Origin of the sequence: Erythrobacter oryzae (assembly GCF_030271515.1) — a bacterium.
Taxonomy (GTDB): Bacteria; Pseudomonadota; Alphaproteobacteria; order Sphingomonadales; family Sphingomonadaceae; genus Erythrobacter; species Erythrobacter oryzae.
Window position 1 is genome coordinate 1 of the sequence record NZ_JASCXI010000002.1, and the last position, 221354, is coordinate 221354.

The 221354-nt window shown below is 68.2% G+C and carries 210 protein-coding genes, 6 tRNA genes and 1 pseudogene (1 of these 217 running past the window's edge); 117 read left to right on the top strand and 100 right to left on the bottom strand.

From position 1 onward, the window contains the following. Positions 1–54: 54 nt before the first annotated feature. From PFX90_RS04765 to PFX90_RS04815, 11 genes are read left to right on the top strand one after another with little or no spacing between them, the layout of a single operon-like run. On the top strand, positions 55–621 hold the full coding sequence (locus tag PFX90_RS04765) for a hypothetical protein (RefSeq protein ID WP_285711245.1): 567 nt from the start codon (positions 55–57) through the stop codon (positions 619–621). 37 nt (positions 622–658) lie between these two features. After that, the gene (locus PFX90_RS04770; RefSeq protein WP_285711246.1) at positions 659–1258 is read left to right on the top strand and encodes a flagellar basal body-associated FliL family protein; all 600 of its coding nucleotides are present in this window, start codon (positions 659–661) and stop codon (positions 1256–1258) included. Beyond that, positions 1255–2199 (top strand): flagellar motor switch protein FliM, encoded by a 945-nt coding sequence (locus tag PFX90_RS04775; protein ID WP_285711247.1) that lies wholly within the window; start codon positions 1255–1257, stop codon positions 2197–2199. Before PFX90_RS04770 ends, PFX90_RS04775 begins: the two co-directional genes overlap by 4 nt. Continuing rightward, complete coding sequence (locus tag PFX90_RS04780; protein WP_285711248.1) at positions 2196–2528, top strand: FliM/FliN family flagellar motor switch protein; 333 nt, start codon at positions 2196–2198, stop codon at positions 2526–2528. Before PFX90_RS04775 ends, PFX90_RS04780 begins: the two co-directional genes overlap by 4 nt. An 18-nt stretch (positions 2529–2546) precedes the next feature. After that, positions 2547–2834: a flagellar biosynthetic protein FliO gene (locus tag PFX90_RS04785; RefSeq protein ID WP_285711249.1), complete on the top strand. Its 288-nt coding sequence runs from the start codon at positions 2547–2549 to the stop codon at positions 2832–2834. 53 nt (positions 2835–2887) lie between these two features. Beyond that, entirely contained in the window at positions 2888–3652 is a 765-nt protein-coding gene (gene fliP / locus PFX90_RS04790) for a flagellar type III secretion system pore protein FliP (protein ID WP_285711250.1), read from the top strand. Beyond that, positions 3649–3921, top strand: a complete 273-nt coding sequence (locus PFX90_RS04795) for a flagellar biosynthetic protein FliQ (protein WP_285711251.1) — start codon at positions 3649–3651, stop codon at positions 3919–3921. Before fliP ends, PFX90_RS04795 begins: the two co-directional genes overlap by 4 nt. Beyond that, a complete protein-coding gene (locus PFX90_RS04800) occupies positions 3918–4718 on the top strand; it encodes a flagellar biosynthetic protein FliR (protein ID WP_285711252.1) in 801 nt (266 codons plus the stop codon). The genes PFX90_RS04795 and PFX90_RS04800 overlap by 4 nt, the downstream gene beginning before the upstream one ends. Beyond that, positions 4711–5844 (top strand): EscU/YscU/HrcU family type III secretion system export apparatus switch protein, encoded by a 1134-nt coding sequence (locus PFX90_RS04805; protein WP_285711253.1) that lies wholly within the window; start codon positions 4711–4713, stop codon positions 5842–5844. The genes PFX90_RS04800 and PFX90_RS04805 overlap by 8 nt, the downstream gene beginning before the upstream one ends. A gap of 37 nt (positions 5845–5881) precedes the next feature. After that, entirely contained in the window at positions 5882–7318 is a 1437-nt protein-coding gene (gene fliD, locus PFX90_RS04810; RefSeq protein WP_285711254.1) for a flagellar filament capping protein FliD, read from the top strand. A 12-nt stretch (positions 7319–7330) separates the two neighbouring features. Then, a complete protein-coding gene (locus PFX90_RS04815; RefSeq protein WP_285711255.1) occupies positions 7331–7696 on the top strand; it encodes a hypothetical protein in 366 nt (121 codons plus the stop codon). A gap of 38 nt (positions 7697–7734) precedes the next feature. Here the strand turns inward: PFX90_RS04815 and PFX90_RS04820 are convergent, their stop codons facing one another. The 5 genes from PFX90_RS04820 to PFX90_RS04840 all read right to left on the bottom strand — a co-directional run bounded on the left by PFX90_RS04820 (position 7735) and on the right by PFX90_RS04840 (position 12698). After that, on the bottom strand, positions 7735–8613 hold the full coding sequence (locus tag PFX90_RS04820) for an alpha/beta fold hydrolase (RefSeq protein ID WP_285711256.1): 879 nt from the start codon (positions 8611–8613) through the stop codon (positions 7735–7737). 67 nt (positions 8614–8680) lie between these two features. Next, positions 8681–10159 (bottom strand): lipopolysaccharide biosynthesis protein, encoded by a 1479-nt coding sequence (locus PFX90_RS04825; protein ID WP_285711257.1) that lies wholly within the window; start codon positions 10157–10159, stop codon positions 8681–8683. Next, positions 10152–11249, bottom strand: a complete 1098-nt coding sequence (locus tag PFX90_RS04830; RefSeq protein WP_285711258.1) for a GNAT family N-acetyltransferase — start codon at positions 11247–11249, stop codon at positions 10152–10154. Before PFX90_RS04830 ends, PFX90_RS04825 begins: the two co-directional genes overlap by 8 nt. A 131-nt stretch (positions 11250–11380) precedes the next feature. Next, complete coding sequence (locus PFX90_RS04835) at positions 11381–12493, bottom strand: S-(hydroxymethyl)glutathione dehydrogenase/class III alcohol dehydrogenase (RefSeq protein WP_285711259.1); 1113 nt, start codon at positions 12491–12493, stop codon at positions 11381–11383. Positions 12494–12512: 19 nt separating this feature from the next. Then, entirely contained in the window at positions 12513–12698 is a 186-nt protein-coding gene (locus PFX90_RS04840; protein WP_285711260.1) for a C1orf53 family protein, read from the bottom strand. Between the two features lie 138 nt (positions 12699–12836). Between PFX90_RS04840 and PFX90_RS04845 the strand changes: the two genes are divergently transcribed. Beyond that, positions 12837–15269: a M1 family metallopeptidase gene (locus tag PFX90_RS04845; RefSeq protein WP_285711261.1), complete on the top strand. Its 2433-nt coding sequence runs from the start codon at positions 12837–12839 to the stop codon at positions 15267–15269. Beyond that, on the top strand, positions 15266–15775 hold the full coding sequence (locus PFX90_RS04850; protein ID WP_285711262.1) for a DUF6702 family protein: 510 nt from the start codon (positions 15266–15268) through the stop codon (positions 15773–15775). Before PFX90_RS04845 ends, PFX90_RS04850 begins: the two co-directional genes overlap by 4 nt. On the opposite strand, the gene PFX90_RS04855 is transcribed toward PFX90_RS04850, so the two are convergent. The 4 genes from PFX90_RS04855 to PFX90_RS04870 all read right to left on the bottom strand — a co-directional run bounded on the left by PFX90_RS04855 (position 15772) and on the right by PFX90_RS04870 (position 24173). Then, the gene (locus tag PFX90_RS04855) at positions 15772–17955 is read right to left on the bottom strand and encodes a putative bifunctional diguanylate cyclase/phosphodiesterase (protein ID WP_285711263.1); all 2184 of its coding nucleotides are present in this window, start codon (positions 17953–17955) and stop codon (positions 15772–15774) included. The genes PFX90_RS04850 and PFX90_RS04855 overlap by 4 nt on opposite strands. A gap of 139 nt (positions 17956–18094) precedes the next feature. Continuing rightward, on the bottom strand, positions 18095–20374 hold the full coding sequence (locus tag PFX90_RS04860; protein ID WP_285711264.1) for a fused MFS/spermidine synthase: 2280 nt from the start codon (positions 20372–20374) through the stop codon (positions 18095–18097). 192 nt (positions 20375–20566) lie between these two features. Further along, a complete protein-coding gene (locus PFX90_RS04865; RefSeq protein ID WP_285711265.1) occupies positions 20567–23542 on the bottom strand; it encodes a sensor histidine kinase in 2976 nt (991 codons plus the stop codon). Next, positions 23532–24173, bottom strand: a complete 642-nt coding sequence (locus PFX90_RS04870) for a response regulator transcription factor (RefSeq protein ID WP_285711266.1) — start codon at positions 24171–24173, stop codon at positions 23532–23534. The genes PFX90_RS04865 and PFX90_RS04870 overlap by 11 nt, the downstream gene beginning before the upstream one ends. A 265-nt stretch (positions 24174–24438) precedes the next feature. Here PFX90_RS04870 and PFX90_RS04875 point away from each other — a divergent pair, with 265 nt between their 5' ends. After that, positions 24439–25269 (top strand): alpha/beta fold hydrolase, encoded by an 831-nt coding sequence (locus PFX90_RS04875; RefSeq protein ID WP_285712032.1) that lies wholly within the window; start codon positions 24439–24441, stop codon positions 25267–25269. A gap of 39 nt (positions 25270–25308) precedes the next feature. After that, the gene (locus PFX90_RS04880; RefSeq protein WP_285711267.1) at positions 25309–25962 is read left to right on the top strand and encodes a DUF1275 family protein; all 654 of its coding nucleotides are present in this window, start codon (positions 25309–25311) and stop codon (positions 25960–25962) included. On the opposite strand, the gene PFX90_RS04885 is transcribed toward PFX90_RS04880, so the two are convergent. The 3 genes from PFX90_RS04885 to PFX90_RS04895 are packed head-to-tail and all read right to left on the bottom strand — an operon-like array spanning position 25959 to position 28034. Next, entirely contained in the window at positions 25959–26378 is a 420-nt protein-coding gene (locus tag PFX90_RS04885) for a hypothetical protein (protein ID WP_285711268.1), read from the bottom strand. The two genes, PFX90_RS04880 and PFX90_RS04885, sit on opposite strands and share 4 nt — an antisense overlap. Positions 26379–26401: 23 nt before the next feature. Continuing rightward, entirely contained in the window at positions 26402–26884 is a 483-nt protein-coding gene (locus tag PFX90_RS04890) for a DUF3617 domain-containing protein (protein WP_285711269.1), read from the bottom strand. Positions 26885–26912: 28 nt separating this feature from the next. Continuing rightward, positions 26913–28034, bottom strand: coding sequence for a hypothetical protein (locus PFX90_RS04895; RefSeq protein WP_285711270.1), 1122 nt, complete (start codon positions 28032–28034; stop codon positions 26913–26915). Positions 28035–28171: 137 nt separating this feature from the next. Between PFX90_RS04895 and PFX90_RS04900 the strand changes: the two genes are divergently transcribed. The 13 genes from PFX90_RS04900 (at position 28172) to mtnA (ending at position 44367) form a co-directional block, all read left to right on the top strand. Continuing rightward, the gene (locus PFX90_RS04900; protein ID WP_285711271.1) at positions 28172–28609 is read left to right on the top strand and encodes a hypothetical protein; all 438 of its coding nucleotides are present in this window, start codon (positions 28172–28174) and stop codon (positions 28607–28609) included. 58 nt (positions 28610–28667) lie between these two features. Next, a complete protein-coding gene (locus PFX90_RS04905; RefSeq protein WP_285711272.1) occupies positions 28668–29384 on the top strand; it encodes a response regulator in 717 nt (238 codons plus the stop codon). A 105-nt stretch (positions 29385–29489) separates the two neighbouring features. Further along, positions 29490–34367: an autotransporter-associated beta strand repeat-containing protein gene (locus PFX90_RS04910; protein WP_285711273.1), complete on the top strand. Its 4878-nt coding sequence runs from the start codon at positions 29490–29492 to the stop codon at positions 34365–34367. 91 nt (positions 34368–34458) lie between these two features. Next, complete coding sequence (locus PFX90_RS04915; RefSeq protein ID WP_285711274.1) at positions 34459–35592, top strand: hypothetical protein; 1134 nt, start codon at positions 34459–34461, stop codon at positions 35590–35592. Further along, on the top strand, positions 35589–36152 hold the full coding sequence (locus PFX90_RS04920; RefSeq protein ID WP_285711275.1) for a hypothetical protein: 564 nt from the start codon (positions 35589–35591) through the stop codon (positions 36150–36152). The genes PFX90_RS04915 and PFX90_RS04920 overlap by 4 nt, the downstream gene beginning before the upstream one ends. Further along, positions 36145–37254 carry a DUF1176 domain-containing protein gene (locus tag PFX90_RS04925; RefSeq protein ID WP_285711276.1) on the top strand — a complete coding sequence of 370 codons (1110 nt, stop codon included), beginning with the start codon at positions 36145–36147 and terminating at the stop codon, positions 37252–37254. Before PFX90_RS04920 ends, PFX90_RS04925 begins: the two co-directional genes overlap by 8 nt. Positions 37255–37299: 45 nt before the next feature. Next, on the top strand, positions 37300–39216 hold the full coding sequence (locus PFX90_RS04930) for a sensor histidine kinase (protein WP_285711277.1): 1917 nt from the start codon (positions 37300–37302) through the stop codon (positions 39214–39216). An 82-nt stretch (positions 39217–39298) separates the two neighbouring features. After that, positions 39299–40231: a hypothetical protein gene (locus PFX90_RS04935; RefSeq protein ID WP_285711278.1), complete on the top strand. Its 933-nt coding sequence runs from the start codon at positions 39299–39301 to the stop codon at positions 40229–40231. 66 nt (positions 40232–40297) lie between these two features. Continuing rightward, positions 40298–41458, top strand: a complete 1161-nt coding sequence (locus PFX90_RS04940; protein ID WP_285711279.1) for an aminotransferase — start codon at positions 40298–40300, stop codon at positions 41456–41458. Next, a complete protein-coding gene (locus PFX90_RS04945; RefSeq protein ID WP_285711280.1) occupies positions 41458–42075 on the top strand; it encodes a methylthioribulose 1-phosphate dehydratase in 618 nt (205 codons plus the stop codon). The genes PFX90_RS04940 and PFX90_RS04945 overlap by 1 nt, the downstream gene beginning before the upstream one ends. Further along, positions 42072–42626 carry a 1,2-dihydroxy-3-keto-5-methylthiopentene dioxygenase gene (locus PFX90_RS04950; RefSeq protein WP_285711281.1) on the top strand — a complete coding sequence of 185 codons (555 nt, stop codon included), beginning with the start codon at positions 42072–42074 and terminating at the stop codon, positions 42624–42626. The genes PFX90_RS04945 and PFX90_RS04950 overlap by 4 nt, the downstream gene beginning before the upstream one ends. Beyond that, a complete protein-coding gene (gene mtnC, locus PFX90_RS04955) occupies positions 42623–43312 on the top strand; it encodes an acireductone synthase (RefSeq protein ID WP_285711282.1) in 690 nt (229 codons plus the stop codon). The genes PFX90_RS04950 and mtnC overlap by 4 nt, the downstream gene beginning before the upstream one ends. After that, the gene (mtnA, locus tag PFX90_RS04960) at positions 43309–44367 is read left to right on the top strand and encodes an S-methyl-5-thioribose-1-phosphate isomerase (protein ID WP_285711283.1); all 1059 of its coding nucleotides are present in this window, start codon (positions 43309–43311) and stop codon (positions 44365–44367) included. Before mtnC ends, mtnA begins: the two co-directional genes overlap by 4 nt. A 57-nt stretch (positions 44368–44424) precedes the next feature. On the opposite strand, the gene PFX90_RS04965 is transcribed toward mtnA, so the two are convergent. Together PFX90_RS04965 and PFX90_RS04970 are read right to left on the bottom strand one after the other, a co-directional pair. Continuing rightward, positions 44425–44511, bottom strand: a tRNA-Leu gene (locus PFX90_RS04965). A 123-nt stretch (positions 44512–44634) separates the two neighbouring features. Further along, positions 44635–45672 carry a zinc-ribbon domain-containing protein gene (locus tag PFX90_RS04970; RefSeq protein WP_285711284.1) on the bottom strand — a complete coding sequence of 346 codons (1038 nt, stop codon included), beginning with the start codon at positions 45670–45672 and terminating at the stop codon, positions 44635–44637. A 167-nt stretch (positions 45673–45839) separates the two neighbouring features. Between PFX90_RS04970 and ftsE the strand changes: the two genes are divergently transcribed. The 6 genes from ftsE to PFX90_RS05000 all read left to right on the top strand — a co-directional run bounded on the left by ftsE (position 45840) and on the right by PFX90_RS05000 (position 52106). After that, entirely contained in the window at positions 45840–46571 is a 732-nt protein-coding gene (gene ftsE, locus PFX90_RS04975; protein ID WP_285711285.1) for a cell division ATP-binding protein FtsE, read from the top strand. Further along, a complete protein-coding gene (locus tag PFX90_RS04980; protein ID WP_285711286.1) occupies positions 46568–47509 on the top strand; it encodes a cell division protein FtsX in 942 nt (313 codons plus the stop codon). Before ftsE ends, PFX90_RS04980 begins: the two co-directional genes overlap by 4 nt. Positions 47510–47519: 10 nt before the next feature. Beyond that, positions 47520–48050, top strand: a complete 531-nt coding sequence (locus tag PFX90_RS04985; RefSeq protein WP_285711287.1) for a YdcF family protein — start codon at positions 47520–47522, stop codon at positions 48048–48050. Beyond that, on the top strand, positions 48047–48739 hold the full coding sequence (locus tag PFX90_RS04990) for a lysophospholipid acyltransferase family protein (RefSeq protein WP_285711288.1): 693 nt from the start codon (positions 48047–48049) through the stop codon (positions 48737–48739). The genes PFX90_RS04985 and PFX90_RS04990 overlap by 4 nt, the downstream gene beginning before the upstream one ends. 102 nt (positions 48740–48841) lie before the next feature. After that, a complete protein-coding gene (locus tag PFX90_RS04995) occupies positions 48842–50635 on the top strand; it encodes a DUF1800 domain-containing protein (RefSeq protein WP_285711289.1) in 1794 nt (597 codons plus the stop codon). A 19-nt stretch (positions 50636–50654) separates the two neighbouring features. Continuing rightward, entirely contained in the window at positions 50655–52106 is a 1452-nt protein-coding gene (locus PFX90_RS05000; RefSeq protein ID WP_285711290.1) for a DUF1501 domain-containing protein, read from the top strand. 204 nt (positions 52107–52310) lie between these two features. Here the strand turns inward: PFX90_RS05000 and PFX90_RS05005 are convergent, their stop codons facing one another. Both PFX90_RS05005 and PFX90_RS05010 read right to left on the bottom strand, forming a co-directional pair. After that, positions 52311–53219 (bottom strand): prephenate/arogenate dehydrogenase family protein, encoded by a 909-nt coding sequence (locus tag PFX90_RS05005; RefSeq protein WP_285711291.1) that lies wholly within the window; start codon positions 53217–53219, stop codon positions 52311–52313. Then, complete coding sequence (locus PFX90_RS05010; protein ID WP_285711292.1) at positions 53216–54313, bottom strand: pyridoxal phosphate-dependent aminotransferase; 1098 nt, start codon at positions 54311–54313, stop codon at positions 53216–53218. The genes PFX90_RS05005 and PFX90_RS05010 overlap by 4 nt, the downstream gene beginning before the upstream one ends. A 108-nt stretch (positions 54314–54421) precedes the next feature. Here PFX90_RS05010 and metX point away from each other — a divergent pair, with 108 nt between their 5' ends. Genes metX through metW form a run of 3 tightly spaced genes read left to right on the top strand, consistent with a single transcriptional unit; the run spans position 54422 to position 56534 of the window. Continuing rightward, a complete protein-coding gene (gene metX, locus PFX90_RS05015; RefSeq protein ID WP_285711293.1) occupies positions 54422–55522 on the top strand; it encodes a homoserine O-acetyltransferase MetX in 1101 nt (366 codons plus the stop codon). Further along, entirely contained in the window at positions 55519–55950 is a 432-nt protein-coding gene (locus tag PFX90_RS05020; protein ID WP_285711294.1) for a GNAT family N-acetyltransferase, read from the top strand. The genes metX and PFX90_RS05020 overlap by 4 nt, the downstream gene beginning before the upstream one ends. Beyond that, complete coding sequence (gene metW, locus PFX90_RS05025) at positions 55947–56534, top strand: methionine biosynthesis protein MetW (protein WP_285711295.1); 588 nt, start codon at positions 55947–55949, stop codon at positions 56532–56534. Before PFX90_RS05020 ends, metW begins: the two co-directional genes overlap by 4 nt. Before the next feature lie 136 nt (positions 56535–56670). Here metW and PFX90_RS05030 read toward each other — a convergent pair whose 3' ends face one another. Next, complete coding sequence (locus tag PFX90_RS05030) at positions 56671–57060, bottom strand: VOC family protein (protein ID WP_285711296.1); 390 nt, start codon at positions 57058–57060, stop codon at positions 56671–56673. A gap of 110 nt (positions 57061–57170) precedes the next feature. Between PFX90_RS05030 and PFX90_RS05035 the strand changes: the two genes are divergently transcribed. Both PFX90_RS05035 and PFX90_RS05040 read left to right on the top strand, forming a co-directional pair. Beyond that, a complete protein-coding gene (locus PFX90_RS05035; protein WP_285711297.1) occupies positions 57171–57569 on the top strand; it encodes a hypothetical protein in 399 nt (132 codons plus the stop codon). Between the two features lie 78 nt (positions 57570–57647). Continuing rightward, entirely contained in the window at positions 57648–58316 is a 669-nt protein-coding gene (locus PFX90_RS05040) for a glutathione S-transferase family protein (protein ID WP_285712033.1), read from the top strand. A gap of 15 nt (positions 58317–58331) precedes the next feature. Here PFX90_RS05040 and PFX90_RS05045 read toward each other — a convergent pair whose 3' ends face one another. Then, positions 58332–58532, bottom strand: a complete 201-nt coding sequence (locus tag PFX90_RS05045) for a hypothetical protein (protein WP_285711298.1) — start codon at positions 58530–58532, stop codon at positions 58332–58334. 113 nt (positions 58533–58645) lie between these two features. Between PFX90_RS05045 and msrB the strand changes: the two genes are divergently transcribed. Both msrB and PFX90_RS05055 read left to right on the top strand, forming a co-directional pair. Continuing rightward, positions 58646–59047: a peptide-methionine (R)-S-oxide reductase MsrB gene (msrB, locus tag PFX90_RS05050; RefSeq protein WP_285711299.1), complete on the top strand. Its 402-nt coding sequence runs from the start codon at positions 58646–58648 to the stop codon at positions 59045–59047. A 138-nt stretch (positions 59048–59185) separates the two neighbouring features. Continuing rightward, positions 59186–61330, top strand: a complete 2145-nt coding sequence (locus tag PFX90_RS05055) for a transglycosylase domain-containing protein (RefSeq protein WP_285711300.1) — start codon at positions 59186–59188, stop codon at positions 61328–61330. A gap of 77 nt (positions 61331–61407) precedes the next feature. Here PFX90_RS05055 and PFX90_RS05060 read toward each other — a convergent pair whose 3' ends face one another. From PFX90_RS05060 to hflK, 3 genes are all read right to left on the bottom strand, one after another. Beyond that, positions 61408–62952, bottom strand: a complete 1545-nt coding sequence (locus PFX90_RS05060) for a Do family serine endopeptidase (protein ID WP_285711301.1) — start codon at positions 62950–62952, stop codon at positions 61408–61410. Positions 62953–63128: 176 nt separating this feature from the next. Further along, positions 63129–63974: a protease modulator HflC gene (hflC, locus tag PFX90_RS05065; RefSeq protein WP_285711302.1), complete on the bottom strand. Its 846-nt coding sequence runs from the start codon at positions 63972–63974 to the stop codon at positions 63129–63131. A gap of 4 nt (positions 63975–63978) precedes the next feature. After that, positions 63979–65112: a protease modulator HflK gene (gene hflK, locus PFX90_RS05070; protein ID WP_285711303.1), complete on the bottom strand. Its 1134-nt coding sequence runs from the start codon at positions 65110–65112 to the stop codon at positions 63979–63981. A gap of 132 nt (positions 65113–65244) precedes the next feature. Here hflK and PFX90_RS05075 point away from each other — a divergent pair, with 132 nt between their 5' ends. The 4 genes from PFX90_RS05075 (at position 65245) to PFX90_RS05090 (ending at position 71158) form a co-directional block, all read left to right on the top strand. Continuing rightward, the gene (locus PFX90_RS05075) at positions 65245–66252 is read left to right on the top strand and encodes an Mrp/NBP35 family ATP-binding protein (protein ID WP_285711304.1); all 1008 of its coding nucleotides are present in this window, start codon (positions 65245–65247) and stop codon (positions 66250–66252) included. A gap of 4 nt (positions 66253–66256) precedes the next feature. Then, on the top strand, positions 66257–68542 hold the full coding sequence (locus PFX90_RS05080; RefSeq protein ID WP_285711305.1) for a xanthine dehydrogenase family protein molybdopterin-binding subunit: 2286 nt from the start codon (positions 66257–66259) through the stop codon (positions 68540–68542). 79 nt (positions 68543–68621) lie between these two features. Then, positions 68622–69656: a ferrochelatase gene (hemH, locus tag PFX90_RS05085; RefSeq protein ID WP_285711306.1), complete on the top strand. Its 1035-nt coding sequence runs from the start codon at positions 68622–68624 to the stop codon at positions 69654–69656. Between the two features lie 74 nt (positions 69657–69730). After that, positions 69731–71158 carry a cytochrome P450 gene (locus PFX90_RS05090; protein WP_419180081.1) on the top strand — a complete coding sequence of 476 codons (1428 nt, stop codon included), beginning with the start codon at positions 69731–69733 and terminating at the stop codon, positions 71156–71158. A 118-nt stretch (positions 71159–71276) separates the two neighbouring features. Here PFX90_RS05090 and PFX90_RS05095 read toward each other — a convergent pair whose 3' ends face one another. Then, positions 71277–71435, bottom strand: coding sequence for a DUF1674 domain-containing protein (locus PFX90_RS05095; protein ID WP_285711307.1), 159 nt, complete (start codon positions 71433–71435; stop codon positions 71277–71279). 56 nt (positions 71436–71491) lie between these two features. On the opposite strand from PFX90_RS05095, the gene PFX90_RS05100 reads away from it, so the two are divergent. Beyond that, a complete protein-coding gene (locus tag PFX90_RS05100; RefSeq protein WP_285711308.1) occupies positions 71492–72742 on the top strand; it encodes an RsmB/NOP family class I SAM-dependent RNA methyltransferase in 1251 nt (416 codons plus the stop codon). A gap of 187 nt (positions 72743–72929) precedes the next feature. Here the strand turns inward: PFX90_RS05100 and msrA are convergent, their stop codons facing one another. After that, positions 72930–73472: a peptide-methionine (S)-S-oxide reductase MsrA gene (gene msrA / locus PFX90_RS05105; protein ID WP_285712035.1), complete on the bottom strand. Its 543-nt coding sequence runs from the start codon at positions 73470–73472 to the stop codon at positions 72930–72932. 124 nt (positions 73473–73596) lie between these two features. Between msrA and PFX90_RS05110 the strand changes: the two genes are divergently transcribed. The 6 genes from PFX90_RS05110 to PFX90_RS05135 all read left to right on the top strand — a co-directional run bounded on the left by PFX90_RS05110 (position 73597) and on the right by PFX90_RS05135 (position 78277). After that, positions 73597–74475 (top strand): class I SAM-dependent methyltransferase, encoded by an 879-nt coding sequence (locus PFX90_RS05110; RefSeq protein ID WP_285711309.1) that lies wholly within the window; start codon positions 73597–73599, stop codon positions 74473–74475. Between the two features lie 76 nt (positions 74476–74551). After that, entirely contained in the window at positions 74552–75430 is an 879-nt protein-coding gene (gene aguB / locus PFX90_RS05115) for an N-carbamoylputrescine amidase (RefSeq protein ID WP_285711310.1), read from the top strand. 26 nt (positions 75431–75456) lie between these two features. Further along, on the top strand, positions 75457–75921 hold the full coding sequence (gene folK / locus PFX90_RS05120) for a 2-amino-4-hydroxy-6-hydroxymethyldihydropteridine diphosphokinase (protein WP_285712036.1): 465 nt from the start codon (positions 75457–75459) through the stop codon (positions 75919–75921). 32 nt (positions 75922–75953) lie between these two features. Further along, a tRNA-Lys gene (locus tag PFX90_RS05125) sits at positions 75954–76029 on the top strand. A gap of 199 nt (positions 76030–76228) precedes the next feature. After that, positions 76229–76903 (top strand): hypothetical protein, encoded by a 675-nt coding sequence (locus tag PFX90_RS05130; RefSeq protein ID WP_285711311.1) that lies wholly within the window; start codon positions 76229–76231, stop codon positions 76901–76903. Positions 76904–76981: 78 nt separating this feature from the next. Further along, positions 76982–78277 carry an aromatic ring-hydroxylating oxygenase subunit alpha gene (locus tag PFX90_RS05135; RefSeq protein WP_285711312.1) on the top strand — a complete coding sequence of 432 codons (1296 nt, stop codon included), beginning with the start codon at positions 76982–76984 and terminating at the stop codon, positions 78275–78277. Here PFX90_RS05135 and PFX90_RS05140 read toward each other — a convergent pair. Next, positions 78274–78993 (bottom strand): queuosine precursor transporter, encoded by a 720-nt coding sequence (locus tag PFX90_RS05140; RefSeq protein WP_285711313.1) that lies wholly within the window; start codon positions 78991–78993, stop codon positions 78274–78276. The genes PFX90_RS05135 and PFX90_RS05140 overlap by 4 nt on opposite strands. A 213-nt stretch (positions 78994–79206) precedes the next feature. On the opposite strand from PFX90_RS05140, the gene PFX90_RS05145 reads away from it, so the two are divergent. The 3 genes from PFX90_RS05145 to PFX90_RS05155 all read left to right on the top strand — a co-directional run bounded on the left by PFX90_RS05145 (position 79207) and on the right by PFX90_RS05155 (position 85269). Next, the gene (locus PFX90_RS05145; protein WP_285711314.1) at positions 79207–80688 is read left to right on the top strand and encodes a NupC/NupG family nucleoside CNT transporter; all 1482 of its coding nucleotides are present in this window, start codon (positions 79207–79209) and stop codon (positions 80686–80688) included. A gap of 41 nt (positions 80689–80729) precedes the next feature. Next, the gene (locus tag PFX90_RS05150; RefSeq protein ID WP_285711315.1) at positions 80730–81659 is read left to right on the top strand and encodes an isopenicillin N synthase family dioxygenase; all 930 of its coding nucleotides are present in this window, start codon (positions 80730–80732) and stop codon (positions 81657–81659) included. Positions 81660–81918: 259 nt separating this feature from the next. Beyond that, a complete protein-coding gene (locus tag PFX90_RS05155; RefSeq protein WP_285711316.1) occupies positions 81919–85269 on the top strand; it encodes a TonB-dependent receptor in 3351 nt (1116 codons plus the stop codon). Between the two features lie 274 nt (positions 85270–85543). Here PFX90_RS05155 and PFX90_RS05160 read toward each other — a convergent pair whose 3' ends face one another. After that, the gene (locus PFX90_RS05160; protein WP_285711317.1) at positions 85544–88831 is read right to left on the bottom strand and encodes a hybrid sensor histidine kinase/response regulator; all 3288 of its coding nucleotides are present in this window, start codon (positions 88829–88831) and stop codon (positions 85544–85546) included. An 86-nt stretch (positions 88832–88917) separates the two neighbouring features. On the opposite strand from PFX90_RS05160, the gene PFX90_RS05165 reads away from it, so the two are divergent. The 3 genes from PFX90_RS05165 to PFX90_RS05175 all read left to right on the top strand — a co-directional run bounded on the left by PFX90_RS05165 (position 88918) and on the right by PFX90_RS05175 (position 91587). Next, the gene (locus tag PFX90_RS05165) at positions 88918–89640 is read left to right on the top strand and encodes a TonB family protein (RefSeq protein WP_285711318.1); all 723 of its coding nucleotides are present in this window, start codon (positions 88918–88920) and stop codon (positions 89638–89640) included. 106 nt (positions 89641–89746) lie between these two features. Further along, positions 89747–90787 carry a mannose-1-phosphate guanylyltransferase gene (locus PFX90_RS05170; RefSeq protein ID WP_285711319.1) on the top strand — a complete coding sequence of 347 codons (1041 nt, stop codon included), beginning with the start codon at positions 89747–89749 and terminating at the stop codon, positions 90785–90787. Further along, positions 90784–91587: a class I mannose-6-phosphate isomerase gene (locus PFX90_RS05175; RefSeq protein ID WP_285711320.1), complete on the top strand. Its 804-nt coding sequence runs from the start codon at positions 90784–90786 to the stop codon at positions 91585–91587. Before PFX90_RS05170 ends, PFX90_RS05175 begins: the two co-directional genes overlap by 4 nt. Positions 91588–91692: 105 nt before the next feature. Here PFX90_RS05175 and PFX90_RS05180 read toward each other — a convergent pair whose 3' ends face one another. The 5 genes from PFX90_RS05180 to PFX90_RS05200 all read right to left on the bottom strand — a co-directional run bounded on the left by PFX90_RS05180 (position 91693) and on the right by PFX90_RS05200 (position 97312). Beyond that, entirely contained in the window at positions 91693–94236 is a 2544-nt protein-coding gene (locus PFX90_RS05180) for an HWE histidine kinase domain-containing protein (protein ID WP_285711321.1), read from the bottom strand. Next, positions 94233–94817, bottom strand: coding sequence for a biliverdin-producing heme oxygenase (locus PFX90_RS05185; protein WP_285711322.1), 585 nt, complete (start codon positions 94815–94817; stop codon positions 94233–94235). The genes PFX90_RS05180 and PFX90_RS05185 overlap by 4 nt, the downstream gene beginning before the upstream one ends. Before the next feature lie 161 nt (positions 94818–94978). After that, complete coding sequence (locus PFX90_RS05190; RefSeq protein WP_285711323.1) at positions 94979–95278, bottom strand: polyhydroxyalkanoic acid system family protein; 300 nt, start codon at positions 95276–95278, stop codon at positions 94979–94981. Between the two features lie 3 nt (positions 95279–95281). Continuing rightward, positions 95282–96088, bottom strand: a complete 807-nt coding sequence (locus PFX90_RS05195) for a hypothetical protein (RefSeq protein ID WP_285711324.1) — start codon at positions 96086–96088, stop codon at positions 95282–95284. A gap of 12 nt (positions 96089–96100) precedes the next feature. Then, positions 96101–97312 (bottom strand): toxic anion resistance protein, encoded by a 1212-nt coding sequence (locus PFX90_RS05200; RefSeq protein ID WP_285711325.1) that lies wholly within the window; start codon positions 97310–97312, stop codon positions 96101–96103. Between the two features lie 203 nt (positions 97313–97515). Between PFX90_RS05200 and PFX90_RS05205 the strand changes: the two genes are divergently transcribed. The 4 genes from PFX90_RS05205 to PFX90_RS05220 all read left to right on the top strand — a co-directional run bounded on the left by PFX90_RS05205 (position 97516) and on the right by PFX90_RS05220 (position 100540). Then, positions 97516–99000: a DUF389 domain-containing protein gene (locus PFX90_RS05205; RefSeq protein ID WP_285711326.1), complete on the top strand. Its 1485-nt coding sequence runs from the start codon at positions 97516–97518 to the stop codon at positions 98998–99000. 2 nt (positions 99001–99002) lie between these two features. Beyond that, a complete protein-coding gene (locus tag PFX90_RS05210; RefSeq protein WP_285711327.1) occupies positions 99003–99860 on the top strand; it encodes a hypothetical protein in 858 nt (285 codons plus the stop codon). A 119-nt stretch (positions 99861–99979) separates the two neighbouring features. Beyond that, on the top strand, positions 99980–100336 hold the full coding sequence (locus PFX90_RS05215; protein WP_285711328.1) for a DUF4440 domain-containing protein: 357 nt from the start codon (positions 99980–99982) through the stop codon (positions 100334–100336). A gap of 27 nt (positions 100337–100363) precedes the next feature. Further along, positions 100364–100540, top strand: a complete 177-nt coding sequence (locus tag PFX90_RS05220; RefSeq protein ID WP_285711329.1) for a hypothetical protein — start codon at positions 100364–100366, stop codon at positions 100538–100540. Here the strand turns inward: PFX90_RS05220 and PFX90_RS05225 are convergent. Beyond that, positions 100537–102270: a fatty acyl-AMP ligase gene (locus tag PFX90_RS05225; protein WP_285711330.1), complete on the bottom strand. Its 1734-nt coding sequence runs from the start codon at positions 102268–102270 to the stop codon at positions 100537–100539. The two genes, PFX90_RS05220 and PFX90_RS05225, sit on opposite strands and share 4 nt — an antisense overlap. A 142-nt stretch (positions 102271–102412) precedes the next feature. Here PFX90_RS05225 and PFX90_RS05230 point away from each other — a divergent pair, with 142 nt between their 5' ends. The 4 genes and pseudogenes from PFX90_RS05230 to PFX90_RS05245 form a co-directional block, all read left to right on the top strand. After that, entirely contained in the window at positions 102413–103075 is a 663-nt protein-coding gene (locus PFX90_RS05230; protein ID WP_285711331.1) for a regulatory protein RecX, read from the top strand. Beyond that, positions 103069–103563 (top strand): DUF192 domain-containing protein, encoded by a 495-nt coding sequence (locus PFX90_RS05235; RefSeq protein WP_285711332.1) that lies wholly within the window; start codon positions 103069–103071, stop codon positions 103561–103563. The genes PFX90_RS05230 and PFX90_RS05235 overlap by 7 nt, the downstream gene beginning before the upstream one ends. A gap of 304 nt (positions 103564–103867) precedes the next feature. Continuing rightward, positions 103868–104299, top strand: coding sequence for an NADH:ubiquinone oxidoreductase subunit NDUFA12 (locus PFX90_RS05240; protein WP_285711333.1), 432 nt, complete (start codon positions 103868–103870; stop codon positions 104297–104299). 188 nt (positions 104300–104487) lie between these two features. Continuing rightward, positions 104488–104724: pseudogene (locus PFX90_RS05245) on the top strand (DUF2155 domain-containing protein); the annotation flags it as partial. A 35-nt stretch (positions 104725–104759) separates the two neighbouring features. On the opposite strand, the gene aat reads toward PFX90_RS05245, so the two are convergent. Continuing rightward, on the bottom strand, positions 104760–105563 hold the full coding sequence (aat, locus tag PFX90_RS05250; RefSeq protein WP_285711334.1) for a leucyl/phenylalanyl-tRNA--protein transferase: 804 nt from the start codon (positions 105561–105563) through the stop codon (positions 104760–104762). Positions 105564–105654: 91 nt separating this feature from the next. On the opposite strand from aat, the gene PFX90_RS05255 reads away from it, so the two are divergent. The 4 genes from PFX90_RS05255 (at position 105655) to nusG (ending at position 107266) form a co-directional block, all read left to right on the top strand. Then, positions 105655–105730, top strand: a tRNA-Trp gene (locus PFX90_RS05255). A gap of 362 nt (positions 105731–106092) precedes the next feature. Beyond that, entirely contained in the window at positions 106093–106245 is a 153-nt protein-coding gene (locus PFX90_RS05260; RefSeq protein ID WP_285711335.1) for a hypothetical protein, read from the top strand. 198 nt (positions 106246–106443) lie between these two features. Beyond that, positions 106444–106686, top strand: a complete 243-nt coding sequence (gene secE / locus PFX90_RS05265; RefSeq protein WP_285711336.1) for a preprotein translocase subunit SecE — start codon at positions 106444–106446, stop codon at positions 106684–106686. A gap of 43 nt (positions 106687–106729) precedes the next feature. Further along, complete coding sequence (gene nusG, locus PFX90_RS05270; RefSeq protein WP_285711337.1) at positions 106730–107266, top strand: transcription termination/antitermination protein NusG; 537 nt, start codon at positions 106730–106732, stop codon at positions 107264–107266. A 16-nt stretch (positions 107267–107282) separates the two neighbouring features. Here nusG and PFX90_RS05275 read toward each other — a convergent pair whose 3' ends face one another. Further along, positions 107283–108908, bottom strand: a complete 1626-nt coding sequence (locus tag PFX90_RS05275; protein ID WP_285711338.1) for a DUF5597 domain-containing protein — start codon at positions 108906–108908, stop codon at positions 107283–107285. Between the two features lie 89 nt (positions 108909–108997). On the opposite strand from PFX90_RS05275, the gene PFX90_RS05280 reads away from it, so the two are divergent. Further along, positions 108998–109177, top strand: a complete 180-nt coding sequence (locus PFX90_RS05280) for a hypothetical protein (protein ID WP_285711339.1) — start codon at positions 108998–109000, stop codon at positions 109175–109177. Here PFX90_RS05280 and PFX90_RS05285 read toward each other — a convergent pair. Continuing rightward, positions 109174–109851, bottom strand: coding sequence for a PspA/IM30 family protein (locus tag PFX90_RS05285; protein ID WP_285711340.1), 678 nt, complete (start codon positions 109849–109851; stop codon positions 109174–109176). The two genes, PFX90_RS05280 and PFX90_RS05285, sit on opposite strands and share 4 nt — an antisense overlap. Here PFX90_RS05285 and PFX90_RS05290 point away from each other — a divergent pair. The 4 genes from PFX90_RS05290 to PFX90_RS05305 all read left to right on the top strand — a co-directional run bounded on the left by PFX90_RS05290 (position 109826) and on the right by PFX90_RS05305 (position 111791). Then, positions 109826–110113, top strand: coding sequence for a hypothetical protein (locus PFX90_RS05290; RefSeq protein WP_285711341.1), 288 nt, complete (start codon positions 109826–109828; stop codon positions 110111–110113). The two genes, PFX90_RS05285 and PFX90_RS05290, sit on opposite strands and share 26 nt — an antisense overlap. Before the next feature lie 61 nt (positions 110114–110174). Continuing rightward, positions 110175–110606, top strand: coding sequence for a 50S ribosomal protein L11 (gene rplK / locus PFX90_RS05295; RefSeq protein ID WP_017664542.1), 432 nt, complete (start codon positions 110175–110177; stop codon positions 110604–110606). 4 nt (positions 110607–110610) lie between these two features. Next, positions 110611–111303 (top strand): 50S ribosomal protein L1, encoded by a 693-nt coding sequence (gene rplA / locus PFX90_RS05300; protein WP_285711342.1) that lies wholly within the window; start codon positions 110611–110613, stop codon positions 111301–111303. Positions 111304–111485: 182 nt separating this feature from the next. Beyond that, positions 111486–111791, top strand: coding sequence for a hypothetical protein (locus PFX90_RS05305; RefSeq protein ID WP_285711343.1), 306 nt, complete (start codon positions 111486–111488; stop codon positions 111789–111791). Here PFX90_RS05305 and PFX90_RS05310 read toward each other — a convergent pair. From PFX90_RS05310 to PFX90_RS05325, 4 genes are all read right to left on the bottom strand, one after another. Then, positions 111750–112652, bottom strand: a complete 903-nt coding sequence (locus PFX90_RS05310) for a GNAT family N-acetyltransferase (RefSeq protein ID WP_285711344.1) — start codon at positions 112650–112652, stop codon at positions 111750–111752. The genes PFX90_RS05305 and PFX90_RS05310 overlap by 42 nt on opposite strands. A gap of 10 nt (positions 112653–112662) precedes the next feature. Next, positions 112663–113640 carry a polysaccharide deacetylase family protein gene (locus PFX90_RS05315; protein WP_285711345.1) on the bottom strand — a complete coding sequence of 326 codons (978 nt, stop codon included), beginning with the start codon at positions 113638–113640 and terminating at the stop codon, positions 112663–112665. A 68-nt stretch (positions 113641–113708) separates the two neighbouring features. Next, positions 113709–114470, bottom strand: a complete 762-nt coding sequence (locus tag PFX90_RS05320; protein ID WP_285711346.1) for a competence/damage-inducible protein A — start codon at positions 114468–114470, stop codon at positions 113709–113711. A 59-nt stretch (positions 114471–114529) separates the two neighbouring features. Continuing rightward, a complete protein-coding gene (locus PFX90_RS05325; RefSeq protein WP_285711347.1) occupies positions 114530–116038 on the bottom strand; it encodes a flavin-containing monooxygenase in 1509 nt (502 codons plus the stop codon). Positions 116039–116166: 128 nt separating this feature from the next. Here PFX90_RS05325 and PFX90_RS05330 point away from each other — a divergent pair, with 128 nt between their 5' ends. Both PFX90_RS05330 and PFX90_RS05335 read left to right on the top strand, forming a co-directional pair. Then, on the top strand, positions 116167–118194 hold the full coding sequence (locus tag PFX90_RS05330) for a TonB-dependent receptor (RefSeq protein WP_285711348.1): 2028 nt from the start codon (positions 116167–116169) through the stop codon (positions 118192–118194). A gap of 215 nt (positions 118195–118409) precedes the next feature. Then, positions 118410–120959: a TonB-dependent receptor gene (locus PFX90_RS05335; RefSeq protein WP_285711349.1), complete on the top strand. Its 2550-nt coding sequence runs from the start codon at positions 118410–118412 to the stop codon at positions 120957–120959. A gap of 371 nt (positions 120960–121330) precedes the next feature. On the opposite strand, the gene PFX90_RS05340 is transcribed toward PFX90_RS05335, so the two are convergent. Next, positions 121331–122494 carry an acyl-CoA dehydrogenase family protein gene (locus PFX90_RS05340; protein ID WP_285711350.1) on the bottom strand — a complete coding sequence of 388 codons (1164 nt, stop codon included), beginning with the start codon at positions 122492–122494 and terminating at the stop codon, positions 121331–121333. A 4-nt stretch (positions 122495–122498) separates the two neighbouring features. Next, positions 122499–123266 carry a crotonase/enoyl-CoA hydratase family protein gene (locus tag PFX90_RS05345; protein ID WP_285711351.1) on the bottom strand — a complete coding sequence of 256 codons (768 nt, stop codon included), beginning with the start codon at positions 123264–123266 and terminating at the stop codon, positions 122499–122501. A gap of 116 nt (positions 123267–123382) precedes the next feature. On the opposite strand from PFX90_RS05345, the gene PFX90_RS05350 reads away from it, so the two are divergent. Together PFX90_RS05350 and PFX90_RS05355 are read left to right on the top strand one after the other, a co-directional pair. Next, complete coding sequence (locus tag PFX90_RS05350) at positions 123383–124651, top strand: acetyl-CoA C-acetyltransferase (RefSeq protein ID WP_285711352.1); 1269 nt, start codon at positions 123383–123385, stop codon at positions 124649–124651. Between the two features lie 64 nt (positions 124652–124715). After that, positions 124716–126188, top strand: coding sequence for an acetyl-CoA acetyltransferase (locus PFX90_RS05355; RefSeq protein WP_285711353.1), 1473 nt, complete (start codon positions 124716–124718; stop codon positions 126186–126188). Between the two features lie 223 nt (positions 126189–126411). Here PFX90_RS05355 and PFX90_RS05360 read toward each other — a convergent pair whose 3' ends face one another. Beyond that, positions 126412–127050, bottom strand: a complete 639-nt coding sequence (locus PFX90_RS05360) for a carboxymuconolactone decarboxylase family protein (protein ID WP_285711354.1) — start codon at positions 127048–127050, stop codon at positions 126412–126414. Next, on the bottom strand, positions 127050–127577 hold the full coding sequence (locus tag PFX90_RS05365) for a VOC family protein (protein ID WP_285711355.1): 528 nt from the start codon (positions 127575–127577) through the stop codon (positions 127050–127052). Before PFX90_RS05365 ends, PFX90_RS05360 begins: the two co-directional genes overlap by 1 nt. 126 nt (positions 127578–127703) lie before the next feature. Here PFX90_RS05365 and hppD point away from each other — a divergent pair, with 126 nt between their 5' ends. The 4 genes from hppD to bchJ all read left to right on the top strand — a co-directional run bounded on the left by hppD (position 127704) and on the right by bchJ (position 131668). Continuing rightward, on the top strand, positions 127704–128819 hold the full coding sequence (gene hppD / locus PFX90_RS05370) for a 4-hydroxyphenylpyruvate dioxygenase (protein ID WP_285711356.1): 1116 nt from the start codon (positions 127704–127706) through the stop codon (positions 128817–128819). After that, a complete protein-coding gene (locus tag PFX90_RS05375) occupies positions 128816–129379 on the top strand; it encodes a VOC family protein (protein ID WP_285711357.1) in 564 nt (187 codons plus the stop codon). Before hppD ends, PFX90_RS05375 begins: the two co-directional genes overlap by 4 nt. An 80-nt stretch (positions 129380–129459) precedes the next feature. After that, entirely contained in the window at positions 129460–131073 is a 1614-nt protein-coding gene (gene bchE / locus PFX90_RS05380; protein WP_285711358.1) for a magnesium-protoporphyrin IX monomethyl ester anaerobic oxidative cyclase, read from the top strand. Further along, positions 131063–131668, top strand: a complete 606-nt coding sequence (bchJ, locus tag PFX90_RS05385; protein WP_285711359.1) for a bacteriochlorophyll 4-vinyl reductase — start codon at positions 131063–131065, stop codon at positions 131666–131668. The genes bchE and bchJ overlap by 11 nt, the downstream gene beginning before the upstream one ends. Here the strand turns inward: bchJ and PFX90_RS05390 are convergent. The 4 genes from PFX90_RS05390 to PFX90_RS05405 form a co-directional block, all read right to left on the bottom strand. Continuing rightward, a complete protein-coding gene (locus PFX90_RS05390; protein ID WP_285711360.1) occupies positions 131655–132626 on the bottom strand; it encodes a hypothetical protein in 972 nt (323 codons plus the stop codon). The genes bchJ and PFX90_RS05390 overlap by 14 nt on opposite strands. Before the next feature lie 32 nt (positions 132627–132658). Then, positions 132659–132982, bottom strand: coding sequence for a hypothetical protein (locus PFX90_RS05395; protein WP_285711361.1), 324 nt, complete (start codon positions 132980–132982; stop codon positions 132659–132661). 119 nt (positions 132983–133101) lie between these two features. Next, positions 133102–133314 carry a type II toxin-antitoxin system antitoxin gene (locus PFX90_RS05400; RefSeq protein WP_285711362.1) on the bottom strand — a complete coding sequence of 71 codons (213 nt, stop codon included), beginning with the start codon at positions 133312–133314 and terminating at the stop codon, positions 133102–133104. A gap of 7 nt (positions 133315–133321) precedes the next feature. Next, positions 133322–134155 carry an SPFH domain-containing protein gene (locus PFX90_RS05405; protein ID WP_419180089.1) on the bottom strand — a complete coding sequence of 278 codons (834 nt, stop codon included), beginning with the start codon at positions 134153–134155 and terminating at the stop codon, positions 133322–133324. A 249-nt stretch (positions 134156–134404) separates the two neighbouring features. On the opposite strand from PFX90_RS05405, the gene PFX90_RS05410 reads away from it, so the two are divergent. Then, positions 134405–136384: a TIR domain-containing protein gene (locus tag PFX90_RS05410; protein WP_285711364.1), complete on the top strand. Its 1980-nt coding sequence runs from the start codon at positions 134405–134407 to the stop codon at positions 136382–136384. Between the two features lie 51 nt (positions 136385–136435). Then, entirely contained in the window at positions 136436–136678 is a 243-nt protein-coding gene (locus PFX90_RS05415) for a hypothetical protein (protein ID WP_285711365.1), read from the top strand. A gap of 75 nt (positions 136679–136753) precedes the next feature. Here the strand turns inward: PFX90_RS05415 and PFX90_RS05420 are convergent, their stop codons facing one another. Beyond that, complete coding sequence (locus tag PFX90_RS05420) at positions 136754–139054, bottom strand: trypsin-like serine protease (RefSeq protein ID WP_285711366.1); 2301 nt, start codon at positions 139052–139054, stop codon at positions 136754–136756. Positions 139055–139232: 178 nt separating this feature from the next. Here PFX90_RS05420 and PFX90_RS05425 point away from each other — a divergent pair, with 178 nt between their 5' ends. Beyond that, a complete protein-coding gene (locus tag PFX90_RS05425; protein WP_285711367.1) occupies positions 139233–141203 on the top strand; it encodes a hypothetical protein in 1971 nt (656 codons plus the stop codon). Here the strand turns inward: PFX90_RS05425 and PFX90_RS05430 are convergent. From PFX90_RS05430 to ahpC, 5 genes are all read right to left on the bottom strand, one after another. Then, positions 141200–142339 carry a GNAT family N-acetyltransferase gene (locus tag PFX90_RS05430; protein WP_285711368.1) on the bottom strand — a complete coding sequence of 380 codons (1140 nt, stop codon included), beginning with the start codon at positions 142337–142339 and terminating at the stop codon, positions 141200–141202. The genes PFX90_RS05425 and PFX90_RS05430 overlap by 4 nt on opposite strands. Before the next feature lie 112 nt (positions 142340–142451). Further along, positions 142452–144287 (bottom strand): gamma-glutamyltransferase family protein, encoded by a 1836-nt coding sequence (locus PFX90_RS05435; protein ID WP_285711369.1) that lies wholly within the window; start codon positions 144285–144287, stop codon positions 142452–142454. Between the two features lie 206 nt (positions 144288–144493). Continuing rightward, positions 144494–146713 carry a catalase/peroxidase HPI gene (gene katG / locus PFX90_RS05440; RefSeq protein ID WP_285711370.1) on the bottom strand — a complete coding sequence of 740 codons (2220 nt, stop codon included), beginning with the start codon at positions 146711–146713 and terminating at the stop codon, positions 144494–144496. Positions 146714–147024: 311 nt separating this feature from the next. Continuing rightward, complete coding sequence (gene ahpF, locus PFX90_RS05445; RefSeq protein ID WP_285711371.1) at positions 147025–148614, bottom strand: alkyl hydroperoxide reductase subunit F; 1590 nt, start codon at positions 148612–148614, stop codon at positions 147025–147027. Positions 148615–148832: 218 nt separating this feature from the next. Further along, positions 148833–149399, bottom strand: coding sequence for an alkyl hydroperoxide reductase subunit C (gene ahpC, locus PFX90_RS05450; protein WP_285711372.1), 567 nt, complete (start codon positions 149397–149399; stop codon positions 148833–148835). Positions 149400–149850: 451 nt separating this feature from the next. Here ahpC and PFX90_RS05455 point away from each other — a divergent pair, with 451 nt between their 5' ends. The 4 genes from PFX90_RS05455 to PFX90_RS05470 all read left to right on the top strand — a co-directional run bounded on the left by PFX90_RS05455 (position 149851) and on the right by PFX90_RS05470 (position 151987). Beyond that, entirely contained in the window at positions 149851–150123 is a 273-nt protein-coding gene (locus PFX90_RS05455) for a hypothetical protein (protein ID WP_285711373.1), read from the top strand. A 57-nt stretch (positions 150124–150180) separates the two neighbouring features. Further along, the gene (locus PFX90_RS05460) at positions 150181–151137 is read left to right on the top strand and encodes an NAD-dependent epimerase/dehydratase family protein (RefSeq protein ID WP_285711374.1); all 957 of its coding nucleotides are present in this window, start codon (positions 150181–150183) and stop codon (positions 151135–151137) included. Positions 151138–151241: 104 nt separating this feature from the next. Next, positions 151242–151487: a helix-turn-helix transcriptional regulator gene (locus tag PFX90_RS05465; RefSeq protein ID WP_067400024.1), complete on the top strand. Its 246-nt coding sequence runs from the start codon at positions 151242–151244 to the stop codon at positions 151485–151487. Further along, positions 151487–151987, top strand: coding sequence for a hypothetical protein (locus PFX90_RS05470; protein WP_285711375.1), 501 nt, complete (start codon positions 151487–151489; stop codon positions 151985–151987). Before PFX90_RS05465 ends, PFX90_RS05470 begins: the two co-directional genes overlap by 1 nt. Before the next feature lie 271 nt (positions 151988–152258). Here PFX90_RS05470 and aroC read toward each other — a convergent pair whose 3' ends face one another. Next, the gene (gene aroC / locus PFX90_RS05475) at positions 152259–153329 is read right to left on the bottom strand and encodes a chorismate synthase (RefSeq protein WP_285711376.1); all 1071 of its coding nucleotides are present in this window, start codon (positions 153327–153329) and stop codon (positions 152259–152261) included. Positions 153330–153407: 78 nt separating this feature from the next. Here aroC and ruvA point away from each other — a divergent pair, with 78 nt between their 5' ends. Then, complete coding sequence (gene ruvA, locus PFX90_RS05480) at positions 153408–154016, top strand: Holliday junction branch migration protein RuvA (RefSeq protein WP_285711377.1); 609 nt, start codon at positions 153408–153410, stop codon at positions 154014–154016. Positions 154017–154051: 35 nt separating this feature from the next. Here ruvA and PFX90_RS05485 read toward each other — a convergent pair whose 3' ends face one another. Further along, positions 154052–154387, bottom strand: a complete 336-nt coding sequence (locus PFX90_RS05485) for a GIY-YIG nuclease family protein (protein WP_285711378.1) — start codon at positions 154385–154387, stop codon at positions 154052–154054. A gap of 59 nt (positions 154388–154446) precedes the next feature. On the opposite strand from PFX90_RS05485, the gene ruvB reads away from it, so the two are divergent. Continuing rightward, complete coding sequence (gene ruvB / locus PFX90_RS05490) at positions 154447–155478, top strand: Holliday junction branch migration DNA helicase RuvB (RefSeq protein ID WP_285711379.1); 1032 nt, start codon at positions 154447–154449, stop codon at positions 155476–155478. Positions 155479–155885: 407 nt separating this feature from the next. Here ruvB and PFX90_RS05495 read toward each other — a convergent pair whose 3' ends face one another. The 5 genes from PFX90_RS05495 to PFX90_RS05515 all read right to left on the bottom strand — a co-directional run bounded on the left by PFX90_RS05495 (position 155886) and on the right by PFX90_RS05515 (position 161332). Continuing rightward, positions 155886–156011, bottom strand: coding sequence for a hypothetical protein (locus PFX90_RS05495; RefSeq protein ID WP_285711380.1), 126 nt, complete (start codon positions 156009–156011; stop codon positions 155886–155888). A gap of 51 nt (positions 156012–156062) precedes the next feature. Further along, positions 156063–157052, bottom strand: coding sequence for a hypothetical protein (locus PFX90_RS05500; protein ID WP_285711381.1), 990 nt, complete (start codon positions 157050–157052; stop codon positions 156063–156065). An 84-nt stretch (positions 157053–157136) separates the two neighbouring features. Next, on the bottom strand, positions 157137–157631 hold the full coding sequence (locus PFX90_RS05505; RefSeq protein ID WP_285711382.1) for a rhodanese-like domain-containing protein: 495 nt from the start codon (positions 157629–157631) through the stop codon (positions 157137–157139). An 8-nt stretch (positions 157632–157639) separates the two neighbouring features. Beyond that, a complete protein-coding gene (gene acnA / locus PFX90_RS05510) occupies positions 157640–160312 on the bottom strand; it encodes an aconitate hydratase AcnA (RefSeq protein WP_285711383.1) in 2673 nt (890 codons plus the stop codon). Between the two features lie 117 nt (positions 160313–160429). Then, positions 160430–161332 carry a DMT family transporter gene (locus PFX90_RS05515; protein ID WP_285711384.1) on the bottom strand — a complete coding sequence of 301 codons (903 nt, stop codon included), beginning with the start codon at positions 161330–161332 and terminating at the stop codon, positions 160430–160432. A gap of 199 nt (positions 161333–161531) precedes the next feature. Between PFX90_RS05515 and PFX90_RS05520 the strand changes: the two genes are divergently transcribed. Next, a complete protein-coding gene (locus PFX90_RS05520; protein WP_285711385.1) occupies positions 161532–162896 on the top strand; it encodes a L,D-transpeptidase family protein in 1365 nt (454 codons plus the stop codon). A gap of 247 nt (positions 162897–163143) precedes the next feature. Here the strand turns inward: PFX90_RS05520 and PFX90_RS05525 are convergent, their stop codons facing one another. The 7 genes from PFX90_RS05525 to ispG form a co-directional block, all read right to left on the bottom strand. Next, positions 163144–163659, bottom strand: coding sequence for a hypothetical protein (locus PFX90_RS05525; RefSeq protein WP_285711386.1), 516 nt, complete (start codon positions 163657–163659; stop codon positions 163144–163146). A gap of 3 nt (positions 163660–163662) precedes the next feature. Then, positions 163663–164364 carry a murein L,D-transpeptidase catalytic domain-containing protein gene (locus tag PFX90_RS05530; protein WP_285711387.1) on the bottom strand — a complete coding sequence of 234 codons (702 nt, stop codon included), beginning with the start codon at positions 164362–164364 and terminating at the stop codon, positions 163663–163665. A gap of 79 nt (positions 164365–164443) precedes the next feature. Further along, positions 164444–165910 carry an NAD(P)-binding protein gene (locus PFX90_RS05535; RefSeq protein ID WP_285711388.1) on the bottom strand — a complete coding sequence of 489 codons (1467 nt, stop codon included), beginning with the start codon at positions 165908–165910 and terminating at the stop codon, positions 164444–164446. Beyond that, entirely contained in the window at positions 165907–166794 is an 888-nt protein-coding gene (locus PFX90_RS05540) for a histone deacetylase family protein (protein WP_419180090.1), read from the bottom strand. Before PFX90_RS05540 ends, PFX90_RS05535 begins: the two co-directional genes overlap by 4 nt. Before the next feature lie 34 nt (positions 166795–166828). Next, positions 166829–167374 (bottom strand): manganese efflux pump MntP, encoded by a 546-nt coding sequence (locus PFX90_RS05545; protein WP_285711390.1) that lies wholly within the window; start codon positions 167372–167374, stop codon positions 166829–166831. Continuing rightward, complete coding sequence (locus tag PFX90_RS05550) at positions 167371–168162, bottom strand: thioredoxin family protein (RefSeq protein ID WP_285711391.1); 792 nt, start codon at positions 168160–168162, stop codon at positions 167371–167373. Before PFX90_RS05550 ends, PFX90_RS05545 begins: the two co-directional genes overlap by 4 nt. Continuing rightward, positions 168159–169313 carry a flavodoxin-dependent (E)-4-hydroxy-3-methylbut-2-enyl-diphosphate synthase gene (gene ispG / locus PFX90_RS05555; protein WP_285711392.1) on the bottom strand — a complete coding sequence of 385 codons (1155 nt, stop codon included), beginning with the start codon at positions 169311–169313 and terminating at the stop codon, positions 168159–168161. The genes PFX90_RS05550 and ispG overlap by 4 nt, the downstream gene beginning before the upstream one ends. Before the next feature lie 103 nt (positions 169314–169416). On the opposite strand from ispG, the gene PFX90_RS05560 reads away from it, so the two are divergent. Beyond that, positions 169417–170355 (top strand): alpha/beta hydrolase fold domain-containing protein, encoded by a 939-nt coding sequence (locus PFX90_RS05560; protein WP_285711393.1) that lies wholly within the window; start codon positions 169417–169419, stop codon positions 170353–170355. On the opposite strand, the gene PFX90_RS05565 is transcribed toward PFX90_RS05560, so the two are convergent. After that, positions 170352–171302 (bottom strand): SDR family NAD(P)-dependent oxidoreductase, encoded by a 951-nt coding sequence (locus PFX90_RS05565; RefSeq protein ID WP_285711394.1) that lies wholly within the window; start codon positions 171300–171302, stop codon positions 170352–170354. The genes PFX90_RS05560 and PFX90_RS05565 overlap by 4 nt on opposite strands. An 11-nt stretch (positions 171303–171313) precedes the next feature. Beyond that, the gene (locus PFX90_RS05570; RefSeq protein WP_285711395.1) at positions 171314–171826 is read right to left on the bottom strand and encodes a GNAT family N-acetyltransferase; all 513 of its coding nucleotides are present in this window, start codon (positions 171824–171826) and stop codon (positions 171314–171316) included. Between the two features lie 73 nt (positions 171827–171899). Here PFX90_RS05570 and PFX90_RS05575 point away from each other — a divergent pair, with 73 nt between their 5' ends. Beyond that, the gene (locus PFX90_RS05575) at positions 171900–172964 is read left to right on the top strand and encodes an isoaspartyl peptidase/L-asparaginase family protein (RefSeq protein WP_285711396.1); all 1065 of its coding nucleotides are present in this window, start codon (positions 171900–171902) and stop codon (positions 172962–172964) included. Positions 172965–173089: 125 nt separating this feature from the next. Here PFX90_RS05575 and bla read toward each other — a convergent pair whose 3' ends face one another. From bla to PFX90_RS05615, 8 genes are read right to left on the bottom strand one after another with little or no spacing between them, the layout of a single operon-like run. Then, positions 173090–174025 (bottom strand): class A beta-lactamase, encoded by a 936-nt coding sequence (gene bla / locus PFX90_RS05580; RefSeq protein ID WP_285711397.1) that lies wholly within the window; start codon positions 174023–174025, stop codon positions 173090–173092. Further along, the gene (locus tag PFX90_RS05585; RefSeq protein WP_285711398.1) at positions 174022–174963 is read right to left on the bottom strand and encodes an RDD family protein; all 942 of its coding nucleotides are present in this window, start codon (positions 174961–174963) and stop codon (positions 174022–174024) included. Before PFX90_RS05585 ends, bla begins: the two co-directional genes overlap by 4 nt. Further along, positions 174960–176024 (bottom strand): stage II sporulation protein M, encoded by a 1065-nt coding sequence (locus tag PFX90_RS05590; protein WP_285711399.1) that lies wholly within the window; start codon positions 176022–176024, stop codon positions 174960–174962. Before PFX90_RS05590 ends, PFX90_RS05585 begins: the two co-directional genes overlap by 4 nt. Next, a complete protein-coding gene (locus PFX90_RS05595; protein ID WP_419180082.1) occupies positions 176021–177397 on the bottom strand; it encodes a DUF58 domain-containing protein in 1377 nt (458 codons plus the stop codon). The genes PFX90_RS05590 and PFX90_RS05595 overlap by 4 nt, the downstream gene beginning before the upstream one ends. A gap of 1 nt (position 177398) precedes the next feature. Then, entirely contained in the window at positions 177399–178361 is a 963-nt protein-coding gene (locus PFX90_RS05600; protein WP_285711400.1) for an AAA family ATPase, read from the bottom strand. Further along, on the bottom strand, positions 178358–179752 hold the full coding sequence (locus PFX90_RS05605; protein WP_285711401.1) for a DUF4350 domain-containing protein: 1395 nt from the start codon (positions 179750–179752) through the stop codon (positions 178358–178360). The genes PFX90_RS05600 and PFX90_RS05605 overlap by 4 nt, the downstream gene beginning before the upstream one ends. After that, the gene (locus PFX90_RS05610; protein ID WP_285711402.1) at positions 179749–180459 is read right to left on the bottom strand and encodes a hypothetical protein; all 711 of its coding nucleotides are present in this window, start codon (positions 180457–180459) and stop codon (positions 179749–179751) included. The genes PFX90_RS05605 and PFX90_RS05610 overlap by 4 nt, the downstream gene beginning before the upstream one ends. 51 nt (positions 180460–180510) lie before the next feature. Continuing rightward, a complete protein-coding gene (locus tag PFX90_RS05615; protein ID WP_285711403.1) occupies positions 180511–181404 on the bottom strand; it encodes a prephenate dehydratase in 894 nt (297 codons plus the stop codon). A 129-nt stretch (positions 181405–181533) separates the two neighbouring features. Between PFX90_RS05615 and PFX90_RS05620 the strand changes: the two genes are divergently transcribed. Continuing rightward, positions 181534–182199, top strand: a complete 666-nt coding sequence (locus PFX90_RS05620) for a c-type cytochrome (protein ID WP_285711404.1) — start codon at positions 181534–181536, stop codon at positions 182197–182199. Between the two features lie 71 nt (positions 182200–182270). Here the strand turns inward: PFX90_RS05620 and PFX90_RS05625 are convergent, their stop codons facing one another. Beyond that, a complete protein-coding gene (locus tag PFX90_RS05625) occupies positions 182271–182930 on the bottom strand; it encodes an RlmE family RNA methyltransferase (RefSeq protein WP_285711405.1) in 660 nt (219 codons plus the stop codon). Next, positions 182927–184198 (bottom strand): Ppx/GppA phosphatase family protein, encoded by a 1272-nt coding sequence (locus PFX90_RS05630; RefSeq protein ID WP_285711406.1) that lies wholly within the window; start codon positions 184196–184198, stop codon positions 182927–182929. The genes PFX90_RS05625 and PFX90_RS05630 overlap by 4 nt, the downstream gene beginning before the upstream one ends. 186 nt (positions 184199–184384) lie before the next feature. Between PFX90_RS05630 and PFX90_RS05635 the strand changes: the two genes are divergently transcribed. Both PFX90_RS05635 and PFX90_RS05640 read left to right on the top strand, forming a co-directional pair. Then, positions 184385–184458: transfer RNA gene (locus tag PFX90_RS05635), tRNA-Gln, on the top strand. Positions 184459–184544: 86 nt separating this feature from the next. Next, entirely contained in the window at positions 184545–185432 is an 888-nt protein-coding gene (locus PFX90_RS05640) for an LOG family protein (protein WP_285711407.1), read from the top strand. Between the two features lie 6 nt (positions 185433–185438). Here PFX90_RS05640 and PFX90_RS05645 read toward each other — a convergent pair whose 3' ends face one another. Genes PFX90_RS05645 through glmM form a run of 4 tightly spaced genes read right to left on the bottom strand, consistent with a single transcriptional unit; the run spans position 185439 to position 188011 of the window. After that, a complete protein-coding gene (locus PFX90_RS05645; RefSeq protein WP_285711408.1) occupies positions 185439–185642 on the bottom strand; it encodes a hypothetical protein in 204 nt (67 codons plus the stop codon). Beyond that, the gene (gene thiD, locus PFX90_RS05650; RefSeq protein ID WP_285711409.1) at positions 185639–186439 is read right to left on the bottom strand and encodes a bifunctional hydroxymethylpyrimidine kinase/phosphomethylpyrimidine kinase; all 801 of its coding nucleotides are present in this window, start codon (positions 186437–186439) and stop codon (positions 185639–185641) included. Before thiD ends, PFX90_RS05645 begins: the two co-directional genes overlap by 4 nt. Continuing rightward, entirely contained in the window at positions 186436–186660 is a 225-nt protein-coding gene (locus PFX90_RS05655) for a DUF1272 domain-containing protein (RefSeq protein ID WP_285711410.1), read from the bottom strand. Before PFX90_RS05655 ends, thiD begins: the two co-directional genes overlap by 4 nt. Before the next feature lie 13 nt (positions 186661–186673). After that, positions 186674–188011, bottom strand: a complete 1338-nt coding sequence (gene glmM, locus PFX90_RS05660) for a phosphoglucosamine mutase (RefSeq protein ID WP_285711411.1) — start codon at positions 188009–188011, stop codon at positions 186674–186676. A gap of 371 nt (positions 188012–188382) precedes the next feature. On the opposite strand from glmM, the gene PFX90_RS05665 reads away from it, so the two are divergent. The 3 genes from PFX90_RS05665 to PFX90_RS05675 all read left to right on the top strand — a co-directional run bounded on the left by PFX90_RS05665 (position 188383) and on the right by PFX90_RS05675 (position 191363). Continuing rightward, positions 188383–189672, top strand: coding sequence for a dicarboxylate/amino acid:cation symporter (locus PFX90_RS05665; RefSeq protein ID WP_285711412.1), 1290 nt, complete (start codon positions 188383–188385; stop codon positions 189670–189672). Between the two features lie 71 nt (positions 189673–189743). After that, entirely contained in the window at positions 189744–190352 is a 609-nt protein-coding gene (locus tag PFX90_RS05670; protein WP_285711413.1) for a superoxide dismutase, read from the top strand. A gap of 114 nt (positions 190353–190466) precedes the next feature. After that, positions 190467–191363 carry a hypothetical protein gene (locus tag PFX90_RS05675; protein ID WP_285711414.1) on the top strand — a complete coding sequence of 299 codons (897 nt, stop codon included), beginning with the start codon at positions 190467–190469 and terminating at the stop codon, positions 191361–191363. 116 nt (positions 191364–191479) lie between these two features. Here the strand turns inward: PFX90_RS05675 and PFX90_RS05680 are convergent, their stop codons facing one another. The 3 genes from PFX90_RS05680 to PFX90_RS05690 all read right to left on the bottom strand — a co-directional run bounded on the left by PFX90_RS05680 (position 191480) and on the right by PFX90_RS05690 (position 193329). Beyond that, positions 191480–192406 carry an IS1595 family transposase gene (locus PFX90_RS05680; protein ID WP_285711415.1) on the bottom strand — a complete coding sequence of 309 codons (927 nt, stop codon included), beginning with the start codon at positions 192404–192406 and terminating at the stop codon, positions 191480–191482. A 105-nt stretch (positions 192407–192511) separates the two neighbouring features. After that, complete coding sequence (locus PFX90_RS05685; RefSeq protein ID WP_285711416.1) at positions 192512–193135, bottom strand: sigma-70 family RNA polymerase sigma factor; 624 nt, start codon at positions 193133–193135, stop codon at positions 192512–192514. Further along, on the bottom strand, positions 193132–193329 hold the full coding sequence (locus PFX90_RS05690) for a NepR family anti-sigma factor (protein WP_285711417.1): 198 nt from the start codon (positions 193327–193329) through the stop codon (positions 193132–193134). The genes PFX90_RS05685 and PFX90_RS05690 overlap by 4 nt, the downstream gene beginning before the upstream one ends. Positions 193330–193614: 285 nt before the next feature. On the opposite strand from PFX90_RS05690, the gene PFX90_RS05695 reads away from it, so the two are divergent. Continuing rightward, positions 193615–195276, top strand: coding sequence for a CHASE domain-containing protein (locus tag PFX90_RS05695; protein WP_285711418.1), 1662 nt, complete (start codon positions 193615–193617; stop codon positions 195274–195276). 135 nt (positions 195277–195411) lie between these two features. Here PFX90_RS05695 and PFX90_RS05700 read toward each other — a convergent pair whose 3' ends face one another. After that, positions 195412–196200 carry a response regulator gene (locus PFX90_RS05700; RefSeq protein ID WP_285711419.1) on the bottom strand — a complete coding sequence of 263 codons (789 nt, stop codon included), beginning with the start codon at positions 196198–196200 and terminating at the stop codon, positions 195412–195414. Positions 196201–196621: 421 nt separating this feature from the next. After that, positions 196622–197785: an N-acetyltransferase gene (locus tag PFX90_RS05705; protein WP_285712038.1), complete on the bottom strand. Its 1164-nt coding sequence runs from the start codon at positions 197783–197785 to the stop codon at positions 196622–196624. 156 nt (positions 197786–197941) lie between these two features. On the opposite strand from PFX90_RS05705, the gene PFX90_RS05710 reads away from it, so the two are divergent. After that, positions 197942–199033 (top strand): fatty acid desaturase family protein, encoded by a 1092-nt coding sequence (locus tag PFX90_RS05710; RefSeq protein ID WP_285711420.1) that lies wholly within the window; start codon positions 197942–197944, stop codon positions 199031–199033. A gap of 139 nt (positions 199034–199172) precedes the next feature. On the opposite strand, the gene PFX90_RS05715 is transcribed toward PFX90_RS05710, so the two are convergent. From PFX90_RS05715 to PFX90_RS05745, 7 genes are all read right to left on the bottom strand, one after another. Then, positions 199173–199634, bottom strand: coding sequence for a GNAT family N-acetyltransferase (locus tag PFX90_RS05715; protein WP_285711421.1), 462 nt, complete (start codon positions 199632–199634; stop codon positions 199173–199175). A 50-nt stretch (positions 199635–199684) separates the two neighbouring features. Beyond that, entirely contained in the window at positions 199685–200794 is a 1110-nt protein-coding gene (gene lptG, locus PFX90_RS05720; RefSeq protein WP_285711422.1) for an LPS export ABC transporter permease LptG, read from the bottom strand. A 6-nt stretch (positions 200795–200800) separates the two neighbouring features. Beyond that, on the bottom strand, positions 200801–202036 hold the full coding sequence (locus PFX90_RS05725; RefSeq protein ID WP_285712039.1) for an LptF/LptG family permease: 1236 nt from the start codon (positions 202034–202036) through the stop codon (positions 200801–200803). 103 nt (positions 202037–202139) lie between these two features. After that, entirely contained in the window at positions 202140–202646 is a 507-nt protein-coding gene (locus tag PFX90_RS05730) for a DUF427 domain-containing protein (protein ID WP_285711423.1), read from the bottom strand. A gap of 25 nt (positions 202647–202671) precedes the next feature. After that, the gene (gene clpS / locus PFX90_RS05735; protein WP_419180083.1) at positions 202672–203076 is read right to left on the bottom strand and encodes an ATP-dependent Clp protease adapter ClpS; all 405 of its coding nucleotides are present in this window, start codon (positions 203074–203076) and stop codon (positions 202672–202674) included. Positions 203077–203377: 301 nt separating this feature from the next. Beyond that, complete coding sequence (locus PFX90_RS05740) at positions 203378–204166, bottom strand: phasin family protein (protein ID WP_285711424.1); 789 nt, start codon at positions 204164–204166, stop codon at positions 203378–203380. A gap of 149 nt (positions 204167–204315) precedes the next feature. Continuing rightward, the gene (locus tag PFX90_RS05745; protein ID WP_285711425.1) at positions 204316–206235 is read right to left on the bottom strand and encodes a PHA/PHB synthase family protein; all 1920 of its coding nucleotides are present in this window, start codon (positions 206233–206235) and stop codon (positions 204316–204318) included. A 161-nt stretch (positions 206236–206396) separates the two neighbouring features. On the opposite strand from PFX90_RS05745, the gene PFX90_RS05750 reads away from it, so the two are divergent. The 7 genes from PFX90_RS05750 to PFX90_RS05780 all read left to right on the top strand — a co-directional run bounded on the left by PFX90_RS05750 (position 206397) and on the right by PFX90_RS05780 (position 210943). Continuing rightward, positions 206397–207596 carry an LL-diaminopimelate aminotransferase gene (locus PFX90_RS05750; protein ID WP_285712041.1) on the top strand — a complete coding sequence of 400 codons (1200 nt, stop codon included), beginning with the start codon at positions 206397–206399 and terminating at the stop codon, positions 207594–207596. 105 nt (positions 207597–207701) lie between these two features. After that, the gene (locus tag PFX90_RS05755) at positions 207702–208304 is read left to right on the top strand and encodes a helix-turn-helix domain-containing protein (protein WP_285711426.1); all 603 of its coding nucleotides are present in this window, start codon (positions 207702–207704) and stop codon (positions 208302–208304) included. A gap of 25 nt (positions 208305–208329) precedes the next feature. Further along, positions 208330–208686 (top strand): hypothetical protein, encoded by a 357-nt coding sequence (locus tag PFX90_RS05760; RefSeq protein WP_285711427.1) that lies wholly within the window; start codon positions 208330–208332, stop codon positions 208684–208686. Positions 208687–208690: 4 nt separating this feature from the next. Next, complete coding sequence (locus PFX90_RS05765) at positions 208691–209200, top strand: hypothetical protein (RefSeq protein ID WP_285711428.1); 510 nt, start codon at positions 208691–208693, stop codon at positions 209198–209200. Between the two features lie 46 nt (positions 209201–209246). Beyond that, positions 209247–209669, top strand: a complete 423-nt coding sequence (locus PFX90_RS05770; RefSeq protein WP_285711429.1) for a JAB domain-containing protein — start codon at positions 209247–209249, stop codon at positions 209667–209669. After that, positions 209666–210052 (top strand): winged helix-turn-helix domain-containing protein, encoded by a 387-nt coding sequence (locus tag PFX90_RS05775; RefSeq protein WP_285711430.1) that lies wholly within the window; start codon positions 209666–209668, stop codon positions 210050–210052. Before PFX90_RS05770 ends, PFX90_RS05775 begins: the two co-directional genes overlap by 4 nt. A 75-nt stretch (positions 210053–210127) precedes the next feature. Then, on the top strand, positions 210128–210943 hold the full coding sequence (locus PFX90_RS05780) for a crotonase/enoyl-CoA hydratase family protein (protein ID WP_285711431.1): 816 nt from the start codon (positions 210128–210130) through the stop codon (positions 210941–210943). On the opposite strand, the gene arsH is transcribed toward PFX90_RS05780, so the two are convergent. From arsH to PFX90_RS05805, 5 genes are all read right to left on the bottom strand, one after another. Then, complete coding sequence (gene arsH / locus PFX90_RS05785; RefSeq protein WP_285711432.1) at positions 210940–211698, bottom strand: arsenical resistance protein ArsH; 759 nt, start codon at positions 211696–211698, stop codon at positions 210940–210942. The genes PFX90_RS05780 and arsH overlap by 4 nt on opposite strands. Beyond that, positions 211695–212753: an ACR3 family arsenite efflux transporter gene (arsB, locus tag PFX90_RS05790; protein ID WP_285711433.1), complete on the bottom strand. Its 1059-nt coding sequence runs from the start codon at positions 212751–212753 to the stop codon at positions 211695–211697. Before arsB ends, arsH begins: the two co-directional genes overlap by 4 nt. Then, the gene (locus PFX90_RS05795) at positions 212753–213247 is read right to left on the bottom strand and encodes an arsenate reductase ArsC (RefSeq protein ID WP_285711434.1); all 495 of its coding nucleotides are present in this window, start codon (positions 213245–213247) and stop codon (positions 212753–212755) included. Before PFX90_RS05795 ends, arsB begins: the two co-directional genes overlap by 1 nt. A gap of 2 nt (positions 213248–213249) precedes the next feature. Continuing rightward, positions 213250–213606 (bottom strand): ArsR/SmtB family transcription factor, encoded by a 357-nt coding sequence (locus PFX90_RS05800; protein WP_285711435.1) that lies wholly within the window; start codon positions 213604–213606, stop codon positions 213250–213252. A 97-nt stretch (positions 213607–213703) separates the two neighbouring features. Further along, entirely contained in the window at positions 213704–214483 is a 780-nt protein-coding gene (locus PFX90_RS05805) for an acyl-CoA thioesterase (RefSeq protein WP_285711436.1), read from the bottom strand. 137 nt (positions 214484–214620) lie between these two features. Here PFX90_RS05805 and PFX90_RS05810 point away from each other — a divergent pair. Both PFX90_RS05810 and PFX90_RS05815 read left to right on the top strand, forming a co-directional pair. After that, positions 214621–214694 (top strand) — tRNA-Cys (locus PFX90_RS05810). 56 nt (positions 214695–214750) lie between these two features. Next, positions 214751–214826: transfer RNA gene (locus tag PFX90_RS05815), tRNA-Thr, on the top strand. A 377-nt stretch (positions 214827–215203) separates the two neighbouring features. On the opposite strand, the gene PFX90_RS05820 is transcribed toward PFX90_RS05815, so the two are convergent. Beyond that, on the bottom strand, positions 215204–215392 hold the full coding sequence (locus tag PFX90_RS05820) for a MerR family transcriptional regulator (RefSeq protein WP_285711437.1): 189 nt from the start codon (positions 215390–215392) through the stop codon (positions 215204–215206). 147 nt (positions 215393–215539) lie between these two features. Here PFX90_RS05820 and PFX90_RS05825 point away from each other — a divergent pair, with 147 nt between their 5' ends. The 5 genes from PFX90_RS05825 to PFX90_RS05845 form a co-directional block, all read left to right on the top strand. Continuing rightward, positions 215540–215914 carry a helix-turn-helix domain-containing protein gene (locus tag PFX90_RS05825; protein WP_285711438.1) on the top strand — a complete coding sequence of 125 codons (375 nt, stop codon included), beginning with the start codon at positions 215540–215542 and terminating at the stop codon, positions 215912–215914. Positions 215915–216035: 121 nt separating this feature from the next. Further along, on the top strand, positions 216036–217805 hold the full coding sequence (locus PFX90_RS05830; RefSeq protein WP_285711439.1) for a DUF1800 domain-containing protein: 1770 nt from the start codon (positions 216036–216038) through the stop codon (positions 217803–217805). 8 nt (positions 217806–217813) lie between these two features. Then, positions 217814–219235, top strand: a complete 1422-nt coding sequence (locus tag PFX90_RS05835) for a DUF1501 domain-containing protein (RefSeq protein ID WP_285711440.1) — start codon at positions 217814–217816, stop codon at positions 219233–219235. A gap of 465 nt (positions 219236–219700) precedes the next feature. Then, positions 219701–220366, top strand: a complete 666-nt coding sequence (locus PFX90_RS05840; protein WP_285711441.1) for a hypothetical protein — start codon at positions 219701–219703, stop codon at positions 220364–220366. Between the two features lie 308 nt (positions 220367–220674). Further along, on the top strand, positions 220675–221354 hold the 5' portion of the coding sequence (locus tag PFX90_RS05845; protein ID WP_285711442.1) for a glycosyltransferase family 2 protein. The gene runs 364 nt beyond the window's last position; the window shows 680 of its 1044 coding nt (coding positions 1–680); the start codon lies at positions 220675–220677; the stop codon falls past the right edge of the window.

The window sequence follows — 221354 nt, forward strand, 5'->3', positions numbered from 1 at the left end:
AATTCGCATACATGGCCAAGACGCCCCCCGCTTCGCCTCGCGCGGAGCGCCTGCGTGGATCGCGGCGATGCTGCTCGTCCTCGCCCCGCTCGCCGCTTCTTCCGCCGCCCCGCCGAACCGCGCCTGGCGAGCGCCGCCCCGGCCGCGCCGCAGCTCGAATCCGCCATCGCCCAGGTCGGCGACATTCGCGAGGCGCTGCGCAATGCGCGGCCCGCGATGACGCTCACCCATGCCGAGTTCGGGGCGGTGTCGCTCCGGCTCGAACAGGCCGCGCCCGACCAGTGGCGCGCGGTGCTGGCGAGCCGCGATCCGGGCTTCGTCCCCGCGATCCACGCCGCGCTCGAGACCCGCGCCCTCGCCGTTGCCGCCGACACCGCGGCGAGCTTCTCCGGCCATTCCGGCGCGCACCACAATGGCACATCAGACCAGCGCTACGGATCATCCCCTAATCAGGGCCAAGGATCGCCTCAACCATACCTGGGCCAATCGGGAGCCCGAGACGGCGAGGCTGCGCCGGACCACCGCCGCCCCTCCACCGCTGCCGCACTCGCGGCGCGCGGGAGCGGCGAGGCGGAGGACGCCGCAGCCTCCTCCTCGGCATCGGGCGGGCTGTTCGCCTGATCGCCGGCGGCGCGACACGACATGGAGCTGACAGGGCATGGCGAAGGGTAAGGAAAAGGCGGAAGGCGGCGAGGGCGGCGGCAAGTCCGGCAAGGGCGGGATCGTCAAGATCGCGCTGGGCGCGGTGCTGCTGCTCGGCACCGGCGCGGGCGGGGCTTACGGCGCCTATGCCATGGGCCTGTTCGGCGAGGCCGGCGGCAAGCACGAGGTCGACGAGCCCAAGCTGGTGCTCAAGGACGAGGAAGACCCCTACGCCCCGCCCTCCAAGGACAAGGACAAGGAAGGCGCCCACACCGTCCACGGCGAGGGCGGCAGCAAGTATCGCACCGCCTATTATTCCTTCGAGGAGCCCTTCACCTCCAACCTCGCCGATTCGCCCGGGCTGATCCAGGTCGAGATCGCGGTCTCCACCCGCCGCGATGGCCGCGTGCTGCAATGGGTCAAGGTGCACGAGCTGGCGATCCGCTCGGCGATCCTCGGCCAGCTCGCCGCGACCACCGAGGCGGAGGCCTATGATGTCGAGGGCAAGAAGAAGCTCGCAGGCCGCCTGACCAAGGCGGTTAATCAGGTGCTCGAGGAACAGGAAGGCTTCGGCGGGATCGACGCGGTCGTGTTCAAGGGATTCCTCGTCCAATGAGGATGGGAAGCGATTTCACGCCCGCGCGGGCGGCGGCGGTGCATTGCCCCGAGCTGACCACGCGCGGCCCCCGCCCCGAGGAAAGCGCCGCATTGCTGGCGGCATGGCGGCGCGATCTGGCGCGGCTGCTGGCCGACGACCTTTCGGGCCTGCTCTCGGGCGACCGGCTCGATGTGAACATCACCGAGCCCGAGCGGCTGACCGGTGCCGACGCGCTGCGCCGCATCGGGCCGCTGGCCGCCAACAGTCTGATCCGCTGCGGCGCCACGGCCGAGACCGCTCTGCTCAGCTTCGATTTCGCCACCGCGATCGCGCTGACCGACCGCAGCTTCGGGGGTGACGGTCGGGTAAGCGGCCACGTGCCCGAGGCCCTGCCGCGCTCCGCCGCGCTGCTGGTCGAGGAGACCGCGACGATGATCGCGGGCGCGATCACGGCGGCAAGCTACGGCGACATGCCGCCGCCTGCGGGGGGCTCCACGCGCGGCGAAGTGATCGTGCGCAGCGAGAGCGCGGCGCGCCTCAAGCCCTTCGCGCTCGATGCCCAGACCTTCTTCTTCGTGCTCGAGATCGCCAACCGGCAGGGCTGCACCTGGCGCGCGGCGCTCGCCGTATCGGCCGAGCGCATGGCGCGGCTGCTCCCCGGCAGCGGGCGTCGCCTGCGCCCGCGACCTGCGCGCGTGGCGGCGAGCCCCTTCGCCGCGCCCTTTGCCGAGGTGCCGCTGGCGCTGCACGTGGTTCTCGCCGAGTTCGACCTCTCGCTGGCGCGCCTGCAAAGCCTCAGCCCCGGAGACACCATTCCGCTCGCGATGGGCCGGCAGGTGCCGCTGTTCGCGGGCGAGACGCTGGTCGCCCACGGCGCAGTCGGCACCGCCGAGGACCGCATGGCGATCCGCCTGACCCGCATTCCCCAATCCGCATCACCTGAAGGGCTCGCACCATGACCGCTTACCAACCCGCCGCTTTCGCGCGCTTCGGCGATGTTGCCGTGCGCCTCTCGGTCGAGCTCGGCCGCACCGAGATGCCGCTGCGCGAGGTGCTGATGCTGGGCGAGGGGAGCACCGTGACGCTCGACCGGCTGACCGATGAACTGCTCGATGTCACCGCCAACGGCCGCGTGATCGCGCGCGGCGAGGTGGTGGCGGAGAAGGGGCGCTTTGCCTTGCGGATCGTCAGCCTCGTGGGCGAGGACGGGCAGGACGTCCCGCCCTCGGGCGAGGTGGCGGCGCCCGTTCCGGCTGAGCCTCCCGTCCCCTCCGACGACGCGCTGTAAGCGGGCGAGGGTCGCGCCATGCTCGAATATCTCCTGCGCCTTGCGCTGCTGCTGCCGGTTCTGGCGGGGCTGATCTGGGGGAGCCTGTGGCTGACCCGCTGGCTCCAGACCCGGCTCGGCCAGACCCCGGGCGCGGGTGGCGGGCGGCAACTGCAACTTATCGAGACCAGCCTGATTGCCCCCGGCATGAAGCTTGCCGTGGTGCGCTTCCGTGACCGCGAGATCCTGCTGGGCTGCACCCGGCAGGGCCTTGTCAGGCTGGGCGAAGCGCCGGCCACCGCCTCGGTTCCTGCGGAGAGCGAGTGATGCGCCTGCCCGCGATTCTGCGCGCAGTGGCGCTTTGCCTTGCCGCGTTAACCATGTTCTGGGCGGTCCCCGATCTCGCCCACGCCGCCGCGCCCGCTGCCGCCGTTCCCGCTCCCGATCCGGTAGCGGCGGGCGTGGGCGCGGCGGTGGAGCGGGCGCTGGGTGACGAGGGCGCGGGCGATGACAGCCCCTTGAGCATGTCGCTCCAGTTGCTGGTGGTGATGGGCCTCCTCACCATCCTGCCCGCGCTGGTGCTGATGATGACGAGCTTCCTGCGCATTCTGGTGGTGCTCTCGATCCTGCGGCAGGCCTTGGGCTTGCAGGGCTCGCCGCCGGGGCAGGTGCTGGCGGGGCTCGCGCTGTTCCTCTCGCTCTTCGTCATGGCCCCGACCTTGGACGTCGTGAACGCGCAGGCGATCGCGCCCTATGCGACCGGCGCGCTCTCCGCCGACGCCGCGATCGGCAAGGCGGGCGAGGCCTTCCACACATTCATGATGGCCCAGACCCGAGAGGCGAACCTCATCATGTTCACCGACATGGCCGGCGGCGGCAAATTCGCGAGCGGCGCGGAGGTGCCCTTCTCGATCCTGCTGCCCGCCTTCGTGACGAGCGAGTTGGAGACCGCCTTCCAGATCGGCTTCATGATCTTCCTGCCCTTTCTCGTGATCGACCTTGTCGTCGCGAGCGTCCTGATGAGTCTGGGCATGATGATGCTTAGCCCCACGATCATCTCGCTGCCGTTCAAGCTGCTGCTGTTCGTGCTGGTCGATGGCTGGGCGCTGCTGATGGGCAGCCTCGCCCTGAGTTTCTCGACATGACCGAGGACACACAGCTCCTCGCATTGGCCGACCAGACGCTGTGGGTGACCGCGCTGATCGCCGGGCCGGTGCTGATCGCGACGCTGATCGTAGGCCTTGTGGTGGGCATCATCCAGGCCGCCACTTCGGTCAACGAGCAGACCCTCAGCTTCATCCCCAAGCTCGCGATCACCGCGCTGGTCTTCGTCGTGCTGGGCGCAGCGATGATGGGGCTGCTCGCCGATTTCACCCGCGAGATCATGGCGCAGGTCGCCAGCCTGTCCCGATGAACGTCCTCGACCTCGGCTTCGGCAGCCTCGAGGCGCAGCTGTGGGTGATCCTGCTGCTCTCGATCCGCAGCGGCGCGGCGCTGATGGCTGCGCCGATGATCGGGGGGACGGCGGTGCCGGTGCAGCTGCGCATCCTGCTGTCGGTGGTGCTGGGCTATTTCGTGGCGAGCTGGGTGCCACTCCCCGCGCCCCCGCCGATGCTCAGCATCGCCGCCGTGCTGGCGGTGGTGCAGGAGATCGCGGTCGGTCTGATGCTCGGCTTCGTGCTCCAGATCGCCTTTGCCATTCCGCTGATCGCCGCCGAGCAGATCGCGGGCACGATGGGCCTTGCCATCGCCACCTCGATCGACCCGTCGAGCGGCGCGCAGTCGGGCGCGCTGGGCACCTTCTTCGGCCTCGTGATGAGCCTCCTCTTCTACGCCACTGGCGCGCACCTCTTGTGGTTCGAGTTGCTCACGACAAGCTACCGCCTGCTCCCCGCGGGGCAATTCGCCTTCGGGGCGTGGCGGGCGGAGAGCGTGGTGCTTTTCATGGGCTATGGCCTTGCCACCGCCGCCGCGATTGCGCTGCCGGTGGTGCTGGTGCTGCTGCTGGTGCAGATCGTTACCGGTCTGATCGCGCGCTCGGCCCCGTCCCTGAACCTCTACGCCCTCGGGCTTCCGGCAGGGGTGATCGCGGGGATCGCGGCGATGATCATCGCGCTGCCCGTGATGACGGCACAGATGCGCGGCGCCATCGAAGCCGCGCTCGAACAGACCGAGGCGCTGATCCAGCCACAGGGGGCGCCCAATGGCTGAAGAGACCGCCGGCGAAAAGACCTTCGCCCCGACCCAGAAGCGGCGCGAGGATGCCGCCAAGAACGGCGATGTCCTGCGCTCGCGCGAACTGGCGACGCTGGCGGCGACCGGTGCGGGGGCGCTTGGGCTCTATGCGCTGGGATCGTGGCTGGCCGAGGGGATGGCGGGCGTCGCGCGGGCGGGTTTCCGGTTTGACCGCGCCGCCTTGGACGCCTTCACCCCCGGCGCGATCATGGGCGACGCCGCGCTCGCCGCGCTGCCGCCGGTGCTGGCGCTGGGGGCGATTGTCGCGCTCGTCACCACCGCCTCGCAATTGCTGCTGGGGCAGGACGGGCGCTGGATCGCGGGCAATGCGGGCTTCAAGGGGCGGCGGATCAATCCGCTCTCGGGCTTCAAGCGCATCTTCGGCACCCAAGGGCTGATCGAACTCGGCAAGGGCCTCGCCAAACTTGCCCTTCTGGGAGGCATCGCCTGGGTCTGGGCCAAGGGCCGCGTGCCCGAGCTGCTGGCGCTCGGCGCGATGCCGCTGGAGGCGCAGGTCGCGCGGTCGATCGATGCGATCACCTCGCTGGCGGGCGCGCTGCTGATCGGCCTCGTGGTGATCGCCGCCATCGACTACCCGCTCCAGCGCTTCCAGCGCGACAAGCGCCTCAAGATGAGCCTTCAGGAAGTACGCGACGAGAACAAGCAGTCCGAAGGCTCGCCCGAGATGAAGTCGGCCCGCCGCCAGCGCCAGCGCGATCTGGCACGCGGGGGCGTCGCCAAGGCGATGCAGGACGCGCAGTTCGTGATCGTCAACCCGCTGCACTTCGCGGTGGCGCTGACCTATGACCCCAAGCGCGCTCCCGCTCCGCTGCTGCTGGCGAAAGGCCGGGGCGAGACCGCGCTGGCGATGCGCGAGATCGCGGCGGAGCAGGGCCTGCCGGTGCTCGAATATCCGAGCCTTGCCCGCGCGGTCTATTTCACCACCCGCCCGAACCAGATGGTGCGCGAGGAGCTCTACATCGCGCTCGCCTCGCTGGTGGCCTTCGTCATGGCCCTGAAGCGCGGCCAACGCCCGCGCCGCCCGGCGATCGAGGTGCCCGAGGGCCTGCGCTTCGATGGCGACGGGAGGGCCGAAAAGTGATCCTTAAACATCCCGCCAAACACCCGTCCTGACGATCATGGAAAACCCAGGTTCCTCGATCATTTCCGCACTCGGCGCCGGCAGCGGTGTCGACTTCATCAAGCTCGGCTCGGACATCTCCGCGGCGAGTTTTGCCGCCCAGCGCGGGCAGATCACCGCGCGGCAGGAGGCGCTGACCGCGCAGGTTTCCGCCGCCGCGCAGTTGCGCAGCGCGATCACCGGGCTGGCAAGCGCCCTGGGCGACCGGGTCCGCACCGGCGATCTTGCGCCGCGAGGCAACGTCGCCAACGCCGCGGTCGCCACCGCCACCATCCCCGCGGGCGCCTCGCCGCGCGGCAGCTTCAGCCTCGAGGTCACACAGCTGGCGAGCGCGCAGACGCTGGTCAGCCGCCCGCTTGCCAGCCGCGATGCGCTGGTGGGCGAGGGCACGCTGACCCTGCGCATGGGCACGATTGCCGGCGCCAGCTTCACCCCCGATGCCGCGCGCGCGGCGATCGATATCACCGTGACCGACACCGACACCCTCGCCACGCTCGCCTCCAAGATCGCTAGCGCGAGCGGCGGGGAGATCACCGCCTATGTCGCCACCGGCACCTCCGGCGCGCAGCTGGTGATGAAGGGCAAGGACGGCGCGGCCAACGGCTTCATCCTCGAAGCGGCGAGCATCAACGATCCGGCGGCGAACGAGGCGGGCGATCTCAGCTATTTCGGCTGGACCGCGGGCAGCACCAACGCGACCCTCAACCAGACCGCGCGCAATGCCACCTACCGGCTCGACGGGGTGGCCGCGACCAGCCCCACCAACAGCATCACCGGCCTGCCCGGCGGCTTCGGCCTCAACCTCACCGGCACCAATACCGGCGCAGCCACCACGGTGAGCTTCACCACCGACAGCAGCGCCTATACCTCGGTGATGCAGGACTTCGTCGCCGCGCTCAACGATATCGTCGGCCAGATCAACGACCTCGCCGCGCCCGTCGGGGGCGAGCTCGGCAGCGATCCGGGCGCGCGCGAATTGCGCCGCGATCTGGCGGGCCTTGCGAGCCGCGTGGTGATGCCGGGCGCGGCCACGGGCGAGCCGCGCACGCTCGGCGACCTCGGCCTGTCGCTGAACCGCGACGGCACCTTCAAGCTCGACAATGCACGCCTCACCCGCAGCCTCGAGACCAGCCCCGATGCGGTCGCGGCGATGTTCACCACCGGCGCGAACGGCGTCTTCGCCACGGTCGACCGCTTCGCGCGCGAGAACAGCCTGACGACCGACCCCGCCTCGCTCGGCGGGTCGCTGAAGCGTTACGAAACCCAGCAGGCCGCGGCCGCCGAGCGCCTCGCCAAGATCGCCGAACAGCAGGAGGCCCTGCGCGAGCGGCTGACGCGCGAATTCACCGCGTCCGAACGCCGGGTCGCGGCCTCGCAGTCGACGCTGACCTTCCTGCAGCAGCAGATCGACATCTGGTCGAACCGCGACAATTAAGGGGTCCTTCCGATGCAGATGCTCTCCCGCAACCCCGCCGCCGCCTATCGCCGCGTGACGCTCGACGCGCGGATCGAGGCGTCGGGCGGCGGGGATCTCACGCGCATCTGTCTGGAGGAAGCGCAGGCCGCATTGGGCCATGCGCTGATCGCGATGGAACGCGGTGCCCCGCCCCCGCGCGAGGCTCTGACGCGGGCGCAGACGATCATGCTGTGGCTCGCCAAATCGGTCGCCCCGGAACACCCGCTGGGGGCTAGCCTCAAGGCCTTCTATGGCGGGCTGGCCGGGCAGGTGGGGGCGCAAATCCTACAGGCGGATGCGCGGGCGGTTGCGGAAATCCGAAAGGATATCAGCGATGTGCTGGAGGCTGCGGGCTAAGCTGAGGCCAATGTTTCACGTAGAACATTCGGGAAACATTACCCCTCCCCGATAAACTCCCCGATGATCCGCGCCGCATCCGCCGGGTCCTGGAACGGGTGGAAGTGGGTCATGTCGGGCCGGTAGAGGTCGCTCCCCTGCGGCATCCGCGCCGCGAGTTCGGGCCAGGTCGGTGAGCTCTTGAAATCCTGAAGCGTGGTGCTCTTGGCGCGCACCACCAGCACCGGGATATCGACGCGGGTGGCCGCCTCGAGAATGCCGGGATTGCTGCGGCTCGAGGCATAGACGCTCGCCTCGACCTCGGGAGCGCAGGCGAGTTCCATGCCTTCACCATTCGCGGCGGGGACGAGGCCGTGGCGGCAATAGTCCTCGAACACTTTGGCGTCGAACAGGTCGTAGGGATCGCGGGTGGCGAAGCGCTCGATCATCGCCTCAGGCGAAGCAAAGTCGCGCTTGCGGCGGATCGCGGGGTGGGGGTTGTCGGGGGTGTAGAGCGCTTCGGCGGGGGCGTAGAATTCGGGGGCGAGGATCACGGGGTCGAAAAGCACCAGCTTGGCGAACCGGCCCGGGTTGTCCGCGGCGACCTGAAGCAGCGTGTGCGCGCCCATTGAATGGCCGATGCCGACCGCGCCAGTTATACCTGATTGTGCAAGAAAATCAGAGACATCGCTCGAAAGCAGCCGCCAGTCGTCGATCGGGGCGGCGCGCGACAAGCCGTGGCCGCGGATGTCGATGGCGTGGACGGGATGCGCCGGAAAGCGCTCGGCAATCGCGTCCCACACCCGGCCGTGAAAGCCGGTGGCATGGGCGAAGACCAGCGGCACGCCGTCACCCTCTGAGGCCCATTCGTGCACGGCAAGATCGATGCCGTTGACGGGGTAGAAGCGGGTGTGCGGAGCGGGGCGGGCCGTGGTCATAGCCTCGCCCAACCTTATCGCTGCCCCCAAGTCAATCAGGCGCTTTTGAGAGGGCAGGGCCCCCCGCTCATTCGGCCGGCGCAGGCTCCGGCTCGTTCCCGCCGCGGTTGCGCGCGAAGTTAAGCGCCTCGGCCAGGCGATCGGGGGCGATGATGTTGAGCGCGCCGAGATAGAGCGCCACGCCGATCGGCACCGCGATCCCCAGCGCGACCCAGTCGGGCACGGGCGGCATCCCGCGCAGCACCAGCCACACCCCGCCCGCCATGGCGAGCGCGGCGGCGAGCGGGGGGATCAGCGCCCGGGCGAGGCCGTCCAGCTGCAAGCCGATGATCCGGCCCGACAGCCTCACCGTTAGCGCAGTCAACACCGCCATCCCGCCGACCCAGCTCCACGCGAAGCCCTTGAGGCCCCAGTGCGAGCCGATGAAATAGGCCGCCGTCATCACCACGCTGCCGATCACGTTGATCCGCAGCGCCGCCATCGGCACGCCGCGCGCGTTGGTGGCGGGGGCGAACAGGATCTGGAGCGTCATCATCGCCATCGCGCCCGCGAGGATCGGGAGCAGGGGGATAATCTCGTGCCATTGCTCGCCCACAAGCACCGGCACCAGCACCGGGGCGACCACCGCGAGGCCCGCATAGGCCGGGAGCGCGATCAGCATCACGAGGCGGATGGTGGCCAGCAGCGCCGTCGCGCCCAGTTCGGGCTGGCGCGAATAGGCGGCGTAGGCGACCTCGTTGATCGGCGGCACGAACTTGGCGGCGAGCAATTGCGCGAGGAACAGCCCGGTGGTGTAGACGCCCAGCGAATGCGGATCGAGCACGCGCCCGGCGATCATCACGTCGGCCTGGCTCTGGACGAACCAGAACAGCTGGGTCGCGGTCATCACTCCGCCGAAGCCGGCGATGTGCCCTGCGCCGGCAAAGCGGAACGAGGGGCGGATCGGCGCGCGCGCGGCACGGGTCATGCCGATTGCCTCGGTGAACATCATCACCAGCGGCGCGCAGACCAGCGTCCACACCCCCCAGCCCGAGAGCGCTCCGGTGAGCGCGGTCCCCGCCCCCGCAATCGCCGCGACAAGGCGCACCTGCGCGGGGCGGCGGAAGTCCATCCGGCGCGACATGATCGCGTGCGGCAGCGCGGTGAAGGGGATCGCGAGATAGAGCAGCGACTGCACCCGCAGCATGTTCGCGACCATCGGCTGCTCGAACCACATGGCGACCAGCGGGGCGGCGAGGAACTGGATCAGCGCGAGGCCGCCGTTCAGCAGCATCAGCATGCCCAATGTCTGCCGTAGGCGCTCCTCGGTCACCTCCGCCTCGCGGATCAGCGCGCTCGCAAGGCCATAGCCGTTCATGGTGTTGAGCAGCACCAGCATCACCTGCGCCATCGCGAACAGGCCATAGTCCTGCGGGGCGAGCAGGCGGATGACGATCAGGGTCGAGGCCCAGGACACGATCTGCGTCCCGATCTGGCTGCCTGAGCGCCAGATCACCGCGGTCCGAACCTGCGCGGCGAGCGATGAGGTGGTGCCGGGCTCAGCCATGGGCGAGGCTCCGGGCGGGGCGGGGTTCATCGCCGAGCGTCGCGCCCCAGAACCGGGCGAGGACGCGCGCTGCGGTGCGGCTTTTCACGAACAGCAGGTCGACGAGGTCGTAGCCCGCCACCGCGCCCATGTCGCGCTTGTAGCCGCTGTCGCCCGCGCCGAGATCGACCGTCGCCGCCCCGGCTTCGAAGGCGTCGGTGACGGCGCGGTGGTTGGCGAGCTTGCCGACCTCGGATTTGGCGAAATCGCTGCGGAAGGTGCCCGCGATGCCGAAGCGCACCGGCCCGTCGTCGCAATCGAAGCTGAAGGCGACCGCGCGGCCGGCCACGGTGAGGATCGTCGCGCAGAGCATATCGGCCAGCACCGGATCGGCGAGCACCGCGAGCCACGCGGCGCGGCGCTGCGGGGCCATGAACTTGGCGCCGCTGCCGTCGGTCTTGCTCGCGATCCAGCTGGCGGCTTCGACTGCGGCGAGCTCCTCGAGCACGGTGTCGCTCCAGTCCGCGCCGCGGATGATGCGCCATTCGACGGGGCCGTGGGAGGCCAGGCGGCGCTCGATCCGGGCGAGGCGCGAAGCGGTCGATCCGCGCGGCCAGCCGCCCTGCTTGCGGGCGGCGTCGAGGTCGATCACCCAGCTCGTCCCCGCAGGGCGCGCGAGCACGCTCCAGCCCGCGCGGCGGGCGGCATCGGTCAGGCGGTGTGTGGCGGGGCAATCGGCGCGGGCCGGGCCCACGCGCCACACGGGGCCGAGGCTCGCAGCCGCCGGATGGCCGAGCGCCTGGGCGAGTTCGAAGCTCGAGCAGTCGGGGGCGATCAGCGGACTGCGCAGCGGCCAGTAGCTGCCCGGCACCTTGCGCGCACCCGCGATCGCGGGGCCGAAGGGGGCGGTGGGGATCGCGGCGATCGGCGTGCCGTCCTCGCGCTCGACGACCAGCGTGCGCAGGCTCTCGGGCGCGCCCTCGGCATACCATGCGGCGCGCAGGAAGCCGTGGCCGGCCAGATTGCGCGCGGCCAGCGCGTCAAGCGCAGGCGCAGCGCCCGTGCTTGCCGCGACCGTCAGGTGGCCCGCTGCAATCCTGCTTTCGTACATGTTTCAACCTGCTGCGGCGGTGCGCCGCGGCATCGGCCATAACGCGCGCGTGTAACCACCGGGTTAACCACACGGCCCCTTATGCGCGCAAGCGAGGAAACCTTCAGATATTCAGAAGGTTGAAGGCGCGCCTAGAACACCACGACCGAACGGATCGACTTGCCTTCGTGCATCAGGTCGAAAGCGGTGTTGATCTCTTCAAGGCCCATGACGTGGGTGATCATCGGGTCGATCTCGATCTTGCCGGTCATGTACATGTCGACGATCTTGGGCACGTCGGTGCGGCCCTTGGCCCCGCCGAAGGCCGTGCCGCGCCAGTTGCGGCCGGTGACGAGCTGGAACGGGCGGGTGGCGATTTCCTTGCCCGCTTCGGCGACGCCGATGATGACGCTGGTGCCCCAGCCGCGGTGACAGGCTTCGAGGGCCGTGCGCATCACTTCGGTGTTGCCGGTGGCATCGAAGGTGTAGTCCGCCCCGCCATCGGTCATCTCGACAACCTTGGCGACGACCTCCTCACGGCTCATTCCGGCGGAATTGAGGAAGTGGGTCATGCCGAAGCGCTTGCCCCATTCCTCGCGCGCGGGGTTGATGTCGACGCCGACGATGAGGTTCGCGCCGGCCAGCCGCGCGCCCTGGATGACGTTGAGGCCGATCCCGCCGAGGCCGAAGACCACGACATTGTCGCCGACCTGCACCTTGGCGGTGTTGGTCACCGCGCCGACCCCGGTGGTGACGCCGCAGCCGATGTAGCAGGCGCTCTGGAAGGGCGCGTCCTCGCGGATTTTCGCCACCGCGATTTCGGGGAGCACCGTGAAGTTCGAGAAGGTCGAGCAGCCCATGTAGTGGTAGATCGGCTGGCCCTTGTAGCTGAAGCGCGTCGTGCCATCCGGCATCAGCCCCTTGCCCTGCGTGGCGCGGATCGCTGTGCACAGGTTGGTCTTGCCGCTGAGGCACGACTTACACTGGCGGCATTCGGGGGTGTAGAGCGGGATCACGTGATCGCCCGGCTTCACGCTGGTCACCCCCGCACCGACTTCGCGCACGATCCCGGCGCCTTCATGGCCCAGCACGCTCGGGAAGATGCCCTCGGAGTCGAACCCGTCGAGCGTGTAGGCGTCGGTGTGGCAGATGCCCGTCGCCATGATCTCGACCAGCACTTCGCCGGCCTTGGGGCCCTCGAGATCGAGCTCGACGATTTCGAGCGGCTGCTTGGCGGCAAAGGCAACGGCGGCGCGGGTCTTCATGGGATTGGTCTCCGGGTAGTCAGCGGCGCGTCGGTACTGCCTCATGGCCGTAAGGGCAATGGCGGCACGCCGATCCGCAGCACTTGCCGCGCGCGAGGTGCGCGACGCGGGTGAACACGGTGTAGCCGGTTTCGGGGTCGCGATAGGTGCTCTCCCCGCGCGCGCAGGCGGCTTCGTGCAGGGCGGTCCATTCGGGCTCGGTCATCGCCTAGGCCCGATAGCGGGCAAGTGTCCGCTTTGCCATGCCGCGCGGCGATTTGCCGCATCCCGCACCATAGCTGCTTGCGTGACCGGACAATTTGCGCTTTCTCCCCCGCCTGCCATTCGCGCCGGAGAACCCGCCTTGCGTTTCGTTCTGTTCCTTGCCGCCCTGTTCCTCGCCGTCCCCGCTTCCGCCCAGAGCGTGCAGCAGACCAAGGGGGATTTTCAGGACAAGTTCCGCCAATTGGACGAGGTGCTGCCCGATCCCAACACCTACCGCAACGCGAGCGGCGCGCCGGGGCACGAATACTGGCAGCAGAAGGTCGATTACGACATCAAGGCGACGCTCGACGAGGCCAAGCGGCGGCTGACTGCGCGCGCCACGGTGCGCTACACCAACAATTCGCCCGACGCCCTGCCATGGCTGTGGATGCAGCTCGACCAGAATATCTTCCGCCGCGATTCGATGGCCGAGCTGACCGACGTGTTCGGCGGCGCGGGCCGCCGCGGGCCCAAAGTCACGCTGGGATCGGGGAGCGAGCCGACCAAGCTCTCTTTCGAAGAGCTGCGCCGCCAGCAGGCGATGGCCGACAACGACTATGGCTATGACATCCAGTCGGTGACGCTGAACGGCGCAGCCCTGCCGCACACCATCGTCGGCACGCTGATGCGGATCGACCTGCCGCAGCCGCTCGCGCCCGGCGCGACGGTGGAGTTCGCGATGGAATGGGCGTTCAACATCGTCGAGGAAGACGCGGTCGTCGCGCGCTCGGGCTACGAAAACTTCCCCGATGATCCGAGGAAGGGCGGCAACGACATCTTCCTCCTCGCCCAGTGGTTCCCGCGCATGGTCGTCTATTCGGACTATGAAGGCTGGCACAACAAGGAGTTTTTGGGGCGCGGCGAGTTCACGCTGGAGTTCGGGGACTATGCGGTCGAGATGACCGTGCCCAATGACCACATCGTCGCTTCGACCGGGGTGCTTCAGAACCCCGATGCGGTGCTGACCGCCGCCCAGCGCCAGCGGCTCGAGAGCGCCAAGAGCGCCGCCGCGCCGGTGTTCGTCGTCACGCCGCAAGAGGCCGCCGCGGCCGAGGCCAAGGGGCCGACCGGCAGCAAGACCTGGCGCTTCACCGCGACCAATGTGCGCGATTTCGCCTGGGCATCGAGCCGCAAGTTCATCTGGGACGCGCAAGGCGTGAAGCAGCCGGGCGCGGAGAACGAGACAGTGCTCGCCATGAGCTTCTGGCCCAAGGAGGGCGGGGAGCTGTGGCGCAAATATTCGACCGCCTCGATCGCGCACACGCTGAAGGTCTATTCGCGCTTCAGCTTCGACTATCCCTATCCCACCGCGCAGTCGGTCAACGGCCCGGTGGGCGGGATGGAATATCCGATGATCACCTTCAACGGACCCCGGACGATCCTCAACAAGGACGGCAGCCGGACCTATACGCTCGCCGCCAAGACCGGGCTCGTCGGCGTGGTGATCCACGAGATCGGGCACATCTACTTCCCGATGACGGTCAATTCGGACGAGCGGCAGTGGACCTGGATGGACGAGGGGCTCAATTCCTTCCTCGATTCGGTTGCGGGCTACGAATGGGATCCCAAGATGCCGTGGAGCCGCAGCCTGCCGCGCGACATGATCCCCTACATGGTCTCCTCGAGCCAGCAGCCGATCATGACGCAGTCGGATTCGATCACTGATCTCGGCGCCAATGCCTATGGCAAGCCCTCGGCCGCGCTCCACCTGCTGCGCGACACGATCATCGGGCGCGAGCGGTTCGACTTCGCGTTCAAGGAATATGCCCGCCGCTGGAAGTTCAAGCGCCCGACCCCGGCGGACTTCTTCCGCACCATGGAGGAGGCGAGCGGCACCGATCTCGACTGGTTCTGGCGCGGGTGGTTCTACACCACCGACCATGTCGATATCAGCCTCGATTCGATCTACCGCCTGAAGATCGACAGCAAGAACCCCGACATCGACCTGCCGCGCCGCCGTCAGGAGCGCGAGGACGAGCCCGAGCCGGTGGGCATCGGGCTGGATCGCCAGCAGAACCTGCCGATCTGGGTGCTCGAGAACCCGGGTGTCACCGATTTCTACGACAAGAACGACGAGTTCACCGTCACGCCGAAGGACCGCAAGGGCTACACCGAATTCCTCGACAGCCTCGTGCCGTGGGAACGCGCGGCGTTCGAGCGGGCGGTGAAGGAGGACGCGAACTACTACGTCCTCAACTTCACCAACAAGGGCGGGCTGGTGATGCCGATCATCCTCGGCCTGACCTTCAAGGACGGCAGCACCGAGAAGCTCATGATCCCCGCCGAAATCTGGCGCCGCAACGCGCGTGAGGTGGCCAAGCTGCTGGTCTTCCCCAAGGGCAAGGAGCTGGTGCAGGTGGTGCTCGATCCCGAATGGGAGACGGGCGATGCCGACATCGAGAACAACCACTACCCGCGCCGCATCATCCCGAGCCGGATCGAGACCTTCAAGGACGAGCAGTCCAAGGCGCGCGTCTCGCGCGACCTGATGGGCGAGGCGGCGGGGGCCGAGCCGGACAAGAAGAAGAAATGATCCGCCGCCTGTTCCTGCTGCTGGCGCTGCTCGCCGCTCCGCTTGCGGGCGGGGCGGTGGCCTTCGCGCACCAGCAGAAGATCGCGATCACCACGGTCTCGCTCAACAAGCGCACCGGGATGATCGAGATCGCGCATCAGGTGCCCGTGCACGATGCCGAACACGCGCTCGTCGCGCAGGGGATCAAGACCCCCGACATCATCGGCAGCGAGAAGAGCCGCGAGGCTTTTGCCGCCTATGTCACGCGGCGCTTCCTGTTCGAGGTCGACGGCGCGCCGGTCACCCCTTCCTATGTCGGCAGCGAGATCGATGGCGGCAGCCTGTGGGTCTATCAGGAGGTGCCCGCGCCCGCTGGCGATAACGCGCTGCTGCGGTTCAATTCGCAGATCCTCACCGACGTCTGGGCGCGGCAGGAGAACCGGGTGAACATCGGCGGCGGCACGTCGCCCGAAACCTTCATCTTCCACGCCGACACGCCCGTCCGCGAGGCGGTGCTGAAGCGTTAGGCGCGCTTGCGTTCGGCGTCGTCCGCGGCGCCGAAACGCTCCTGCAAGGCATCGAGCAGCATCGGTCGGCCATAGCGGTAGCCCTGCACATGGCGGCAACCGATCGCGCGCAGGAAGGTCTCCTGCTCCTCGGTCTCCACCCCCTCGACCACCACGCGCAGGCCCAGCGAGTGGCCCATCTGCACGATCGCCTGGATGATCAGCCGGGCCTGATGGTCCTGCTGGATCGCGGCGATGAAATCGCGGTCGATCTTGACCTTGTGGATCGGGAAGGCACGCAGGTGCGTCAAAGACGAGAACCCCGTCCCGAAATCGTCGAGGCAGATCGTGAACCCGCAATCGTCGAGCATGTCGAGCGACTGGCGCAGGTGCCCGCCGGCATCGAGCAGCATCGTCTCGGTCACCTCGATCGAGATGTTACGGGGGGTGAGCGGGCTGTCGTCGATCACGTCGATCAGGTGCCGCACGAAGTCCCCGCGCCTCAGGTCGGCGTCGGACAGGTTGATCCCGATCCGCGCTTCCGGGCCGAACAGCGCGAGGATCGCGGGGCCGTCGGCGACCACCTGGTCGAGCATCACGCGGCTCACCCGGCGTGAAAGTTCGGGGTCGAGCAGCGCGGAGAAAACCTCGCTTGCGGCGATGATACTGCCGTCTTCATCGCGCAGCCGCAGCAGCGCCTCGACCGAGACGACGCGGCCCGTGGCGAGTTCGACGATTGGTTGATAGGCCGCGATCGCGCGGCCCGCGTTGAGGGCGCTGCGCAGGCGCGCGATGGCGTTCTGGCGTTCGGACTGGCGCGCCTCAATCTGCTCGTCCCAGCAGATCACCGCGCCGCGCCCGGCTTCCTTGCCGCGATAGAGCGCGAGGTCGGCGCGGCGCATGATCTCCTCGCTGCTGCCCGCCACCTCCATCCGCGCCACCCCGCAGGTCGCCCCGATCCGCAGCATCGCGGTGCCGAGCGGCGGCATCTCGCCCAATTCGGCGATCAGGTCGTCGAGGAAGGCGGTCACTTCGGGCAGGGTCATGGCGGGCGGGAACAGCAGCGCGAATTCGTCGCCGCCCCAGCGCGCGAGGAACACGCCGCTCGCGGTGCGCAGCTGCAACTGGCCGGCGATGGTCTCCAGCACCCGGTCGCCCACGAGGTGCCCGAGGGTGTCGTTGACGTCCTTGAACCCGTCGAGATCGAGCAGGGCAATCGTCACCGGCTCCTCCCCTGCGCGCTGCATCGCGCGGGCCAGCCGCTTGTCGAAGCTCGCGCGGTTGTAGAGCCCGGTCAGCCGGTCGCGCTCGGCCGCGCGCTTCAGGGCGACGTTGCGCAGGTGCTCCTCGGTGCAATCGAGGACGATGCCCGCGACGCATTCGGGCTCGCCGTCGACATCGACGCGCTCGCCCACCACCCGGATCCGCCGCGCTTCGCCGTCGCTGCGCAGGATCGTGGTCTCGAACATGAAGGGCTTGCCGTCCTCGAAGGTGTCGTCCATCGCCTTGCTGACCATGGCCCGGTCCTGCGGCTGATAAAGCTGCACGACATCGCGGACATTGATCGAAGGGCCCGGCTCGAGCCCGGTGATGGTCCAGACCTGATCGGACCAGTGCAGCTGCCGCGTTTCCATGTCGACCCACCAGCTGCCGACATTGACCGCGCGTTCGGCCTGGCGGAAGATCTGGCTCGACTGCTTGAGCGCGGCATTGGCGGTGCTCAGCGCGCGGGTGCGGGCGTGGAGCGCGATCGATTGTTCGGCGAGTTCGGCGAGCATCGCCAGCGGGGCGATCTGCTCGGGCCGGAAGGCATCGGGCTCGGGCGCGATGCAGCACAGGGCGCCCAGCAACAGGCCCTCGTCCGAGCGGATCGGCACGCCGAGATAGGACCGGACGAAGGGCGCGCCCGTGACCAGCGGATTGTCGGCAAGGCGCGGGTCGAGCCGCGCATCGGCGATTAGCATCGGCTGCTCGCTGCGGATGCAGACCGCGCAGAACGAATCGCCGATCGGGGTCTCGGCAAGGTCGGTCCCGGTGCGCCCGAGGAACCACTGGCGCTCGGCCTCGACCACCGAGAGCAGGGCGATCGGGCAGCCGAGCATGGTGCTCGCCAGCAGGGTGATGCGCGAGAACAGGTCGCGGTCGGGAACCGCGTCGAGCCCGAGGCTGCGGATGGCGTCGAGGCGCAGGGATTCGGTCACGATGGCCCCTTTGCGGCGGGAGCCCTTAACAAAGGGTAGGGCCGAAGCCTCGGTTCAACGCAAGGGGTAAGAGCACTTTCCGATTGATCGGAAAGTGCTCTGGATTCGTGGCGGGCCGACCACAAGGCCGGCCCGCGCCTCACCAGCCGAGCTTGCGGCGCAGCGGATCGAGGATGTTCGAGAAGTCGTCGGTCCACGTCCGGAAGTCGGCCGGCACGCGGGTCTTGGTCCACGCGGGATCCTCCGCGATGTTGCCCACATCCGCCGGGCGGCGCGCGACCACCGCGACTTCGACCGGGGCCTTCAGCGTCTCCATGAAGTCGCCCGTGGTCTTGGGATCGTCGTTGCGGTGCCAGGTCGCGAGCCCGGCATCGCGCGCCGAGGCCGCGACCACGTGGCTGAGCTTCATGTTGCGGTTCGAGATGTTGAAGATCAGCATCCCGCCCGGCGCCAGCTTCGAGGCATACATCGCCACGGCTTCCTTGGTCATGAGGTGCACCGGGGGCGAGGAGGAGGAGAAGGCGTCGAGCATGATGAGATCATAGCCGCCCGGCTCGTCCGCCAGCGTCAGTCGGCCATCGCCCACGATCGTGCGTGCGCCCGGGGTGCATTCGCTGAACGAGCGGAACACTTGGCGGTCGCGCGCGATGCGCACCACTTCGGGGTCGATCTCGAAGAAGTTCCAGGTCTCGCCGGGCTGTGCGTGGCAGGCGAGCGAACCCATCCCCAGCCCGACCACCGCGACCTTGCCGAGCTTGCCGCCCCGCACCTGCCGCGCCTGTTCGATCGCCTGATGATAGGCGCCGCCGAAGTGGAAATAGCTCGCCGGCTCGGGCCGCCCGGTCAGCGGGCTGCCTGCCGCATCGGCAACACGCTCGGCCCCGTGCAGGACGTTGCCGTGCTGGAGGAAGCGGCCCTGTCCGTTCGGGGTCTGGAAGATCGAATGCACCGCGAAGAACGAACGGGTGCGCATGGCCATCTGCGCAGGGGTCGCGACCATCACCGCCACCGCCATCGCGGTGATCGCGGCGGTCAGCAGGCGGGCGGGGCGCGCATGGGAGAAGATGGTCAGCACCACGGCGACGATGAAGACGGTGATGACCGCCTGTCCCGGGAAGCTGTCCTGGTTGAGCACCCCGCGGTCGGCGAGCAGGAAGGGCACCAGAGCGACGGCCAGCCCGGCGGCGACCCACAGCGGGTTCGCCTTGCCCAGCCACCCGCGCACATCGGCGCGGCACAGCAGCACCGCCACCACCAGCAGCGGGAATTCGAGCAGCCCCTCGAACAGCAGCGGCGCGGCGAGCGAGGCCAGCGCCCCGCCGATCACCCCGCCGAGCGACATGAAGAAGTAGAACTGGGTAAGATGCGCCACCCCCGGCCGGCGGGCGTAGAGCTCGCGGTGGCACAGGATCACGCTCACCGTGAAGAACACGAGGTTGAGCGCGAGCAGCGCGTAGAACGGAACGCTGCGGATGAAGGGCAGGCTCGCGATGATGGCGGCCAGCAGCACCGGCTGGGCGCGCAGCAGGACCCTGTGAAGCCGCTCGCCCCCTTCGCGGAAGGCGACCGAGAAGGTCACGAGATAGAGCGCCAGCGGCGCGACCCACATCAGCGGCACCGCGGCAACTTCGTTGGTGATGTGCGTGGTGGTGGCGACCAGCAGCGCCGAGGGCACCAGCGACAGGCCGATCCAGCCGAGGCGGTCCTTGAGGCTGACCGGCGCGGCGCTCTCGGCGCTCGCGGCGGCAGCCTGTTGCGCCGCCGCGGGCGCGGTCTCCGGGCGCAGGAACAGCGCCGCTGCCGCGATGCTCACCAGCAGCGCGCCGAAGCCCGCGCTCCACAACGAGGATTGCCCGGCGAGCGGCAGGGTCTGCTCGATCACCAGCGGGTAGGACAGCAGCGCCAGCAGCGAGCCGATGTTGGAGGCACCGTAGAGGAAATAGGGGTCATCGGCATGGGGGTGCCCGGTGCGGGCGAACCACGCCTGGAGCAGCGGGCCATTGGCCGAGACCGCGAAGAACGGCAGGCCGACCGAGACGGTGAACACCCCGATCAGCCACAGCGCCTGGCCGTGCTCGGGCGGGGTGCCCCAGTCATCGCCGAAAGCGATCGGCAGGCCGGCGATCAGCACCACCACCATCAGCGCAAGATGGACCAGCGCGGCCGCGCGCGGGTCGAGCCAGCGGGTGAGGCCGTGGGCATAGGCATAGCCTGCCAGCAGCACGGTCTGGAAGAACACCATCGCCACCGACCACACCGCGGGCGTCCCGCCGAGCGTCGGCATGACCATCTTGGTGAACATCGGCTGCACCCCGAACAGGAGGAAGGCCGAAAGGAAGATGGTGAGCGTGTAGACCGGCAGCGCCAGCCGGGTATCGCGGATGCCCGCCCGCCCGGAAAGGCCGGAAGGCGCCGTCATCGTCGTCGTCATCGCTATGTGCCCCACAGAAGAGATGTATTCTTGTATCATCGCCTATGGGCACAACCCCTAACACGGGGTTAAGCATGATCCCGCTTTTTGAAACGGCCGGTCTGTCGGGTTCAAGCCTTGAAATATAACGATATTTGCAGGTTGATCGGGGAAAGCCGTAAGTCGCTGTATGTCAATTGATTAACGGGCATAGGCGATGCGCGCCGAGATGCGCAACTCGACCACCGTGCCGAAACCGCTGGCGCTTTCGATCGCGAAACGGCCGCCCAGCGCCTCGATCCGTTCCTTCATCCCGACGAGCCCGAAATGGCCCGGCGAGGCCCCTTCGGCGATGACGCCCTCGGCCATGCCGATGCCGTTGTCGCGCACCTGGGCGACGAAGCTCCAGCGCCCGAAGCGCAGGCCGATCTCGATCCGGCTCGCCTGCGAATGGGCCGCGGCATTGCCGAGCGCCTCGCCCAGCACCGCGAGCAGATCGTCGATCAGGCCCGAGGCGATCGCGCGCGGGGTGCCGGTGATCGCCAGCGGGGCGATGCGCGCCTGCGGGAAGATCGGATTGGCGGCGAGCCGCGCCAGCTCCTCGGGGAAATCGCGGCGGCGGCGGCTGCGCAGCTCGGTGACCCGCTCGCGCCCCTCGACCAGCACCTCCTCGGCGCGCTCGAGCGCGGGCTGGACGATTGCCTGCACTTCCGGGTCGTCCCCCAGCCGGTCGGCCACCGCCTGAAAGCGCAGGATCAGTCCCTGCACGCCCTGGATCATCGTGTCGTGCAGCTCGCGCGCGATCCGCTCGCGCTCGTTCGTGCGCACCAGCATCCGCATCCGCATCCGGCTGGCGAGCTGGCGCACGCGGATGGTGTAGGCGAGGTAGAGGCCGCCGAGCACCGCGATCACCGCGAGGCTGCGGAACCACCAGGTCTGCCAGAAGGCATGGGCGATGGTGAAGCTGAGCACCGCCGGTTGCGGGCTCCACACCCCGTCGGCATTGGCGGCGAGCAGCTCGAAGCGGTAGTCCCCCGGCCCCAGCCCGGTGAATGTCGCGCTGCGCCGCGCGCCGGCCTCGATCCACCCGCTCTCGTCCGCTCCGACCAGCCGGTAACGGAACCTGACGCGGCCCGGCACGGCGAGGGTGGTGGCGGTGTATTCGATGGCGAAGGCGCTGACATTGGCGGGCAGGCGCATGCCCGGCGCGGCGGGCAGGCTCTGCTGGCGGAAGGCGATCGCGCGGATGATCTGGTCGGGCGGGCGGGCGTCGGGGGCGAGCCTCGCGGGGTCGATCATCTGCACCGTGTCGCGCGTCGCGAACCAGATGCGCCCGTCGCCGCCTGCGACGATCTGGGTGCCCGCGGATTTCTGGACGAAGCTGGTGAGCCCGTCGTTGAAATCGAACAGGCGGTAGGGCACCTCCGCCCCCAGCCTCGCGAGGGCGCGCTCGAGATCGGCGGTCTTGAGGCGCACCACCCCGAGATCGCCAACCGTCCAGGTCTCGCCCGCCGGGGTCTGGACGAGGCCGTTGATCGAGCTGGCCCAAGGGTAGCGGCTCGAGGGTAGCGCCGGGCTCCCCGGCAGCAGCGGCGCGGCGAGCCCCGCCGCGCCGCTGGTGTAGAGTGTGGCCTTGCCGGGCAGCAGCCCCTCGACCCCGTCGCTGGCGACCGCGCTGTCGGTGAGCGCGACGAAAGCGGCGTCGGGCTGCGGCGCCTCCCCCCGGAAATGCACTGCCGCGCGGCCATCGGCGAGGATCGCGGTATTGCCCGGGATATGCACCTTGCCCTCGACCCCCGGCCACTCCCGCGCCTTTCCGCCTTCGAGCACGAACAGCCCCTTCTGGAGCGCCGGGAGCCACAAGCGGCCCGCCTTGTCCTCGCCGCAGGAATTGGCCGCGAAGTCATCGGGCAGCGGATAGGAGGCGGTCACCCCGCCGCCCTCCCAGCGCAGCGCCCGCCCGCGCAGCACGATCCAGACGCCAGCGCCCGAGCGTTGCGGGCAGATCGCCTCGATCAGCAGCGGCGAGGCATAGGCGGGGCGGGGATCGATGCCGGGGGCGACGGTGAAGAGCGTCCGGTCGTTGGCGATGTAGACCACCCCCGCGCCGTCGGCGGCGAGCATGTGGTTGGTTGCCGGGTCGGCGGGCACGCCGCGGGCGGGGCTCACCGGCACGCGGCGCACCATGTTGAGCCCCATCTCGCCGCCGATCCACACGTTCCCCTCGCGGTCCTCGAACACCGCGCGCACCGGATCGGCGAGAAGGCCGTTGGCGCGGGTCAAGTGCGCCTCGCTGCGCTTCGGCGAGGCGGGGTCGGTGACGCGGAACACCCCGTCACTCCAGGTCGCAATCCACAGGTCGCCGTGGCGGTCGAAGATGCTGCGGATGCCGAAGGGGGTGGGGAAGGCGGGGCCGTCCGAGATCAGCGCGCCCTTCCGGGCGATGGCGCGGGTCTGCTCCTTCTCGGTCAGCCAGATCGCCCCGTCCGGGCCTTCCGCGAGTGTGGCGCGCGGGAGCGTGGCGATGCCGGTCGGCACGAAGCGGTCGCGACCGGGCTTCTTGCGATAGACCATATCCTCAGCCGTAAGCCACAGCGTCCCGTCGCTGGCGAAGAGCGGGTTCCAGACAGGCTTTTCGGGGAGGCCCGAGGCGGCGTCGAACTCGGTCCAGCGGCCCTTGTGGAAGCGCGCGAGCGACTTCGTCCCGCGCCCGCCGCGAGTCACCCAGATCGCCCCGTCAGGCCCTTCGGCAATGTCGTTCACCTCGCGCGAGGGGTTGGGCATTCCCGCATCGGCGAGCTGGCCGCCGCGCCACACCAGCATGCCCTTGCGGCGCGCGAGCCCGATCCACAGCGTCCCGTCGCGCGCCGCCAGCAGCCGGGCGACGACGATGCGGCCCGGATCGGTGGGCGCGGGGCCGATGCGCTCGAAGGTGAGGCCGTCGAAGCGGAACAGGCCGTCGACCCCGCCCACCCACAGGAAGCCGTCGCGGGTCTGGGTGATCGCGTTGATCCGCCCTGGCGAGCCTTCCTCCAAGGACCAGTGGTGGAGCTTGTAGCCCTCGAGCGGCATCAACGACGCATTGTCCAACGCGGGACGCGCGGGTGCGGCGCCCGTCAGCGGCGCGATCAGCGCCAGCAGCAGCGCCCCGCAGACAAGCCGGAGACTAAAGCTCAATGATGCCCCGCCGCGCCGCGGTCGTCACGGCATGGGTGCGGTCGGAGACCTGAAGCTTGGCGAAGATCGACTTGATGTTCGATTTCACCGTCTCCTCGCCCACCCCCAGCCGCCAAGCGATCTGCTTGTTGGGGTGGCCGCCTGCGATCAGTTGCAAGACCTCGATCTCGCGGCCGGTGAGCGGTTCGTGGATCGCGTGGAGCGCGATGTCCTGCGCCACGTCCGCGTGGAGGTGGCGCTGGCCCTTGTGCACCGCGCGGATCGCGCCGAGCAGCTCGCGCCTCAGGCTGCTCTTGAGCAGGAACCCCGCCGCACCTGCGCGCATCGCCGCGAGCGCCTTGGCATCGCCCGCATAGGTGGTGAGCACGATCACCCGCGCATCGGGATGGTCGGCGCGGATTGCCGCAATCGCCTCGACCCCAGTGAGGTCCGGCATCTGGAGGTCCATCAGCACCACATCGGGGCGCAGCGCCGCATATTGCGCGATCGCCTCGCGGCCGCCTGCCGCCTCGCCGACGATCGCCATGTCGCTCTGGAGCGCGATGATCGCCGCCACACCTTCGCGCAGGATCGGGTGGTCGTCGACGATCAGCACCCGGATCGGCGGGGCATCAGGCGCGGTGGCAGACATGCGGCAGGCGCTCCCCTTCGGCGCGACCCTGTGGAGGATTTCGCTGTGATACCATGATTGTGCCGGTTTCGGGACACCCGAAAGCGGGGCCGGCTGTCACCCGTTCGGGTGTAGCCCCGCGCTCGGCCCCGCGCCATCCTCCCGGGCATCACCAAGGGAGCCGGACATGGACCGCCGCCAATTCATCGCCGCCAGCGCCGCCGCAGGCACGCTTGCCGCCATGCCGGTGTCCCTCGCCGCCGCCCCGGACCAAGGAGAACGCAGGATGGGAACCGTCACCACCAAGGATGGCACGCAGATCTTCTACAAGGACTGGGGGCCGAAAGACGCGCAGCCGATCGTCTTCCACCACGGCTGGCCCCTCTCCGCCGACGACTGGGACAACCAGATGATGTTCTTCCTGATGGAAGGTTTCCGCGTCATCGCCCACGACCGGCGCGGGCATGGCCGCTCGACCCAGACCGACACCGGCAACGAGATGGACACCTATGCCGCCGATGTCGCCGCGCTCACCGATCACCTCGACCTCAAGGGCGCGGTCCATGTCGGCCACTCGACCGGCGGGGGCGAGGTGACGCGCTATGTCGCGCGCGCCAAGCCGGGGCGGGTCAGCAAGGCGGTGATCATCGGCGCGGTGCCGCCGATCATGCTCGACACCCCGGCCTACCCGGGCGGGCTGCCGATGGAAGTGTTCGACGGCTTCCGCGCCGCGCACATCGCCAACCGCGCGCAGTTTTTCCGCGATATTCCCGAAGGCCCCTTCTACAGCTTCAACCGCCCGGGTGCGAAGGTCAGCCAAGGGCTGATCGACAACTGGTGGCGGCAGGGCATGATGGGCGGCACCAAGGCGCATTACGACTGCATCAAGGCCTTCTCCGAGACCGACTTCACCGAGGATCTGAAGGCGATCACCGTGCCGGTGCTGGTGATGCATGGCGAGGACGACCAGATCGTGCCGATCGACCATTCGGCGAAGCTGGCGGTGAAGCTGCTGAAGCAGGGCACGCTCAAGACCTATCCCGGCCTGCCGCACGGCATGGCCTCGACCCACCCCGAGGTGATCAACCCCGACATCCTCGCCTTCATCCGGGGCTGACGACACGCTTTTCGAACCGTTGTCGTCGATGTCCCGGCCATGAATCCGGCCCCTGCCCCCCTGTCGCTGCGCACCCCCGCGCCGCTGCTGCGGCTGCTGCTGGCGCTGTCGGCGACGACGGGGATGGTCGAGGCGGCGAGCCTGCTCGGCATGGAGCGCGCCTTTGCCGCCAACGTGACCGGCAATCTCGTCTTTGCCGTGCTGGGAGCGGCGGGCGCGCCGGGGTTTGCCTTGCTGCCTTGCCTCGCCGCGCTCGCCGCCTTCGCGGCGGGGGCGGCGCTGGCAGGGCGGATCGGCGCGGGCGCAGGGCGGCCCGGCCACGGGCTGGTGCGCGCCGCGGTGATCGAGAGCGCGCTGCTGATCCTTGCGGGGCTGCTGGCGCTAGCGTTAGTGCGGGCGGGCGCCTTGCCGGGGCGCGCGGTGCTCGGGCTGATTGCGCTGGCGGCAGGCGCGGCGGGGTTGCGGATCGCGGCGGTGCGGCGGCTCGCCTTGCCCGATCTGTCCGCCCCCCTCGGCGCGGGCGCGAGCCTCAAGGTGCGCCTTGCCGCGCTGGCGATGTTTCTGGCGGGCGCGGCGGGGGGCAGTGCGCTGGTGCTGACCGCAGGGCTCGGCGCGAGCCTGCTCGCCGCAGGTGGAGTGGTGCTCGCCGCGACCGCCTTGTTCGTGCGCCATCCGCAAATGAGCGAGGGCTAGCCCGCGATCACCGTCACGAAGCGGCGTGCGACCCAGCCCGACAGGCACGGGCCGTCATAGGCCTTGCGCTTGTCCGCGACGGGGCTCGACACGCGGCAATCGGTGACCACCGGCCCGCCGAAGGGTTCGGGATAGACCACGCCCACCCACTGCCCGTCGGCGCTGTCGTCGCACAGGAGCAGCTCGCGGCCCGACTCCAGCTTGTCGAGCATCCGCGCCTTGACCGAGGGCGCGGCGCGCACCGCGACGAAGCCGTCGCCCCCTTTGCGCAAGGGGATGATCGCGCCGACGCTGGGGCAGGCATCGAGCTCGGGCTCGCCGCCGACCATCACCGGGCGGACAGCGGGCGGCGCCTTGGCCGCCACCGGCAGCGCGGCGGCGACAAGAGCGCAGGCGAGGAAAGCGGCGCGGTTCATGGGCCTAACCTAACCCCCGATGCTCACTTCTTGCAATCGCCGACGCGCTCGCTCGTCAGGGTCATTTCCATGCTGGCCTTGCCGCCCGGCAGCTTGTCGTCGGTCATCTCGCCCGACATCACCATCGAGACCTTCGTCGGGGTGTAGGTGCCGGTCATCGCCATCTTGGGCGCGCCGAAGCTGCCTGCGCCCTTGCACACCAGCGTGCCCGACATGGTGCCGCCGCCCTGCTTGAAGTCCTCCATGGTGCACTGGCCCTGCTGCATGCTGTTCGACATGGTGCGCACGCCCGCGCGGGCTTCGTCCTCGCTCATGCAGGCCTCGGTGGTCTGCGATTGGCCGAGCATCGCCTTGGCGCGCGCGGCGACTTCGGGCGGCGCGCCGGGGATGTCGAACTTGGTCATCGCCATGGTGTTCTTCCAGTTGCCCGGTTCGAGCTCCCCGTCGGCCTTGCCGCAGGCGGCGAGCAGGGCGAGGAGCGGGAGGGCGGCAAGTGCATGTTTCATCGGAATTCTCCTGTGTGAGGTGATGGTCTCAGCCGAGGCAGCCGCATGGGATGTAGCGGATGGCGGCGGGGCTGACCGAAATGCTGGCGGTCGAAGTGCCGAAGGTGCCGCCGCCCATGTAATCTTCATAGTAGCGGTAGACGTCGGCCCGGCAGAATTTCGCCCCGCGCGCGAGGATGGCGACGGTGGTCTCGCGCTCGGTCGGGATGCCGGTGATCTCGTTGCGCTCGACATCCCAGGCCTCGCCGATGCCGACCGCGCGCAGGATGGTAAGTTCGGGGTTGGTGGCAATGCGCCGCGCCTCGGACAGCGCGCGCGCTTCCATGGCCGCGCTCGCCGTGCCGCCGCGGCCGATCCCGCAGATGGCGGTGTTGCTCGGGGTGAAGGCATTGGCCGGCACGGTAAGATTGAAGGTGCCCTTGGCGACCACCCCTGCGGCGATGAACTGGTCATTGCCGATCGCGGTCTCGGGGATCACCTCCATCGCGATGGCGTGTCTGCCGGGCTTGAGCAGTCCCGCCGCCGTGGCGCGCGAGAGCATTTCCATGAACACATCGCTCCCCGGCGTGCGCTGTGCGCCGATGGTGTTGACGAACTGCCCGCGCCAGGTGGTCCAGGTCTTGTGGTCGCCGGGGTTGCCCCACGGGAACATGGTGGTCTCGAACACCTGCCCGTCGATGGTGAAGCGCGCCTTGTAACGCACGCCGTCGGCATAGACCGCGCTCGCCGCCATGCCGTTGGCCTGTGCGATGGCATTCACCGCCGAGGTCTGGGTGAACACCCGGAAGAACATCGGCTGGCCTAGCGTGAAGTCGCTGGCGATGTCGCCCTCGGTGATCGCGCCGATGCCGAGGTCGCTGCGTGTGAAGACGATCTCGCTCTGGTGCGCGGCGTGGACGGGGTTGTGGACGCCCTGATCGGGGAGCATCACGCCCCCGCTGCTGGCGCTCGTCGCGGTGGGCCTGGGCGCGCCGGCTTCGGGGAGCGGGCGGCGCGTCGGGCGCTCGGGGGAGGGAGAGGGGGTGGGCGCGGGCGCGGACGGCTTGCCGACCGCCTCGCGCAGCCGCCGGAACGGGTCCTGCCCCGCGGCCTCGGCCCCGGTCAGCGCCACCGCGCCCAAGGCTGCGGCCATGATCCAACGCTCGCGCATGATGATTCTCCTCCTCCCGTTGTGTCGGGCCTTGATGCTGCGGCCTCGGGGCGGCGCGGGCCATCCCCCCATCTGGCGGGGATGCTGCGGGCGCGGGGCTGTGTTCTGTTCATCGGCAGATAAGAAAGGACAGTCGCATGGGTTGGTGGAGCACTTTGGTCGGTGGCGGTTCGCCGGACGAGCGCGCGGCGCGCGCGCAGGCCAAGGCCGACAAGCGCGCCGCGCGCGAGGCAGCCGAAGCGGCGGAGAAGTCGCAGCGCAATCTCGAACTCTTCGACCGGGCGCTGGGCAACGACCCCGACAACGCCGGTCTCGCGGCGCGGCGCAAGGCCGCGATTGCTCTGGTCCTGGCGAGCGAGCTCACCATGGGCCGCGAGGCGTGGCTCGCCATCGCGCGCGACCATCCGTCCGAGCTTCCGATGGCGCTCGAACAGGTCGGCGTCAGCTACCATCTCGAGAAGGACTATGCCTCGGCGCTCAAGCATTACGAGGACGCGATCCGCGTCGGCGCCGATGCCGGGCAGCTGGCCGACAACATCGCCGAAGCGCGCAAGGGCCTCGCCGCGCTCGGCTGAGTAGTGGCGCTGGTTGATGCGCCGTGCCGATAGGACCATAACCCGGGTTGCAGACATAATGGACATGACGATGGCGCAGGGCGAACAGGAGAAGGCCGTCACCGGCCCCGAACCGGGCGAACCGGCGCGCGTCATCATCGTCGAGGATGACGAGCGGCTGCGCGCCTATGCCGGGGGCGCGCTCGCCGCCGCGCCCGATATCGCGGTGGTCGGCGATGCCGGATGCCTTGCCGACGGCCTGCCGCTGGTCGACCTGATGCCCGACCTCGCGCTGCTCGATCTGGGCCTGCCCGACGGCAGCGGGATCCGCGTGATCGAGGCGATCCGCGCGAAGGTGCCGGCCTGCAAGGTGCTGGTCTTCACCGTGTTCGAGGACCGCGCGAGCGTGCTCGGGACGTTGAAGGCGGGCGCGGACGGTTACATCCTCAAGGACACCACCGCCGACATGGTGCTGGCTCACGTGCGCGCGACGCTGGCGGGCGAGACCCCGATCAGCGCCCGCGCCGCCGGGCACCTGCTCAGCCTGGTGCGCGACGAGCCGGTCGCCGAGACTTCGGAAGCGGACGCCCCCCACCTCTCCCCACGCGAGCGCGAGCTGCTAGAATATCTCGCGCGCGGCCTTTCCCGCAAGGAAGCCGCGCGGGTGATGAACCTCTCGCCCTATACGGTCGCCGAATATGTGCAGGGCATCTACCGCAAGCTGCACGTCAAATCCCGCGGCGAGGCGGTGTTCGAGGCGATCCAGGCAAAGCTTATCCGGATCGACCGGGAGTAGGCCTGCGGGGGGCATTTGCCCCACCCCCCTCGCCTGTGGGGATATGCCAAACCGCCCCGCAGGCCGATTGCGACATGGAAATCAGCACCCTGGAGGGGAGTTTCCATGCCTGTTACCCGTCGCCGTATCGCCCACGCCGCCCTGCTGGGCTCCGCCTCGTTCCTGTCGCTGACCTTCGCCAGCGAGGCGCAGGCGCAGTGCGTGACCAACAACGCCGATCCGGTCGGCGCCGTCGTTACCAACGGCACGCAGGTCAGCTGCACCGGCACGGCATCGGGCACCTTCGTCAGCGCCAACGCCGATCAGGTGCAGGTCGAAGTTGCGAGCGGTGCGACCGTCAACGGCGGCTCGGTGATCTTCGCCTTCGGCGACCAGAACCAGATCCTCGTCCGCAGCGGCGCCACCTTCGACGCCTCGACGATCTATCTGCAGGGCACCGGAGGCCTCGTCGACATTGCGGGCAGCTCCACGGCGGCTGGCATAACTGTCGAGGGCGCGGGCTCCAACCTGCGGATCGCTCAGGGTGCCAATGTCAGCATCATGCCGACCAATCTGTCGGTATTCAACGCGTCCGGTGGCATCAACATCATCGACTTGAACGGAACGCTGACCGGGTCGAGCGCCAACGGCGGCTACCTGATCGGTGGCAGCGACGGCAGTCAGCGGCTGAACCTGCGCGGCAGCCTCGTCGTGCAGTCCGATGGCCTTGCGGCGAATCTCGGCGACGGGAATGACGATATCACCATCTTCGACGGGGCCTCGATCACCGGCGGCACCGGCACCAACATCCTGTTCACCGGCGGCGGGGGCTTCGATCAGATGCGGATCGAAGGCAGCGGCATCTCGCAATACAACACCACCGCCTTCGAGCGGCTGGTGATCGACGCTGGGCCGGGGGGCTTCCGCGGGATCAACGGGACCCACGTCAACGTCACCGATTTTCGCGTGGCGAGCGGCGCGGCGCGGGTCTCCAACCCGCAATCGCTCGGCACGACCAACAGCAACGTCACCATTTCCCAGGGCGCGACGCTGATCCTGAGCGGAGGCTTCAGCCAGGTCTATGACAACAATTTCGCCGGCAGCGGCACGCTCTCGCTCAACGCAGCGAACACGGTGCATTTCTTTGGAGGCGACTGGTCGGGCTTCACGGGCACCTTCCTTGTCGACCAGCTCAACACCGCGATTCTGACCGCCGCAGGCGCCGGCGGAACGGGCACGATCCAGAACTTCGGCACGATCGAATTCGGCGACTTCGCGATTGGTGCGAACATCGTCGGCGGGGGCATTCTGATAAAGGATGGCAGCGGCACCGGGACCCTGACGGGGGACAACAGCGGCTTCGGGGGCACGATTCGCATCAATGACGGGACATTGCAGGTCAGCAACGTCAATGCCCTTGGCGTGGGGACGGTCGAAGGGGTGAACCCGGGCACCACGCTCCTGATCGATCTGGCCACCGATCAGCAGCTCACCACCTTGATCACCGGCGATCTGGAGCTGGTGAAGAACGGCTCGGGCGAGCTCTATCTCACCATCAACAACGCCTATAGCGGCGGCACGACGATCAATGCGGGCGCGATTCGCGTGACCGATTTCGCCGCGCTCGGCACCGGACAGGTCATCGCCAACGCGGGCGGCAGCCTGATCCTCGACTATAACGGCGCAGGCCAGCTGCTCCAGACCACGACCTTCCTCTCCGGCGCGGGCTCCTTCATCAAGGAGGGCACCGGCGACATGGTGCTGGACCTCGTCAGCAACTTCACCGGCGGCACGATCATCCGCGAAGGCCGTCTCGGCCTCAATGACGGCGGCGCGTTGGGCACGGGCGCGATCCAGATCGATGCGGGTGCGGAGCTGGGCGTCGGCGGGATCATCCTCAACAACGACCTCACCGGCAGCGGCCTCGTGCGCAAGACCGCCAACAACACGGTCGAGCTCTACGGCGACAACAGCGGCTTCACCGGCACGATCCGGGTCGAGGATGGCGACATGCTCGTCACCAACGGCAATGCGCTGGGCAGCGGGACGCTGGAGATCGGCACGGGCACGGTCGTCTACATCAATGCCACGGCGGATTCGACCATGGCGGCAGGGCTCGCCGGGGCCGGCACCTTCGAGAAGAACGGCGCGGGCCGCGTCACGCTGACCGGCAACGGCAGCCAGTTCGGCGGCGCGATCGCGATCCAGAACGGCACGCTCCAGATCGCGGGCGACCAGAACATCGGCACGAGCCCCGGCGGCGTGTTCATCAACACGCTCGGCACGCTCCAGCTCGACACCGCGGGCAGCACCAACCTTGCCACCGTGGTCTATGGCAGCGGACGGGTGATCAAGACCGGCACCGGCACCGTCTCCATGACCGGCGCCAACACCTATTCGGGCGGCACCGATATCCAGCAGGGCGCGATCCGGGTGACCGATGTGAGTTTCCTCGGCACGGGGGCGATCACGGTGCAGGCGGGCGCGGCGCTCGACCTGTCGATCGCGGGGGCGCAGACATTGAGCCAGAACGTCACCGGCGCAGGGATCCTGCGCAAGTCGGGCGCGGGCGATCTGACGCTGCTCGGCAATGGCCTCAGCGGCGGGGTAGACATCTCCAACGGCCGCGTGATCGTCAACACCGCGAACGCCTTGGGCGGCGGGCCGGTGACCACGGCGGCGGGCACCCGGCTGGTGTTCGACGTGGCCGGAACCGAGGTCAGCAACACCCCGATCAGTGGCGCGGGCGGGCTGACCAAGGTAGGCAGCGGCCTGCTGGTGATGAACAACGCCAACAGCTTCACCGGCGGCACGCTCATCAGCGCCGGGCGGGTCGGGCTGAACGACGGGCTGGGTCTCGGCACCGGGACGATCACCATCCAGCAGGGCGCGATCCTCGGGATCGGCGGGGTGACGGTCGCCAACGCCATCGTCGGCGCGGGGCAAGTCATCAAGACCGCCAACAACACCGCGACCCTCACCGGCAACAACGCCTATTCGGGCGGGACCGATATCCAGCAGGGCAATGTCCGCGTCACCAATCCGGGCGCGCTGGGAACCGGGGGCGTGCAGATCGCGGCCGGATCGCAGCTGATCGTCGACTATTCGGGGGCGACCAACGTCGCGCTGAACAATGTCCTTAGCGGCGCGGGCGCGCTGGTGAAGGATGGCAGCGGCACGGTGGTGATGAACGCGCAGGGCAACAGCTACAGCGGCGGCACCACCATCAACGCCGGCCGCCTCGGCCTCAATTTCGGCGATGCGCTCGGCACCGGCGCGGTGACCGTCGCGAGCGGGGCGGAGCTGGCTATCGGCGACATCCAGCTCGCCAACAACGTCTCGGGGGCAGGGCGGATAATCAAGACCAGCGCGGGCACCTCGAGCCTCACCGGCACCAACACCCACACCGGCGGGATCGCGGTTCAGGCCGGGACGCTCGCGGTAACCGGCAACGCCGCGCTCGGCACCGGGGCGATTGCGATCGGCAGCGGCGCGAGCCTCGAATACACCAATGCCGCCAACGCGACCTTCGCCAATGGCCTCTCGGGAGCGGGGACCTTCACCAAGCTCGGTGCAGGCCAGCTGACCTTCGCCAACCCCTTCACGCTCGGCGCATTGAACGCCGCCGCCGGACGCACCCGCATCAACACCGTGGCGACCACCAATGCGACCGTCGCCAGCGGCGCGACGCTCGACGGCACCGGGCGCATCATCGGCAACCTCGTCAACAACGGCACCGTCGCGCCGGGCAACTCCATCGGCACGCTGACGGTGCAGGGCAACTATACCCAGAACGCCGGCTCCGTGCTCGAGATCGAGTTCGACGCCAACGGCAACATCGACCTGCTCGACGTCACCGGCAATGCGGTGCTGAACGGCGGGACGATCCGCTTCGTCGGGGTCGGCGGGGCCGAGGGGCAGGGGGGCACCTTCCTGCGCACCGGGGGCACGCTGACGGGCACCTTCAGCACCATCGAGACCGTCGGCGCGCAGCTGCCGCTCTCGGTGTTCTACCAGCCGAACGCGGCGCTGATGGCGCCCTCGGTGCTGACCGCGCGGCCTTCGACCTTTAACGCGCAGAACCTCGCCGCGGCCGATACCGCGCTGGGCTTCGTCGAGGCGATCGGGCTGGCCGATGCCCGCCACGGGCGGGGCGACCGGCTGTGGCTCACCGGCTTCGGCGCCTGGGCCGATCGCGACGCGACAGGCACCACGCTCGCCTACGAGCACGAGACCCGCGGAATCAGTGGCGGGATCAATCTCGATGTCGGCAGCAATGTCACGCTGGGCGCGGCCTTCGGCTGGGCGGACGGCGAGATCACGCTCGGCAGCAACGGCGGCGGGGGCGACCAGACCCACACCCTCGCCAGCCTCACCGCGCGCTGGCAGGGCGAGAGCGGGCTGGCACTGGGCGCGGGCGCGCTCTACGGGCAGGTCGACCAGAGCACGCTGCGCAATGTCAGCTTCAACGGCTTTTCCGGCAGCGTCGACGGCGCGACCGAGAGCACGATCTATGGCGGCTTTGCCGAGGTCAGCATTCCCTTGGGCGCCTATGCCAACTGGAACTTCGAGGCGGGCCTTCGCGGCAGCGTCATCCGGCAGGAGCAGGACGGCTACACCGAAAGCGGCACCAGCCCGCTGCGGCTGACCCTCGACGACCTCGGCACCACCACATTGGAGGGTCAGGCGCGCCTTATCGGCACCACCCGCCTGTGGGACGCTAGCGAAGGGGCTGAGGAGAATTCCGCCGGGCTCGACCTCAGGGTCGATCTGGGCCTGCGCTACCTCGGCCTTCAGGGCAGCCGCGAGATCCCGGTGACCTTCGCGGTGAGCAATGCGGGCATCGTGCTCCAGGGGGACACCCGTGACACGCTTCAGGGCGCGGGCGGGATCGCGCTCGATTACACCACCAATAGCGGCGCGCGCTTCAGCCTCGGTTATCGCGGCGAGTTCGCACGGACCGATCGCCACACCGTGCAGGCCGGGGTGAGCATTGCCTTCTGACGACCTCTCGCGCGAGACCCCCCCAAGGCCACCCTCGCGCAAGAACCGGAGACCGCATGCGACCCAGGCGGTCTCCGGACGAGCAAGGCACATGGCAGCCCTCGGACTGTCATGGGCCTTGCTCCTTGGGGCGGTGGCGGTGCCGGCGAGCGCCGCGCCGCCGCCCTCCGAAATGCCCCGCTTCCTGCGCCAGCTCGACCGGGCGGTGAATGCGGGCGACTGGACGCTGCAATGCAATTCGTCGCAGTTCTGCCAGATCATCGGCGTGGTGCGCCCACCGCGCGACCACATCGGGGTGCGCACCGTGGTGATGATCGAGCGCGGGGTCGGGGCGGGCGAGGCCCCGCGCCTGCGCCTCGCTTTCCTCGATTCGCTGGGCGATCTTGCCGTGCCCGCGCCCGAAGACCATTGGCGGCTGGTGTCGCGCGGGCTGATGCGCGGCAAGGCCCTGCCGCTCGGGCTGGGGCCGGTCGAGCCGGACGGCGCCTACCGCGCCTCGCCGCAAGCCGCCGCCGCCATCATCGCCGCGCTGCAAAGCTGGCCGGGGGCGGCGGTGCATAATGGCGAGCGGCGGATCGCCCGGATGCCGCGCGGCGATCTCGCGCGGCTGATGCGGCGGATGGAGCGGCTCCAGCACCCCGGCGCGGACCCGCTCACCCCCGAAGAGCGCTCGGCATGGCTTCAGGAATACCACTACACCATCCTGCCCCCCGGCGCGGCCGAGGCGGTCGAGGGCCGCGCGCCGGACGCGGTCGAGCGGGCCTGCCCCGGCCGCGCGCTCGCCAACCGGCCCTTCCTGTTCCGCATCGGCCCGGCCCACCGCCTGTGGATCGCCGAATGCCCCGAGGGCAACCGCATCTTCCTCCACCCCGATGGCGCCGAGCCGATCCTGTTCGAGATGCGCGACGCCGGCGGCACGATCCAACCCCACGACTATGCCGGGGTGGACGGTGACGGGCTGCTGGTGCTGCACCTCCTCGGCAAGAACCAGCGCACCGATTGCGGCCAGCGGGTCAGGTTCGGCTGGACGGGGAGCGGTTTTGCCATGATTCTCCAGCAGCGCTATGCCCGCTGCCGCGGCGTGCCGCACGAGTTCTGGCCGCGCGTCTGGTATCCGACCAGCTGGCGCTATGCCGATGCACCCCCCTCGGATGGAGGGAATGCGCCCACTCCCCCGCAGGAGATAAACCTCCCGCCGGCAGACCAAGGGGGGAGCCCACCATGAATATCGCCGTCCGGCCGCTGATCGGCCTCATCATCAAGTGCGCGGCGCTGATCGCGCTGATCTTCGCTTTCGTCTTCTTCATGCGGATGCAGGAGGAGCAGTCCATCACCGATCGCTACCGCAAGGAGGGCACCGTTTCCCGCGCGGTGGTGACCGGCATGGAGACCGACGAGCTCGTCAAGCGCGGGCGCAAGGGCCGCAGCACCAAGACCGAAATCCAGGTGCTGAGCGTGCGCTTCAACCCCAAATCGACCCTTGCCTTTCGGGACTATGAGGACGGGGTCGAGGTCCCCGCCGCGCCGCCTTCCACTGGGGGCGCGGCGGAGGATTGGCAGTTCGAGGACGTCATCTGGGTGACGAAGGATGTCTACGAGCGCACCAAGATCGGCGACAGCTTCATCGTGGTCGACACGCCCTACAGCGATGACGGGCCCGAGCTGATCGAGGACATCCGCGGCTTCGATCCGGCGAGCTTCTATCCCGGCATCGCGATTTCGCTGGTGCTTGCCGTGGTGCTGGCGGCGGTGGGCTGGCTCGGGCCGTGGAAGCGTCGTGGCTAGGATCGGACCGGAGGTCGGACTTGCGCTCGGCCTGCTGCTGGCGGTTCCGGCCGCAGCGGAGGACTCCCCGCCCGGCGACTGGACCGCGCCGGAAGTCGCCGAATTTGCCGACTGGTCGGTCGCCTGCGACAATGCCCGCGATTGCACCGCTGTCAGCATCTCGCGCGAGCTTGTGGCGCGCATCAGCCAAGGCGACCAGGGCGATTATGCGCAGCCCAAACTCTGGGTGAAGCGCGCCGCCGGGCCGGACGCGCGCCTGCGGGTGTTCCTCGACACCACCGTCTGGGGCGAGTCGGGCGGGGGCGAGGCGCCTACGACACTCCACGTCTACACCGATTGCGATGGCGACTGCACGGGCCGCCCTTATCGCCTGATCGCGCGCGAGCCGGGGCGTCTCGAACTCGCGCCTTCCGACGTCGCCGCCTTCCTCGCCGAGAGCGCTGCCACGCCGCGCGCCGCGACCCGCTTTGCCGACGGGCGGATGCACGGGATCATCACCACCGCCGGGATGACCGCCGCGCTGCGCTTCATCGACGAGAGCCAAGGGCGGCGCGGCACGGTGACGGCGGCCTATGCCAAGGGGCCGAAGCCCGCCCGCACCGTCCCGCCCGCGCCGCCGCGCGAACGGGTGCGCGTGACGCGCGGCGAGGAGGCGGAACCCCACGCCGCCCCCGCCATCGAAGCCGCGCTGTTCGTCGCGCGCGCAAAGGACTGCCCCGATGTCGACCTCGACGGCCCCGACCCTCACCGCGCACGCTGGAAGCTGGCGAGCGGGGAATATCTCTGGGCGCTCGGCTGTTCGGGCAACCCCCACGCCCCCCGCCGCCTGTGGCTGGTCGAGACGCCGGGCAAGGGGATCGCGACCGCGAGCTTCCCGCGCCCCGAACAGGGCCGCGCGGCGCTCCAAGGGGTGCTCCCCGACAGCGCCTTCGATCCGGCGAGCGGGATGCTCACCGCCTATGCCGGGCGGATGTGCGGCTGGCGGCGGCGCTGGGCGTGGACGGGCGCGGCGTTCGAATTGGTCGACGCGGTGGAAATGCCGTCCTGCATCGGCATCCCGCTCCACCAGTGGCTCCAGACCTATAGGGCGGTCCCGGATTGACTTTCGGCGCTGCCGCTCAGAGCATTTCGAAAAGAGGGGGGGAACATGACGCTGTCGCCAGCCTTGCGCACCGGACTTCTGGCCGCGCTGTTCCTGCTGTTCTCGCAGGTGCTGTTCTGGCCGCTTGTCGACTTTGCCGAGCGCATCGCCCGCCCCGCCGCGATCGACCCGCGCCCTGCCATCACCTTCACCGCGCTCGATGAAAACCGCAAGGTGATCGCGGGCGGCGAGGTCTTCACCGCCAAGCGCCAGAAGCAGCAGGGCTATTACGCCCCGCTGGTGCCGGGCGCGACCTATGCGCGCTTTGCCATTCCCTTCGCGGTGATCGACCCGGCGGCCCCGACCGGCTTCTACATGTCGCTGCGCGACGATGTCGCCGAGGTACGGGTGAACGGCATGATCGCCCAGCCCGAGGTCACCGTCTCGCGCCAGCAGGGCAGCGTCAATGTCGGCCCGCATTTCGTGCCCCTGCCGCCCGCCGCGCTGCGCAAGGGGGCGAATGTGCTCGAGCTCGACGTGCGGGTGACGGGCACGGTCAACGACTTCCCCACCTTCGCCATCGGCGATGCCGACGCGCTCGCCCGCGCGCACCGCTGGCGCACCTTCATGCTGCTCGACCTGCCGCTGGCGGGGATCGCGATCCAGCTGTTCACCGTGCTGCTGTGCGCGGTGGTGGTGTGGCCGCGCGAGGACCGGCCGCGGATCAACGCGATCATGCTGCTGCTGGGCCTCAGCGCCGCATCGACCGCGGTGCTCTCCTATCTCCCGCCCAGCTGGCCTGTCACAATTACCATCTGGCTTTACATGCTCACCAGCTGCGGGATCGGTCTGTCGGCGATACAATACGCCCAAAGCGACGGCGCGGTGAAAGTCCTTCCCGGCAAGGTGATGCGCTGGGCGTGGTTGGCGCTGCCGGTGGTGCTGGGCGTGCCGATGCTGTGGGCGACCATCGAGCCCGCGAGCGCGCCCGCACTGTTCGCCGGTTCCCTCAAGGCCTCGTTCTGGTTCGTCAGCGCCCTGTGCGCGCTCGCAGCGGTGCTGCTCGCGGTGGCGGCGGCGCGCGGGGGCATGGCCTTCTGGTTCGAGCGGCTGGTGCTGACCGTCAGCTTCTGCTTCTTCATCCTCGATCGGCTGGGGAGCGTCTTCGAGCTGCATTCGCTGCTCGACCCGGCCGTGCCGCTGACCCTGCCGTGGTCGCCCATCGTCGGCGTGCCGCTGGGCCTGTCGATGATCCTGTCTCTGGCGCGGCAGGCGAGCGAGGCGCGGCGCACCGTGGTGCAATCCAACGCCATCCTTGCCGCCGAACTGGTCCAGCAGAACGCCAAGCTCGAGGCGAGCTACGAGGCGCAAAAGCAGATGCTCCAGCGCGAGGTGATGCTGGTCGAGCGGCAGCGGATCGTGCGCGACATGCATGACGGGATCGGCGGCCAGCTGCTCGGGCTGATGATGCAGGTGCGGGGCGGGGGCGCTTCGCCGGTCGAGGTCGAGCAGGGCCTGCAAGCCAGCATCGCCGACCTGCGGCTGATCGTCGATTCGATGGACTCGGCCGAAGAGGGTCTCGCCGAAACCCTGCGATCCTTCGAGCACCGCGTCCGCAGCCAGATCGAGGCGGCGGGCATCGCGCTCGAATTCTTCGCCGAGGTGGATGAAGCCATCGACCTCGGCCCGCGCCCGACCTTGCAGGTTCTGCGTATCCTCCAGGAGGCGGTGACCAACGCGATGCGCCATTCGGGCGCGCGGCGGATCACGGTGAAGAGCCTCGCGCCCGCGGGCGGCCCGATCCGCATCGCGATCAGCGACGACGGCACGGGGCTACCGGAGGGCTACCGGCGCGGGCGCGGGCTCACCAGCATGGAGACCCGCGCGCGCCATCTGGGCGGACAGCTGACCATCGCAACCGGGCCGGAGGGCACGCGGCTGTCGCTGGAAGTGCCAGTCTCCGCCGCCGCCGCCGCCGACTGACTCCCCCCTGCGCCTGAGGGGATTGGCCGCGCAGGGCGGCAGGCGCACCCTTCCGGCGGAATGACCGGAAGGGGAGACCACCATGCGCCGCCTTGCACCCGCCCTCGCCCTCGCGCTCGCCGCGCTGCTCGCGAGCCAGCCTGCCGCCGCCCAGCGCCAGCCGCGCGGGGGAGGGGGCGGCGCCGCGAGCACCGCCGCCGAACCCGACAGCCCCAACCCGGTCAAGCGCACCTGGGACTTCACCAAGCGCTTCGGCATCCCGCGCTTCGACCCGCAGGACTGCGCGAGCGACCCCGCGCGGCTCGCGGCCTTCCTCGGCGACTACAATGCCCGGGTCGACCGCTTCCTCGCCGGGCCGACCGATCCCAAGAAGCTGGGGCTTGAGCGGCGCAATTACGTCAAGCAGGTCGAAGGCGCCGCGCGCGACATCGCCGCCTATGCCGAGACCTTCGCCAGCACCGGCGTGCGCTCGCCCGACAGCTACGTCCCGCCGCTTGGCGACGACATCTGCCGCGCCGAGATGCAGCGCCACCAGCTGCTGGCGCTGAGGTCGGGGCTGGCGGCCATCGCGCGGGTCTATCCCGACATGGCCGAGGTCGCCCCGCAAATCGCCGCCGCCGACGCGGCGCTGGCGGAAATCGGCAATGACGCGGCCCTGCGCCAGCACGTCGCCGCCAACCGCAGCGCCAGCCTCGCCAAGGTGCGCATGAAGCCCCCGGTCGCGAGTAACCCCGCGTGGGAGAAGGGCCTGCGCGAAGGCTTCGCGCGCCTCGTGCCGGGCGAGACGATCCTCAAGCTCCACCTCTACAGCGCCGACTGGTATGTTCATCGCAACGAACTCACAAGCGTGCCCGAATACCGCCAGATCGGTGCCTGGGTCGCCTCCCGCCGCGCCGACGGGACGTGCTGGATCAATGGCATCGACCTGTGGCAGGACTTCACCGGCAGCGGGTTCGACAGCGGCCAGTACAAGCTCGGCGAGGCCCCGCGGCAGATCCTCTGCGCGAACCTCTAGCGCGGTTGCGCGGGGCCCATCCCCCCGCCATAGTGCCCCCGGCTTCGGGAATGGCGCGAGTGGCAGATGGCGGTGATTGAAGGTCTCGGCGTTCCGGCGACCACGATTTTCGAGCGCATGTCGCGGGCAGCAGCCGAGACCGGGGCGATCAACCTCGGGCAGGGCTTTCCCGACCTCGCCGATCCGCCCGAGCTGATCGCGGCGGCGCAGCGCGCGCTGACGGGCAAGAGCAATCAATATCCGCCGATGCGGGGCTTGCGCGAACTGCGCCAATCGGTCGCGGGCTTCTATGCGCGCGAGCAGGGGTTGGCGCTGGACGAGAGCCAGGTGCTCGTCACCTCCGGCGCGACCGAGGCGCTGGCGGCCTCGATCCTCGCGCTGGTGCGCCCGGGGGACGAGGTGGTGCTGGTCCAGCCGCTCTACGATGCCTACCTGCCGCTGGTGGAGCGCGCGGGCGGGATCGCGCGCTTCGTCGACCTGACGCCGCCCGCATGGACCCTGCCGCTCGATGCGCTCGAAGCGGCGATGAGCGAGCGCACGCGCCTCTTGGTGCTCAACACCCCGAACAACCCCACCGGCAGCCTGATCGACCGCGCGACATGGGAGGCGATCGGCGTGCTGGCCGAGCGTCACGATTGTCTGGTGCTGTGCGACGAGGTGTGGGAGGCGATGCTCACCGAGGGGGCGGCACATGTCTCGCCGCTCGCGGTGCCGGGCCTGCGGGATCGCGCGATAAAGATCGGCTCGGCGGGCAAGATCTTCTCGCTCACCGGGTGGAAGGTCGGCTGGGCCTGCGCCCGGCCCGAGCTGATCGCGGCGATCGGGGCGAGCCACCAGTTCCTCACCTTCACCACCCCGCCCGCGCTGCAATGGGCCGTGGCCGAGGGGCTCGATCTGTCGGCCGCCTGGCACGCCGGGCATCGCGCGCGCTATCACGCGGGCCGGGCGCGGCTGGTCGCGGGCTTGGAGCAGGCGGGCTATGTCGTGCTCCCCAATGCCGCGACGTGGTTCGTCACTATCGACCTTGCCGCATCAGGCATCGCCTTGGACGACGTCACCTTCTGCGAGCGCTCGATCCCCGAGGCGGGGGTCGCCGCGATCCCGATCAGTTCCTTCTATGCGCGGGGCCCCCTCACCGGCTATGTGCGCCTCTGCTTCGCCAAGGGGGACGACACGCTGGATGCGGCGGTCAGTCGCTTGGCCCGTTTTCGCAAGAGTCTGATCTGATGGATTTCGCCACTGCCGCCGGGTTGATCGTGGAAGCCGGCCGCCGCCTCGATGCGCGCGGGCTGGCGCCGGCCACCGCCGGGAATTACTCGGTTCGCCTCGATGATGGCAGCATCGCCGTCACCGTGTCGGGCGCGCACAAGGGGCGGCTGACGAGCGATAATGTCATGCGCGTCGATGCCGCAGGCCGCGCGCTCGACGCCAAGCGGCCTTCTGCGGAAACGCTGCTGCATTGCCTCGTCTATGAACTCGATGCGAGTGCCGGGGCGGTGCTCCACACGCATTCGGTGAGCGGCACGGTGCTGAGCCGCGCGCTGGGGGACGCGATTGTCCTCACCGGCTACGAGCTGCTCAAGATCTTTCCGGGCAACGACACCCACGACACCAGCATCGCCCTGCCGCTGGTCGACAACAGCCAGGACATGGCGGCGCTGGCCGAAGAGCTGCGTCCGCTGATCGCCGCGCAGCAGCCGATCGTCCCCGCCTTCTACATCCGTGGCCACGGTCTCTATGCCTGGGGCCCGACAATGGACGCCGCCGAGAACATGGTCGAAGCCGTCGAATTCCTGCTCACCTGCGCGTGGGAGGAGTTGAAGCACCAAGGAGCCCGCCCGTGACAAGCCTGACCCAGTATGCCGACGCCGCGCCCCACGATGTGCAGCAGCACCTCGACGACTTCCCCGCCATCGCCGCCGCGCTCGCACCGCATGGCATCGTGCTCGAGCGGTGGGACGCCTCCGCCCCGCTCGCCGCCGATGCGAGCGACGCGGACATTCTCGCCGCCTATGCGGGGCACCTCGATGCGCTGGTGGCGCGCGGCGGCTACCAGAGCGTCGACGTGCTGCGCCTCGCCCCCGATCATCCCCAGCGCGCCGAACTGCGCGCCAAGTTCCTCGCCGAGCATATCCATGACGACGACGAGGTGCGCTTCTTCGTCGAGGGCGCGGGCCTGTTCTACATCCATGCGGGCGGGCAGGTGCACGCGCTCGAGTGCACCGCGGGCGATCTGATCGCGGTCCCGGCGGGGACGCAGCACTGGTTCGACACCGGCGCGCGGCCGAGCTTCACCGTCATCCGCCTGTTCACCACCCCCGATGGCTGGGTGGCGCGCTTCACCGGCGATCCGATTGCGGAAAGCATCCCGCTCTACGAGGGCGTGGCTGCGTGACACCGCGCGCGATCCTCACCGATATCGAGGGCACCACGTCGAGCATCGCCTTCGTCCACGAGGTGCTGTTCCCCTATAGCCGCGCGCGGCTGGCGGACTATGTGGCGCAGCGCGCGGCAGACCCGGGCGTGGCGGCGATCCTTGACCAGGTGCGCGCCGAGGCAGGAGCGCCGCTCGACCTTGCAGGCTGCACCGCGCTGCTGACCGAATGGCACGATGCCGACCGCAAGATCGCGCCCCTCAAGTCGCTCCAGGGCCTGATCTGGGCCGAGGGCTATGCGGCGGGGGAGCTTCAGGGCCATGTCTATGCCGATGCGGTCGAGGGCCTCAGGCGCTGGCACGCGCGGGGGATTGCGCTGCATGTCTATTCCTCGGGCTCGGTCGCGGCGCAGAAGCTGATCTTCGGGCACACAGCATATGGCGACCTGACGCCCTTGTTCTCCGGCTATTTCGACACGGCTGTCGGGGGCAAGAAGGAGGCGGGCTCCTACGCCGCGATTGCGCGCGCCATCGGGGTTGCGCCCGCCGAGATCCTGTTCCTCTCCGATGTCGAGGCGGAACTTGCTGCTGCCGCCGCCGCCGGGCTTGGCGTGACCTTGCTCGCCCGCGACGGCCTGCCCGCAGCCTCGCCCTACCCCGTGGCCGAAAGCTTCGACACCATCCTCCCGGCCGAGGCCATCGCATGAGGATCGCAGGCACCGTCACCCGTTCGATCTGGCTCGAGCCCGATGGCTGGAGCGTCGGCATCTTCGACCAGCGCCGCCTGCCTTGGGCGGTCGAGCGCATGACCCTGCGCAGCGATCACGAGGCCGCCGTCGCCATCGCCGATATGGCGACGCGCGGCGCGCCGATGATCGGGGCGGTCGCGGCCTATGGCCTCGCTTTCGGCCTCGCCGCCGACCCCTCCGACGCGGGCCTCGCCGCCAGTTTCGAGCGGCTGCGCGTTACCCGCCCGACCGCGGTGAACCTGCTCTGGGCGCTCGAACGGGTGCGGCGTGTCGTCCTGCCGCTCCCGCCCGGCGAGCGCACCACCGCCGCCCATGCCGAGGCGGGCCGCATCTGCGACGAGGATGTGGCGATGAACGCCGCAATCGGCGAGGCGGGGCTCGGCCTCATCCGCGCGGTCGCGGAGCGGAAAGGCGGCCAGCCGGTGAACATCCTCACCCATTGCAACGCCGGCTGGCTCGCCACGGTCGACTGGGGCACCGCGACCGCCCCAATGTACCGCGCGCATGACGCCGGGATAGCGCTCCACGTCTGGGTCGACGAGACCCGCCCGCGCAACCAGGGCGCGCTCACCGCCTTCGAACTGGCCGAGCACGGCATCCCCCACAGCTACATCGTCGACAACGCAGGGGGCCTCCTGATGCAGCGGGGCGAGGTCGACATGGTGATTGTCGGCACCGACCGGGTGACCGCCAATGGCGACGTCTGCAACAAGATCGGCACCTATCTGAAGGCGCTGGCGGCGCGGGCGCATGACGTGCCGTTCTATGTCGCGCTGCCCTCCTCGACCTACGACCCGGCCACCCCGACCGGGGCCGACGTGCCGATCGAGGAGCGTTCGGGCGAGGAAGTCGCGGCGGTGCTGGGGGAGGGCGGCCAGAAGGTCACCGTCACCCGCTCGCCGGTGCGCAATCCGGCCTTCGACATCACGCCGGCGGCGCTGGTGACCGGCTACATCACCGAAAAGGGCATCGCCCCCGATGCCCGCGCGCTGGCGCAAGCCCTGCGAGCCTGAGCCCGCGCCGGAGCAGGGTGCCCGAAGGCAAAATCTCGATTTTCCGAAGAGAGAATTTGGTGCGGTCGAGAAGACTCGAACTTCCACGGGCTTTCGCCCACAACGACCTCAACGTTGCGCGTCTACCAGTTCCGCCACGACCGCACTCGGGGTTTGCCGGGGCAGCAAGAAACGCTGGCCCCGCGGTAGGAGGGCGCCCCTAGCAAGGGGTCTGCCCGCGTGCAAGCACTTTGAGGGATGCCCGCAAAAACCCCTTCTTGCGAGGGGTCAGCGGTGCGCCCAGCCGATCGCGGCACCGGCGGCGCCGGCGGGAATGTCGGTGATCGCCTCGGTCACGGTGACGGTTTCGCCCGGGGCGAGGCGGCGCTTGGAGGGCACCACTTCCCAATCGCCGATCGGCCGCTCGCGCCGGTCGGAGAACACCACCAGCAGCTTGGGCACATCGAGGCTCTCGCTCGCGGTGTTGCTGATCGTGCCGCGCACCCGGAAGATTTCCTGCCCGTTCTCGAGCGTTTCCTTCTTCTGCTCGCCTCTGGGGAAATCGAGCTTCAGCTCCGGCCGGCCGATCCCGAAGGTGGGGCGCTGGAGCGGGAGCCATTCGGGCAGGCCGTAGTAATTGACCGCGAACGCGGTGCCGCCTGCCAGCGCCGCGAAGATGATCACCGCGATGGTCCACATCCGCGCCGGATTGCGGCGGCGGGTGAAGGGCGCGCGGTAATCGAATTGCGAGCCGTCCTCGCCGTCCTCCTCGTCATCCCCGGCATAGGGCGCGGGGTCGCCGAAAGGAGGATCGGCGTAGTCCTCCTCCGCCTCGGCGGACGGATCGGGGAAGGCGGGGACCGGCGCGGGCTCGGGCGCGGCGCGCTCAACGGGGGGCGGCGCGGTTTCGGGCTGGCCCTGCGCATTGAGCCCGCGGCGCAGCGCGCGCATCGCGAGCGAGGCATCGGCGTCATCGTAATCCGCGCCGGCCGGGCTGCTGCCGGTGGGCTCGGGCGTGCGCCAGTGGCTGATCGAGGGACCATCGCGCTGCGGTTCGGGCGCAGGTTCGGGTGCGGCGCGCTCGACCGGAGGAGGTGGCGGCGGAGGCGGCGGCGGAGGCGGCGGGGGTGGCGGAGGAGCAGCCACAGGCTCGACCGCGGGGGCCTGCGGGGGCGGCGCCTGCGGTGCAGGGGCAAGCGGAAGCTCGGGCGGATCCTGATACCAGCTGTGCTTGCACTTGGCGCAGCGCACGGTGCGCCCCTCGCTGCCGATGGCAGCGTCGGGGACCGCATAGCGGGTGCCGCAGGCTGGGCAGGCGATAATCATGTCACAATCGGCAATAGTCCTCGCGTTTTTTCGCACAAGAGCGCGTGCGGCACATGCCCGTATTTACCCTCTGTTTTCCACATTGCGGGGGCTAAATCGTCGCTCCGGGCCGTTGTCGGTCGATCTGCGGCTTTCCCGCCGCCCGCCCCCCTGTTAGGTGCGCCTGCATGAGCGAAAACCTCGCGGGCCATGTGAAATTCGACAATGTCGGGCTGCGCTACGGCACCGACCCCGAGGTGCTGAGCAACCTCAGCTTCACGCTCTACCCCGGCAGCTTCTACTTCCTCACCGGCGCGAGCGGCGCCGGCAAGACCAGCCTGCTGAAGATGCTCTACCTCGCGCAGGCGCCTTCGCGCGGGGCGATCCGGATGTTCGGGCAGGATCTGGTGACGATGCCGCGCAGCCGCCTGCCCGAGCTGCGCCGCCATCTTGGCGTGGTGTTCCAGAACTTCCGCCTCGTCCCCTACCTCACCGCCTTCGACAATGTCGCCCTGCCGCTGCGGCTGGCGGGGACCGAGGAGAAGAAGGTCCAGCGCGCGGTCGGCGACATGCTCGAATGGGTCGGCCTCGCGCACCGCGCCCATGCCGTGCCGCCCACCATGTCGGGGGGCGAACAGCAGCGCGTCGCCATCGCCCGCGCGGTGATCGCGCGGCCCAGGATGCTGATCGCCGACGAGCCGACCGGCAACGTCGACCCGGACATGGCGCTGAAGCTGCTGCGGCTGTTCGAGGCCTTGAACAACCGCGTCGGCACCACGGTGGTGGTCGCGACCCACGACGTGCACTTGCTGAAGAAGGTCCCGGATTCGCTCATCATGCGGCTCCACAAGGGCCAGCTCTCCGACCCCACCGGCGCGCTGCGCTATCCCCCCAAACCGGGCGGGAGCAGCGCGCCATGAGCAGCCTCCCCCCGCTCCCCGCCGAGGCCGAGGAGGGCGAACCCGCCCTCGAGCGTCCGAAAGGGCGCGCCGCCGCGCGGCTGCTGCCCCCGCAGCGCCTGACCGGCCCGATCCCCTGGATGATCGCGATCCTGATCGCGCTGGTGGTGATCGCGGCCGCCGGCGGCCTCGCGCTGCGCAACCTCTCCAATGCGGCCAGTTCCAGCCTGTCGAGCGCGGTGAGCGTGCAGGTGATCGAGCCCAACCCCGATCTGCGCGCCGACCGGACCGCCGCCGCGGTCAAGGTTCTCACCGGCCTGCCCGGCGTCACTGCGGTGCGCACGGTGCCCGAGGCGGAGCTGGTCGCGATGCTCGAGCCGTGGCTGGGCGCGGGGGCTTCCAGCGGCGACGTGCCGATCCCGGCGCTGATCGACGTCGAACTCGCCGAGAGCGCGGGGCCGGCCGAGGTCGCGCGGATCGCGGAAGCGGTGAAGGCGCAGGTGCCCGGCAGTCGGGTCGACGCGCAGGGCGATTTCCTCGTCCCCGTCAACGACGCGCTGGTCGCGGTGCAATGGCTGGTGTTCGCGGTCGCGGTGATGGTCGCGCTGGCGACCGCGGCGGCGGTGTGGCTGGCAGCGAAGAACGCCTTTGTGGCGGCGCGCGACACCGTCGAGATCATGCACCTCTTGGGCGCCAGCGATCGCCAGATCGCCGCGGTGTTCCTGCGCGACGTGCTGCGCGAGGCGGTGCTCGGCGCGGCTTTGGGCGCAGGGATCGGGGTCGCGGCGGTGTGGCTGCTCGGCCAGCAATTCGCCGCGCTGGGTAGCGGGATGGTGAGCGGCGGGGTGTTGACGCTCACCGACTGGCTGGTGATCGGCGCGGTTCCGCTGGCAGGCGTGCTGCTGGCGGGCCTGACCGCGCGCATCACCATTGCACTGGCCCTCAAGGACATGCTCTAGGGCGATTGCAATGATCCGCCGCGCAATCTCTCTGGCCGTTCTGGTCTGGGCCCTCGGGTTCCTGTGGTTCGTGGTGTTCCTGCCGCGGCCCTCGCAAGGGGTGAAGACCGACGCGGTGATCGCGCTGACCGGCGGCCCGGGGCGGATCGCGCGCGGCCTCGCGGTGCTTGACCGCGGGCTGGCGAAGAAGATGCTGGTGAGCGGGGTCGACAAGGAAGTGCGCCCGCAGGAATTCGCCGCCCAGTTCGGCGTCTCGCCCAAGACCATGGCGTGCTGCGTCACCCTTGGCTTCGCCGCTGTCGACACCCGCTCCAACGCTTCGGAGACCGCCAAGTGGGTGGCGCAGAACGAGGTCCGCTCCTTGCGCCTCGTCACCACCGACTGGCACATGCGCCGCGCCGCTGCGGAGCTTGACCGCACCCTCCCCGACCACGTCACCGTGATCCGCGACGCGGTGCCCTCGCAGCCCGACCTCGGCACGCTGTTCCTCGAATATCACAAGCTGATCGCGAGCCGCGCGGCAGGCATGGTCGACCTTTGAGAACCCTGCTGGCGGCCCTGCGCTCCCTCGTGTTCTACGTGCTGTTCTATGGCGGCAGCGCGGCGCTGGTGGTCGCCTCGGTGGTGGCGGTGGCGGCGCGGCCCGGCTGGCTGCGCGGCATCGTCGCGCGCTGGGGGCGCTGGCACCTGTGGTGCGTCGAGAGCCTGCTCGGGATCGAGGTGGTGCTCGAGGGCGCGCTGCCCGACGGCCCCGTCCTGATCGCGGTCAAGCACGAGGCTTTTTTCGAGGCGATCGACACACCCCGCCTGTTCGCCTTCCCCGCGGTGTTCGCCAAGCAGGAGCTGTTCCGCATCCCCGGCTGGGGCTACTCCGCGCACGTCTACGGCCTCATCCCCGTCGCGCGCGAGGAGGGCGCCAAGGCGCTGCGCCAGATGATCGCCAGCGCGAAGGAGCGCGCCGAGGCGGGCCGCCCGCTGGTGATCTTCCCCGAGGGCACCCGCGTCCCCCACGGCGCGAGGCCGCCGCTCCAGGCGGGGTTCGCCGGGCTCTACAAGCTGCTGCGCCTGCCGGTGGTGCCGATCGCGGTGAACAGCGGCCGGCTCTACCACGCCGCGGTGAAACGCCCGGGCCGGATCACCTACAAGGTCGGCGAGACCATCCCCGCGGGGCTCTCCCGCGAGGAGATCGAGGCGCGGGTGCACATGGCGATCAACGCGCTGAACTCCTAGGTGAAAACCCGTAGCCATCGGGGACGGGTGCAGAAAATTAAGCAATTTGCAACGAAGGGAACCTAGCCCTCGGGCGTTAAAGCATCGAGGGGGTAGGGTCGCATGTATCTCGCAGATGACGAAGCTGAAGCGCCGCGGCCGGTCGAGGGCGGGCCGGCGGTCGATGCGGCGGCGGTCAAGCCGCTTGCCGCGGGCGCACTGGCGCTGGCCGCGGCGGCCTGCGGCGGGGGCGGCAGCAGCGGCGGCGGCGGCACGGGCGGGGGCGGTCCGCCGGTCACCGTGCTCAAGCCGCAGACCGATGCCGAGGCGGCGCGTTTCCTGCTCCAGGCCTCGCTCTCGGCCTCGCCCGGCGCGATCAGCGAACTGCGCAGCGAAGGCTACGTCGCCTGGCTCAACCGCCAGATGGGCACCGACAACAGCCAGACCGGCGCCGCCTTCCTCAACGCGCGCGGGTTCGACCAGGTCACCGCCGCGCGTTACTACGACGGCACGATCACCGGCGATTACATGATCTGGTCGCAGCTGCTCTCGGGCGGCAACCCGGTGCGCAAGCGCATCGCCTTCGCGCTGTCCGAGTTTTTCGTCGTCTCGCTCACCGGCATCGACATGGTCTGGCGCGCCCCCGCGATCGCGGCCTACTGGGACACGCTCAACGCCCGCGCCTTCGGCAATTTCCGCGACCTGCTGCAGGACATCACGCTCAACCCGGCGATGGGCGTGTTCCTCAACACCCGCGGCAACCGCCGCGCCGACGCCTCGGGCCGCGTGCCCGACGAAAACTACGCCCGCGAGGTGATGCAGCTGTTCACCATCGGCCTGTTCGAACTGAACGCCGACGGCACGCTGCGGACCAACGGCGGCAACCCGATCGAGACCTACACAAGCGCGGACGTGAGCAACCTCGCGCGGGTGTTCACCGGCTACGATTTCGACCGCGCGGGCCTTGCCTTCACCACCGAGGTGGGCGGCACGCGCCAGATCATCGATCCCGCCTATGCCCGCCGGCCGATGACTGCCGATCCGACCCGCTGGGTGCCGGCGCGCACCACCGGGTTCCATTCGCCCGAGGCCAAGACCTTCCTCGGCCTCACCATCCCGGCGAACACCAATGCCGCCGACAGCCTGCGGCTCGCGCTCGACCACCTGTTCAACCACCCCAATGTCGGCCCGTTCTTCGGCAAGCAGATGATCCAGCGGCTGGTGACCAGCAACCCCTCGCCCGCCTATGTCGGCCGGGTCGCGGCGGTGTTCGCCAACAACGGGCAGGGCCGGCGCGGGGACCTCGCGGCGGTGTTCCGGGCGATCCTGACCGACCCCGAGGCGCTCGACGCGGCGGGTCTTGCCAACCCCAATTTCGGCAAGCTGCGCGAACCCGTGCTGCGCTACGCCCAGCTCGCCCGCACCTTCGGGGCGCGCTCGAGCAGCGGCAACTGGCAGGTGGGCGACCTCAGCGATCCGGCGAACGGCCTCGGGCAGAGCCCGCTGCGCAGCCCGTCGGTGTTCAACTTCTTCCGCCCGGGCTACTTCCCGGCCAATACCGAAATCGCCAACCGCAGTCTGCTCGCCCCCGAATTCCAGCTGGTCAACGAGACCTCGGTGGCGGGCTATATCAACTTCCTCGAGCGCGCCATCACCGGCGGCCGCGCGCCGGTGGCCGACATCACGCTCGATTTCTCCGCCGAGATCGCCATCGCGCAGGACAGCGCCGCGCTGCTCGACCGGCTCGATCTGCTGCTGACCGGCCGCCAGCTCAGCCAAAGCGTGCGCGACACGGTGCGCGCGGCGATGGAGGATGTGGCGCTGACCGCCACTTCGACCAATGCCGAAAAGCTGCGGCGGGTGCAGATCGGGGTCGCGCTGATCCTCGCATCGACCGACTATCTGGTTCAGAAATAAGGCTCGGGGGACGCGGGACATGATGATCGGCAAGAGCATCGCAATCGAACGGCGCGCCTTCCTGAAGCGCAGCGCGCAGCTGGCGATGATGGGGGGCGCGGCCTCCTATGCGCTCGATCTGGCAGGGCTGGCAGAGGCGGCGGCCTTCAGCAATTCGGGCGGCTACAAGGCGCTGGTCTGCGTGTTCCTGTATGGCGGAAACGACTACGGCAACACGCTGATCCCCTTCGATGCGGCCAATTACGCGCGCTATGCCGCGATCCGCGGAACGGCAGGCTCGGAGGAAGCGTCCGGCATCGCGCTGGCCCGCAATGCGCTGGCGAACACCGTGCTCGCGACGCCCTCCGACCAGCGGCTGACCGACGACATCACCTACGCGCTTGCTCCCACCATGCCGCGCCTCAAGGCGCTGTTCGATGGCGGCGCGATGGCCCCGCTGCTCAATGTCGGCCCGCTGATCGCCCCGCTGACGCGCGCGCAATATGATGCGGGCGTGGTGCCGCGCCCGGCCAAGCTGTTCTCTCACAACGACCAGCAATCGACCTGGCAGAGCTCGCAGCCCGAAGGTTCGCGCACCGGCTGGGGCGGGCGGATGGCCGATCTGGCGCTGACTTCGAACACCAATGCGATGTTCACCGCGATCAATGCCACGGGCAATGCGGTGTTCCTGAGCGGGCAGACGGCGGTGCCCTATCAGGTCTCGCCGAATGGCGCGACGCTCTACAACCCCTTGCAGACCGGGCGGCTGTTCGCCTCCGCCGCCGCCTCGCAGGCGCTCGGCACCCTGCTGCGCAGCGCATCGGGCAATGTCTTTGCCGCCGACTATGCGCAGGTGAACAGCCGCTCGATCGAGTATGGCGCCTTCGTCAACGACGCGCTGAGCGGCGTGACGGTCAATACCAGCTTCGGCAGCGGAAACCGGCTCGCCGACCAGCTGCGGGTGGTCGCCCGGCTGATTGCCGCGCGCGGGCGGCTGGGGGTGACGCGGCAGGTGTTCCTCGTCTCGCTCGGCGGGTTCGACAACCATGACGGGTTGATCGGCACGCACGAGGGGCTGCTCGGCCAGGTCGATTTCGCGATGGACGCCTTCTACCGCGCCACTGTGGAGCTGGGCGTGGCGAATAATGTCACGACCTTCACCGCTTCGGATTTCGGGCGCACCCTGTCCTCGAACGGCGACGGGTCGGATCACGGATGGGGCGGGCACCACTTCATTGTCGGCGGCGGCGTGCGCGGCGGGCGGTTCTATGGCCGCGCGCCACAGGTGTCGGTGACGAGCAACGACCAGGTCGGGCAGGGGCGGCTGCTGCCTGCGGTCTCGGTCGACGAGCTGTCCTCGACGCTGGGCCTGTGGTTCGGGGTGGCGCCGTCGGAACTGCCTTCGGTCGCGCCCAATATCGGGCGTTTTGCCTCGCCGGATCTCGGCTTCATGAAGCCTGCGCAGACAGCGGTGGCGGCGGCGGCGAAGTAGGATCGGGGGCGGGTTTGCGTCTGTAATATCAGCGCTTTCCTACCCCGTTCCGGCCTGTCATTGTCGTGCGCATGGCCCGCCCGATCGCCCGCCTTTACGCCGCAGCCCCGCCTTCGGGGGCCTGCGCGCGACGGCCGCTTTTCCGCCCCTGGACAGTGTCTCATGTGTCTCCAACAGGCCTGAGCCTGAACGGAGCGGCGGCGGTCAGGCTCCGTGCTCGCGGCCGAAGTCGGGCCGCTCGTCGTCCTGGCCCTGCTCGATCACCGCGCGGCGGATGGCGCGGGTGCGGGTGAAGAGGTCGAACAGCGTGTCGCCGTCGCCCGAGCGGATGGCGCGCTGGAGCGCGGTGAGGTCCTCGGTGAAGCGGCCAAGCATCTCGAGCACGGCGCCCCGGTTGGTGAGGAACACGTCGCGCCACATCACGGGGTCGGAGGCGGCGATGCGGGTGAAGTCGCGGAAGCCCCCTGCGGAGTACTTGATGACCTCGCTTTGCGTGACGTCCTCGAGGTCGGAGGCGGTGCCGACGATGGTGTAGGCGATGAGGTGCGGGATGTGGCTGGTGACGGCGAGGACGAGGTCGTGGTGGGCGGCGTCCATCAGCTCGACCTTGGAGCCCAACTGCGTCCAGAAGTCGGAGAGGGCTTCGAGCGCGGCCGGGTCGCAGCCTTCGGGCGGGGTGATGATGCACCAGCGCCCGGCGAACAGGGTGGCGAAGCCCGCGTCCGGCCCGGACTGCTCGGTGCCTGCCACGGGGTGGGCGGGGATAACGGTGGCTCCGGGGAGCGCCTCGGCCAGCGCCTCGGCGACCGCGGCCTTAGAGGAGCCGACGTCGCTGACGATGGCGTGGGGCGCGAGGCCGGGGGCGATGGCGCGGGCAGCGTCGGCCATGGCGCCGACAGGGACGCAGAGGATGACGAGGTCGGCGTCTGCCACGGCGGCCTCGGCGGTGTCGTGGACGGTCTCGACCAGCCCCCGCTCGGCGGCGCGCTGGCGGACGGCGGGGTCGCGGTCCCAGCCGGTGGTGGCAACGGCAAGCCCGCGGGCCTTGACCGCGAGGCCGATGGAGCCGCCCAGCAGGCCAAGGCCGATGATGGCGAGGCGCTGGATGCTCATGCCTTCGCTCCGCACAGCCGCCGGAGGGTGGCGATGACGTCGCTGGTGGCCTCGGTGGTGCCGATGGTGATGCGCAGGGCGCCCGGCAGGCCCTGCGAGGGCAGGTGGCGCACCGCGTACCCGGCCTCGGCCAGCGCCTCGAGCGCCTGCGCCGCGGTGACGACGCCCTCGAAGTGGACGAGGAGGAAGTTGGCCTCGCTGGGTGAGGCCCAGATGCCGTGGTTGCCGAGCGCCGCGATGGCATCGGCAAGGCGGGCACGCTCGCGGGCGTTGTGCTCCCGGGCGGCGGCGACGAAGCTCTGGTCGGTGAGCGCGGCGGCGGCGGCCTTCTGCCCGCTCACCGAGACGTTGAACGCGCCTCTGAGGCGATTGACCAGGTCGACGAGGTGGGCCGAGCCGGTGACCCACCCGACCCGCTCGGAGGCGAGGCCATAGGCCTTGGAGAAGGTGCGGCTGACCAGCATGTTCTCGTGGCGAGCGGCGAGGGCGAAGGCGGCGGACTGGAAGGCGGGGTCGACGTACTCGGCATAGGCCTCGTCGACCACCAGCAGCACGTGGCCGGGCAGGCCGGCGTGGAGGCGGGCGACCTCGGGGGGCGGCAGGAAGGTGCCGACCGGGTTGTTGGGGTTGTCGAGCAGCACCACCCGCGTCCGTTCGGTGACCGCGGCGAGGAGGTTGTCGACGCTCGCGGCATGCTCCTCGGGCGCGGCGAACACCGGGGTCGCGCCGACCTTCTGCGCCAGCAGCGGGTAGAGCGAGAAGGAGTAGCGGGACATCACCACCTCGTCCCCCGGCCCCGCGAGCGCCTGCACCGCGCAGTGCAGCAGCTCGCCCGAGCCGGTGCCGCAGACGATCAGCGCGGGGTCGAGCCCGTGGACGTCGGCGATCGCCTCGCGCAGGGCCTTCGCGTCGGGATCGGGGTAGTCGGCCGCGACGTGCGCCTCGGCCAGCGCGGCGAGCGCTGCGGGGCTGGAGCCGAGCGGGTTCTCGTTCGCCGACAGCTTGACCAGCGGCTTGCCCGAAGCCGACTTCGACTTGCCGGGGACATAGGCGTGGATCTGCGCGATCCAGGGTTTGGGCTCGGGTCTCGACATGGGAGCGCCGCGATAGCCAGTTTGGCTTGCCGAATCGAGCGCGAAAACACGCAGTCGCCCGCGCCCCCGATTGACACGGGCGGGGGGCTACCCCAAGTCGCACGGCCAATGAACTCAGCGCCGCCTTTGTCCCCGGTCTACAAGGTGCCCCACCCCCTGCCGCTCGACAGCGGACAGGTGCTCGAGGGCTGCGAGATCGCCTACGAGACCTACGGCACGCTCGCAGCCGACAAGGGCAATGCGGTGCTGGTGTGCCACGCGCTGACCGGCGACCAGTATCTGGCGAGCCCCCACCCGATCACCGGCAAGCCCGGCTGGTGGGAGCGGATGGTCGGCCCCAGCAAGCCGATCGACACTAACAAGCACTTCGTCATTTGCGCCAATGTCATCGGCAGCTGCATGGGATCGAGCGGCCCCGCCAGCCTCGCGCCGGACGGCCAGCCCTATGCGATGCGCTTCCCCGTCATCACCATCCGCGACATGGTGCGGGGGCTGGTCGCGCTGCTCGACGGGCTCGGGATCGACAGGCTCCACGCGGTCGTCGGCGGGTCGATGGGCGGGATGCAGGCGCTCAGCCTTGCCGCCAACTGGCCCGAGCGTGCCGCGCGCGTGCTGGTGATTGCGTCCACCGCGCGCCACTCGGCGCAGAACATCGCCTTCCACGAGGTCGGACGGCAGGCGATCATGGCCGACCCTGCGTGGAACGAGGGCGACTATTATGCCACCGACGCCAAGCCCGACAACGGCCTCGCCGTCGCGCGCATGGCGGCGCATATCACGTACCTTTCCGAAGCGGGCCTCACCGAAAAATTCGGCCGCCGCTTGCAGGACCGCGAGGCCAAGGGCTTCAACTTCGACGCCGAGTTCCAGGTGGAGAGCTACCTGCGCTACCAGGGCACCGGTTTCACCCGCCGGTTCGATGCCAATTCCTACCTCTACATCACCCGCGCGATGGACTATTTCGACATCGCCGAGGAGCACGGCGGCAAGCTGGCAGACGCCTTCGCCGGGACGCAGGCGCGCTTCTGCATCGTCAGCTTCGATACCGACTGGCTCTACCCGACGAGCGAAAGCCGCCACGTGGTCCACGCGCTGAACGCGGCGGGGGCCAAGGTCAGCTTCGTGGAGCTGAGCGCACCCCACGGGCACGACAGCTTCCTGCTCGAACACGACCAGCTAGACCGAGTGGTGAAGGGGTTCATCGAATGAGCGTGCTGGCAGAAGGTTACCGGCTGGAAACCGATCCGGTGCGCTTCGACCGCGCACTGATGCATCGAACCTTGTCCGAAAGTTACTGGGCGCAGGGGCTGACCCGCGAGCGGATGGATCGCGCAGTCGAACACTCGCTGTGTGTCGCTGCCTTCTGCGGCGACGATCAAGTCGGCTTCGCGCGCGCAGTAAGCGACCGGGCGCACTTCGCATGGATCGCGGATGTCTTCGTCCTGCCGGAACATGGCGGAAAGGGCATTGCCCGCGCGATGGTAAGCCATCTCCACAATCACCCCGAACTGGCTGGCGTGCGTCGCTTCCTCCTCGTCACTCGCGACGCCGAAGGGGTTTACGAGAAGCTGGGCTACGGCGTGCCCGACGATCTTTCTTGGTTCCGCCAGCACCGACCGGAGAGCGGCTGGCGATGACCCTGCGCCCCGACCTCGCCGCGATCGCCGCCCATGTCGCGCCCGGCAGCCGGGTGCTCGACATCGGCTGCGGGGACGGGGCACTGATGGCGGAGCTGGAGTCGCGCAGCGGCTGCGATGCGCGGGGGATGGAACTGGACGGCGCGCTGGTCGAGCGCTGCGTGTCGCGCGGCCTTTCGGTGGTGCAGGGCGATGCGAACCTCGATCTCGCCAACTACCCCGACAAGGCCTTCGATTACGCGATCCTCAGTCAGACGCTCCAGACCGCGACGCGGCCCGACCTGATGCTGGACGAGCTGCTCAGGGTCGGCCGCCGCGCCTTCGTCTCCTTCCCCAACTTCGCCCACTGGCGCACCCGCGCGGCGCTGCTGCTTGGCGGGCGGATGCCGGTGACGCGCGCGCTGCCGGTGAGCTGGTACGAGACCGAGAACATCCACCACGTCACGGTCGAGGATTTCCGCGATCTAGCGCGGATGAAGGGCGCCAAGGTGGAGCGCGCGTGGTTCTTCTCGAACGAGAAACAAATCGGCGCGCCAGCAGCTAACTGGCGCGCCGAATTCGCAGTCTTCGAACTGAGTCGTTAGTTTTCGGCCACCTTCGGTGGCGCAGACCCCCCACCCCGCCTCCCCACCCGGCCACCAAGAATACCATTACGGTATGGTGGCCGGGTGGGGAGGCGGGGCGGGGGGTCTGAGGGGTCACGCCAGTGACCCCTTCACATCAGGCACGATGCAGCATGCACAGCTTGTGCCCGTCGAGATCGCGCACGTAGCCGAGGTTGAGCGTGCCCATCGCGCCGGTGCGCGGGCCCGGGGCGTCTTCGATCGAGGTGCCGCCCGCCGCCACGGCCGCGTCGTGGAAGGCCTTGACCTGCTCGAGGCTGTCGCAGGCGAAGCCGATGGTCGAGCCGTTCGAACAGGTGGCTTCCTGGTCGTTGATCGGCTCGCTGATCATGAACATCCCGCCATTGTGCATCCAGAAGGCGCGCTTGTGGCCGGTGGCGGCGATGTTGATCGTGCCGGGCTTGGCGCCGAGCGTGCCGAGCACCTTGTCGTAGAATTCCTTGGCCGCGTCGAAATTGCTCGTGCCGAGCATGATGTGGCTGAACATGGGATTGCCTCTCCTCTGGTAAGGTGGGTTGCGGATTAGGACGGATTCCGGCGGCCCGCAATGCAGATTCCTGTAGCCACGGGTTCATCTTGGGGAGCATAGACAAGGCCATGCTCGCCCCCCTTCTTGCCGCGCTGCTCATGGCGCAAGCCGCGCCCGAAAACCCCGCGCCTCCCGCCTCCGGGGCGAACGCGGTCGTCTCGCTCGACGCGCTCCCGCTCGAGCAGGCCGCCGCGGCGCGCTGCGCGGTCGCCTTCGCCACGGTCAGCCGCTGGCAGAAGACGGGCGATGCGCGCGGGAAGGGCTATCCCGACATCGAGGCACAGGGCGGGCGCGAATTCTTCGTGCGGGTGATGGCGAAGCTGATGGAAGAGACCGGCCTCGGACGCGAGGATGTGATTTCGCTCACCACCCGCGCGGCCGACGATAACGAGGGCGAAGGCGGCGCGGAGCGGGTCAAGGCGATCATGCCGGCCTGCCAGATGATGAAAAGCGCCGCCGGGCTGTAAGAGCGCGGACATATCCCCCGCGCGGGGCCGCAAGCACGCTGGATTCGGGCGCGCAAACAGGGCATGACGCCGCGCACCATGTGGCTGCTCTATCAATTCCCGCTGTGCCCCTTCAGCCGCAAGATCCGGCTGCTGCTGAGCGAGAAGAACATCCCCTTCGATCTGGTGCGCGAGGACCCGTGGTCGGCCTCCGACATGTTCTTCAACCTCAACCCCGCCGGGCGCACCCCCGTGATCGCCGACAAGGAACGCGGCATCATCATTCCCGATAGCCGCGCGATCGCGGAATATTTCGAGGAGACGGTCGACCGCAACCCGATGATCAACGGCACCGCCGCCCAGCGCGCCGAGATCCGCCGGCTGGTGGCGCTGTTCGACGAGAACTTCTACGCCGACGTCACCGCGCCGCTGCTGTCCGAACGCATGAAGAAGCGCATCCTGCGCCAGCCGCCCGACAGCGGCGCGCTGCGCATGGCGATGAAGATGGCGCACGGGCATCTCGACTATCTCGACTGGCTGATCGACAACCGCCCGTGGATGGCCGGATCGACCATGAGCCTCGCCGACCTGGCTGCGGCGGCGCAGATCTCGGTCGCCGATTACCTTGGCGGGATCGACTGGAGCGGGCACGAGCAGACGCGCGGCTGGTACGCGGTGTTCAAGAGCCGCCCGAGCTTCCGCCCGCTTCTCACCGAGCGGATGGAAACGATCAAGCCGCCCCCGCATTACGCGCTGCTCGACGGGTAGGACGTCCCGCGAGGATCAATCGGGCTTGCCGGCCTTCTTCGTCAGGTCCGCCGCAATCGCGAGATTGGAGGTGGCGATGGTAAGGAGGGCGAGCACCACGGCGAACGAAATCTCGAACCCGAAAGCCAGCCGCGCTGCGATCATGCCGACCGCCATGACGAGCACCACGGCGGCGAGCGCTCGCAGAAGCGGAATGTAATCGGTTTTGTCTTTCATCACCGCGCCCCTGATCTTAGCTGACCTCCATATCTTGTCAGGCTTGCCCTGCGCCATCAAGCGCACATATCTTGCAGGGCCGCCATGGAGGCGAGCCCCGGGAGACCGCCTTTATGGACAAGCTTGAACTGACCGATGCCGAATGGCGCGAGAAGCTCACCCCGATGCAGTATCACATCCTGCGCGAGGCCGGCACCGAACGCGCCTTCACCGGTGAATACGACAAGTTCTACGACGAGGGCGAATATCACTGCGCCGCCTGCGGCACGCAGCTGTTCTACTCGACCGCCAAGTACAACTCCGGCTGCGGCTGGCCCGCCTTCACCAAGCCCGCCGATGACGAGGTGATCGAGGAGCACCGCGACACTTCCTACGGCATGATCCGCACCGAAGTGCGCTGCGGCAAGTGCGGCGGGCATCTCGGCCATGTCTTCCCCGACGGTCCGCCCGAGCAGGGGGGGCTGCGCTATTGCATCAATTCCGCCGCGCTGGTCTTCACCCCGCACGGCGATTGAGCGGCGGCTTGCGGCAGTCCGCCCCGCGCATCGGGGATGCCTGCGTAAACCCGGGTTCATTCCCGGTTACAACTTGCCTATGCAGGGGGCCGATCTTGCGCGCCGCATACCAGCAGGCGGCATCAGGTGGGCCGAGGCATGTCGAGAAGGGGTGACGAGTTGCAGAACAAGGGCGCGCGCGGGAAACGCCGGGCGGCGGCGGAGCGCGCGGACGCGCCTGCCCCCAAGGGCTCGGGCCCCGGGAAGGGTGCCCCGCCCCCGCGCTGGCGGGTGTGGCTGAAGCGCCTGTTCATCTGGGGCGGCGCGCTTGCCGCGCTCGCGCTGGTGTTCCTCGGCTTCGCGGTCGGCTTTGCCGCCTCCTCGCTGCCCGATTACGCGACCCTCAAGGCGACCCAGCCGGGCCAGACCATCCTCGTGCGGGCCCGCGACGGGCGCGAGCTGGTCGAGATCGGGCCGAGCTTCGGCGAATGGCTGACCTACGAGGACATTCCCGAGAACATGACCAACGCGATGATCGCGGTCGAGGACAAGCGCTTCCGCTCGCACCTCGGGGTCGATCCGGTGCGCCTGACCGGCGCGCTGATCGAGGGGCTGACCGGCAGCCGCGAGCGGCTTGGCGGCACCTCGACCATTACCCAGCAGCTGGCGAGGAACCTGTTCCTCAACAACAACCGTTCGCTCGACCGCAAGGCGCGCGAGGCGGTGCTGGCGATGGCGCTCGAGTGGAAGTTCTCCAAGGAGCAGATCCTGGAGCTCTACCTGAACAAGGTCTATTTCGGCGGGGGCGCCTACGGGATCGATAGCGCCTCCCGCAAATTCTTCAGCCACCCCGCGACCGAACTGAACGTCGGCGAGGCGGCGATCATCGCCGGGCTGGTGAAGGCCCCCAGCTCCTATTCCCCCACCGCCGACGTCGAGGCCGCGGTCGGCCGCGCCAAGGTGGTGCTCGGGCTGATGCGCGAGCAGAGCTACATCACCGCCGATCAGGCGCAGGTCGATGTCAGCGCGGTGCAATTGAAGCAGGACGCGGGGCAGAACTCGGTGCGCTACTTCACCGATTGGGTGCTGCCGCAGCTCGATATCATCCTGCCCGAAACCTACGAGCCGATCGAGGTGTGGACCACGCTCGACATCGGGATGCAGCGCGCCGCAACCGCGGCGATCGAGGCGAACACCCCCAAGGGGGCGCAGGGCGCGCTGGTCAGCCTCGACCGCGACGGAGCGATCCTCGCGATGGTCGGCGGCACGGATTACGTCGCCAGCAACTACAACCGCGCCACCGCCGCGCTGCGCCAGCCGGGTTCGGCGTGGAAGCTGTTCGTCTACCTTGCCGCGCTCGAGGCGGGCTACGTGCCCGAGGACAAGGTGGTCGACACCCCCGTCACCATCGACGGCTGGAGCCCGCGCAACTCGAACGGCAGGAACGTCGGCGAGACCGATCTGCGCACCGCCTTTGCCTATTCGATCAACACCGTCGCCGCCCAGCTCGGCAACGAGGTCGGCTTCGGCACGGTCGCCTCGATGGCGCGGCGCTTCGGGGTCAATTCCAAGATCGACACCTTCCCCTCGATGGTGCTCGGCTCCTCGGAGATGCGGGTGATCGAGATGACGCAGGCCTTCGCCGGGATCGCCGCCAAGGGCGTGCCGGTCGAGCCCTATGGCATCACCAAGGTGACCGGCGCGAGCGGCGAGGTGCTCTACAAGCGCGAGGCGCAGCGCCAGTCGCCCGCGGTGCCCGACCATGTGGTGAAGGGCATCACCGACCTTTTGCAGGCCGCGGTCCAGACCGGCACCGGGAAGGCCGCCGACATCGGCCGGCCGGTGGCGGGCAAGACCGGCACGACCTCGTCGAACAAGGACGGCTGGTTCATCGGCTTTTCGAGCGGCGTCACCACCGGCGTGTGGATGGGCCGCGACGATGCCAAGGCGGTCGCCGGGCTCCAGGGCGGGCGCGCGCCTGCGCAGGCCTTTGCCGCCTATATGCGCTATGCGGTCAAGGATCGCCCGGTGGAACAGTTCGACGTGACGCTGGAACTGCCCGAATGGCAGCTCGAGCCCGACCAGGAAGCGCTGTTCGGCGAGCCCGAGGATTATTACTACATCGACGAGCAGGGCAACATGGTGCAACCCGGCACGCAAGCGCCGGACGGCGAGCGCGACCCCGACGCGCCGCCCGCCGCGAGCCGCGACTTCCTCGAGGAGGCGACCGGGGGCAGCCTGCCGCAGAACCAGCGGCCGCAGCGCCGCCCCGCGCAGCAGCCCCCCGGTCAGCCGCCACAATAGCGCGAGCGCTTACGAAAAAAGGCGCCGGGATGTCCTCCCGGCGCCTTTTTCATGGGCTGGCCCTGAGGGGCAGCGGATCAGTTCAGGCGCACCGCGACGAAGGCGGGCGGGGTGGTGCGGCGCTGGACGCGCAGCAGGATTGCCTCGCGCTTGTCGGCCACCGCAGCCTGCACCTGCGCCAGCAGCGCCTCGACCGTCGGGGTCGCCTGGTAGTTGGCCGAAAGGATGATGTCCCCGCGGCGCAGGCCCTTGCGCGCGGCATCCCCGTTGGGGTCGACCGCAGCGATGACCACGCCCTTGAGATCGGCCTCCAAGCCCAGCGAGCGCGCCACGGCCGCGCTCATCGGCATGACTTGCAACCCGAGCTTCTGCTCGATCGTCTGGTCCGAGGTGCCCGGGGCCATCGGCTCTTCCGATTCCGGATCGAAGGTCTCGGCCTGCGCGGCCAGTTCCTGCTCGCTCGGACGCTTGCCGAGGGTGACGTTGATCGCCACCCGCTTGCCGTCGCGCAGCACCTCGACCGGCACGGTGGTGCCCGGCTGGAGGTTGGCGACGAGGAAGGAGACGTTCTGTTCGGCGGTTACGTCCTTGCCGTTGACCTTCAACAGGACATCGCCCGACCTGAGGCCAGCCTTGGCCGCAGGGCCGGTTTCCTCGACCATCTGCACCAGCTCGCCGCGCTTCTTGGGCACGCCGAGCGAGAGCGCCAGATCCTCGTCGATCGGCTGGAGGCGCACGCCGAGATAGCCGCGCTGGATTTCCTGGCCCGAGCGCAGCTTCTCGACGATCGGCGCGGCGATCTCTGCGGGGATGGCAAAGCCGATCCCGACGCTGCCGCCCGAGGGCGAGAAGATCGCGTTGTTGATGCCGATCACATTGCCGCGCATGTCGAACAGCGGACCGCCCGAGTTGCCGCGGTTGATGCTCGCGTCGGTCTGGAGGTAGCGGTCATAGGCGCCGCCCTGACCGGTGTTGCGATACACCGCCGAGATGATCCCCGCCGTCACCGTGCCGCCGAGGCCGAAGGGGTTGCCGATCGCCACCACCCAGTCGCCCACGCGGGTCGCTGCGGAATCGCCGAAGGTGACGAAGGGGAAGGTCTTGTTCGAGCGGATCTTGAGCACCGCGAGGTCGGACGCCGCATCGGCGCCGATCACGTCGGCCTCGTATTCGGTGCCGTCGGCGAGGGTGACGGTGATCGATTCGAGCTTCGCGCGGGTGTCGGGCGGGCTGATGACGTGGTTGTTGGTGACGACGATGCCGTCAGCCGAGATGATGAAGCCCGAACCCAGCGACTGCGCCTCGCGCGTCTGCGGCTGGGCCTCGCCGCCGCCATTGCCGCCGCGGCGGTTGAACAGCTCGGCGAAGGGCGTGCCGGCGAAGGGGTTGTTCTGCACCTCGACCCGCTGGCGGGTGGCGATGTTGACCACGGCGGGCTGCAATTGCGCGGTGAGATCGGCGAAGCTCGCCGGCGCACCGGCGACCGGCACCACGCGGTTCATCACCGCATCGTCGTTCTGCGCCACCTGTGCGCCCAGCGGCGAGCCCGTGATCAGCGAAATGGCAGCGCCGCCCACCAGCAGCGCGCTCGACAGTCCGTATACATAGCGCACTTTGTTCACGTCCTCTTGGTCCTTATCTCATGTGGAATGCGCAAGCGTGCCGCGCCGTTCCTGAAACCCTCGTGCGGGAGGCCGCCCCGTCGCCGGTGCGGCGGCCCCAAATGCGTCGTTTGCGGCTGAACGCCGATTGAATGCCTGCGGCGTCCATCGCCGTGCGTTGGCGCTTGGTCGAATGCTCAGGGTTGCCCCTTGAACTGGCGGAAGTACTCGCTGTCGTCCGACAGCACCATGCTGCTTTGCCCTTCGCCTGCAAGGAACGTCTGCCGGTAGCTCTGCATGGCGCGGTAGAAGTCGTAGAACTTCGGGTCTTTCCCATAAGCATCGGCGTAGATCTTCGCGGCCTGCGCGCTGGCTTCGGCCTGGATGATCTGCGCGTCCCGCTGGCCGGCGGCGCGGATCGTGGCGGCCTGTTCCTGGCGGTCGGTCTCCATGCGGGTGAAGGCGGCGTCGAGCGGGCTGCCCTCGGGCAGGTCGGCGGCCTTGATCCGCACGTCGAGCACCTGTGCGCCGTAGTTGCGCGCCTGCGCGTCGAGCGTCTTGGTGATGTTGGCCATCGCCGTGCCGCGCTCGGCATTGATCAGCGCCGAGAACGGGATGCGCCCCAGCTCCTGACGCAGCACCGAGGTGAGGATCGGCAGCAGCTGCGCCTCGAACTGGCGTTCGGTCCCGGCCTTCTCCACCAGCCGCACAGGATCAATGATGCGGTAGCGCGCATAGGCATCGACCTGGAGGCGCTGCTGGTCCTTGGAGAGCACCTGGGTGCGCTCCATGTCGATATCGAGCACGCGGCGGTCGATCATCCGCACTTCCTCGGCAATCGGGATGCGCAGCGCGAGACCTGCGCCGGTCGAGCCGTAGGGCACGTCGGGGCGGAACTGGTTGATGACGCGCACGGGCTCGCCGGTGCGGATCACCACCGCCTGATGGGTTTCGGGGACGATCACCACGCTGGCGACCAGCGCCACCACCAGCGCGATCGCGCCGATGATGAGGTTGCGGGAGTTGCTGAGCACGCTGTTCATGGCCTTACTGCCCCTGCTGCGCTTGCGGAGCCGCGGCGGACGGCGCTGCCTGCGCCCGGCGCTTCAGTTCGGGCAGCGGCAGATAGGGGGTGACATTGCCGGATTCGACAATCGTCTTGTCGGTCTTGGACAGGATCTGCTCCATGGTCTCGTAATAGAGGCGGCGGCGCGTCACTTCGGGCGCGAGCTTGTATTCCTCGTAGATGTCGTTGAATTCGCTCGCATCGCCCTGCGCGCGGGCGAGCAGCTGCTGCGCCACCGCGCGGGCACGGTTGATGTTGGCGTCGGCGTCCTGCTGGGCGCTCGAGACGTCCTTGAAGGCCTCTTCCACCCGGCTCGGCGGATCGACCTTGTTGATTTCGATCCCCTGCACCGAAATGCCCGAACGATACGCATCGAGCCGCGCCTGCATGGCCATGCGCACGTCCTGCTCGATCTCCGCCCGGCCCGCGCCGGTCAGCACGGAATCGAGGTCCTGCCGCGCCACCGCCGCGCGCATCGCCGCCTCGCCGATTTCCAGCAACGCGTTGCGCGGATCGTTGAGCTGGTACTTGTAGAGCGTGAGGTCCGAGATGTTCCAGCGGATGAGGTAGGACAGGTCAACAAGGTTCTGGTCGCCGGTCAGGATCAGCTTCTCGGTCTTCGTGCCGGGCACTTCCTCGAGCCGCACCTGCGAGACGTTTTCCTTCTCGACCAGCTGGAGCGGCCAGGGCGCGGTCAGTTGCATGCCGGAATCGAGCGTGCCCGAATACTTGCCGCCGAGCCAGGTGACGATCGCCTGTTCGCCCGGCTGGATGAAGTGGAAGCTCGTCGCCCCCACCCACACAAGCGCGACCCCGCCGAGGATCACGGGCACCCAGCTCTTGCCGTCGGGGCGTTCGGGGAAGCGGAAACCGCCGCCGCCATTTCCGCCGCCGCCGCCCGCGCGGCGCGGGCCTTCGGGGCCGCGGCTCTTGAAGATATCCTCGATGCTGGCCGAGCGGCGCTTGCCGGGCTCGCCCCCGCCGGGGAGCCACGGGTTGCGCGGGCCGCCGCTCTCGCCGCTGCCGCCGCTGTCGCCGCCGCTGTCACCATCGCTGCCGGACGTGCCGTCATCGCCCGAACCGCTCCCGCCGCCCCAGGGGTTCTTGCCGGCCATGGCAAGGCCCTTAAGCCCGGCGCCAAGGCGTTCTCTCCAGCCGTCCAATCTTTGCATGAGCTGTTTATAGGCACGGGTTTCGGCGAAAAACAGGGGTTCGCTGCGTGATTTTGGTGTTAGAGGCCTTCGCAAATGAACAACCCTGCCGACACCCCTCGCCAGCCGCACGCCGAAGAGGCGCTGATCCGTGCTGCGCTGAGCCCCGAAATCAACCACCGCCTGCGTTCCGCGCGCATCGTTGCGGGCCGCGCGGTGATCGTCGCCGAGGCGGGCGATCTGCCTGACGAGGGCCGCAAGGCGCTCGAAGCCGAGATCACCGCCGCGCTGTCCGCCTTGCCCGAAATCGCCGAGGTCCGCATCGCGCTCACCGGCGAGCGCCGCCGCCGCCGGCTGATCGCGGTCGGGAGCGGCAAGGGCGGGGTCGGCAAGTCGACGCTCACCACCAACCTTGCGGTCGCGCTCGCCCGGATGGGCCGCCGGGTGGGTGTGATCGACGGCGACATCTACGGCCCCTCGCAGCCCAAGCTGCTGAAGACCGAGGGCCAGAAGCCCGCCGCCACACCCGATGGTTCGCAGCTGGTGGCGATCGACAGTCCCTACGGCGTCAAGGTGCTCTCGATGGGCCACATCGTCGCGCCGGGCAAGGCGCTGGCGTGGCGCGGGCCGATGACCGGCAAGGCATTGTCGCAGCTGGTCGAGGCCGACTGGGGCGAGACCGATCTGCTGCTGGTCGACCTGCCGCCGGGGACGGGCGACGTGCAGCTCTCGATGCTCTCGGCGCACAAGCCCGATGGCGCGGTGCTGGTCTCGACCCCGCAGGACCTCGCGCTGATCGACGCCGCGCGCGCCGGGCAATTGTTCGAGCAGGGCGAGGTGCCGATCATCGGCCTCGTCGAGAACATGGCGGGCTATGCCTGCCCGCATTGCGGCGAGGTGAGCGACCCCTTCGGCAGCGGCGGCGTCGAAAAATTCGCCGCCGCGCTCGAAATCCCCTTCCTCGGCCGGGTGCCCCTGACCCTCGCGACGCGGATCGCGGGTGACAAGGGTCAGCCCCCTGCTGCGGGCGATGACGAGACCGCCGAGCCCTTCCGCGCCATCGCCGAAAAGCTCGGCCGCTGGCTGGATACGGGGAAGCTCTAGACCGATGGCGATCACGCGGCGCGGATTGCTGGCAGGGGCGGCGGCCGGCGGGGGGCTGGTGGTCGCCTGGTGGCTGGTGCCGCGCACCTACCGCACGCCGCTGGTCGCCGCGCGGGGCGAGCACGTGTTCGGCGCGTGGCTCAAGATCGCCGCCGACGGCGTGGTGACGGTCGCCGTGCCGCAGCTCGAGATGGGGCAGGGGATCACCACCATCCTGCCGCAGATCGTCGCCTATGAACTGGGCGCGGACTGGCGGCAGATCGCGGTCGAGCCCGCGCCGGTTTCGGGCGTCTATGCCAATATCCCGCTGGCGCAGCAGTGGCTGGCGCTGTGGGATTCGCACTTCACCGGCCTCTCGCCCGCTTCGGACGACCTGCTGGCGACCCGCTTTGCCCAATCTAACCGCTTCAACGCCACTGCGGGCGGCACCTCGCTTGCCGCCTATGAAATTCCCTGCCGCGAGGCCGCCGCCGCGGCGCGGGCGATGCTCGCGCAGGCCGCCGCGGCCAGGTGGGGCGTGTCCTGGGAGGAATGCGAGGTCGAGAACGGCCTCGTCACCCAAGGCGTCAACCGCGCAACCTTCGGCGAGCTGGCCGAGGAAGCCGCGGGCTACACCCCGCCCGATCCCCCGCCGCTGAAGCCCGAACCGCCGCGCGAAAAGCCGCTCCCCGCCGATGTCGACGCCGCGCCCGCTTTCCCGCGCATCGACTTGCCCTCCAAGGTCGACGGCTCGCACCGCTTTGCGGGTGACGTCCGCCTGCCCGGCATGGTCTTCGCCTCGATCCGCCACGGCCCGGCCGACGGATCGGAGCTCGAAAGCTTCGACACCAAGGCGCTGGCCGGGATCAGGGGCCTCAAGGGGATCGTCGAGAGCAAGCGCTGGCTGGCGGTCGCCGCCGACACCTGGTGGAGCGCCGAGGCCGCGCTTGCCGCGATGAAGCCCCGCTTCCGCACCACGGCGCCGGTCAACAGTGCCGACATCGCCGCGCGGCTCGACACCCTGCTGACCGCTGGCGAGGCGCATGTGATCGCCGAGACCGGCTTCGGCGGCGATGCCTTGCAACGCGTCGACATCGGCCGCCGCTACGAGGTCGAGCCCGCCTATGCCGCCCCCATCGAGACCGCCACGGCGACCGCGCGGTTCGAGGACGGCCGGCTCGACCTGTGGATGGCCACGCAGGCCCCCGAACAGGCCCGCCTCGCCGCCGCGCGCGCGATCGGCATCGCGACCGAGAAGGTCGCGCTCTACCCCACCCCGGCAGGCGGGAGCTTCGATGCGCGGCTCGAACATGACCATGCGATCGAGATCGCGCTGATCGCCAAGGAGCTCGGGCGCCCGGTGCAGCTGGTCTGGCCGCGCCGCGACGAGCTGATCCGCGCCCGCCCGCGCGCGCCCTACTGGATGCTGCTCGGCGCGCAGCTCGCCAAGGGTGCGCCGGGCACCCCGGGCGGGGCGATCGAGGCAATGCGCGTGCGCGTCGCCACCCCGCCCTCGGCCCGCGAATTCGGCCAGCGTCTGTTCGGCAACCGCACCACCATGGCCGCGATCCGCGACACCGCGGGCAAGGCCGATCCGCTCGCGGTGGCGGGCGCGGTGCCGCCCTACAAGATCCCGGCGGTGATGGTGGAGCACATCCCCGCCGATATCGGCCTGCCCGTCGGCCGCGTGCGCGGCAATTCGTGGGGGCCGACGATCTTCGCGATCGAGAGCTTCATCGACGAGATCGCCGCCAAATCGAAGCGCGAGCCGCTGTCGTTCCGCATGTCGATGCTCGGCGGCGACGTGCGCCTCGCCGCCTGCCTCCAGCGCGCGGCGCAGCTGGCGGAGTGGGACGGCGGGCTCGACCAGAGCGGGCAGGGCCTCGCCTGCGCCCGGCTCGGCGAGGGGCCCGACGCGCCGCGCATCGCCTGCGTCGCCACGGCGCGGCAGGGCGAGGGCGGGGTGCGCGTCGTGCGCCTCTCGGCCGCGGTCGATATCGGCCGGATCGTCAACCACGACATCGCCAAGCAGCAGATCGAGGGGGGCCTCGTGTTCGGCATCGGCATCGCGCTGGGCAATGCGGTGCGGCTGCGGGGCGGGCTGCCCGAAGAGGCGGGCGAGGCGGCGCTGGGCCTCCCCACCCTCGCCGATTGCCCCGAGATGCGGGTGCAGTTCATGGCCAGCGACGCCGCCGCCGCCGATCCGGGCGAGCTCGGCGCCGTGGTCGCGCCGCCCGCGATTGCCAACGCGCTCTATTCGGCCACGGGCTTGCGCCTGCGCCGCCTCCCTCTGCTATCGGACGGCATATGATCCCGACATTTGTGCAACAATTTGCAGGCACATTGGCTGCCGCGCGGAAACGAAACGCCTGCCGACCGTTAGGCGGGCTATGACCTGGCAGACCCAGCGCCTTCCGGGCGACCATCCTCCGGCAAAGAGCGGCCGCATCGGCGTGCTGCTGATCAACCTCGGCACGCCCGACGGGCCGGACCCGGATTCGGTCAAGCGCTACTTGAAGCAGTTCCTCTCGGACACGCGCGTGGTCGAGATCCCGCCGATCGCCTGGCAGCTGATCCTGCGCGGGATCATCCTCAACACCCGCCCGCAGAAGAGCGCCAAGGCCTATCAGAAGATCTGGACCGAGCGCGGCTCCCCCCTCGCCGACATCACCGCGCGGCAGGCCGAGGCGATGGTGGGCAAGTTCGGCGACGGGGTGCAGGTCGATTGGGCGATGCGTTACGGCAACCCCTCGATCGAAAGCCGCCTCACCGCGCTGATGGCGGACGGCTGCGACCGCATCCTCGTCGCGCCGATGTATCCGCAATATTGCGCCGCGACGACCGCGACGGTGTTCGACGAGATCGCCCGCGTGCTCGGCAAGATGCGCTGGCAGCCGACCTTGCGCTTCGTGCCGCCCTATCACGACGATCCCAATTACCTCACCGCGCTCGCCGAGGACCTCACCCGGCAGGTGCGCGCGCTGACCTTCACCCCCGAGGTCATGCTGCTCAGTTTCCACGGGATGCCGCAGCAGACCCTCGAGAAGGGCGATCCCTATTACTGCCACTGCATGAAGACCGCGCGGCTCTTGCGCGAGATGCTGGAGCAGCGGCCCGAATTCGCGGGCGTGCGGTTCGAGACCACCTTCCAGTCGCGCTTCGGCCCCGCCGCGTGGCTCGAACCCTCCACGGACGCGACGCTGATCGCGGAAGGCGGCAAGGGTACCAAGCGGCTGGTGGTTGCCGCCCCCGGCTTTGCCGCCGACTGTGTCGAGACCTTGGAGGAACTGGCGATCGAGGGTCGCGAGGAATTCTGCGAGGCAGGCGGCGAGGATTACGCCGTGCTCGATTGCCTCAACACCTCGGACCACGGCCTCGCCATGATCGAGGCGATGCTGCGGCGCGAGCTGGGCGGATGGATTTGACGCAGGAAACTTGCGCGAAACTTTCATCGGGGTAAGTTGCGAATCCGAACCTTCACCGGAGCATCGAGACAATCATGGCCACCCTTGCCGAAGCCCCGCAGGATAGCGAAACCACCGGCGGCAGCGCCCCCGCCGGCGCGCCGCGCCATTGGGGCGAGATGCGCCTCACCGAGGCCGACCTTGCCCATATTCCCGGCGATTCGGGCTGGCCGGTGGTCGGCAACACCTTCACCATGCTCGCCGACCCCCACGCCTTTGCCGAGCGGATGATCAGGACCCACGGCAAGGTCTACAAGAACCGCGCTTTCGGCGGCTGGCAGGTCGCGCTGATCGGGGCCGAGGCGAACGAGCTGCTGCTATTCAACAAGGACAAGATCTTCTCGAGCGAACAGGGCTGGGGCCCGGTGCTCGACCAGCTGTTCCCGCGCGGGCTGATGCTGATCGATTTCGAGCATCACCGGATCGATCGCCGCGCGCTCTCGATCGCCTTCAAGCCAGAGCCGATGCGCCACTATTCGGGCGCGCTCAATCGCGGGATCGCGCGCGAGGTCGCCGGCTGGGCCGGGCCGATGACCTTCTATTCGGCAATCAAGAAGCTCACCCTCAATCTCGCCGCCGACAGCTTCATCGGCCTGCCCTGGGGGCCGGAAGCCGACAAGATCAACGAGGCCTTCGTCGACATGGTGCAGGCCTCGGTCGCGCCGGTGCGCCGTCCGTTGCCCTTCACCAAGATGAAGAAGGGCGTCGACGGGCGGGCCTATCTGGTCGACTACTTCACCAGGGAAACCCTGCGGCGCCGCGCCGAGGGCGGGGGGCAGGACATGTTCAGCCAGTTCGCCACCGCGACCCGCGAGGACGGGAGCCTGCTGCCGGTCGACGAGGTGGTCGATCACATGAATTTCCTGATGATGGCGGCGCACGACACCATCACCTCCTCGGCGACCTCGCTCATCTATCACCTCGCCACCAACCCCGAATGGCAAGAGAAGCTGCGCGAGGAAATCTTCGCGGTCACCGGCGGCCCGGACGGGGACGGCAACCCCCGCCCGCTGGACTACGACGACCTCGGCAAGCTCGACCTTACGGAGATGGCCTTCAAGGAATCGCTGCGGATGATCCCGCCCGTGCCCTCGATGCCGCGCCGCGCGCTGCGTGAATTCGAGTACGGCGGCTACCGCATCCCGGCGGGCGCGATGGTGGGGATCAACATCCATTGGACGCACCATTCGGAGGAATATTGGGAGAACCCCCATGCCTTCGATCCGATGCGCTTCACCCCCGACAAGGTGAAGGCGCGGCACAAATATGCCTGGGTCCCCTTCGGCGGCGGGGCGCACATGTGCCTCGGGCTCCACTTCGCCTATATGCAGGTCAAGATCCTGATGGCGCAGCTGCTCCAGCGCTACCGCATCGAGGCGGCCGAGGGCTACAAGCCGCAGTGGCAGGACTGGCCGATCCCGCAGCCGAAGGACGGGCTGAAGGTGGAATTCAAGCCGCTCTAATCCTCGTCATTGCGAGGAGCCTCGTAGAGGCGACGAAGCAATCCATGGACTGACGTCAAACCAGCCGCGAGGTCAGGCGATGGATTGCTTCGCCTTCGGCTCGCAATGACGGGAGTGGTCAGAAATCGACCGCGATCCCGTCCTTCTCCCAGTCGCCGTAGCGGGTGGGGGAGAGTTTCTCCGCGTTCTCCACCGGCTTGGGCGCGGGCACCGGATCGTTGGTCCAGTGGGCGGGTTTTTTGAAATTCCTGGCGGCTTCGGATTTTTCCTTGGTCATGCCGCTTCAAATGCGCGTGCTGGCGCTTTGTTTCAAGCGGGGGTAGGGGCGGGCCGATGGCTCTTCCCCCCGGACTTCCCGTGCGCCGCGCAAGCTTGCGCCTGCTCGATGCCGTGCTGCGGCGGGGCGAGACGCTGGAGCAGGCCGAGAGCAATGCGCTTGGCGACATCCGCAAGGCCCCCGACCGCGCGCTCGCCCGCGCTATCGCCGGCGAGACCCTGCGCTGGCTGACCGATCTCGATGCGCTGATCGATTCGGCGACGAAGCAGCGTCTGCCCGACGATGCCAAGGCGCGGATGGTGCTGCGGCTGATGCTCGCCCAGACCCTGCGGCTGGAGACCCCGCCGCACGCGGTGATCGCGACCGGCCTCGCGCTGCTCGAAGGCGGGCCGCGACGGCTGGCGCACGGGGTGTTCTCGGCGCTCGACAAGCAAGGTGCGAAGCTCCCCGAGATGCCGACCCTGCCCGAACGCGTCGTCCAGCGCTGGGGCGCGGAGAAAGCCGCCGCCATCGCCCCCGGCCTCGCTTTCCCGCCCGAACTCGACCTTGCCCTGCGCGACCCGGCCGAGACCGCGACCCGCGCGGTGCAGATGGGCGGCGTCAGCCTCGCCCCCGGCCACATCCGCCTGCCGCGCGGCGCGGCGGTGGAGAGCCTCGCCGACTTCAGGGAGGGCGCATGGTGGGTGCAGGACCTCGCCGCCTCGCTCCCTGCGCGGTTGCTCCGGGCGGGCGAGGGCCGCTCGGTGCTCGATCTGTGCGCTGCGCCCGGCGGCAAGACCATGCAGCTCGCGGCGGCAGGGTGGAAGGTCACCGCGCTCGATATGTCCAAGCGGCGGCTCGACCTCCTCAAGGACAACCTGAAGCGCACCGGCCTCAAGGCGAGCCCCGTGCGCGCCGATGCTCTCACATGGGAGCCGAAGCACCGCTTCGACGCGATCCTGATCGACGCGCCCTGCACCGCAACCGGCACCTGCCGCCGCCACCCTGACGTGCTCCACCGCATCGGCAAGGGGCAGGTCGCCGAGATGGTGGAGCTGCAACGCGCCCTCGCGGCCAAGGCGGCGGAGTGGCTGAACCCCGGTGGGGTGCTGATCTATGCGGTGTGCTCGCTCGAGGCTGAAGAGGGCGAGGAACAGGCGGCGTGGGTCGACGCGGAGCTGGGCCTGACGCCAGCGCCGATCACGGCGGAGGAACTGCCCGCGGGACTTGCGCCCACCCCCGAGGGCTGGCTGCGCACCCATCCGGGGATGCTGGCCGAGCAAGGCGGGCTCGACGGGTTTTTCGTGGGGCGGTGGACCAGACCCTAGCCCTCTCAAGGGAAAGAGGTGCGGTCGGCCCGCCAACGGACGGGCCGCGAGCGCACGCGCGCAAGCCGCAGCTGCTCCATAGCGAAGCGGAGGAAACAGCAGCGAGGACGTGCCCGCGGAGGCGGGCACGCAAACAAGAAAAGCCAAGCCCCGTGTCAAGCACGGGGTGACGTTGGTCGAAGGGCCCCTACTTCACGTATTTCTGAAACGACTTCCGCAGCTTCATCAGCTTGGGCGGGATCACTGCGAGGCAATAGGGATTGCGCTGGCCCTCGCCGTCCCAGTATTCCTGATGGTAGTCCTCGGCCGGATACCACTCCGCGGTCTGCGCGCCGCCCGACAGGCCCTCGATGGTGGTCACCGCCGTCTTGCCGTTCTCGGCATTCCAGCGCGCGATCGCGGCCTTGGCCTCGGCGCCCTGTTCGTCCGACAGCGGGAAGATCGCGCTGCGATATTGCGTCCCGATGTCGTTGCCCTGGCGGTTCAGCTGCGTCGGATCATGCGTGCCGAGGAACACGTCGTAGATCTCGGGCAGGCTGATCACCGCCGGATCGAAGGTCACGCGGATCCCCTCGGCATGGCCCGTGGTGCCGGTGCACACCTCCTTGTAGGTCGGGTTCGCCTTGGTGCCGCCGATATAGCCGCTCTCGACGCTCTCGACCCCGACGACATCGCGGAACACCGCCTCGGTGCACCAGAAGCATCCGCCCGCAATGATCGCCGTTTCCATGTTGCTCATCGAATTCTCCGTTCCTTTGTGCCAGAGATAGGTCAGCAGCCTGCAATTGCCAGCGTGCTTCGTCTATCGCAGCATCGTCACAGGTTCATTCAGTCACCCGGGAGAGTTACGCGCCATGAAGAAAATCATCCTCGCCCTCGCCGCCGCGAGCGGCATAGCGCTCGCCGCGCCGGCCTTCGCCGACCATCACATGGGCAGCGAGGTCGACGAGGCCCACATCAAGGACACCGCGCATTTCCTCAAGATGCACGGCGAGCAGCTTTCGGCGGCGATCAACCACCCCTCGCGCGAGAAGGACCGGGTGCGCGATGCCTATCGCCACCCGCTCGAAACCCTCGCCTTCTTCCATGTCGGCCCCGAAATGAAGGTCGGCGAATATGCGCCCGGCGGCGAGTGGTATTCGCGCCTGCTCGGGCATTACCTTGGCGGCGAGGGGCAGCTGGTCGGGCTGTTCTTCAACCCGGTGCTGTTCTCGACCGATCCCGCCCGCCAGCAGGGCGTGCGCGACGCCGCAGCCAAGTTCCCGCAGGATGTCGCGAGCTTCACCGGCCTTCCCGCTGATCGCTTCGCCGGCATGACGATGGAGAACATCCCGGCCGAGCAGAAGGGCACCTTCGACCGCATTCTGATCATCCGCATGATGCACAACATCATGCGCTGGAACTTTGCCGACAGCGAGATCAAGGCGATGCGCGAACTGCTCAAGGACGACGGTCTCATCGGCATCGTCCAGCACCGCGCCAAGCCCGATGCGCCGTGGTCCTACGCCAACGGCACCAAGGGCTATGTGCGCGAGCAGGACATCATCGATTTCATGCGCATCAATGGCTTCGAACTCGTCGCCTCGAGCGAGATCAACGCCAATCCCAAGGACACTGCCGATCACAAGGAAGGCGTGTGGGAAATGCCCCCGACGCTCGCTACCAAGCGCGAGGACTTGAAGGGGCTGGGCGAAAGCGACCGCATGACTCTGCTGTTCAAGAAGGCGAAGTAATCGCGCCTTTGCTGACCGCGATTTCCGAGCCGTTCGGTGTTTCACCGAACTCGAAATCGCTATAAGGGGCGGCGGCATGACCGCCATCACCGTCGCCGCCCTTCAGCTTGCTCTCGGTTCCGAGGACGAAGCCGCCAACATCGCCGCCGTCGCCGCGCTGGTCGAGGAGGCCGCGAGCCAAGGCGCGCAGCTGATCCTGCCGCCGGAGCTGTTCAGCGGCCCCTATTTCTGCCGCGAGGAGGACGAGGCACTGTTCGCGCTCGCTCGCCCCACCACCGAGCACCCCAGCGTCATCGCGATGCAGGCGCTCGCCGCCAAGCTGAAGGTGACGATCCCCACCAGCTTCTTCGAGCGTGACGGGCACCACTATTACAACACCCTGGCGATGATCGGCCCCGACGGGGAGATCATGGGCACCTACCGCAAGAGCCACATCCCCGACGGCCCGGGCTACGAGGAAAAGTACTATTTCCGCCCCGGGAACGACGGCTTCAAGGTGTGGGACGTGGCAGGAGAGAATGGCGCGCTGGTCAAGGTCGGCGTCGGCATCTGCTGGGACCAGTGGTATCCTGAATGCGCGCGGGTGATGGCGCTGCTGGGTGCCGAACTGCTGCTCTATCCGACCGCGATCGGTTCCGAGCCCTATGACGCAGACCTCGACACCAGCCGCATGTGGCGGCGTGCGATGATAGGGCATTCTGTGTCGAACTGCATGCCGGTTGTCGCCGCCAACCGCATCGGTCACGAGGGGCCGGAGGACCGCGCGCAGAGCTTCTACGGCCACTCCTTCATCACCGACGAATGGGGCGACGACCTCGCGCTGTTCGGCAAGGAGGAGACCGGGGTGCTCGTGGCGCGGCTCGATCTGGCGCGGGCGGCGAAGCACCGCGCCGGCATGGGCTTCTTCCGCGACCGCCGCCCGCAGCTCTACGGGCGGATCGCCGAGGACATCTAAGCCTGAGCAGCACCTATCTCGTCGCGCTGGGGGGCAACCGGCGGCACTCGCTCTATGGCGACCCGCGGGGGGTTGTGCTGGCCGCGATGGACGAATGCGCCGCCTTCGGCACCGTCACCGCCCGCTCGCCTGTGATTGCCACCCCCGCAATGGGCGCGGCACAGCGCCGCTTTGCCAACGCCGCGCTGGTGCTCGAGAGCGAACTCGATCCCCCAGCGCTGCTCGCGGCGCTCAAGCGCACCGAGCGCGAATTCGGCCGCCGCCCCGGCCAGCGCTGGGGCGACCGCGTGCTCGACTGCGACATCATCCTCTGGAGCGGCGGGGCATGGCGCTCCAAGACCCTCGCCATCCCGCACCCCGCTTTCGCCGAGCGGCGCTTCGTGCTCGATCCCGCTTGCGCCATCGCCCCGGGCTGGCGCACCCCGCCGCACGGCCTCACCCTCGCGCACCATCAAGCCCGCTTGACCCGCCCGCGCCCCCTGCCTAGGTGAGCGCGCTTGCCGCCACCATGCGGCACATGCGTGGGCCCGTAGCTCAGTAGGTAGAGCAGCTGACTTTTAATCAGCGGGTCACAGGTTCGAATCCTGTCGGGCTCACCATTCCTTTTGCGAACCCGCCTCCGCGGGTTCGTCCTCGCTATGCGTCCTCCACTTCGTTTCGGACCCGCTGCGGGCGGGCGGTCGCCCTTGCGGTCGCTGTGCGACCGATTGGTGCCATTCGGGCGTACGACGGCCTCCCGCATTGCCTGACGCAGCCGGAGGCTCGACAATTCCCGTTGGCTCGACCACTGACCTTCCGATGAAATTTCTACCCGAGGATCAGGTTGCGGACCGCCCGCTGCTGGCGTGGACGACCGTCGCGCTTGCCGGGGTGGTGGCTCCTGCGGGGGCGCTCGTGATGAGCCCCGATCCGCGCGCTGCCGGGACTGTCGTCGCGATCGGGATGATGGGGGCGGGCATGATTGCCGCCGCCGCTGCCGGGCGCTTTGCGGTTGGCGTGGTGGCCGCCTTGCTGGCCGGGGCGGGGCTTACTCTGCTGGCGTTGTCGCTGGGCTTGCCGTCCCTCCATGCCCCTGCCGCCACCGCGCTTGCCGCCATCATCGCCAGCGTCAGCTTTGCCGCGCGCGGGAGGCTGTTCGCGCGCTCCGCCGAGGGGCGGGGGTGGTGGATCGCGGTGGCTGTGGTCTCGGGCGAGGCAGCGGTTCTGCTCACCGCCGCCGCCATGCCGGGAACGTGGCCGGGCTGGGTGCTGGCGCTCTTGCCCGCACAATGGGCGACTCTTGCGCTCCAAGCCGGGTTGACGGGAACCGGCGCCGAGGTGGCCAGCATCGCGCTGCTCGCCCTCGGCGCCACGGCGGCGGCGACGCTGCTGGTGGCCCGCCTCTGGCCCCGCCGCTGGCCCTATCTGGTCATGTTCACCACCTGGCTCGGCGTCTCGGCGCTCGTCTGGGAGCGCTGGAGCGCAACCCTCTAGGCCCTGCCTTATCCGCCAATTGCCGCCCGCCGTCCCCGTCTCCTACGGATCGACAATCCGGGAGAGGGAGAGACGCGCATGGACACGGCCACGATCGCGACGCTGAAGGCGCTGATGGAGTGGGAGGGGCAGCGCAAGGCTCCGCCGCCGGGCTTCCCCAAACTGCCCGACGTCCCCGCCGCGCGCTACACCAGCGCCGAATATTTCGCGCTCGAGCAGGAGCACATCTTCCGCAAGGCCTGGCTGTTCGCCGCGCACCTGGACGAGGTGCCCGAGCCCGGCAGCTTCATGCGCTGGAACAATGCCGGCGACCCGATCATCATCGTCCACGGCACCGACGGCGAGGTGCGCGCCTTCTACAACACCTGCCGCCACCGCGGCGCGCCGGTCGTCACCGCTGACAAGGGCTGCGCGCGGCGGCTGGTGTGCCCCTACCACGCCTGGACCTACAAGACCGACGGCACCCTGATCGGCGTGCCCGAGCGGCAGGATTTCGTCGATCTCGACATGGCGACACGCGGCCTGATCCCGGTCCGGTGCGAGATGTTCGGCAAGCTCATCTTCGTCAATTTCGACGAGAACGCGCCGAGTTTGCGCGACTTCCTCGGGCCTGTCGCCGAGGAGTGGGAGGAGTTCGGCTTCGACAAGCTGCGCCTCGCTGCGCGGCATTCCTTCGACCTTGCCTGCAACTGGAAGGTGGCGATGGAGGCCAACATGGAGGTCTACCATGTGCCCTTCATCCACCCCGAAACGGTCGCGCCGCTGGTGGATGCCAAGCGCAATGTGAACCACCTCTACCCGCACGGGCACGGAAGGATGCTCGCGCCCCCGCCGCGCGAGTTGCAGCGCGAATCGGTGCGCGCGATCGAGAGCGCGCCCAACTGGACCCGGATCGAGACCGTGGGCGAGCTGGGCCGCACCCACACCCAGAGCTACACGATCTTCCCCAACTGGGTCTCGCCGCTCAGCAATTACTTCGTGCCCCCGCTGATCTTCTGGCCGACCTCGCGCACCACCACCCGGCTCGAGCTCATCACCATGGCGCCCGACTGGGGTGACGGCGAGGCCCCCGACCTGTGGACCGTGCCCGACCCCGCCTCACCCAATGGCCGGGCGATGGCCAAGCTGATCCAGGAGGACACCCAGTTCGGCGAGGCGATCCAGCGCTCGATGGAAAGCCGCGGCTTCCAGAGCGTGCCGCTCTCCTATCAGGAATCGCGCATCTACTGGTTCCACCAGCACTGCGACCGGATGATCGGCCTCAATCGCGTTCCGCCCGAACTCAGGGTAGAGCAGGTTATCGGCGTGGAATGGGTCTCGCCCAACGATCCGCGCGTGGCGCTGATGGAGCAGGACCTCGCCGTGGCCGGTTAGGCGGCCTTCTTCGCGTCCAGCCAGTGCGCCGCGCGCACGCCGAAGGTGATGAGGAAGGGCACCAGCACCAGGCTCAGGAACACCTTGGCGAGCACCTGTCCGATCATCAGGTCGGTGATGTCGAACTCGCCGTAGAAGGCGAGGGTGATGAAGATCACCGAATCGACCGCTTGGCTGAGCGCCGAGGCGATCGCGCCGCGCACCATCAGGCCCAATGTGCTCTCGCCCTCTCCGCTGCCGCGCAGCCGGTCGAAAATCCAGATGTTGAGGAGCAGCGAGGTGATGTAGCTCGCCGGGCCTGCCATCCACACGCGCCAGGTCGAGGCGTGGACGCGCTCGAAGGCGGCGAGGTCATCGGGGCGGAAGGCGATCATTTCGGAGGAGGCGGGCAGCGCCAGCACCAGCTGCATCAGCAGCGCCGAGAGGCCCAGCGGCAGGAAGCCCCACCACACGATCCGCTTGGCCGCCTCGCGCCCGTAGAGCTGCGACAGCGTGCTCGAGATCACCACCAGCAGCAGGAAGGGGAAGATCCCGCTCTCGACCGCCAGCGACGTCGGCCACAGCTGCACCTGCTTGTAGGCGAGCACCCCCGCCAGCACCGTCATCCCGCCATAGAGCAGCGTGTAGACGAACATGCCGAGCGGCATCGAGACACCCGCGGGCGTGGTCGCGGCGAAAGGGGCGGCTGCCGGAGCGGCGGGAGGCGTCGTGTCCATCGCACGGGTGCTACCCAGCGTGCGCCCAAAAGAAAAGCGGCTGGGCGGCGTCTCTCCGCCGCTTTCCCGCAAGCTTGTGACAAGCGGCGCCGCATCCGGCTTGCAACTCTGCGCGCAAACTGCCACGCCCGCAGGTGCTGCGCGCAAGGTGGGGTGCCTCGGGCGCGCGGGGGATCGGGTCGAAATTCAAAGCATCAAGGAATAGCTGCTGCCGTGAACGGAAGTCTCACGTCCTCCCTGCTGAGCCTCGTCGGGGTCCTCGCGATCCTCGGCATCGCCTTCGCGCTGTCATCGGGGCGCCGCCATATCAACCTCAGGGTGGTGGGATCGGCCTTCGCGCTGCAGGCTGTCACCGCGCTGATCGTGCTGCGCACCGATGTCGGGGTGGCGGTCATCGCGGGGATTTCCTCGGGCGTCATCGCGCTGCTCGATTTCTCCAAGGTCGGGGTCGAGACGCTGTTCGGCCCGCTCGACAAGAACCCCTTTGCCGGGACCTTCGTGATCGCCGGGCTGCCGGTGATCGTGTTCTTCTCGGCGATCGTCTCGGTGCTCTATCACCTCGGCATCATGCAGAGGATCGTGCGCACGGTGGGCGGCGCGATCGGCTGGATCACCGGCGTCAGCCGGGTCGAGGCGCTGGCGGCGGCGGCCAATATCTTCCTCGGCCAGTCCGAAAGCCCGCTGGTGGTGCGGCCCTACCTTGCCGCATTGTCGCCTGCCGGGCTGTTCACCCTGATGACCGTGGGCATGGCAGGCACCGCAGGGACGATCCTTGCGATCTACGCCAGCTTCATCGGCGAAGACGCGCTGCCCTTCCTGCTGGCGTCGGCCTTCATGTCGGCGCCGGGCGGCATCCTGATGGCCAAGATCATCATGCCCGACGACCCGCTGAAGGGCATGGGCTATGACGGCTCGGTCGCGGCGGCGGCGGTGGCGCGGGCGCGCGGGCGCGCCAACACCCTCACCGAGGCGACCCGCGTGGTCATGTATGACGAGAACGGGCAGGAGGTCGAACTCCCCCAGGCGCGGATCAGCGCGGTCGGCCCGGCCTCGATCGTCGAGGGCGGCGGCAAGGCCGACGAGGTGAGCTCGGCGGAAACCTTCGAGGAAGGCCAGCGCCCCGCCAATATCATCGAGGCCGCCGCGCAGGGCACCCAGACCGGCGTCAAGCTGGCGGTTGCGGTCGGCGCGATGGTGATGGTGTTCGTCGGACTGGTGGCGCTGGCGAACGGGATGCTCGCGGGACTGGGCGGCGGGATCGTCAACCTCGCGGCCAATATCGGCGCGCCCCTCGATCCCGCGACGGCGGCATGGTTCCAGGGGCTGAGCTTCCAGAAGCTGCTCGGCTACGTCTTCGCGCCGGTGATGTTCCTGATCGGCATTTCCGACTGGCAGCAGGCACAGGTCGCGGGCGGGTTGTTCGGCACCAAGATCGTGCTCAACGAATTCGTCGCCTTCATCGATCTGGGCGCGATGCAAGCGGGCGAGCTGACCCAGCGCAGCCGCGCGATCCTCACCTTCGCGCTGTGCGGCTTTGCCAATTTCTCCTCGATCGCGATCCAGATGGCGGTGACCGGCGGGCTTGCCCCCGACCAGCGCCCGGTGATCGCGAAGCTGGGGTTGAAGGCGCTCGCCGCGGGGAGCCTTGCGAACCTGATGAGCGCGGTGCTCGCGAGCCTGTTTCTTCCTTACTGAACCCTTGGCAGGCTCGCCCGCGCGGGTGTAAGGGCGCGGGCATGATCAACATCGCTTCCGTCAGCCTCGCCCAGCCGCTCGAAACCATCGCCGATGAATTGGGGCGCAGCTTCGGCGAATACGGGTTCGCCGTGGTGCGCGACCACGGCATCCCGCAGGACCTGATCGACGCGGCCGAGCGGGTCTCGAAGGCCTTCTTTGCCCTCCCCGACGAGGTGAAGCGCGCCTACAAGATCGAGGGGCGCGGCGGCGCGCGCGGCTACACCCCGTTCGGCACCGAGAAGGCCAAGGACGCCGAGGTGTTCGACCTCAAGGAGTTCTGGCACGTTGGCCGCGATCTGCCCGAGGGCCACCCGCTCGCAGAATTCATGGACCCCAATGTCTGGCCGACCGAGGTCGAGGGATTCCGCGAGACAATGAGCGCGCTGTTCAGCGCCTTCGAGGTTGCCGGGGGCCGCGTGCTCGAGGCGATTGCGCTCCACCTCGGCCGCCCGCGGGATTTCTTCGCGGCGAGCGTGGCCGACGGCAATTCGGTGATGCGCCTGCTCCACTACCCGCCGCTCGCCGAGGGCGCGCTGGAAGGGGCGATCCGCGCGGCCGGGCACGAGGACATCAACACCATCACCCTGCTGCTGGGCGCCGAGGAAGCGGGTCTCGAATTGCTCGCCAAGGACGGCCAGTGGCACGCGGTCGACGTGCCCGCGGGCGCGCTGGTGATCAATGTCGGCGACATGCTCCAGCGCCAGACCAACGGCCGCTTGCGCTCGACCACCCACCGCGTGGTCAACCCGCGCGGAGAGGCGGCGCGGCGGGCGCGCTATTCCATGCCCTTCTTCCTGCATTTCCGGCCCGATTTCCTGATCGAGCCGCTGCCCGAATGCATCGATCCGGCCGCTGCGAATCCCCCCGAGCCGCCGATCACGGCGCATGATTACCTCTTGCAGCGCCTGCGCGAGATCAACCTCGCCTGACCGGGCAAAATCCGAAGCATTGATCGGTCTCGGGAAATTCCTCGCGGGCGTTGCTGCAATGCAACACCCGCGCACGGAACTCGCGCAAATCGGACAGTTTTGTGGCGTTCGCGCAGACTCGCAGTAAGGAAACGCCCTCAGGGGCAGGGCGTGTCATCAAGCTGTCATAGAACAGTCGCTTTGCCGCAAGCATCCGGGCCTAGGGCAGGCGCCGTTACCCGATTTTTTGCCACTCTCCACAGCTACAGGGGCCTCATCCATGAAGCTTAAGTATCTCCTTGCAGCGAGCGTCGTCAGCCTCGCCGCGACCACCATGATCGCAACCCCCGTCTTCGCGCAGGAAACCACCTCGTCGGTCCGCGGCGACGTCACCGACCAGAACGGCGCCCCGATCGCCGGCGCGACCGTGACCGTCACCCACGTTCCCTCGGGCACGTCCTCGGTGCAGACCACCGACGCCGAAGGCGGCTTCAACGCAGCCGGCCTGCGTCTGGGCGGCCCCTTCCTCGTCGAAGTGACGGCGCCCGGCTTTGAAACCGTCTCGCAGGAAATCGGCTTCCTGACCGCCGGCCAGGCGCAGCGCATCAGCGTCTCGCTGGTCGAGCAGGGCCAGACCATCGTCGTCACCGGCAACCGCGTGCGCTCGGCGATCACGCTCGGGACCGGTGCCGCCACCGTCCTGACCGCCCGCGACATCGCTGGCGTTGCCAACATCAACCGCGACATCCGCAACCTCGCCGCGCGCGATCCGCGCGTGACGCTCGATGCCACCAACAACAACGCGATCAGCATCGCGGGGCAGAACAACCGCTTCAACCGCTTCACCGTCGACGGCGTGGCCTTCGGCGACCCCTTCGGACTCGAATCGGGCGGCCTCGTCTCCTCGCGCGGCCCCGTGCCGCTTGACGCGATCGGCGAATTCTCGGTCGAAATCGCACCGGTGGACATCCAGCAGGGCTTCTTCCAGGGCGGCGCGATCAACACCCAGCTGAAGTCGGGCGGGAACGAATTCACCTTCCTGGGCTCGGCGTACTACCAGAACGACGATCTGCGCGGCTCGCGCGCGGACAACCTGCGCCGCGTCGGCGCGTTCGATTCGCAGGTCTACACCGCGCAGGTCACCGGCCCGATCATCAAGGACAAGCTGTTCTTCGCGGTCACCTACGAGCGTACCCGTGACACCGTCCCGGCCGACGTCGATCCCTCGCAGCTGAACATCACCCAGGCCGAGATCGACAACATCTCGAGCATCGCCCAGTCCGTCTACAACTACGACACGCTCGGCGTTGCCAGCGACATCGTCGAGAAGGACGACAAGCTGGTCACCAAGCTCGACTGGAACGTGGCTGACGGTCACCGTCTGACCGCCACCTACATCTGGAACGACAGCGCGCTGCTCGCGGGCCAGACCGGCACCGGCCAGATCACCGCCACCAACCCGACCTACAACCTGCTGTCGAACAACTACACGCAGGGCGCCACCAACCACTTCGGCATCATCCAGTCGAACAACCAGTGGTCGGACGCCTTCTCGACCCAGCTGCGCGTGTCTTACGCGGATTACCTGCGCAAGCAGGTGCCGCTCGGCGGGCGTGAATTCGGCCAGTTCCAGGTCTGCCTCGATCCGACCAACCCCACCACTGGCCTCGCCTCGCAGGGTTCGGGTCCGCTGATCTGCACGCCGTTCCAGCAGCGCATCCAGTTCGGTCCGGACATCAGCCGTCAGGCGAACGAGCTCGACAGCCAGTCGCTGGCGATCGAATTCGCCGCGACCCTGAAGGTCGACAACCACACCTTGAAGCTGATCGCCGAGCGTCGCCGTCAGGACGTGCGCAACCTCTTCGCCCAGCGCGTTTCGGGTGCGTTCTACTTCGACAGCCTCGCCGACTTCCAGGCGCGCCGTGCCAACGAACTGGACTACGCCGTGCCGCTGCGCGGCGGGATCGACACCGTCACTGCCGAATTCCAGAACAACAGCTGGACCTTCGGTCTGTCGGACACCATCGACCTGACCGACACGCTGACCGTGGTTGCGGGCGTGCGCTACGACCTGTTCGACACGCCGGATGCGCCGTTCTTCAACCAGTTCTTCCTCGAGCGCTACGGCTTCGCGAACAACGACACCCTCAACGGGCGTGACCTGTTCCAGCCGCGTTTCGGCGTGAACTGGCAGCCGACCGACCGCCTGCAGGTGCGTGGTTCGGCCGGTCTGTTCGGCGGCGGCAACCCGCTGGTGTGGATCTCGAACAGCTACTCGAACCCCGGTCCGACGCTCCAGCGCATCCGTCTGCGCCGCAACGCCGACGGGAGCTTCAGCTCGCCCGATCAGGCCGCCATCGGCCTGACCACCGCGCAGCTCCAGACCCTCGGCGCCGCGTCGCTGAACAACGTCTCGGGCGGCCCGGGCGTGCCCCAGGCGCTGATCGATGCCGTCCGTCAGGCCGGTTCGGCCCTCTCGCCGACCAACGCGATCGATCCGAACTTCGAGGTGCCCTCGCAGTGGCGCTTCTCAGGCTCGGTCGATTACGAAGCCAACCTCGGCCCGCTCGGCGATGGCTGGAACCTCGGCGTCGACGTGATCTATTCGAAGGTCAACAACGCGCTCGAGTGGACCGACCTGCGCACCACCCGCGTGGCGAACCCCGCCAACACCCTGCCCGATGGCCGTCCGCGCTACACCGTGCTGCCGGGGGCGAGCGGTGAGAACACCGACCTGCTGCTGACCAACACGAGCTACGGCGACAGCTGGAACATCACCGCGCGCTTCGACAAGCGCTGGGATGCCGGCTTCTTCCTCAACGGCTCGTACAGCTACCAGGACGTGTCGGACCAGAACCCGGGCACCTCGTCGGTGGCGCTGTCGAACTACCAGAACACCGCCTTCTCCGATCCGAACTTCGCGGCGCAGGGGATCTCGAACTACCAGCGTGACCACCAGTTCCGTCTGGGCGCCGGTTTCGACGGCGAGCTGTTCGGCGACAACAACACCCGCGTCGAGTTCTTCTACAACGTGCGTTCGGGCCAGCGTTACAGCTTCACCTTCAACGACCCGACCCCGGGCCGTTCGGCGGTGTTCGGCGGGGTCGAGCGTGGCAGCCGCGGCCTGTTCTACGTGCCGACCGTGACCAACATCACGGCCGACACGCGTGTTAGCTACGATACGCAGGCGACCTTCGAAGCGGTGCAGGCGCTCGTGCTGGGTTCGGAACTCAAGGAGTATCAGGGCCAGGTCGCGCCGAAGAACATCGGCAAGACCCCCTGGGTGCACAAGCTCGACCTGTCGTTCCGTCAGGAAGTGCCCTTCGTGCTCGGCGGCAAGCTGGAACTGATGGCCGACGTCGAGAACCTGCTGAACCTGATCGACAAGGATTGGGGCACGATCCAGCAGGTCGGCTTCCCCTACACCGCGTCGCTCGTCAACGTGACCTGCCTCTCGGCGGCCACGCCGAGCGGGGTGGCGCCCGGGACGCCCGGGGCCGGCACCGCGAACACCACGTCGGCCCAGCCCTGCGCGCAGTATCGCTACTCGAGCTTCCGCGCGCCGGTCGAAGCGACCAACATCAACGGCTCGCTGTGGGGCGTCCGCTTCGGGGTGCGCGTCCGCTTCTGATCCGCCCGCGGGTCAACCAAGCCAATCAGGAGGGCGGCCCGGCAACGGGCCGCCCTTTTGCTTTGGCAGCCCCTGTCAGCGAGGGGCGAGAGTGAGGAAGCAGGCGCCCCGCCTCGAGCATGATGACGTTTCGTTGAAACGCCATCATGCTCCAGGTTCCTGTTGTCGCGCGATTTCTGACAAAACCGGTTCCCACTTTTGTCATCGCGCTCCAGGGGCGGGGCGGCGGGGGACAGAGTGGCGCCCGTGCCGAGGGGTGCCGACGCTTGCGGGTTCAGCCCCCTGCGGCGGCGGAGTCCGCTGCGCCGTGGGCTTCGGCCTCCGCGATCAGCCTTGCTGCAAGCGCAGTGCAGGTCGCGGCGTCCTCACCCGTGACCAGCGCCCGTTCGAGCGCGGCGGCGGCGATGCCGAGGCCCGCTTCGCCGAACATCGCTGCGGTGCCGGCGAGCTTGTGCAGCATCCGCGCCAGATCGCCCGCACCCTCGCCTGCACCTTCGCCCGGCGCGCGCGCACCCGCCAGCGCGAGCGAGCCGTCGGCCAGCCCCGCCGCAACCGCCGCGACCGCTTCCATCCGCCGCGCCTGCCAGCGCGCCACCAGCCGCGGCGAGCGTGCCAGCGCCGAGGCGCGCGCCGCCGGATCGGCGATCCGCGCGGGGGCAGACGGGCCCTCGTCCCCCTCCTCTTCGGCGCCAATGCCCGGTGCCGCCCCGCCGGGCCCGGCCTCGACGATCCGCGTCGGCAGCCAGCGTTGCAGCGCGCGGGCGAGCTGGGCGAAGACCACCGGCTTGGCGAGGTGCCCCTGCATCCCTGCTGCCCGCGCGGCGGCGACATCCTCGGGATAGGCATTGGCGGTGAGCGCGATCACCGGCAGCAGTCCCGGCCCGATCCCCTCGGCGCGGATCGCGCGGGTCGCGGCGAGGCCGTCGCAATCGGGCATCTGCACGTCCATCAGCACCAGATCATAGGGCCGCGCGCGCATCACCGAATCGATCACCATCGCGATCGCCTCGTTCCCGTCATGCGCGACATCGACCTCCTGCCCGCAGCGTTCGAGCATCTCGGTCACCAGCAGGCGGTTGATGTCGTGATCCTCGACCAGCAGGATCCGCGACGGCGCGAGCCCTGCGCCCGGCCGGTCCTGCGCCGCCGCGCCCGGCCCCATGAGCGGGGTCGGGGGCTCGGCGAGCACCGGCGGCGCGGCGGGCGGGGCGAGGGTTGCGGGCAGCACCAGCGCAAAGCGCGAACCTTCGCCGGGCGTGCTCTCGACCTCGATCCGCCCGCCCAGCAGCGCGGCGAGCTGGCGGCTGATCGACAGGCCCAGCCCGGTGCCGCCATAGCGCCGCGCGGTGCTCGCTTCGCCTTGTGTGAAGGGGAGGAAGATCGACTCCAGCTGGAGCGGGCTGATCCCGATCCCGCTGTCGGCCACGGTCACGCGCACTTCGTGGCGGGTGATGCGGTAGCTGACGGCAATGGCGCCGGCCTCGGTGAACTTCACCGCATTGCCGATGAGGTTGAGCATGATCTGGCGCAAGCGCAGCCCGTCGGTCAGCACCCAGGGCGGGCGGCTTTCGGAATAGCGGCAATCGGACTCCCCGTCGCATTCGCAGGCGAGCGTCAGCGCCAGCCCCTTCCGCTCGGCGGCGGGGCGGTGGAGCGCTGCGCATTCGGCAAGGCTCGCGTGGAGATTGACCGGCGCACGATCGATCGCGAACTGCCCGCTCTCGATCTTGGAGAGGTCGAGCACGTCGTTCAGAAGCATCATCATCGATCGGCCCGATTGCACGATCAGCTCGGCAAAGCGGCGCTGGTCGGCCGCCAGCTCGCCCTGCAACATCAGTTCGGCAAAGCCCAGCACGCCGTTCATCGGCGTCCTGATCTCGTGGCTCATGTTGGCGAGGAATTCGGACTTGGCGCGGGCCGCGTTCTCGGCGTGGCGGCGGGCGCGGGTGAGCAGCAGTTCCAGCTCGACCCGCTCGGTCACGTCGCGCGCGGCGACCACCACCGCCTCGGGCGCGCCGGTGACCGGATCGCGCACCAGTACGCAGTCCGATTCGAGGAAAACGGGCGAGCCGTCCGGTGCGTCGGCAAAGCGCCGATAGGTCACGCGCTCACGCTCGCTCGTTCCGGCCAGCAGCCGCTCCATTGCTTCACCGGCGCGACCCTGCGCATCGGGGTGGAGCCGGGCCGAGGCATGGCGGCCGAGGAAGGTTTCGGGCGGCGTCCCCATCACCTCGGCCACCGAGGGCGAGGCGTAGGTGCACATCCCCGCCAGATCGAAGCGCAGGATCGCATCGGAGATGTTGTCGGCGAGCAGATCGACCTCGCGCTTGCCCGCCTCGAGCCGCGCCATCATCCGGTCGCGCCCGGCGAGGATCGCGGCGACGGGGAGGCCGGTGAGGAAGTTCGCCGCGACGAAGGCCTGCAGCAGGTGCAGCTCGGTCATTGCACCGCCAGTCGCTGCGATCGGGCCGTGGCCCGCGAAGGTCATCGCGCCGGCCACCACCGCCACCCCCGCGACATTGAGCGCGCTGCCGAGGCTGCCGAGCCGGAAGGCGTGGAGCAGCGTGACCGGCTGGATCAGGAACATCAGCGGATAATGGGTCTGGTTGAACACCAGATAGGCGCTCACCATGCCGCCTCCCAGCAGGGCGGCGCTCTCGAGCGCGCCGGCGGGGGCAGGGGCGAGGCGGCCGCGCAGCCGGTCGACCAGCAGCAGCACCGGCGGCACGATCAGCACCATCGCCATGCTGTCGGTCAGGAACCACACGAGGGCCCCGGCGCGCCAGCTGTCCCAGCTGCTGCCGAGCACGGGCATGATGAGCAGAGCCGAGACCAGCGGGCCGACCAGCGCTCCCGCCCACACGAAGCGCGCCAGATCGCCCAGCCGGGTCATGTCCGGCTCGCCGCGCTTGGCCACGCGGGTGAGCGCGAGGATGAGGACGACTTCGCCGATATTGGCGAGGCTGAAGACCAGCGCCACGGAATCGGGCAGCTGCACCACGGCATTGGCGGCGAGGCTGGCGGCGAAGCAGGCGGCGAGCAGCGGCAGCTCGCAGCTGAGGCGGGCGCGCAGCAGCATCGCCACGAGGCAGGCATTGGGCAGCCAGATCGGGCTCACCGTCTCGCCCGCGCGGGCCAGCGCGAGGCTGAGGCAGGCGATCACGAGATAGCCCGCCCCGCCGATCAACGCGGCGGCGAGGCTGCGGCGATCGGCAGGGCCGGCGGCGATGCCGGTGAGGCTCAGCCAGCGACGCAGTATCGCGTGAAGCGCCTCCGCCCGCGCGTGGGTTCCGCGCTCTGGGGTAGCCGAGGCGGGGCGGGTCGCGAAGCGGCGCACGGTGCCGGGGCTCAAGGCGGAGGCACTTGCAGTTGTTGCCGCGGATGACCCCGCGGCATAGGCGCTCGCGTGTGCGGCGTGCCCGTGCGCGCGTGCGGGAGACGTACCGCCAGCAGGCGCGCGCATCGGGGCCGCGTCCGGCGGGGCGCGGTCGTCATCGGCATCCGGCGGATCGCTGCCGCGGTGCCGCTCGTGATCCAGTCCGCGCTCGATCGTGCGCTCCATCGCCAATTGCTGCGCGGCTGTTATAAGCCTCGCATGCGCCTTGCGGGGACAATCGCATCCGGAATGGAGCTAAGGGCTAGGAGGGCATGGCGGACGAACAGACCTACAGCACGCAGAAGCGGCGGCTCCGCTGGCCGGTGGTGGCCGGGCTGGTGGTGCTGCATATCGCCGCGCTCTACGGCCTTGCGCGCGCCTTCGCGCCCGACATGACCGCCGCGGTCGAGCGCCAGGTGGTCGCCGCTTTCGACATTACCGCGCCCGAGCCCGCTCCGCCGCCCCCCGAAAATCGCTCCGAACCGGACGAGGGGGCGCAAGGCGCGCCGGGGCGCGAGGCGGTGGCGAAGCCCGTCGCAGCCGAGGTGCCGCAGCGGCGGTTGAAGGAGGATGTCGTCCTGCCGCGCGCCTCCTCGACCGGCACGGCGAGCAAATCGGGCGGGGCGGCCGCGGGCGAGGGCACGGGCGCGGCGGGCAGCGGCGCCGGCACCGGCTCAGGCAATGGCGGTAACGGGCGCGGCGGGGTGGCGGTCTCCAAGCCGGTGCACATCTCGGGCAAGATCGACAATGCGCGCGACTATCCCGTGCCCCCCGGCGGGCGCGAAGCGCGGCTGGGCACGCAGGTGATCGTGCGCGTCACCGTCACCCCTGAGGGCCGCGCGCGCGACTGCGCCATCGTCCGCCCGAGCCCCGACCCCGAGGCCGACCGCATCACCTGCCAACTGGTCGAAAGCCGCCTCGGCTTCCGCCCGGCGATGGATGCGAACGGCAATCCCGTCGCCGCGCCCTTCTACTGGCGCCAGAAGTGGTTCTGAGCCGCGCCCGGACGCGCCGGATCTGCGCCGAAAAATGACACTTGGCGGTGGCATCGCGCCGCGCGGCTGATATAGCCGGGCCAGCGCGAAGGGGGCTTTTCGAGACGTGTCGGCGATCCATCCGGTAATCCTGTGCGGCGGCAGCGGCACGCGGCTGTGGCCGGTCAGCCGCAAGGCCCGCCCCAAGCCCTTCCTGCCGCTGGTGAGCGAGGAGACGCTGTTCGAGCAGGCGGTGCGCCGGGTGGCGGGGGATGATCGCTTCGCCGCGCCGCTGGTGGTTGCGGGCGCGGACCATGCCGGTCTCATCACGGCCCAGCTCGGCCAGACGCCCGGCGCGCGGCTGGTGATCGAGCCGGCCGCGAAGAATACCGCCCCCGCCATCGCGCTCGCCGCCGCGCTGCTGCCCGAGGACGCGGTGATGCTGGTCTGCCCGAGCGACCACCACATCGCTGATCCCGCAGCCTTCCGCGCCGCCGCGCTCGCGGCTGCGGCACTGGCGCGCGAGGACTGGCTCGTCTCCTTCGGGATCGCCGCCGACCGCCCCGAGACCGGCTACGGCTACCTCAGACGCGGCGAGCCGCTTGCGGGGGGCTACGCCATCCGCCAGTTCGTCGAGAAGCCCGATCTCGAGCACGCGCAGGAATACCTCGCCAGCGGTGAGTATTCGTGGAACGGCGGGATCTTCGCCTTCCGCGCGGGACATCTGCTCGCCGAACTCGCCGCGCATCGCCCCGACATAGCGCGGCTGGTGGCCGAGGCGGTGGCGGGCGGAGTGGCCGAGGGCGCGCGCTTCCATCCCGCGTCCGAGCCTTTCGCCGCGATCGAAGGCGACTCCATCGACTACGCCGTGATGGAGAACACCGCCCGCGCCGCGATGGTCCCGGCCGACATGGGCTGGTCCGACATCGGCAACTGGGCCGCGCTCGCCGACGCGCTGGTGGGCGAGGCCGACGCGGCCGGCAATGTCGCGCGCGGGCGCGTCGACCTGTCGGGTTGCAGCGGGGTCTTCGCCACCACCGATTCCCTGCGCATCTCGGCCGTGGGCCTCGAGGGGGTGTGCATCATCGTCTCGGATGGCGAGGTGCTGGTCACCACGCGCGAGGGCGCGCAGGCGGTCGGCAAGCTGCCCGGGGCGGTGAACCAGTGACGGCGCGCCGGCTCCCGACGAAGCTGGTCGAGAAGGTGTGGGGCCGCGACGTGCTGCCTGCGCCTTTCGCCGCGCCCGAGGGTGTGCGGATCGGCGAGATCTGGTTCGAACCCCCGCCCGAAGTGCCGCAGGTGCTGGTCAAATATCTCTTCACCTCCGAGAAATTGTCGGTGCAAGTGCACCCCTCGGACGACACCGCGCTCCCCGGCGAGGCGGGCAAGGAGGAGTGCTGGCTGGTGCTCGACGCCGAGCCCGATGCGCGCCTCGCCATCGGGTTCGAGCGTGAGGTCACCCCCGAAGAGATCGCAGCCGCCGCGCAGGATGGCACCATCGAGGATCTGCTGACCTGGCACCCGGCCCGTTCCGGCGACCTGTTCTACCTCCCCGCAGGCACGGTTCACGCCATCGGCCCGGGTCTCGCGCTGGTCGAGGTGCAGCAGACCAGCGAGACCACCTTCCGCCTCTATGACTACGGCCGCCCGCGCGAGCTTCATCTGGAGCGGGCCCTCGCTGTCGCTTCGGGAGGCCCTTACGGGCCGGAGAACAAGCGTAGCATCGCCGCCGGGCAGGTGCTGGTCGACGGCCCGCACTTCCGGCTCGACCGGATCGCTGGCGCACCCGATGCAGCGACGCTGGCGGCCTATGAGGGCGCGCTGCTGGTGTTGCCGCTCGAGGGCGAGGTGGCCGCGCGCGATGGCGCGGCGCGGGCAGGGGCGGGGGAGTGCCTGGTGGCAGACGGGCTCGATGCCCTCGATTTCAGTGCAGCGAAGGTGACCTTGCTGACCCGCGCCGCAAGTTGACATAGTACAGACGGTGCAATTCCACCGCTGAAATTCGCTATTGAAAAACAAAGAGAATTTTTGCGAATCAGTCGCAGGAAGCGCTTTCCAACACGCGGCCCTGCCCTAGGCCCCGACCAGCAACCGCTCGATTTCTGTCATCCCGTAGGGCTTCCTCAGCACCGCCTCCGCGCCCAGCCGCTCGAACTGGCCCGCGCCTTCGGCATAGCCCGTCGCCAGCACGAAGCGCACGCCCGCCGCGCGCAGCGCGTCGGCGATGGGTTCCGAGCTCTCGCCGCCAAGGTTGAAGTCGATGATCGCGAAGTCCGGCGGATCATCCGCAATCGCTGCAAGCGCGCCGCCCACCGAGCTTTCCAGCCGCACTTCGGCAACGCCGAGGCGCTTCAGATTCTCCTCGGTGTCGAGCGCGATGATGATCGAGTCCTCCACCACCAGCACCCGCGCGGGCGCGTCGGGCGGCAGGCGGTCGGCGCGCATCGGATCGGGCTTGGGCACCGGCACGCCGCGACGCCCCGCATCGGGCGCGGCGAGGAAGCGTGCGGGGACGAGGAAGTCGGCCTCGACCCCGGCCAGGCGGTAGCGCACGTCGGCCTCGCCCTGCAGGTCGTGCGGGATCGAGCGGGTGATGATGGTCGAGCCGAAGCCGTGGCGCGTCGGCGCGGTCACCGGCGGGCCGCCGCTCTCGCGCCAGCGCAGCGCGAGATCGCCAAAGGCGGTGCGGGCGATGCTCACCTCGACGCGCCCGGCGCGCGCCGAGAGGCTGCCATACTTGGCCGAGTTCGTCGCCAGTTCGTGCACCACCAGCGCGAGGATGGTGTAGGCCTCGGGCGCGACCAGCACATCCTCGCCCGACAGGCGGAAGCGCGCGCGGTCCGACCCGCAATAGGGTGCAAGCTCCGCCTCGATCAGTCGGACGAGGCTCGCCGGGCCCCAGTTCTTTGCGGTGATGTTGTCATGCGCGGCGGCGAGCGCGGCGATGCGCCCGCCGACAATCGCGGCAAAGCCGGGCACTGAAAGCGCCTCGGCCTGCGACTGCGAGACCAGCGCGCGGATCAGCCCGAGGATGTTGCGCACGCGGTGGTTGAGTTCGGCGATCAGCAGGTCCTGCTGCTCGGCCGCGCGAGCGCGCTCGCGGGTGAGGTCCGCGCTCATGCGCAGGATCACCTCGATCAGCGTGCGGCGCAGGCGCGCGGCGATCTCGCATTCCTCGGGGCTCCACTCGGCCGAGCGCCCGCGCACCGTCTCCTGCCATGCCGCAAAGCTGGCGCGCGGCTGGAGCAGCTGTCCGGGCGCGGCGGCGGCCTTGGCCGGGTCGCCCGCCCAGGTCACCACCCGCTCGAGCGGGCGGCGCCACAGCACCAGCGAATCGCGCGTGCCGCGCGACAGCGGCAGCACCAGCGCGCCCGCCGCGCGGCCCGCGAAGGCGGCGGCGTCGGGGATCTGGTCGGCGAGCCGCGTGCTCGCATGGGTCGCCCCGCCCAGCGTTCCGGCGAGCAGGGGGGCGATGGCGCGGAATTCCGCCTCGCCCGGCGCTTCGCCGCTGGCGCGGTATTCGTTATCGGCGAAGAGCGAGATGCCGTCATGCGGGATCGTGCCGGTGAGCAGCTCCTCGATCATCGGCAGGCTGTCCGCCAGCGTCACCCCGCCCGCAAGGCGCAGCAGCAGCCGGTCATTGAGTTGCCGCGCCCGTTCGCGCAGCCCCTCGGCCTGCGCCACGAGGATGCGGTCGAGCATCAGCGAGAAGGTCTGGCTGAGCAGCTCGGCGACGGTGCGCAGCGAATAGGCCGGCAGGCGCGGTGTGCGGTGGTGGCACGAGATCATGCCCCACAACCGGTCATGGCGCACGATCGCGATCGCAAGGCTCGCGCCCACCCCCATGTTGCGCATGTAGGCAAGGTGCATCTTGGAATGCGCGCGCAGCATCGACATCGACATGTCGAGCGGCTCTTCCTCCTCGCTCAGGGCCGGGACGACCGGCACCGCGTCCGCCTCCATGTCGGCGATGATGCGGAAGCGGTTGCGGCGGAACAGCTCGCGCGCCTGCTGCGGGATGTCGGCGGCGGGGTAGCGCAGGCCGAGGAAGGGCTCGAGCGCCTCGTCGCGGTCCTCGGCGATCACCTCGCCGCTTTCGTCGGGGTGGAAGCGGTAGACCATGACGCGGTCGTAGCCGGTCATCTGCCGCACCAGCCGCGCGGCGGTGCCGGTGAGGTCGGCAAGGCTGGCAGCGGCTTCGAGCTGGGCGATGACGGGGACGATCATGCTGACATGGTCGGCGAAGTCGGTGCGCGCATGAGGCTCGAACTCGATCACCGAGAGCCCGCAGGACATGTGCACCGCGCAATCGAACAGCGCTCCGCTGCCGGTGAGGTCGAGGCCGAAGCGGCGGCCGAGCGTGTCGATGCCCGGCAGACCCGCCAGCGCCGCACGGATCGCCTCGAGCGCTTGCGGAGCGAGGATCTCGGCAAGCGGCGTACCGGTCGGGGGGAGGACGGCAAGGCCCAGCATTTCGGCGAGATTGGCCGAGACGTGGACGGTGCGCCCGGCTGCGTCGGCGGCGATCAGCCCGCCGAAGCTCTGGATCGCGGCGATGTGGTGGATCGCCTCGCGGTCGCACTCTGTAAGCGCGTCGGGGCGCTGGTGGAGGTTCATGCGGGGACGCTTTCGGGGGCTTCAGCCACACCTAGGAAGTGCGCGAAGACCGCCTCGGCCGCATGGGTCGCGCCCTCGGCTTCGGCGGCGGCGGCGGGGCGCTCGATCCGGGCGCGCAAGTCCTGCCAGAAGGCCATCGCGCGATCGTCGCCGAGGAAGGCGGTCGGCCAGGCGCCGCTGCCGATCCGCGCGACCTGCTTGGCGATCGCCTTGTTGCCGAGCGCCGATCCTGCCAGCACCCAGGCAATGCCGAGCGCGGCGCCCGGCCCGGGGCGGCCGATGGTGAACAGCTGCGCGGGCGGCGGCACCGCAAGCCCGAGCTGTCCCAGATCCTGCGCGATCAGCCCGGTCTGCGGCGGCGGGACCAGCCCTGCCGGGGCGTGGGCGGCCAGCCAGCTTTCGAGCGGCGCGCGGGCGGCGTGCTGGAGGCTGAGGAAACGGGCGTAGTCGTCACGGGTCTGCCATCCGCTCGCCGCCTGCATCGCGTGGTCGAGGAGGTCATGCGCGGCCATGGTCGCGGCGCGCAGATGGGTGCGCAGGCTTTCGCCCGGCGCTGCGCCTGCTGTGGTGGCCCTCGCCATAACCCGTCCTTCCCGCCCGAATCGGCCCTGAGACCGACTTGCCGCATCATCAGGGATCCCGGCCCGAGTGTAAGGCAAACTAGGCTAACGCCCATGTCAAATGTTTATGACACAGGTGGAGGGGAGTCGCAATCGCGAACGGGTAGGGAATTGCCCGTAATTCAGGGGGCGAGCAGCCGCCCGCCTTCTTTCTTCACCGCCGCTTCGAGCGGGCCTCTCATCACCGAGAACAAGAGCGGCAGGTCCATCTCGATCACCACGTCGTGCTCGCGCACCTCGACCCCGCCGGGGATGGTCTGGCCCATGACGACCGCGGTGATGCTCATGCGGTCTTCCGACGGCCAGTCGGTGGTGACCTTGGCGAGGCCGGGGGGAAAGAACCCGCCGATCTCGCCTGCGTGCTTGTGCATGCGGGCGCGCACTTCGGCCTTGGTGAGGTCGTGGGGGAGCGTGACGCGCATCGCCTAGCGCTCCTGCTTGGCGGGGATCGCCGAGAAGTCGGGGAGCGGCACGCCGGTATCGGGCATCGCATCTTCGAGCGCCTCGGCCCCGCCATAGCGGTATTCGAGATAGCGGCTCTTGATCGCGAGATCGTCAAGCGCGCCTTCGGCCAGCCGCCGCGTTACCCGGTCGACCTCGCCCGAAAGCTTGGTCAGGCTGTCGGTCAGGCGCTGGTCGGCGGTCTTGCCGGCATATTCCTCGCCGCGCAGGTGCTGGGGGATCTTGCGGTAGTTGTCGATCGTCTCGGGGATGTATTCGCCCACCAGCTCGCGCACTTCGGCCATCGCGGGCTCGTTGTCGCCGAGGCCTTTGAGTTGCAGCCCGAGTGCATCGAGCTGCACGCCGAGCTGGTCGACCAGCGCCTGCGCGGGCGGGGGCAGCGCGGGGCGCTGGGCTTCGAGCCACAGTTCGGTGCGCGCGACCATCTGGTGCGGGTTGCCCTGCTTCAACTCCTCGCGCTTCGGGGTCTTCACTTTCCCGGTCACCGCGAACATGGCGAAAACGAAGGCGGTGAGCGCGACGACGGTCATCACCCCCCAGAAGCCGATCCCGCCGATGATCGCGCCGGTGATCCCGGCCCCGACATAGAGCGCGAGCAGCGCCAGCGCGATGTTGCGCACCTTCTTCAGCAGCGCCTTGGTCTTCACCTCGGCCGAGGCCTTGCCGATGCTGCTCCCGCGCGGTGCCGGGCGGTGCGTCCCGCCCTCGCGCTGGGTCGCCAGAGATCGTCTGGCGCTTTGCATCTGCTGTTCGGGCGTTTCGTAGACCATCAGGCTCCCGATCTACTTGTCCAGCGCCAGCAGCGAGGGCGTCTGCGAGGCGACCTTGGCCTGGGCCTGCGCCTGACCCTCGGCGCGGGCGATATAGCCCTTCGACTTCTCGACTTCGCTGGTCAGCACGGTCACGGTCTGCTTCATCGATTCCAGAGCGCGGACCTTGAAATTGTCGACCTCGTCCATCGTGTCGTAGATGTTCTGGAAGGCGCGCTGGAGGGTTTCGAGCGGGATGGTCGAAGAGGCCGCCTGCTCGTGGATCTGCGCGGTCTGTTCGCGCAGCAGCGCGCTGGTCGAATCGATGATGTCGCTGGTGGTCTTGTTGAGCGCCGTGATCTGGCCGAGCACCAGCCGCTGGTTGGTCATCGCCTGCGCCACGGTCACCGCGGTGCGCAGCGCGCCCACGGTGGTGGTGCTGGCGCGGTCGACGCCCTTCACCAGCTCGACATTGTTCTTCTTGACCAGATCGAGCGCCAGATAGCCCTGCACGCTCACCGCCATCTGGGTCAGCAGGTCCTGCGTGCGCTGGCGGACATAGAACAGCGCGGATTCACGCAGCGCCTTGGCCTTGGCGGGGTCGGAGCTGTCGAGTTCCAACGCTTTGGCCTCGAGCCGCGCGTCGAGCGTCTTGGCGATGTGGATCATCTGCTCCAACTCGCCCATCGCTGCCCACAGCTTCTGGCGCTCGGTATCGATCGCGGCGTTGTCGAGGTGCAGCTCCTTCTTGCCGCTTTCGAGCCGCTGCAGGATCGAGGCGATGTGCCCCTGCGCGCTGGTGTAGCTGTCGAAGTAGTTCTTGATCTTGTTGCCGAAAGGAATGATCCCGAGGATCTTGCGCGGGCCCGAAAGCTTGCCCTGCCGGCCCGGATCGAGATCCTCGACCGTGCGGCGCAGTTCGGCGAGGTCCTTGCCGACCGTCCCGTCCCCGTCCATCGCGCGCACCGGGCGGTCGAGGAAGCGGTTCGACATCGCCGCTGCGGCGCGGATCTGTTCCTGCCCCATGCGGGTGATCTGGTCGACCTTCTCGCCGAAGGCCGGGGAATTGGCATCGACCTGCACCAGCTCGTCGACGAAGGCGTCGACCTTGGTGTCGAGCTTGGACTTCTGCTCGGTGGTGACCGGGACGAGCCCCACCGCCTGCTCGGGCGCGACCTGCGGCACCGGATCGGGCGGCGTCAGGGTGAACGGGGTTGCGGTTGCCGTTGTGGTCTCGGTGCTCATGCCTGCTCTCGTGCTCCCTGTAGCCCTGCCCCGGGCGGGCCGCTTCCCACTGTATTAGTAATCTAAGACACGCCTTTCAAGCGTGGCCGCGCATCGTAAGCCGGAAAGGGGCCCCGCGTCCACCGCGCCCGCAGCGGGGTTGGCAGCGAGCGGAAGGGCGGGCTATCGTTGCCGGACCCCGCGAACTGACAAAGGCTTAGCGCATGAACGAGACCACCGGCCCCGCCGGTCCCAGCAGCGCGCTCGCCGAGCTGCGCAAGTGGTGGATCGTCCATGTCAGCGGCGCGGTCGATCAGGCCGAAGTGACCGAGCGCCGCCGCGAGGACAGCCGCATGTCCGAGCACTACCTGTTCATGACCGCGATGAGCGGCGGGATCGCGGTGCTCGGCCTGCTGCTGTCCTCGCCCGCCGTGGTGATCGGGGCGATGCTGCTCTCGCCGCTGATGGGGCCGATCATGGGGCTGGGCTTCGCGCTCGCGATCGGCGACTGGCCTTGGCTCAAGGCGGCGCTGCGCACCCTGCTGCTGGGCAGCGCGATGGCGGTGCTGCTGTGCGCCTGCCTCGTGTTCCTGTCGCCGATCCAGGGCATCACCTCCGAGATCGCCGCGCGCACCCGGCCCAATCTGTTCGACCTCTTCGTAGCGCTGTTCTCGGCGCTGGCCGGAGCCTACGCGATGATCCGCGGCAAGGAAGGCGCTATCGTCGGCGTCGCCATCGCCACCGCGCTGATGCCGCCGCTGGCGGTGGTGGGCTACGGGCTTGCGACCTGGAACTGGACGGTGTTCTCGGGCGCGCTGCTCTTGTTCGTCACCAACTTCATCACCATCGCGCTGACCGCCTTCGGCATGGCGCGGCTCTACGGCTTCCGCGCGAACCTCTCGCGCGGGCAATCGCGGGTGCAGAGCCTGATGGTGCTCGCTGTGCTGCTGGCGCTGGCCGTGCCGCTGGGCTTCGCGCTCCAGCGGATCGCGTGGGAGGCGAACGCGCAGCGCATCGTGCGCAGCGAGATCCGCGCGCAGTTCGATGCGGGCTCGAAGCTCGATACGCTGACTCTGGATTTCGCCGCCGCGCCGGTCGGGATCGAAGCGGTGGTCTTCACCCCCGTCCTGCGGCCCGAGGCCGAGGCGGGGCTCGCCCGCGCGCTGGCCGAGCGGCTGGGCGAGGAGGTGCGGCTCGACCTCGTGCAATACGAGGTCGGCACCGCTGCCACCGCCGCCGAGCGCGCGCAGCTTTCCGCCGCGCGCGAGCAGGGCGAGCGGGCGGCCTCCACCCGGGCGCAGGCGCTGGCGGTGAGGCTGGCGCTGGCGGCGGGGGTCCCCGAGAGCGACGTGCTGATCGACGAGCCCCGCCGCCGGGCGCTGGTGCGCGCGCGGCCGCTCGCAGGGGCCAGCCTTGCGACCTACCGCGCGCTCGAGACGCGGATCGCGGCCTCCGAGCCCGACTGGCGGATCGAGCTCGAGCCCCCGCCCGCTGCGCTCGCCATGACGATCCCGGCAGGGGACCACGGCGCGGCGGCGCTGGCGCTGGTGCAATGGGCCGCGCAGCGCTCGGGACGGGGGGTGGTGCTGACCGGCCCGGCGGGCGAGGCTGAAGCGGCCGCCGAGGTCTTGCGCGAGGGCGGGATTGCGGTGCAAATACAGGGCGGCAGCGCCCCTCTGCGGGCGGGCTGGGCGCAGGAGGGGGAATGACGATGCCGAAGAGACCCGCGATGCTGTCGTTCCTCGCCGCGCTGCTGCTGGCCGCCTCTCCCGCGCAGGCCCAGACCGGCCCCGAGGCGCGCGCCTTTGCCGCCGACGCCCTGCCCAAGATCCGCGCCGCCTTCCCCGATGCCGAGGTCGCGCAGGAGCCGGGCGAGCCGCTCCAGATCAACATCACCCGCAAGGGCGAGACCGAACCGGCGGTGATGAACCTCCACCGCGTGTTCGGCTTCTGCCAGAACGTGCCCAAAACCGACTGCGAGGCGGAAACCGCGCGGCTGATCGCCATTCTGGCCAAGGCCTCCGTCAACCCCGAGGGCGAGGCGGCCAATCTGCGCCTCATCGTGCGCGACGCGGAGTATTGGAACTTCGTCCTGGGCTCCAAGCTCGACCCGCTGCCCCCGCACCGCCAGATCGGCGAGGATCTCTTCGCGATCCTCGTCTTCGACAGCCCCGAGGCGATCGCGCTCGCGCCCGCCGACCGTATCGCCGAACTGGGCCTCTCGCCCGAGAACGCGTGGCTTTTCGCCGAGCGCCAGACGGCCCGGATCCTTCCCGGCCTGCCCGAAACCGGCGCGCGGATCGAAGGGCTCGTGGTGTTTCAGGGAGACGAATACACCAGCTCGATGATGGCCTATCCCGAACGCTGGGCGGCGATCGCCGAGGCCACCGGGCCCGATCTGGCGGTGATCGCCAATTCCGACCAGTTCGTCTTCGCCGCAATGGTGCCCGATGGGGCCGAGCTGGAGCGCTATCGCGACCTCGCCGAGGACCAGTGCAAGCTCGCCCCGCGCTGCATCTCGCCCAATGTCTACCGCTGGCGCGAAGGCCGCTGGGTGATCGCGCGCTGAGGGGCGGGGGCGCACCGCCGCCCCGAAACCGGCCACAAGTCGTCCCGAAACCGGCGTCCGCGCGGAACCATCGCCACCGGATCGCACTACGCCCCTCGCAGCAAGTGAGGAGTGCGATCATGGACGATGCGCGGGTGTGGGAATTCGAGCGGAGCCTGTGGACCGGAGGTCCCGAGACCTACGAGGCGCTGATCGATGACCAGTGTCTGATGGTCCTGCCCGCTGTGCCCTATGTCTACACCGGTCGGCAGGCGATCGAAGCGGTCGCGGACACGCCGCGCTGGTCCGAGGTCGCCTTCAGCGAAGAGCTGGTGGTGCGACCCGAGGAAGGCCTGATCGTCCTCGCCTACAAGGCCGAGGCCCGGCGTGAGGGACAGACCTATGTCGCCTTCTGCACCAGCACCCTGCGCCGGCTCGCCCATGACGATTGGCGGGTGGTGCAGCACCAGCAGACAGTGCCGCTCGCCGCTTCCTGACACCCACGTCTTCGAGGAGATTGCCTGATGGCCACCGTCCCGCCGACCGATCCCGACACCGTCGAGCCGGTCGCCCCGCCCGAGGAAACGCCGCCGCAGCCCGCCGAGCCTTTCCCGTCTGCGCCGCCCGAAACCGAGCCGACCCCGCCCGACATCGACGAGCCGGGACGCGGGCCCGACGAGGCTCCGCCCGAAGACCTCTAGGCCGCCAGGTCGATCGGCACGATCTCGCCCGCGAGATAGAGCTTCTTCGCCTTGGCGCGGCTGAGCTTGCCCGACGACGTGCGCGGCAGGGTGCGCGGCGGGACGAGTTCGACGATGCAGCTCATGCCGGTGACTGAGCGCACCTTGTCGGCGATCTGGTCGCGCAGCTTCACGCGCTCTTCGGGGTCGGAGACCTTGCAGTGCACCAGCACCGCGGGCGCTTCCTCGCCGTTCTCCATCTCGATCGAGAAGGCCGCGATGTCGCCGTGGTTGAAGCCGGGGAGCTGTTCCACCGCCCACTCGATATCCTGCGGCCAGTGGTTCTTGCCGTTGATGATGATCATGTCCTTCGCCCGGCCGACGATGAACAGATAGCCCTTGGCGGTGTAGCCCATGTCCCCGGTGTCGAGCCAGCCGTCGACGAGGCAGTCGTTGGTCGCTTCCTCGTTGCGGAAATAGGAGTGCATTACGGAAGGCCCGCGGCACCACACCTTGCCGATCTGGTGATCGGCGCGGTGCTTGCCGTCCTCGCCGCGGATCGCGACGTCCATGTCGGGCAGCGGCTTGCCGCAATTGACGATCGCGCGGTAGCGGGCAGGACGGGAAAGATCACGAGGCGCGCCCGAGAGGCGCTCTTCCTCGACCAGCTCGACCCGGATGCCCTCGCCCGGCGGCATCACCGTCACCGCCAGCACTGCCTCGGCAAGGCCGTAGGAGGGGGTGAAGCTCGAGGCCTTGAAGCCCGCTTCGGCAAAGGCGTTGACGAAGTTCTGCATCACGTCCGGGCGGATCATGTCCGCGCCATTGCCCGCGATGCGCCAGCGCGACAGGTCGAAGCGCTCGGAGACGTGGCTCTGGCTCGAGATGCGGCGCGCGCAGATGTCGTAGCCGAAGGTCGGCGAATAGGAGAGCGTGTTGCCCGGATTGCGGCTGATCATGTCGAGCCAAGCGAGAGGCCGGCGTGCGAAGGCATCGGGCTTGAGGTAATCGCCCGAGACCTGGTTGGCGATCAGCGACAAGAGGCAGCCGACCAGCCCCATGTCGTGATACCACGGCAGCCAGCTGACGCAGCGGTCATTCTCGCCGAGGTTCATGGTGGTCGCGTGACCATAGAGGTTGTGCAGCAGCGCGCGGTGGGTGACCGCGACGCCGGTCGGGAAGCGGGTCGAGCCGGAGGAATATTGCAGGTAGCAGATATCGTCCGGCGAGGCTTCGGGCAGGTCGCAATCGGGGGCGGGGCGCTGGCTGAAATCCTGCCAGCTGGTCGCCGGGCACCCTTGCTTGGCGGCTGCCGCCTCGGCCATCTCGGCGATCTCGCCGGGATAGATGAGGATCTTGGGGTCGCTGCTCATCAGCTGGATCGCCAGCTGGTCGATATAATTGTCCTTGCCGCCGAAGGTGGTCGGCAGCGGCAGCGGCACGGGCCATGCGCCGGCATAGACGCAGGCGCAGAACAGCGCAGCGAAATCGGGGCCGGTCTCGGCGATCAGCGCGACGCGGTCTTCCTTGCCGATCCCCGCCGCAATCAGCCGCCGCGCCATCACCAGCGCATCCTCGCGCATTTCGGAATAGGGATAGACCCGCGCGAGTTCGCCGCGCATGTCGTGGAAATTGAGCCCCTTCAGGCTCCGCGCGGCATAGTTGATCGCTTCGTTGAAGGTTGCAAATTGCGCACGGATTCGCGGCAGGTCGCAGTCATTCGGCGTCGGCGTCAGGGCGGCGTCGGTCATAATTTTCAGCGATACCCGTCATTTGCGGCGCGATACATGGTATGCTCCCGTTCGCGCTCTGGCATAACCTGCGTGTCCCCAACAAAGCTGGCGGCGTCCGAGGTTGCGCATTTGATAAGGAAAGTGGCACGAATAAGGCGAAATGGTTTCAGGTAAAGCGAATTCGTCATCCTCCGGTCGCACGGCCGGGGAGGATCGCCGCTCCGGCGGGCGGCGCGAGAAGCGGGCGAAACCCCCGCTGACCGAGACGAAGCTGCGCGATCTGGCGCTGCATTACGCCGCCCGCTTCGCCTCCACCGGCGCGCGGCTCGAGGGCTATCTGGTGCGCAAGATCAGGGAGCGGGGGCTGGCCGAGGATGCGGACGGGCGGACGGTCGAGGTTGATATTCCTGCACTCGTCGCCCGCCTCGTGGAGCTCGGCTATGTCGATGACGATGCCTACGCCCGGATGCGCGCCCGCGATCTCGGCGCGCGCGGCTATGGCGCGCGGCGGGTGGAGGAGACGCTGCGCCACGCGGGGGTGGGCGAGCGGATCAGGCAGGCCCACGCCCCCGGCGAGGCCGCGGGCCGCCGCGCGGCGGCGCTGATGGCGCGCAAGAAACGGCTCGGCCCGTTCGGGGGCGATGCCGAGGGCCTCGATCCGCTCGCGCGGCGCAAGGCGCACGAAAAAGCCGTTGCAGCAATGCTGCGCGCAGGCCACCAGTACGAGCATGTGAAGGCGGTCCTCGCCGCGCGCGATCCGGACGCGGTCGAGGAATGGATCGCCGAGGCGCAAGAGGCCGAAGGGACGGACGAGCAATGGTAAGGCATATTCTGGCAGGCGCGGCGCTTGCTCTGGCACTGGTCGCGTGCTCCCCCGGCACGGGCGCGACCGCGAGCGCGCAGGCCCCGGCGTCGGCCGAGGCGGCGCGCCACCCGGTCTCGGGCCTCAAGGTCATCGACCTCGTCGTCGATCGCGGCGGCAAGCCGCTGAAGTTCAAGGTCGAGCTCGCCGATACCCCCGAGGCGCAGGCCAAAGGCCTGATGTTCCGCACCGAACTCGGCGATTTCGAGGGGATGATCTTCCCCTCCGAAGTCCCCGAGGCGCGTGCCTTCTGGATGAAGAACACGCCGATCAGTCTCGACATCATCTTCATCGGGATGGACGGCCGGGTGCAGAACATCGCGGCGAACACTACGCCCTATTCGCTCGATTCGGTGAAGTCCGACGGGGTCGCCAGCGCGGTGCTGGAACTGCGCGCGGGCCGCGCCAAGGCGCTGGGGATCGTGCCGGGGGATAAGGTAAGTTATTGAGCGGCATTTTGTTTGCGTGCCTGCCTCCGCAGGCACGTCCTCGGCGCTGTTTCAAGCCCTTCGGGCTTGAGCGCCTGCGGCTCGCGCCGTGCGCTCGCGGTCGCTGCGCGACCGATATCAGCACATCTGTCCGAGAGTCGCGGCTCCTCGGCCCGCCAACGGACGGGCCGCAAGGCCGAACGGCCGCCCGCAGGTGCCCGGAGCGGAGCGGAGGAACAGCGCCGAGGACGTGACCGCGGAGGCGGTCACGCAAACTAAGACTCTCACTTGGCGCAACCGACCGAATCCGCTAGGCGCAGCCCTCATGGGAATCCTGATGAAGATCTTCACCTGGTGGGACGGTGCCACCATCGGCACGCACCTGTGGGCCAGCCGCGCCAAGGGCGAACACGTCGGCACCGACGCGGCGGGCAACAAGTATTACCGTGCCCGCCCCAAGGCGGCGGCCGCCAATGACGGCTCCTACACCAGCCGCGAAAAGCGCTGGGTGATCTACAACGGCGCCAATGACGCCAGCCGCGTGCCCTCGGAATGGCACGGCTGGCTCCACGGCACCTATGACGAAGTGCCCGAAAGCCATCTCCCCCCGCCGCGCGTGTGGGAGGCCGATTACACCCCCAACGCCACCGGCACGGCGGCCGCCTATCGCCCGCAGGGCGCGCTCGAGCGCGGCGGCGTGCGGGCCCGCGCGGTCGGCGATTACGAGGCGTGGACCCCGGGCAGCGCGGACAGCTGAGGCGCACGCGCGTGCGGCCCTTCCGCCTTGCCGCTCCGCTGGCCTGCGCATTGACGCTTGCCGCTTGCGACTACTTCGCCCCGTCCTCGGGCGAAGCGGTGCGGGTCTCGCTCGACGATTCCGCCACCCCTGCCCCGGCTGCCAGCGCCACTGCCGCCGCGCCCGCCAATGACTACGGCGCCACCCCGATGAACGAGCGCGTCGCGGTGCTCGGCCTGCTCAACAAGCGCAACAACGTCTCCGAAGAGCTCAAGCTCAAGCCCGGCGAAAGCCGCGAGATCGGCCCCGTGATCGTCCGCGTCTCGGCCTGCGAGCGCACCGCGCCGTGGGAGCTGCCGCAGCAGACCGGCGCCTTCGTCCAGGTCGACATCCGCGAGCGCGACCAGGCCCAGCACACCCGCGTCTTCTCGGGCTGGATGTTCCTCGAAAGCCCGAGCCTCAACGTCGTCGAGCACCCGGTCTACGATGTCTGGGTCAAGGACTGCACGATGCGCTTCCCGGGCGAGGAGGGGCCGGCATCACCCAAGGAAGGCGCCAAGGACGCGCCCGCCAAGCCGGCCGCCACGCCCTCGGCAGCGCCCGCTGTTGCGCCCACGCCCGCCGGATAAAGCACCCCCGAGGCGAACTGCCGCCAGGCCTCGCCCAGCCCCATCGCCGGCTCGCCCTGCGCCGCCTCGACCAGCCGCCGATACTGGGCTTGCGCCAGCTCGCGCGCGCCCATCGAGCGCAGGTGTTCGGTCATGAACTGGCAGTCGAGCAGCGCGAACCCCGCCCGCCGCATCAGCGCCACCAGCCAGGCGAGCGCGACCTTGCTCGCATCGGGCACCCGGCTGAACATCGATTCGCCGCAGAACACCCGCGCGAAGTTCACCCCGTAGAGCCCGCCGACCAGCTCCGGCCAGCCCTCCTCGCCCACCTGCCAGCACTCGACCGAATGGGCGTGGCCGGCGCGGTGGAGGCCGAGATAGGACTGGATGATGCGCTCCGAAATCCACGTTTCGGGATGATCGGGGCGCGGCTCGGCGCAGGCGCGGATCACCTGCTCGAAGGCGCGGTCGACCGTCACCGTAAAGCGATCCGCGCGGATCACCTTCTTCAGCGACTTCGACAGATGCAGCTCCTCGAGCGGAATGATCGCCCGCTCGCGCGGCTCGACCCAGAAGACTTCCGGATCGTCACGCCGGTCCGCCATCGGGAAAATCCCGCTGCGATAGGCGAGCAACAGGGTCTCGACCGGGATCGGAGGGCGGTTAGGCGCGTGCATGCGCCTGTTTACATACAGGGGCATGGGCTGCGTGGCAAAGAGGATTGCCTAACTTTCGTTGCAGCGCTAAGGGCCGCCCCTCAGCGAGTGCAGGGGTGTAGCTCAGCTGGTAGAGCATCGGTCTCCAAAACCGAGGGCCACGGGTTCGAATCCTGTCACCCCTGCCATTTCTTGTGTTTCGAACCCGCCTCCGCGGGTTCGTCCTCGCGGCGGTTCCTCACTTCGCTACGCTTCGTTCGGGCCGCTGCGGCTCGGCCGCTTGGCCTCGCGGCCCTGCGGGCCGTTCTTGTGTTTCGAACCCGCCTCCGCCGCTTCGTCCTCCCGGCTGTTCCTTCGTTTCGCTTCGCTTCACTCCGGGCCGCTGCGGGCGCGCGTTCGCGCTTGCGGTGCCTTCGGCACCGATTCTCGCGCCTTGCCGTTTAGGGGGCGTTGGGCATTTCACCGCCTCGTCCGTTCATCCTGTCGCAAGCCGAAGCGTGTATTCCTGTCGACGAGTTGAAGTCGCCCAACGCACAACAGGAGACCAAGGATGAGCGCCTACACCTTCCATTCCTCGCGTCCCGACCACTGGGTCAGCCCGCGGCCGACCCGCGACCGGGCGCGGCTGCGGGCGATCCATGGTCCGCTCCAGCCGCTCGAAGCGCCCGGCGGCTGGCTCTCGCGTCTGCTCGCGCGCCGCTGAGCCGGGCGACGGGGGCCGCGCCTTTCCGGCCCCAAGCGATCTTGCATTTGCGCGGCGCTCCGCGTAAGGCCCCAATCGTCTCACCGACATCGGCAAAATCTCCAGCCCCTCCGGCGACCTTGTCCCGGGCGGCGCGGAGCCCTACCTGAAAGCCGGCCGGACGAGACACGGCGCCATTACGCGAAGGAACAGGCTGGCATGGCCGACAAGATGATCGCTCCCAAGGACGGGGCAGAACCGAAGAAGCCCAGGACCTCGCCCGGCGAGTTCTTCAACCAGGTGCGCGCCGAGACGAACAAGATCGTCTGGCCGAGCCGCGAAGAAACCGTGCGCACCGCGATCTTCGTGTTCATCTTCATGCTGATGCTGTCGGTCTTCTTCCTCGGCATCGACACCGTGTTCGGCCTGATCGTCAACGCGCTGATCGGCCTGCTCAAGTAAGCGCCCGCACTCCCGCTAGATTCCCATTTCCCAAGGACGCTCCATGGCCCGCTGGTACATCATTCACGCCTATTCCGGTTTCGAGAACAAGGTCCGCGACGCGATCATCGCCGAAGCCGAACGCCTCGGCCTGTCGGAAGGCGTCGAGGAAGTGCAGGTCCCGACCGAGACCGTGACCGAGATCAAGCGCGGCAAGAAGGTCCAGGTCGAACGCAAGTTCATGCCCGGCTACGTGCTCGCCAAGCTGAACATGACCGACGACATCTACCACCTCGTCAAGAATACCCCCAAGGTGACCGGCTTCCTCGGCTCGGGCAACAAGCCGCAGGCGATCTCCGAGAAGGAAGCCTCGCGCTATTTCGGCGGGGTGGAAGAAGCCAAGGCCGCACCCAAGCGCGACATCAGCGTCGATTACGAGATCGGCGATTCGGTCAAGGTCAACGCCGGGCCCTTCGCGAGCTTCAACGGGATCGTGGAAGAGCTCGATTTCGACAAGCAGAAGGTCAAGGTCAGCGTCTCGATCTTCGGCCGCGCCACTCCGGTGGAGCTTGGGTTCGAGGAAGTTGAACTGGTGAAGTGAAGATTTGGGTGGTTGCCTAGCGGTAGCTGCCCATCTCGATCTTCAGCCACACGGGCTCCGCGCCGAAGCTGAAGCCGTAGTCGATCTGGTCGCCGTTCCAGCGGCGGCGCATCACCCATTGGCCCTCCACGAAGGTGCCTTCCTGCGCCTCGATCACCTGCGCGCTCTCGCCCTTGGCGGGGGCGGCCAGCGTAAGGCGCAGGCGCACGTTCTGGCCGCCCACCAGAAACGTGTCGGCATCGAGCTGCGCCACGACCAGCCCGCCGGTGAGCTTGTCGGCCAAGGGGTGCGGGTCGCGCGCGATCCATGTCCAGTCGTCCTCGCCGAAGGCCCAGCGGCCATAGGCGGCGGTGAGCCGCCAGCGGCCCATGACCGTGCTCTGATCCGCCCCGTCCATCCCGCGCGCCGTGCCCCATAGCGGCCTTTCGGAAGCGATCTGCGGCCAGGCCGACATCGCGCTCCCCATCAGCCGGTAGGGCGCGGCGAAGGCGTCGAGCGTGTTCTTGTCGAGCACCTTCGCCCCCAGCGGGTAGTTGACGAAGCCGGTGTCATCGAGCCCGAAAGGCGAATAGAGCAACGCCCCGCGCCCGAAGGCAGCCCAGGCAAAGCGCGCATATTCCGCAGCATTGCCGATCTCGGGCACGATCAACGGCGCGCCGGCTGCGCTGTAGCGCTCGAGGTAGCGCTCAACCGCCGCAGCGTCGCGGGTGTAGATGTCGGGGCCAATCGCCGCGAGCGACGGCGCGGCCACCCGCCACACCGGCAGCACATTCCAGTTCGGCCCGCCCGAGGGGCCGATGTCGCCCCCCTCGTCGGTGAAGGCATTGCCAAGCGCGGCATTGGCGATCATCGGCAGCGCCAGCTCGGCCTGCCCGGCGCGCGCGACGGTGTCGATATAGCGCGCGACGTGCCACGACATGAAGAACTGCTCGGCGCGCGGGCCGAAGCTCGCCTGCCAGCTTGCGCGGGGAATGCCCAGCGCCCGCGCCAGCTCCTGCGGGATCAGCCCCTTGAACAGGGCATCCGCCGCCGGGGCATGATCGCGCGCGAGGCCCCAGCTGCCCGCCTCGTTCTCGACCTGCACCATGATCACGGTGTGCTGCGCGTCGGCCACCTTGAGGTGGCGCATCAGCGCGGCAAACGCCCGCGAATCGGCCTTCAATGTCTCGGCCCCGTGCGGGCTGAGCGAGCCATGCGCGCGGCCATCGGGCGCGCGCATCCGGGGGAAGCGCTTGCCGTCCTGCTTGACCCAGGCGGGGGTGTAGCTCGCGCCGGTGTTCTTCCAAGTGCCGTACCACAGCAGCACCAGCCGCAGCCCCTGCGCCCGTGCGCCCGCTAGCATCGCATCGACATCGCCGAAGTCGAACCGGCCTTCCACGGGCTCGATCTGCTCCCAGCCGACCGGGAGCATCACCGTGTTCGCCCCCACGGCCTTCGCCGTCGGCCAGACCTGCCCCAGCACTGCCGGATAACCCGAGGAATTGTTGGCTTGCACAGCCAGCGCCGCGAAGGGCTTGCCGTCGACCAGCAGCATCGGCCGCGCCGGGCCGGAAGCGATGCGCGGGAGCGCGGTTTCGGCGCGCGCGGCGACTGCCGTCACCAGCAACAGAACGCCCAGCAAAGCCGCCCAGAACCTGCCCATCCCCGCGTCCCTCCCGCGCAATGTTTGCGCTACCATAGGAGGGAGGGAGGCGATTGCAAACCTGGCCGCAGGCCCTAGGCTGGCGCGCGATGCAAACCCGCCCCGGCATCTGCAACCGCAAGCGCCGCTTCGCCACGCGCGAGGCGGCGGAGGCCGCCGCCCTCGCCGCAAACGTCACCTTGCGCGCCTATAAATGCGCGCTCTGCAAGCAATTCCACCTCACCAGCCGCACCAAGGGGCTGCGGGTGCCGCGCGCAGTAAGGCCTTAGCCCTTCTTGCTGCCAGACTTTTTGGCCGGAGCGGGCGCGGCGGCCTTCAGGGCGGCGAGTTCAGCCTCGATCGCGCTCGCGCGGCGCATGTTCTCGATCTCGCTCTCGACGCTGGCGACCGTGCGCGAGGGCGCTTCGTCCTCGGTCGCGAACTGGGCGCGCTGGCCGAGGGTGTTGATGCGGTTGAGGTGGGCTTCGGCGCGGCTCGCGGCCCCGCCGGTGCTGCCGGCGCGGGCAGCCTCTTCGGCGGCGATCTGGGCGCGGGCCTGCGCGCGGGTTTCCTCGCGCTTGGCTTCGAGCTCGCGCACGGCGGCGTCGATCTCGGCAAGGCTGGCGTCGGCGGCGGCGACTTCGCTCTTCAGGCGGGCGATTTCGAGGCGGCAATCCTCGCGCGCGAGCAGCGCCTGACGGGCAAGGTCCTCGCGGCCATGATCCATCGCGGTCTTGGCCTTGTCGCCCCAGTCGGCCTCCTTGAGCTCGTGCTGGGTGAGCAGCGCCTCGAGCCGCCGCTTGTTCTGCGAGACGCGGGTGCGCTCACCGGTGAGGCTGATGATCGATTCCTCGATCTCGCGCTGGAGCAGGGTCAGCATCTTGGCGGGGTTGGAAGCGGATTCGATCGCGCTCGTCACGTTGCTGGAAATCAGTTCCTTGATCTGGATCGCGACCCGAAACATCTGTGCCCTCCTGTTGCCCCTGCGGCTTGGCGAAAAAGCCTTAGGCGACAATCGTTTGAGAATTCATGAATCGCAAGCGGCGATTGCGGCGGTCATCATTTTCCTGCAGGCGCGCGGCGCGGTCAGCCTGCGCGCGCCGGGGCTGGACGCGCGCGATTCGCTTGCATTCTCGCCCCGACACGCTATGCGCGCGCCTTCGCTCGGCCATCGGCCGGGTGATTCCGTGCGGGAGCCGCTGGCGTGCACAGGCCACGGCGTTTGACCGCTCACCATGAGCCGGGCTGGAAACAGCGCGGCAACAGTGCGAACAGGAGCAAGGCCTCATGGCCAAGAAAATCGAAGGCTATATCAAGCTGCAGGTGCCCGCGGGCTCTGCCACCCCCTCGCCGCCGATCGGCCCGGCGCTGGGTCAGCGCGGCGTGAACATCATGGAATTCTGCAAGGCGTTCAATGCCGCCACGCAGGAAATGGAAAAGGGCATGCCGATTCCGACGGTCATCACCGTCTACGGCGACCGTTCCTTCACCTTCGTCACCAAGACCGCGCCGGCGACCTACTTCATCAAGAAGGCCGCCAACCTCAAGTCGGGCTCGAAGGAGCCGGGCAAGGTCTCGGCCGGAACCATCAAGACCTCGCAGCTGCGCGAGATCGCCGAAGCCAAGATGGCTGACCTGAACGCAAACGACATCGATCAGGCGATCAAGATCATCGCCGGCAGCGCCCGCTCGATGGGCCTCGAAGTGGTGGAGGGCTAAGCACATGGGCAAGATCACCAAGAAGGCGAAGGTTCTGGCCTCGCTCGACCGCGAAAAGCTCTACACCATCGAGGAAGCGCTGGGCGTGCTGCGCCAGTTCAAGGGCAAGTTCGACGAGACCGTCGAAGTCGCCATGAACCTCGGCGTCGATCCGCGTCACGCCGACCAGATGGTCCGCGGCATGGTCTCGCTGCCCTCGGGCACCGGCAAGGACGTGCGCGTCGCGGTGTTCGCGCGCGGCGACAATGCCGAGAAGGCGCTGGCCGCCGGTGCCGACAAGGTCGGTGCGGAAGACCTGCTCGAGGACATGCAGAACGGCAACCTCGATTACGACCGCGTGATCGCCTCGCCCGACATGATGGGCATCGTCGGCCGCCTCGGTAAGGTGCTCGGCCCCAAGGGCCTGATGCCGAACCCGAAGCTCGGCACGGTGACCCCGAACGTCGCCCAGGCGGTCAAGGACGCGAAGGCCGGTCAGGTCGAGTTCCGCGTGGAAAAGCAGGGCATCATCCACTCAGGGATTGGCAAGCTCAGCTTCTCGGACGACGCGCTGAAGGCGAACTTCAAGGCGCTGACCGAGGCGGTGGTGAAGTCGAAGCCGAGCGGCGCCAAGGGCAAGTATGTCCGCAAGGTCTCGCTGACCTCGTCGATGGGCCCGGGCCTCAAGGTCGACCTGAGCGAGGTCGAGGGCGCGTAAGCCCCTTTCCTACAGCTCAGCTGACAGCCTATGAGGGGTCGGAAGCCGCGCGCTTCCGGCCCCTTTGCTTTGCGGAATTGGTCATTCGGACCCCTTGCCTTCTGCGCGCGTTGTACCATTTGATACAGGCACCCGCGGCGCCCCTCCTCTCCCTCGCCCGCGGTTCATGAAAGAGGTCGCTCATGCCCGTTGCTTCGGAACGTCTCTCCGGCTGGTTGTCGCCCAAGTGGCTGGTGTCGGGTGTCGCTCTGGCGGCGGACGGCCTGTTGCTCAACTACGACCTGCGGCTCGGCCTTGCGGCGACGGCGCTGCTTGCGGTGGTGGTGGCGGTGTGGCTCTACATCGCGCTGCGTTACGGCTCGCTCTCGGGCACGCCCTCGGTGCGCACCGCGCTGGTCGAGCGGTCGCGCCAGCAGGAAGCGAACCGCCTGCGCGCCGCGCAGCGCTCAGCCGCGCAAGGCGGCGCGGATCCGGCCGAGGGCGCCTGACCGCTCCGCCAGCGCCTTCGCTCCGGCAACCCCCGCATCGAAGGCCACGCGCGCGCCGATCAGCGTGCGGTTGGCAAGTGTGGGGTTGAGCAGGACGAGGCTCGAACACGCCGCCGCGTCGGTCCCGAACAGCGCCTTGTGCGCGCCCTCGCCCTCGGTGAAGTCGAACCAGGCGAAGCGGCGTTCGGCGAACAGCCGCTCCAGCGCCTCGATCTGGAGCACCGTGCCGGGTGAGAGCCGGGCGAAGGCGGGATCGTAGCCGAGGTGGGCATAGACCAGCGTCCGCCCGCTCACCGGCAGCGACAGATAGGCGATGGCGCTGCCCCCCGCGTGGAGCAGGAAGGCGCGCATCCGGTCGTCCTCGGCCGCCTCCAGCATGGCGCGGCGCGCGGCGGGATCATCGGGCAGCCCTGCATCCAGCAGCCGCGCCTGATAGGTCTTCGCCGACAGCGGCAGGGCGAGGGCAAGGAAGGCCTCGATCTCGGCGGGGGTGCGGTGGGCGGTGACATGATAGCCCCCCGGCAGCTCCTCAGCCAGCTTCCTCGCCTTGCGCTTGAGGGTCGAGCGGGTCTTGCCCGAGAAGCGCGCCATATAGGCCTCGAACCCGAGGCTCATGTCGATGTAGTGCCGCCGGTAGTCCTGCCTCCCGCCGGGGATGCAGCCCGGATAGCGCGCGGCGACCTCGGGCAGCAGCAGGGTCGGGGCGGAGAGCACCCGCACCCCGTCACGCGCCGGGGGCGGGGCCGGGGGCAGGGCGGCGGCGAGCACGTCCTCGAGGCTGAAGGCCCAAGTCGCCAGCTCCCGCGGCACCCGTGCAAGGCGGCGCGACCCCAAGGTGAAGTCGATCCCGGCGGAGGCCATCGCGGGCGCTCTAGATGCTGCCGTAGAGCGCGTTGGAGACGAACTGCTCGGCGATCCGGCGGCTGGTGCGGAACGGGCACGCCGGGAGCGCGGTGGTGCTGCCGGTGAGCGACAGCAGCGGCGGGGTCCCGGCATAGGTGCCGGTCTCGACGCCGCGCATCCGCGCCAGCGCCTTGAGCAGCCCGGTAAAGCGGCGCCGGACGATCGGGTTCACCGCCTGCCGACGGCGGTTGATGAGCTCGAAGGAGTGGCTGACCACCGTGAAGCTGTCGCGCCCGCTGTCCTTCGCATGGCGGATCGCGCTGACCAGCTCGCCCAGCGTCAGCGCGGTGAGCTGCGCGTGGCGCAGCCCTCCGCCCATCGTGCCGATCGCGCCCACGGGAACCTCGATCACGCCCATATGGCCGACCGGATCGCGGTCCTCGGCGCCGAGGCTGATGCGGCACGCGCCCGAGCCGACCAGCGCCGGGCAATGGCTGGTGTCGTAATCGAGCCCGGTCGCAGCGAGCGCGCGAAGGGTGTCGTCATTGGCGCCGTAATTGCCCGCCCGGAAGGCGACCGGCGCGCTCGCACCTGCGGCAATCAGGGTGGTGCGGGCGTAGTCGAGGATCGCGCACTGGTCCTCGAAAGCGAAGTCGGCGAGGTTCTTGCCCGTGGCCTTCGAGGCGAGCGGGCTGGCGGGGCCGGCGAGGCCCAGCCACTCGGTATGGCAGTGCAGCTGCACGTCCTGCCCGGCGGCGACGATCGGTCCGACGATGTCCTCGATCGCCGCCACGCCCCACACCAGTGCGGGCATCGGGTCAACGAAGAACACCGCCTTCTGCCCGTGCTCTGCCAGCAGCTCGAGCTTGTGGGTGATCCCCGCCGGACCCTCGGGCGTCACGCAGGCGATCGAGCGGGCGAAGTTCTCGGCACGGTCGTCCGCTCCCGGGCCATTGTAGAGGCCGGAGGAGTATTCGGTGTCGATCGTGATGAACACGCGCGTCATGACCAAGCCTCTATCAGGCAAGGGTTAAGGCGAGGTGATGATGTCTCCCGAAGCGCCCGCAGGCGACCTCAGATGCCGCCCGGCGTCACCGGATGCCCTGCCGCTGCCAGCCCCTCGGCGAGGGCCGCGCAGCACGCCGCAAGGTCCTCGGCGCTGACCGAGCGGACCACGAAATTGGCGCCCACTCGGCCCTCGCGGAAGAAGGGGTAGGAGCCGATCTGGCAGGTTGCGAAGGCCGCCTCGGTGCGGCGCAGGATGTCGGCGACCTCGCTTTCGGGGATCCACCCGCCGAGCGTCTCGGACAGCAGCGGCGCGCCGCCTTCGAGCTCTCCCGTCAAGGCGTCGAGCATGCCCGCCGTGATGTGCGGCACGCCCGCCATCAGGAAGATGTTGCCGCGCCGGATGCCGGGTGCGCCGGACATGCGATTGGGGATCAGCTCCGAGCCCTCGGGCACCCGCGCCATCCGCAGGCGCCCCTCGTTGAGCCCGCCGCGGGTTTCGTAATAGCGTTCGAGTATCGCGCGGGCATCGGGGTGGATGACGACCGGCACGCCCAGCGCCGCCGCGACCGCATCGACGGTGATGTCGTCATGGGTCGGGCCGATCCCGCCGGTGGTGAAGAGGTAGTCGTTGCTCGCCCGCAAAGCATTCACCGCCTCGACGATCTTCGCCTCGACATCGGGCACGACGCGGACTTCCGCGAGGCGGATGCCCTGCACCTGCAACCAGCTCGCGACCTGCGCGATGTTCTTGTCCTGCGTGCGGCCGGAGAGGATTTCGTCGCCGATGACGATGAGCCCGGCGGTCCAGATCTTGTCGGGAGAGGTCATGGGCATTGGTTAGGCGAAGGCGGGCGCAATCGGAAGAGATTACCGCCCGCCTTTAGACCTTATTCTGCCGCTTCCAGCTGCTCGTCCACGCCCCGCGCGTTCGCGCCCGGCTTGGTGAAGGTGAGGATGCCGTCGGTCAGCGGGTCGTCCTTCATGCGCTTGCGGTCGACCACATATTCCTGATTGAGCCGCCACGGATAGCTCACCGAATTGCGCGGCATGATGTGCTTGCCGCGCTGGATGTAGCCGCTCGAGAAGTCGAACACGTCGTCCTCGGTGATCGCGGCCTCGGCTTGCGCGGTGAGCACCGGGGTCGCGATCTGCGCGCCGGTCTTGCGCATGTGCTCGAGCACGCGGCAGACGTAGTCGGAGTTGATGTCGGCCCGCAGCGTCCAGCTGGCGTTCAAATAGCCGAACACCACCGCAAGGTTGGGCAGGTTCGAGAACATGCAGCCCTTGTAATAGAACCGCTCGTTGAACTTCACCGGCTCGCCATCGACGCGAACGTCGATCTTGCCCGCGACCGCGAGCTTCAGGCCCGTCGCCGTCACGACGATGTCGGCGGCAAGGAAGGTGCCGTCGGTCAGCCGCACGCCGCCCTTTTCGAACTTGGCGATATGGCCGGTGACGACATCCGCCTTGCCCGCTTTCATCGCCTTGAACAGGTCCTCGTCGGGCACCAGACACAGGCGCTGTTCCCACGGATTGTAGGGGGGGGTGAAGGCCTCCTTGTTGTAGCCCGGGCCGAGCGAGGCCTCGATCTTCTTGTAGAGCGCGTCCTTCACCTTCTCCGGCTTGTCGCGCGCCAATTTGAACGAGAAGTCCTGCATCTTGATGTTCTTGAACCGGGTGATCCGGTAGGCGAGCTTTTCCGGCAGCACTGCGCGCAGGAAGTTCGCTACCGCGTCCTTGGCGGGGCGCGTGAACATCCATGTCGGCGTGCGCTGGAGCATGGTGACGTGCGCCGCTTCCTTCGCCATCGAGGGAACGATGGTGACCGCCGTCGCCCCCGATCCGATCACGACGACGCGCTTGTCCTTGTAGTCGAGATCGTCGGGCCAGAACTGCGGGTGGAGCACCTGTCCTTCGAACTCGCCGAAGTCGAAGCCGGGATCATAGGGCTCGTCGTAATCGTAGTAGCCTGCGCCGAGGTAGAGGAAATTGGCGGTCATGTGCGCCGTGCTGCCGTCGGCCTTCTCCAGCTCGACATGCCAGCGCGCGTCATCATGGTGGAAGTCCGCGCGGATGACCTTGTGGCCAAAGCGGATGTGCTGGCGGATGCCGCGCTCGTCGACGATCCGGTCGAGATATTCGAGGATCGCGGGCGCATCGGCGATGCTCTTTTCATGCCGCCACGGTTCGAAATCGAAGCCCAGCGTGTGCATGTCGCTGTCCGAGCGGATGCCGGGATAGCGGAACAGATCCCACGTGCCCCCGAGATTGTCGCGCCGCTCGACGATGGCGTAGCTGTGGTGCGGCGCCTTCATCTCCATGTGGGCGGCCATGCCGATGCCGGAAATGCCGGCACCGACGATCAGGACGTCGAAATCAGGCGGTGTTGCGAGCATGATCGGGCCTCTCTCTCCCTAATTGACACTGATGTAACCACAGGCCCCGCGCAAAAGCGAGTCTTGAATGGCAAAGTGCAACTGAGTTTGTGGTGACGCGGCGCGCCGGCCGCTTTAAGGCGCGGCCCATGACCTTCCGTGCCCGCCTGCTCGCCTGCGCCCTGCTGCTTCCCTCCGCCGTGCCGCTGGCCGCGCAGGAGGCGGAGGCGGGCGAGGAGGAGGATCTCGCGGAAGAGATTATCGTCACCGGCAAGGGCCTCGATCCGGCGCTCTCGGCCGGGATCTATGCGACGACCACGATCGAGCGCGAGACGATCGTCGCCAGCCCCTCGGGCCGGATCGAGGACGTGCTCAGGAATGTCGCGGGCTTCCAGCAGTTCCGCCGCTCGGACAGCCGCTCCTCGAACCCGAGCGCGCAAGGGGTGACGCTGCGCGCGCTGGGCGGCAATGCCACCAGCCGCGCGCTGGTACTGCTCGATGGGGTGCCGCTCGCCGATCCCTTCTTCGGCTATATCCCGCTCTCGGCCATCGCGCCCGAGACCCTCGGCGCGATCCGCGTGACGCGCGGCGGCGGGTCGGGGCCGTTCGGGGCGGGCGCGCTGGCGGGGACGATCGAGCTCGAAAGCGCCGAGCCGGGCGAGCCCTTCCTCGGCAGCGCGGCGGTGAACGACCGGGGCGAGACCGAGGCGAGCGGGGTGCTGACCCAGAAGCTCGGGCGCGGCTTCGCGGTCGCGAGCGGGCGCTGGGACCGCGGGCAGGGGTTCTTCACCACCTCTGACGCACAGCGCGTCCCCGCCACCGCGCGCGCTGCGTTCGACAGCTGGAACGCGAGCCTGCGCACCGTCGCCCCGCTCACCGACACCATCGAAGTGCAGGCCCGCGTCGCCGCCTTCCGCGACGTGCGCACGCTGCGCTTCCGCGGTGCGGATTCGACCAGCGAGGGCGAGGAAGCGAGCATCCGCTTCGTCGGGCGGGGGGCATGGCAGTTCGATGCGCTGGCCTATGTGCAGGCGCGCGATTTCTCGAACATCGTCATTTCCTCGACCCGCTTCACCCCCACGCTCGACCAGCGCCGCACGCCGTCCACCGGCATCGGCGGCAAGTTCGAGCTGCGCCCGCCGATCCTCGACGGCCACGACATCCGCATCGGTGCCGACTACCGCCGCGCTGACGGCGAGTTGCAGGAGGAGGCGCTGAACGCGGTCTCCGGCGCGATCACCGAGCGGCGGCGGGCCGGGGGCGCGACGAGCAATCTCGGCATCTTCCTCGAGGATGACTGGCAGATCGGCCCGCTGACCATCAACGGCGGCCTGCGCGCCGACCGCTCGAGCATCACCGGCGGTTTCTACCGCGCGGTCTCGGCCACCACCGGGGCGGTGGTGAGCGAGATCGTCGCCCCCGACCGCAGCGACTGGTCGCTGAGCTGGCGCGCAGGCGCGCTGCTTTACGCCACCCGCCGCCTCGATCTGCGCGCGGCGGCTTATACCGGCCTCAGGTTGCCGACCTTGAACGAGCTCTACCGCCCCTTCGTGGTCTTCCCCGTCACCACCGAGGCCAATGCGAACCTCGCCAACGAGCGTCTCAAGGGCTTCGAGATCGGGCTGGTCTGGCAGCCGGTCAACGAAGTGGTGATCGCGGTGACCGCCTTCGACAACGAGGTCGAGAATGCCATCGCCAATGTCACCGTGGGCCCCAACCTCCGCCGCCGTGCCAATCTCCCGGCAATCGAAGCGCGCGGGATCGAGGCGAGCGTCGCGGCGAAGTTCGGACGCATAAGCCTCGACGGCGCGCTCGCGTGGACCGATGCCGAGGTGCGGGGCGAGGGGCCGTCCGCCGACCTCGACGGGTTGCGCCCGGCGCAGACCCCCGAATTCGCGGCCTCGCTCACCCTCGGCTGGCAGCCTGCCGCCGGCTGGCGGATCGCGGGCACCTTGCGCCACGTCTCCGCCCAGTTCGAGGACGACCGCCAGACCGACCGCCTCGCGCCCGCCACCACATTGGACGCCTTCCTCGCCGCGCCCTTGTGGGGCCGCCTGTCGCTGACGCTCAGGGGCGAGAACCTCACCGATGAGGCAATCGTCACCCGCAACCAGGGCGGGTCGATCGATCTGGGCGTCCCGCGCACCGTGTGGCTGGGCCTGCGCTACGGCTTCTGAGGGCGCCCTTTCGCGGCCCTACGCAACAATCGTTCCTGCATAGGTATGCGGATTGGGGCGATGCTGCGGAAAATGCATGATTGTGGCATTTTTGCTACTGTTGGGCAAAAGCTGACTATAACTCTTGTTAGGCCCGAAGACGCTGATAGGTTTCGCTCCGCTTACCCAAGTCCGGCATCAAAAAGACCGGCTGGGATGTGGAGAGAGGGAAATTGATGACGCGCAAGTTCGCTATGTTCGCCTGCGGCCTGATGGCCTGCAGCGCCCTGACTACCCCCGCCTTTGCCCAGGACGCCCAGGAGGACGCCGCCGCCACCAAGGATGACAATGTCATCATCGTGACCGCGACCCGCCGCGCGCAGGACGTGCAGGACATTCCCCTCGCGGTGACCGCGATCGCCCCGCAGCAGCTCGAAGCGCAGCGCGTGGTCAACATCCAGCAGATCGCCGCCCTCGCGCCCTCCTTCACCGCCAGCCAGGCGCAGCTCGCCTCGGGCTCGGTGGTGCTGCGTGTGCGCGGCGTGGGGACGACCTCGAACAATATCGGCTTCGAAAGCGCGGTCGGCATCTTCATCGACGGCGCCTACCAGGCCCGCCCGGGCGTCGCGCTGAGCGAGTTCGTCGACGTGGAACGCGTCGAAGTGCTGCGCGGGCCGCAGGGCACGCTGTTCGGCCGCAACACGTCCGCGGGCGCGCTCAACATCACCAACGTCCGCCCGGACGTGACCGAGTTCAGCGGCTTCGTGAACGCCGAATACGGCAATTTCGACGAGAAGAGCCTGCAGGGCGCGATCAACGTGCCGATCGTGCAGGACACCCTCGCGCTGCGCCTCACCGGCGCGTTCCGCGAGCGTGACGGCTTCCTCACCGTGGTCGACCGCACGGGCCGCGAAGTGGGCGACACCAATGATGTCGACCAGTGGCTGGTGCGCGGCCAGATCGGCTGGGACACCGAAAGCGGTCTGCGCGGCCGCATCATCGCCGACTATTCGAAGAGCACGTCGAGCTGCTGTGGCGCCATCGAGCTCTACCAGACGCCGCTGGTGGGTGCCGGCGCCTTCGCGGCGGTCGGCCTCGGCGCCAATGGCGGCAACGGCCAGCCCTTCGTCGCAACCGCGCGCAACGACCAGGCCGGCTTCGAGCGGGCGATGGACAACCGCGTCGTCTCGGCCAACTTCGCGCCCGAAGCTGACATCGACAACTACGGCGTGACCGGCGAGCTCGAATTCCCGATCTCCGACAGCGCCGACCTGATCTTCATCGGCTCCTACCGCAAGTACAAGAGCTTCGAGCGTTACGATTCCGACTTTACCGGGCTCGACATCTTCAACGTCGACGCGCTCAATCTCGAGATCGACAACTGGACCGCGGAACTGCGGCTCCAGGGCGAGACCCTCGAGGGCAAGCTCAACTACATGATCGGCGGGTTCTACTCCGACGAGTCGATCGACCAGACCCAGCAGTTCGCGCTGGGTGCGGATTTCGACCGCAACTTCGGCGCCTTCCTCGGCGCGGCCGCAGGGCCGTTGCCGCTCCAGACCTTCGTCGGCGTCAACCCGACCGGCACCCGCACCAGCAACCGCTTCCAGCAGGACGCCAAGAGCTACGCGGTATTCACCCACAACTCCTTCGAGATCATCGACGGGCTCGAACTGACGGTGGGCGCGCGCTATTCGTGGGAAGACAAGTCGGGCGGCTTTACCCAGGTGGCGACCAACAACACGGTCTGCGGGGCGACGCTGCCGCGCCTCGGGGCGATCGGCGCGGTCAACCCGGCGCTGGTGCCGGCCTTCGTCGGGATCGGCTGCTTCGGCTTCGTGGCGCCCGCCAACCTGCCGCAGGCCGCCGCCCTGCCGCTGCCGCGCACTTTCCAGTCCACCTTCAAGGACGAGGAGCTGATCTACACCGTCAAGCTCGGCTACGAGATCAGCCCCTTCGTGAGCACCTATGCGAGCTTCACCCACGGCTACAAGGCGGGCGGGATCAACCTCGATACCACCGCGGCCGTCGGCGGGGCCAACCCGAGCTTCCAGTCGGAAGAGGTCGATGCCTATGAACTGGGCGTCAAGGCGCAGACCCCCGACCGGGCGCTGACCCTCAACCTTGCCGCCTTCTACGAACAGTTCACCAACTTCCAGGTGCTCGAGTTCACCGGAACCGCCTTTGCCACCTTCAACGTGCCCAAGGCCAACACCCGCGGCGTGGAAATCGAAGGCCTGCTGCGCCCGGCCGATGGTCTGACGGTGAACCTGTCGGCGACCTTCCTCGAAGCGAGCTACCCGGACGATTGCGCCGGCACCCAGACCGCGCCGCAGGTGGTCTCGCTGTGCGGCAACGACCTCACCAACGCCCCGCGCATCATCGCGCTGGCGGGCGCGATGTGGGAGAAGCCGATCAGCGACGATGTCGAATTCTTCCTCTCGGGCCAGGTCCGGGTGGAGGATGACCAGCGCACCTCGACCCAGGCGATCGTGCCGCCGAGCACGGCGCAGATCGCCGCTCTCGGCGTCGATGCGGCGGTCGCTGCCCAGCCGCTGATCGTGGCCGACATCCAGGACGGCAAGGCCTTCGTGAACATGCGCGCCGGCCTGCGCTTTGCCGGCGGCAAGTATGCGCTCGAGGGCTGGGTCAACAACCTCACCGACGAGGTGGTGCGCGGGGTGACGTTCAACACCACGCTGCGCAGCACCGGCGCGAACAACTCGCGTTCGGCCTTCACCCTGCCGCCGCGCCAGTACGGCGTGACGCTGCGCGCGAAGTTCTGAGCGCGCTGAACGGTTAGCTCCGAAAAGGAGCGGGAGAGGGGAGCGGCTCGCCTGGGCGGGCCGCTCCTTTTTTGTGTGCGAGGGCGCCTCCGCGCCCTCGTCCTCGGTGCGGTTTCAAGTCCTGCGGACTTGAGCACCTGCGGCTCGCGGGCGTGCGCTCGCGACGCCTTCGGCGTCGAACTCGCGCGACTTGGCGGTGTGGTGGCCGCTCACGAATAAGGCGACCCGTTGCGGGGCCGCCTTTCCAATGCTCGATGATCGCGCCGGAACGGTCGCGTCAGCGACCGCAAGGCCGAACGGCCGCCCGCAGGTGCCCCGCCGCGCCAGCGGCGGGAACAGCACCGAGGACGAACCCGCGGAGGCGGGTTCGCTCACATAGAACGCGCGATCACCATCTTCATCACCTCGTTCGATCCGCCGAAGATGCGGGTGATGCGGCTGTCGCGGTACATGCGGGCGATCGGGTAGTCGTTGATGAACCCGGCCCCGCCGTGGAACTGCAGGCACTTGTCAACGACCTCGCCCTGCAGCTCGGTCACCCAGTATTTCGCCATGCAGGCGGTCGCCACGTCGAGCTCGCCCTTGAGGTGGCGAGCGATGCAGTCGTTGACGAAGACGCGGGCGGCGGTGCTGCGGGCCTTCAGGTCGGCCATCACGAACTGCGTGTTCTGGAAATCCCAGATCGTCTGGCCGAACGCCTTGCGGTTCTTGACGTAGTCCATCGTGGTCTCGAGCGCCTTCTCGATCCCGTTGATCGCGCCCACCGCGATGATCAGGCGTTCCTGCGGCAGCTCGCCCATCAGCTGGTAGAAGCCTTTGCCCTCGACCCCGCCGAGCACGTTTTCGGCCGGCACGAAGACGTTGTCGAAGAACAGCTCCGAGGTGTCGGCCGCGTCCATCCCGATCTTGTCGAGCTTGCGCCCGCGCTGGAAGCCTTCGGCGCCCTCGGTCTCGAGCAGCATCAGCGAGATGCCCTTCGCGCGCTCGTTCGGGTCGGTCTTGGCGACGACGATGATGAAATCGGCGATCTGGCCGCTCGAGATATAGGTCTTCGAGCCGCTGATGCGGTAGCCGTTGCCGTCCTTCACCGCGGTGGTGGTGATCGACTGGAGGTCGGAACCCACGCCCGGCTCGGTCATGGCGATCGCGCTGACGAGGTCACCGCTGACGAGGCGGGGGAGGTATTTCTGCTTCTGCTCCTCGGTCCCGTGGCGCACGAGGTAGGGCAGGATCACGGTGTTGTGGAGCGAGGCGGCAAAGCCGTCCACGCCGTGCTTGGCCTGCTGGTCGATGACGACGAGGTCATGCCGGAAGTCGCCGCCGTGGCCGCCATATTCGGCCGGAACGCTCACCCCGAGCAGGCCCGCTTCGCCCGCCTCGCGCCAGAATTCGCGCTCGACCTGGCCATCCTCGCGCCACTTTTCGACGCGCTTCTGGGGGGCGTGCTGCTGGTAGAACTTGCCGACCGCGTCGGCGAAAATGGCGATTTCCTCGTCTTCCATGAAGGCGGGCTGAGGCACGTTCAAAACCGACATCGTCTTACTTCCCCGTCCAGTTGGGCTTGCGCTTTTCGGCGAAGGCGGCGGCGCCCTCGCGGGCGTCGTGGCTGACGAAGACCGGGCCGATAAGCTGGCCCTGCTTCGCATAGCGTTCATCCATCGCCCAGCCGCGCGATTCCTTGACGATCTGCTTGGAGACCTTGACCGCGAGCGGGCCGTTGGCGGCGATCCGCGCCGCGAGTGCCTTGGCGGCGTCGAGCGCAGAGCCCTCGGTCACTTCGTTGATGAGGCCGAGCTGGAAGGCGCGGGGCGCGTCGATGAAGTCGCCGGTCAGCGCCAGTTCCATGGCGACGCGCTGGGGGATCTGGTCGGGGAGCATCATCACGCCGCCCGCCGCCGCGACAAGGCCGCGCTTTACTTCGGGAATGCCGAACTTGGCGCCCGCGTTGGCGACCACGAGATCGCAGGCGATCATCAGCTCGAGGCCCCCGGCGAGCGCATAGCCCTCGACCGCGGCGATCAGCGGCTTCTTGGGCGGAGCCTCGACCACGCCGCCGAAGCCGCGGCCCTCGACCGTCGGCCGCTCGCCGCGCAGGAAGCCCTTGAGGTCCATGCCCGAACAGAAGGTCCCGCCCGCGCCGGTCAGGATGCCGACGCGCAGGTCGTCCTCGGCGTCGAGCCGGTCCATCGCCGCCGCGATTCCCTCGGCCGCGGCGCGGGTCATGGCGTTCTTGGCGTCGGGGCGGTTGATGGTGACGATGAGGACGCCGTCCTCGACTTCAGTCAGCACCTCGGGGGTATCGCTCACAGCTCTCTCTCCTATCGAAAATGTGATTGCGTTTCGAAACGCAATTCTTGTGCGAGTGGTGCAGTGGGTTTACGGACGCGTCAACCGCATTTTCGCTACATCGGGAGAGGAACATCATGGCCGAAGCCTACATCATCGACGCAGTGCGCACCCCGCGCGGGATCGGCAAGCAAGGCAAGGGCGCGCTGGCCGCGTGCCACCCGCAGCACCTCGCCGCGACGGTGCTGAAGGCGATCAAGGAGCGCAACAATCTCGACACCGCGACGGTCGATGACGTGATCTGGTCGGTCAGCACGCAGGACGGGATGCAGGCGGGCGACATGGGGCGCATGGCCGCGCTCGATGCGGGCTATGACATCACTTCGTCCGGCACCACGCTCGACCGCTTCTGCGGCGGCGGCATCACCAGCGTCGCGCTCGCCGCCGCGCAGGTGATGAGCGGGATGGAGGATTGCGTCGTCGCGGGCGGAACCGAGATGATGAGCCTCACCGCTGCCATGAGCCAGGAAAAGATGCGCGCCGGAATCAAGCCGCCGATGATGGGCAGCTACAACGAGCGCCTGCAAAAGGTGCACCCGCAGTCGCACCAGGGGATCTGCGGCGATGCAATTGCAAGCAAGGAAGGCTTCACGCGCGAGGAGCTGGACGAAGTCGGCTACCGCTCGCAGCAGCGCGCGGCGGAAGCCATCGCCGAAAACCGCTTTGCCAAGTCGGTGGTGCCGGTGGTAGCCGATGACGGCACGGTGCTGCTCGACCGCGAGGAATATCCGCGCCCGCAGACCACCCGCGAGGATCTGGCCAAGCTCGAACCGGCCTTCCCCAAGATCGCCGACGTGCCGCTCGACGCCGAAGGCACGACCTTCCGCAAGCTGATCAACGCCAAGTATCCCGATCTGGAAATCAAGCACTTCCACCATGCGGGCAATTCCTCGGGCGTGGTCGATGGCGCGGCGGCGGTGCTGATCGCCTCGAAGGACTATGCCCAGAAGCACGGGCTGAAGCCCCGCGCGCGCATCGTCGCCACCGCCAACATGGGCGATGATCCGACGCTGATGCTCAACGCGCCCGTCCCGGCGGCGAAGAAGGTGCTGGCCAAGGCCGGCCTCTCGAAGGACGACATCGACCTCTACGAAATCAACGAGGCCTTCGCGGTGGTCGCCGCCAAGTTCGTGCGCGACCTTGAGCTTGATTGGGACAAGGTCAACGTCAACGGCGGCTCGATCGCCTTGGGCCACCCGATCGGCGCGACCGGCTCGATCCTGATCGGCACCGTGGTCGATGAGCTGGAGCGGCGCGGCGGGCGCTATGGCCTCGTCACGATGTGCGCGGCGGGCGGCATGGCCCCGGCGATCATCGTCGAGCGGGTCGAAGACTTTGTCGACTAAACCGGGGGGTTACGTTCCCGACAACACCCCGGTCATCATCGGGGTCGGCCAATACTCGGAGAGGGTGGGCGAGCCCGGCTACGAAGCCCTCTCTTATATGGACCTCGCGGGCCGAGCGCTCGCGGGGGCGATTGCGGATAGCGGGGCGAGTGGATCGGTGGCGGGTGCGATCGACACCCTCGCCGCGATCCGCGCCTTCGAGATGTCGCGGCCTGACAGGAAGCCGCCTTTCGGCGCGGCGAACAATGTGCCGCGCGCAATTGCCAAGCGGGTGGGGGCGAACCCCGCGCGGGCGATCCTGACGACCACCGGCGGGCAGACCAACCAGCAACTGGTGGGCGAGTTTGCGAGCGCCATCGCGGCAGGCGACAGCCGCTGCGCGGTGATCGTCGGCTCCGAGGCGATTTCGACCGTGCTGGCTTTGACGGCGCAAGGCGAGATTCCCGACTGGTCCGAAGATGTGCCGGGCGACTTCGAGGATCAGGGCTTCGGGGTCGAGGAACTGATGGAGCCCGCCCTGTTCATGCACGGTGCCTCCGGGGCAATCCCGCTCTATGCGCTGGCCGAGAACGCGCGCCGGCACCGGCTGGGCATGGGGCTGGAGGAATACCGGCTCGAAATCGGCAAGCTGTTCGCGCCCTTTACGCGTGTTGCTGCGGCCAACCCGCACTCCGCGGCTCCAGTGGAGCGCACGGCTGAGGAACTCGCCACCGTCACCGACCGCAACCGGATCGTGGCGGAGCCCTATCCGCGCATGACCGTGGCGCGCGATCAGGTGAACCAGGCGGCGGCGGTGATCGTCGCCTCGGCGGGTCTGGCGCGCGAACTGGGCGTGCCGGAGGACAAGTGGGTGCACATCCACGCCGTCACCGCCGCGACCGAGCTGAAGCTCTCGCAGCGTCCCGACCTCGCGGGCAACCCTGCGAGCCTCGCCAGCGTCGATGCGGCGCTGGCGCGGACGGGGAAGGGGATCGGCGACATGGCCTATCTCGACTTCTACTCGTGCTTCGCGATTCCCGTGTTCAACCAGTGCGACCACTTCGGCCTGTCCGCGGACGACCCGCGCGGGCTGACGCTGACGGGGGGCCTGCCGTTCTTCGGCGGGGCGGGGAACAATTACTCGGCCCATGCCATCGCGGAAGCCGTGCAGCGGGTGCGCGGCGACCGGGGCAGTTTCGCCCTCGTCGGCGCGAACGGCGGGTGGATGAGCAAGTACGCCACCGGCATCTATTCGACCGAGCCTGCCGACTGGAGCGCCAACGACCGTTTCGCCGTGCTCCCCAAGGCGACCGACAAGGTGCCGCTTGCCAAGGGCCCGGTCGATGCGGTGACCGTCGAAACCTACACCATCAACCGCGGCCCCAAGGGCGCAGAGGCGGTCTTCATCGGCCGCTCGGATGCGGGCGAGCGGGTGGTGGGCAATGCCGACCTGACGGACGCGGCGACCGCCGAGGTCTTCGAGAGCGGCGAGCCTTTCGGCAAGCGGCTGTCGCTGACGCAGGACGAACGAGGGCGGACTCTGGGACGGGTGGCCTGATCTCCCCCTCCCCTCGGGGAGGGGGCTGGGGGGTGGGCGCTGCGAAGGCGAAGCCGAGCAGCCCCCGCCAGCGGCCACGTCCTGTTCTGTTGCTGCGGCTTTGGGCAGAGGGGGCGAGGGGGCTCGGCCTGTGAGGCCTCGCGCGTGGCCGCTGGCGGTAGGCCCTCGGCTGCGCCTTCGGGGGCCCCCACCCCCGGCCCCTCCCGCAAGCGGGAGGGAAGACTTAGCGCCGCTTGCCGCCCAGAAAATCGAGCGCGTCGAAACCTTCGGGCGCGGCGACTTCCACGACCGGATCGTCGCGGTCATCGAACTCGGTGCGCAGCGCGCGGCTCATGATCGCGTGCATGTGGTAGAGGCAGGTGATATAGGTCAGTTCGAGAATTTCCTCGTCGCTGAAGACTGCCTTTACCTCAGCAAACAGCGCGTCCGGCACGCGCCCGCCGTGGCACACCAGCCGGTCGGCATAGGCGAGGACGAGGCGCTCCCTCGCGTCGAACACCTCCGCGGTCTGCCACACGGGCAGCGCGGCGATCTTCTCTTCGCTTACGCCCAGCCCCCGCAGGCTCTTGCAGTGCTGCGAGAAGACGAATTGCGAGCCGGTCGCCCACCCCGCCCAGGTCTGGCCCAGCTCGCGCAAGCAGGGATCGAGCTTGCGCTCCGGCGAGCGATAATAGGCGAACCCTTGCGCGGCGTGGCGCAGTGTGTCGGGGGAATTCGCGAACACCGTCCACCAGTCCCCGCGCGTGCCCGTGGCGGTACCGGGCTCGGCGACGGGATCGCGCTCCCCGAACAGCTGGGCATAGAGCGGGGCCGCGACCTTGGCGTCGGCCTCGGCCAGGGGAACCTCGCGCAGGCGCGGCATCAGGCCTCCTCCGCCAGAGTGGCAGGCGCGTGGCGAATGTCGTCCGGCCCGAAGCTGCGGGTGGTCGCCGCGAATTCCAGCATGATCCCGTTGGGGTCGGTGAAATAGACCGAGCGCACGAACACGCCGTCATGCATCTCGCGCGCATAGCCCGAGGGGCTGTCGTCGTGATTGAACACCATGTGGGTGTGCGGCACGCCCGCCTCCTCAAGCCGCTCCAGAGCCGCCTCCAGCTCGGCCTCTTCCATGTCGAAGGCGAGGTGGTTCATCGAGCCGATCGCCGTCTTGGCGTCGAAGGGAAACTTCTTCACCGAGGCGATCCCCGGCGCGGCGGGCGGGGCATCCTTCCACCAGAAGAAGGCCACCGCATTGCCTCCGCCGCAATCGAAGAAGAAGTGCTGGCCGCCGTCGGGCAGCTCGACCGTCTTGAACAGCGGCATGCCGAGCACCTGCACGTAGAACTTCATCGTCTCGGCCATGTCGCGGCACACCAGCGCGATGTGGTTGATGCCCTTCGTGCGGATCATGCGTGTGTCTCCCCTTTGGCGCGCCAGACTGCCCCGATCCCGCGCGGCTGGCAATGCTTGCGCGAATCGGGCATTTCGGGTAGATGGTTTCAATTGAAACTATCTCGCCTTTGCAGGGGATCACCGATGAACGCGCCCACTCAAGACCTGTTCGATAACCCTGCTGGCCTCGACGGGTTCGAGTTCGTCGAGTTCTGCGCGCCGGAGAAGGGCGTGCTCGAGCCGGTGTTCGAAGCGATGGGCTTCACCCGGGTCGCGCAGCACCGCTCGAAGGATGTGCATCTGTGGCGGCAGGGCGGCATCAACCTGATCGCCAATTACGAGCCGCGCTCGGCCGCATGGTATTTCGCGCGCGAACATGGCCCTTCCGCGTGCGGGATGGCGTTCCGCGTCCGCGATGCGGCCAAGGCCTATGACCACCTGATCGCCAAGGGGGCAGAGCCCGTCGCCATCCAGACCGGCGTCATGGAACTGCGCATCCCCGCGATCCGCGGCATCGGCGGCGCGATCCTCTATCTGGTCGATCGCTACGAGGGAGCGCCCAGCGGCAACGGCCTCACCATCTACGACATCGATTTCGAATACCTCCCGGGCGTCGACAAGCACCCCGTCGGCGCGGGCTTCCACACGATCGATCACCTCACCCACAACGTCTATGGCGGGCGGATGAAGTACTGGGCCGACTATTACGAGACCCTGTTCAACTTCCGCGAGATCCGCTTCTTCGACATCAAGGGTGAATATACCGGCTTGACCTCCAAGGCCCTGACCGCGCCCGACGGCAAGATCCGCATTCCGCTCAACGAAGAGGGTGAGGGCGGGAAGGGTCAGATCGAGGAGTTTCTGCGTGCCTTCAACGGCGAAGGCATCCAGCACATCGCGCTGATCTGCGACGATCTCGTCGCCTGTTGGGACCGCCTCCAGACACTCGGCGTCCCCTTCATGACCGCACCGCCCGCGACCTATTACGAGATGCTCGAAGGGCGCCTGCCGGGCCACGGCGAGGATGTCGACGCGCTCAAGATGCGCGGCATCCTGCTCGATGGCACCACCGAAGGCGGCGCGCCCCGCCTGCTCCTGCAAATCTTCGCGCAGGCGCAGGTCGGCCCCGTTTTCTTCGAATTCATCCAAAGGAAGGGCGACGAAGGCTTTGGCGAGGGCAACTTCAAGGCCCTGTTCGAAAGCATGGAACGCGACCAGATCATCCGCGGCGTGCTCAATGTCGAGGAGCCGGCGGAATGACCCACCCCGTAAACCTCGCCGGCATCCACCACGCCGCCTATCGCTGCAAGGACGCGAAGGAGACGGTGGAGTGGTATGCCCGCGTGCTCGGCATGACCTACACCACCGCCTTTGCCGAGGATCATGTGCCCTCGACCGGCGAGTATGATCCCTACATGCACATCTTCCTCGATGCGGGGAACGGCAACATCCTCGCCTTCTTCGAGCTGCCGAACCAGCCCGAGATGGGCAAGGACCCGAACACGCCCGCATGGGTGCAGCATCTGGCGCTGAAGGTGCCTTCCGAAGAGGCGCTGCTGGCGGCGAAGGCGCATATCGAAGGGCAGGGGATCGACGTCCTCGGTCCGACGCATCACGGCATCTTCAAGTCGATCTACTTCTTCGACCCCAACGGGCACCGCGTGGAACTGGCCGCCGATATCGGCACGGCCGAGCAATACGAAGAACTCGCCCGCGTCGCCCCGGTGATGCTGGAGGAGTGGAGCCAGACCAAAAAGGCTCCGCGCCACGCCGACTGGCTCCACGAGATTGCGCGGGCCGAGCACGCGGCGAAGGCGTGAGCTTCGACATTTGATCTGACGCAAAGCGCAGCGGCGCCGTCTCCCCCACCTTGGCAACATCCAAGAGGGGGAGTCGGCCCATGCGCATTCTGTTCGTCCATCCCAACTACCGTTCCGGCGGGGCCGAGATTGCCGGGACGTGGCCGCCCGCCTGGGTCGCCTATCTGACGGGGCCGCTCAAGCGCGCCGGGTTCGACGACATCACCTTCATCGACGCGATGACCGAGAACCTGTCGGACGACGAGCTGCGCCAGCGCATGACCGCGCTCCAGCCCGATGTGGTCGGCACCACCGCGATCACCCCCTCGATCTATGCCGCCGAGCGCGTACTCGAGATCGCCGCGCTGCACGTGCCGCAAGCGGTGCGGGTGCTGGGCGGGATACACGCGACCTTCATGTATGCGCAGGTGCTCGCCGAGGCCCCCCACATCGACGTGATCGTGCGCGGCGAGGGCGAGGAGATTGCGGTCGAACTCTTCACTGCGATCAGCGAAGGCCGCTGGCCCAATGATGCGCGCAAGATCAAGGGCCTCGCCTTCCGCGAGGGCGAGAAGGTCGTCGCCACCGAAGCCGCCGACACCATCAAGGACATGGCCTCGATCAAGCCCGACTGGGACATCCTCGACTGGAACCAGTATATCTACATCCCGCTCGGCACCCGCGTCGCCATCCCCAACCTGGCGCGCGGCTGCCCCTTCACCTGCTCCTTCTGCTCGCAGTGGAAGTTCTGGCGCGATTACCGGGTGCGCGACCCGAAGGACGTGGTCGACGAGATTCAGGAGCTCCACGAAAAGCACGGCGTCGGCTTCTTCATCCTCGCCGACGAAGAGCCGACCATCAACCGCAAGACCTTCATCCGCTTCTGTCAGGAGCTGATCGACCGCGGCCTGCCCGACAAGGTGAAGTGGGGCATCAACACCCGCGTCACCGACATCTACCGCGACAAGGAATTGCTGCCCTTCTACCGCAAGGCGGGGCTCGTCCACGTCAGCCTCGGCACCGAGGCGGCGGCGCAGATGAAGCTCGACCGGTTCAACAAGGAAACCAAGGTCGAGGAGAACAAGCAGGCGATCAAGCTGCTGCGCGATGCCGATATCTTCGTGGAAGCGCAGTTCATCGTCGGGCTGGACAACGAGACCCCCGAGACGCTGGAGGACACCTTCCAGATGGCGTGGGACTGGCAGCCCGATCTCGCCAACTGGGCGATGTACACGCCCTGGCCCTACACCCCGCTGTTCGAGACGCTGAAGGACCAGGTCGAGGTCCATGATTTCAGCAAATACAATTTCGTGACGCCGATCATGAAGCCCGCCGCGATGGAGCGGGGCGAATTGCTCGACGGGGTGATGAAGAACTACCGGCGGTTCTACATGCGCAAGGCGCTGTTCCACTATCCGTGGCGCGGCACGGGGTTCCGGCGGCGCTATCTGCTGGGCTGCCTGTGGGCGTTCCTGCGCGCCGGATTCAAGCGCACCTTCTACGATCTCGGCAAAGCGGGTTACTGGGGCCCGCAGACCAAGAAGCAGCTCGACTGGCACTTCGACGAAAGCCGCCTCGCCGCTGCCGACGCCGCGACCGACTGGGAGACCAACGCCGACAAGGCCGCGCAGGCGCAGGAGCGCCGCGAGGCGGTGCGCGCGCAGATGAAGCAGCGGGGTGAAGAACGTCGGCGGGATCGGATCGATGTCGATTGAGCGCCGCATCCACGGGCGACGGCGCGCGGAGCCGCTGATCGGGCCCAATGCGGTGCTCAAGACGGTCGAGGTGATGGAGGAACGGCTGGGCCATGCGGAGACCGCCGCCATCCTCGCCGATGCACAGATCACCCGCCTGCCGAGCGGCGAACACATGATCCCCGAGATCGAGGCGCTGCGGCTCCACCGCTGGCTGGCGCTGCACGATCCGATGGGGGCGCTGGTGATTGCCGAGGAGGCGGGCGCGCGCACTGCGGACTACATCATCGCCCACCGCATCCCGCGCGCCGCCTGCTGGCTGCTGCGCCGCCTGCCCGCTCGCCTCGCCGCGCCGATGCTGATGGCCGCAATCAGGAAGCACGCCTGGACCTTCGTGGGCGCGGGCGCCTTCGCTCCAGCGGATGCCTGGCACTTCACCATCGACCGCACGCCCGCGCGCGACCGCCTGCCGCCGTCCGACAGCCTGTTCGCTTGGTATGGCGCGGTCTTCACCCGGCTCTACCGCGAGTTGGTCGCGCCCGCTTGCACCTGCCGGATGGTCGAGCCCGACGTGCCCTGCGACATGGCCCGCAGCTACGCCATCACCCTGAGTTGAGGGGCGCGCAGGACAGGCGGATTTCGCGCAGCTCCAGATCGTAGGTGATCGACGAGCAATGCGCGATCTGGTCGCGGCCGATGCGGGTGAGCAGGTCGGGACGCCCCCGCCCCTTGCGGCGGCTGACGAGGATGGTGTTCGGATCGAAGCGCGGATCGTCCGCCGCGATCTCGCCCACGCGCTTGGGATCGCCATAATCCTCGACCCGCACCGCGAAACGAATCAGAGGAAGGTCGCCCAGCAGGATCGGCTCGGCGATGCGCATCATGCGGGTGGGGCGCTCGACCCCGAAATCCATCACCGCGATGCCCCCGGAGCCCGGCTCGAACCCGCCTTCCTGATGGGTGGCGATGAAATTGGCGGTGGGGGCGGTGATGAGGTTTTCGCTGCGTTCGGGGACGAAGATCATCATCAGCTTCTTCTTGCCGACCGTCACCTCGGTGCCGAGCCGGGTGTTGCTGTCCCCGCCGGTGCTGCGCAGGGGGAAGCGGTGGAGCATCTCGCCGGGCGCGGGGTCGCGCAAGGCGAAGGTCACACGCTGGTAGGGCATGTGGTGGACGCCGATCACCCCGTCGGCCCTGTCCGAGACCGGGCGGTCCGTCCAGCTGACGGCGAGCGGCAGCGCGCCCGCGCCGAAGTCGACCGGCGTGCTGGCGGTCACGCCCTCGACCACCACCGGCCCGAAGCGCCACCCGCGCCGGCTTTCGGCGACCAGCAGCGCCCGCGCGGCGGTGTCCGGGTTGACGACCGGCAGCCCGAAAGCCTCGGCGCTGACCTCGAGCCGCACGGGCACGCCGCCGAGCGTGACGGCGATGACATTGTCGCCGCGCAGCACCAGTTCCTCGGGCAGGGGCAGGGGGGCGACTGTCGGCGGGGCAGGGTCCTGCGCGCTCGGGCCCGAGGCCGGAACCGCGATCAGGGCGGCGAGCAGGATTGCGGTGTGTCGGCGGGAGGCCATGGTGGTCGAACGCGCCGGGCGCGGCGGCGTTCCTACTGGTCGCGGCGCCGCTTGCGTCGCGCTCTCTGGCGGTCGCGCGTCAGTTCGGCGACCTCGACGATTTCGGCCCGCGCCATCATCCACCACAGGCCCCCGACCATCCACAGGAACACGCCGATCGCGAACAGCACCACGCCGTCGAAATAATTCTCGTTGTTGGGGATCAGATGGACATGCTTGGTAAACCACACCACCAAGGCCCCGAGCAGGGTCAGCCACAAGGCGAACTGGAGCCATCCCAGCACGCCGCGCGGCACGATGGTGAAGCTGGCCGGCCCGCGCCGGTACATGACGAAGGGCTTGTCCCTGTCACCCATCTCTCTCTCCTGCGAACCTTGTCTTTTGACAATTTCACTACACAGGTCAGCCCAGTTAGGCAACGGGTCAGCACGCAAAAGAGGCAGGCAAGCGACGAATTATAAAAGGTTTTCCTTTGCTACGGGGGAGTCTCCGGGCGTCCGGCAGCGGGCGGGCGGCCGCGCCGTGCGGGTTCGGCGCGGGCCACCTTGATCCCGCGCCGCGCCAGCGCCTCGCGCAGCAGCACCTCGATCTCGGCGTTCACGCTGCGCAGTTCGGCATCGGCGAGCCGCTGGACCGCATCGTGAAGCGCCGGATCGAGGCGCAGCGGGAAGGCTTTCTTCTCGGCCATGGCCCGGTCAGTAGAGCGACCCTGCATTGACCACCGGCGTGGTGTCGCGTTCGGAGCACAGCACCACCATCAGGTTCGAGACCATCGCCGCCTTGCGCTCGTCATCGAGCTGGACGACGTCCTTCTCGCTGAGCTGGGTCAGTGCCAGTTCGACCATCGTCACCGCGCCCTCGACTAGCTTGGCGCGCGCGGCGATCACCGCTTCGGCCTGCTGGCGGCGCAGCATCGCGCCGGCAATCTCGGGGGCGTAGGCGAGGTGGGTGAGCCCGCACTCGTCGACGGTGATCCCGGCGACCTGAAGCCGCTCGATCAGCGCCATCCGCAGCTCGGCCCCCACTTCCTCGTGGTTGCCGCGCAGCGTCACCTCGAGATGCTCGATGTCGTCGTAAGGGTGGCGCGAGCCGATCGACCGGACCGCGGCCTCCATCTGCGCGGTGACGAATTCGCGGTAGTCGTCGACATCAAACAATGCCTGCGCGGTGTCGGTGACGCGCCACACGACCTGGGCTGCCATCTCGATCGGGTTGCCGCGCGCGTCGTTGACCTTGATCTTCTCGGAGATGACGTTGTTGGCGCGCACCGCGATTTTCTTGCGGGCGAGCCACGGCAGCACCCAGCGCAGGCCCTCGTTGCGGTCGGTGCCCTTGTAGGCGCCGAACAGCTGGATCGCGGCGGCTTCGTTGGGGTTGATCATGTAGAAGCCGGTGAGGCAGAACAGGCTGAAGAAGCCCGTCACCGCCGCGCCGATAAGGTAGGGTGCAGCCTCCGACCCTTCGCGCGAGATCACGCCGGTAAACAGCCACACGGCAATCGCCGCCAGCACCAGGCTGAGCAGCAGCATCACGTAGCCGCTCTGGGTCGCGGCCGGATATTCGCGGCTGCGGTTGAGGGCAGGGGTATCAGCAGAGGACATGACGAATCTCCATTTCCCGATATAATTGTGATATCATTTTTATATCGTGGATCAGGATCGTCAAGCTGATTTCGCAAAGCTCCGCGTCCACCCGCCCTGCATCACCGCTTGGCGCACCGGACCTTTCGGCTATACCTGTCGCTTCGGACGGCATTGACGCACGAAAGGGGGGCTTGCGTGGACAGCGGCGAGAAGACGGCTCCGGGTGCGCGCCCGCTGCTGTTCGTCAGCTATTCGCGCACCGATCTCGCCCGCGCGCGGCCCGTCATCGAGCTGCTCGAGCAGTCGGACTTCGAGGTGTGGTGGGACGGCAAGCTCGAAGGGGGCGAGAACTACCTCCAGACCACCGAGACCGCGCTCGAGACCTGCGCCTGCGTGGTGGTGCTGTGGTCGGCCACTTCGGTCGCTTCGCACTGGGTGCGCGACGAGGCCCAGCGCGGGCGCGAGCGCGGGTGTCTGGTGCCGCTCACCATCGACGGGACGATGGCGCCGCTGGGCTTCCGCCAGTTCCAGCTGCTCGACATCAGCGCATGGGATGGCCGCGTGGACTCGGCCGAGGCGGCGCGTATCCTCGTGGCAGTGCGCGCGCGGATCGGCGAGGCGGGCGCGGCTCCGATGGCCCCCGTGTCTCCGCCGCCTCCGCTGCCCCCTGCCGCCGGCCCCGCGGTTTCGCGCCGCAACCTGGTGATCGGCAGCGTCGCCGGGGCAGCGGCGCTCGGCCTTGCCGGTGCCTGGCAATTCGGCCTGTTCGGCAGTCCCGCCTCGGCGGCGACCTCGATGGTGGTGATGCCGTTTGCCAACGAGACGGGCGATCCCGACAAGAAGTTCTTCTCCGACGGCCTCGCGCGCGAATTGCGTACGCTCCTCGCGCGCAACCCGCGCCTCAAGGTCGCCGCCCCCACCTCGTCCACCGCGATCGCGGGCGAGGACGATTTCGAGATCGGCCGCAAGCTCGGGGTCGGCAGCATCCTGCGCGGCAGCGTCCAGCGTGACAATGCGCGGGTGAGGGTCGCGGCCGAGTTGGTCGCGATCGAGGGCGGGACGGTGCTCTGGGCCGAGACCTATGACCGCGCGCTCGAGGATGTCTTCGCGGTGCAGTCCGAGATCGCCAGGACGGTCGCGCTCTCGCTGGTGGCCGGGATCGCCTCGGACAGCGAGGCACGGCAATCGCTTGCGGCGCAGAAGGATGTCGGCGGCACGAAGAATGTCGCCGCCTACGAGGCCTTCCTGCGCGGCATGGCGCTCTATGATCTCGGGGCCGGACCGGAGACCGACCGTGCGGCGCTGGTGCAGTTCGAGGCCGCGATCGCGCAGGATGCCGATTATGCCGCCGCCCATGCGATGCGCGCGACGATGCTGTCGGCGATCGCCAATGCCGCATCCGACCAGGCCGAGGTGCGGGCGCTCTATGACAAGGCGATCGGCGCGGCCGAGCGCGCCATCGCGTTGGAGCCGAAACTCGCCCAGGGGCATGTCGCGCTCGGCTTCGTGCTCAACAACGGACAATTGAACCGCCGCGCCGCGCTGCCGCATTATCAGGCCGCCGAGAAGCTGGGGGCCGGCGATGCCGATACGCTGCGGTCGGTGGCGATCTTCTATTCCTTCGGGGCCGAACAGGCCGAGGAGCGCGACAAGGCCAAGCGGATCATCGCCGAAGTGCTCAAGCTCGATCCGCTCAATGCCCGCGCGTTCCGCTCGGCGGGCAATATCGCGCTGTTCCGGCGCGATTACCCGGCGGTGATCGGCTACATGAACCGGGCGCTGGAGCTCAATCCCAGCCTCGTCAGCGCGCAGTCCGCGATTGCCGTTGCCCGGCTGATGCAGGGCGATGCGGCAGGCTCGCTGGCGGCGGCGAAGGCGGAGAAGGTGCCGCTGTTCCGGCTGACCGGGAGTGCGATCGCGCTGGCCCGGCTCGGCGATACGGCGGCAGCCGATGCCGAATTCGCCCGGCTGATCGTCGATTATGGCGATGCCGCGCTGTATCAGCAGGCGCAAGTGCAGGCCCAGCGCGGCGCGCTTGCCGCCGCCCTCGACGCGCTCGAGCGGGCCTATGCCGTGCGCGATCCGGGCCTGTTGTGGATCCGCAACGATCCCATGCTTGATCCCCTGCGCGGCGAGGCGCGGTTCAAGGATTTGCTTTCGCGCCTCGGGTCATGATAGCCCCTGTGCGGCGCCCGATGTCGGGCGCCGTGTGAGGGGGTTCATACCATGAAGACAATTGTGACTTTCGCGAGCCTGGCGGGCGCCGCGCTGGCTCTGTCGGCGTGCGGCGGCAAGACGGAAGAGGCTCCTGCGGCCGAGCCCACCGCCGAAGAGATGATGGCGCCTGCCGACGAAACTCCGGCGGCCGATGCCACCGACGAGGCGGCGATGGCGGCCGAGGGCCAGGACGGCACCGGCAATCCGATCGGCCCGGGCAAGTCCGCGCCGCCGGAAGCGGCCGCCGAGTAAGCCTCGCGCAACAATCCGCCCCGTGCGGGAGGGTGCCGCCAGTCGGCCCTCCGGCGCGGGGCTTTTTCTTGGGTGTCAGCGCGGCCGGTTCGCGGGCGGGACGCTGCCCCCGAAGCCCGGCAGGTTCTGCGCCAGCCATTGCTGCACCCGCGGGTGGCCGATGCGGATGTAGCGGCTCGGCACTCCGGTGGTGCTGCATTTCTCCCCGCTGCTCACCACGCCGATCAGCACCGGCACGCCGCGCTGGTCCTCGTAGGTGACGAGCGGCCCGCCGCTGTCGCCTTTGCAGGCCTGCTCGCGGTTCGCGCCCATCGCGCACAGCACCGAATCCCTGCGCCAGTCGCGATAGGCGGTGCGGGCGGTGCAGGCGGCAGCATCCTCGAGCTGGAGCTTCACGCCCTGGAGGATCTTCGCCGGGGTCGGGTCGTTGAACGAGGTCCGCCCCCAGCCGAAGGCGAAGACCGGCGCCTTGGGGCGCACCGGCCGCTGCGCCAGCGTGCGCGTATCGACCGCGATCCGCCGCGCGCCGACGGCGAAGTCGCCCCGGCTGCCGCGCCGCGGATCATATTGCACCAGCGCGATGTCGAACTGGTAGGTTTTCGGCGAGAAGTCGGGGTGCCGGATCACCCTCACGATCGGGTAGGAGTTGCCCTCGGGCGCATCGGGCCGGATCACGCCCAACCGGATGCGATAATCGTGCTCCTCGATTTTCACTCCGAGGTCGTAGGTGCAGTGCGCGGCGGTGATGATCCACCCGGTCGCGACCACCGATCCGCCGCAGGCCGTGCGGAAGCCGATCTCCTGCTGCCCGAGCTTCGCCGGACGCCAAAGCAGCGCCTGGAACGGGGCGAGGTCGACGCGATTGACCGTGAAGCCGCCGATTGCGCGCAGGACGAGGAAGCACACCTTGTCGCGATAGGTGACGCCGTCCCAGATCACCTCATTGACGTCGCATTGCCGGATTGCGCGTTCCCGCGCATCGCGCGCGCGCTTTTCGGCGGCGAGGCGCTCGGCTTCGGCGATGTCCTCGTCGGTCAGCAGCGGCGCCTGCATCCGCTCGGCGGGCGGGAGCGGGGCGGCGGGGTGGTTGGCGTCGACCAGCCAGTCGCAGGCCGCCTCTCGCCCGGCGTCGCACTGGGCGAGGTAGAGGGTGGTGGCCCGCTCGAGGTCCTGCGGCAGCCAGTTGCCGCGCGCGAGCTGGTCGGCGAGCAATTCGCACGAGGCCTGCGCGCCGGCATCGCAGCCGCGCGTCAGCAGAGCATCGGCCCGGCGCAGCCCTGCATCGCGATCCTCCGCGGCATCGCCGTAGAGCAGCAATTCGCCCGCGGGATGGCACGCGGCGACCGTCCCCGCCTCGCAGGCTGCGGTGACCAGCGACAGGCCGCGCGCCTCGTCGCGCAGGGCGGTATCGGTGCGTGCGAGGATCAGGCCGAGGCCAAGGCAGCCGTCCTGATCGCCGCCCGCGCAGCGCGCTGCGAGCGCGGGTTCGTCGCCGACCTCCACGACGCCGTCGCACGCTGATCTGTCGGCTGCGCAGGCCTGCTCGAACCATGCGAGGGCCGCAGGGCGCGCCGCCGGGCCCTCGCGCAGCATCGCATCGCCAAGCTGGGCGCAGGCATTCGCATCGCCGGCCTGGCAGCCGAGCTCGCCGAATTCGCGGGCCTTCGCCGTGTCGGGCTGCGTGGCGGTCCAGTAGAATTGCGCGTCCCGGCAGGCCTGTCGGTCCCCGGAGCGGCACACGCCGCCGATCAGGGCGAGGCCCTCGTTGCGGTCGCGCGCGCTGCGGCCCTCGCCCGTCAGCATCGCGGCGAGCGCCCGGCAGGCCGGGATGCCGCGCGTGTCGCAGGCCGCGCGGTAGCGGCTCTCGATCGCTGACGCATTGTCCGCCGCCTCGCTGCCGCCGCCTTCGCAGGCGGTCGCTACCCCGAGCGTGCAGGCCCGCGCATAGAGCCCCGGCCGCTCGGCGCGGATCGCGGGATCATTGTGGGTGCCCAGCAGCTCGCCCAGCACCACGCAGGCCCGCGCGTCGGCGGCAAGGCAGCCCTTGCGCAGCAGCATTTCAGCAAAGGGGCGGTTGCTGTCCACCCGCTCGCCCCAGCGATAGGATACGGCAAGGTCGGTGCAGGCGGCGTTCACCCCCGCCTTGCAGGCGGCCTCGGCGGCGGCCGGTTCGTAATCGGGCTCCGCCATCTCGCTGCCGAACCGGTTGACGAACAGGGCGCGCGCCATCCGCGCGCCCTCGCCGCTTTCGCGGGTGGAATAGGGCTCGGTGACTTCGGCCGGAGCGCCCCTGTCCGCGTCCTGCGCGGCGAGCGGCGCGGGGCCGGAGCACAGCGCCAGCAGCGCCGCGATGCCGATCGCCAGTCTCGCGCGCATGGCCCGCTCTCCCCCCGAATAACCCGCGCGAAATATGCGCTTTTGCCCGCGGCGCGTCAAACACCCGCAGCCCGCGCGCGCTTCGCGCTTGTAACCGGGCGGGCGGTGCGATTAAGCACGCGGCAGGGCCCGCCGCCGTCCGGCACGGGCCTTGGGCGAGCAACAGGGGGACGCGCGAGTGCCGAAGACAGCGAGCCTGCCTGCGCCGATCCGCAACAGCTGGCTGCCGCATCTGGCGCTCGGCGTCACCGGCCACCGCGCGACCAACCCCGCCTACTCCGCCCACGCCGCCGCCATCGCCGCCGCGCTCGAGGCGCTGTTCGCGCGGATCGACGAAATCTGCGCCGGCCTGCCCGGGACGCGCGGGCCGGTGCGGCTGCACAGCCTGCTGGTCGACGGCACCGATCAGGTCGCGGGCGAGCGCGCGCTGGCGCGGGGCTGGGACCTGGCCGTGCCGCTGCCCTTCGGCGCCGCGCTCAACTGCGCGATCAACGCCCACCCCGATACGCTGGCCGATATGGAGGCCCTCCTCGCCGGACGGCCCGCCGCCAATCCCGCGGTCGAGGCCAAGGCCGCCGCGATCCGCGCGATCACCGCGCGAGCGCGGATGTTCGAACTCGCCGACCGCGATGCCGAGATCGAGGCGCTGTGGCGCGCGCACCTTGCCGCTCCGCAAGACCCTGCCGCCGCGCGCGCTTTCGATGCGCTGGTGTCGGACAAGGTCGCGCTGGCAGGCCGCGTGATGATCGAGCACACCGACCTCGTCGTCGCGGTGTGGGACGGCAAGGTCGCCAATCTGCCGGGCGGCACCGGCCACACCGTCGCCGAGGCGCTGAAGCTCGGCGCACCGGTGCTGCTGATCCACCCGGCGCGGCCCGACACATGGCGCATCCTCGGCCGCCCGGAGGAGCTCGGCGTGCCCGCCGATCCCGCCGCCGCGCCCGATTTCGCGCGGCTCGAGGCGATCATCCGCGCCGCCGTGGTGGTCGAGGGCTGGAGCCCGGCGGAGCTCGACAAGGAACGCTGGCACCCGGCATCGAGCCGCCTGTTCGGGCTCTATCGCCGGATCGAGCGGGTGTTCGGCGGCGGGGGCGGTGCCTTCGCCTCGCTCAAGACCCACTACGAGGCACCCGAGGCGATCGTCACGGGCAGCGGGGCGGAGGTGGTCGCGGCCGCCGCCGAGATGCCCGGCGGCGATCCGGCGGTGGTGCGCGAGCTGACCGAGGACGTCCTGCCGCTGTTCGCCTGGTCCGACGGCATCGCCAGCCGCCTTGCCGATGCCTACCGTTCGGGGATGTGCGTCAACTTCGTGCTCGCCGCGCTCGCGGTGATGGTCGGCATTCTCTACCTCCCGGCGGGGATGAAGGAGAGCAAGTGGGGCTTTGCCGCGATCGAGTTGCTGCTGCTCGGCGGCATTCTCGCGCTGACCGCGGCGGGATCGCGGCTGGCGTGGCACGGGCGCTGGTTCGCGATGCGGCGCGTCGCCGAATATCTGCGCCACGCGCCCGCGCTGCTGCTGCTCGGCGTCGCGCGGCCGACGGGGCGCTGGCCCCGCGTGAGCGGCGGCGCGGAGTGGCCCGAGCATTTCGCCCGCCACGCGCTGCGCGATGTCGGCCTGCCCAAGGTCGCCGCGACCCGCGACTATATCCGCAGCGGGCTGGAGCGGGTGGTGCTCCCCCATGTCTCCTCGCAGCGTCGCTACCACATCGGCAAGGCGCACAAGCTCGAGACCGTCCACCACCGGCTCGACAAGGTGGCCGAAGCCTGCTTCGCGCTCGCGGTCGTTTCGGTGATGGCCTATCTGACGCTCAAGGGCGCAGGCGCGCTGGGGCTGATCGACAAGCATTGGGCGGGCACGCTCTCGCCGCTGTTCACCTTCTTCGGGGTTGCCTTCCCGACGCTGGGCGCAAACCTTTCGGGCATCCGCTACTTCGCCGATTTCGAACGCTTCGGGGCGATCTCGCATGTCGCGGCCGAGAAGCTGCGCGCGATCGAGGAGCGGATCGGGCTGCTGCTCTCAGGCGCGCCCGAAGCGCTCACCTATGCCGCCGCCGCCGACCTCATCCACGCTCTCGACGAGGCCGTGGTCGAGGAGATCGCGAGCTGGCAGTCGGTGTTCGGCGCCAAGCATCTGGCGCTGCCCGCTTAGCTCCACTGCGCGCGTATCGCCCGCGCGAACAGCGCGCGCCGCGCCGCGCCGCCTATGGCAATCGCGAAATCGGCGAATTCGCGCCGCTCGGGCCACAGGGCGTCGGTGCCCGGATCGCAACCCGCGCCCACGTCGAAGCGGGTCAGCCCCTCGAGCGCGGCGAGTGCGGTCACCCGGCGCATCAGCAGGCGGTGCGGCGAACAGGCGGCCATCCGCGCGTCATGCGCGCAGGCAAGGCCATAGCCCCGCCCGTCGGACACGAGCCAAGCCGACATCGCGACGATCGTCTCGCCCGCGCTGAGGCTCGCCAGCCGCACCGCGCCGCGGCGATGGCCTTCGCGGACCACGCTGCGCAAGGCCTCGGGCTCCGGGCGGGCGATCCCGCCGCCGCGCTCGAGCGCGAGGAAGGCGGCGAGCCACGGCTCGCAATCGCCCGCGCGGTTATGCAGCGCGAGCCGCACCGGGCCGAGGCGGGCGGCGAGCCGCTCCTCGAGCTGCGTCAGGCGTTTTTCGAACACCTCGGCCGCGCGCGGGTCGCCCGGTCGGCCGGCAATCCGCGCACGGCGCAGGGTGCCCGGCCCGCGGTGGATGAGGCGGCCCTGCTCGGCGCACAGATCGGCGAGGGCTAGCGTCGCTGGATCGTCGAGCGGGAGACTGCGCGCGATGAGGCCCGCGGCCATGCCGGGGCGCTGGTCGAGCCGGGCGAGCAGCGCCGCCCAGAAGGCGCGCTCGCTCCCCGGGCGCAGCAGCGGGGTGCCGATCCCGCCGACCGGGCAATGCCAGCTGCGCAGCACCGGCAAGGGCGATCGGGGGGCGAGAAGGCCGGGGCCCAGCGGCAGCGCGCCGAGCCAGTCGCCCGCCGCGCCCTCGACCACGGCAAGGCGCAAGCTTTGTCCGGCGCGGACAAAGGCAGGCGCCATCAGCCAGTCGGCGGCAAAGACATTGCCCGGCGCGGCCTCGCGGCCGAGCGCGGCCCAGCGCTGGAAGTCGGGCATGGCGAGCCGGTCGGCGCGCAGCAGCCCGACGCGCAGCCGTTCGTCCCCCGGGGCGGGGGCGGGACCAAGGCGCACGCCCGGGCGCACGCGCCCATCGCGCGCGGCATCGGCCGGCACCGAGATGGGGTCGATCAGCGACATGATTGCGGCCCTGTGCGAGAAACCCTGCTCGAATACTCGCAGGTTTACGCTAGATCGGGTGAAAGGCCGGTTAACGCTGTGATTTGGCCGACAATTTTTCCCGAGGCCGGTGTCAGTAGCCGCTTGCCTGCCCGTCCTTCCGCATCTCGGTCGCGCCGGTGTAGACGCCGCTCACGGGATCGCGCGCGATCGCCTGATAGCCGCCGAAGGGGATGCCGGTGGTCTCGACCTCGACCTTGTGACCCATCGCCCGCAGGGCCTCGACCGTGGCTGCGGGGATGCCCGGTTCGACCTGCAACACGCCGAGCATGTCGACGGGCGCGGTGTCGGCGGGGCTTCCTGCCAGCGCATCGGTCGGCTGGCGCCCGCCATCGTGGTGGAGCCGCGCCGCATCGCCCGCCTCCTGCAGGTTCATGCCGTAGTCGACGAGGTTGACCAGCACCTGCACATGCCCCTGCGGCTGCATCCCGCCGCCCATCAGCCCGAAGCTCGCCCAGGGCTTGCCGTCCTTGCGGATGAAGGCCGGGATGATGGTCTGGAACGGCCGCTTGGCGGGGGCATAGGCGTTGGGGTGCGCGGGATCGAGGCTGTAGAGCTCGCCCCGGTCCTGGAACATGAAGCCGAGCCCGTCGGGCACCAGCCCGCCGCCCATGCCGCGATAGTTCGACTGGATCAGGCTCACCATCATCCCCGAGCTGTCGGCGACGGTCATGTAGGTGGTGTCGCCCTCGCCCTCGAGCTTGGGAGCGATGAGGGCACCGGGGCTGAAGGCGGGGGTGGCCTTGGCCGGGTCGATCAGGGCGAAGCGCTGCTTGCCGTATTCGTCGGAGAGCAGCTCCGCCGGGGTCTTCGCAAAGGCCGGGTCGGCATAGAAGCGCGCGGCATCCTCGAAGGCGAGGCGCTTGGCTTCGGTGATGTAGTGGAGCACCTCGGGGCTGCCGCGCTCCCATTGGGCGAGGTCTACGTTCTTGAGAATGTTGACCATCTGGAGCGCCGCGAAGCCTTGCGAGTTGGGCGGCAGCTCGCACAGCTCGTAGCCCTGGCGATAGGCGACGCAGGCGACGTCCACCCATTCGCTGCGGTGCGCGGCGAAATCGGCGAGGGTGAAGGCGCTGCCCTGCCGTTGCAGGTAGTCGACCATCACCTTGGCAAGCCGGCCCTCGTAGAAGGCATCGCGCCCTCCGGTGGCGATGGTCTCGAGCGTGTTCGCCAGATCGGGGTTGCGGAACATCTCGCCGGGCCGGGGCGCGCGGCCGCCCGCGAACCACACCTTGCGCGCGTTCTCGAACTCGAACGGGGTGGTCTTCAACTGGCGCTCGTAATTCTTCAGCCCACGGTCGAGATACATCGCGATCACCGGCGCAACCGGGTGCCCCTCGCGCGCATAGCGGATCGCAGGCGCGAGCACCTCGGCCATCGGCAGCTTGCCGTATTTCGCGTGAAGTTCGAACCACGCGTCGACCGTGCCGGGGATGGTGACGGGCAGCGGCCCGACCGGCGGCAGGCTGGTCGCGCCCTTGGGGAGCTTGGCCTTGAGCTGCTCCAGCGTCTGGCCCGAGGGCGAGCGGCCCGATCCATTGAGGCCGACGAAATCGCCGCTCGAGGGATCCCAGACGATCGCGAAGAGATCGCCGCCGATGCCGTTGCCGGTGGGCTCCATCAGCCCGAGCGCCGCGTTGGCGGCAATGGCGGCATCGACCGCCGAGCCGCCCTGCTTGAGGATGTCGAGCGCGATCTGGGTCGCGAGCGGATGCGCGGTCGCGGCCATGCCATTGGGCGCGACGACCGGAGAGCGGCTCCACTCCGCCCCCACCGGCCGTGCGCCGGGGCCGATGCCCTGCGTCGCTTGCGGTGTGGTGTCGGCGGGGTTGGGGGCGCTGTCCTGCGCAGCGAGCGGCAGGGCGACGAGGGCGGAGGCGGCGAGCGCGAGGGGAGCAAGTTTCAGCATGAGCCGCACCCTAACTCCCGCGCTGTCCGGTGCAAGCGCCCGTGCGCGGTGTGGCGTTGCTGGCGAGGCCTTTCGGCCTCGCGCGTGGCCGCTGGCGGGGGCCCCTCGGCTGCGCCATCGGGGGCCCCACCCGCGCCCTGGGAAAAGCAGAAGGGCCCCCGGCGTTGCCGCCGGAGGCCCTTCGTTCCTCGTTCCGCAGGTGCGGATCAGGCGTGATACTTGGCCCAGGTCACGTCGAAGCGGTCGGCGTTCATCACCTTGTTCCAGGCCGAGATGAAGTCGCACACGAACTTGCCCTCGTTCCCGCTCTCGGCATAGACCTCGGCCTGCGCGCGCAGGATCGAGTTGGAGCCGAAGACGAGATCGGTGCGGGTCGCGCGCCACTTTTCCTCGCCCGTCGCACGGTCGACGCCGACATATTCCTCGTCCCCCGAGTCATCGACCGGCGACCACTTGGTCCCCATGCCGAGCAGGTTGCGGAAGAAGTCGGGGGTGAGCTTGCCCGGGGTTTCGGTCAGCACGCCGATGCGGTGGCCGTGGTGCGCGTGATCGCTCACCGCGCCCAGCGCCCGCATCCCGCCGACCAGCACGGTCATCTCGGGGATCGACAGGCCGAGCAGGTGTGCCCGGTCGATCAGCATTTCCTCGGTGCGGACCTGCGCCTTGGTCTTGAGGTAGTTGCGGAAGCCGTCAGCGAAGGGCTCGAGCGGCTCGAAGCTTGCCGCGTCGGTGTGCTCTTCGGTCGCATCGCCGCGCCCGCCGAGGAAGGGCACGGTCACATCGAAGCCGGCATCCTTGGCCGCCTTCTCGACCGCTGCCGAACCTGCCAGCACGATCGCGTCCGCCATGCTGAGGCTGCCGCGATGCGCTTCGATGGTGTCGAGCACCTTGCCCAGCTCAGCCGGGTCATTGACCGCCCACGAACGCTGCGGCTCGAGCCGGATGCGCGCGCCGTTGGCGCCGCCGCGGTGGTCCGAGTTGCGATAGGTCGAGGCCGAGGCCCAGGCCGCCTTGACCAGCTCGCGCACCGACAGGCCCGAGTTCAGGATGGCTTCCTTGAAGCGGGCGACCTCCGCATCGGAGGGCGTGGTGCCCGCCGGGACGGGGTCCTGCCAGATCAGCGTCTCTTCCGGCACTTCCGGCCCGAGGTAGCGGATCTTCGGACCCATGTCGCGGTGGCACAGCTTGAACCACGCGCGGGCGAAGGCATCGTCGAGCGCCGCCTGATCGTTCAGGAACCGCTCGGAAATCTTGCGATATTCCGGGTCGTTCTTGAGCGCCATGTCGGCGGTGGTCATCATGGTCGGCACGCGCTTGTTCGGGTCGCGCGCGTCGGGGGCCATGTCCTCCGGATCGGGGTTGATCGGAGTCCACTGGAAGGCGCCCGCGGGGCTCTTCACCAGCTCGAAATCGTACTTGAACAGCAGCCGGAAGTAGTCGTTGCCCCACTGGGTCGGGTTCGGCGTCCACGCGCCCTCGATCCCCGAGGTGGTGATGTTGCCCGCGGCGATCTCCTCGGCATCGTTGAGCCAGCCGAAGCCCATCAGGTGGAGGTCCTCGCTCTCCGGAGCGCCGCCGAAGGTGTCGGCGGGGTGCGCGCCGTGGGCCTTGCCGAAGGCGTGGCCGCCGGCGGTGAGCGCGACGGTTTCCTCGTCGTTCATCGCCATGCGCGCGAAGGTCTCGCGCATGTCGCGGGCCATGCCCTCGGGGTCATGCGGGTTGCCCTGCGGGCCTTCGGGGTTGACGTAGATCAGCCCCATCTGGATCGCGGCGAGCGGGTTTTCGAGTGCACGGCCTTCCTTGGGGTGGATGCGGGTGGGGACGCCTTCGTTGACCCACTGCTCTTCGGTGCCCCAGTAGACGCTCTCAGGCTCGAAAACGTCGGTACGGCCACCGCCGAAGCCGAACACGGGACCGCCCATGCTCTCGATCGCGACATTGCCGGCGAGGATGAAAAGGTCGGCCCAGCTGATGTTCTTGCCGTATTTCTGCTTGATCGGCCACAGCAGGCGGCGGGCCTTGTCGAGGTTGCCGTTGTCGGGCCAGGAGTTGAGCGGGGCAAAGCGCTGCTGGCCGCTGTTGCCGCCGCCGCGCCCGTCACCGGTGCGGTAGGTGCCCGCCGCGTGCCACGCCATGCGGATGAAGAAGGGACCGTAGTGGCCGTAGTCCGCCGGCCACCAGGGCTGGCTGTCGGTCATCAGCGCGGTGAGATCGGCCTTCAGCGCCTTGTAGTCGAGCGCGTTGAACGCCTCGGCATAGTCGAAGTCCTCGCCATAGGGATTGGCGCTCTTGCCGCCTTCCTTGAGAATGTCGACCTGCAGCGCCTGCGGCCACCAGTCGCGGTTGGTGCGGCCCAGCAGGTTGCGCAGATCCACGCTGCCGTGGAACGGGCAACCCCCGCTCATCTCTCCGGTTTTTGCGTCCATGATAGTCTCTCCTCTGACATGGCGAAATGCAGACTCGCGTCGCTGCCGCGTAGCCTATGGGGAGAGAATGACGCTTTCAGGAACTTGCGTCCAATCGATTAATGCGCGTTTTTTGATTGAGCGGGGCGATTAGTGAGGAGTGGCGAGCGGGCACAAAAAAGCCCCCTCCTCTTCAGAGGAGGGGGTTGGGGGTGGTGGCGCGGCGCGAAGCGTCGCGCTCTGCGGCATTCACCACCCCGCTGCGACTAGGCCCGGATCAAGTCCGGGCCAAGTCTCGCGGCCCTCCTCTCAAGAGGAGGGCGGACTGTGCCTCAAGCCGCCTGCGCCACCTCTTCCACCGGCTCGTTGCGGATCAGGAAGTCGAACGCCCCCAGACCCGCCTTCGCGCCTTCGCCCATGGCAACGACGATCTGCTTGTGCGGCACGGTGGTGCAATCGCCCGCGGCGTAGATGCCGGGAATGTTGGTCGCGCCGTGATCGTCGATCACGATCTCGCCGAACCTGCTGAGCTCGAGCCCGGTCTCGCGCAGCCATTCGGTGTTGGGGACGAGGCCGATCTGGACGAACACGCCTTCCAGCGCGATCCGGCGTTCCTCGCCATTGGCGCGGTTCTTGACCACGAGGCCGTTCACACGGGTGCCGTCACCCAGCACTTCGGTGGTCTGGCCGTTGGTGACGATCTCGACATTCGGCATCGAGCGCAGCTTGCGCTGGAGCACCTCGTCGGCGCGCAGCTTGGTGTCGAACTCGATCAGGGTGACGTGGCCGACGATCCCGGCAAGGTCGATCGCCGCCTCGACGCCCGAATTGCCGCCGCCGATCACCGCGATGCGCTTGCCCTTGAACAGCGGGCCGTCGCAGTGCGGGCAGTAGGCCACGCCCTTGTTGCGATACTCCGCCTCGCCCGGCACGCCGAGGTTGCGCCAGCGCGCGCCGGTGGAGAGGATCAGCGAGCGGGCCTTGAGGGTCGCGCCATTGGCCATCACCACCTCGTGATAGCCGCCGACGTCCTTCGCCGCGCGCAGTTCCACCGCGCGGGCGAGGTCCATCAGGTCGATCTCGTATTCGCCGACGTGCTTCTTCAGGCTGTCGGTGAGCTTCGGGCCTTCGGTGTAGGGCGTGCCGGGGAGGTTCTCGATCCCGAGCGTGTCCATCAGCTGCCCGCCGAAGCGCTCCGCCGCGATGCCGGTGCGGAAACCCTTGCGCGCGGTATAGACCGCCGCCGCCGCGCCCGCCGGGCCGCCGCCGATCACCAGCACTTCGAAGGGCGCCTTGGCGGCGAGCTTCTCCGCCTGCTTCGCGTCGGCATTCTTGTCCAGCTTGGCGAGGATCTCGGCGAGTTCCATCTTGCCGTTGTAGAAGGGCTCGCCGTTGAGGAAGGTCGCAGGCACCGCCATGATGTCGCGGCGCTCGACTTCGTCCTGGAAGGTGCCGCCTTCGATCAGGGTCGCGGTGATACGCGGGTTTTCGAGCGCCATCAGCGTCAGCGCCTGCACCACGTCGGGGCAGTTGTGGCAGCTGAGCGAGAAGAACATCTCGAAGTGATAATCGCCCTCCAGCGCGCGGACCTGCTCGATCAGGTCGGCATCGACCTTGGGCGGGTGGCCACCGGCCCACAGCAGGGCGAGCACCAGCGACGTGAATTCGTGGCCCATCGGCAGACCGGCAAAACGCACCCACTTCTCCGCATCGCTTGCGCGGCGGATGACGAAGCTGGGCTTCCTCGCATCGGTCCCGTCAAAGCGCGCAGTGACGAGGTCGTGCAGCGAGGCGATCTGCTCGATCAGCGCGCGCGTCTGGCGCGACTTCTCGCTGTCATCGAGCGAGGCGATCAGTTCCACGCCCTCGCGAAGATTGCCGAGATAGGTCTTGAGCTGGGCCTGCATGGCAGCATCGAGCATGGGTGTCCTCCGGGCGCTGCACGCGCTCTGATAGGGGAAGAAGAGAGAGGGTAACGCGGGACCGGATGCCGCCGCCGCCCGCAAAGGGGGGGAGGTGGGGCGGGGGACATCCGGTCCCGGCTACGACCCGAGGGCTCTTTGAATGGCTCTCGGGATTTTACGGCCGGCGCGGGGCCGAGGGGGAGGGGGAGAAGCCCCGCGCGGCCGGTCTCGTCAGGTCAGATCTTGCCGACCAGATCGAGCGAGGGGGCGAGCGTGTCGCTGCCTTCTTCCCACGCCGCCGGGCAGACCTGACCGGGGTTGGCGCGCACATACTGCGCGGCCTTGATCTTGCGGGTCAGTTCGTTGGCATTGCGGCCCACGCCCTCGCAGGTGATTTCCATGATCTGGACCACGCCGTCGGGATCGACCACGAAGGTCGCACGGTCGGCAAGCCCGGCGCCTTCACGCAGCACGCCGAAGTTGTTCGACAGCACGTGGTTCTGGTCGCCCAGGAACGGGAAGGTCAGCTTGCCGATCTTGTCCGAGGTGTCGCTCCAGGCCTTGTGGCTGAAGTGCGTGTCGGTCGAGACGGCGTAGACTTCGACGCCCATCGCCTGGAGGGTGGCGTACTTCTCGCCCATGTCTTCCAGCTCGGTCGGGCACACGAAGGTGAAGTCGGCCGGGTAGAAAAAGAACACCGACCACTTGCCCGCGAGATCGGCGTCGGTGACGGTGAAGAAGTCCTTGCCCTTCTGGAAGGCGGTGGCGGTGAACGGCTTGAGGGTCGAACCGATGATACCCATGGGAGTTTGTCCTTATCCGGGTTGGTTGAGAGGAAAATCGACGCTGCCCAGATAGCGATTGCCGCGCTGCACAAAAGTGGATTGTTGCGATTGCGAAGATCGCTTTTTTCAATCAGTCTGGCGGGAACCAATCGCTTTTTCCGCCACAGTCCTGCATGGGCGGAACGCGCGCGCAATGGCTGCCGGGACTAACGCGGGGAGCTGGGTCAAACTTGCGCCGAGACGTGGCGGACGTGCTGCCAAGCGTGCAACGAACACAATCGCGCGTTGCAAAGGCACGATAAAATATCTTTAATCCTAATTATATTACAAGAAATCCCGATTAACGCGCAACTGACCGACCCCTTCGTCATCCGCTGGAGCCAAGGGTGATTTGCGCTGCCTGCAGCGCCGTGGCATCAAAACCGGACGGGCGGGGGCACGCACAAACTCGGTAGGGAAAGACGTCCACATGTCCGACGAATATGCCAAGCCCGCCATCACGCCGATCGCGTTCGATTTCGACACGGCCCGGCTGGCACCCGACCAGACCGCCATCACCTTGTCGCGCAAGGACGTTCTGGGCATCGTCCAGTCGGCCTTCGAGGAACTCGGGCCAGCCAGCGAGAAGCTCATCGCGGTCAAACGCGAGGTGCTCGCCGAGGTCGCCGACGGGCGGCCAGCCCATGCCCTGCGCACCGCGATTGTGGGCGCGGCCAGGGCCCGCTGCACCTGCTGCCGCTGATCGCCGCAGCATCCGCACCCCCTTGCGCGGCGCACGCGGATCGTTAGCTGAGAGGCCATGCGCGTTCTCCTCACCGGATCCTCGGGCTGGCTCGGCCGCTTTCTAGCGCCGCTGCTGGCGAACGCAGGGCACGAGGTGACCGGGCTCGACATTGCTCCAGGGCTTCACACCGATGTGCTTGGGAGCGTCGCCGATGCGGGTCTGATCGAACGGCTGTTCGCCGAACGCGGCTTCGCGGCGGTGGTCCACGCGGGCGCGCTGCACAAGCCCGACATTGTCCGCTACCCCGCGAGCGCCTTCATCGACGTCAACCTCACCGGCACCCTGAACCTGCTCGAGGCGGCGGTGCGGCACGGGGCGGGGCGGTTCGTCTTCACCTCCACCACCTCGCTGATGATCACCCGCGCGATCCGCGACGAGGTGGCGGCAGAGGCGGTGTGGCTCGACGAGGCCAGCGGGCCTTTGCAGCCGCGCAACATCTACGGCGTCACCAAGCGCGCGGCCGAGGAACTGTGCCGCCTGTGGCACGATGTCCACGGATTGCCGGTGATCGCCCTCAGGGTCTCGCGCTTCTTCCCCGAGGACGACGACACCCACGCCGTTCCCGCGGGCGAGAACCTCAAGGCGAACGAGTTCCTGAACCGCCGCCTGACGGTGGAGGACTGCGCCGCCGCGCATATCGCCGCGCTCGACGCCGCGCCGCGGGTGGGCTGGGGCGTCTATGTGGTGAGCGCCCCGCCGCCTTTCACACCCGCCGATGCCGCGCGGCTGAAGACGGACGCGGCGGGGCTGATCGCGGAACGCTTTCCCGAGGCGCCTGCGCTCTACGCCGCGCGCGGCTGGGTGCTGCCGCAGAGCATCGGGCGGGTCTACGACCCCTCGGCCATCGAGCGCGATCTGGGCTTCCGCTGCCAGACCGACTTCGCGGCGGTGCTGGCGGCTCTGCGCGAGGGGCGCGCAATGCCCTTCACCCATGATCCGGGCTATGTGCCGCCCAAGGAACTGGGGCGCTAAGACCACCCAATTTTGCCGTTGCACAGGAAATGCCTGACCTCCTGCGCCGTTGGCTCAAGCGAATATCTGTTGTGTAAACGCAACGAATCGCATATCAGGGCTGCATGACGAGGGAAATCCACAATCGAATCGCCATGTTCCGGGCCGATGCGGGGATGACCCGCCGCGAGCTGGCCGAAGCCGTCGGGGTCAACCCCCAGACCATCGGCTTCCTCGAGCGCGGCGATTACAAGCCCAGCCTGGAACTGGCGATGTCGCTTGCCGAAGTGTTCGGCGTGAGCGTGGAACTGCTGTTCTCGTTCGAGCCGTTCCCCTCGCTCTCGCAAGCTTTGCAGAAGGGACGCGAATGATGGCTTACGAAGGAAACAAGGTGTCGGAGCGGCTCGACCGGCTGGCGATTGCGGGGCTCGGCACCAATGCCGAAAGCGGGTTATCGCCGCGCCTGTCGATCCTTGCCAATCTGGTGTTCATGGCCGCAGGCATTGCGGGGCTGGTGCTGTGCGCGCAAGGCGACGTCGGTCCCGGCATCGTGTTCGGAGCGATGTTTGGTGCAGGCACGCACTCGGTGATCGTCGAGTATCGCAAGCGCGGCAATGCGCCGCTTGACGAGCGCGAGCGGGCGATCTTCTGGAAGGCTATGGCGATTGGCGCTCTCGTGCCGAGCGTATTGGCGGCCTTGTGGGCGCTGTTTCTGGCGTCGTTTGCCGATCAGGGCATGTGGTACCCCGACAGGCCCGAAGAATGGCGGGCGGCCGGGTTCTTCCTTTTGGGGCTGACCAGTCAGATCTCCAACATCGCGAGCGCGTGGATGACGCCGGCCTATGCCGCCGAGCTGCTCGACGACGAGTGACACAACCTCATCCGGAGATGGAAAATCTCGAAGGGACGCAGATGATGGGATATAGAAGGAACATGGCCGCCAATTGGAAGCACATTGGCGCGAACGCAGCGCTGATGCTGGTTGCGACGGCCGGGATGATCGCTGCGGCAAGGGGCGTTCCCCTCGGCACTCGGGTTCTTTCTTCTTGGCCTGATGATGCAGGTCAAGAACCTCACGGTTGCCGTGACCACGCCGCCCTATGAGGTGGAGGTCGACGAGGTGCACTGAGCCGCTGAGCCGCTTAGCCCACTTGCCCCCGGTGCAGCAGCTTGTGGTCGGCCAGCACCAGCGCCATCATCGCCTCGACCACCGGGGTGCCACGGATGCCCACACACGGATCGTGGCGGCCCTTGGTGACCACCTCGACCGCCTCGCCCGCAGAGTTGATCGATTCCACCGGCGTCAGGATCGAGGAGGTCGGCTTGAACGCTACGCGGCACACCACCGGCTGCCCGGTCGAGATGCCCCCCGCTGTGCCGCCCGCGTGGTTGGCGAGGAACTCGGGCTTGCCGCCCTCGCCGGGGCGCATCCGGTCGGCGTTTTCCTCGCCCGAGAGGCGCGCGGCTTCGAAGCCGTCGCCGATCTCGACGCCCTTGACCGCATTGATGCTCATCATCGCGGCGGCGAGGTCGCTGTCGAGCTTGGCATAGATCGGCGCACCCCAGCCGGCGGGGACTCCGGTCGCGACGCATTCGACGATCGCGCCCAATGACGATCCGGCCTTGCGCGCGGCATCGACCTTCTCCTCCCAGCGCTTCGCCGCAGCGGCGTCGGGGCAGAAGAAGGGGTTGTTGGCGATTTCGGCTGCATCGAAATTCGCCATGTCGATCCGGTCGCCGCCCAGCTCGCACACATAGGCGGTGATGGTGACCTCGGGGATCACCAGCCGCGCCACTGCGCCCGCCGCCACCCGCGCCGCGGTCTCGCGCGCGCTCGACCGCCCGCCGCCGCGATAGTCGCGGATGCCGTATTTCGCGTCATAGGCGTAGTCGGCATGGCCCGGGCGATAGCGTTGGGCGATCTCGCTGTAGTCTTTCGAGCGCTGATCGGTGTTCTCGATATGCAGCGCGATCGGCGTGCCGGTGGTGCGCCCCTCGAACACCCCCGACAGGATGCGCACGATGTCATCCTCGCGCCGCTGGGTCGTGAAGCGGCTGGTGCCGGGCTTCCTCGCATCCATGAAAGGCTGGATGAATTCCTCGGAAATGGCGAGCCCCGGCGGGCACCCGTCGACGACCGCGCCCAATGCGGGCCCGTGGCTCTCTCCCCAGGTGGTGAAGCGCAAGACGCGCCCGAAGGTGTTCCAGCTCATGCGTCGCCCTCTGGCGCAAGTGTGGGCATCTGTCCATAAAGGCTGGACGCTGGGCGGGCCTTCCTTCAGGAACAAACCATGATTGCAAAGCTCTCAGGCAGACTGGACGCGACCGGCGAGGACTGGGCGATCGTCGACGTCGGCGGGGTGGGCTACCTTGTTCACTGCTCCAGCCGCACGCTCGCCGCGCTGGGCGAGGTGGGAGAGGCCTGCACCGTCCACACCGAATTGCAGGTGAGCGAGAACGACATGCGCCTGTTGGGTTTCGCGGAAAGCTCCGAGCGTGACTGGTTCCGGCTGCTGACCGGCGTGCAGGGGGTGGGGAGCAAGGTCGGCCTCGCGATCCTCTCCGCGCTCTCGACCGGAGAACTGCGCGAGGCTTGCGGGAGGGGCGACGCGGCGATGGTGGCCCGCGCGCAAGGTGTGGGGCCGAAGCTGGCGGGCAGGATCGTCAACGAGCTCAAGGATAAGGCGGGCGCGATGCCGGGCGGCTCGGGTGGCTTTGCGGCTGGCGTGGCGGCCGCCCCGGCGGGCAGCAAGGGTGCGGACGCGGCGAGCGCCCTAGAAAACCTCGGGTTCAAGCCTGCTGTCGCGGCGCAGGCCGTCGCGCGGGCGCTCGAGGAACTGGGCGAGGGCGCGAGCGAGGGCGACCTGATCCGCGTGGCGCTGAAGAAGGCGGCGGGGTGATGAACGCCACCTCCCTCCGTCATCCTGAACTTGTTTCAGGATCCATCAGGCCTTCCGCGTGGATCTACCGGCGCAAACCCCAGCCCGACCGCCAGATCATGCCAATCGGGGTTCTCGCTCTCGATAAGGTTGATCTTCCACTGCCGGTGCCAGCGCTTCAGCTGCTTCTCGCGCAGGATCGCGCCTTCCATGTCGCCGAACAGCTCGTAGCGGACGAGACAGTGAACCTTGTAGCGGCGGGTGAAGCCGGGGACGACGCCGTTCCGATGTTGCCACAGCCTGCCGATCATATCGCTGGTTACGCCGATGTAGAGCGTGCCGTGCCGCTGGCTGGCGAGGATGTAGACGCATGGTTGGCGCTCTTGTCGCATAGTGCTGAGAGTGACCCACGATGGATGCTGAAACAAGTTCAGCATGACGGGGGTGTGCAATGAACGACCCCCCCCTCCACTCCCCCACCCGCCAGCCCGGCGACCCGGACGCGGCCCTCCGCCCGCGCCGCCTCGCGGAATTCGTCGGGCAGGAGGCGGCCAAGGGGAACCTTGCCGTCTTCATCGCCGCTGCCCGCGCCAGAGGCGAGGCGATGGATCATACCTTGTTCTTCGGGCCGCCGGGCCTCGGCAAGACCACGCTGGCGCAGATCATCGCGGGCGAGCTGGGCGTGGGCTTCCGCGCCACCAGCGGCCCCGTCATCGCCAAGGCGGGCGACCTTGCCGCGCTGCTCACCAATCTCGAACCGCATGATGTGCTGTTCATCGACGAAATCCACCGCCTCTCTCCGCAAGTCGAGGAAGTGCTCTACCCGGCGATGGAGGACCGCGCGCTTGACCTCATCATCGGGGAGGGGCCCTCGGCGCGCAGCGTGCGGATCGACCTGCCGCCCTTCACGCTGATCGGGGCGACCACCCGGCAGGGCCTGCTGACCACGCCTTTGCGCGACCGCTTCGGCATCCCCGTCAGGCTCAACTTCTACACCCACGAGGAGCTGGAGCGCGTCGTCACCCGTGCGGCGGGGCTCATGGGCCTCGCCATTGCGCCCGACGGGGCGCACGAGATCGCCCGCCGTTCGCGCGGGACGCCGCGTGTCGCTGGACGGCTGCTGCGGCGCGTGCGCGACTTCGCCGATGTCGCGGGGAGCAGCACCGTCACCCGCGCGGTCGCGGACGAGGCTCTGACCCGGCTCGAGATCGACCGCCTCGGGCTCGACCTGATGGACCGCCGCTACCTCACCATGATCGCGACCATCTACAAGGGCGGGCCGGTCGGGATCGAGACGCTGGCGGCGGGCCTCGCCGAGCCGCGCGATACGGTGGAGGAGGTGGTCGAGCCCTATCTGATCCAGCTTGGTCTGGTGGCGCGCACCGCACGCGGCCGCGTGCTCAACGATGCCGGATGGGCGCATCTCGAGCTTCAGCCGCCCAAAGAATCACCCCCAAGTCAGGCCGGACTGTTCGAAGACTGAGTCGCGCCCCACTACGGGCCTGCGCGTTAACCATTCGCCTAACGCGGCCCCCGTTTTCGGTGCCAGTTCGGGACAGGCCCCCCGAAATCAAGCGATTCCGCGGCGATTCCGGCGCGTTCGGGGCCCGCTGCTTGGTTAACCCGATTGCCCCTCGCCGCCATCTGACATCAATAGAAGGCTGGATTTGGGGGAATTGCGGACAAGCCGCAGCCACCCCGCAAGCAAACAGGGTAAACGACCATGTCGCTCAAACTGGCCATCGCGAAACTCTCTGCCGCAGCGGCAGGTGTCGCATTGTTGCAAGGTGGTGCAGTGCGCATGGCCGAGCCGATGAACACCGAAGCGCCCGACTTTGCGACCAACATCGACGGGAAGCTGATCGAGGTCGATCCGGTCACCGGGGCGCGCTACATCAAGTCGCGCGAGCGGATCATCACCGTGCCCGAGGAGCGGCGCCGCCGCATCGTCGAGCGCACCGTCGAGTGCCAGCCGGTCGGGGCGGCCGGCAGCGCGGCGAGCATGCCGGCGGGCACGGTCCAGGCCTATTATGACGCGGCGCAGTGCCCGCCGATCGAGCAGGTCGCCTACATGCCCGCGCCGCTTCCGCCGCTTCCGCCGATTTCGGGCGGCGGCGGGCCGGGTGGCGGCTGGGGCGGCGGCTTCGGAGGCGGTTTCGGCGGCGGCTTCGGCTTCGGCGGCGGATTCTTCGGCGGCTTCTTCGGCGGCGGCGGGTCTTCGTCAGGCGACGTTTCGGTCTCGACCACCACTTCGACCTCGACCTCGGGTGGCAGCAGCGGCACCACCAGCAGCAGTGGCTCGAGCGGCATCGTGATCGATATCGACATCGACAATTCGACCTCGACGACCTCGTCCTCGGGCACGCTGACCTCGACCACCACCTCGTCCTCGGGCGTGGTGACCTCGTCCACCGGGCAGGTGTCGAGCAGCACGGGCCAGGTCTCGAGCAGCACCGGCGCGGTCACCAGCAGCACGGGCGCAGTGTCGAGCACCAGCACTTCGGGCAATGTCTCGTCTTCGACCGGCGCGGTGTCGAGCTCGTCGGGCAATGTCAGCTCCTCGGGCAACGTCAGTTCCTCGACCGGGGCGGTCAGCAGCTCGTCGTCGTCCTCCTCCTCGTCCTCGTCGAGCTCCTCGTCCTCGTCGTCTTCCTCCTCGTCGTCCTCGGGCGGCAGCAGCGGGAAGCCGGGCGGCAGCTCGGGCTCCTCGGGCAGCAGCAGCGGCAGCAGCTCGTCCTCGTCGTCGGGCAGCAGCAGCTCCTCCTCGGGCGGGGCGACCAGCGGCGGGTCTTCGGGTGACATGACCAGCAGCACCAGCAGCTCGTCGTCGTCCTCGTCGTCGTCTTCCTCGTCCTCGAGCAGCAGCGGTTCGTCGGGTTCGTCCGGCAGCAGCGGGTCTTCGGGGTCGAGCTCCTCGTCGAGCAGCAGCAGCAGCTCCTCGTCGTCCTCGTCTTCGTCGAGCAGCAGCAGCGGTTCTTCGGGTGGCCATGATGTGCCCGCCCCGCCGATGACGATCCTGTTCGGCCTCGCAGCCGCCGCGGTTCTCGGGCGCCGCAAGTTCCTCGGCTGAGGCCAGAGCACAAACGCAAACCAGAAAGGGCGGCCTTGCGGGGCCGCCCTTTTTCGTTGGGTTTGCGAGGCTTACTCGGGTTTCTCGACCGGCTGTCCGGCGGCCTGCCAGGCGAGGATCCCGCCCTCCAGATGCTCCACCGGCTTGCCGGTCGCGGCGGCGAGTTTCTCGCCGGCCATGCCCGAACGGCGGCCCGAGCGGCAATAGAGCACCACCTCGCGCCCGTCGCTGAGATCGAGCTTGGCGGGATCGAAACGGTCGAGCGCGATATGCTCGGCGCCCGGGATCACGCCCTCGGCCACCTCTTCGTCGGTGCGCACGTCGATCAGGCGGACATTGCCCGCCGCGATCTTGGCGGCGAGTTCCTCGGGCGTGAGCGGCACCAGCGCAGAGCGCTCGGGTGCCGCCTCGGCCTCGCCCGCGGTTCCGGCGAAGGCCAGTTCGAAGCCGAGGGGCACCGACGGCGCGTCGCGCTTGCCCTTCGATCCGCCCGCATCGTCCCCGCAGGCCGACAGGGCCAGCAGCAGGGCGGGGGCGAGAAGAAGGGCGGCGCGACCGGGTCTCATGCCTCTCCTTATGCCGCAAGCTTGCGCAGAACGTAATGGAGAATCCCGCCGTGGCGGTAATATTCCATTTCGTTTGCGGTATCGATGCGACACAGGGCGGTGAAGCTGAACTGCGAACCGTCCGCGCGGGTGACCTCCACCGTGACGTCCTGACCGGGGGTCAGGTCGGCAAGGCCGCGGATCGAGAAGGTGTCGGTGGCGGTGAGGCCGAGGGTCTGGCGGGTGTCGCCTTCCTTGAACTGCAGCGGCAGCACGCCCATCCCGACGAGGTTCGAGCGGTGGATGCGCTCGAAGCTCTCGACGATCACCATGCGGACGCCGAGCAGTATCGTGCCCTTGGCCGCCCAGTCGCGCGAGGAGCCCGTGCCGTATTCCTTGCCGCCGATGACGACCAGCGGGGTGCCGTCTTCCTTGTGCTTCATCGCCGCGTCGTAGATCGGCATGGTCTCGCCGCCATAGGTCGAGAACCCGCCTTCGACGCCCGGGACCATCTCGTTCTTGATGCGGATGTTGGCGAAGGTGCCGCGCATCATCACTTCGTGGTGGCCGCGGCGCGAGCCGTAGGAGTTGAAGTCCTTCTTGGCGACCTGATTGGCCATCAGGAACTTGCCGCCCGGGCTGTCTTCCTTGATCGACCCGGCCGGCGAGATGTGGTCGGTGGTGACCGAATCGCCGAGGATCGCCAGCGGCTTGGCATCGACGATGTCCATGATCGGCGCGGGCGTCATGGTCATGCCCTCGAAATAGGGCGGGTTGGCGACATAGGTCGAACCGGCGCGCCACTGGTAGGTGTCCGAGGGCTCGACGGTGATCGCCTGCCAGTGCTCGTCACCGTCATAGACGTTGGCGTAGCGGCTGACGAACATCGACCGGTCGATGTTGGCGGCGCGGTGCGCGGCGACTTCGGCGTTGGTCGGCCACAGATCGGCGAGCATCACCGGGTCGCCGTTCTGGTCGTGGCCGATCGGGGTGGTGGTGATGTCCGCGGTGACGGTGCCCTTCAGCGCATAGGCCACCACCAGCGGCGGCGAGGCGAGGAAGTTGGCGCGCACGTCGGGCGAGACGCGGCCTTCGAAGTTGCGGTTGCCCGAGAGCACCGAGGCGGCAACGATGTCGTTGCCGTTGATCGCGGCGCTGATGGGTGCTGCCAGCGGCCCCGAGTTGCCGATGCAGGTGGTGCAGCCATAGCCGACAAGGTCGAAACCGACCGCATCGAGGTGCTCCTGCAAGCCCGACTTCACGAGGTAATCGGTCACAACCTGCGATCCGGGGGCGAGCGAGGTCTTGACCCACGGCTTGGGCTTCAACCCCTTCTCGTTCGCCTTCTTCGCGACAAGGCCGGCGGCGATCAGCACGTCGGGGTTCGAGGTGTTGGTGCAGGAGGTAATGGCCGCGATCACCACGTCGCCGTCACCAATGTCGTGGTCCTTGCCCTCGACCGCGACGCGCGCGGGCGCGGACTTGCCATAGGCCTTGGAAAGGTCGGCGTTGAACAGGTCGTCGACTTCCTGGAGGATCACCTTGTCCTGCGGGCGCTTGGGCCCCGCAAGGCTGGGGACGACGGCGGCCATGTCGAGGCTGAGGGTCTTGGTGAAGACCGGCACGTTCGCCGGATCGAACCACATGCCCTGCGCCTTGGCATAGGCTTCGACCAGCGCGATGGTCTCTTCGCTGCGGCCGGTGAGACGCAGGTAGTCGAGGGTCTTGTCGTCGATCCCGAAGAAGCCGCAGGTCGCGCCGTATTCAGGGGCCATGTTGGCGATGGTCGCGCGGTCGGCGAGGGTGAGGTTGGCGACGCCCGGCCCGTAGAATTCGACAAAACGGCCCACCACGCCGACATTGCGGAGCATCTGCACGCAGGTCAGCACGAGGTCGGTCGCGGTCACGCCTTCGGCCATCGCGCCTTCGAGATAGAAGCCGACAACCTCGGGGATCAGCATCGAGACCGGCTGGCCGAGCATCGCGGCCTCAGCCTCGATCCCGCCGACGCCCCAGCCGAGCACGCCCAGACCGTTGATCATGGTGGTGTGGCTGTCGGTGCCGACGCAGGTGTCGGGATAGGCGACCATCACGCCATCCGGCCCTTCCGACGACCACACCGCGCGGGCGAGGTGCTCGAGGTTCACCTGGTGGCAGATCCCGGTGCCCGGGGGCACGGCGGTGAAGTTCTGGAAGCTCTTCGAGCCCCACTTGAGGAAGTCGTAGCGCTCGGCATTGCGCTCGTATTCGAGCGCCATATTGGCTTCCATCGCCTTGGGATGGCCGAATTCGTCGACCATCACCGAGTGGTCGATCACGAGGTTCACGGGGACCAGCGGGTTGATCTTGGCGGTATCGCCGCCGAGCTTCTTGATCGCATCGCGCATCGCGGCCAAGTCGACCACGCAGGGCACGCCGGTGAAGTCCTGAAGGAGGACGCGCGCCGGGCGGTACTGGATTTCCTCGCCGGTGACGGGGTTCGCCTGCCAGTCGACCAGCGCCTGGATGTGCTCGCGCGCGACGGTGAAGCCGCCGTCCTCGAAGCGCAGCAGATTCTCGAGCAGCACCTTCATCGAGATCGGCAGCTTGCTGATGTCGCCCAGCTGCTCGGCCGCCTTGGCGAGCGAGTAATAGGCGTACTGCTTGCCGTTCACGTCAAGCATCTGGCGCGTGCCGAGCGAATCCTGGCCGATTGCGGTCATGGGAGGTTCCGTCCTTTCGATTGGCCCGCCCCCGATCCACCAAGGGCGCGGTTTTCGACGCCGCTCCTGCGCGCCCTCGCGCGCGAGGTCAAGGGGGGTTCCCCTAGGGCAATAGTCTCATGCCACCGCCGCGGCCTGCACCCGCGGGGCGCGGGCGGCGATCCAGCAGCCGGTGACGATCAGCGCGGTGCCCGCCAGCGTGGGCAGCGTGACCGCCTCGCGGAAGAACACCCAGCCAGTGATCGCCGCCCAGACGAAGCCCGAATATTCGGTCGGCACCAGCACGCTGGCGGGCGCGCGGGCATAGGCGAAGGCGATCGCGAAGGAGCCGCACACCGTCAGCACCGCCGAAATGCCGAGCGGCAGCGCGGCCGCGATCTGCGGGGTCTGCCACAGGAGCGGGGCCATGAGCAGCAGCACCACAGCGCTGACCCCGCTGTGGAAGGTCGCGATCTCGAGCGCGCTGGCGACCTGTGCCTGCCGCCGGATGACGATGAAGTTGTAGGCGTAGAGCAGCGCCGAGACGAACACCGAGGCGACCCCCAGCATGGCGTTCTCGTCGAACCCGCCGCTCCCGATCCGCCCGCCGACGATCACCAGCGTGCCGGCAAAGCCCAGCAGGCTCGCGCCGATCGCACGGGTGCTGATCGTCTCGCCGAGCAACACGCGGGCAAGGTAGAGCGCCAGCAGCGGAGCGATGAAGGACAGCGCGATCGCCTCGGCGAGCGGCAGGAGGGTGATCGAATGGAAGAAGGTCAGCGCCATGAAGGCCGAGACCACGCCGCGCTCGAGGTGCAGCTTCAGCACCTCGCGCGACGGCATCCGCCCGCCGCGCAGCCGCCATACCGGGGCGACCAGCCCGGTGCCGATCACCGCGCGCAGGGTGGTCGCGGTGTAGGCGCCGATCAGCAGTGCGGCCTCCTTCATGAAGGCGTCCATCAGCGACAGGAACCCGACGCCCGCGAGCGCAGCGCCGAAGGGCAGCAGGGCGTGATGGGGCTTGGGCGCTTCGAAGCTCATGCGCGCCGCCATAGGCCGGGGCGGCGCGAAGGTCACGCCCCCCTCGTCCGAGGGGGGATCAGGGTCTCTCAAGGGTGTGAACATTAATGCAGGTGAAAGCCAAGATGGTTGATAGGGGCGGGGCTGCGCGGGTATGACTGCGGGCGACAAGCGATGCCGCCAACCTCCCGGCGGCACGGGGCGAGAAGGCAACAGACGAATGATCAGGTTCTCGGGCAGGTTGGCTGGCGGCGTGGCTGTAGCGGCGCTGGTGGCGAGCGCAGCGCTGGCGCAGGACGCCGCCGCGCCTGCCCCCGCGCCCTCGCCCACCGCCTCCAAGGCCTTCTCCGAGGCCTTCCCGCCGACCGTCTCGCAGCCGGTGGTACAGGCCACGCCGCAAGTCGCCCCGCTGGTGCAGGCCTGGACCGTGGCGCAGGCGCAGGCGCTCGTCGCGGTGATCGAGGGTATCGGCGCCGAGGGCCTCGACCCGCGCGACTACGACCTCGCCCCGCTGAAGGTCGCCATCGCCTCGGGCCCCTCCGAGGAACTCAACCGCATGGCCTCGCAGAGCTTCGTCTGGCTGGTCGAGGACCTGCGCGACGGGCGCACGCCGATGGAGGCGCGCCAGCAGTGGTTCGTGGTCGACCCCGACCGCGAGGCGAACCCCTCGGGCAATGTGCTGGCCGAGGCATTGAAGACCGGCGACATCGCCGGCACCCTCGCCAAGCTCAACCCGACCCACCCCGATTACGCCCGCCTCAAGGCCGAACTTGCCGCCACCTCGGACGGCCAGACCGCGCGGCGCAAGCTGATCCGCGCCAACATGGACCGCTGGCGCTGGCTGGCGCGCGACCTCGGCCCGCAATACCTCATCACCAACGTCCCCGAGTTCCAGCTGCGGCTGACGGTCAAGAACAAGATCATCAGCACCTACCGCACGATCGTCGGCAAGCCGGGGCGGACCGCCACCCCGCAGCTCGCCGAGGTGGTCGAGGGCGTGGTGTTCAACCCGACCTGGACGGTGCCGCAGTCGATCGTCAAGGGCGAGGGGCTGGGCGCGCGGGTGCTCGCCAACCCCGCCTGGGGCCGCGCCAACGGCTATGTCGCGACCAAGGGCGCGAACGGCTACATCACCGTGGTGCAGCAGCCCGGGCCGGGCAATTCGCTCGGCCGGATGAAGCTCGAAATGCCCAACGAGCATGCGATCTTCTTCCACGACACGCCCTCGCGCCACCTCTTCGCCAATGACTTCCGCGCCCTCTCGCACGGCTGCGTGCGCACCGAGCGGGCGCTGGAGCTTGCCATGACGATGGCGATCCTCGGCAAGGGCGCGACCCGCGAGGAAGCGGTCGCGATCGCGGATTCGGGCAAGTACAAGAAGGTGATGCTGACCAAGCCTTGGCGCGCCTACATCACCTATTTCACGATGGCCTCGGACATCAACGGCGAGATGGCGACCTTCAAGGACATCTACGGCCGCGACGCGCCGGTGCTCGCCAGCCTCGACAAGCCGCGCGTGCGCGACCGCTCGGCCAAGCCGACGAGCGAGGTGATCGTGATCGAGGACGACCTCAAGGATACCTGAGGCGGCCAAGCTCCGCGCAAGAGGGGCGGGGCTTATCTCGCGAAGTTCACGAAGTTCACATTGCAAAACGCGCAATCCTACAGGAATTGCGCTGATTTTTCTGTGGGTTGTGGGTGAATTGCGAAGTTCACACATATTCGCGCGCATCGCGCAGACGATGCGTTCTTGCTGCGGGGTGCAGCGGGGGTTTGACGATCCGAAAGAGCCGCGCGCAGTCTATCGCGGCGCTGCCGTGTAGGAAAGCGCTCTAGGCCGTCGGCTCCGGCTCGGGTTCGTCCCACGGGCTGAGCGCGCGCGAGGTCAGCACCGCCCGGCGATAGAACAGGCCGCCCGGCAGGGCATAGGCGGTCGTCAGCACGGGGAAAATCCAGACATCCTCGCCCCATACCGAGGCGGCGCCGAGGCTTCCGGCGACCGCCAGCCCCATCGCCAGCGGGATGCCCACCGCCGCGGCCAGCCCGAGCGGACCGGCGAGCCTGCGGCCCAGCAGGGACGCGAGCGGCACGCCGACGAGCGCGGCCGTCAAGGCGCAGACGGGCGTGGCGACGAGAATGGTGAGGAGCAAAAAAGCGATCAGCCAGGGGATCGTCCAGATCGTCAAGTCGGCGAAGGACACGAGCGCGCCCGGAAAGGCCGGACTGAGAAACACCGCCAGCGTCGCCACCGATCCCACCGCCGCCGCCTGCACGCTCGCCGGGAGCACGCCCACGAGGGCCGAGCCAGCATTAAGCTCGAACCAGGCCGTGCTCGGACGGTAAGGCATCGATCAGTAGGCGGCGATCGACGGGCGCGGGGCGAGGTCGAGGGGCTGGCGCTGGTACATCGCCAGCTCGGGAATCGGCTGGATGCTGCCGTCCTCCTCCAGCCCCAGGCTGTCGGCATAGAGCAGCCGCCCGCCGGACAGGTGCATCAGCGCCTCGCGGAACTGTTCGGTCCCCATCGCGAAGCACCCGTTGGAGCGCCCGAGGCGGCCCCACTTTTCGAGGTGCGAGGTCTCGGCATAGTCGGCGTGGTGCATGACGATGTAGCGCCGCAGCGCCGCCTCGTTGCTCTCGTCGAGCCCGCCGAGGCGGACCGAGGTGCCGTAGCGGCCCTTGTACCACTCCCACGTCACGTAAGCCCCGCGGCTGGTGGCGTTGGAGCCTTCGGTGTTCGAGAAATCCTTGAGCCAGCCGTCATGCTGCGGGTCGGAGCCCATGCCGTGGCTGACGTGGTAGGACTGCACCTCGCCCCTATCGAGATTGACGAAGTGGAAGCGCGGCTTGGCAGAGTGCAGGCCGAAATCGGCGATGCCGACGATGTCCTGCCGCCAGATTGCGTTGCCGGCGCGCAGCAGCTCGCGCTTGGCGATGCCGATGAGGATGCGGTCGCGCGGGGTGCCGGCCATCGGGGTCGCGAACAGGCGGGCGGGCAGCGCCAAAGCCGCTCCGGCTGCCAGAGTTCCCTTGAGGATGTCGCGACGCTTCATTGCTGTGTAACGTAGCGGCCGCGGGGCCAGTTCCCAAGCCGCGGTTTAACGTAGATCAGCATTTCGTCGCAAACCTGCGTCAACTCGCGGGCGCGGTCTGCCCGTCGTGGAGCGCCTTGGCCGCCATGCCGAGCCGGATGACGTCGGGCATCGCCGCCATCACCGCCTCGCGAAAGCCGCCGAGGGCCGCGAGCCGGGGGTCACGGGCTGCGCTCATCCGCGCGATGGTCGGCCCCGTGGGATCGAGCCGCGACTTCGCCAGCCATGCGGCGATCTCGGGGGTCTGGGTCCAGGTGCCGCGGTTCATGAGGTTCATCATGAAGGCATAGGGGAAGGTCGCGGGCGTATCGGTCAGATCGGCAGGGCGGGCGAGCTGGTTCCTGGTCGCGTCGTCGGGGAAATGCACTTCGAGAAAAGCGGTGAGCGCGGCGCTGAAGGTGACCAGCGGGGCGAGCACCGGCTGGAGCACGATGGTGTCGCCGCGGAACTGCGGCCCGGCATTCTCGGCCGCGGCGAAGGGCACGGCGCGCGCGGTGCAATCGATGTGGAGCGCGCCTTCGGGGATGGGGTGTGTGGCGTCGCCGAAATGCAGCGCGCCGTTGGCGACACGGGTGACGCGGCCCTTGCGGATCACCTGCGTAATGCGCCGCAGCATCGCGATCTCGCCCTCGGAGATCACGGCGTAGTGATACATCTGAGGCGTCACATCGGGGTCGATGCGCAGCATGTAGCCGCCCTGCTCGAGCCGCTCGAACACCTCCTCGCCACTCTGCGCAGCCCGGAAGGCTTCGAGATGGGCGCGCTGGCTCTCGACCGTGGCGGCGAGGAAGTCCTCGCCCGGTTGCAGGTATTTGCGGTTGTTGAGCCAGCTGTCACGCGGGCGCACCCAGTGGATGCGGTCGGGCGCGACCCCCGCCTCGATCAGCCACACCGCCACGTCCATCGCGGTCTTGCCGCCGCCGAGGATGACGAAGCTCTGGGGGATCGCGTCGGGGCGCTTCCACAGATCGGGCAGGTCGCCGGGAATGGCGATGCGGGCGTCCTCGTCCACCGCGAAGGCGCGTGTGTGGGTGGAGGGGACCGAGGTCTGGTAGAAGGTCGCATCGACCAGCTTGCGGCGCACGGCGATGCGGGTTTCCTCGCCCGAGATCACGCCGCGGATGGTTGCGATGCCGCTCTCGTCGCGGCCCTTGAACTCGGCGAGGCGATGGTAGGCGACGCGCCCGCTCGGCAGCAGGCGCAGGTTCATCACCTTCTCGAAATAGGCGAGCACCTCGGTGCCGCTGGCGAGCGCGCAGAGGCCCGCATTGGCCCCGTGGGTATCGATCGCCTCGCTCGCGAAGGCCATCGAATTGACCCCGTAGAAGGCCGAGGGCTGGTGCAGCGCGACGAAGGAATAGGCGTCGTTCCAGTGCCCGCCGGGCTTGGCGTGCTTGTCGACGAAGGTGATGTGGCAGCCCGGGTCCTCGTCGATCAGCGAATCGGCAAAGGCCAGGCCGACCGCGCCGGCGCCGACGATGAGGTAATCGGTTTCGTGGATGGTCATGCCTGCTCCCCGGGGTGGCGTGTGTTCTCGTCTGCCATTGTCAGCATCGAGGCCGCGTGGCGCGCGGCGACTTTGCGTGGATCATCGCCATAGCCGCCGCCGAGCGCGCTGGCGATGGGCAGTCCGCGCTTGCGGGCTTCGCGGATGACGAAGCGGTCGCGCATGGCCAGCCCCGCGTCGGTCAGCGCGAGCCGCCCGAGCTTGTCGTCATGGTGCGGATCGACTCCCGCCTGATAGAGCACGAAATCGGGCGCGAAGTCGGCGAGGACGGGGGGCAAGTGGCGGGTGAGCGCCTCCATGTAGCCATCGTCGTCGAGGCCGTCGGGCAAGGACACATCGCGGCTGGAGCGCGCTTTCCTGACCGGAAAATTCTTCTCGGCATGGAGCGAGAGCGTGAAGATGTCGGCGCGCCCTGCGGTGAGGCTGGCGGTGCCATCGCCCTGATGGACGTCGCAGTCGACGATCAGCACGCGGGCCGCGTGGCCCTCGGCGATCAGGCGGTTGGCGGTCACCGCGAGGTCGTTGAACACACAATAGCCCGCGCCGGTGTCATGCAGCGCATGGTGGCTCCCGGCGGTGGAGTTGGCGGCGTAGCCGTGGCGGCGGGCAAGCTGGGCGGCGAGCCATGTGCCGCCGTTGGTGTGGCGCACGCGCGCGGTGATCGCGGGCGTGACCGGAAAGCCGATCCGCCGCTCCTTGGCGCGGGGGACTGCGGCGCGGAAGACCTCGTCGACATAGTCGGGGCAGTGGACCGCCTCGAGCCATTCGCGGGGCATGGGCTCGGGCGCGTGCTCGGTGATCGCGGCCCCCGAGGCGCGCAGTTCCTCCATCACGAGGTAGTATTTGTCGAAGCGGAAGCTGCCGCGCTCCGGCCGGGGCGCCATGTAGTCGGCGTGGTGGACGACGTGGAGCACGCGCTCACAGCCACCCGGAATGCTCGGCGAGGATCTTGCACCCCAGCCCGATCAGGATCACGCCCCCGATGCGCTCGGCCCATTCGCCCAGATGCTCGCCCGCGCGGTGGCCCAGCACCACGCCCGCGCCGCTGAGCGCAAAAGTGACGAGCCCGATCAGCCCCACCGCAAGCCACGGCGAGACGCCCAGCGTCGGCAGCGTGATCCCCGCCGCCAGCGCATCGATACTGGTCGCCACCCCCGCGATCAGCAGCGCGCGGCCGGTGAGCGCATGGGCCGCCTCTTCGTCCCCCACATGCCCGCCGAGCATCCGCACCCCTAGGAAGGCGAGCAGCCCGAAGGCGATCCAGTGATCGATCGCCGCAACATAGGCCAGCGCCACCGCCCCGATCCCCCATCCGGCGAGCGGCATCAGCGCCTGAAACCCCCCGAAGGTCGCCGCGATGGCCAGCCCCCCCGCCGCCGAGGGCCGGAACCGCGCGCCCTGCGTCAGCGCGACGGCAAAGGCGTCCATCGCAAGGGCGAAGGCAAGGAGAAGAGCGGCGATCATGGGGCGACCGGCTGGCCCTCGGGAGCGCGCGCGAAGCCGACCTTGGCGCCGCGCTTCTGGAACTGGAAAACCCCTGCGGCGACACACCGCCACGGGGTCTGCGGGCCGCTGCGCAGCAGGATTGCGGGGTTCTCCGGCAGACCCGTCAAGGCGGACACCTCGCCCACCCACGGTCCACCGGGCGACAAGGCGAAGCGGCACCCTGCATCGTCGTTGCCGACCCAGACCTCGGCGTCAGCCTGCCTCACGGTGATCGAAGTCGTCGCCATGGGCAGCGACGAAGCGGCCTCCGCTTCGCCCGCCAAAGCAGCGAGATAGGCGTAGATCGCCTCCTCGCTGCGGCTCGCCGCGTTGCGCCAGCTGCGGGCGCTCTCGAGGTTCACCGCGCGGCCTTCGGGGGTGAGCACCAGCAGGGCGGGGGTGTTCTTCATGTCGGCAAGGCCGAAGCGCTCCGCGATGGCGAGGTTCCGGCCCTCCCCGGTCTGCGGCATGCCGACATCGACGAACACCAGCTCGTAGCGCTCGGCCACCAGCGCGGCGAAGCGCGGGGTTTCGAGCCATCCGGCGAGCGCGCGGCTGTCGTGGCACCAGTTCGCGCCGAGCACCAGCAGCACCCGCTTTCCCGAGACCGCGGAGCGGGCGAGGGCCCCCTCGACATCGGCCATGGCATCGGCGTCGGCCGGATAGGCGCGCGCCTCGGGGTGGAGGAGCGCGGCGGGCTCGTAGGGCGTTGTCTCGCAGGCAGCGGCCCCCGCCGCCAGCAGCGCCGCCAGCAGCAGGCGGATCACTCGGCGGCGACAGCTTGCTGCGGCGCGGCGTGGGGATCGAAGGCAGTCGCCTCCCCGCGCTCGATCTCGGCGGCCTTTTCCTCGACGAGGCGCACGATGTGGTCGAGCATGTCCTCGTCCTGGATCGTGTGGTCGGTGACGCCGCGCAGATAGACCATGTGCTTGCCCGCGCCGCCGCCGGTGAGGCCGACGTCGGTCTCGCGCGCCTCGCCCGGGCCGTTGACGACGCAGCCGAGGATCGAGAGGCTCATCGGCGTCTTGATGTGTTCGAGCCGCGCTTCGAGCGCCTCGACCGTGCGGATGACATCGAAGCCCTGCCGCGAGCACGAGGGGCACGAGACGATCCGCACGCCGCGGGTGCGCAGGCCGAGGGCCTTGAGCATCTCGAAGCCGACCTTGATTTCCTGCTCGGGCTCGGCGGAGAGCGAGACGCGGATGGTGTCGCCGATGCCCGCCCACAGCAGGCTGCCGATGCCGATGGAGGACTTGACCGTCCCGCCGATCAGCCCGCCCGCCTCGGTGATGCCGAGGTGCAAGGGGCAATCGACCGTTTCGGCGAGGCCATGATAGGCCGCGACCGCGAGGAATACGTCGGAGGCCTTCACCGCCACCTTGTATTCGTGGAAATCGTGGTCCTGCAGCAGCTTGATGTGATCCAAGGCGCTTTCGATCAGCGCCTCGGGACAGGGCTCGCCGTATTTCTCGAGCAGGTCCTTTTCCAGCGACCCGGCATTGACCCCGATGCGGATCGCGCAGCCATTGGCCTTGGCGGCGCGCACCACTTCGGCGACGCGCTGCGCCGAGCCGATATTGCCGGGGTTGATGCGCAGGCACGCCGCGCCAGCGTCCGCCGCTTCCAGTGCGCGCTTGTAGTGGAAGTGGATGTCGGCGACGATCGGGATGCGTGCGGCGCGGGTGATCTTCTTGAAATCGCGCGTCGATTCCTCGGTCGGGCAGGAGACGCGGATGATGTCCGCGCCCACATCCTCGCAGCGCCGGATCTGGTCGAGCGTGGCGCGCACGTCCTCGGTCGGGGTGTTGGTCATGGTCTGCACGGTGATGGGAGCATCACCGCCAACGGGGACATTCCCCACCATGATCTGGCGCGATTTGCGCCGCTCGATCGTGCGCCACGGACGGATGGAAGACATGGGGCGGCATATAGGCGGCAAAGCGCGTCGGGGCAATGACAAGCAGGTGCGCTTGACTTCGCTCCCCCGCGCGGCAGTCTGCGCGCCAAACAGGGGAGAGACCATGCTGACCCATTCTTCGATCGAGCTGCGCTCGCCGTCGCCCAGCCTGCTGATGCGCGGCATCAAGTGGATGGTGGGCCGCCAGACCCCGGTCTTCCCGCTCGACGAGGCGGGGTTCCATGCGCAGATGGCGGGCAGGAAGCTGCCGCTGGATGCGCCGATGCCGGAGGGGTTTCGCGGCAAGTTCCTCGTGGAGGAGCGCGAGTTGCTCGGCCACAAGGTGGTGACGCTGCATCCCAAAGGCGGCCGTGCGGAATGGCACATGCTCTATTTCCACGGCGGCGGCTTCGTGAAGCCGATGTTCAAGGTCCACTGGCCGCTGGTCGCCGAGATGGTGAAACGCTGCGGCACGAGCGTCACTGTGCCGCTCTATCCGGTGGTGCCCGAGGCGCCTTACACCGCGCAGGACGATCTGGCGGATGCGGTGTGGGCCGACCTTGCGGCAAGGCACGATCCGGCCCGGATCATTCTCAATGGTGACAGCGCAGGCGGGCACATGGCGCTGGCGCTCGCGCTGCGGCTGGCGGCGGCAGGCGGCCCGCAGCCGGGCAAGCTCGCGCTGTTTGCCCCGTGGCTCGACCTTGGCCTCGCCGACCCGGCGATTGCCGCGATCGAGCCGCATGACGTGATGCTCAAGATCGGCACCTTGCGCGCCTGCGGGGGCCTCGTCGCCGCGGGCCGGGCGATGGACGATCCGGCGGTGAGCCCGCTCTATGCGTCTTCGGAAGCGCTCGCCGCGCTCCCGCCGACGCGGATCTGGACCGGGCGGCACGACCTCTTCATCGTGGATTCGCGCAGCTTCCTCACCCGGCTGGTCGAGGCGGGGGTCGACGCGAAGCTCTACGAATACGAGGCCGCGCCGCACGTCTTCATGGCGATCCTCCCCACCCGCGAGGCGAAGGATGCGCTCGGCCTGCTCGCGGAGTTTGTCGCGAGCTAGCTAGGGTAGCGCACCCCGGTCAGCTCCTCGCTCATCGCCCACAGGCGGTCGGCATAGCTGGTGTTGAGCGCGTAGGAGCGCACGCCGTGGGTGGAGCTTTCGTCGTCCACCTCGGCGACATGGCAGTCCTCGCAATAGACCCCGCCCTTGCCTTCGAGCTCGAGCGCGGTCGCTGCCCAGCAGCTGGTCGCCGCGCCCTGGGGGATGGTCTTCCACTGGAAGCCGGTATCGCGCGAGGTCACGCGCGCCATCAGCGCCTCCATCATCTCGGGCGTCATGTGGCGGCCGAGATTGGTCTGGATCCCGCCCGGATGCACCGCATAGGCGTGGATGCCGAGCACGGCATAGCGCTGTTCCAGACCCACCGAGAACAGCACGTTGGCGGTCTTGGAATGGCCATAGGCGATCCACGGGTCATAGGCGCGGCGCTCGAAGAAGGGGTCGTCGAAATCGACGGGCGCGAAGTGGTGCCCGCGGCTCGAGAGGTTGACGATGCGCTTGAGGTGCCCGCGCTCAATCAGCGGGAAGAGCTCGCCGGTCAGCGCGAAGTGGCCGAAGTGGTTGGTGCCGATCTGCATCTCGAACCCGTCATGGGTGTGGCTGAACGGGGTCGCCATGACGCCGGCATTGTTGATGAGGATGTCGATCTTGTGGAACCGCTGGCGCGCGCGCGAGGTAGCGGCGCGGATGTTCTCGAGGGAGGTCAAGTCCACGGTCAGCGTCTCTAGCTGCGCCTTGGGATGATCGGCCTTGATCGCGGCGACGCTCTCGTCGAGCTTGCCCTGATCGCGCCCGGCGAGGATCACCTCGGCACCCCGGCTGGCCATCGCCCGCGCGGTCTCCTGCCCGAGGCCCGAATTCGCCCCCGTGACGAACACCGTGCGCCCCGACAGGTCCTTGCCCGCCAGCACCTCGTCGGTCGTGCTGACCCAGCCGAATGCGCTCATGGTCCTCTCCCTTATAGTTTGAGCTCGTAGAGAAGCTCCGGATCGTAGTGATCGCCCACCTTGAAGGTGATGTCGGCGATCTTGGCAAAGCCGTAGCGCTGGTAGAAGCGCTGTGCGCCGAAGTTCTCCGCATAGACGCTGAGCAGAACGGCATCGTGGCCACCCTCGCGCGCATGGGCCAGTGCCCAGTCCATCAGCTTGGCGCCGATGCCGTGGCCGGTGTGGGTGGGGAGGGCATAGAGCTGGCCCAGCTCGATGGGGTTCTTCGCCTCGGTGAAGTCGCCGAACTTGGTGGGGTAGCGCAGCTTGCAGAAGGCGACGAGCTGGCCGTCGTCCTCGACGAGGCGGTGGGTGCATTCGTCTCCCGCGATCTCGCCCGCGACCGCTTCGGGGTTGTGCACCTCGGCGAGGAAGTCCGCGAGGTCTTTGGGGGTGTAGAGGTCACCGAATGCGGCGATGAAGGTCTCGGCGCCGAGGTGGGCAAGGGCGGGTGCGTCGGCGAGCGTGGCGGGGCGGTAGATCATGCCTCGCCCTAGCTTGCCGCGCGCGCGCTGTTAAGCTGGCGAAACAGGCGGGGCCGCGTTACACCTTGCGGCCATGAAGAAACTCCTCGCTCTGATGGCGCTCGCTCTGATGTCCCAGCCTGCTTTTGCCGATGAGGCGCCGAAATGGTCGCTGGCGATCCATGGAGGGGCGGGGACGCTCGACCCCAAGCAGATGACGCCCGAAAAGCGCGCGGCCTACGAGGCGGACCTGCAGCGCGCGCTCGATGCGGGGGCGAAGATCCTCGCCGAGGGCGGCGATGCGATGGACGCGGTGAAGGCCGCGATCGTGATCATGGAGGATTCGCCGCTGTTCAACGCCGGCAAGGGCGCGGTGTTCACCTGGGACGGGACCAACGAATTGGACGCCTCGATCATGGACGGGCGCGACCGCTCTGCGGGGGCGGTCGCGGGGGTGAAGACGGTCAAGAACCCGATCCTGCTGGCCGACACGGTGCGCACCCAGAGCGAGCACGTTTTTCTGGTGGGCAAGGGCGCGGAGGATTTCGCGGTCTCCAAGGGCTTTGCCGTGACCCCGCCCGAATATTTCGCGACCCCGGCGCGCCGCGAGGCTTTGGAAAGGCTCAAGGCGGAGAAGCTTTCGGCGCTGGATGTCGACCACAAATTCGGCACGGTGGGCGCGGTGGCGCTCGACCAGAAGGGTAACATGGCGGCGGGCACCTCCACGGGCGGGATGACAGGCAAGCGCTGGGGCCGCGTGGGCGACGCGCCGATGATCGGGGCTGGGACCTATGCGGACAACCGCGCCTGCGCGGTCTCGGCGACGGGCTGGGGGGAGTATTTCATCCGCGTCGGCGTGGCGCACGAGATCTGCGCGCGGCTGCGGGTGCTGCAGGGTGCGAACTGGCTCTTCCCTAAGGGTGCTGAGCCTGAGCAAGGTGACCGGACTTACCAGTCGCAAGCAGTCGCCGATGCGGTAATGGCCGACGTCGAGGAATTGGGCGGCGATGGCGGGGTGATCGTCGTTACGCCTTCGGGCGAGGCGATCTTCAGCTTCAACACCACCGGCATGTATCGCGGCCGCGCGACCAGCGCCGGGGTGAACGAAGTCGCGATCTTCGGCGGCGAGGAGAAGGCGTCGGCGACGCCGGATCATTGATCCAGAAACGCCCCTCCCTTCAGGGAGGGGTTGGGGGTGGGGCGAGGCCGCAGGCCTCGCTCACGTGGCCGCTGGCGGTTGTTCCCACCCCCCGACCCCCTCCCGCAGGCGGGAGGGGGAGGAAGTCAGTAAAGCTTCCCCACCAGCGGCAACCCGCGTTCGGGCTCGGCGAATTCCTTGATGATGCGGCCGACGCGGGCGAGGGTTTCCTGGCCGAGCGGCAGCATCTCGTCGATCGTCTGGCGCGCGCGGAAATAGCAGGCGAAGGTCAGGGGGCCCTCGCCCTTCGGCCCCTCGGCAAAGCCGATGTCGATGTAATTGTATTCGGTCGCCCCGATCAGCCCGCTGGTGCCGGTCTTGTCGCCCGCGACCCAACCTTCGGGGAGGCCCGCCCGCACCCGCTTGAGGCCGGTTTCGGTCTCGACCATCCACTGCTTGAGTTCGGCGCGCTCCTTCTCGGGCAGCACGTCGCCATAGACGATCTTCGCCACCGTGCGCGCCATTGCGGCGGGTGTGGTGGTGTCGCGGTACTCGCCGGTCGGTACGAGGTTCATCTCGGGCTCGAAGCGATCCACCCGGCTGACCTCGTCGCCGAGGCTGCGCCAGAAGGCGGTCAGCCCCGCCGGGCCGCCCAGTTGCTTCAGAAGAATGTTGGCCGCCGGATTGTCCGAGGTGATCTGCGTCGCCCGCGCCAGTTCCCGCAAGGTGGCGCCGGTTGCCATGCGCTCGCGGGTAAAGGGCGCGTGGTTCAGCATATCCGCCTCGGTCCACATCACATGGCGGTCGGCGTCGATCGTGCCCGCCGCGTGGCGCTGGAGCAGCAGCGCGGCGAGGCTCAGCTTGAACGAGGAGGCGTGGCCGAAGCGGCGGTCCTGATTGATCCCGACGCTCGCCCCGGTGGCAGTGTTGAATATCTCGACCCCGAGCGTGCCCCCGCCCGCCGCCTCGATGATCCGCAGTTCCGCGGCCAGCCGCCCGAGCGGCGACTGGTCGGGCGGAATGCACGCCCCCGCGCCCAGCGCCAGCGTGCCGCCGATGAAGAACCGCCGATCAACCTTCATGCAAACTTGTCCGCCTTGCGCTTGCCGAACCGGAGGTCGGCTTCGAGCTTGGCGCGCAATTGCGCATAGAAGGCCTCGAGAAAAGCCCTTTCGTCGCCCGCGCCCGGGTCCCAGCCGATCTTGCGGCAGATCGTGGCGTGGACCGCTGCAAGCGCTTCGGGCGGGCTGTCGCGCAGCATCCGCTCGAGGGTCTGGAGCTCCTTCTCGCCATAGATCGAAAGCTCCGCCTCGCCGAAGGCATAGCGCACGCCCGTCGCCTCGCTGGCGCCCCCGGCAGCCGCCGCGCCCTCGACCGAGAGCACCTTGGCGAGCTTGGCGCGCGGGCGCTCGACCACCCAGGTGCCCGCGATGATGTCGCCCGCGCGCAGGGCGTCGCGGTTGAAGAAGGGGAACAGCAGGAACAGCGCGAACCAGCCGGTCACCACCCAGCCGAGCACGCCGATGGGCTCGCCCCGCTCGGCCAGCACGGCGAGGATGAGGAGGGTGATGAGGGGGTAGAAGATCTCGATGTCGCGCAAGAGGTTGCGCGCGATCACGGCCTCGGGGGTGAGGCGCGTGCCCGCCCGCGCGGCGATGCGGATGCCGACGATGCGCTTGCCCAGCGTTGCCCCGCGCGGGCCCAGTTCCTGCACCAGGAAATAGCCGTACCACGCGCAGAACACGAAGATCGCCATGCAGATGCCGAGGAATTCGAGCACGCTGCTCGACATTGCGTCGAGGTCGAAGCCGCTCGCCTGCACCAGCCCGCGGGCGATGTAGTAGATCGTGATCTGCACCACGATCAGGCTGAACAGCAGGATCATGAAGTCGATCACCAGCGCGCCCGCGCGCGCTGTGCGCGCGGCGATGGTGATGGGGAGCGCCAGCCCCTCGGGCGTGACGAGCGTGCGCAGGCGCTTCTCGTCGCGCTGAGCGGGGGAGATGCCGCGCACGCTCATGCGGCGCGCTCCGGGGCGGCGGGGCGGTAGAGGAAGAAGTAGCTGAGCCAGAACACCAGCATCGTCCCCCCGATCATGAAGCGGGTATTGGTGTCCTCGACCAGCTGGCGCGGATAGGCCTCGAGGATCGCGGCGACCACCATCATCAGCGTGACGCCCACCATCACCACCGCCGCGCGGCGCCCGGCGGCAGCCGCAGCCTCGAGCACCGGGAGCTTGCCCGGGAAGGCCATCGCCCGCCCGATATGCAAGCCAGCCGCGCCCGAGAGCAGGATGCCGAAGATTTCGGTGGTGCCGTGGACGCTGAGCCATGCGGCGAGCTCCACCACGAGGTTCTGCCCGTTGTAGAGCCACAAGAGCACGCCCATCACCGCCATGTTGTGCACCAGCAGCATCAGCGAGGGGATGCCGAAGGCGAAGCCCAGCGCAAAGGCGAGGATGCACACGGCCGAATTGTTGCTGAACAGCTGCGCGGCGAACCCGGCGAGCCCGGCGGCGCCCTCGTCATGCTTCAGCACCGAGAGCAATTCCTCGCGGCTCGCGCCCGGCTGGCGCGGGTCCATCATGCCGCCGGGGAAGAGGCGGTAGAACCACGCCTCGTCCTGCGCCACCAGCAGCCAGCCGACGATCGCGCCCGCGACCATCACGAACAGCGCGATGCAGAGGTCGAGCCACAATTCGCGCACCGCGCGGCTCCAGCCGCCGAAGATGAAGCCGCGCAGCCAGCGCACGAAGCCCATGCGGGGGCCATAGACCTGGAACCATGCGCGCTGCACCAGCGCTTCGAGATAGGCGAGCGTGGCGGCATCGAGCGAGGTCTCGCGCGCCACCGAGAGCGAGGAGGCGGCGGTGCGGTAGAGCGCGGGGAGCGCGATCAGATCGTCGTCGGCGATCCGGCGGAGGCCGCCCTTTTCCATGCGGACGAGGATCGCCTCGAGGCGCTTCCACTCGCCTTCGCGCTCCAGCCGGAAGCGGTCGGAGCGCAGCGCCGCGCTTTCGATATCGGGCGAGGCTTCGACCTGTCCGCGCCCGAACCACGAGGAAATGACGGGGGCCTTCATCCGATCGCCTCGCTGTTGCGGATCGCGAGATAGTGGTCGATCAGGCGCGGGCCGATGCTCTCCCACGGGGCTTCGAGCACGTCGATCCCCAAGCGCCGCAGCCGCGTGAGCACCAGCTTCCGCTGCTGCGCGAGGCTGTCGGCGGTGACGCTGCGGGCGAGGGTGGCGATGTCGCCCGGGGGTGCGGTGATGAGGTCCTCGACCTCGCTGTCGGTCATGGTGACGAACAGCACCAAATGCTTGTTCACCAGCCGCCCGAGGCTTTCGACCATCAGCTCTGCCGCGGTGGGGTCGGTGAAGTCGGAGAAGATCACCACCAGCGAACGGCGCTGGAGCTTGGCGGTCAGCGTCGCCAGCGCGAGGGTGAAGTTGGGCTCGACCGGTTCGTAATCGAGCCCCGCTGCGGCGCTCTGCAAGCGGTAGAAGGCGCGCGCGTCGGCGATGAAGGGGGTCATCAACTGCGGGCGGCGGGCAAAGCCGAACAGCGCGACCTTGTCCCCGCCCTTCAGCGCGACATAGCCGCAGGTCAGCGCTGCCGAGACCGCGCGGTCGATGCGCGGCAACCCGTCGACCGGCTCGCACATCGCCTGCCCGCAATCGAAGGCGAAGACGATCTGGTTGTTGCGCTCGCTCTCGTTCTCGCGCGCGAAGAGGCGGGTGTGGCGCGCGCTTGCCTTCCAGTCGATGCGGCGGCGGTCCATGCCGGGCTCGTATTCGGAGAGGGCCTCGAACTGCGTCCCCTCGCCCCGGATGCGGCGGTTGATGAGGCCGATCTGGGCGTTGCGCAGGAAGGTTTGGAGGTCAGGCGAGCGCACCGGCGAGAGGTCGGGCCAGATGCGGACCGGCTTGCCGAGGGCGTAGTCGAACTGCCGCCCGCCGAGGCCCAGCGGCCCGGTCCAGCGGATCCACGCGCGCTCGACCAAGGCGGTGCCGCGGCGGGTGGGGGTGAGGGTCGTCTCCCCGCGCCAGCCATCGCCATAGGGCTCGGGCGAGAGGGTGAGCGCCACGCGGCCCTCCTCGGCAAGGCGCGGATCGCAGGCGAGCGCGGCCTCGGCGCGTTTGGGCTGGCGGCCCGCAAAGCGCGCGGTGATCGCGAGGCTGGTCGGCTGGCCGACCTCGATGTCTTCGCTCGTGCGGATTTCCCAGCCCTCGACCTTGCCGATCAGAGCCGCGTCGAGCGCGATCAGCAGCAGCAGCGCGCCGCCGAGCAGGGGCGCGGCGACCCATGCGCCGGGCGCGGTGGCGGCGATCACCACCGCAACCGGCGCGAGCGCGGCGGCGACCCACGCCGCGCGCTCGGTCGGCGCGATCACCATCAGCGGCCGCAGCGGCAGCAGCAGGATGTTGAGGAGGAGGCGAAGGACGCGGATCACCTTACCTGGGGGCCTCGGTCGCTTCGACCAGCTCGGCGACCAGCGCCTCCATGTCGCGGCCCTCGATCTCGGCGGCGGGGGAGAGCGTCAGGCGGTGGCGCAGCACCGGCACGGCGAGCGCCTTGACGTCGTCGGGGATCACATAGGCCCGGCCCTCGAGCGCCGCGCGCGCGCGGGCGGCACCTGCCAGCAGGACTGCGGCGCGCGGGGAGGCGCCGACGGTGAGCTCCGAATGCTCGCGGGTGGCGCGGATCAGGCGCACGACATAGCGGGTGATGTCCTCGGCCACGGTCACTTCGCCCACGGCAGCGGTCGCCTCGGCGATCCCGGCGGCGTTGGTGACCGCCGTCACGCCCACATCGGCGGGGCGCTGGGGGCCGGACCGCTTGCCATAGGTGGCGACGATCCGCGCCTCTTCCTCTTCCGCCGGATAGGGCACCAGCAGCTTGAACAGGAAGCGGTCGAGCTGCGCTTCGGGGAGGGGATAGACCCCCTGGTTCTCGATCGGGTTCTGGGTTGCGACCACCATGAAGCGGTCGGGCAGGCGGTGGGTCTCCCCGTCCAATGTCACGCGGCGTTCCTGCATCGCTTCGAGCAGCGCGGCCTGGGTCTTGGGTGGGGTGCGGTTGATTTCGTCCGCCAGCAGCAGGTCGCAGAAGATCGGCCCGCGGGTGAGGGTGAACTGGCTGGTCTGGAAGTTGAACAGGTTCGACCCCAGAATATCGCCCGGCAGCAGGTCAGGCGTGAACTGGATGCGCCCGAAATCGAGTCCCAGCGTGGTCGCAAAGCTCTGCGCGAGGAAGGTCTTGGCGGTGCCCGGCGGGCCTTCGAGCAGCACGTGGCCTTCCGAGAGAAGCGCCACCAGCAGCATGTCGACCATCGCTTCCTGCCCGACGATCGCCTTGGCGATCTCGGCACGGATGGCGCCCGTGAGGCTCCGGACGTCTTCGAGTGTCATGGTCATTTGGGTCCCTGTTGCAATTTGGTGGCGAGATCATCGAGGCCTTGCGCGGCGGCGAGAATGTCGGCGGGTTTCGAGGCCGCCTCCAGTCGCGCGGCGCGGCGGGTGAAGGGTTCTTCCTCGGGCAGGCGGCGGGCGAGGGCGGCGTCGATCGCCTCTGGGTCGGGCCGCGAGAGGCCAAGCCGCTCAGCCAGTCGCCGGGCAGCGAGCGCGGCATAGGGCGCGCCCAGCAGCCGGAAGCGCCGCGCGCGCACGATCAGGCCCGCCCCGTTGGCGATCAGCTGGCGCTTGCCGAAAGCGATGTCGGGCCCGCCGCTCGCCGCTGCCGGGCCGAACCGCTGGAACGCGCGCCAGCCGACGATCAGCAGTGCGACCAGCAGGCACAGGGTCGCGGCAAGGAAGGGCGGGCGGAAGGCCAGCGTCAGCAGGTTCTCCGAGGCGCCGAAGCCGTTCAGCGTCATGTCGAAGACGACGTGGCTGATGCCCTCGTCCTCCCCCAGCCGGTTGACCAGCGCGATCGCGGCGGCCGCGCGCTGGCCGTCGGCAAGGCCGTAATTATTGGCAAGGTCGGGGTCGGCCAGAACGATCACCGGGTAGACCGCGTCGGTGAAGATGTCGGCCTCGTCCTCCGAGGCGCTGTCCAGCTCCTCGCCCGCGTCCATATCGATGCCGAAGGCGAGCACCCGGCCTGCGGGATCGACGATCAGCGCCTTCTGCCCGTCGCCGATTTCGGCGTAGAGCCGTTCCTCGCGCGGGAGCGTGCCCGACAGCCCCATCCCGGCCCAGCGCGCCGGCGGGCCGGGTTTCGGCGGCTTGGCCTCGCCCTTGGGCGCGGGCGCGGGGGCCACTTGCGGGGGCGCAATCTCGACGGCGAGTTCTTCGGCCTGCGCGGGGTAGGCCGCGTGCGTGAAGCGGTAGCCGTCGGGGAGATCGGTGGTCCATTCGCTGGTGACGATGCCGTTGAGGTTCACCCAGCCGCGCTTGAACTTCTCCTGCACCTTGGGCGGCAGGTTCTGGCCGGGCGCGCTCGCCCACCACTTGCCCATGATCACCAGCGTCGGCCCGAGCGTGCGGCGATCGGTCAGGATCTCCTCGATTTCCTCGGCATCCGCGTAGAGCGCGGGCGTCAGCACGAGGAGGTCGCGGGTCTTGAGGTCCTGCGCATTGCGCGACAGCTCGATGCTGTAGCCCTGCGCCTCGACCAGCTTGACGAGGCCCGCATAGCCGTTGAGGCCGTTGCTCGCGGCATGGGCCTGGCCGCGCCCGCGCTCGCCGCCGAAATCGGCGTCGGCGCTGATGAGCCACAGCATCGCGAGGAACAGCATCAGCCCGCCCGCGACCAGCGCGAAGGCGCCGACGCGCGAGAAGGCGGCGGGGCGGGCGGCGGCGCTCATGCGGCGAGCGCCTTCCTGTCAAACCGGGCGAGCGCGAACTCCGCATAGGCCGCGCGCGCCGCTTCCCAGTCGGCGCGGGCGAGCGGGCGCAGCGCGAAGAGCGAGGCCTCGACCCGCGTCGCGATCACCCCGAAGGCCTCGCGCGCCGGGCCGGGGAGCGCGGGCAGCGCGGCAAGCTCGCGCGCGGTGCTGGATGGCTCGACCCAGTCGGGCCGCGCCGCGCTGATCTGCGCGACGCTGCGCTGGAGCAGCAGGTGCGTCGCCTCGTCGAAGCGGCCCTCTGCCGCCAGCCGGTCGGCATCCTCGAGCAGCGCGAGGCTGGTGGCGGCATCGGGGCGCCACGGCTCCTCGGCCGCCGCCTCGGCCTTGCCCTTGGCCTTGCGCCGGAAGCGCAGCAGCGAGGGGTCGATCAGGCGGATCACCAGCACCAGCGCGAACAGGCCGACCAGCGCCACCGGCACCCATTGCAGCCACCACCACTGATCCACCATCGCCTGCCCGAGCGGGCCGAGAACCTCGGCGAGCCATTTGAAGAAGGCGTCGAGCTGCTCGGACAGCCAGCTTGGCTTGGGCGGGGGCGCTTCGGGGATGGTGACGGGGTCGAACTGGATGGTCTCGTCGGCGCGCAGCTGCTCCCACCCGGCGGGAGGCGATCCGCCTGAATTGGCTGGCTGTTCGGAAAGGCTTTGTGCGGCCGCTGCGGTCATCCCGTCAGCGGTGGTGGCACGCCCTCGGGCCGCGTGCAACGGGAAACAGCGTTACCCGCGCGTCCGGCCCTGTTCGTAGCTGCCGAGGATGCGCAATTCCTTGGAATGGAAGGCGCATTCCTCGAGCGCGCGGTCCACCGCCTCGTCCCCCGGCGCGCCGATGATGTCGGCGTAGAAGGTGGTCGCGGCAAAGCTCGTGCCCTGCTGGTAGCTTTCGAGCTTGGTCATGTTGACGCCGTTGGTGGCGAACCCGCCCAGCGCCTTGTAGAGCGCGGCGGGGATGTTCTTCACCTCGAAGATGAAGGTGGTCATCACCGGCTTGCCCGCGAGCGCCGCAGGCGCGAGCGCCTCATTCGCCAGAATGACGAAGCGCGTCATGTTGTCGGCGCTGTCCTCGACATTGTTCTCGATGATGGTGAGCCCGTAGAGCTCGGCCGCGAGCGCCGGGGCAATGGCGGCGACGGAAGGGTCGCCGCGCTCGGCGACATAGGCCGCCGCGCCCGCGGTGTCGGCGTGGCTCAAGGGCACGATGCCGCGCGCGCGCAGGTAATGGCGCGACTGGCCCAATGCCTGCGGGTGGCTGTAGGCCGCCTCGAAGGGGCCGCTTCCCAGCGCCATCAGCGCATGGTGGATCGGCATGAAATATTCGCCGACGATGTGGAGCCCGCTCTCGGGCAGCAGGAAGTGGATGTCGGCGACGCGGCCGTGCTGCGAGTTCTCGATCGGGATGATCGCCGCGCCCGCGCGCCCGTCCTTCACCGCCTCCAGTGCGTCCTCGAAGCTGAAGCAGGGCAGCGGGGCGAGATCGGGCCGCGCCTCGGTCGCGGCGCGGTGCGAATTGGCGCCGGGCGAGCCCTGAAAGGCAATCGCGCGCGCCGGATCGGCAGCGGCCGCGCGCTGCATTCGCTCGACGATTTCGAGGGCGGGGCCGGGGAAGGATCGCATGGTGGCCTGCGCCTATAGGCCTCGGGCCGCGCGCACAAGCCCTGCGCGAGGCCACTTGCAAAAGGTGCAAGAATATGTGCCACGATCGGTCTTGCGCGCTTCGCGGGGCGACACTATGGAGCGCGCGGGATGACACAGGACAACTCTTCGCAAGACAAAGCCGCAGGCCAGAACGGTGGCGGCGATCTGTTCAACACTGCCGCCGGCTGGGTGCTGTTTGCGGCGGGCCTCGGGCTGGGTCTGTCGATCCTGTCGGGCAAGTATTTCCACGGCACGAAGCCCGAGCGGCCCGAAAAGCTCGGCTACGTGATCGAGGGCGTGGTCGAGGAAGGCGGCGGCGGCGCGGAGGAAATGTCTATGGCCGAAGCGCTCAACATGAAGCCGGCGGCCGAGCTGATCGCCGCGGGCGAGAAGGCCTTCGCCAAGTGCCAGAGCTGCCACACGGTCACCGCGGGTGGTCCCAACGGGATCGGCCCCAACCTCCACGGCGTGATGGGCAAGCCCCACGGCGCCCATCCCGGTTTCGCCTACAGCGCCGAACTGAAGGCCAAGCCTGGCAACTGGGACTGGGACTCGATGAACGAGTGGCTCAAGAACCCCAAGGCCTATGTGCCGGGCACCAAGATGAGCTTCGCAGGGCTCCCCAAGATCGAGGATCGCGCCGCGATCGCGATGTATCTGAATTCGCAAGGCTCGAACCTGCCCGTCCCGACCTTCGTCGCCGACGCGGCGGCCGGCGCGGAAGAACCCGCGGCGGGCGAAACCCCGGCTGCGGCGGAAACCCCGGCCGAATAAGCGGGTTTTGCAAAGCGGACACGAAGAGGGCGGCTCACGGGCCGCCCTTTTTCGTTTCTAGCCCCCGAACCTTAACCTTTAAAGCCTTGGGCGATCACATACCACTCCGACGAGCCCTTGCGGCTCGCGGGGGGCTTGGCGTGCTTGACGCTGGCAAAGTGCTTCTTGAGCAGGGCCAGCAGATCGGTGTCGGTCCCCCCGGCGAGCACCTTGGCGACGAACCCGCCGCCCGGCGCGAGGTTCTCGACCGCAAACCACGCCGCCGCCTCGACGAGGCCCATCGTGCGCAGGTGATCGGTCTGCTTGTGGCCGACGGTGTTCGCTGCCATGTCCGAGATGACGAGATCGGGCGGGCCGCCCAATGCCTCGGCCAGCAGCGCGGGGGCCTTGTCGTCCATGAAATCCATCTGGAAGATGGTGACGCCTTCCAGCGGCTCGACCGGCAACAGGTCGATCCCCACCACTTCCGCCTTGGGCCGCTTCTGGCGCACCACCTGCGCCCAGCCGCCCGGCGCAATGCCGAGATCGACCACGCGGGTCGCGCCCTTCAGCAAGCCGAACTTCTCGTCGAGCTCGATCAGCTTGTAGGCCGCGCGGCTGCGATAGCCGTCGGCCTTGGCCTGGCGCACATAGGGGTCGTTGAGCTGCCGTTCGAGCCAGCGCACCTGGCTGGCAGTGCGGCCCTTGGCGGTCTTGACGCGTTTGCCGGTATCCTTGACGCCGCGGGTCATTGCCGCCCGCCGCGCTGGCTCTTGAGGGCCTTGAGCGAACGTTCTGACTGGCGCTCGGCGGCCATGATGCTCCTCAGGATCCCCTCGCGGATGCCGCGATCGGCGACGCCCAGCCGGCGCGCGGGCCACAGGTCGAGAATCGCCTCGAGGATCGCGCAGCCCGCCACCACCAGATCGGCGCGGTCCTGCCCGATGCAGGGCAGGGTCGCGCGCTCGTAGGGGGTCATCACCGAGAGCCGCGCGCTGATTTCGCGCATCTCGCCCGCAGGCACGATCAACCCGTCCACCGCCTTGCGGTCATAGCTCGGCAGTTCGAGATAGAGGCTCGCGAGCGTCGTCACCGTGCCGCTGGTGCCGAGCAGGCGGATGTCGGGATGGCGCGCGGCATCGGCGACCCGCGCGGCGAAGGGCGTGAAGCTCTCGCTCACCATTTCCCGCATCCGCGCGAAACGGGCGATGCGCGCGGCCTCGCTGTCCTCGCTGCGCCCGACCGTGTCGGTGAGGCTGACGACGCCCCACGGCACGCTCTGCCAGTCGAGGATGCGCGGCACGCGGGCGCCCGGGTCGGCCTCGACCAGCACCAGCTCGGTCGAGCCGCCGCCGATGTCGAAGATCACCGCCGGGCCATCGCCCGATTCGAGCAGGATGTGGCAGCCCAGCACCGCGAGGCGCGCCTCTTCCTCGGCGCTGATGATGTCGAGAGCGATGCCGGTCTCGCGCCGCACGCGCTCGATGAATTCGGGGCCGTTCTCGGCGCGGCGGCAGGCCTCGGTCGCGACCGAGCGGGCGAGCCGCACGTTGCGGCGCTGGAGCTTGTCGGCGCAGATGGTGAGCGCGCCCAGCGTGCGCTCCATCGCCGCGTCCGACAGGCGGCCGGTGGTCGCGAGGCCCTCGCCCAGCTTCACCACCCGGCTGAACGCGTCGATCACGGTGAAATCGCGGCCCGAGGGGCGCGCGATCAAGAGGCGGCAATTGTTGGTGCCGAGGTCCAATGCGGCATAGGCCTCCCCATGCGCAGTGCTGCGGACCGCGCCGATATCGGCGAGATCGGGCTGGGCGCGCCCGGGTTTGCCGTTCTTGGCGACAGGGCGCACCGGCCGGCGCGCGTCGCCGCCAGCCGCCTTGGCGCGGGGCTCCCGGCCGCCGCCGGGGTTTCGAGAATCGGGCTGAGGGGGGCGCTTGTAGCGGAAATCGGCTACCTTGCCGGACTTGCCGCCCCGGTTTTTCCCAGCACTTCTATTCCTGTCCGGCGGGAGTGTTTCCGCCATTTTCGCAATGCTTTCATATCACCGCGCGCATAACCCTCCACGCGCGCGGCACTTGGGACGCAAGTTATCGCAAGGTCTCGGCACAAGCAAGCAGCCAGCACCACGAGGTGCTTGACCTCGGGCGAAGGCGAAACTAGGGAGCGCGCTCGCCAAGGCCGCCGCACGGCCGCCTCAGCGCATGGCCGATGCCCCGTCCTCTAATGGTAAGAGAGCGGACTCTGACTCCGTCAATCAAGGTTCGAATCCTTGCGGGGCATCCAGCCGTTTTTCCCGACATTGCTGCACAGGGACCTTGCCCTGCCCTAATCTGTTGCGGGGCTTGCGGGGGTCTGGCAGGGGGCGAGCCATGACAGACAAAGACCTGACCAACCGCAAATTCTATCGCGCCGGCGAGGAAACGCGCTTTGCCGAAGGGATGCCCGAGCGCACCCCGCAGACCGCGCATCCGGCCTACAAGCTGGCCTTCCGCGACACCGATTTCCTCCTGCGCGACGAATTGCGCCCCGTGCGCTTCCAGCTCGAATTGCTAAAGCCCGAGATGCTGCTCGACGAGGCGCGGGTGGGATCGACGCTGGTGATGTACGGCTCGGCGCGCATCCCTTCGCCCGCCCAGGCCGAGGCGCGGATCGAGGCGGCGAAGAACGGCAGCGAGTATGACCGGAAGGTCGCCGAGCGCCTCGCCGCCAAGGCCAAGTATTACGACGAGGCCTATGCCCTCGCGCGGCTGGTGAGCGAGAAGGGCATCATCGAGAACGGGGAGCGCCAGTTCGTCGTCACCACCGGCGGGGGGCCGTCGATCATGGAGGCGGGCAACCGCGGCGCGTCGGACGCGGGCAGCGAATCGATCGGGCTCAACATCGTGCTGCCGCACGAACAGGCGCCCAACCCCTATGTGACGCCCTACCTCTCGTTCCAGTTCCACTACTTCGCGCTGCGCAAGATGCACTTCCTGCTGCGTGCCCGAGCGGTGGCGGTGTTCCCGGGCGGCTTCGGGACGTTCGACGAGTTCTTCGAGCTCGTCACCCTGATCCAGACCGGCAAGATGAAGCCGATGCCGATCATCCTGTTCGGCAAGGAGTTCTGGACGCGCGTCGTCGATTTCGAGGCACTGGCGGAAGAGGGCGTGATCTCGAAGAGCGACCTCGACCTGTTCACCTGGGTCGAGACGGCGGAGGAGGCCTGGGCCTGCATCGCCGATTTCTACGACATCAAGGACCCGATGGCGGAGGATTGAGTGCGGTCAGGAGCGATCCGGTGGATTTCCCCATCGCGCTTTGATGGCGCCGATGATTCGGCCTAGCAGCCGGCCAAGTCCATATTCCAGAGCGCCCCAGACGAGCACGATGAGCAGAACCGCGGCGACCATTTGCCATGCCGGCGGAGGTTCGTTGCCGGACAGCAGATCCGCGACCACGAAGTCGATGAAGCCCGGCTTGTCACTCATGCCACGCACCGCACCGCCTGATGCCCGAGCGGCCCGCTGCCTGTACCGTAGCCGGGGGCGGCTTCGATAGCGGCAAACACGAATTCGCGCCCCAGCCGCACTGCCTCGGGCAGGCTCTCGCCGCGCCCCAGGAGCGTCGCGATGGCCGAGGAGAGCGTGCAGCCGGTGCCGTGGGTGTGGCGGGTCTCGATCCGCGCGTGGGTGAAGGAGCGCGGCGCCTCGCCCGGCACGACCAGCACGTCGGTGATCTGCTCGCTGTCCGCATGGCCGCCCTTGGCCAGCACCGCCGCGCCGCTCGCTGCGGCGAGTTCCTGCGCGGCTTCGACCATGGCGTCATGGTTCGGCAGCACGCGCCCCGCAAGGTGCTCCAGCTCGGGGAGGTTGGGGGTGATCAGCGCCGCGCGCGGGAACAGCGTCTCGCGCAGCGAGGCGACCGCCTCCGGCCCCACCAGCACCGCGCCCGAGGTCGCGATCATTACCGGATCGAGCACGATCGGCGCGTCCACGCCTTCCAGAGCCCTGGCCACGGCGCGGATCACATCGGGCGCGGCGAGCATCCCGATCTTGACCGCATCGACCCCGATATCGTCAACGCAGGACGCGATCTGCTGCGCGACCATCTCGGGCGCGATGCCCGCGACCCCCTGCACGCCCAGCGTGTTCTGCGCGGTGATCGCGGTGACGGCGGTCATCGCGTAGCCGCCGAGCATGGTGACGGTCTTGATGTCGGCCTGAATCCCCGCCCCGCCCGAGCTGTCGGAACCGGCGATGGATAGGACGCGGGCGGGTGCGCTCATCCCTTGAACTTGCGCTCCGTGCTCGGCGGGAATTTCGCGTGGAGCGCCTTGGCGCGGGTCGGGCGGTCCATCAGCTCGCCGCCACAATTGGGGCAGCGGTCGTCCAAGTCCTCGGCGCATTCGGCGCAGAAGGTGCACTCGAACGAGCAGATGAAGGCGCCGGGCGCCTCGGCGGGGAGGCCCGCGCCGCACATTTCGCAATCGGGGCGCATTTCGAGCATTTTGCAGACCCTCCTAGACCGCCGCGCGCACGGCTTCGCAGATCGCGTCGACCACAGTTTCGACCTGCTTCTGATCGTCGCCCTCGGCCATAACCCGGATCACCGGCTCGGTGCCCGAGGGGCGGATGACGAGGCGGCCCTTGCCGGCAAGCGATGCCTCGGCCTCGGCGATCACCGCCTGCACCTGCGGGTTGTCGAGCGGCTTGCCGCCCTCGTAGCGCACGTTCTTTAACAGCTGGGGCACCGGGTCGAACACGTGCAGCAGCTCGCTCGCCGGCTTGCCGCTGCGCACGAGGCTGGCGAGCACGCGCAAGGCCGCGACCGTGCCGTCGCCGGTGGTGGCATAGTCGAGCAGGATCATGTGCCCCGACTGCTCGCCACCCACGTTGTAGCCGCCCGCCTTCATCGCCTCGAGCACGTAGCGGTCGCCGACCTTGGCGCGCACGAGGTCAAGGCCGCGCCCGTTGAGATAGCGTTCGAGCCCGAGATTGCTCATCACCGTGGCGACGATGCCGCCGCCCTTCAGACTCCCGCGATCCTGCATCCGGCCCGCGATCAGCGCCATGATCTGGTCGCCATCGACCGCGCGGCCCTTCTCGTCGACCACGATCAGGCGGTCGGCATCGCCATCAAGCGCAATGCCGATATCGGCCTTCTCCTCGACCACCTTGGCTTGCAGCGCGGCAATCGCGGTCGAGCCGACGCCGTCGTTGATGTTGGTGCCGTTGGGCGAGACGCCGAGCGCGACCACCTCCGCCCCCAGCTCCCAGATCGCGGAAGGCGCGACCTGATAGGCCGCGCCGTGGGCGCAATCGACCACAACCTTGAGGCCGTCGAAGCGGATCTCGGCCGCGACCGACTGCTTGACCGCGTGGATATAGCGCCCGCGCGCATCCTCGATCCGGCGCGCGCGGCCGATCAGTTCGGCGGGGACGAGCGGGATGTCGGTCTCCATCAGCCGCTCGATCTCGGCCTCGGCCTCGTCGGAAAGCTTGAAGCCGTCGGGGCCGAACAGCTTGATGCCGTTGTCGGCGAAGGGGTTGTGGCTGGCCGAGATCATCACGCCGAGATCGGCGCGCATCTCGCGGGTGAGGAGGGCGATCGCGGGGGTGGGCAGCGGCCCGGTCATGATCACGTCGATCCCGACGCTGGTGAAGCCCGCCACCAGCGCGCTTTCCATCATGTAGCCCGACAGGCGCGTGTCCTTGCCGATCACCACCCGGTGCCGGTGCCCGCCGCGCACGAAATGGCGACCTGCCGCCTGCCCGACCTTCATCGCGGTCGCGGCGGTCATCGCGCCGGAATTGGTGCGGCCCCTGATCCCGTCGGTCCCGAACAGCTTGCGTCCCATCAATTCCCCTGCCTTCGCCCAGCACGCCAATATTGTTTCGCGCTTCTGGCGCGGTTATCGCGCAAAGGGAAGGGCAAGCCGCCCGCTCAGAGTCTGTTTCAGTAGGGTGGAAGCACCTGCACGGAGCCGATTTTGGCCCAGCGCTAGGAAAGAGGAGGGAGCCATGCTTCCGCATAGTGACCGACGATTGACGCGGCGATAGGCCAAAATCGGCCCGCCCCTTTCGGGGTCGCGTCAGGAAGCCCGCTGGCTGCGTCGCGGCCCTTGCGCGGGGGCCGACAGGCCCGCGCTGCGGACCACTCCTGACCAGCGGGCTTCCTGACGCGATGCAGGCGTTTCCACCCTACTGAAACAGACTCAAGGATCGACCATTGCACGACAAGGAAAACACCGGCGCGGCCGGACAGGGGAAATTCGCGCTGGTCTCGATCCGCCTGCCGGTGGCGCTGACCTTCGCGGCGCTGATCGGGGGGCTGGGCGCGGGAATCGTGGGCGCCATGGCCGGGGCGCCCGCACTGGTCGGCGACATCGCGGGGCTGGTCGGCGGGCTGTGGCTCAGGGCCTTGCAGATGACGATCATCCCGCTGGTCGCCGCGCTGCTGGTGCTGGGGCTGGTGCAGATGATCCTCGCCGCGCGCGTGGGCACGGTGGCGCGGCGGATGATCGCGCTGATGGTGTTCGTGCAGCTGGCGGGTGGGGCCTTCACCTCGGTCTTCATGCCGATGCTGCTGCGTGCCTTCCCCGTGCCCGAGGGCGCGAGCGCCTTCCTTGCGCAGACGCCATCGGACGTGGGCGAGGTGCCCAAGGTGCTCGATTTCCTTGCCTCGCTGGTGAGCCCCAACATCGTCGCCGCCGCCGCCGAGACCGCGATGCTGCCGCTGACGCTGTTCTTCGTGATGTTCGCGGTCGCAATCACCCGCCTGCCCGAGGATCAGGGCGAGCGGCTGCTCGGCTTCTTCCATGCGCTGGGCAATGCGATGCTGCTGATCATCGGCTGGGTGCTCGCCGCCGCGCCGGTCGGCGTCTTCGCGCTGGCCTATGGCGTCGGCGTGCAGAGCGGGGGCGGGGCTTTCGCGGCGCTCGGGCACTATGTGCTCACCGTGACCGCGATGGGCACCTTCATCTTCCTGCTCGCCTATGGGATCGCCGCCGTTTCGGGCGGCACGGGGCTGGGCGGTTTCGCCCGCGCTATGCTGCCTGCGCAGGCGGTGGCGCTCTCCACTCAGTCCTCGCTGGCGAGCCTGCCTGCGATGCTCGATTCCTCGGGGCGGCTCGGTCTCAGGCCCTCGACCGCCGAATTCGTCCTGCCGCTCGCGGTGGTGATCTTCCGCGCGACCAGCGCGGCGATGAACCTCGCGGTGGTCTATTACGTCGCGGCGCTTGCCGGAGTGGAGGTCTCGCCGACGGTCGCCATTGCCGGGATCCTGATTGCGAGCGTCATCAGCCTTTCGGCGGTCAGCCTGCCCGGATCGATCAGTTTTGTGGTCTCGATCGGGCCGATTGCCCTCGCGATGGGCGTTCCGGTCGAGCCGCTCGCGCTGCTGGTCGCGGTCGAGATGCTGCCCGACCTGATGCGCACACTCGGCAACGTCACGATGAACGTCGCCGTCACAAGCGCGGTTGACCGCAGCGCACAAACGGACAAGACGACCGCGACTTGAAGCTGCAACGCTTCGCCCACATCTGCGTTGTTGCTAGAGACCCCGCCAGATCACCAAACCGGAGGATACCCATGGCTTTCGCACTTTCCCCGCTGCCCTATGCCGACACCGCGCTCGAGCCCGCCATCTCGGCCGAGACGCTGTCGTTCCACCATGGCAAGCACCACCAGACCTATGTCGACAAGATGAACGCCGCGATCGCGGGCACCGATCACGAATCGAAGTCGCTCGAAGAGATCATCGCCGCCTCGCGCGGGACCAACCAGGGGCTGTTCAACAATTCGGCGCAGACCTGGAACCACGCCTTCTACTGGCACTCGATGGCGGCCGAAACCACCGCCGCCTCGCCCGAACTCGCCGCCAAGATCGACGAGGCTTTCGGCTCGGTCGATGAGCTGAAGGCCAAGCTGAAGGACCGCGGCGTCGGCCACTTCGCTTCCGGCTGGGTGTGGCTCGCCGAGAAGGACGGCAAGCTCTCGATCGAAGAGACCCACGATGCCGACACGCTCGCCGACAGCGGCTTCAACCCGCTGCTGGTGCTCGACGTGTGGGAGCACGCCTACTACCTCGATCACCAGAACAAGCGCCCCGCCTATCTCGACGCGGTGGTCGAGACCAAGCTCAACTGGGCCTTCGCCAGCGAGAACCTCGCGCGCGGGACGGTGTGGACCTACGCCTGATCTTTTCGGGATGTGAATGAGGAAGGCCCGGGGCGGAAACGCTTCCGGGCCTTTCCTTTGGCGTTATTATACCAAGCGTACCCATCGCGAGACTCTCGGCGCGGGAGGTGCTAGATGTTAGCTCCTGAATCCTGCCGGGGCCTAATTGATATGCTTCTGACTTATGCGAGAGCGTTCGTTGTAACGTCTGTGAATATTGAACAGATTCGCGGTCAGCTTATTCATTGGCATGATATCGGACACACCGGCGTGATGCCGGAACATGAGGAATTCGCAAAGAGTGTGAAAGACGCGCTTGCTGCCGTTCACACTCTTTGCTCGGAAATACCAAGCCTGAACAAGGTTTGTGGTCAAGTCACTAGAATCGAAAGGAGCTTTGAAGCGGGCACTACCGCAAGTCTTCTAAGCCAAAGCCTACATGAACTAAACAGCAGGCTCATGGAGGAACTCGCCGAACATTATTACTATCCCGTTACCACCGACAGGGCGATGCTTTACGGCAATCCAATTCCGTTTGGACGGGATGTAGCGCAGGCCTTCCCGTCGGCTGAGGAGGACATTGGCGATTGCGTACGGTGTCTTGTACTTGGCCAGCCCACTGCAGCTGCATTCCATGCGATGCGGGCAATGGAAGTGGCGCTCAAGGCGTTCGCTCGGAAAATAGGGGTGGAGTTCAAGCCATCTTGGGACGCTTACATGAAGGCCATCCAAAATCTCATAGACAGGCCTTACCCCGAAAAAACGAAAGCGGAGCGAGCCAGGGATCCACTTTATCGCGAAATTCTAGGGGACTTCGTGGCACTCAAAACTGCTTGGCGAAACCCTACCATGCATGTTGAGCGGCGATATACAGACAGCGAGGCGCAGCAGGTCATAATCGCCGCCAGCCTTTTTATGGAGAAGCTGGCTAAAGCTGGATTTCGCGAAAAGAAGCGACGGTTAGCCCTTCAGACCAAGCTTGCGACTGAAGCGCTTGTCGGCCCCACTGGCCTCATTGAGCAGCAACCTTGAGAGCCCTTCATCGGCCTCGGTGGGGCTTAGTTCGCCAGCGTCGATTAGCTTTTGCGCCTCGCGCTCGAACCGCTCGCTCTGCTCTCTCGCGCTTTCGGCGTTCTGCTTTTTCGGCATCAGTGCCTCGCACTAGTTGTTTGGTAAGTGAGGCGCTTGCCAATGATGCCCGAAAGCAGCGCATCGGCGCGGTCGCTATCATTGCAGCCGAGCGCAACGCGGTTGTTATAGCGGAATTCGAACTCTGCCAGATAACGGTGAAGGTGCTGCTCTCCACAGAACTGGTACACGCCCTTCATGCCGCGCTTGAAGATGCTGAAATAGCCTTCAACGGTGTTGCTGTGAATGCTGCGATCCTCAAGGTTCACGTATTGGCCGCGCCCGTGGCTGGTGGTGCCGTGGGCAGCGAAGAACTTGCCCATATCGCGATACCCGCTGTGCTCGTCGGTCATCACGCGCGCTTCCCGCGCCACGTTGTTGAGAACAATCGGCATGAGGGTCGAAGCGTTGACGTTCTCGATCACCATAGTGCGGGCCTTGCCGCTGTCGCGGTCAACCAGCGCAAGAACCTTCATCTTGTGGTGAAATGCGCGCTTGATCGGAGCGCCCGCGAGGCGACCGATGAAGGTCTCATCAACCTCGACCACGCCGCCGTTGCCGCCAAACGGGGTAGTATCGTCGGAGCGCATAGCTTCGCGGATGCGGTGCGACATGAACCAAGCGGTCTTAAGGGTGACGCCAAGGATGCGGTGAAGCTGATTGCTCGAAATGCCCTTCTTGCTGCCTGCAATAAGGTACATGGCCTGCAACCACACACGCATCGGGACTTTGCTGTCCTCGAAGATGGTGCCGATCTTCACGGTAAACGGCTTCCGGCACTGGTAGCACTTATACGCGCCTACGCGGGTGCTCTTGCCCTGCATCTTGCCGATGCGTTCCACGCCTCCGCAATGCGGGCAAACAGGACCGTTCGGCCAGATACGAGCCTCAACGTAGGCGTAAGCCGCTTCTTCGTCGTGGAAATGAGGGGCGGAAAGGTTCGACATGGTAGGCTCCGTTCGTCGAAGCCATACCTACCCAAAACTCTTGGGTACGTCAAGTATAATAACGCCTTTCCTTTATCGTCACCCCAGCTTTCGCGGGGGTGACGATCAGCCCCGCGAACTCACCCCGTTGCCCGCCGCGACTTCGTCCAGCTCCTCGAGGATCGCGGCGTGAGCCACATCGTCGCCCGTAGAGCGCCGCGGGATTGCGCCATTCGCCAGCATCTCCGACAAAGCCGCCCGCGCGCGGCCCACGCGGCTCTTGATCGTGCCGACCGCGCAGCCGCAGATCGCCGCCGCCTCTTCATAGGAAAAGCCGCCCGCGCCCACCAACAGCAGCGCCTCGCGCCGTTCGGCGGGGAGCGTCAACAGCGCGCGGTGGAGGTCGGAGAGGTGGATCGGTTCCTCCTGCCCGGCAGGTGCGGTCAGGATGCGTTCGGCCACGCCCTCGTCATATTCGCCGCGGAAGCGGTTGCGGCGCATGTCGGTGAGATAGGCATTGCGCAGGATCACGAAGGTCCAGGCGCGCATCGAGGTGCCCGGCTCGAACCGGTCTTGCGCCGCCCACGCCTTGAGCAGCGTTTCCTGCACCAGATCGTCGGCCAGATCGGGCCGCCCGCACAGGCCGCGGGCGAAGGCGCGCAGGTGCGGCACCACCGCGGTCAGCTCGCGCTTGAAATCGGACTTTTCGCCCGCGCTGCGCTTCTCGCCCGAGGGCTGGTCGGCGCTCACTTGTCGCTGTCCCGGCCGCGGGCGGGGGGTATCGCGTCGAGCCGGTCAAGCAGATCCTTGAAGTTGTCGGGCAGGGCTTCTTCGACCACCGAATCATAGAGCTGCTTCAAGCCGTCGGCCCATTCGGGCGGGCGGCGCCGGGCGCTCTGGTCGCCTTCGCCGTGGTTGCCACCCTGTCCGTCTGTCGAGGCCATGTCGCTCAAATTCGTCCCTGATCCCGTGTCCCGGCCTGCCAAGAGACCGCTGTGCCACCCGGGAAGCCGAAGGACGGGCTGCGCCATCCGAACTCCCAGGAAGCCGAGTTTGGACGATTCGGGAACGATGCGCTACCTGTTTGGTTCCGCCACCGGTTCTTGCGTCCCGCTTTGCGCCGTGGCCTGACAGGATTTCGCATCATCGACCCGCTCGCCTTATCCCCTGACATCGATCCGGCGGCCAGCCCGCCGCCGGATTCCTCAGGCACAGCGCGGCGCTGGCTGGTGCTCTATCCGCGCGCGATCCCGCTGGTGATCTTCCTCGCGCTGGCCGCGATCACCGCGCTCTCGGTGTTCTCGATCGAGAGCAACGCCCGCGCCCGCGAACGCGCGCAGATGCGCGAATATGCCCAGGGCGTCGCGGCGGCACTGGACCGCAGCGGGAGCGGCTTCACCTCCTACCTGCGCGCGGGCGCGGCGCTGTTCGCGAGTGTCGAGGAAGTCAGCCCCGACACCTTCGACAGCTTCGTGCGCGCGCTGAAGCTCAACACCGAATATTCGGGCGCAGAAGGCATAGGCTGGATCCCAGTGATGGAAGCGCGCGATCTGCCCGGCTTTCTTGCCCGTATCAGGGCGAGCCAGCCCGCCTATCCCGACATCTTCCCCGCCCCCACCAGCGCCACCGGGCGCGTGGCGCCGGTCGCGATGTTCGCGCCCGCCACCGCATTGAACCGCCGCGCGCTGGGCTACGACATGTATTCCGACGCCGCCCACGCCGCCGCCATGGCCGAGGCCGAGCTGACCCTGCGCCCGGCCGCCTCGGGCCGCATCGTGCTGCGGCAGGAAACCAGCGGCACCGCGCCCGCCTTCGCGATCTATATGCCGGTGTTCCGTATGGACCGGGACGGGGACGAGCCCGGCGGGCGGCGGCTGGCAGGCTTCGTCTACACCCCGTTCCGGGCGCGCGAATTCCTCGATTCGGCGATCGACCGCGCCGGGCAGAACGTCTTCGGCGTGCGGCTCTACGATGGCGAGGTATCGACCGGGCACCTGCTGGTCGCCCATTCCATCGCCGATGCGGCGCGCGACACCGTCCAGCAGCAGGTCACCATCGCCGATCGCAAGCTGATGCTGGTGGTGGAGCACACCGATCATCAGGTGCTCTCCCCGCTGTCGATGGTGACGCTGGCCTTCGGGCTGGCGCTTGCGAGCCTGCTGATGCTGCTGGCGCGGCTGCTGACCCAGCAGGCCTTCGAGGACCAGGCGCGGCTCGCCTTCTTCGAGGAACAGCACTCGATCCGCAATTCGCTGACCCGCGAGCTCAATCACCGGGTCAAGAACACGCTCGCCAACGTGCTCTCGATCCTGTCGCTGACCCGCAGGCGCGCGAGCGGGCTCGATGATTTCGCCGACAGCCTCGAGGGCCGCATCCGCGCGCTCTCGGCAACGCATGACCTGCTCACCGTGACCGACTGGGGCACGACCCCGATCCGTTCGGTGATCGAGGCCGAGCTCCAGCATTTCCGCATCGCGCTGGGGGATGCGATCATGCTCGAGGGGCCAGAGCTGGAGCTGGCGCCGAATGACGCGCTGTCCTTCGGGCTGGCGGTGCATGAACTCGCCACCAACGCCGCCAAATATGGCGCGCTGAGCGTGCCCGGCGGCAAGGTCACGATCCGCTGGAACCGGGGAGAGGACGCGGCGGCCGAGACCGGATGGGCCGAGGTCGAATGGCAGGAGACCGGCGGGCCGCCCGTGGCGGGCGAGCGCCGCCGCGGCTTCGGCACCGAGCTGATCGAGAAGGTCGTCGCCCACGAACTGCGCCAGCCGGTGACGCTCGACTTCGCCCCGAGCGGGGTGCGCTGCGTGCTGCGCGTGCCGGTGCGGCGGCCGACGGATTTCCGGATCCGCGAGCGGGACGCTGATCGCAGGGTCAGGAAGCCTTGATTTTGCGGTCGCGCTGACGCGCGACGCAGACCACCCGCCCCGCCTCCCCACCCGGCCACCAATAGTACCACTATGTTATGGTGGCCGGGTGGGGAGGCGGGGCGGGTGGTCTGCGCCACCGAAGGTGGCACGAAATCAAAGAGGCCGCGTGCTTCCGAAAAACAGCGCCTGGCTGATCGCCGCGCGCACGGTCGCTTCCTGGAAGGGCTTGGTGACCAGATAGGTCGGCTCGGGCCGGTCGCCGGTCAGCAGGCGCTCGGGGTAGGCGGTGATGAAGATCACCGGCATCGTCCCCACGGCGAGGATATCGTCGACCGCATCGAGACCCGACGAGCCGTCGGCGAGCTGGATGTCGGCCAGCACCAGCCCCGGCATCGCCTCGGCCACCGCCGCGCGGGCCTGGGTGCGGGTTGCTGCGGTGCCGCTGACCGTGTGGCCGAGGCCGGTCACGAGGTCTTCGAGCTGCATCGCGATCAGCGGCTCGTCCTCGATGATGAGCACGCTGGTGGTCTGTTCGCGCTCGATCTCGGCGATGGCTTCGGCGACCAGCGCCTCGACCTCTTCCGGGGTGCGTTCGAGGATCGCGGCGGTCTCGGGAACGGTGAAATCCTCGAGCGTGGTCAGCAGCAGCGCCTGGCGCGCGGGCGGGGTGATTGCGCCGAGCCGCGCCTGCGCCCCGGCCTCGTGCTCGCTGGCCGGATCGCCCGCGGCGGCAGCACCCGATCCGCTCGCCCAGACCTTGCCGAAGGCGCGGTAGAGCGGCACGCGCCCGCCTGCGAGGCTCTCCATCAGCGCGCTGTCGGCGAGCGCGGCCTCGAGCGTTTCGCGCACATAGGCATCGCCGCTCGCCTGCGATCCGGTCAGCGCGCGGGCATAGCGGCGCAGGAAGGGAAGGTGGGCGGCGATCTGGCTTCCGAGGGACATGGACGATCTTTCGCTGGTCTGGATGAGCAACCGACTCGTGCCCATAGCGGTTCCCCGCGCCCCCGTCGCCCCCGTCGCGCAAGGCGCTGGATCGGCTGGGTTTCCTGCGTAGTTTCCCTAGGGTCAAAAAAATTTCGCGGAAGCCGGGAACCGCCTGCGAGGACGATCATTATCCTCTTGTCACCGCCGAGACCCCCCTCCCGTCCAAGCGGCTGGTGATACGATCCCGAAAGGCCTCCGTTGTTCTGCAACGGAGGCCTTTTTTCGTCGGGCTCCGAAAGTCCCTCCCCGTCCGCTTGCGGATGGGGAGGTGGCGCCGCGCAGCGGTGACGGAGGGGTCTGGTCCAAGCGGGGGGATATTACCCCTCCGTCAGCCCTGCGGGCTGCCACCTCCCCATTGCTTCGCAACGGGGAGGGACCTTCAGCCCAACCCCTTCCCGTAAATCACATACTCGCGGTTCACCTTCGACTGGATCGTGTCGGCAATCGCCACCATCCCCTGGTTGTCCTCGAGCACCCAGCCGAGCTCGCCGCGTACCGAGCCGAACTTGGTGTTCGATTGCTCGCGGATCGCCTCGATCATCATGAAGGCAAGCTGGCTCGCAAGCCGGCTGGAGTGGTACTCCTTGAGCACCCCCATCAGCGGCACCCGCATCCCTGCGCCCTTGGGGAAACGCAGCCAGCGCAGCATGGTGATCCAGCCGAAGGGGAAGAGCTTGCCCCGGATCTTCGCCAGCGCGTCGTTGACGTCGGGGAAGGTCAGCATGAAGGCGACGGGCCGCCCGTCGACCTCGGCGATCATGTTCAGTTCTTCCTTGATGATCGCGCGCAGCTTCTTGCCGGCATAGGCGACCTCGGCCGGAGTGAAGGGCACGAAGCCCCAGTTGTCCGACCACGCATCGTTGAGGATGCCGAGGATGATCGCAACCTCGTTGTCCCAATCCGCCTTGCGCACACGGCGTACATTGATCCGCGCGTTCTTGTGGCCCGATTGCACGATCCGCTGCACCAGCGGGGGGAAGGGCTTCGAGATGTCGAGATCATAGGTGTAGAGCGTCTTGGCGCGGGTGTAGCCCGCCGCCTCGATCCATGCCGCGTAATGCGCGGGGTGGTGGCCCATCAGCAGCATCGGCGCGTGGTCCTGCCCCTTCACCAGGAGGCCCGGTTCTTCCCAGATCGAGAGCGAGATGGGCCCCAGCACCCGCGTCATCCCCTCGCCCGCCAGCCAGCCCTCCGCAGCGGTCAGCAGCGCGCGCGCGACGGCCTCGTCCTCGGCATCGAAATAGCCGAAGAAGCCGGTGCCGGGGCCGAAGCCCTGTTCGGCGGGCATGGCGAGCGCGAGTTCGTCGATATGCGCCGAGATGCGCCCGACCGGCCTGCCGCCCTGCTTCGCGATGAACAATTGCACCCGGGCATGGCCGAAGAAGGGGTTCTTGTCCGGATCGACCAGCTCGATCTGCTCGGATCGGATCTGCGGCACGAAATGCGGCAGACGGTCCGAAAAGGCGCGGCCGAGATCGACGAAGGCCGCCCTGCCGCGCTTGTCGCTGACCGGCTCGATCACTATCTGTCCTGCACGGGCCATTACATCCGTCACGAAGGCGTCCTCGTATTTGCTCTGGGTCAAGGCGTCTGTGTCGCGCTCGCGCCAATCGCGCAAGCTATCGATCACTCTCACCAACATCCCGCGTTTGGCTTGGCCCCCGATTTGCGGTAGGGCGCGCCTCAGGAAATTGCTGAAATGACCATGCACCAGACCATCCACGCAACGCCCGCGCCAATGCCCGCGAAGGCGACCCGCGTCCAGTTCATGGCCGAGGACGACAAGGCGATGCTGCGCGCCGCGCGCGACCTCACCAAGGGGCTGGGCGAGGCTCGTCCGGGTATCTACTGGCCCGACATGCTGATCTCGGCGGGCGTGGGCTATGCCGGGATTGCGGTTGCGATCGCCTCGGCAAGTGTCGCGGTGAAGCTCGCCGCCGGGCTGGTGGCGGCGCTGGCGCTCTACCGCGCGCTGATGTTCATCCACGAGCTGACCCACATCCACCGCGATGCGCTGCCGGGTTTTCGCACCGCGTGGAATCTGCTGGTCGGCATCCCGATGCTGACGCCCTCCTTCATGTATGAGGGCGTCCACGTGATCCACCACAAGCGCACGCAATACGGCACGATCGAGGATCCCGAATACCTGCCGCTGGCACTGATGAAGCCGTGGAGCCTGCCGCTGTTCGTTTTGATTGCGATGCTGCTGCCGGTGGCGCTGATCGTGCGCTTCGGGGTGCTCTACCCGCTCGGGCTGCTGGTGCCGCCCCTGCGCGCCTTCGTGTGGGAGCGGTTTTCCTCGCTCTCGATCAACCCCGAGTTCCGCCGCAAGGCGCCCGAGGGCGAGTTCGCCGGGCGGGTGCGCTGGCAGGAAGCGGGCGCGAGCCTGTGGGCGATGGCGCTGATCGCCAGCATTTTCGTGTTCGGCTGGCAGCCGCTGGCGACCGCGCTTGCGATCCTCTCGCTCGCCGCGGTGCTCAACCAGCTGCGCACGCTCGTCGCGCACCTGTGGGAGAACGAGGGCGAGGCGATGACGGTGACTGCGCAGTTCCTTGACTCTGTCAACGTGCCGCCCCCGGGCATTGCGGCGGAGATCTGGGCACCGGTGGGCCTGCGCTATCACGCGCTGCACCACCTGATGCCCTCGATGCCCTACCACGACCTCCCCGAAGCCCACCGCCGTCTGGTGCGCGAGCTGGGCACTGGGTCGACCTACGAGGGCGCGAACCATCCGGGGATGCTGACGCTGGTGGGCCGGATCGCCAAGAGCACGATGGGGAAGCGTATTTAGTCCCTCCCCGTCCGCTTGCGGATGGGGAGGTGGCGCCGCGAAGCGGTGACGGAGGGGTTTGACCCTGCCGCCTTACCCCTCCGTCAGCCGCCTGCGGCGTCTGCCACCTCCCCATTCGCACCGCGAACGGGGAGGGACTCTAGTCCAGAAAACAGATCATCGCACAGCGCCGGTCGGCGGGCAGGCCGTCGTCGACTTCGTTGGCCAGTTCCCCCGCCAGACGCGGGTGGGCGTCGAGGGCGGTGACTTCCTCGAATCCGAGCCGCGCGTAGAACGGGCCGTTCCATGCGAGGTCGCGGAAGGTGGTGAGGGTCAGCGCCCTGAAGCCGGTGTTGCGCGCGTCGATCTGCGCGGCGCGCACCAGCCCCGCCCCGATCCCGCGCCGCTGGAAGGCGGGGGCGACATCCATCTCCCAGATATGCAGCTCGCGGCTGAAGGGCTGGGCGACCAGAAACCCCGCCATCGCCTCGCCGACGTGCGCGACGAGGCTGTGGCCCCGGCGGATCAGGCGCGCATAGTCATCTGCCGAACGGGTGCGCGAAGGGTCGATCGAAGGCTCGCCGGCAAAGGCCTCAGCCGCCGCGCGCTCGATCGCGGGCATGGCCGCGGCATCCTCCGCCCGCGCCAGCCGCAGCGACCAGTCGCCCGGCCTCACTCCTCGGTCCGGATCAGCACCGTCTCGCCGACCAGCAGGAAGAGGAAGAACGGCGCCCATGCCGCAAGCAGCGGCGGGTAGCCGCCGAAGCTGCCCATCGCGAGCGCGGCATTGTCGACCACGAAATAGGCAAAGCCCAGCGCCATGCCGATGATCGCGCGCACGAACAGCTGGCCCGAGCGCGCGAGGCCGAAGGCGGCGATCGAGCCCAGCAGCGGCATCAGCAGCGCCGAGAGCGGCCCCGACAGGCGGTGCCACCACTTGGCGCGCATCTCGTCGGTGTTGCGGCCCGCGGTCTCGTAGGCGGCGATGCTCTCGCCCAGCTCCCAGAAGCTCTGCGCATCGGGATCGACCGATTGCAGCATGATCCGCTCAGGGGAGAGGCCCTGCCCCACAACCAGCGCGGGCGGACGCTCGGTGACCGCACCCGAAACATCGAAGCGCACCGGGTTCTCGAGCCGCCAGCCGGGCCCGGCATAGGACGCGCGGGGCGCGCGGATCTGCTCGCGGATGATCCCGCCGGGGCCGCGCGCGTACCAGGTGACGCCGGTCAGCACGATGCCCTTGCCCGAGCCGCTGAGGGTGGCGGCCGAGAGGATGTTCTCGCCATCGGTGAGGTAGATGTTGGAGCGCGGCTTGCCGGCGCTGCTGTCCTCGGCGGGGATCGGGCCATAGTCGGCGGCCTCCCACGCCTTCAGGGTCGCGTTTGCGCGGGTCAGCACGCGTTCGTTGAAGCCGAAGCTCACCGCCGCCACCAGCGCCGCGGTCAGCAGCATCGGCGCGAGCACCTGATGGGCAGAGAGCCCCGCCGCGCGCATCGCGATCACCTCGCTGTTGGCGTTCAGCGGCCAGAAGGTCAGCAGCGAGGCGAGCAGCACCGAATAGGGCAGGAAGTTCGCCACCAGCTGCGGCAGGCGCAGGCTGGCATAGCGCAGCACCTCGGCCTGCCCGTTGCCGGGCGCTGCCAGGATGTCGCCGGTCTTCGACAGCAGGTCGAGCGCCAGCAGCACCAGCACCAGCATGAACAGCACCGCGACGATGCGCACCACGAAGAGCTTCGCCAGATAGAGCGTCAGCGTGCGCGAGGGGAAGAAATCGAGCTGCATCGCGGTCTACTCGGCCGGGGCCGCTTCAGCGGGGCGGTAGGCGCGCGGCTGGCGGCGGGCGAAGAGCTTGCCGACCTGCTTCGAGAGCTTGGCAAAGGTCATCTCGAGCGCGCCGATCGCCTGCCCGCCCGGGACATGGGCGACGCGGTAATACATCCACACGATCAGCCCCGCGAACAGGGTGAAGGGTACCCAGAAGGCCAGCATCGGATCGAGCCGCCCAAGGGAGGCGACGTCCTCGCCGTACTGGTTCACCTTGTGATAAGCGACCACCATGATGATCGAGACGAACACGCCCAGCGCGCTCGTCGAGCGCTTGGGCGGGATCGCGAGGGCGACCGCCAGCAGCGGCATCAGCAGCATCATCACGATCTCGACCAGCCGGAAGTTGAAGCTGGCAACGCTCGCATCGCGCTGCTCTGGCGCGGTGTCGCGGCTCCAGCCCATCCGCAGCAATTCGGGGAGGATATATTCGCGCGTCTCGTCCCCGCGGGCGCGGAACTTCTCGATCGCGGGCAAGTCGATCGGCAGGTCGTGGCGGCTGAAGCTCAGCACGCGCGGGGTCTGGCCCCTCATGCCGGTGTCCTGGATGATCGTGCCCTCGGTCAGCCGCAGGATGATCGTGCCGGGATTGTCGCGGGTGGCGAGGAACGCCCCCTCGCGCGCGCTGATCGAGAGCACCTGGCCCTTCTTGTTGGCGACGCGGGCGAAGATGCCGACGAGCCTGCGCCCCTCGTCCTCGCTCTCCTCGATGCGCAAGGCCATGCGGTCGGCCAGCGTGGTGAATTCGCCGACCTTGATCGAGGCCCCGAGCGCGCCCGAGCGCAGTTCGTATTCGAGCTGCTCGTAATAGTAGCGGCTGAGCGGCTGGATGTAGAACACCAGCGCGACATTCACCGCGACCAGCACCAGCGTGATGAGGTAGGGCATCCTGAGCAGGCGGAAATAGGACATGCCGACGCCGCGCATCGTGTCGAGCTCGGACGAGGTCGCGAGTTTGCGGAAGGCGAGCAGTACGCCGAGCAGCAGGCCCAGGGGAATGGCGAGGCTCGCATATTCGGGCACCAGCGCGCCGAGCATCTTGAACACCACGCCCACCGGCCCGCCCTCGACCGCGACGAAATCGAACAGCTTGAGCATCTTGTCGAGCATCAGCAGCGACGCGGCGAGCGCGAAGACGCCGAGCATCGGCACGATCGTGAGCCGCAGGATGTAGCGATCGATGGCGGGGATGAAGTTCAGCAAGGGGCGTGGGGTCCGTGGGTGGCGCGGCTCATGCCCTAGCCGCTTCGCGCGGGCGCGTCATGTCCCCAATTGCGGTTGTTTGCCGCCGCGCGCGTGCATCTCACCAGAACAGGCTGCCGGGGTTGCCCTTGAACGGCCCCGCCTCGCGCGAGGTTACCCAGCCGCCGTAGAAGCCGCCGGGTTGCGGCTTGACCTGCTCGCCGTCGATGGTCACGCTCTCGAAGGGGGCGGCGTAGAAGGCGATATGGTCGCGGATCGGGGCGAAGGCGGGCGAGGGAGCGGCGTAGGACCAGCCCGCGCCCACGAGGCGTTCATCGCCGATCACCACGTCCCAGTAACGCGCCAGCCCCTTCCACTCGCAGATCGAGCCGCCCGCATTGGGCACCAGCTGCGCCATCGCGATGTCGGTCTGGGGGATATAGTAGGTCGGCGGATGCGAGGTTTCGAGCGTGCGCCACGCCGCGCGGGTATCGGCCAGCAGGATGCCGCGATGCAGGATGCGGATATGGCGCGCGGTGGGTTCGACCAGCGGCGGCCGGGGGTAGTCCCAGACGCTTTCCTGCCCGGGCTGCACCGGATCGGGAGCAGGCTGGTGGGGGAGCCTCACGCGCCGCGCACGCCCTGCTCGCCGCTCAGGCCTTTTCCAGCGTGCATTGCAGCGGGTGCTGGTTCTGGCGCGCGAAGTCCATCACCTGGTTCACCTTGGTCTCGGCGACCTCATAGGTGAAGATCCCGCACACGCCGACGCCGCGCTGGTGGACGTGGAGCATGACGCGGGTGGCCTGTTCGAGGTCCATCGAGAAGAAGCGCTTCAGCACCAGCACCACGAATTCCATCGGGGTGTAATCGTCGTTGAGCATCAGCACCTTGTACTGGCTCGGCTTCTTGGGCTTGGCGCGGGTCTTGGTGGCGACGCCGACCTGGTTCTGCCCGCCGCCGTCCTTGCCCTCGTCATCCTCGGCGGCGCGCACGCGCAGCGGCTGCGACAGGGGCAGCCCGGCCACGGCGGCCGACAGAGGAGGGCGGGAATGGAGCATGCGCCCCCATTATGGGATTCGCGCTCGCGTGTGCAAGCGATTGCGTGGGAATTGTTTGGTCTCATGCGGGCCCACCCCCGGCCACGATACCCGCCCCGGGCTTGACCCGGGGGCAAGCGGGAGGGGTGATTGTGGCGCGACCAGTCCCCCTCCCGCTTGCGGGAGGGGTTAGGGGTGGGCCTGCGCGACGGCAAACAAAGAAAAGGCCGGCCAGACTTGCGTCTGGCCGGCCAGCGCCTTGCGGCGCGCTCTCGTGGACCGGGTTGGGAGAGAGAGGAGAGAGGCCCGGCCGGAGAATTCCTTAGGCGGCGGTCTTCACCTTCTCGACCGCGACGCTGACGCGGTTCGAGATCGGGGCGAAGGCGTCGTTGTAGAGCTTCACCCAGGCTTCGGTGCGCTTCGAGCCGAAGGCGACCACGGCGTCGAAGTTGCGACGGGCGATTTCGCCCTGAAGCTGGAACAGCTCGGTCGGCGACTTCACGGCAGCAACCTTCTTGGCGTCTTCGGTGACGGTCTCGATCACGGTCTTGCCGGTCTCGACGTTGTCCTTGAGCAGTTCCTGCGCGCCGGTGAAGAAGATCTTACCGCTTTCGACGACGGCTTCGACGTTCGCCTTGGTGAACTCGGTCGCTTCGGCGGTGTATTCACCGGTCTTGGCGAAGGCGGTCTTGGCGCGGGTCTGGAGGTCGGCGACGACGTTCTTGGCGGTCGCGGTGATATCGGCGGTCTTGGCAGTGGCCATGATGGTATCCTTGAGCTTGATGACGGGATTGGTCTTGGGCGCGGCGGCGGCAGGCTTGGCAGCCTTGGGAGCGGTCTTCACAGCCGCCTTCTTCACCACCGCAGCCTTCTTGACCGGTGCGGTCTTGGTCGCCGTCTTCTTGACGGTCTTGGCCGCAGCCTTCTTCACCGGGGCCGCCTTCTTGGCGACGACCGGAGCCTTCTTGGGCGCGGCGGGAGTCTTCACAGCCGGAGCGGCTTTCGGCGCTTCGACGATCTTGGCCGATGCTTCGGCGTAGGCCTTCTCGGCAGCCGCGTCGATCTTGGCGACTGGAGCCTTCACTTCGGCAGTGTTCTCAACTTCGGACATGGCGACCTCGCTTCATGTTGCATTGCACAAAATAGTGAACGCGGATGCGAAGTCAAGCGTTTTTGTGCAGTGCACAAAAATCTTCAAATACCGATAGATTCAGTATTTTAACCGAACCGTGCCCATCATGCTGCACAAGCGGGGCATCTTCAGCGCGTTTTCACATAGCGCCCCGGCGCGTCCTCGATCACTGTATCGCCCTTGCCGCCCGGCACGCGCTTGCCCTCTGCGGGCACGCGGCTGTCGGACTGCCGTTGCACCCATGCGAGCCAGTGCGGCCACCAGCTGCCCGGATGCTCGGTCGCGCCCGCGATGAAGTCCTTGAGGCTGGGCGCATGGCTGTCGCCGACCCAGTACTGGTACTTGCCCGCGGACGGCGGATTGACCACGCCCGCGATATGCCCCGAGCCTGCCAGCAGGAACTCGGTCGGCCCGGTGAAGTGCTTCGTGATCCGCCACACGCTTTCGGCGGGTGCGATGTGGTCCTCGCGCCCCGCCTGCACGAAGCTGGGGGTGGCGACCCGCGTCAGGTCGATCGGCGTCCCGTCCGCCTCCAGCGCGTCGGGCACCACCAGCTTGTTGTCGCGGTAGAGGTCGCGCAGATAGGCATTGTGCCACTTGGAGGGCAGGTTGGTGACGTCGCCGTTCCAGTGGAGCAGGTCGAAGGCGGGGTAATCCTCGCCCAAGAGGTAGTTGTTGACGACGTAGTTCCAGATCAGGTCGCGCCCGCGCAGCGCATTGAAGGTCGCCGCGAGATAGCGCCCGTCGAGATAGCCTTGCGGGGAGAGCTGCCCGATCATCTCGAGCTGGCCTTCGTCGATGAAGTTCTTGAGATCGCCCGCCCGCTCGAAATCGACCTGTGCGGTGAAGAAGGTGGCCGACTTGACCTTGTCCGCCTCGCCCCGCCGCGCCAGCACGGCAAGCGCCGCCGCGAGCGTCGTCCCCGCCACGCAATAGCCGATGGTGTGGACGGCGGGCACGTCGAGCCGTGCGCGGACATGGTCGATCGCCTCGATCTGGGCGCGGATGTAATCGTCCCACACCACCTCGGCCATCGTCTCGTCGGCGCTCTTCCAGCTGACCACGAACACCGTGATCCCTTGGTCGACCGCCCACTTGATGAAGCTCTTTTTGGGGGTGAGGTCGAGGATGTAGAAGCGGTTGATCCACGGCGGGAAGATCACCAGCGGTACTTCAAGCACGTCTTGCGTCGAGGGCGAATACTGGATCAGCTGGTAGAGCGGCGTCTCGTGCACCACCTTGCCGGGGCTTGCAGCGAGGTTCTCGCCGAGGCGGAAGGCGTTGGGGTCGGTGTGGGTCAGCTGCCCGCGCTTGAGGTCATTGACGAGGTGCTGCATCCCGCGCACCAGATTGGCGCCCTTGGTTTCCATCGTGCGCTTGAGCACCACCGGATTGAGCGCAAGGAAGTTGTCCGGGCTCATCGCCTCGGCCAGCGCCGTCACCGCGAATTCGAGCTGCTGGCGCTTGGTCTTGTCGAGCCCCTCCATGCCCCTGACCGCGCCCCGGAAATAGTCGGCGAGCATCAGATAGGTCTGGTGGAGCAGCAGGAAGGCGGGATGCTCGCGCCAGGCAGGATCGGCGAAGCGGCGGTCGGACTTGGGCAGGGCGGCGGCTTCGGGCGCTTCGGCGGCCTTCCCACCGGTGGCGCCCGCGGCAAAGCTCTGCATCACCCCGGACCACAGCTGCATCTGGTCCTGCACCAGCTTGCCCGAGGCCTCGAACATCCCCTTGGGCATCTGGCCGAGCATCGCCTGCGACATCACCAGCCACTGCGCCGGATCCATCATGTTGCTGCCCGCACCCATGCCGCCCTTCGCCGCCTTCTCGGCCGCGGCGGTGGTCTGGTGGGTGGCGAAATCGAGCCAAAGCTGCTGGAGCTGCGCGGCGGTGGCGGCCCATTCGGTCATCTCGGACGGGTCGATCCCGGGCATCGCGAGCGATTCGGGGGCCTTGCCGCCCAGCATTTCGCGCAAGGCCTCGCCCTGCATGTCGAAGAAGCCCTTGAGGCTCTCGCCCGCTGCCGCCATCAGGTCGTTGTCCTGTGCCATCGCCCGAAATCGTTCCTTCCTCAGCCCGCAGACGCGATAGTGCCGTCAATCGGCGCTCGTCGCAACTCGCCGAAAACGCCCTTCCCTGCTAGAGCAATATTCGCCAAGGGAAGGATGCCGCGGATGCAATCGACCCCGCGCAAGACAAGGTAATGACGAGCATGAATGACCAGTTCTATCGCATGAAGCGGATGCCCCCGTATGTGATCGCGGAGGTCAATGCCATGCGTCATGCCGCCCGTCTTGCGGGGCAGGACATCATCGACCTCGGCATGGGTAACCCCGACCAGCCTCCGCCGCAGCATGTTATCGACAAGCTGTGCGAGGTGGCGGCCAAGCCCGACGCGCACGGCTATTCGCAGTCCAAGGGCATCCCGGGCCTGCGCCGCGCGCAGGCGGGCTATTACGCCCGCCGCTTCGGGGTCGAGCTCGATCCCGAGACCGAGGTGGTGGTGACGATGGGCTCGAAGGAGGGCCTCTCGAGCCTCGCCACCGCGATCATCGCGCCGGGCGACGTGGTGCTGGCGCCCAACCCGTCCTACCCGATCCACACCTTCGGCTTCATCATTGCAGGCGCGACGATCCGTTCGGTGCCGACCACGCCTGACGAGCATTACTGGGAATCGCTCGAGCGGGCGATGAACTACACCGTGCCGCGCCCCAGCGTGCTGGTGGTGAGCTATCCCTCGAACCCCACGGCCGAGACGGTCGAACTGCCGTTCTACGAGCGGCTGGTCGCCTGGGCGAAGGAGAACCAGGTCTGGATCGTCAGCGACCTTGCCTATTCGGAGCTCTATTTCGACGGCAAGCCCACGCGCTCGATCATGGAAGTGCCGGGCGCCAAGGACGTGGCGATCGAATTCACCTCGATGTCGAAGACCTATTCGATGGCGGGTTGGCGGATGGGCTTTGCGGTCGGCAACAAACAGCTGATCGCGGCGCTGACGCGGGTGAAGTCCTATCTCGATTACGGCGCCTTTACCCCGATCCAGGCGGCGGCCTGCGCGGCATTGAACGGGCCGCAGGACATCATCGAGACGAATCGCGAGCTCTATCACAAGCGCCGCGACGTGATGGTCGAGGCTTTCGGGCGCGCCGGGTGGGACATTCCCCCGCCGCCCGCCTCGATGTTCGCCTGGGCCCCGCTGCCGCCGGCGCTGAAATCGATGGGCAGCCTCGAATTCTCCAAGCAGCTCCTGACCCAGGCGCAGGTGGCGGTCGCGCCCGGCGTGGGCTATGGCGAGAACGGCGAGGGCTATGTCCGGATCGCGATGGTCGAGAACGAGCAGCGGCTGCGCCAGGCGGCGCGCAACATCAAGCGCTACCTCCAGTCAGTGGGCGTTAACAGTTCCGCAGCCTAAGCCTTTCGCAGACCGGCAGGACTTTCTGGTCCAAAATGGGAGAAATTCTGTCCGGTTTGCGTTAGTTTGCGGGTAACATGGGATGAAGTTCGCAAGGAGAGGGCCATGGCGTCCGGAGCCGCGAAGCGGCTGACCGACAGACAGCGCGCCGTCATGGAACGGATTGACCGGCGCGTCCCGATCAAGGTGATCGCGACCGAGCTCGGGGTGTCCGAGACCCGGATAAACCAGCACATCCGCGCCCTGAAGGACTTTTACGACGCCGCCAGCCTCGGCGAGCTGGTCGAGAATTACCGCGCCACGCTCGCCCCCGAGGAGAGCGGGGAAGCGCCGGAAAACGGCCTCGGGACAATTGCGGATGAAGCTTTGCTGAAGCCCTTCAGCGAACCTGCATACACAAATTCTCAGATTAACGGCGCGGCTGATCTGACTGATTTCGGCGGTCGGGATGACCCGGGCCGACTGGTCCTCAGCGATGCGATGCCCCTGATCGAACAGGCGCCGTGGCTGCAGGCAGGCGAACCGCGGGTGGTCCCCGGAGTGCTCGATGGTGAGCATGCCGTCCTGCTGCGACTGGGGGCGATCGTCGGGATCGCCACCGGCATCCTGGCTTCGGTGATCCTTGTGGTCACGGCCGCGATGACACTCAGCGCAGCAACGGAAGGCAAGGCTCAACTCTCCGCGGAAACCAAAGCAGCGGCCGGGTGAGCACCGGTGCTGCTGGAGACCACCGATGGAAAACCGTATTCTTGCCGACGCCCACAATCTGAAGAAGCTCGTGCGCGAAGCGGAGGCGCTTGCCGATGAATCGATCATCGCCATGGCCCGGCTCAAGCAGGCGATGCTCGCCGCCCGCCAGAACCCGGCGATCGAGGTCCACACCGGCCAGCGCGCGCTGGTCCGCCTGACCGAGGCCGAGAGCTACGCCCTGTCGATGTCGACCAACCTGCTGCGCGTGCATGACGAACTGAGCAAGGTCGCGCGCGTCCACGCCGGCGGCGACGAGGGCATCCCCACGGTCGTGCCGCCGGCCGCAGTCGAACTTCAGCCGGCGCGCCGGGAAGCTGCCGGAGAGCAGGTGATCGCCTGAACCGATGAACGACTGGCTGGAATTGTTCAACGCGTACCGTGCTCCCGTCCAGCACGTCGCCAGCTTGCTGCTTGCCGCGGCGATCTGGCGATGGGGCGGGAGCCCGGAGCGTTGGCTGGCCGCGGTTTTCGTCTCGACCATGATTTTCCCGCTTTATCTTGTGCGCCTTCTCGGTCTGCAGACGTCCTTCGCGGTCGGCCCCTGGGAAGATTACTATGTGCTGATCGACGTTGTCGCGGCGGTCCTGTTCCTGGGCGTGGCGTTGAACGCCAACCGCAATTACCCGATGGGCATTGCCGCTTTCCAGCTGGTCGCGGTCGGCGCGCACATGGTCAACGCGGTCGCGGACCGGGCCTCGCCGCTGGCCATTGCGATCCTTGTCATCGGCCCCTCCTATTTCCAGCTGCTGCTGCTGCTGACCGGCTTCATCCGGCACGTCCGGCGCGAGCGACGCTTCGGTCCCTACCGGGCGTGGCGCGCTGCCCCGCCCTCGATCGGAGGGCTGACGATATGAGGCCCGCCCCGCCCCCGTCCCGCCTTGCCCTGAGGAGGGTGCGCCGATGCTGACCCAGGCCCTTTCCCGAAGCGGCGAGAGCGCGCTCTCGCAGGATCAGCGTGCGGCGGCGATGATCGCCTATCTGCGCAGTCTCGTGCTCGCGCCGCCCGCACAATACGAACGCGGCCATGCCATCTTCCTCGATCCGCACAGCAACTGGCTGGGCGATGCGCCCTGCGGGATCGGCACGATGACGACGCTCGCGATCCGGATGCGCGCGTTGCTCGGCGATGCGCTGCGCCACGATGCGGCCGGGATCATCCTCGCGCACAGCCACCCCTCGGGGCACTGCCGCCCGAGCGGCTGCGACATCGCCACCACCCGCCGTCTCGCCGAGATCGCCCGTGCGCTCGACATCACACTGATCGATCACCTGATCTTCACCACCGACGCGGTCTACTCGATGCGCGCAGGAGGCCTGCTGTGAACGCGCCGATCGCCTCGGACCACTTCCCCGGCAACGACATGGCCGGACCGCGCTTTCGCGAGGCGGGCGAGATGGTGCTCGACCAGTTCCACCGTGACGGACGGGTCGATGCCCAGTGGCTCGGCCTCCACCCGCGCGAATTCGCGCTGCTGTGGCGCCTCGCCGAGCAACCGGGCGAGCGTCTGTGCGACCGGCAGCTCCACCTCGAGGCTTTCCGCATCACCCAGGGCCCCGAGCCCGAGGGCATCGCCGCCGATATCGCGCGCCTGCGCGACAAGCTGGCCGCGGCAGGGGCCGGCCACCTGATCTGCACCGACGGCGATGGCCGCTATTTCATCGAGGTGCCCCCGGACTGCGGCCTCTCGCGCCTCGCTGCGGGGTAACGCGCGGCTCTGGACAGGCGGCGGGCGATGGGTCAATCTCACGGGCAAAGACAAGCCTAGAGGGATCCGCCTGACATGACCGCCGCCACCACCATCGCCAATGACCGCGTCTCGATCGAACTGGGCGAGGACGGCGTCGCCGACGTCCGCTTCGTGCGCGCGGAGAAGATGAACGCGCTCGACCCCGAGATGTTCGAGCGCATCATCGAGGCCGGCCACGCGCTCCAGCGCATGAAGGGCCTGCGCGCGGTGGTGCTCTCGGGCGAGGGGCGGGCCTTCTGCGCCGGGCTCGACCTGTCGAACTTCTCGAGGAAGCCCCCCGAGGACGAACCCCCGCTGACCGAGCGCACCTATGGCAACGCGAACCGCCCGCAGCAGGTGGCGATGCAGTGGCGCAAGCTCCCCGTCCCGGTGATCGCCGCGATCCACGGCGTGTGCTTCGGCGGCGGCCTCCAGATCGCGAGCGGCGCGGACATCCGCATCGTCCATCCCGAGACGCGGCTGGCGATCATGGAGATGAAGTGGGGCCTCGTCCCCGACATGGGCGGCTATGTGCTGTGGCGGGGCCTGGTGCGGGATGACGTGCTGCGCGAGCTCATCTACACCAACCGCGAATTCAACGGCGGCGAGGCGCTCTCGCTCGGCCTTGCGACCTATGTCGACGACAACCCCCGCGAGCGCGCCTTCGCCATCGCTCGCCAGATCGCGCTCAAGAACCCCCACGCGATCCGCGCCGCCAAGCGGCTTCAGGCCGGGATGTGGGAACAGGATGCCAATGCGATCCTGATGGAGGAGAGCATCGAGCAGCACGCGATCATGCGCAGCCGCAACCAGGTCGAGGCGGTGATGGCCGAGATGGAGCGCCGCAAGCCGAACTTCGAGGACCTTTAGGCCGCCGGCCCCGTGGTGATCCCGGCGCTGTCCGCCGGGGTCTCTACCGGCGTGTCGCGCTCGACCCGCTCGGAATAGCGGTCGACCAGCGTGTCGGCATGGGGCCGCAGCAGCACGGTGAAGCGCACCAGCTCCTCCATCACGTCGACGATCCGGTCGTAATAGGCCGAGGGCTTCATCCGCCCACTCTCGTCGAATTCCATATAGGCCTTGGCGACCGAGGACTGGTTGGGGATGGTGAACATCCGCATCCAGCGCCCGAGGATGCGCAGGGCATTGACCGCGTTGAAGCTCTGCGAGCCGCCGCTCACCTGCATCACCGCCAGCGTGCGGCCCTGCGTCGGGCGCAGGCCCTTGTAGGCGAGTGGCAGGTGGTCGATCTGCGCCTTCATGATCCCAGTGATGGTGCCGTGGCGTTCGGGGCTGCACCACACCTGCGCCTCCGACCAAAGCGCGTGCTCGCGCAGCTCGTGCACGGCGGGGTGATCGTCGCCCGGGTGCTGGTCGGGCAGCGGCAGGTCGGACGGGTCGAAGATCCGCGTCTCGCAGCCGAAGTATTGCAGCAGCCGCGCCGCCTCTTCCACCGCGAGGCGCGAGAAGGAGCGTTCGCGCAGCGATCCGTAGAGCAGCAGCACGCGCAGCGGCGGGTCCATCGGCCCTAGGCCCAGCGCCGGGCAGGCATGGGCATATTCGGGCTTCAGCGCAGGCAGGTGCGCCGGATCGGGCAGGGGGCGAAGGCGGGTGTATGCAGTCATGCCGGGCTCTCCGGAAAGCGGGCGCGGGTGCGGTTGGCAAAGGCGACCAGCGAGAGCATCACCGGCACCTCGACCAGCACGCCGACGACGGTCGCCAGCGCCGCGCCGCTCGTGAGGCCGAACAGGCCGATGGCGACCGCCACCGCCAGCTCGAAGAAGTTCGATGTGCCGATCAGCGCGCAAGGCGCGGCAATGGCGTGCGGCACCCGCCACGCCCAGGCCCAGGCATAGGCGGCCGCGAAGATGCCGTAGGACTGGATGATGATCGGCACCGCGATCAGCGCGATCAGCAGCGGATTGGCGATGATCGTGCCTGCCTGAAAGGCGAAGAGCAGCACCACGGTGGCCAGCAGACCGATGATCGACCACGGCTTCAATCGCGCGGTGAAGGCATCGACTGCCGCCGCATCGCCGCCATGGCTCGCAATCACCCGCCCGCGGGTGAGCGCGCCCGCCGCCAGCGGGATCACCACATAGAGCACGACCGACAGCAGCAGCGTCTCCCACGGCACGACGATATCGGTCACGCCCAGCAGCAGCGCGACGATGGGCGCGAAGGCGACGATCATCACGAGGTCGTTCGCCGCCACCTGCACCAGCGTGTAGGCCGGATCGCCGCGGGCCATCTGCGACCACACGAACACCATCGCGGTGCAGGGCGCGGCGCCGAGCAGGATCAGCCCGGCGATATACTCCTGCGCGTCGGCGCGGGACAGCAGGCTGGCGTAGAGGTAATCGAAGAACAGCACGCCCAATGCGGCCATGGTGAAGGGCTTGACCAGCCAGTTGACCACCAGCGTGATCACCAGCCCCTTGGGCTTCTTCCCGATGTCGCGGATGCTGGCGAAGTCGACGCCGACCATCATCGGGAAGATCATCGCCCAGATCAGCACCGCGACGACGAGGTTGACCGAGGCATATTCGAGCCCCGCCAGCACGCCGACCGCGTCCGGCGCGGCAAGGCCCAGCGCCAGCCCTGCCAGAATGGCGAGCAGCACCCAGACCGAAAGATAACGCTCGAACAGGCCCAGCGGGGAGGCGGCGGCGCTGCTCATCAGGCGGCTCCTTCCATCGCGCCGATTGCGGCAATCGCGGCCTTGTCCAGCGCCGCCCGGTCGAGCGCGAGGAAGGCCCGCACCCGCATCTCAAGCAGGCGCCAGGTCTCCTCGAAGGCGGCGTCCACATCCGCGTCGCTGCCGGTGACGTCGGCCGGATCGGGGAGGCCCCAATGGGCCTTGAGCGGGCTGCCGAGGAACACCGGGCACGCCTCGCCCGCCGCATTGCCGCACACGGTGATCGCAAGGTCAATGGCCGGGGCATCGGAGCCGGTGAATTCGTTCCAGCTCTTGGAGCGCAAAGCGCCGGTGTCGATCCCGCGCCGCGCCAACAGCCGCAGCGCGCCCGGATGCGGCACGCCCTTGGGCTTGCTCCCCGCGCTGAAGGCCCGCACGCGGCCCTCTCCCAAGTGGTTGAACAGCGCCTCGCCGAGGATCGAGCGGGCCGAGTTGCCGGTGCACAGCACCAGCACGGTGAAGGGGGTGTCGGACATGGTCAGCCTCTCGGGCCGGGTTCGCAGGCGAGCCCCGCCACCAGGTCGCCGCACATCTCGGGCGCGCCCTGGCAGCAGTCCTGCATCAGGAAGGTGAGCAGACGGCGCATGCCGCCGAAGTCGGCGCGGTAGCGGATCAGGCGGCTCTCGCGCTCGGACTGCACCAGCCCGGCCCGCTCGAGCGTGGCGAGATGGTGCGACATGGTCGAGGGCGGCACGCCGCAATGCTCGGCGATCGCGCCCGCGATCATGCCCTGCGGCCCCGCGGTCACCAGCGCGCGAAACACCGCGAGCCGTGTCTCGTGCGCGAGCGCGCCCAGCGCATCGACCGCCCAGACCGGGGTGTTGAGATCGTCCATGGCCTCCACCTTTCGAGAACCATCGAATTAATAGTCTCGTGCAGGCGGGTCAATCCGGCAATTCGAAAAATGTCGAAATAAGGGGGCTATGCGGGCCTCAGCCGAACACCGCGACGCACTGCATCCCGTCGAGCACCTGCCGCCCGTCCGCGTCCCACATCCTGAGGCGCTCGGAGGAATAGCCGCTATCTGCGTGCTGGCTGGCGTTCTCGGCGAGATACCAGCCATCGCGCGAGCGGCTCTCGGGGTCGAGCACGTTGAACGACCAGTTGATCGAGCTGATCGGCCCCTGCCGCTGCATCGCCCGCATCGCGCCGGGCGGCATGACGTCGCCCATCAGCACCAGCGTCGAGACCGGGTCGAGGTCATGCGCCTCGGTCAGCCGCGCCCAGCGCCGCACGGTCGCGCCGCGGTCGGTGCCCTTGGTCTGCCCGTGGCGCAGCTCGAAGTTCTTGGCGACGAAGGCGGGGGCGAACTGGTGGGTGACCTGCGGATTGTCCTCGGGCGGCCCGGGCCATTCCTCGGGGAGGCCCGAGGGATGCACCGCATTGGCCTCGCGCCCCTCGCCGAACAGCCAGAAGGCGGTGAGGGCGACGCGACCCTCGGCGATGATCTCGCTGCGCAGCTGGGTGACGTTGCGGCCTTGCCGGACAATCTCCGCGCGCAGTTCGATGTCCTCGCCCACCGGCGCGACGAAGGCGATCTGCCCCGCGCGCAGGGGTGGCAGGCCCGGAAAGGCGCGAACCGCCATGGTATAGGCCACCAGCGCCGAGGCCCCGCCATAGAGCGTGCGCCCCTGCATCCAGTCGGCGGCATGGGTGAGGCGGGCAGGCCCGGGCTGGCCGGTGACGGGTTCGAGGAGGCTCGCGATGGTCATGTGCAAAGCCATGCCGCGCGCTGCGGGCGGCGTCCAGACTGACGTTAGGGAAGGGCGCGCGCCAATCTCACATTGCCAAGCCGCCCCCGAATCGCTAGTGCGCCGCTTCCGTCCGGGGCTTCGCCCCCGGAAGGCTCGGCCCGATGGCGGAGTGGTGACGCAGCGGACTGCAAATCCGTATACGCCGGTTCGATTCCGGCTCGGGCCTCCACACCTTTTAGCGATTGCGAACCCGCGGCCTTGGCCTTAGGGCGCTTTTGCCGGAATGCCGCTTTAGCTCAGTCGGTAGAGCACATCATTCGTAATGATGGGGTCACGTGTTCGAGTCACGTAAGCGGCACCACCTTTTTTCCGCACTTTCTCTAGGAAAATCATAGCCTCCCTGTGGAGGGCCTTTGGGCTTGATGGGGCGATTTTGCCTGCTGAGAAGGCGAAACCCACGGTGGACCCAAGGAATCGCCTACAAGCCCTTCGCTTTGTCGTTGCGATTCATGCTGTTGAAGGCGCTTCCGGCTGGTCGCGGCTGCGGGCCAACGATTATGTAGCTTTCCTTGCGAGCCAGCCGTCCAAGTGGGTCGTGTCTGGATCAGACCCGGCACGGCACTTCTGGCTTCGCCACGATAGCGGCGCTTACAGCTGCCACCCTGAAAACACCTGACTCAGCCTCCCGCCCCGATGCGATCGCCTTGCTGGCCATCGTGTTCGGAGCGGGATTGCCATTTATTGTTTTGCGGCCAGGTCGATTGAACCCCGTTCGACCAGTGCCGCGATAGCCTCCCGCTTGACCAGCCGCCTGCGCCCGATCTTGACCGTTTCCTGCTGCCTGTAATCCATCAGAGGGAAGAGTGTTGACCGACTGACCCCGAGCGGCACTCCCGCCTCCCCGATTGGAATGTGGGTGCGCTGCATTTACGCCTCTGCTGCCTAGGCAAACAATCCTTGCAAGCAAGTGGATTCTGTCCGGCGAATGCGAAATGATACGTATGAAAAAATTGAGCAATGAATGATAAAGTCTGAAGCCTCACTCAATGTCCTTCAGTATTTGAGGCATTTCTCATGGAACTCCAACATTGCCAAAATTGCGGCGCGCAATTGAAGGGTTTTGCTGTTGAAAATTTTGGAAATGTATCGATTCCCCTTCCTGGAATAATTTTGTTGAATTCCAGAATTTTGAGCCTCCCCCCTACCCAGTTTTTGCTTGCCGATGCCTTGGTTCGTGCCCGCGGCAGGCCGGTGGCTCGTACGACGCTCGCCAACATCATCAGCCCGGAAATCGATGACCGCAGCATCGTGAAATACATCAATCGGCTAAGATCGTCGTTCAGAAAAATCAATCCGTCGTTCAATCAGATTCAATGTATAAAGGGATATTCTCTCTATACGTGGAACTACGAGAAAAATGTTCCCGAAGAGGATATTCAAATTCATTGAGTTCAATGATAAATACTGAGATTAAGTAGAGAAATGTAAGTAATAACCCAGAGATGAAGTTCTCAGACAATTCTGTAATTCACAATACAGAGGGCGAGGGGCACATCAATGGGGTTAAGGTATGGCATTTGTAAGCCCAGAGGGCGTCGATCCTTCGAAATCTGGAGCAATGCTGGCAGGGGGCGGAGCAAGTGCTTTGGCAGCCGTGTCGATCGTGACAGCGGCGGCGTCGGCGTTAAGTCCGTCCACTGAGGATTCCGGTGGGAACCGCATTGTCGGCACGAAGGAGAGCCGAAAGGCTGCCGCTCGGGTTGGATTGCATGCCAGCATCGGTGTGACGGCTGCCGAAATTGACGAGATCGATCAACTGGGTGCCGCTGCTTGGCTCGACCGCCAAATGGCTCTGCCTAACGATGGAACATCAGTAGAATTCTTCTCGAACAGGGGTCTCGATCGAATTGATCAGAACGGCCACTGGCGAAACGAAGCCTATTTTGACTCCATGATCTGGGCACATCTGTTTGAGGGCGGTAACGCTGTTCGAAAGCGGATGGCGCTTGCACTGTCTGAGATCTTTGTGGTTTCGCTCGCTGGGATTGAGCCCATGTGGAGAGCGCATGCTGCCGGGGCTTACTGGGACATTCTGAATGCGCACGCATTTTCGGACTTTCGGACGCTCCTGGAAGCGGTGACGCTGAGCCCGGCTATGGGCCAGTATCTCAACATGAAGGGCAGCCGGGCCTCGGATCCATCAACCGGCCGCGTGCCCGACGAGAACTTCGCTCGCGAGATCATGCAGTTGTTTACCATTGGTCTTTTTGAATTGAACCTTGACGGATCACGAGTGCTTGTCAACGGGCAGCCCGTTCCGACCTATTCCAATGCAGATGTCGAAGGGTTGGCCAAGGTATTTACAGGTTTCGACCTCGACTATTCCGGTCTCCAGATTGTTGCCTCGCCCATTCCTGGACCGCCTGTTCCTGAGGTGCAGGTGGTTCGAAGGCCTATGACATCACGTCCGAGGAGCTGGAACCCGCAACAGACAGTATCGACTCACTCCGTTGAGGAAAAGCGGTTCCTCGGAAGAGTAATTCAACCCGGCACAGGGCCAGACCGAAGTCTGAAGCTGACATTGGACTGGCTTGCAAACCACCAAAATGTTGCGCCTTTCATCAGCAAGCAGCTGATACAGCGGCTTGTTACCAGCAACCCAAGTTCTTCATATGTCATGAGGGTCGCGACCGTTTTCAACGACAATGGGAGCGGAGTTCGCGGAGATCTTGCGGCTGTCTTCAAGGCCATCATTCTCGACCCCGAGGCCGTTGACCCTTCGGGTGTTGCCAACCCATTCTTCGGGAAGGTGCGCGAGCCGATGCTCCGATTTGCCCAATGGGGTCGAACCTTTCGCGCACGGTCCACGACAGGAGCCTGGAGCATTCGTCCGATGAACCCGGAAACGTTGCTCAATCAATCGCCGTTCCGCTCACCTTCGGTCTTCAACTTTTTCCGACCCGATTACGTGCCGCCACGATCGCAGGCGGCGGCCAATGGCATGGCAGCTCCAGAGCTTCAAATCGCAACAGACAATGCCGTCGCGAACTATGTGAATGTCATTTACCGGACTGTCTACGAAAATGGCTACTGGTCAGAAGTCTTGAAGGCAAATTATGAATATGAAATCGGTATCGCAAGTGATGCTCTAAAGCTTTTAGACCATCTCGATCTTATTCTTACGGCAGGGCAGCTCAGTGAATTCACCCGAGCGACAGTTTTTGATGTTGTAAACAATATTAGTGTATCGGGGCTGGATCCTGTCCCTTCACTCTTGGAAAGAGTTCGGCAGGCAGTCGTGCTTATCATGTGCTCCAATGATTATTTAGTTCAGAAGTAGAGCTCATCATGAACATTCTCAAACTAAATGATGTCAACCGGCGCACATTCATCCGGCGTGCATCGGCTTTATCTCTGGCCGGCGCGGGGTCGAGCTACGCGCTTGGACTCGCGGGACTCGGCGATGCGGCTGCCCAATCGATGCCCAGCGACTACAAAGCGCTGGTGTGCATCTTCCTTTTCGGGGGCAACGATCACGCAAACACCATAATTCCGTACGACCCGACCAATTACTCGCGGTACGCGGCCATACGTGGCGGTGACCGGGGCATCGCGGTCCCTTATCAGCAGCTTGCCGCAACCGCGCTGAATCATCCCGCAGATCAGACTTTGACCGATGATTTGCGGTACGCGCTAAACCCCGTGATGCCGAACATGGCTCGACTGTTCAATCAGGGGAAGCTGGCAACTCTGCTGAATGTCGGCCCTCTCCTCACGCCGCTGACAAGGGCGCAGTACGAATTCGGCAATCTTACTTCCTTTCCGCGACCGGCGAGCCTGTTTTCGCACAATGACCAGCAAGCAATCTGGCAGTCCTTCACAACCGAGGGCGGGCGCATCGGCTGGGGCGGCAGGCTTGGCGACCTTGCCATGTCGAGCAATCAGAATTCGATGTTCACGGCGATTAGTGCGAGCGGAAATGTCGTATTCCTGAACGGTGAAAACGCAACTGCAACGAATATTAGCCCCTTTGGCCCGGCTAAAGCGTTCCCCGCGCTATCTTCGACAAAGTTCTCAAGATCTTTGCAGACGCTACTTCGTCAACAAAGTCAGAACGTGTTGGAGAATGATATGGCATTCATCAACTCGCGGTCGATACAGTATTCTGCATTCATCGAAAGCGCGTTGAGATCGACGCCTTCATTCACTCAGTTCGGATCGAGCGGGTCGTTTGCGTCGCAGCTTTCACTCGTCGCGAGGCTCATGTCGGTCAGGAGGGAGATGGGCGTGTCGAGGCAGATCTTCTTCGTGTCGATGGGGGGCTTTGACGCGCACAGCGGGCTGGCTCTCAGCCACAGGACGCTCTTGGGAGGCTTGGATTCCGCAATTGGGCAATTCTACGCGGCCATCCAGCAACTGGGGTTGGAGGATTCGGTCACGTCTTTCACCGCATCCGATTTTGGTCGAACGCTAGCCCATAACGGGGACGGCAGCGACCATGGTTGGGGATCACATCACTTTATCTTTGGCGGGGGCGTCAACGGAGGTCGGCATTATGGCCGGGCACCGAGCATCTCCGTCACCAGCGATGATCAGGTGGGACGCGGCAGGCTTTTGCCTTCCGTCTCGGTGGATGAATACGCCACGACGCTCGCGCAATGGTTCGGCGTGTCGTCGTCCAACCTTGCGTGGGTGGCACCCAATATTGGTCGCTTCGCCAATCCGAATCTCGGCTTTATGAAGGTACCGGGATCCAGCCAGCAGACATGAGTCGGGGTTCCACGTGCCTTGTCGGCGCCGCGTATCGTCTCACCCCAACAGACAGTTACAGCGATGCAGGCGCAACGGGGCGAGCGTTGTTGGAAAATATTTCGAACTCAATGTAGCGCTGACTTGGGTCTGACGTGGGTCACCCCTTCAAAGCCTTGCCTTCTGAATGATCGTAACCTTTGATCTCCAGGCGAACGGCGCTAAGCGAATTTGGGTAGAAATTGGGCAGTGCGGTTTTTGGCATGAGTCGGCTTCCGCAAAGCCTCGAAATTCATCTAAATTACGAAAAATAAGAGCTTTTTTCGTAATGATGGGGTCACGTGTTCGAGTCACGTAAGCGGCACCATTCCCCCGTTCCCCGACATCGCCGGTCTTCTTGAAATTCCGCCCCCGGTGCGGGATCATTCGCGCTCGCGGCGTGGGTCGGGGAGTGAGGGCGGTGCCGGGGTGAGGTGGTGTGTTGCAGTGGTGGTGTCGGTGGGGTGGCTCTTCGGGGCTGTGCACCTCGCGGGTGCGCAGGCCGGGCCGCTGTGCGGCACGGGGCGGAATGCCGACGTCTGTTTTGCCTCGGTCGATCGCAGCGGCAAGCTTTCGCCCGAGCAGCGGGCGCCGCTTGTTGCGGCCGCGCCGGTTGCGATCGATGTCGTCGGCTCGCGGCGGTTCGCCAAGGAACTCGCCGCGTTTCACGCTGCGCTGCCTGCGGCGTGGGTGAAGCGCAATCGCTATTGGCGCGGTTTCGATCCGGACGCGGCGCCCGGCGCGATCCTTGCGGCCTTTGCGGGTCTCCATATCGACACGCGCGGCGGCGCGCGGGCGCGGGTGGCGGCGCGGTTTGGCGACAATCTGGCCTACGAGGGCAGCACCGACCGGCGCACCGGCGAGCGCTTCATCGCGCTCAACCGCTACCGGCTGGACCGGCCGCTCGGCGGGCTGGTCGCGACCTATGTCCACGAAGCGGCGCACAAGGCGGGCTATTCGCACCGCGCCGGGCAGTCGCCGGACCAGAAATGCGAGCCGCCTTATGTCATGGCGCAGCTGGCCCGCAAGCTCGCCGAGCCCGACAGCTGGCCGGCATTCGCCGCGAGCAGAAATGCCTGCCGGTTCTGGCGGGAGATGCCGGGCGCCCGTTGATGAGCCAGCGGGTTACCTGCCTGCGCGCCATGGCGCAGGTCGCAAGGGCGTGAACCTGTCGAAACCGCAAATGCGGTGCCGGGACAGCAAGGCTTCGCGAAATGTGGCCGCAATGGGGCAAAAACGGTTGCCCCGCAGGGAAAGATCGTTCAATGCGCATTACCGGGCCTCCCTCTTCGGAATCGCGAGGCGCACGCCCTTCGCGCAGGGGCACGTCCGGGGCAGCTGGCCGGGTGCGCGATTGAACCATGCGTTTTGCGTCGGCACCGCCCAGGCTTCAGGGCCCAGGCTTCAGGAGGACTGAGAACTTGCAGCTTCCGCACCATCTTCCCGGCTCGGTCGAGCTGTCCATCGTGATCCCGGTCTACAACGAGGAAGCCGGGCTCGATGCGCTGATCCAGCGCGTCACCGCCGCCGCCCACGCGCAGTTCGGCGAGCGCTACGAGTTCATCCTCGTCAACGATGGCTCGAAGGACGGCAGCTGGAATGCGATCTGCCAGCACGCCGACCACGATCCGCGCATCGTCGCGATCAACCTGTCGCGCAACCACGGCCACCAGCTGGCGCTGACCGCAGGGCTCAATCACGTGCGCGGCGAGATCGTCTTCGTGCTCGACGCGGACCTGCAGGACCCGCCCGAACTGCTCGGACCCATGCTCGAACAGCTGCGGCAGGGCTATGACGTGGTCTATGGCCAGCGCACCAAGCGCCACGGTGAGACCGCCTTCAAGCGCGGCACCGCCTCGCTGTTCTACCGCGCGCTTGCGAGCATGGTCGACACCCACATCCCGCGCGACACCGGCGATTTCCGCCTGATGACGCGCCGCGTGGTCGATCAATTGAACGCCATGCCGGAACGCTACCGTTTCATCCGCGGGCTGGTGAGCTACATCGGCTTCAACCAGATCGCCTTCCCCTACGAACGCGACGCGCGCTTTGCGGGCGAGACCCATTATCCCTTGCGCAAGATGCTCGCGCTCGCGGTGGA

Excerpts from the sequence above, each read along its gene's own strand:
- PFX90_RS04770 (WP_285711246.1), top strand. The coding sequence starts at position 659 with ATGGCGAAGGGTAAGGAAAAGGCGGAAGGCGGCGAGGGCGGCGGCAAG.
- PFX90_RS04775 (WP_285711247.1), top strand. The coding sequence starts at position 1,255 with ATGAGGATGGGAAGCGATTTCACGCCCGCGCGGGCGGCGGCGGTGCAT.
- PFX90_RS04780 (WP_285711248.1), top strand. The coding sequence starts at position 2,196 with ATGACCGCTTACCAACCCGCCGCTTTCGCGCGCTTCGGCGATGTTGCC.
- PFX90_RS04785 (WP_285711249.1), top strand. The coding sequence starts at position 2,547 with ATGCTCGAATATCTCCTGCGCCTTGCGCTGCTGCTGCCGGTTCTGGCG.
- fliP (WP_285711250.1), top strand. The coding sequence starts at position 2,888 with ATGTTCTGGGCGGTCCCCGATCTCGCCCACGCCGCCGCGCCCGCTGCC.
- PFX90_RS04795 (WP_285711251.1), top strand. The coding sequence starts at position 3,649 with ATGACCGAGGACACACAGCTCCTCGCATTGGCCGACCAGACGCTGTGG.
- PFX90_RS04800 (WP_285711252.1), top strand. The coding sequence starts at position 3,918 with ATGAACGTCCTCGACCTCGGCTTCGGCAGCCTCGAGGCGCAGCTGTGG.
- PFX90_RS04805 (WP_285711253.1), top strand. The coding sequence starts at position 4,711 with ATGGCTGAAGAGACCGCCGGCGAAAAGACCTTCGCCCCGACCCAGAAG.
- fliD (WP_285711254.1), top strand. The coding sequence starts at position 5,882 with ATGGAAAACCCAGGTTCCTCGATCATTTCCGCACTCGGCGCCGGCAGC.
- PFX90_RS04815 (WP_285711255.1), top strand. The coding sequence starts at position 7,331 with ATGCAGATGCTCTCCCGCAACCCCGCCGCCGCCTATCGCCGCGTGACG.
- PFX90_RS04820 (WP_285711256.1), bottom strand. The coding sequence starts at position 8,613 with ATGACCACGGCCCGCCCCGCTCCGCACACCCGCTTCTACCCCGTCAAC.
- PFX90_RS04825 (WP_285711257.1), bottom strand. The coding sequence starts at position 10,159 with ATGGCTGAGCCCGGCACCACCTCATCGCTCGCCGCGCAGGTTCGGACC.
- PFX90_RS04830 (WP_285711258.1), bottom strand. The coding sequence starts at position 11,249 with ATGTACGAAAGCAGGATTGCAGCGGGCCACCTGACGGTCGCGGCAAGC.
- PFX90_RS04835 (WP_285711259.1), bottom strand. The coding sequence starts at position 12,493 with ATGAAGACCCGCGCCGCCGTTGCCTTTGCCGCCAAGCAGCCGCTCGAA.
- PFX90_RS04840 (WP_285711260.1), bottom strand. The coding sequence starts at position 12,698 with ATGACCGAGCCCGAATGGACCGCCCTGCACGAAGCCGCCTGCGCGCGC.
- PFX90_RS04850 (WP_285711262.1), top strand. The coding sequence starts at position 15,266 with ATGATCCGCCGCCTGTTCCTGCTGCTGGCGCTGCTCGCCGCTCCGCTT.
- PFX90_RS04860 (WP_285711264.1), bottom strand. The coding sequence starts at position 20,374 with ATGACGGCGCCTTCCGGCCTTTCCGGGCGGGCGGGCATCCGCGATACC.
- PFX90_RS04870 (WP_285711266.1), bottom strand. The coding sequence starts at position 24,173 with ATGTCTGCCACCGCGCCTGATGCCCCGCCGATCCGGGTGCTGATCGTC.
- PFX90_RS04875 (WP_285712032.1), top strand. The coding sequence starts at position 24,439 with ATGGGAACCGTCACCACCAAGGATGGCACGCAGATCTTCTACAAGGAC.
- PFX90_RS04880 (WP_285711267.1), top strand. The coding sequence starts at position 25,309 with ATGAATCCGGCCCCTGCCCCCCTGTCGCTGCGCACCCCCGCGCCGCTG.
- PFX90_RS04885 (WP_285711268.1), bottom strand. The coding sequence starts at position 26,378 with ATGAACCGCGCCGCTTTCCTCGCCTGCGCTCTTGTCGCCGCCGCGCTG.
- PFX90_RS04890 (WP_285711269.1), bottom strand. The coding sequence starts at position 26,884 with ATGAAACATGCACTTGCCGCCCTCCCGCTCCTCGCCCTGCTCGCCGCC.
- PFX90_RS04895 (WP_285711270.1), bottom strand. The coding sequence starts at position 28,034 with ATGCGCGAGCGTTGGATCATGGCCGCAGCCTTGGGCGCGGTGGCGCTG.
- PFX90_RS04900 (WP_285711271.1), top strand. The coding sequence starts at position 28,172 with ATGGGTTGGTGGAGCACTTTGGTCGGTGGCGGTTCGCCGGACGAGCGC.
- PFX90_RS04905 (WP_285711272.1), top strand. The coding sequence starts at position 28,668 with ATGGACATGACGATGGCGCAGGGCGAACAGGAGAAGGCCGTCACCGGC.
- PFX90_RS04910 (WP_285711273.1), top strand. The coding sequence starts at position 29,490 with ATGCCTGTTACCCGTCGCCGTATCGCCCACGCCGCCCTGCTGGGCTCC.
- PFX90_RS04915 (WP_285711274.1), top strand. The coding sequence starts at position 34,459 with ATGGCAGCCCTCGGACTGTCATGGGCCTTGCTCCTTGGGGCGGTGGCG.
- PFX90_RS04920 (WP_285711275.1), top strand. The coding sequence starts at position 35,589 with ATGAATATCGCCGTCCGGCCGCTGATCGGCCTCATCATCAAGTGCGCG.
- PFX90_RS04930 (WP_285711277.1), top strand. The coding sequence starts at position 37,300 with ATGACGCTGTCGCCAGCCTTGCGCACCGGACTTCTGGCCGCGCTGTTC.
- PFX90_RS04935 (WP_285711278.1), top strand. The coding sequence starts at position 39,299 with ATGCGCCGCCTTGCACCCGCCCTCGCCCTCGCGCTCGCCGCGCTGCTC.
- PFX90_RS04940 (WP_285711279.1), top strand. The coding sequence starts at position 40,298 with ATGGCGGTGATTGAAGGTCTCGGCGTTCCGGCGACCACGATTTTCGAG.
- PFX90_RS04945 (WP_285711280.1), top strand. The coding sequence starts at position 41,458 with ATGGATTTCGCCACTGCCGCCGGGTTGATCGTGGAAGCCGGCCGCCGC.
- mtnA (WP_285711283.1), top strand. The coding sequence starts at position 43,309 with ATGAGGATCGCAGGCACCGTCACCCGTTCGATCTGGCTCGAGCCCGAT.
- PFX90_RS04970 (WP_285711284.1), bottom strand. The coding sequence starts at position 45,672 with ATGATTATCGCCTGCCCAGCCTGCGGCACCCGCTATGCGGTCCCCGAC.
- ftsE (WP_285711285.1), top strand. The coding sequence starts at position 45,840 with ATGAGCGAAAACCTCGCGGGCCATGTGAAATTCGACAATGTCGGGCTG.
- PFX90_RS04980 (WP_285711286.1), top strand. The coding sequence starts at position 46,568 with ATGAGCAGCCTCCCCCCGCTCCCCGCCGAGGCCGAGGAGGGCGAACCC.
- PFX90_RS04985 (WP_285711287.1), top strand. The coding sequence starts at position 47,520 with ATGATCCGCCGCGCAATCTCTCTGGCCGTTCTGGTCTGGGCCCTCGGG.
- PFX90_RS04995 (WP_285711289.1), top strand. The coding sequence starts at position 48,842 with ATGTATCTCGCAGATGACGAAGCTGAAGCGCCGCGGCCGGTCGAGGGC.
- PFX90_RS05000 (WP_285711290.1), top strand. The coding sequence starts at position 50,655 with ATGATGATCGGCAAGAGCATCGCAATCGAACGGCGCGCCTTCCTGAAG.
- PFX90_RS05005 (WP_285711291.1), bottom strand. The coding sequence starts at position 53,219 with ATGAGCATCCAGCGCCTCGCCATCATCGGCCTTGGCCTGCTGGGCGGC.
- PFX90_RS05010 (WP_285711292.1), bottom strand. The coding sequence starts at position 54,313 with ATGTCGAGACCCGAGCCCAAACCCTGGATCGCGCAGATCCACGCCTAT.
- metX (WP_285711293.1), top strand. The coding sequence starts at position 54,422 with ATGAACTCAGCGCCGCCTTTGTCCCCGGTCTACAAGGTGCCCCACCCC.
- PFX90_RS05020 (WP_285711294.1), top strand. The coding sequence starts at position 55,519 with ATGAGCGTGCTGGCAGAAGGTTACCGGCTGGAAACCGATCCGGTGCGC.
- metW (WP_285711295.1), top strand. The coding sequence starts at position 55,947 with ATGACCCTGCGCCCCGACCTCGCCGCGATCGCCGCCCATGTCGCGCCC.
- PFX90_RS05030 (WP_285711296.1), bottom strand. The coding sequence starts at position 57,060 with ATGTTCAGCCACATCATGCTCGGCACGAGCAATTTCGACGCGGCCAAG.
- PFX90_RS05035 (WP_285711297.1), top strand. The coding sequence starts at position 57,171 with ATGCTCGCCCCCCTTCTTGCCGCGCTGCTCATGGCGCAAGCCGCGCCC.
- PFX90_RS05040 (WP_285712033.1), top strand. The coding sequence starts at position 57,648 with ATGTGGCTGCTCTATCAATTCCCGCTGTGCCCCTTCAGCCGCAAGATC.
- PFX90_RS05045 (WP_285711298.1), bottom strand. The coding sequence starts at position 58,532 with ATGAAAGACAAAACCGATTACATTCCGCTTCTGCGAGCGCTCGCCGCC.
- msrB (WP_285711299.1), top strand. The coding sequence starts at position 58,646 with ATGGACAAGCTTGAACTGACCGATGCCGAATGGCGCGAGAAGCTCACC.
- PFX90_RS05055 (WP_285711300.1), top strand. The coding sequence starts at position 59,186 with ATGTCGAGAAGGGGTGACGAGTTGCAGAACAAGGGCGCGCGCGGGAAA.
- hflC (WP_285711302.1), bottom strand. The coding sequence starts at position 63,974 with ATGAACAGCGTGCTCAGCAACTCCCGCAACCTCATCATCGGCGCGATC.
- hflK (WP_285711303.1), bottom strand. The coding sequence starts at position 65,112 with ATGGCCGGCAAGAACCCCTGGGGCGGCGGGAGCGGTTCGGGCGATGAC.
- PFX90_RS05075 (WP_285711304.1), top strand. The coding sequence starts at position 65,245 with ATGAACAACCCTGCCGACACCCCTCGCCAGCCGCACGCCGAAGAGGCG.
- PFX90_RS05080 (WP_285711305.1), top strand. The coding sequence starts at position 66,257 with ATGGCGATCACGCGGCGCGGATTGCTGGCAGGGGCGGCGGCCGGCGGG.
- hemH (WP_285711306.1), top strand. The coding sequence starts at position 68,622 with ATGACCTGGCAGACCCAGCGCCTTCCGGGCGACCATCCTCCGGCAAAG.
- PFX90_RS05090 (WP_419180081.1), top strand. The coding sequence starts at position 69,731 with ATGGCCACCCTTGCCGAAGCCCCGCAGGATAGCGAAACCACCGGCGGC.
- PFX90_RS05095 (WP_285711307.1), bottom strand. The coding sequence starts at position 71,435 with ATGACCAAGGAAAAATCCGAAGCCGCCAGGAATTTCAAAAAACCCGCC.
- PFX90_RS05100 (WP_285711308.1), top strand. The coding sequence starts at position 71,492 with ATGGCTCTTCCCCCCGGACTTCCCGTGCGCCGCGCAAGCTTGCGCCTG.
- msrA (WP_285712035.1), bottom strand. The coding sequence starts at position 73,472 with ATGGAAACGGCGATCATTGCGGGCGGATGCTTCTGGTGCACCGAGGCG.
- PFX90_RS05110 (WP_285711309.1), top strand. The coding sequence starts at position 73,597 with ATGAAGAAAATCATCCTCGCCCTCGCCGCCGCGAGCGGCATAGCGCTC.
- aguB (WP_285711310.1), top strand. The coding sequence starts at position 74,552 with ATGACCGCCATCACCGTCGCCGCCCTTCAGCTTGCTCTCGGTTCCGAG.
- PFX90_RS05130 (WP_285711311.1), top strand. The coding sequence starts at position 76,229 with ATGAAATTTCTACCCGAGGATCAGGTTGCGGACCGCCCGCTGCTGGCG.
- PFX90_RS05135 (WP_285711312.1), top strand. The coding sequence starts at position 76,982 with ATGGACACGGCCACGATCGCGACGCTGAAGGCGCTGATGGAGTGGGAG.
- PFX90_RS05140 (WP_285711313.1), bottom strand. The coding sequence starts at position 78,993 with ATGGACACGACGCCTCCCGCCGCTCCGGCAGCCGCCCCTTTCGCCGCG.
- PFX90_RS05150 (WP_285711315.1), top strand. The coding sequence starts at position 80,730 with ATGATCAACATCGCTTCCGTCAGCCTCGCCCAGCCGCTCGAAACCATC.
- PFX90_RS05155 (WP_285711316.1), top strand. The coding sequence starts at position 81,919 with ATGAAGCTTAAGTATCTCCTTGCAGCGAGCGTCGTCAGCCTCGCCGCG.
- PFX90_RS05160 (WP_285711317.1), bottom strand. The coding sequence starts at position 88,831 with ATGGAGCGCACGATCGAGCGCGGACTGGATCACGAGCGGCACCGCGGC.
- PFX90_RS05165 (WP_285711318.1), top strand. The coding sequence starts at position 88,918 with ATGGCGGACGAACAGACCTACAGCACGCAGAAGCGGCGGCTCCGCTGG.
- PFX90_RS05180 (WP_285711321.1), bottom strand. The coding sequence starts at position 94,236 with ATGAACCTCCACCAGCGCCCCGACGCGCTTACAGAGTGCGACCGCGAG.
- PFX90_RS05185 (WP_285711322.1), bottom strand. The coding sequence starts at position 94,817 with ATGGCGAGGGCCACCACAGCAGGCGCAGCGCCGGGCGAAAGCCTGCGC.
- PFX90_RS05190 (WP_285711323.1), bottom strand. The coding sequence starts at position 95,278 with ATGCGCGTCACGCTCCCCCACGACCTCACCAAGGCCGAAGTGCGCGCC.
- PFX90_RS05195 (WP_285711324.1), bottom strand. The coding sequence starts at position 96,088 with ATGGTCTACGAAACGCCCGAACAGCAGATGCAAAGCGCCAGACGATCT.
- PFX90_RS05200 (WP_285711325.1), bottom strand. The coding sequence starts at position 97,312 with ATGAGCACCGAGACCACAACGGCAACCGCAACCCCGTTCACCCTGACG.
- PFX90_RS05205 (WP_285711326.1), top strand. The coding sequence starts at position 97,516 with ATGAACGAGACCACCGGCCCCGCCGGTCCCAGCAGCGCGCTCGCCGAG.
- PFX90_RS05210 (WP_285711327.1), top strand. The coding sequence starts at position 99,003 with ATGCCGAAGAGACCCGCGATGCTGTCGTTCCTCGCCGCGCTGCTGCTG.
- PFX90_RS05215 (WP_285711328.1), top strand. The coding sequence starts at position 99,980 with ATGGACGATGCGCGGGTGTGGGAATTCGAGCGGAGCCTGTGGACCGGA.
- PFX90_RS05220 (WP_285711329.1), top strand. The coding sequence starts at position 100,364 with ATGGCCACCGTCCCGCCGACCGATCCCGACACCGTCGAGCCGGTCGCC.
- PFX90_RS05225 (WP_285711330.1), bottom strand. The coding sequence starts at position 102,270 with ATGACCGACGCCGCCCTGACGCCGACGCCGAATGACTGCGACCTGCCG.
- PFX90_RS05230 (WP_285711331.1), top strand. The coding sequence starts at position 102,413 with ATGGTTTCAGGTAAAGCGAATTCGTCATCCTCCGGTCGCACGGCCGGG.
- PFX90_RS05235 (WP_285711332.1), top strand. The coding sequence starts at position 103,069 with ATGGTAAGGCATATTCTGGCAGGCGCGGCGCTTGCTCTGGCACTGGTC.
- PFX90_RS05240 (WP_285711333.1), top strand. The coding sequence starts at position 103,868 with ATGGGAATCCTGATGAAGATCTTCACCTGGTGGGACGGTGCCACCATC.
- aat (WP_285711334.1), bottom strand. The coding sequence starts at position 105,563 with ATGCACGCGCCTAACCGCCCTCCGATCCCGGTCGAGACCCTGTTGCTC.
- PFX90_RS05260 (WP_285711335.1), top strand. The coding sequence starts at position 106,093 with ATGAGCGCCTACACCTTCCATTCCTCGCGTCCCGACCACTGGGTCAGC.
- secE (WP_285711336.1), top strand. The coding sequence starts at position 106,444 with ATGGCCGACAAGATGATCGCTCCCAAGGACGGGGCAGAACCGAAGAAG.
- nusG (WP_285711337.1), top strand. The coding sequence starts at position 106,730 with ATGGCCCGCTGGTACATCATTCACGCCTATTCCGGTTTCGAGAACAAG.
- PFX90_RS05275 (WP_285711338.1), bottom strand. The coding sequence starts at position 108,908 with ATGGGCAGGTTCTGGGCGGCTTTGCTGGGCGTTCTGTTGCTGGTGACG.
- PFX90_RS05280 (WP_285711339.1), top strand. The coding sequence starts at position 108,998 with ATGCAAACCCGCCCCGGCATCTGCAACCGCAAGCGCCGCTTCGCCACG.
- PFX90_RS05285 (WP_285711340.1), bottom strand. The coding sequence starts at position 109,851 with ATGTTTCGGGTCGCGATCCAGATCAAGGAACTGATTTCCAGCAACGTG.
- rplK (WP_017664542.1), top strand. The coding sequence starts at position 110,175 with ATGGCCAAGAAAATCGAAGGCTATATCAAGCTGCAGGTGCCCGCGGGC.
- rplA (WP_285711342.1), top strand. The coding sequence starts at position 110,611 with ATGGGCAAGATCACCAAGAAGGCGAAGGTTCTGGCCTCGCTCGACCGC.
- PFX90_RS05305 (WP_285711343.1), top strand. The coding sequence starts at position 111,486 with ATGCCCGTTGCTTCGGAACGTCTCTCCGGCTGGTTGTCGCCCAAGTGG.
- PFX90_RS05310 (WP_285711344.1), bottom strand. The coding sequence starts at position 112,652 with ATGGCCTCCGCCGGGATCGACTTCACCTTGGGGTCGCGCCGCCTTGCA.
- PFX90_RS05315 (WP_285711345.1), bottom strand. The coding sequence starts at position 113,640 with ATGACGCGCGTGTTCATCACGATCGACACCGAATACTCCTCCGGCCTC.
- PFX90_RS05320 (WP_285711346.1), bottom strand. The coding sequence starts at position 114,470 with ATGACCTCTCCCGACAAGATCTGGACCGCCGGGCTCATCGTCATCGGC.
- PFX90_RS05325 (WP_285711347.1), bottom strand. The coding sequence starts at position 116,038 with ATGCTCGCAACACCGCCTGATTTCGACGTCCTGATCGTCGGTGCCGGC.
- PFX90_RS05330 (WP_285711348.1), top strand. The coding sequence starts at position 116,167 with ATGACCTTCCGTGCCCGCCTGCTCGCCTGCGCCCTGCTGCTTCCCTCC.
- PFX90_RS05335 (WP_285711349.1), top strand. The coding sequence starts at position 118,410 with ATGACGCGCAAGTTCGCTATGTTCGCCTGCGGCCTGATGGCCTGCAGC.
- PFX90_RS05340 (WP_285711350.1), bottom strand. The coding sequence starts at position 122,494 with ATGTCGGTTTTGAACGTGCCTCAGCCCGCCTTCATGGAAGACGAGGAA.
- PFX90_RS05350 (WP_285711352.1), top strand. The coding sequence starts at position 123,383 with ATGGCCGAAGCCTACATCATCGACGCAGTGCGCACCCCGCGCGGGATC.
- PFX90_RS05360 (WP_285711354.1), bottom strand. The coding sequence starts at position 127,050 with ATGCCGCGCCTGCGCGAGGTTCCCCTGGCCGAGGCCGACGCCAAGGTC.
- PFX90_RS05365 (WP_285711355.1), bottom strand. The coding sequence starts at position 127,577 with ATGATCCGCACGAAGGGCATCAACCACATCGCGCTGGTGTGCCGCGAC.
- hppD (WP_285711356.1), top strand. The coding sequence starts at position 127,704 with ATGAACGCGCCCACTCAAGACCTGTTCGATAACCCTGCTGGCCTCGAC.
- PFX90_RS05375 (WP_285711357.1), top strand. The coding sequence starts at position 128,816 with ATGACCCACCCCGTAAACCTCGCCGGCATCCACCACGCCGCCTATCGC.
- bchE (WP_285711358.1), top strand. The coding sequence starts at position 129,460 with ATGCGCATTCTGTTCGTCCATCCCAACTACCGTTCCGGCGGGGCCGAG.
- bchJ (WP_285711359.1), top strand. The coding sequence starts at position 131,063 with ATGTCGATTGAGCGCCGCATCCACGGGCGACGGCGCGCGGAGCCGCTG.
- PFX90_RS05390 (WP_285711360.1), bottom strand. The coding sequence starts at position 132,626 with ATGGCCTCCCGCCGACACACCGCAATCCTGCTCGCCGCCCTGATCGCG.
- PFX90_RS05395 (WP_285711361.1), bottom strand. The coding sequence starts at position 132,982 with ATGGGTGACAGGGACAAGCCCTTCGTCATGTACCGGCGCGGGCCGGCC.
- PFX90_RS05400 (WP_285711362.1), bottom strand. The coding sequence starts at position 133,314 with ATGGCCGAGAAGAAAGCCTTCCCGCTGCGCCTCGATCCGGCGCTTCAC.
- PFX90_RS05405 (WP_419180089.1), bottom strand. The coding sequence starts at position 134,155 with ATGCTGCTGCTCAGCCTGGTGCTGGCGGCGATTGCCGTGTGGCTGTTT.
- PFX90_RS05415 (WP_285711365.1), top strand. The coding sequence starts at position 136,436 with ATGAAGACAATTGTGACTTTCGCGAGCCTGGCGGGCGCCGCGCTGGCT.
- PFX90_RS05420 (WP_285711366.1), bottom strand. The coding sequence starts at position 139,054 with ATGCGCGCGAGACTGGCGATCGGCATCGCGGCGCTGCTGGCGCTGTGC.
- PFX90_RS05430 (WP_285711368.1), bottom strand. The coding sequence starts at position 142,339 with ATGTCGCTGATCGACCCCATCTCGGTGCCGGCCGATGCCGCGCGCGAT.
- PFX90_RS05435 (WP_285711369.1), bottom strand. The coding sequence starts at position 144,287 with ATGCTGAAACTTGCTCCCCTCGCGCTCGCCGCCTCCGCCCTCGTCGCC.
- katG (WP_285711370.1), bottom strand. The coding sequence starts at position 146,713 with ATGGACGCAAAAACCGGAGAGATGAGCGGGGGTTGCCCGTTCCACGGC.
- ahpF (WP_285711371.1), bottom strand. The coding sequence starts at position 148,614 with ATGCTCGATGCTGCCATGCAGGCCCAGCTCAAGACCTATCTCGGCAAT.
- ahpC (WP_285711372.1), bottom strand. The coding sequence starts at position 149,399 with ATGGGTATCATCGGTTCGACCCTCAAGCCGTTCACCGCCACCGCCTTC.
- PFX90_RS05455 (WP_285711373.1), top strand. The coding sequence starts at position 149,851 with ATGTCCGACGAATATGCCAAGCCCGCCATCACGCCGATCGCGTTCGAT.
- PFX90_RS05460 (WP_285711374.1), top strand. The coding sequence starts at position 150,181 with ATGCGCGTTCTCCTCACCGGATCCTCGGGCTGGCTCGGCCGCTTTCTA.
- PFX90_RS05465 (WP_067400024.1), top strand. The coding sequence starts at position 151,242 with ATGACGAGGGAAATCCACAATCGAATCGCCATGTTCCGGGCCGATGCG.
- PFX90_RS05470 (WP_285711375.1), top strand. The coding sequence starts at position 151,487 with ATGGCTTACGAAGGAAACAAGGTGTCGGAGCGGCTCGACCGGCTGGCG.
- aroC (WP_285711376.1), bottom strand. The coding sequence starts at position 153,329 with ATGAGCTGGAACACCTTCGGGCGCGTCTTGCGCTTCACCACCTGGGGA.
- ruvA (WP_285711377.1), top strand. The coding sequence starts at position 153,408 with ATGATTGCAAAGCTCTCAGGCAGACTGGACGCGACCGGCGAGGACTGG.
- PFX90_RS05485 (WP_285711378.1), bottom strand. The coding sequence starts at position 154,387 with ATGCGACAAGAGCGCCAACCATGCGTCTACATCCTCGCCAGCCAGCGG.
- ruvB (WP_285711379.1), top strand. The coding sequence starts at position 154,447 with ATGAACGACCCCCCCCTCCACTCCCCCACCCGCCAGCCCGGCGACCCG.
- PFX90_RS05505 (WP_285711382.1), bottom strand. The coding sequence starts at position 157,631 with ATGAGACCCGGTCGCGCCGCCCTTCTTCTCGCCCCCGCCCTGCTGCTG.
- acnA (WP_285711383.1), bottom strand. The coding sequence starts at position 160,312 with ATGACCGCAATCGGCCAGGATTCGCTCGGCACGCGCCAGATGCTTGAC.
- PFX90_RS05515 (WP_285711384.1), bottom strand. The coding sequence starts at position 161,332 with ATGAGCTTCGAAGCGCCCAAGCCCCATCACGCCCTGCTGCCCTTCGGC.
- PFX90_RS05520 (WP_285711385.1), top strand. The coding sequence starts at position 161,532 with ATGATCAGGTTCTCGGGCAGGTTGGCTGGCGGCGTGGCTGTAGCGGCG.
- PFX90_RS05525 (WP_285711386.1), bottom strand. The coding sequence starts at position 163,659 with ATGCCTTACCGTCCGAGCACGGCCTGGTTCGAGCTTAATGCTGGCTCG.
- PFX90_RS05530 (WP_285711387.1), bottom strand. The coding sequence starts at position 164,364 with ATGAAGCGTCGCGACATCCTCAAGGGAACTCTGGCAGCCGGAGCGGCT.
- PFX90_RS05535 (WP_285711388.1), bottom strand. The coding sequence starts at position 165,910 with ATGACCATCCACGAAACCGATTACCTCATCGTCGGCGCCGGCGCGGTC.
- PFX90_RS05540 (WP_419180090.1), bottom strand. The coding sequence starts at position 166,794 with ATGGCGCCCCGGCCGGAGCGCGGCAGCTTCCGCTTCGACAAATACTAC.
- PFX90_RS05545 (WP_285711390.1), bottom strand. The coding sequence starts at position 167,374 with ATGATCGCCGCTCTTCTCCTTGCCTTCGCCCTTGCGATGGACGCCTTT.
- ispG (WP_285711392.1), bottom strand. The coding sequence starts at position 169,313 with ATGTCTTCCATCCGTCCGTGGCGCACGATCGAGCGGCGCAAATCGCGC.
- PFX90_RS05560 (WP_285711393.1), top strand. The coding sequence starts at position 169,417 with ATGCTGACCCATTCTTCGATCGAGCTGCGCTCGCCGTCGCCCAGCCTG.
- PFX90_RS05565 (WP_285711394.1), bottom strand. The coding sequence starts at position 171,302 with ATGAGCGCATTCGGCTGGGTCAGCACGACCGACGAGGTGCTGGCGGGC.
- PFX90_RS05570 (WP_285711395.1), bottom strand. The coding sequence starts at position 171,826 with ATGATCTACCGCCCCGCCACGCTCGCCGACGCACCCGCCCTTGCCCAC.
- PFX90_RS05575 (WP_285711396.1), top strand. The coding sequence starts at position 171,900 with ATGAAGAAACTCCTCGCTCTGATGGCGCTCGCTCTGATGTCCCAGCCT.
- bla (WP_285711397.1), bottom strand. The coding sequence starts at position 174,025 with ATGAAGGTTGATCGGCGGTTCTTCATCGGCGGCACGCTGGCGCTGGGC.
- PFX90_RS05585 (WP_285711398.1), bottom strand. The coding sequence starts at position 174,963 with ATGAGCGTGCGCGGCATCTCCCCCGCTCAGCGCGACGAGAAGCGCCTG.
- PFX90_RS05590 (WP_285711399.1), bottom strand. The coding sequence starts at position 176,024 with ATGAAGGCCCCCGTCATTTCCTCGTGGTTCGGGCGCGGACAGGTCGAA.
- PFX90_RS05600 (WP_285711400.1), bottom strand. The coding sequence starts at position 178,361 with ATGACCATGACACTCGAAGACGTCCGGAGCCTCACGGGCGCCATCCGT.
- PFX90_RS05605 (WP_285711401.1), bottom strand. The coding sequence starts at position 179,752 with ATGAGCGCCGCCGCCCGCCCCGCCGCCTTCTCGCGCGTCGGCGCCTTC.
- PFX90_RS05610 (WP_285711402.1), bottom strand. The coding sequence starts at position 180,459 with ATGACCGCAGCGGCCGCACAAAGCCTTTCCGAACAGCCAGCCAATTCA.
- PFX90_RS05615 (WP_285711403.1), bottom strand. The coding sequence starts at position 181,404 with ATGCGATCCTTCCCCGGCCCCGCCCTCGAAATCGTCGAGCGAATGCAG.
- PFX90_RS05620 (WP_285711404.1), top strand. The coding sequence starts at position 181,534 with ATGACACAGGACAACTCTTCGCAAGACAAAGCCGCAGGCCAGAACGGT.
- PFX90_RS05625 (WP_285711405.1), bottom strand. The coding sequence starts at position 182,930 with ATGACCCGCGGCGTCAAGGATACCGGCAAACGCGTCAAGACCGCCAAG.
- PFX90_RS05630 (WP_285711406.1), bottom strand. The coding sequence starts at position 184,198 with ATGGCGGAAACACTCCCGCCGGACAGGAATAGAAGTGCTGGGAAAAAC.
- PFX90_RS05640 (WP_285711407.1), top strand. The coding sequence starts at position 184,545 with ATGACAGACAAAGACCTGACCAACCGCAAATTCTATCGCGCCGGCGAG.
- PFX90_RS05645 (WP_285711408.1), bottom strand. The coding sequence starts at position 185,642 with ATGAGTGACAAGCCGGGCTTCATCGACTTCGTGGTCGCGGATCTGCTG.
- thiD (WP_285711409.1), bottom strand. The coding sequence starts at position 186,439 with ATGAGCGCACCCGCCCGCGTCCTATCCATCGCCGGTTCCGACAGCTCG.
- PFX90_RS05655 (WP_285711410.1), bottom strand. The coding sequence starts at position 186,660 with ATGCTCGAAATGCGCCCCGATTGCGAAATGTGCGGCGCGGGCCTCCCC.
- glmM (WP_285711411.1), bottom strand. The coding sequence starts at position 188,011 with ATGGGACGCAAGCTGTTCGGGACCGACGGGATCAGGGGCCGCACCAAT.
- PFX90_RS05670 (WP_285711413.1), top strand. The coding sequence starts at position 189,744 with ATGGCTTTCGCACTTTCCCCGCTGCCCTATGCCGACACCGCGCTCGAG.
- PFX90_RS05675 (WP_285711414.1), top strand. The coding sequence starts at position 190,467 with ATGTTAGCTCCTGAATCCTGCCGGGGCCTAATTGATATGCTTCTGACT.
- PFX90_RS05680 (WP_285711415.1), bottom strand. The coding sequence starts at position 192,406 with ATGTCGAACCTTTCCGCCCCTCATTTCCACGACGAAGAAGCGGCTTAC.
- PFX90_RS05690 (WP_285711417.1), bottom strand. The coding sequence starts at position 193,329 with ATGGCCTCGACAGACGGACAGGGTGGCAACCACGGCGAAGGCGACCAG.
- PFX90_RS05700 (WP_285711419.1), bottom strand. The coding sequence starts at position 196,200 with ATGTCCCTCGGAAGCCAGATCGCCGCCCACCTTCCCTTCCTGCGCCGC.
- PFX90_RS05705 (WP_285712038.1), bottom strand. The coding sequence starts at position 197,785 with ATGGCCCGTGCAGGACAGATAGTGATCGAGCCGGTCAGCGACAAGCGC.
- PFX90_RS05710 (WP_285711420.1), top strand. The coding sequence starts at position 197,942 with ATGACCATGCACCAGACCATCCACGCAACGCCCGCGCCAATGCCCGCG.
- PFX90_RS05715 (WP_285711421.1), bottom strand. The coding sequence starts at position 199,634 with ATGCCCGCGATCGAGCGCGCGGCGGCTGAGGCCTTTGCCGGCGAGCCT.
- lptG (WP_285711422.1), bottom strand. The coding sequence starts at position 200,794 with ATGCAGCTCGATTTCTTCCCCTCGCGCACGCTGACGCTCTATCTGGCG.
- clpS (WP_419180083.1), bottom strand. The coding sequence starts at position 203,076 with ATGCTCCATTCCCGCCCTCCTCTGTCGGCCGCCGTGGCCGGGCTGCCC.
- PFX90_RS05740 (WP_285711424.1), bottom strand. The coding sequence starts at position 204,166 with ATGTCCGAAGTTGAGAACACTGCCGAAGTGAAGGCTCCAGTCGCCAAG.
- PFX90_RS05745 (WP_285711425.1), bottom strand. The coding sequence starts at position 206,235 with ATGGCACAGGACAACGACCTGATGGCGGCAGCGGGCGAGAGCCTCAAG.
- PFX90_RS05750 (WP_285712041.1), top strand. The coding sequence starts at position 206,397 with ATGAATGACCAGTTCTATCGCATGAAGCGGATGCCCCCGTATGTGATC.
- PFX90_RS05755 (WP_285711426.1), top strand. The coding sequence starts at position 207,702 with ATGGCGTCCGGAGCCGCGAAGCGGCTGACCGACAGACAGCGCGCCGTC.
- PFX90_RS05760 (WP_285711427.1), top strand. The coding sequence starts at position 208,330 with ATGGAAAACCGTATTCTTGCCGACGCCCACAATCTGAAGAAGCTCGTG.
- PFX90_RS05765 (WP_285711428.1), top strand. The coding sequence starts at position 208,691 with ATGAACGACTGGCTGGAATTGTTCAACGCGTACCGTGCTCCCGTCCAG.
- PFX90_RS05770 (WP_285711429.1), top strand. The coding sequence starts at position 209,247 with ATGCTGACCCAGGCCCTTTCCCGAAGCGGCGAGAGCGCGCTCTCGCAG.
- PFX90_RS05780 (WP_285711431.1), top strand. The coding sequence starts at position 210,128 with ATGACCGCCGCCACCACCATCGCCAATGACCGCGTCTCGATCGAACTG.
- arsH (WP_285711432.1), bottom strand. The coding sequence starts at position 211,698 with ATGACTGCATACACCCGCCTTCGCCCCCTGCCCGATCCGGCGCACCTG.
- arsB (WP_285711433.1), bottom strand. The coding sequence starts at position 212,753 with ATGAGCAGCGCCGCCGCCTCCCCGCTGGGCCTGTTCGAGCGTTATCTT.
- PFX90_RS05795 (WP_285711434.1), bottom strand. The coding sequence starts at position 213,247 with ATGTCCGACACCCCCTTCACCGTGCTGGTGCTGTGCACCGGCAACTCG.
- PFX90_RS05800 (WP_285711435.1), bottom strand. The coding sequence starts at position 213,606 with ATGGACGATCTCAACACCCCGGTCTGGGCGGTCGATGCGCTGGGCGCG.
- PFX90_RS05805 (WP_285711436.1), bottom strand. The coding sequence starts at position 214,483 with ATGACCATCGCGAGCCTCCTCGAACCCGTCACCGGCCAGCCCGGGCCT.
- PFX90_RS05820 (WP_285711437.1), bottom strand. The coding sequence starts at position 215,392 with ATGCAGCGCACCCACATTCCAATCGGGGAGGCGGGAGTGCCGCTCGGG.
- PFX90_RS05825 (WP_285711438.1), top strand. The coding sequence starts at position 215,540 with ATGGAACTCCAACATTGCCAAAATTGCGGCGCGCAATTGAAGGGTTTT.
- PFX90_RS05830 (WP_285711439.1), top strand. The coding sequence starts at position 216,036 with ATGGCATTTGTAAGCCCAGAGGGCGTCGATCCTTCGAAATCTGGAGCA.
- PFX90_RS05835 (WP_285711440.1), top strand. The coding sequence starts at position 217,814 with ATGAACATTCTCAAACTAAATGATGTCAACCGGCGCACATTCATCCGG.